The organism is Acrocarpospora macrocephala, from assembly GCF_009687865.1.
Taxonomy (GTDB): domain Bacteria; phylum Actinomycetota; class Actinomycetes; order Streptosporangiales; family Streptosporangiaceae; genus Acrocarpospora; species Acrocarpospora macrocephala.
The window spans coordinates 57,295-285,896 of sequence record NZ_BLAE01000004.1; the positions used below are offsets into that span (position 1 = coordinate 57,295).

General features: G+C 68.8%; 221 protein-coding genes, 2 tRNA genes and 1 pseudogene (2 of these 224 only partly in view). 108 read left to right on the forward strand and 116 right to left on the reverse strand.

Annotated elements, in window-relative coordinates; all coding sequences use genetic code 11:
* From Amac_RS01820 to Amac_RS01845, 6 genes are all read left to right on the forward strand, one after another.
* A protein-coding gene (locus tag Amac_RS01820) for an SPW repeat protein (RefSeq protein ID WP_155352505.1) crosses the window boundary here: on the forward strand, positions 1-180 show its final stretch. The gene continues 240 nt to the left of window position 1, outside the view; the window shows 180 of its 420 coding nt (coding positions 241-420); its start codon lies off the left edge, out of view; the stop codon is at positions 178-180.
* A gap of 219 nt (positions 181-399) precedes the next feature.
* Positions 400-837, forward strand: a complete 438-nt coding sequence (locus Amac_RS01825; protein ID WP_155352506.1) for a DUF732 domain-containing protein — start codon at positions 400-402, stop codon at positions 835-837.
* Positions 838-1,033: 196 nt separating this feature from the next.
* Positions 1,034-1,231 carry a hypothetical protein gene (locus tag Amac_RS01830; RefSeq protein WP_155352507.1) on the forward strand — a complete coding sequence of 66 codons (198 nt, stop codon included), beginning with the start codon at positions 1,034-1,036 and terminating at the stop codon, positions 1,229-1,231.
* A gap of 12 nt (positions 1,232-1,243) precedes the next feature.
* Positions 1,244-1,549 carry a VOC family protein gene (locus Amac_RS01835; protein ID WP_155352508.1) on the forward strand — a complete coding sequence of 102 codons (306 nt, stop codon included), beginning with the start codon at positions 1,244-1,246 and terminating at the stop codon, positions 1,547-1,549.
* Between the two features lie 296 nt (positions 1,550-1,845).
* Positions 1,846-2,085, forward strand: coding sequence for a hypothetical protein (locus tag Amac_RS01840; RefSeq protein ID WP_155352509.1), 240 nt, complete (start codon positions 1,846-1,848; stop codon positions 2,083-2,085).
* 165 nt (positions 2,086-2,250) lie between these two features.
* On the forward strand, positions 2,251-3,615 hold the full coding sequence (locus Amac_RS01845) for an ankyrin repeat domain-containing protein (protein WP_155352510.1): 1,365 nt from the start codon (positions 2,251-2,253) through the stop codon (positions 3,613-3,615).
* Positions 3,616-3,628: 13 nt separating this feature from the next.
* Here Amac_RS01845 and Amac_RS01850 read toward each other — a convergent pair whose 3' ends face one another.
* The 5 genes from Amac_RS01850 to murQ all read right to left on the reverse strand — a co-directional run bounded on the left by Amac_RS01850 (position 3,629) and on the right by murQ (position 8,693).
* A complete protein-coding gene (locus Amac_RS01850) occupies positions 3,629-4,615 on the reverse strand; it encodes an N-acetylglucosamine kinase (protein ID WP_155352511.1) in 987 nt (328 codons plus the stop codon).
* Positions 4,608-5,894: a family 4 glycosyl hydrolase gene (locus Amac_RS01855; protein ID WP_155352512.1), complete on the reverse strand. Its 1,287-nt coding sequence runs from the start codon at positions 5,892-5,894 to the stop codon at positions 4,608-4,610. The genes Amac_RS01850 and Amac_RS01855 overlap by 8 nt, the downstream gene beginning before the upstream one ends.
* Positions 5,895-5,975: 81 nt before the next feature.
* A complete protein-coding gene (locus Amac_RS01860) occupies positions 5,976-6,485 on the reverse strand; it encodes a GNAT family N-acetyltransferase (protein ID WP_155352513.1) in 510 nt (169 codons plus the stop codon).
* Complete coding sequence (locus Amac_RS01865; RefSeq protein WP_246268018.1) at positions 6,482-7,651, reverse strand: anhydro-N-acetylmuramic acid kinase; 1,170 nt, start codon at positions 7,649-7,651, stop codon at positions 6,482-6,484. Before Amac_RS01865 ends, Amac_RS01860 begins: the two co-directional genes overlap by 4 nt.
* Before the next feature lie 91 nt (positions 7,652-7,742).
* Positions 7,743-8,693: an N-acetylmuramic acid 6-phosphate etherase gene (murQ, locus tag Amac_RS01870; RefSeq protein ID WP_155352514.1), complete on the reverse strand. Its 951-nt coding sequence runs from the start codon at positions 8,691-8,693 to the stop codon at positions 7,743-7,745.
* Between the two features lie 268 nt (positions 8,694-8,961).
* Here murQ and Amac_RS01875 point away from each other — a divergent pair, with 268 nt between their 5' ends.
* The 8 genes from Amac_RS01875 to Amac_RS01910 all read left to right on the forward strand — a co-directional run bounded on the left by Amac_RS01875 (position 8,962) and on the right by Amac_RS01910 (position 16,945).
* Positions 8,962-9,834: a MurR/RpiR family transcriptional regulator gene (locus Amac_RS01875; protein WP_155352515.1), complete on the forward strand. Its 873-nt coding sequence runs from the start codon at positions 8,962-8,964 to the stop codon at positions 9,832-9,834.
* Positions 9,835-9,858: 24 nt separating this feature from the next.
* A complete protein-coding gene (locus tag Amac_RS01880; RefSeq protein WP_155352516.1) occupies positions 9,859-11,058 on the forward strand; it encodes an exo-beta-N-acetylmuramidase NamZ family protein in 1,200 nt (399 codons plus the stop codon).
* Positions 11,059-11,181: 123 nt separating this feature from the next.
* On the forward strand, positions 11,182-12,156 hold the full coding sequence (locus tag Amac_RS01885) for a GNAT family N-acetyltransferase (protein ID WP_155352517.1): 975 nt from the start codon (positions 11,182-11,184) through the stop codon (positions 12,154-12,156).
* Positions 12,157-12,189: 33 nt separating this feature from the next.
* Complete coding sequence (locus tag Amac_RS01890; protein WP_155352518.1) at positions 12,190-13,491, forward strand: extracellular solute-binding protein; 1,302 nt, start codon at positions 12,190-12,192, stop codon at positions 13,489-13,491.
* A 77-nt stretch (positions 13,492-13,568) separates the two neighbouring features.
* Positions 13,569-14,504, forward strand: a complete 936-nt coding sequence (locus tag Amac_RS01895) for a carbohydrate ABC transporter permease (RefSeq protein ID WP_155352519.1) — start codon at positions 13,569-13,571, stop codon at positions 14,502-14,504.
* Complete coding sequence (locus Amac_RS01900; protein ID WP_155352520.1) at positions 14,504-15,388, forward strand: carbohydrate ABC transporter permease; 885 nt, start codon at positions 14,504-14,506, stop codon at positions 15,386-15,388. The genes Amac_RS01895 and Amac_RS01900 overlap by 1 nt, the downstream gene beginning before the upstream one ends.
* 27 nt (positions 15,389-15,415) lie before the next feature.
* Positions 15,416-16,105: a PIG-L deacetylase family protein gene (locus tag Amac_RS01905; RefSeq protein ID WP_155352521.1), complete on the forward strand. Its 690-nt coding sequence runs from the start codon at positions 15,416-15,418 to the stop codon at positions 16,103-16,105.
* A 195-nt stretch (positions 16,106-16,300) separates the two neighbouring features.
* The gene (locus tag Amac_RS01910) at positions 16,301-16,945 is read left to right on the forward strand and encodes a cytochrome b/b6 domain-containing protein (protein WP_155352522.1); all 645 of its coding nucleotides are present in this window, start codon (positions 16,301-16,303) and stop codon (positions 16,943-16,945) included.
* Between the two features lie 135 nt (positions 16,946-17,080).
* Here Amac_RS01910 and Amac_RS01915 read toward each other — a convergent pair.
* From Amac_RS01915 to Amac_RS01925, 3 genes are all read right to left on the reverse strand, one after another.
* A tRNA-Ile gene (locus tag Amac_RS01915) sits at positions 17,081-17,154 on the reverse strand.
* 131 nt (positions 17,155-17,285) lie between these two features.
* On the reverse strand, positions 17,286-18,737 hold the full coding sequence (locus tag Amac_RS01920) for a S1 family peptidase (RefSeq protein ID WP_155352523.1): 1,452 nt from the start codon (positions 18,735-18,737) through the stop codon (positions 17,286-17,288).
* An 86-nt stretch (positions 18,738-18,823) separates the two neighbouring features.
* Positions 18,824-19,783: a LysR family transcriptional regulator gene (locus Amac_RS01925; protein ID WP_155352524.1), complete on the reverse strand. Its 960-nt coding sequence runs from the start codon at positions 19,781-19,783 to the stop codon at positions 18,824-18,826.
* A 184-nt stretch (positions 19,784-19,967) separates the two neighbouring features.
* On the opposite strand from Amac_RS01925, the gene Amac_RS01930 reads away from it, so the two are divergent.
* Together Amac_RS01930 and Amac_RS01935 are read left to right on the forward strand one after the other, a co-directional pair.
* Positions 19,968-21,062 (forward strand): sugar ABC transporter substrate-binding protein, encoded by a 1,095-nt coding sequence (locus Amac_RS01930; RefSeq protein WP_155352525.1) that lies wholly within the window; start codon positions 19,968-19,970, stop codon positions 21,060-21,062.
* A 12-nt stretch (positions 21,063-21,074) separates the two neighbouring features.
* A complete protein-coding gene (locus tag Amac_RS01935; protein ID WP_155352526.1) occupies positions 21,075-21,593 on the forward strand; it encodes a flavoprotein in 519 nt (172 codons plus the stop codon).
* A 48-nt stretch (positions 21,594-21,641) separates the two neighbouring features.
* On the opposite strand, the gene Amac_RS01940 is transcribed toward Amac_RS01935, so the two are convergent.
* Complete coding sequence (locus Amac_RS01940) at positions 21,642-22,247, reverse strand: TetR/AcrR family transcriptional regulator (protein ID WP_155352527.1); 606 nt, start codon at positions 22,245-22,247, stop codon at positions 21,642-21,644.
* 92 nt (positions 22,248-22,339) lie between these two features.
* Here Amac_RS01940 and Amac_RS01945 point away from each other — a divergent pair, with 92 nt between their 5' ends.
* Together Amac_RS01945 and Amac_RS01950 are read left to right on the forward strand one after the other, a co-directional pair.
* Positions 22,340-23,374 (forward strand): aldo/keto reductase, encoded by a 1,035-nt coding sequence (locus Amac_RS01945; protein ID WP_155352528.1) that lies wholly within the window; start codon positions 22,340-22,342, stop codon positions 23,372-23,374.
* A gap of 205 nt (positions 23,375-23,579) precedes the next feature.
* The gene (locus tag Amac_RS01950) at positions 23,580-24,095 is read left to right on the forward strand and encodes a TrmH family RNA methyltransferase (protein ID WP_155352529.1); all 516 of its coding nucleotides are present in this window, start codon (positions 23,580-23,582) and stop codon (positions 24,093-24,095) included.
* Positions 24,096-24,099: 4 nt separating this feature from the next.
* Here the strand turns inward: Amac_RS01950 and Amac_RS01955 are convergent, their stop codons facing one another.
* On the reverse strand, positions 24,100-24,393 hold the full coding sequence (locus Amac_RS01955) for a cupin domain-containing protein (RefSeq protein ID WP_218040833.1): 294 nt from the start codon (positions 24,391-24,393) through the stop codon (positions 24,100-24,102).
* Positions 24,394-24,645: 252 nt separating this feature from the next.
* Between Amac_RS01955 and Amac_RS01960 the strand changes: the two genes are divergently transcribed.
* The 5 genes from Amac_RS01960 (at position 24,646) to Amac_RS01980 (ending at position 28,583) form a co-directional block, all read left to right on the forward strand.
* Complete coding sequence (locus Amac_RS01960; protein ID WP_155352530.1) at positions 24,646-24,954, forward strand: hypothetical protein; 309 nt, start codon at positions 24,646-24,648, stop codon at positions 24,952-24,954.
* Positions 24,955-24,997: 43 nt separating this feature from the next.
* Positions 24,998-25,276 (forward strand): hypothetical protein, encoded by a 279-nt coding sequence (locus Amac_RS01965; protein ID WP_155352531.1) that lies wholly within the window; start codon positions 24,998-25,000, stop codon positions 25,274-25,276.
* A gap of 81 nt (positions 25,277-25,357) precedes the next feature.
* Positions 25,358-25,714: a hypothetical protein gene (locus Amac_RS01970; RefSeq protein WP_155352532.1), complete on the forward strand. Its 357-nt coding sequence runs from the start codon at positions 25,358-25,360 to the stop codon at positions 25,712-25,714.
* Positions 25,711-26,580: a hypothetical protein gene (locus Amac_RS01975; RefSeq protein WP_155352533.1), complete on the forward strand. Its 870-nt coding sequence runs from the start codon at positions 25,711-25,713 to the stop codon at positions 26,578-26,580. Before Amac_RS01970 ends, Amac_RS01975 begins: the two co-directional genes overlap by 4 nt.
* Positions 26,580-28,583, forward strand: a complete 2,004-nt coding sequence (locus Amac_RS01980; protein WP_155352534.1) for a WD40 repeat domain-containing protein — start codon at positions 26,580-26,582, stop codon at positions 28,581-28,583. Before Amac_RS01975 ends, Amac_RS01980 begins: the two co-directional genes overlap by 1 nt.
* On the opposite strand, the gene Amac_RS01985 is transcribed toward Amac_RS01980, so the two are convergent.
* The 6 genes from Amac_RS01985 to Amac_RS02010 all read right to left on the reverse strand — a co-directional run bounded on the left by Amac_RS01985 (position 28,562) and on the right by Amac_RS02010 (position 34,405).
* Entirely contained in the window at positions 28,562-29,470 is a 909-nt protein-coding gene (locus Amac_RS01985) for a glycosyltransferase (RefSeq protein WP_155352535.1), read from the reverse strand. The genes Amac_RS01980 and Amac_RS01985 overlap by 22 nt on opposite strands.
* Positions 29,467-30,423 (reverse strand): UDP-glucuronic acid decarboxylase family protein, encoded by a 957-nt coding sequence (locus tag Amac_RS01990; protein WP_155352536.1) that lies wholly within the window; start codon positions 30,421-30,423, stop codon positions 29,467-29,469. Before Amac_RS01990 ends, Amac_RS01985 begins: the two co-directional genes overlap by 4 nt.
* A 51-nt stretch (positions 30,424-30,474) precedes the next feature.
* On the reverse strand, positions 30,475-31,371 hold the full coding sequence (locus Amac_RS01995; RefSeq protein ID WP_155352537.1) for a glycosyltransferase: 897 nt from the start codon (positions 31,369-31,371) through the stop codon (positions 30,475-30,477).
* 7 nt (positions 31,372-31,378) lie between these two features.
* Complete coding sequence (locus tag Amac_RS02000) at positions 31,379-32,527, reverse strand: acyl-CoA dehydrogenase family protein (protein ID WP_155352538.1); 1,149 nt, start codon at positions 32,525-32,527, stop codon at positions 31,379-31,381.
* Positions 32,528-32,634: 107 nt separating this feature from the next.
* On the reverse strand, positions 32,635-33,384 hold the full coding sequence (locus tag Amac_RS02005; protein WP_155352539.1) for an SDR family NAD(P)-dependent oxidoreductase: 750 nt from the start codon (positions 33,382-33,384) through the stop codon (positions 32,635-32,637).
* 4 nt (positions 33,385-33,388) lie between these two features.
* Entirely contained in the window at positions 33,389-34,405 is a 1,017-nt protein-coding gene (locus tag Amac_RS02010; RefSeq protein ID WP_218040834.1) for an AraC-like ligand-binding domain-containing protein, read from the reverse strand.
* Positions 34,406-34,522: 117 nt separating this feature from the next.
* Here Amac_RS02010 and Amac_RS02015 point away from each other — a divergent pair, with 117 nt between their 5' ends.
* The 10 genes and pseudogenes from Amac_RS02015 to Amac_RS02055 all read left to right on the forward strand — a co-directional run bounded on the left by Amac_RS02015 (position 34,523) and on the right by Amac_RS02055 (position 46,172).
* Positions 34,523-35,752: an ABC transporter substrate-binding protein gene (locus tag Amac_RS02015; RefSeq protein ID WP_155352540.1), complete on the forward strand. Its 1,230-nt coding sequence runs from the start codon at positions 34,523-34,525 to the stop codon at positions 35,750-35,752.
* Entirely contained in the window at positions 35,749-36,588 is an 840-nt protein-coding gene (locus tag Amac_RS02020) for a branched-chain amino acid ABC transporter permease (protein ID WP_155352541.1), read from the forward strand. Before Amac_RS02015 ends, Amac_RS02020 begins: the two co-directional genes overlap by 4 nt.
* Entirely contained in the window at positions 36,585-37,511 is a 927-nt protein-coding gene (locus Amac_RS02025; protein ID WP_155352542.1) for a branched-chain amino acid ABC transporter permease, read from the forward strand. Before Amac_RS02020 ends, Amac_RS02025 begins: the two co-directional genes overlap by 4 nt.
* On the forward strand, positions 37,512-38,789 hold the full coding sequence (locus Amac_RS02030) for an ABC transporter substrate-binding protein (protein ID WP_155352543.1): 1,278 nt from the start codon (positions 37,512-37,514) through the stop codon (positions 38,787-38,789).
* Positions 38,786-39,538: an ABC transporter ATP-binding protein gene (locus Amac_RS02035; protein ID WP_155352544.1), complete on the forward strand. Its 753-nt coding sequence runs from the start codon at positions 38,786-38,788 to the stop codon at positions 39,536-39,538. The genes Amac_RS02030 and Amac_RS02035 overlap by 4 nt, the downstream gene beginning before the upstream one ends.
* On the forward strand, positions 39,531-40,238 hold the full coding sequence (locus Amac_RS02040; protein ID WP_155352545.1) for an ABC transporter ATP-binding protein: 708 nt from the start codon (positions 39,531-39,533) through the stop codon (positions 40,236-40,238). The genes Amac_RS02035 and Amac_RS02040 overlap by 8 nt, the downstream gene beginning before the upstream one ends.
* A 198-nt stretch (positions 40,239-40,436) precedes the next feature.
* A complete protein-coding gene (locus Amac_RS02045; RefSeq protein WP_155352546.1) occupies positions 40,437-42,329 on the forward strand; it encodes an ABC transporter permease in 1,893 nt (630 codons plus the stop codon).
* 124 nt (positions 42,330-42,453) lie between these two features.
* Positions 42,454-43,206, forward strand: a pseudogene (locus tag Amac_RS57680) (PEP/pyruvate-binding domain-containing protein); the annotation flags it as partial.
* Between the two features lie 229 nt (positions 43,207-43,435).
* On the forward strand, positions 43,436-44,980 hold the full coding sequence (locus Amac_RS57685; RefSeq protein ID WP_307729688.1) for a PEP-utilizing enzyme: 1,545 nt from the start codon (positions 43,436-43,438) through the stop codon (positions 44,978-44,980).
* Between the two features lie 127 nt (positions 44,981-45,107).
* Positions 45,108-46,172 (forward strand): cobalamin-independent methionine synthase II family protein, encoded by a 1,065-nt coding sequence (locus tag Amac_RS02055; protein ID WP_155352547.1) that lies wholly within the window; start codon positions 45,108-45,110, stop codon positions 46,170-46,172.
* Here Amac_RS02055 and Amac_RS02060 read toward each other — a convergent pair.
* From Amac_RS02060 to Amac_RS02080, 5 genes are all read right to left on the reverse strand, one after another.
* The gene (locus Amac_RS02060; protein ID WP_218040835.1) at positions 46,162-46,617 is read right to left on the reverse strand and encodes an NUDIX domain-containing protein; all 456 of its coding nucleotides are present in this window, start codon (positions 46,615-46,617) and stop codon (positions 46,162-46,164) included. The two genes, Amac_RS02055 and Amac_RS02060, sit on opposite strands and share 11 nt — an antisense overlap.
* 124 nt (positions 46,618-46,741) lie before the next feature.
* Positions 46,742-47,653 (reverse strand): helix-turn-helix domain-containing protein, encoded by a 912-nt coding sequence (locus Amac_RS02065; protein ID WP_155352548.1) that lies wholly within the window; start codon positions 47,651-47,653, stop codon positions 46,742-46,744.
* Between the two features lie 49 nt (positions 47,654-47,702).
* Positions 47,703-48,629 carry a winged helix-turn-helix transcriptional regulator gene (locus tag Amac_RS02070; protein ID WP_155352549.1) on the reverse strand — a complete coding sequence of 309 codons (927 nt, stop codon included), beginning with the start codon at positions 48,627-48,629 and terminating at the stop codon, positions 47,703-47,705.
* Between the two features lie 21 nt (positions 48,630-48,650).
* Complete coding sequence (locus tag Amac_RS02075; protein WP_155352550.1) at positions 48,651-50,159, reverse strand: carotenoid oxygenase family protein; 1,509 nt, start codon at positions 50,157-50,159, stop codon at positions 48,651-48,653.
* 99 nt (positions 50,160-50,258) lie between these two features.
* Entirely contained in the window at positions 50,259-51,467 is a 1,209-nt protein-coding gene (locus Amac_RS02080; RefSeq protein ID WP_155352551.1) for an acetyl-CoA acetyltransferase, read from the reverse strand.
* 49 nt (positions 51,468-51,516) lie between these two features.
* Here Amac_RS02080 and Amac_RS02085 point away from each other — a divergent pair, with 49 nt between their 5' ends.
* The gene (locus Amac_RS02085; RefSeq protein WP_155352552.1) at positions 51,517-52,719 is read left to right on the forward strand and encodes an acetyl-CoA C-acyltransferase; all 1,203 of its coding nucleotides are present in this window, start codon (positions 51,517-51,519) and stop codon (positions 52,717-52,719) included.
* A 19-nt stretch (positions 52,720-52,738) separates the two neighbouring features.
* Here Amac_RS02085 and Amac_RS02090 read toward each other — a convergent pair whose 3' ends face one another.
* Positions 52,739-53,548 (reverse strand): SAM-dependent methyltransferase, encoded by an 810-nt coding sequence (locus Amac_RS02090; RefSeq protein WP_155352553.1) that lies wholly within the window; start codon positions 53,546-53,548, stop codon positions 52,739-52,741.
* Between the two features lie 264 nt (positions 53,549-53,812).
* Positions 53,813-55,000 (reverse strand): ROK family protein, encoded by a 1,188-nt coding sequence (locus Amac_RS02095; protein ID WP_155352554.1) that lies wholly within the window; start codon positions 54,998-55,000, stop codon positions 53,813-53,815.
* Between the two features lie 191 nt (positions 55,001-55,191).
* Between Amac_RS02095 and Amac_RS02100 the strand changes: the two genes are divergently transcribed.
* Genes Amac_RS02100 through Amac_RS02110 form a run of 3 tightly spaced genes read left to right on the forward strand, consistent with a single transcriptional unit; the run spans position 55,192 to position 58,235 of the window.
* The gene (locus tag Amac_RS02100) at positions 55,192-56,409 is read left to right on the forward strand and encodes an ABC transporter substrate-binding protein (RefSeq protein WP_170322260.1); all 1,218 of its coding nucleotides are present in this window, start codon (positions 55,192-55,194) and stop codon (positions 56,407-56,409) included.
* A gap of 18 nt (positions 56,410-56,427) precedes the next feature.
* On the forward strand, positions 56,428-57,393 hold the full coding sequence (locus Amac_RS02105) for a carbohydrate ABC transporter permease (RefSeq protein WP_170322261.1): 966 nt from the start codon (positions 56,428-56,430) through the stop codon (positions 57,391-57,393).
* Positions 57,390-58,235: a carbohydrate ABC transporter permease gene (locus tag Amac_RS02110; protein ID WP_155352557.1), complete on the forward strand. Its 846-nt coding sequence runs from the start codon at positions 57,390-57,392 to the stop codon at positions 58,233-58,235. The genes Amac_RS02105 and Amac_RS02110 overlap by 4 nt, the downstream gene beginning before the upstream one ends.
* A 310-nt stretch (positions 58,236-58,545) precedes the next feature.
* On the opposite strand, the gene Amac_RS02115 is transcribed toward Amac_RS02110, so the two are convergent.
* Positions 58,546-59,577 carry a hydroxyacid dehydrogenase gene (locus Amac_RS02115; RefSeq protein WP_246268020.1) on the reverse strand — a complete coding sequence of 344 codons (1,032 nt, stop codon included), beginning with the start codon at positions 59,575-59,577 and terminating at the stop codon, positions 58,546-58,548.
* Positions 59,565-60,971 carry an aldehyde dehydrogenase family protein gene (locus Amac_RS02120; RefSeq protein WP_155352558.1) on the reverse strand — a complete coding sequence of 469 codons (1,407 nt, stop codon included), beginning with the start codon at positions 60,969-60,971 and terminating at the stop codon, positions 59,565-59,567. Before Amac_RS02120 ends, Amac_RS02115 begins: the two co-directional genes overlap by 13 nt.
* Before the next feature lie 271 nt (positions 60,972-61,242).
* On the opposite strand from Amac_RS02120, the gene Amac_RS02125 reads away from it, so the two are divergent.
* Positions 61,243-63,030 carry a DUF2264 domain-containing protein gene (locus Amac_RS02125; protein ID WP_155352559.1) on the forward strand — a complete coding sequence of 596 codons (1,788 nt, stop codon included), beginning with the start codon at positions 61,243-61,245 and terminating at the stop codon, positions 63,028-63,030.
* A gap of 45 nt (positions 63,031-63,075) precedes the next feature.
* Here Amac_RS02125 and Amac_RS02130 read toward each other — a convergent pair whose 3' ends face one another.
* The 9 genes from Amac_RS02130 to sucC form a co-directional block, all read right to left on the reverse strand.
* On the reverse strand, positions 63,076-63,753 hold the full coding sequence (locus tag Amac_RS02130; RefSeq protein WP_155352560.1) for an alpha/beta fold hydrolase: 678 nt from the start codon (positions 63,751-63,753) through the stop codon (positions 63,076-63,078).
* A 26-nt stretch (positions 63,754-63,779) separates the two neighbouring features.
* The gene (gene trxA, locus Amac_RS02135) at positions 63,780-64,094 is read right to left on the reverse strand and encodes a thioredoxin (RefSeq protein ID WP_246268023.1); all 315 of its coding nucleotides are present in this window, start codon (positions 64,092-64,094) and stop codon (positions 63,780-63,782) included.
* Complete coding sequence (locus Amac_RS02140) at positions 64,091-64,465, reverse strand: MerR family transcriptional regulator (protein ID WP_155352562.1); 375 nt, start codon at positions 64,463-64,465, stop codon at positions 64,091-64,093. Before Amac_RS02140 ends, trxA begins: the two co-directional genes overlap by 4 nt.
* Positions 64,466-64,826: 361 nt before the next feature.
* Entirely contained in the window at positions 64,827-66,377 is a 1,551-nt protein-coding gene (locus Amac_RS02145; protein ID WP_155352563.1) for an aldehyde dehydrogenase family protein, read from the reverse strand.
* Between the two features lie 340 nt (positions 66,378-66,717).
* Positions 66,718-68,442 (reverse strand): glyoxylate carboligase, encoded by a 1,725-nt coding sequence (gcl, locus tag Amac_RS02150; protein WP_155352564.1) that lies wholly within the window; start codon positions 68,440-68,442, stop codon positions 66,718-66,720.
* Positions 68,439-69,308, reverse strand: coding sequence for a 2-hydroxy-3-oxopropionate reductase (locus Amac_RS02155; RefSeq protein ID WP_155352565.1), 870 nt, complete (start codon positions 69,306-69,308; stop codon positions 68,439-68,441). The genes gcl and Amac_RS02155 overlap by 4 nt, the downstream gene beginning before the upstream one ends.
* Positions 69,305-70,141 carry a hydroxypyruvate isomerase family protein gene (locus Amac_RS02160; protein ID WP_246268025.1) on the reverse strand — a complete coding sequence of 279 codons (837 nt, stop codon included), beginning with the start codon at positions 70,139-70,141 and terminating at the stop codon, positions 69,305-69,307. Before Amac_RS02160 ends, Amac_RS02155 begins: the two co-directional genes overlap by 4 nt.
* Before the next feature lie 373 nt (positions 70,142-70,514).
* On the reverse strand, positions 70,515-71,387 hold the full coding sequence (gene sucD / locus Amac_RS02165) for a succinate--CoA ligase subunit alpha (protein WP_155352566.1): 873 nt from the start codon (positions 71,385-71,387) through the stop codon (positions 70,515-70,517).
* 12 nt (positions 71,388-71,399) lie between these two features.
* Positions 71,400-72,551: an ADP-forming succinate--CoA ligase subunit beta gene (gene sucC / locus Amac_RS02170; protein ID WP_155352567.1), complete on the reverse strand. Its 1,152-nt coding sequence runs from the start codon at positions 72,549-72,551 to the stop codon at positions 71,400-71,402.
* A gap of 99 nt (positions 72,552-72,650) precedes the next feature.
* Between sucC and Amac_RS02175 the strand changes: the two genes are divergently transcribed.
* The 3 genes from Amac_RS02175 (at position 72,651) to Amac_RS02185 (ending at position 75,668) form a co-directional block, all read left to right on the forward strand.
* A complete protein-coding gene (locus Amac_RS02175; RefSeq protein ID WP_155352568.1) occupies positions 72,651-74,528 on the forward strand; it encodes an MFS transporter in 1,878 nt (625 codons plus the stop codon).
* A 125-nt stretch (positions 74,529-74,653) separates the two neighbouring features.
* Positions 74,654-75,385 carry a GntR family transcriptional regulator gene (locus tag Amac_RS02180; protein WP_155352569.1) on the forward strand — a complete coding sequence of 244 codons (732 nt, stop codon included), beginning with the start codon at positions 74,654-74,656 and terminating at the stop codon, positions 75,383-75,385.
* 73 nt (positions 75,386-75,458) lie between these two features.
* Positions 75,459-75,668: a hypothetical protein gene (locus Amac_RS02185; protein ID WP_155352570.1), complete on the forward strand. Its 210-nt coding sequence runs from the start codon at positions 75,459-75,461 to the stop codon at positions 75,666-75,668.
* 1,176 nt (positions 75,669-76,844) lie between these two features.
* Here Amac_RS02185 and Amac_RS02190 read toward each other — a convergent pair.
* The 7 genes from Amac_RS02190 to Amac_RS02220 all read right to left on the reverse strand — a co-directional run bounded on the left by Amac_RS02190 (position 76,845) and on the right by Amac_RS02220 (position 86,352).
* On the reverse strand, positions 76,845-77,834 hold the full coding sequence (locus Amac_RS02190; protein ID WP_155352571.1) for a TerC family protein: 990 nt from the start codon (positions 77,832-77,834) through the stop codon (positions 76,845-76,847).
* Positions 77,831-78,400 carry a hypothetical protein gene (locus tag Amac_RS02195; RefSeq protein ID WP_155352572.1) on the reverse strand — a complete coding sequence of 190 codons (570 nt, stop codon included), beginning with the start codon at positions 78,398-78,400 and terminating at the stop codon, positions 77,831-77,833. The genes Amac_RS02190 and Amac_RS02195 overlap by 4 nt, the downstream gene beginning before the upstream one ends.
* A 1-nt stretch (position 78,401) precedes the next feature.
* Positions 78,402-79,808 carry an Nramp family divalent metal transporter gene (locus tag Amac_RS02200; protein WP_155352573.1) on the reverse strand — a complete coding sequence of 469 codons (1,407 nt, stop codon included), beginning with the start codon at positions 79,806-79,808 and terminating at the stop codon, positions 78,402-78,404.
* A gap of 172 nt (positions 79,809-79,980) precedes the next feature.
* The gene (locus Amac_RS02205) at positions 79,981-82,107 is read right to left on the reverse strand and encodes an acetate--CoA ligase family protein (RefSeq protein WP_155352574.1); all 2,127 of its coding nucleotides are present in this window, start codon (positions 82,105-82,107) and stop codon (positions 79,981-79,983) included.
* A 1-nt stretch (position 82,108) separates the two neighbouring features.
* The gene (frc, locus tag Amac_RS02210; RefSeq protein ID WP_155352575.1) at positions 82,109-83,335 is read right to left on the reverse strand and encodes a formyl-CoA transferase; all 1,227 of its coding nucleotides are present in this window, start codon (positions 83,333-83,335) and stop codon (positions 82,109-82,111) included.
* A 12-nt stretch (positions 83,336-83,347) separates the two neighbouring features.
* On the reverse strand, positions 83,348-85,048 hold the full coding sequence (locus Amac_RS02215; RefSeq protein ID WP_155352576.1) for a thiamine pyrophosphate-binding protein: 1,701 nt from the start codon (positions 85,046-85,048) through the stop codon (positions 83,348-83,350).
* A gap of 107 nt (positions 85,049-85,155) precedes the next feature.
* The gene (locus Amac_RS02220) at positions 85,156-86,352 is read right to left on the reverse strand and encodes a molybdopterin molybdotransferase MoeA (RefSeq protein WP_155352577.1); all 1,197 of its coding nucleotides are present in this window, start codon (positions 86,350-86,352) and stop codon (positions 85,156-85,158) included.
* 74 nt (positions 86,353-86,426) lie between these two features.
* On the opposite strand from Amac_RS02220, the gene Amac_RS02225 reads away from it, so the two are divergent.
* From Amac_RS02225 to fdhD, 5 genes are read left to right on the forward strand one after another with little or no spacing between them, the layout of a single operon-like run.
* Positions 86,427-87,410, forward strand: coding sequence for a 2-dehydropantoate 2-reductase (locus Amac_RS02225; protein ID WP_155352578.1), 984 nt, complete (start codon positions 86,427-86,429; stop codon positions 87,408-87,410).
* Between the two features lie 46 nt (positions 87,411-87,456).
* Positions 87,457-89,385 (forward strand): molybdopterin oxidoreductase family protein, encoded by a 1,929-nt coding sequence (locus tag Amac_RS02230; protein ID WP_155352579.1) that lies wholly within the window; start codon positions 87,457-87,459, stop codon positions 89,383-89,385.
* A gap of 7 nt (positions 89,386-89,392) precedes the next feature.
* Complete coding sequence (locus Amac_RS02235) at positions 89,393-91,357, forward strand: NAD(P)H-dependent oxidoreductase subunit E (protein WP_155352580.1); 1,965 nt, start codon at positions 89,393-89,395, stop codon at positions 91,355-91,357.
* Positions 91,354-92,226 (forward strand): 2Fe-2S iron-sulfur cluster-binding protein, encoded by an 873-nt coding sequence (locus Amac_RS02240; RefSeq protein ID WP_218040837.1) that lies wholly within the window; start codon positions 91,354-91,356, stop codon positions 92,224-92,226. Before Amac_RS02235 ends, Amac_RS02240 begins: the two co-directional genes overlap by 4 nt.
* Entirely contained in the window at positions 92,219-93,046 is an 828-nt protein-coding gene (gene fdhD, locus Amac_RS02245) for a formate dehydrogenase accessory sulfurtransferase FdhD (protein ID WP_155352581.1), read from the forward strand. Before Amac_RS02240 ends, fdhD begins: the two co-directional genes overlap by 8 nt.
* Positions 93,047-93,369: 323 nt before the next feature.
* Here fdhD and Amac_RS02250 read toward each other — a convergent pair whose 3' ends face one another.
* Both Amac_RS02250 and Amac_RS02255 read right to left on the reverse strand, forming a co-directional pair.
* Positions 93,370-94,161: a class I SAM-dependent methyltransferase gene (locus Amac_RS02250; RefSeq protein WP_155352582.1), complete on the reverse strand. Its 792-nt coding sequence runs from the start codon at positions 94,159-94,161 to the stop codon at positions 93,370-93,372.
* Between the two features lie 61 nt (positions 94,162-94,222).
* Positions 94,223-94,429 (reverse strand): DUF4236 domain-containing protein, encoded by a 207-nt coding sequence (locus Amac_RS02255; protein WP_155352583.1) that lies wholly within the window; start codon positions 94,427-94,429, stop codon positions 94,223-94,225.
* A gap of 281 nt (positions 94,430-94,710) precedes the next feature.
* On the opposite strand from Amac_RS02255, the gene tuf reads away from it, so the two are divergent.
* Positions 94,711-95,883: an elongation factor Tu gene (gene tuf, locus Amac_RS02260; RefSeq protein ID WP_155352584.1), complete on the forward strand. Its 1,173-nt coding sequence runs from the start codon at positions 94,711-94,713 to the stop codon at positions 95,881-95,883.
* Positions 95,884-95,930: 47 nt separating this feature from the next.
* On the opposite strand, the gene pgeF is transcribed toward tuf, so the two are convergent.
* From pgeF to Amac_RS02270, 3 genes are read right to left on the reverse strand one after another with little or no spacing between them, the layout of a single operon-like run.
* Positions 95,931-96,650: a peptidoglycan editing factor PgeF gene (gene pgeF, locus Amac_RS02265; RefSeq protein WP_155352585.1), complete on the reverse strand. Its 720-nt coding sequence runs from the start codon at positions 96,648-96,650 to the stop codon at positions 95,931-95,933.
* Between the two features lie 43 nt (positions 96,651-96,693).
* Positions 96,694-96,816 carry a hypothetical protein gene (locus Amac_RS57140; RefSeq protein WP_281356240.1) on the reverse strand — a complete coding sequence of 41 codons (123 nt, stop codon included), beginning with the start codon at positions 96,814-96,816 and terminating at the stop codon, positions 96,694-96,696.
* Positions 96,813-97,667, reverse strand: a complete 855-nt coding sequence (locus tag Amac_RS02270) for a 1-aminocyclopropane-1-carboxylate deaminase/D-cysteine desulfhydrase (protein ID WP_155352586.1) — start codon at positions 97,665-97,667, stop codon at positions 96,813-96,815. Before Amac_RS02270 ends, Amac_RS57140 begins: the two co-directional genes overlap by 4 nt.
* Positions 97,668-97,737: 70 nt before the next feature.
* Here Amac_RS02270 and galK point away from each other — a divergent pair, with 70 nt between their 5' ends.
* On the forward strand, positions 97,738-98,853 hold the full coding sequence (gene galK / locus Amac_RS02275; protein ID WP_155352587.1) for a galactokinase: 1,116 nt from the start codon (positions 97,738-97,740) through the stop codon (positions 98,851-98,853).
* 241 nt (positions 98,854-99,094) lie between these two features.
* Here galK and Amac_RS02280 read toward each other — a convergent pair whose 3' ends face one another.
* Both Amac_RS02280 and Amac_RS02285 read right to left on the reverse strand, forming a co-directional pair.
* On the reverse strand, positions 99,095-99,880 hold the full coding sequence (locus Amac_RS02280; RefSeq protein ID WP_155352588.1) for an enoyl-CoA hydratase: 786 nt from the start codon (positions 99,878-99,880) through the stop codon (positions 99,095-99,097).
* 22 nt (positions 99,881-99,902) lie between these two features.
* Positions 99,903-100,994, reverse strand: a complete 1,092-nt coding sequence (locus tag Amac_RS02285; RefSeq protein WP_246268027.1) for a nitric oxide synthase oxygenase — start codon at positions 100,992-100,994, stop codon at positions 99,903-99,905.
* 318 nt (positions 100,995-101,312) lie between these two features.
* Between Amac_RS02285 and Amac_RS02290 the strand changes: the two genes are divergently transcribed.
* Positions 101,313-101,795, forward strand: a complete 483-nt coding sequence (locus Amac_RS02290) for a hypothetical protein (RefSeq protein ID WP_155352590.1) — start codon at positions 101,313-101,315, stop codon at positions 101,793-101,795.
* Positions 101,796-102,463: 668 nt separating this feature from the next.
* On the opposite strand, the gene Amac_RS02295 is transcribed toward Amac_RS02290, so the two are convergent.
* Positions 102,464-102,536 (reverse strand) — tRNA-Asn (locus Amac_RS02295).
* Between the two features lie 166 nt (positions 102,537-102,702).
* Here Amac_RS02295 and Amac_RS02300 point away from each other — a divergent pair.
* Positions 102,703-103,008: a YtxH domain-containing protein gene (locus tag Amac_RS02300; RefSeq protein WP_155352591.1), complete on the forward strand. Its 306-nt coding sequence runs from the start codon at positions 102,703-102,705 to the stop codon at positions 103,006-103,008.
* Positions 103,009-103,637: 629 nt separating this feature from the next.
* On the opposite strand, the gene Amac_RS02305 is transcribed toward Amac_RS02300, so the two are convergent.
* The 7 genes from Amac_RS02305 to ppdK form a co-directional block, all read right to left on the reverse strand.
* A complete protein-coding gene (locus Amac_RS02305) occupies positions 103,638-104,108 on the reverse strand; it encodes a hypothetical protein (RefSeq protein WP_155352592.1) in 471 nt (156 codons plus the stop codon).
* A gap of 75 nt (positions 104,109-104,183) precedes the next feature.
* Entirely contained in the window at positions 104,184-105,323 is a 1,140-nt protein-coding gene (gene rpoD / locus Amac_RS02310; RefSeq protein ID WP_155338147.1) for an RNA polymerase sigma factor RpoD, read from the reverse strand.
* Positions 105,324-105,467: 144 nt separating this feature from the next.
* Positions 105,468-107,318 carry a DNA primase gene (gene dnaG / locus Amac_RS02315; protein WP_155352593.1) on the reverse strand — a complete coding sequence of 617 codons (1,851 nt, stop codon included), beginning with the start codon at positions 107,316-107,318 and terminating at the stop codon, positions 105,468-105,470.
* Positions 107,319-107,327: 9 nt separating this feature from the next.
* Positions 107,328-108,179 (reverse strand): M23 family metallopeptidase, encoded by an 852-nt coding sequence (locus Amac_RS02320; protein WP_155352722.1) that lies wholly within the window; start codon positions 108,177-108,179, stop codon positions 107,328-107,330.
* A 69-nt stretch (positions 108,180-108,248) separates the two neighbouring features.
* Positions 108,249-109,457, reverse strand: a complete 1,209-nt coding sequence (locus Amac_RS02325) for an NAD(P)/FAD-dependent oxidoreductase (protein ID WP_155352594.1) — start codon at positions 109,455-109,457, stop codon at positions 108,249-108,251.
* Positions 109,458-109,543: 86 nt separating this feature from the next.
* On the reverse strand, positions 109,544-110,770 hold the full coding sequence (locus Amac_RS02330; protein WP_155352595.1) for a deoxyguanosinetriphosphate triphosphohydrolase: 1,227 nt from the start codon (positions 110,768-110,770) through the stop codon (positions 109,544-109,546).
* Positions 110,771-110,897: 127 nt separating this feature from the next.
* A complete protein-coding gene (gene ppdK, locus Amac_RS02335; protein WP_155352596.1) occupies positions 110,898-113,516 on the reverse strand; it encodes a pyruvate, phosphate dikinase in 2,619 nt (872 codons plus the stop codon).
* A gap of 278 nt (positions 113,517-113,794) precedes the next feature.
* On the opposite strand from ppdK, the gene Amac_RS02340 reads away from it, so the two are divergent.
* A complete protein-coding gene (locus tag Amac_RS02340) occupies positions 113,795-115,225 on the forward strand; it encodes an alpha/beta hydrolase (protein WP_155352597.1) in 1,431 nt (476 codons plus the stop codon).
* Here the strand turns inward: Amac_RS02340 and Amac_RS02345 are convergent.
* The 10 genes from Amac_RS02345 to Amac_RS02390 all read right to left on the reverse strand — a co-directional run bounded on the left by Amac_RS02345 (position 115,222) and on the right by Amac_RS02390 (position 123,446).
* On the reverse strand, positions 115,222-116,412 hold the full coding sequence (locus Amac_RS02345) for a sensor histidine kinase (protein ID WP_155352598.1): 1,191 nt from the start codon (positions 116,410-116,412) through the stop codon (positions 115,222-115,224). The genes Amac_RS02340 and Amac_RS02345 overlap by 4 nt on opposite strands.
* Before the next feature lie 11 nt (positions 116,413-116,423).
* Positions 116,424-117,101, reverse strand: coding sequence for a response regulator transcription factor (locus tag Amac_RS02350; RefSeq protein WP_170322262.1), 678 nt, complete (start codon positions 117,099-117,101; stop codon positions 116,424-116,426).
* A 9-nt stretch (positions 117,102-117,110) separates the two neighbouring features.
* A complete protein-coding gene (locus tag Amac_RS02355) occupies positions 117,111-117,959 on the reverse strand; it encodes a S1C family serine protease (protein WP_155352599.1) in 849 nt (282 codons plus the stop codon).
* Positions 117,960-117,969: 10 nt separating this feature from the next.
* Positions 117,970-118,917, reverse strand: a complete 948-nt coding sequence (locus tag Amac_RS02360) for a VWA domain-containing protein (RefSeq protein WP_155352600.1) — start codon at positions 118,915-118,917, stop codon at positions 117,970-117,972.
* Positions 118,914-119,813 (reverse strand): DUF58 domain-containing protein, encoded by a 900-nt coding sequence (locus tag Amac_RS02365; protein WP_155352601.1) that lies wholly within the window; start codon positions 119,811-119,813, stop codon positions 118,914-118,916. The genes Amac_RS02360 and Amac_RS02365 overlap by 4 nt, the downstream gene beginning before the upstream one ends.
* Positions 119,810-120,793, reverse strand: a complete 984-nt coding sequence (locus tag Amac_RS02370) for an AAA family ATPase (RefSeq protein ID WP_246268029.1) — start codon at positions 120,791-120,793, stop codon at positions 119,810-119,812. Before Amac_RS02370 ends, Amac_RS02365 begins: the two co-directional genes overlap by 4 nt.
* Positions 120,790-120,948 (reverse strand): hypothetical protein, encoded by a 159-nt coding sequence (locus Amac_RS02375; RefSeq protein ID WP_155352602.1) that lies wholly within the window; start codon positions 120,946-120,948, stop codon positions 120,790-120,792. The genes Amac_RS02370 and Amac_RS02375 overlap by 4 nt, the downstream gene beginning before the upstream one ends.
* A 184-nt stretch (positions 120,949-121,132) precedes the next feature.
* On the reverse strand, positions 121,133-121,582 hold the full coding sequence (locus Amac_RS02380) for a hypothetical protein (protein ID WP_155352603.1): 450 nt from the start codon (positions 121,580-121,582) through the stop codon (positions 121,133-121,135).
* A 118-nt stretch (positions 121,583-121,700) separates the two neighbouring features.
* Positions 121,701-123,065: a glycine--tRNA ligase gene (locus Amac_RS02385; protein WP_373869798.1), complete on the reverse strand. Its 1,365-nt coding sequence runs from the start codon at positions 123,063-123,065 to the stop codon at positions 121,701-121,703.
* Between the two features lie 99 nt (positions 123,066-123,164).
* Positions 123,165-123,446: an antibiotic biosynthesis monooxygenase family protein gene (locus tag Amac_RS02390; protein ID WP_155348259.1), complete on the reverse strand. Its 282-nt coding sequence runs from the start codon at positions 123,444-123,446 to the stop codon at positions 123,165-123,167.
* A 52-nt stretch (positions 123,447-123,498) separates the two neighbouring features.
* Between Amac_RS02390 and Amac_RS02395 the strand changes: the two genes are divergently transcribed.
* The 6 genes from Amac_RS02395 (at position 123,499) to Amac_RS02420 (ending at position 127,775) form a co-directional block, all read left to right on the forward strand.
* On the forward strand, positions 123,499-123,903 hold the full coding sequence (locus Amac_RS02395) for a DUF6703 family protein (protein ID WP_246268031.1): 405 nt from the start codon (positions 123,499-123,501) through the stop codon (positions 123,901-123,903).
* An 81-nt stretch (positions 123,904-123,984) separates the two neighbouring features.
* Positions 123,985-124,914, forward strand: a complete 930-nt coding sequence (locus Amac_RS02400; RefSeq protein ID WP_246268033.1) for a metal ABC transporter substrate-binding protein — start codon at positions 123,985-123,987, stop codon at positions 124,912-124,914.
* On the forward strand, positions 124,911-125,762 hold the full coding sequence (locus Amac_RS02405; protein WP_155352606.1) for a metal ABC transporter ATP-binding protein: 852 nt from the start codon (positions 124,911-124,913) through the stop codon (positions 125,760-125,762). The genes Amac_RS02400 and Amac_RS02405 overlap by 4 nt, the downstream gene beginning before the upstream one ends.
* 1 nt (position 125,763) lies before the next feature.
* Positions 125,764-126,597 carry a metal ABC transporter permease gene (locus Amac_RS02410; protein ID WP_155352607.1) on the forward strand — a complete coding sequence of 278 codons (834 nt, stop codon included), beginning with the start codon at positions 125,764-125,766 and terminating at the stop codon, positions 126,595-126,597.
* Positions 126,594-126,974, forward strand: coding sequence for a Fur family transcriptional regulator (locus Amac_RS02415; protein ID WP_155352608.1), 381 nt, complete (start codon positions 126,594-126,596; stop codon positions 126,972-126,974). Before Amac_RS02410 ends, Amac_RS02415 begins: the two co-directional genes overlap by 4 nt.
* 276 nt (positions 126,975-127,250) lie before the next feature.
* The gene (locus Amac_RS02420) at positions 127,251-127,775 is read left to right on the forward strand and encodes a CGNR zinc finger domain-containing protein (protein ID WP_155352609.1); all 525 of its coding nucleotides are present in this window, start codon (positions 127,251-127,253) and stop codon (positions 127,773-127,775) included.
* Here the strand turns inward: Amac_RS02420 and Amac_RS02425 are convergent.
* Entirely contained in the window at positions 127,772-128,542 is a 771-nt protein-coding gene (locus Amac_RS02425; RefSeq protein WP_155352610.1) for an isoprenyl transferase, read from the reverse strand. The genes Amac_RS02420 and Amac_RS02425 overlap by 4 nt on opposite strands.
* A 13-nt stretch (positions 128,543-128,555) precedes the next feature.
* Positions 128,556-129,323: a DNA repair protein RecO gene (recO, locus tag Amac_RS02430; protein WP_155352611.1), complete on the reverse strand. Its 768-nt coding sequence runs from the start codon at positions 129,321-129,323 to the stop codon at positions 128,556-128,558.
* 240 nt (positions 129,324-129,563) lie between these two features.
* Here recO and Amac_RS57145 point away from each other — a divergent pair, with 240 nt between their 5' ends.
* A complete protein-coding gene (locus tag Amac_RS57145) occupies positions 129,564-131,159 on the forward strand; it encodes a CDP-alcohol phosphatidyltransferase family protein (protein ID WP_155352612.1) in 1,596 nt (531 codons plus the stop codon).
* Entirely contained in the window at positions 131,156-131,872 is a 717-nt protein-coding gene (locus Amac_RS57150) for a DUF5941 domain-containing protein (RefSeq protein WP_155352613.1), read from the forward strand. The genes Amac_RS57145 and Amac_RS57150 overlap by 4 nt, the downstream gene beginning before the upstream one ends.
* Here Amac_RS57150 and Amac_RS02445 read toward each other — a convergent pair.
* On the reverse strand, positions 131,869-132,534 hold the full coding sequence (locus Amac_RS02445; RefSeq protein WP_155352614.1) for a hemerythrin domain-containing protein: 666 nt from the start codon (positions 132,532-132,534) through the stop codon (positions 131,869-131,871). The genes Amac_RS57150 and Amac_RS02445 overlap by 4 nt on opposite strands.
* A 106-nt stretch (positions 132,535-132,640) precedes the next feature.
* Here Amac_RS02445 and Amac_RS02450 point away from each other — a divergent pair, with 106 nt between their 5' ends.
* Together Amac_RS02450 and Amac_RS02455 are read left to right on the forward strand one after the other, a co-directional pair.
* Positions 132,641-136,021, forward strand: coding sequence for an ATP-binding protein (locus Amac_RS02450; RefSeq protein WP_155352726.1), 3,381 nt, complete (start codon positions 132,641-132,643; stop codon positions 136,019-136,021).
* A 39-nt stretch (positions 136,022-136,060) separates the two neighbouring features.
* Entirely contained in the window at positions 136,061-138,151 is a 2,091-nt protein-coding gene (locus Amac_RS02455; RefSeq protein WP_155352615.1) for an MMPL family transporter, read from the forward strand.
* An 88-nt stretch (positions 138,152-138,239) separates the two neighbouring features.
* On the opposite strand, the gene Amac_RS02460 is transcribed toward Amac_RS02455, so the two are convergent.
* Positions 138,240-138,659, reverse strand: coding sequence for an ATP-binding protein (locus Amac_RS02460; RefSeq protein WP_218040839.1), 420 nt, complete (start codon positions 138,657-138,659; stop codon positions 138,240-138,242).
* 296 nt (positions 138,660-138,955) lie between these two features.
* Between Amac_RS02460 and Amac_RS02465 the strand changes: the two genes are divergently transcribed.
* From Amac_RS02465 to rocD, 5 genes are all read left to right on the forward strand, one after another.
* Positions 138,956-139,855 (forward strand): Sco1979 family transcriptional regulator, encoded by a 900-nt coding sequence (locus tag Amac_RS02465; protein ID WP_373869794.1) that lies wholly within the window; start codon positions 138,956-138,958, stop codon positions 139,853-139,855.
* A 91-nt stretch (positions 139,856-139,946) separates the two neighbouring features.
* Positions 139,947-140,180, forward strand: coding sequence for a DUF397 domain-containing protein (locus Amac_RS02470; RefSeq protein ID WP_155352618.1), 234 nt, complete (start codon positions 139,947-139,949; stop codon positions 140,178-140,180).
* Positions 140,181-140,299: 119 nt separating this feature from the next.
* A complete protein-coding gene (locus tag Amac_RS02475; protein ID WP_155352619.1) occupies positions 140,300-140,743 on the forward strand; it encodes an Lrp/AsnC family transcriptional regulator in 444 nt (147 codons plus the stop codon).
* A 143-nt stretch (positions 140,744-140,886) separates the two neighbouring features.
* Positions 140,887-141,711 (forward strand): dimethylargininase, encoded by an 825-nt coding sequence (ddaH, locus tag Amac_RS02480; protein ID WP_246268050.1) that lies wholly within the window; start codon positions 140,887-140,889, stop codon positions 141,709-141,711.
* Positions 141,708-142,919, forward strand: a complete 1,212-nt coding sequence (gene rocD, locus Amac_RS02485; protein ID WP_155352620.1) for an ornithine--oxo-acid transaminase — start codon at positions 141,708-141,710, stop codon at positions 142,917-142,919. The genes ddaH and rocD overlap by 4 nt, the downstream gene beginning before the upstream one ends.
* Positions 142,920-143,257: 338 nt before the next feature.
* Here rocD and Amac_RS02490 read toward each other — a convergent pair whose 3' ends face one another.
* Together Amac_RS02490 and Amac_RS02495 are read right to left on the reverse strand one after the other, a co-directional pair.
* Entirely contained in the window at positions 143,258-144,829 is a 1,572-nt protein-coding gene (locus Amac_RS02490) for an alkaline phosphatase D family protein (protein ID WP_155352621.1), read from the reverse strand.
* Between the two features lie 49 nt (positions 144,830-144,878).
* Positions 144,879-145,418 (reverse strand): TetR/AcrR family transcriptional regulator, encoded by a 540-nt coding sequence (locus Amac_RS02495; RefSeq protein WP_170322263.1) that lies wholly within the window; start codon positions 145,416-145,418, stop codon positions 144,879-144,881.
* 75 nt (positions 145,419-145,493) lie between these two features.
* Here Amac_RS02495 and Amac_RS02500 point away from each other — a divergent pair, with 75 nt between their 5' ends.
* Both Amac_RS02500 and Amac_RS02505 read left to right on the forward strand, forming a co-directional pair.
* Positions 145,494-146,342, forward strand: a complete 849-nt coding sequence (locus Amac_RS02500) for an SDR family NAD(P)-dependent oxidoreductase (RefSeq protein WP_155352623.1) — start codon at positions 145,494-145,496, stop codon at positions 146,340-146,342.
* 221 nt (positions 146,343-146,563) lie between these two features.
* Entirely contained in the window at positions 146,564-147,844 is a 1,281-nt protein-coding gene (locus tag Amac_RS02505) for a Glu/Leu/Phe/Val family dehydrogenase (protein WP_155352624.1), read from the forward strand.
* Here the strand turns inward: Amac_RS02505 and Amac_RS02510 are convergent.
* The 3 genes from Amac_RS02510 to Amac_RS02520 are packed head-to-tail and all read right to left on the reverse strand — an operon-like array spanning position 147,835 to position 150,183.
* Positions 147,835-148,734, reverse strand: a complete 900-nt coding sequence (locus tag Amac_RS02510; protein ID WP_246268035.1) for a Gfo/Idh/MocA family protein — start codon at positions 148,732-148,734, stop codon at positions 147,835-147,837. The genes Amac_RS02505 and Amac_RS02510 overlap by 10 nt on opposite strands.
* A 24-nt stretch (positions 148,735-148,758) precedes the next feature.
* Entirely contained in the window at positions 148,759-149,685 is a 927-nt protein-coding gene (locus Amac_RS02515) for an NAD-dependent epimerase/dehydratase family protein (RefSeq protein ID WP_155352625.1), read from the reverse strand.
* A gap of 9 nt (positions 149,686-149,694) precedes the next feature.
* The gene (locus tag Amac_RS02520) at positions 149,695-150,183 is read right to left on the reverse strand and encodes an SRPBCC domain-containing protein (protein ID WP_155352626.1); all 489 of its coding nucleotides are present in this window, start codon (positions 150,181-150,183) and stop codon (positions 149,695-149,697) included.
* A 100-nt stretch (positions 150,184-150,283) separates the two neighbouring features.
* Between Amac_RS02520 and Amac_RS02525 the strand changes: the two genes are divergently transcribed.
* Positions 150,284-150,982, forward strand: coding sequence for a TetR/AcrR family transcriptional regulator (locus tag Amac_RS02525; protein ID WP_155352627.1), 699 nt, complete (start codon positions 150,284-150,286; stop codon positions 150,980-150,982).
* On the opposite strand, the gene Amac_RS02530 is transcribed toward Amac_RS02525, so the two are convergent.
* From Amac_RS02530 to Amac_RS02550, 5 genes are all read right to left on the reverse strand, one after another.
* Entirely contained in the window at positions 150,979-151,314 is a 336-nt protein-coding gene (locus Amac_RS02530; protein WP_155352628.1) for an ArsR/SmtB family transcription factor, read from the reverse strand. The genes Amac_RS02525 and Amac_RS02530 overlap by 4 nt on opposite strands.
* A gap of 2 nt (positions 151,315-151,316) precedes the next feature.
* Positions 151,317-151,490, reverse strand: coding sequence for a DUF3073 family protein (locus tag Amac_RS02535; protein ID WP_155348199.1), 174 nt, complete (start codon positions 151,488-151,490; stop codon positions 151,317-151,319).
* 120 nt (positions 151,491-151,610) lie between these two features.
* Positions 151,611-153,323 carry a 2-isopropylmalate synthase gene (gene leuA, locus Amac_RS02540; RefSeq protein ID WP_218040841.1) on the reverse strand — a complete coding sequence of 571 codons (1,713 nt, stop codon included), beginning with the start codon at positions 153,321-153,323 and terminating at the stop codon, positions 151,611-151,613.
* Between the two features lie 168 nt (positions 153,324-153,491).
* The gene (locus Amac_RS02545) at positions 153,492-154,313 is read right to left on the reverse strand and encodes a class II fructose-bisphosphate aldolase (protein ID WP_155352629.1); all 822 of its coding nucleotides are present in this window, start codon (positions 154,311-154,313) and stop codon (positions 153,492-153,494) included.
* Positions 154,310-155,176 (reverse strand): SIS domain-containing protein, encoded by an 867-nt coding sequence (locus Amac_RS02550; RefSeq protein WP_155352630.1) that lies wholly within the window; start codon positions 155,174-155,176, stop codon positions 154,310-154,312. The genes Amac_RS02545 and Amac_RS02550 overlap by 4 nt, the downstream gene beginning before the upstream one ends.
* Before the next feature lie 132 nt (positions 155,177-155,308).
* Here Amac_RS02550 and Amac_RS02555 point away from each other — a divergent pair, with 132 nt between their 5' ends.
* The gene (locus Amac_RS02555) at positions 155,309-155,554 is read left to right on the forward strand and encodes a DUF2630 family protein (RefSeq protein ID WP_155352631.1); all 246 of its coding nucleotides are present in this window, start codon (positions 155,309-155,311) and stop codon (positions 155,552-155,554) included.
* 99 nt (positions 155,555-155,653) lie between these two features.
* On the forward strand, positions 155,654-156,625 hold the full coding sequence (locus tag Amac_RS02560) for a GNAT family N-acetyltransferase (RefSeq protein ID WP_155352632.1): 972 nt from the start codon (positions 155,654-155,656) through the stop codon (positions 156,623-156,625).
* Positions 156,626-156,699: 74 nt separating this feature from the next.
* On the opposite strand, the gene Amac_RS02565 is transcribed toward Amac_RS02560, so the two are convergent.
* Entirely contained in the window at positions 156,700-157,695 is a 996-nt protein-coding gene (locus Amac_RS02565) for an AI-2E family transporter (protein ID WP_218040842.1), read from the reverse strand.
* A gap of 780 nt (positions 157,696-158,475) precedes the next feature.
* On the opposite strand from Amac_RS02565, the gene Amac_RS02570 reads away from it, so the two are divergent.
* From Amac_RS02570 to speD, 8 genes are all read left to right on the forward strand, one after another.
* Positions 158,476-159,012: a hypothetical protein gene (locus tag Amac_RS02570; protein WP_218040843.1), complete on the forward strand. Its 537-nt coding sequence runs from the start codon at positions 158,476-158,478 to the stop codon at positions 159,010-159,012.
* Positions 159,013-159,061: 49 nt separating this feature from the next.
* Positions 159,062-159,853 carry a helix-turn-helix domain-containing protein gene (locus Amac_RS02575; RefSeq protein ID WP_155352634.1) on the forward strand — a complete coding sequence of 264 codons (792 nt, stop codon included), beginning with the start codon at positions 159,062-159,064 and terminating at the stop codon, positions 159,851-159,853.
* Positions 159,850-161,067 carry a M20 family metallopeptidase gene (locus tag Amac_RS02580; RefSeq protein ID WP_155352635.1) on the forward strand — a complete coding sequence of 406 codons (1,218 nt, stop codon included), beginning with the start codon at positions 159,850-159,852 and terminating at the stop codon, positions 161,065-161,067. The genes Amac_RS02575 and Amac_RS02580 overlap by 4 nt, the downstream gene beginning before the upstream one ends.
* Before the next feature lie 139 nt (positions 161,068-161,206).
* Entirely contained in the window at positions 161,207-162,313 is a 1,107-nt protein-coding gene (locus tag Amac_RS02585) for an NAD(P)-dependent oxidoreductase (RefSeq protein WP_155352636.1), read from the forward strand.
* A complete protein-coding gene (locus Amac_RS02590; RefSeq protein ID WP_170322265.1) occupies positions 162,310-163,053 on the forward strand; it encodes a class I SAM-dependent methyltransferase in 744 nt (247 codons plus the stop codon). The genes Amac_RS02585 and Amac_RS02590 overlap by 4 nt, the downstream gene beginning before the upstream one ends.
* The gene (locus tag Amac_RS02595; protein ID WP_155352638.1) at positions 163,050-163,724 is read left to right on the forward strand and encodes a class I SAM-dependent methyltransferase; all 675 of its coding nucleotides are present in this window, start codon (positions 163,050-163,052) and stop codon (positions 163,722-163,724) included. The genes Amac_RS02590 and Amac_RS02595 overlap by 4 nt, the downstream gene beginning before the upstream one ends.
* Positions 163,721-164,854: a hypothetical protein gene (locus Amac_RS02600; RefSeq protein ID WP_155352639.1), complete on the forward strand. Its 1,134-nt coding sequence runs from the start codon at positions 163,721-163,723 to the stop codon at positions 164,852-164,854. The genes Amac_RS02595 and Amac_RS02600 overlap by 4 nt, the downstream gene beginning before the upstream one ends.
* Positions 164,851-165,240 carry an adenosylmethionine decarboxylase gene (speD, locus tag Amac_RS02605; RefSeq protein WP_218040844.1) on the forward strand — a complete coding sequence of 130 codons (390 nt, stop codon included), beginning with the start codon at positions 164,851-164,853 and terminating at the stop codon, positions 165,238-165,240. The genes Amac_RS02600 and speD overlap by 4 nt, the downstream gene beginning before the upstream one ends.
* A gap of 256 nt (positions 165,241-165,496) precedes the next feature.
* Here speD and urtE read toward each other — a convergent pair whose 3' ends face one another.
* From urtE to urtA, 5 genes are all read right to left on the reverse strand, one after another.
* The gene (gene urtE, locus Amac_RS02610; protein ID WP_155352640.1) at positions 165,497-166,186 is read right to left on the reverse strand and encodes an urea ABC transporter ATP-binding subunit UrtE; all 690 of its coding nucleotides are present in this window, start codon (positions 166,184-166,186) and stop codon (positions 165,497-165,499) included.
* A 35-nt stretch (positions 166,187-166,221) separates the two neighbouring features.
* Complete coding sequence (urtD, locus tag Amac_RS02615) at positions 166,222-166,983, reverse strand: urea ABC transporter ATP-binding protein UrtD (RefSeq protein WP_155352641.1); 762 nt, start codon at positions 166,981-166,983, stop codon at positions 166,222-166,224.
* Positions 166,980-168,065 (reverse strand): urea ABC transporter permease subunit UrtC, encoded by a 1,086-nt coding sequence (gene urtC, locus Amac_RS02620; protein ID WP_155352642.1) that lies wholly within the window; start codon positions 168,063-168,065, stop codon positions 166,980-166,982. The genes urtD and urtC overlap by 4 nt, the downstream gene beginning before the upstream one ends.
* Positions 168,062-168,928 carry an urea ABC transporter permease subunit UrtB gene (gene urtB, locus Amac_RS02625; RefSeq protein WP_155352732.1) on the reverse strand — a complete coding sequence of 289 codons (867 nt, stop codon included), beginning with the start codon at positions 168,926-168,928 and terminating at the stop codon, positions 168,062-168,064. Before urtB ends, urtC begins: the two co-directional genes overlap by 4 nt.
* Positions 168,929-169,029: 101 nt before the next feature.
* Positions 169,030-170,259, reverse strand: coding sequence for an urea ABC transporter substrate-binding protein (gene urtA / locus Amac_RS02630; RefSeq protein ID WP_155352643.1), 1,230 nt, complete (start codon positions 170,257-170,259; stop codon positions 169,030-169,032).
* 212 nt (positions 170,260-170,471) lie between these two features.
* On the opposite strand from urtA, the gene Amac_RS02635 reads away from it, so the two are divergent.
* Genes Amac_RS02635 through Amac_RS02665 form a run of 7 tightly spaced genes read left to right on the forward strand, consistent with a single transcriptional unit; the run spans position 170,472 to position 175,342 of the window.
* On the forward strand, positions 170,472-170,774 hold the full coding sequence (locus Amac_RS02635; protein WP_155348208.1) for an urease subunit gamma: 303 nt from the start codon (positions 170,472-170,474) through the stop codon (positions 170,772-170,774).
* Complete coding sequence (locus tag Amac_RS02640) at positions 170,771-171,085, forward strand: urease subunit beta (RefSeq protein WP_155352644.1); 315 nt, start codon at positions 170,771-170,773, stop codon at positions 171,083-171,085. The genes Amac_RS02635 and Amac_RS02640 overlap by 4 nt, the downstream gene beginning before the upstream one ends.
* Positions 171,078-172,796, forward strand: coding sequence for an urease subunit alpha (locus tag Amac_RS02645; RefSeq protein WP_155352645.1), 1,719 nt, complete (start codon positions 171,078-171,080; stop codon positions 172,794-172,796). Before Amac_RS02640 ends, Amac_RS02645 begins: the two co-directional genes overlap by 8 nt.
* A gap of 14 nt (positions 172,797-172,810) precedes the next feature.
* A complete protein-coding gene (locus Amac_RS02650) occupies positions 172,811-173,494 on the forward strand; it encodes an urease accessory protein UreF (RefSeq protein WP_155352646.1) in 684 nt (227 codons plus the stop codon).
* On the forward strand, positions 173,484-174,155 hold the full coding sequence (ureG, locus tag Amac_RS02655) for an urease accessory protein UreG (protein WP_155352647.1): 672 nt from the start codon (positions 173,484-173,486) through the stop codon (positions 174,153-174,155). The genes Amac_RS02650 and ureG overlap by 11 nt, the downstream gene beginning before the upstream one ends.
* Complete coding sequence (locus tag Amac_RS02660) at positions 174,082-174,870, forward strand: urease accessory protein UreD (protein ID WP_246268037.1); 789 nt, start codon at positions 174,082-174,084, stop codon at positions 174,868-174,870. Before ureG ends, Amac_RS02660 begins: the two co-directional genes overlap by 74 nt.
* Before the next feature lie 10 nt (positions 174,871-174,880).
* Positions 174,881-175,342, forward strand: a complete 462-nt coding sequence (locus Amac_RS02665) for a hypothetical protein (protein WP_155352648.1) — start codon at positions 174,881-174,883, stop codon at positions 175,340-175,342.
* Here Amac_RS02665 and era read toward each other — a convergent pair.
* Genes era through Amac_RS02680 form a run of 3 tightly spaced genes read right to left on the reverse strand, consistent with a single transcriptional unit; the run spans position 175,333 to position 177,192 of the window.
* Positions 175,333-176,232, reverse strand: a complete 900-nt coding sequence (era, locus tag Amac_RS02670) for a GTPase Era (protein WP_155352649.1) — start codon at positions 176,230-176,232, stop codon at positions 175,333-175,335. The genes Amac_RS02665 and era overlap by 10 nt on opposite strands.
* Positions 176,225-176,554 carry a cytidine deaminase-like protein gene (locus tag Amac_RS02675; RefSeq protein ID WP_155348215.1) on the reverse strand — a complete coding sequence of 110 codons (330 nt, stop codon included), beginning with the start codon at positions 176,552-176,554 and terminating at the stop codon, positions 176,225-176,227. Before Amac_RS02675 ends, era begins: the two co-directional genes overlap by 8 nt.
* Positions 176,551-177,192 carry a hypothetical protein gene (locus tag Amac_RS02680; protein WP_155352650.1) on the reverse strand — a complete coding sequence of 214 codons (642 nt, stop codon included), beginning with the start codon at positions 177,190-177,192 and terminating at the stop codon, positions 176,551-176,553. Before Amac_RS02680 ends, Amac_RS02675 begins: the two co-directional genes overlap by 4 nt.
* Before the next feature lie 463 nt (positions 177,193-177,655).
* Here Amac_RS02680 and Amac_RS02685 point away from each other — a divergent pair, with 463 nt between their 5' ends.
* Positions 177,656-178,057, forward strand: coding sequence for a pyridoxamine 5'-phosphate oxidase family protein (locus Amac_RS02685; RefSeq protein ID WP_155352651.1), 402 nt, complete (start codon positions 177,656-177,658; stop codon positions 178,055-178,057).
* A gap of 138 nt (positions 178,058-178,195) precedes the next feature.
* On the opposite strand, the gene Amac_RS02690 is transcribed toward Amac_RS02685, so the two are convergent.
* Genes Amac_RS02690 through Amac_RS02705 form a run of 4 tightly spaced genes read right to left on the reverse strand, consistent with a single transcriptional unit; the run spans position 178,196 to position 182,449 of the window.
* Complete coding sequence (locus Amac_RS02690; RefSeq protein ID WP_170322266.1) at positions 178,196-179,173, reverse strand: alpha/beta hydrolase; 978 nt, start codon at positions 179,171-179,173, stop codon at positions 178,196-178,198.
* Positions 179,174-179,181: 8 nt separating this feature from the next.
* Positions 179,182-180,093, reverse strand: coding sequence for a carbohydrate ABC transporter permease (locus Amac_RS02695; RefSeq protein WP_218040845.1), 912 nt, complete (start codon positions 180,091-180,093; stop codon positions 179,182-179,184).
* On the reverse strand, positions 180,090-181,073 hold the full coding sequence (locus tag Amac_RS02700) for a carbohydrate ABC transporter permease (RefSeq protein WP_155352653.1): 984 nt from the start codon (positions 181,071-181,073) through the stop codon (positions 180,090-180,092). The genes Amac_RS02695 and Amac_RS02700 overlap by 4 nt, the downstream gene beginning before the upstream one ends.
* Before the next feature lie 11 nt (positions 181,074-181,084).
* Positions 181,085-182,449, reverse strand: coding sequence for an ABC transporter substrate-binding protein (locus tag Amac_RS02705; RefSeq protein ID WP_155352654.1), 1,365 nt, complete (start codon positions 182,447-182,449; stop codon positions 181,085-181,087).
* 148 nt (positions 182,450-182,597) lie between these two features.
* Here Amac_RS02705 and Amac_RS02710 point away from each other — a divergent pair, with 148 nt between their 5' ends.
* Positions 182,598-183,611, forward strand: a complete 1,014-nt coding sequence (locus Amac_RS02710) for a LacI family DNA-binding transcriptional regulator (protein WP_155352655.1) — start codon at positions 182,598-182,600, stop codon at positions 183,609-183,611.
* Between the two features lie 145 nt (positions 183,612-183,756).
* Here Amac_RS02710 and Amac_RS02715 read toward each other — a convergent pair whose 3' ends face one another.
* From Amac_RS02715 to Amac_RS02730, 4 genes are read right to left on the reverse strand one after another with little or no spacing between them, the layout of a single operon-like run.
* The gene (locus Amac_RS02715; protein ID WP_246268039.1) at positions 183,757-185,031 is read right to left on the reverse strand and encodes a hemolysin family protein; all 1,275 of its coding nucleotides are present in this window, start codon (positions 185,029-185,031) and stop codon (positions 183,757-183,759) included.
* Positions 185,028-185,498 (reverse strand): rRNA maturation RNase YbeY, encoded by a 471-nt coding sequence (gene ybeY, locus Amac_RS02720; RefSeq protein WP_155352657.1) that lies wholly within the window; start codon positions 185,496-185,498, stop codon positions 185,028-185,030. Before ybeY ends, Amac_RS02715 begins: the two co-directional genes overlap by 4 nt.
* Entirely contained in the window at positions 185,495-186,514 is a 1,020-nt protein-coding gene (locus Amac_RS02725) for a PhoH family protein (protein WP_155352658.1), read from the reverse strand. Before Amac_RS02725 ends, ybeY begins: the two co-directional genes overlap by 4 nt.
* Before the next feature lie 45 nt (positions 186,515-186,559).
* Complete coding sequence (locus tag Amac_RS02730; RefSeq protein ID WP_155352659.1) at positions 186,560-186,898, reverse strand: HIT domain-containing protein; 339 nt, start codon at positions 186,896-186,898, stop codon at positions 186,560-186,562.
* Positions 186,899-187,154: 256 nt separating this feature from the next.
* On the opposite strand from Amac_RS02730, the gene Amac_RS02735 reads away from it, so the two are divergent.
* Both Amac_RS02735 and Amac_RS02740 read left to right on the forward strand, forming a co-directional pair.
* Positions 187,155-187,634: a SigE family RNA polymerase sigma factor gene (locus tag Amac_RS02735; RefSeq protein WP_155338116.1), complete on the forward strand. Its 480-nt coding sequence runs from the start codon at positions 187,155-187,157 to the stop codon at positions 187,632-187,634.
* Complete coding sequence (locus tag Amac_RS02740; protein ID WP_155352660.1) at positions 187,631-188,308, forward strand: hypothetical protein; 678 nt, start codon at positions 187,631-187,633, stop codon at positions 188,306-188,308. Before Amac_RS02735 ends, Amac_RS02740 begins: the two co-directional genes overlap by 4 nt.
* A gap of 205 nt (positions 188,309-188,513) precedes the next feature.
* On the opposite strand, the gene Amac_RS02745 is transcribed toward Amac_RS02740, so the two are convergent.
* From Amac_RS02745 to hrcA, 3 genes are read right to left on the reverse strand one after another with little or no spacing between them, the layout of a single operon-like run.
* Positions 188,514-189,239: a 16S rRNA (uracil(1498)-N(3))-methyltransferase gene (locus Amac_RS02745; protein WP_155352661.1), complete on the reverse strand. Its 726-nt coding sequence runs from the start codon at positions 189,237-189,239 to the stop codon at positions 188,514-188,516.
* A 23-nt stretch (positions 189,240-189,262) separates the two neighbouring features.
* Positions 189,263-190,396, reverse strand: a complete 1,134-nt coding sequence (gene dnaJ / locus Amac_RS02750; RefSeq protein WP_155352662.1) for a molecular chaperone DnaJ — start codon at positions 190,394-190,396, stop codon at positions 189,263-189,265.
* Entirely contained in the window at positions 190,397-191,410 is a 1,014-nt protein-coding gene (gene hrcA / locus Amac_RS02755; RefSeq protein ID WP_155352663.1) for a heat-inducible transcriptional repressor HrcA, read from the reverse strand.
* Positions 191,411-191,551: 141 nt separating this feature from the next.
* On the opposite strand from hrcA, the gene Amac_RS02760 reads away from it, so the two are divergent.
* The 3 genes from Amac_RS02760 to Amac_RS53480 all read left to right on the forward strand — a co-directional run bounded on the left by Amac_RS02760 (position 191,552) and on the right by Amac_RS53480 (position 193,737).
* Positions 191,552-192,184 carry a hypothetical protein gene (locus Amac_RS02760; protein ID WP_155352664.1) on the forward strand — a complete coding sequence of 211 codons (633 nt, stop codon included), beginning with the start codon at positions 191,552-191,554 and terminating at the stop codon, positions 192,182-192,184.
* Between the two features lie 10 nt (positions 192,185-192,194).
* A complete protein-coding gene (locus Amac_RS02765; protein ID WP_155352665.1) occupies positions 192,195-193,016 on the forward strand; it encodes a DUF3097 domain-containing protein in 822 nt (273 codons plus the stop codon).
* Between the two features lie 361 nt (positions 193,017-193,377).
* Complete coding sequence (locus Amac_RS53480) at positions 193,378-193,737, forward strand: DUF4870 domain-containing protein (protein ID WP_170322267.1); 360 nt, start codon at positions 193,378-193,380, stop codon at positions 193,735-193,737.
* Positions 193,738-193,742: 5 nt separating this feature from the next.
* Here Amac_RS53480 and hemW read toward each other — a convergent pair whose 3' ends face one another.
* Positions 193,743-194,960, reverse strand: a complete 1,218-nt coding sequence (gene hemW, locus Amac_RS02775; RefSeq protein WP_155352667.1) for a radical SAM family heme chaperone HemW — start codon at positions 194,958-194,960, stop codon at positions 193,743-193,745.
* Between the two features lie 135 nt (positions 194,961-195,095).
* On the opposite strand from hemW, the gene Amac_RS02780 reads away from it, so the two are divergent.
* Complete coding sequence (locus Amac_RS02780) at positions 195,096-196,367, forward strand: glycoside hydrolase family 18 protein (protein ID WP_155352668.1); 1,272 nt, start codon at positions 195,096-195,098, stop codon at positions 196,365-196,367.
* A 169-nt stretch (positions 196,368-196,536) separates the two neighbouring features.
* Here Amac_RS02780 and Amac_RS02785 read toward each other — a convergent pair whose 3' ends face one another.
* Positions 196,537-197,313 (reverse strand): alpha/beta fold hydrolase, encoded by a 777-nt coding sequence (locus tag Amac_RS02785; RefSeq protein ID WP_170322268.1) that lies wholly within the window; start codon positions 197,311-197,313, stop codon positions 196,537-196,539.
* Between the two features lie 180 nt (positions 197,314-197,493).
* Between Amac_RS02785 and Amac_RS02790 the strand changes: the two genes are divergently transcribed.
* Both Amac_RS02790 and Amac_RS02795 read left to right on the forward strand, forming a co-directional pair.
* Positions 197,494-197,784, forward strand: coding sequence for a PadR family transcriptional regulator (locus tag Amac_RS02790; protein ID WP_218040846.1), 291 nt, complete (start codon positions 197,494-197,496; stop codon positions 197,782-197,784).
* A 46-nt stretch (positions 197,785-197,830) separates the two neighbouring features.
* Positions 197,831-199,087, forward strand: coding sequence for a hypothetical protein (locus Amac_RS02795; protein ID WP_155352671.1), 1,257 nt, complete (start codon positions 197,831-197,833; stop codon positions 199,085-199,087).
* Positions 199,088-199,286: 199 nt separating this feature from the next.
* On the opposite strand, the gene Amac_RS02800 is transcribed toward Amac_RS02795, so the two are convergent.
* The 4 genes from Amac_RS02800 to Amac_RS02815 all read right to left on the reverse strand — a co-directional run bounded on the left by Amac_RS02800 (position 199,287) and on the right by Amac_RS02815 (position 202,158).
* The gene (locus tag Amac_RS02800; RefSeq protein WP_155352672.1) at positions 199,287-200,276 is read right to left on the reverse strand and encodes a methyltransferase; all 990 of its coding nucleotides are present in this window, start codon (positions 200,274-200,276) and stop codon (positions 199,287-199,289) included.
* 119 nt (positions 200,277-200,395) lie between these two features.
* The gene (locus tag Amac_RS02805; protein ID WP_155352673.1) at positions 200,396-201,034 is read right to left on the reverse strand and encodes an MOSC domain-containing protein; all 639 of its coding nucleotides are present in this window, start codon (positions 201,032-201,034) and stop codon (positions 200,396-200,398) included.
* 57 nt (positions 201,035-201,091) lie between these two features.
* Positions 201,092-201,370 (reverse strand): hypothetical protein, encoded by a 279-nt coding sequence (locus tag Amac_RS02810; RefSeq protein WP_155352674.1) that lies wholly within the window; start codon positions 201,368-201,370, stop codon positions 201,092-201,094.
* A 239-nt stretch (positions 201,371-201,609) separates the two neighbouring features.
* Complete coding sequence (locus tag Amac_RS02815; protein ID WP_155352675.1) at positions 201,610-202,158, reverse strand: TetR/AcrR family transcriptional regulator; 549 nt, start codon at positions 202,156-202,158, stop codon at positions 201,610-201,612.
* 78 nt (positions 202,159-202,236) lie between these two features.
* Between Amac_RS02815 and Amac_RS02820 the strand changes: the two genes are divergently transcribed.
* Together Amac_RS02820 and Amac_RS02825 are read left to right on the forward strand one after the other, a co-directional pair.
* Positions 202,237-202,632 carry a nuclear transport factor 2 family protein gene (locus Amac_RS02820; protein WP_218040847.1) on the forward strand — a complete coding sequence of 132 codons (396 nt, stop codon included), beginning with the start codon at positions 202,237-202,239 and terminating at the stop codon, positions 202,630-202,632.
* A 232-nt stretch (positions 202,633-202,864) separates the two neighbouring features.
* A complete protein-coding gene (locus Amac_RS02825; RefSeq protein WP_170322269.1) occupies positions 202,865-203,407 on the forward strand; it encodes an ArsR family transcriptional regulator in 543 nt (180 codons plus the stop codon).
* A gap of 231 nt (positions 203,408-203,638) precedes the next feature.
* Here the strand turns inward: Amac_RS02825 and Amac_RS02830 are convergent, their stop codons facing one another.
* Together Amac_RS02830 and Amac_RS02835 are read right to left on the reverse strand one after the other, a co-directional pair.
* Positions 203,639-204,904: a hypothetical protein gene (locus Amac_RS02830; RefSeq protein WP_155352677.1), complete on the reverse strand. Its 1,266-nt coding sequence runs from the start codon at positions 204,902-204,904 to the stop codon at positions 203,639-203,641.
* A gap of 305 nt (positions 204,905-205,209) precedes the next feature.
* Entirely contained in the window at positions 205,210-206,490 is a 1,281-nt protein-coding gene (locus tag Amac_RS02835) for an alkyl sulfatase dimerization domain-containing protein (RefSeq protein WP_155352678.1), read from the reverse strand.
* Positions 206,491-206,618: 128 nt separating this feature from the next.
* Between Amac_RS02835 and Amac_RS02840 the strand changes: the two genes are divergently transcribed.
* On the forward strand, positions 206,619-207,818 hold the full coding sequence (locus Amac_RS02840; RefSeq protein ID WP_155352679.1) for a PucR family transcriptional regulator: 1,200 nt from the start codon (positions 206,619-206,621) through the stop codon (positions 207,816-207,818).
* Between the two features lie 16 nt (positions 207,819-207,834).
* Here the strand turns inward: Amac_RS02840 and lepA are convergent, their stop codons facing one another.
* Positions 207,835-209,664: a translation elongation factor 4 gene (gene lepA, locus Amac_RS02845; protein ID WP_155352680.1), complete on the reverse strand. Its 1,830-nt coding sequence runs from the start codon at positions 209,662-209,664 to the stop codon at positions 207,835-207,837.
* 74 nt (positions 209,665-209,738) lie between these two features.
* Between lepA and Amac_RS02850 the strand changes: the two genes are divergently transcribed.
* Positions 209,739-210,749, forward strand: a complete 1,011-nt coding sequence (locus Amac_RS02850) for a glycosyl hydrolase family 18 protein (RefSeq protein ID WP_155352681.1) — start codon at positions 209,739-209,741, stop codon at positions 210,747-210,749.
* Positions 210,750-211,069: 320 nt separating this feature from the next.
* On the forward strand, positions 211,070-211,342 hold the full coding sequence (rpsT, locus tag Amac_RS02855) for a 30S ribosomal protein S20 (protein WP_155352682.1): 273 nt from the start codon (positions 211,070-211,072) through the stop codon (positions 211,340-211,342).
* 247 nt (positions 211,343-211,589) lie between these two features.
* Here rpsT and Amac_RS02860 read toward each other — a convergent pair whose 3' ends face one another.
* The 7 genes from Amac_RS02860 to Amac_RS02890 form a co-directional block, all read right to left on the reverse strand.
* Positions 211,590-212,687 (reverse strand): zinc-dependent alcohol dehydrogenase, encoded by a 1,098-nt coding sequence (locus tag Amac_RS02860; protein ID WP_155352683.1) that lies wholly within the window; start codon positions 212,685-212,687, stop codon positions 211,590-211,592.
* A 67-nt stretch (positions 212,688-212,754) separates the two neighbouring features.
* Complete coding sequence (locus Amac_RS02865; protein WP_170322270.1) at positions 212,755-213,246, reverse strand: nuclear transport factor 2 family protein; 492 nt, start codon at positions 213,244-213,246, stop codon at positions 212,755-212,757.
* A 23-nt stretch (positions 213,247-213,269) separates the two neighbouring features.
* A complete protein-coding gene (locus tag Amac_RS02870; RefSeq protein ID WP_170322271.1) occupies positions 213,270-214,346 on the reverse strand; it encodes an ABC transporter ATP-binding protein in 1,077 nt (358 codons plus the stop codon).
* A 41-nt stretch (positions 214,347-214,387) separates the two neighbouring features.
* Positions 214,388-215,194: an ABC transporter permease gene (locus Amac_RS02875; protein ID WP_155352686.1), complete on the reverse strand. Its 807-nt coding sequence runs from the start codon at positions 215,192-215,194 to the stop codon at positions 214,388-214,390.
* A gap of 1 nt (position 215,195) precedes the next feature.
* Positions 215,196-216,065, reverse strand: a complete 870-nt coding sequence (locus tag Amac_RS02880) for an ABC transporter permease (RefSeq protein ID WP_155352687.1) — start codon at positions 216,063-216,065, stop codon at positions 215,196-215,198.
* A 76-nt stretch (positions 216,066-216,141) separates the two neighbouring features.
* A complete protein-coding gene (locus Amac_RS02885) occupies positions 216,142-217,230 on the reverse strand; it encodes an extracellular solute-binding protein (RefSeq protein WP_155352688.1) in 1,089 nt (362 codons plus the stop codon).
* Positions 217,231-217,345: 115 nt separating this feature from the next.
* Positions 217,346-219,103, reverse strand: a complete 1,758-nt coding sequence (locus Amac_RS02890; RefSeq protein WP_155352689.1) for an amidohydrolase family protein — start codon at positions 219,101-219,103, stop codon at positions 217,346-217,348.
* On the opposite strand from Amac_RS02890, the gene Amac_RS02895 reads away from it, so the two are divergent.
* The 7 genes from Amac_RS02895 to Amac_RS02925 form a co-directional block, all read left to right on the forward strand.
* Positions 219,044-220,078 (forward strand): LacI family DNA-binding transcriptional regulator, encoded by a 1,035-nt coding sequence (locus Amac_RS02895; RefSeq protein WP_170322273.1) that lies wholly within the window; start codon positions 219,044-219,046, stop codon positions 220,076-220,078. The genes Amac_RS02890 and Amac_RS02895 overlap by 60 nt on opposite strands.
* Positions 220,079-220,147: 69 nt before the next feature.
* Entirely contained in the window at positions 220,148-220,444 is a 297-nt protein-coding gene (locus Amac_RS02900) for a DUF397 domain-containing protein (protein WP_246268041.1), read from the forward strand.
* Between the two features lie 136 nt (positions 220,445-220,580).
* Positions 220,581-220,994 carry a ClpX C4-type zinc finger protein gene (locus Amac_RS57155; RefSeq protein ID WP_155352692.1) on the forward strand — a complete coding sequence of 138 codons (414 nt, stop codon included), beginning with the start codon at positions 220,581-220,583 and terminating at the stop codon, positions 220,992-220,994.
* Positions 220,995-221,217: 223 nt separating this feature from the next.
* Entirely contained in the window at positions 221,218-224,439 is a 3,222-nt protein-coding gene (locus tag Amac_RS02910; protein WP_155352693.1) for an ABC transporter permease, read from the forward strand.
* A 1-nt stretch (position 224,440) separates the two neighbouring features.
* On the forward strand, positions 224,441-227,113 hold the full coding sequence (locus tag Amac_RS02915) for an FtsX-like permease family protein (protein ID WP_155352694.1): 2,673 nt from the start codon (positions 224,441-224,443) through the stop codon (positions 227,111-227,113).
* The gene (locus Amac_RS02920; protein WP_155352695.1) at positions 227,110-228,036 is read left to right on the forward strand and encodes an ABC transporter ATP-binding protein; all 927 of its coding nucleotides are present in this window, start codon (positions 227,110-227,112) and stop codon (positions 228,034-228,036) included. The genes Amac_RS02915 and Amac_RS02920 overlap by 4 nt, the downstream gene beginning before the upstream one ends.
* Positions 228,029-228,602 carry the 5' portion of an ABC transporter ATP-binding protein gene (locus Amac_RS02925; protein ID WP_155352696.1) on the forward strand. The gene runs 113 nt beyond the window's last position, so only the first 574 of its 687 coding nucleotides appear in the window; the start codon lies at positions 228,029-228,031; its stop codon lies beyond the right edge, outside the window. The genes Amac_RS02920 and Amac_RS02925 overlap by 8 nt, the downstream gene beginning before the upstream one ends.

Here is a 228,602-nt window from a genome sequence, read left to right on the forward strand (position 1 = left end):
CGGACCCACGGCCTCACCTGGGTCGCGCCGCTGATCGGCATCTGGACGATCATCGCTCCCTGGGTCATCAGCGCCGACGTCGCCAACACGGCGACCATCTGGAACAACGTGGTGACCGGCACGGTCGCCCTGCTCCTCGGGCTGGGCGCGATGTTCCTTGGGGGAAGCCGGGCTAGATGACTCGAGGCGACGCCTCTTTCCCAGGCGGAAGCCCGGCTTCCGCCTGGGGCCGGATCTCCCGGAGGTACGGCGATGAAAGCGTTCGTCCTATGGGGCGCGGCAGGCATAGCCTGCAGCCCTCGGCCATCCGCCGCAAGTCTCAGCTGGTGACCGCACCATTGTCGAGCAACATCACCAATTCACCAGAAAGGGGTTGATCTTTCGGCATATTGTTCCTCAATGCATTCTCCGCAGCAGAAGCAGCCGGGATGGTCGCGGATCTCGACCGGCCGACGGGCGACGGTGCTGGTGGCGGGCCTGGCAGTGCTGACCGCCCTGCTGGCCGGGGCCTGCGGCGAGGACGGCCCGGCCACGGCGGCCCAGGCCCTTCCGACCCTGCCCAGCGACCTGCCGACGGCCGTCCCCACTGCCGAAGGCAACGGCTCGACGCCGACGGACCAGCAGCGCAAGGAGTTTCTATTCTCTTTGGCTGTCGCCGCCCCATGGCTGCTGGACGAGGGGCTGGCGATGTCGGCGGCGAACAAGACCTGCCAGGACATCAAGAAGGGCGTCTCGGACGCCGATACGGTCGCGAATGCCCAGAAGCACTTCACCGACGTGGACGCCACCCAAGCCCAGAAGATCGTCGATGCGGTCCGGGTCTGGTGCAAGCCCTGACCAGGTCTCCCCTGGCGACCGGCCATAATCTCTCCCCAACGGGGATTTACGGGGGCAGGATGGCAGCGACCCGGACTGTATGGGTGTGGGACTGAGCCGCGCTTGTGGATCGGATGCGCTCCAAGCTGGTCGACCGGGCGGGGAACGGGGACCCCTGACCTTGACATCAGCAGTCTGTGAGAGCGACCGTGCCTAAATGGACGACCTCGACATCTCTCAGGCGGCCGACAAGCTCAACGACCTCGCGCACGGAGCACTGCTCCGAGGGGACATCAGGTTCATCCGCGATGAGGCCGGTCGGCGAATCGCCGCGGTGGTGCCGGTTTCGATCGCGGAGCAGGCGCTGCGGCTGCGGGCGGAGGCCGAGGCAGTCGAGGTCGAGTCGCCCGTATAGAAGGCCCCCGACATGATCCACACCAATCTGATCGTCATCTACACCAACCAGCTCGACGCCTGCCACGCCTTCTATACCGGCCTCGGCCTGGACTTCGACAGGGAGCAGCACGGCCGCGGCCCCGAGCACTATGCCACCACGCTCGGACCGATTGTCCTTGAGCTGTACCCCACGGGCACGGGCCAGCCGACCGGCCGTCTGCGTCTCGGGCTCACCATCCCCACGACCATCGGCCCCGCGCTCCCACCCGGCCAGCACACCCTGACCGACCCCGATGGTCGCACCGTAGCCGTCACCATCACCGAGGACCTGGATTAGGTACTGGCCGACCCCGCCAGGTAGCTGATCAGCAAATCGGCCGGGCGATCAGGCCGGATCACCACGCGGGAGGGGGCCCCGGGTCGGCTTCCCCTCCGCCCGAGGCCGCGATCAGCTTAGCGACATCCGAACGCACGGTCGAGAATTGTCGGATATTTCAGGCCGATCCGCAGGCAGCGCGCCGTCGCCCTTCCCGCCGATCCATCCGCCGAGCACGATCTTCCAGGACACCCAACCCTAATTGATGACGAACTGGCACAATCAGGACACCCGCCCCCGCCAGAGGTGACTCCCCGATGACCAGCCCTAAACCGCGCCGTCCCACGGCCGCCCAGCGCGCGGTTCTGCTCCGGATCCGCGATGAGGTCGTACGCCACAACCCTCTCTCGCCGCGGCGGTCGGGCATCTCCGCCGCAACCTTGGCCGTCCTCTTCAAGGCCGGGTGGATCGAGCACGACGACGCCGACGTGGACCGGGAGAACGGCCGGCGGCTGATCCTTACCAACGCGGGCCGGGGTGCCCTGGAAGCTTCCTAGCGGTTGCCTTCACGCAGAGCCGATCACTACTCTGAAAGGAGCGTGCGAGGGCGCTGCCAGTCCGCGGGCAGGGATTTTCCCACCTCGAGCAGCACGTCAACGCACTGGACAAGACCAACCTCTTTCCGGCCGGGCAAGCGGACCTCGGCGACGAAGGAGGTTGCGATGTCCGATCGTCATTTCGAGCTGCCGGCCCATCCGAACCTGGAGTACTACCGCAAGCAGGCCAAGCACCTGCATCACGCGTACGCGGCGGGCGATGCGACAGCCGAAGCCCGGGTTGCCGACGTGCTGAGCGATCGAGCCGCCGAGCGGTTCCTGCTCAGCGACGCCCAGTTCGTGCTCGCTCAGGAACACGGATTCCGGACCTGGGCCGAGTTTCGCGCCCACGTCGAAAGCCGCGGCACCATCGAAGAACGGCCGGTCTCCCGCCTCATGGGAATCAGACCGGGCATCTACGCCTCGATGGCCGACGCCCTCCTCGTCGAGTTGCGCCGCGACGATCCCGGCGCGCTGCGACGGTTGCGGGCCTACGTGCCCCGGCACGCCACCGCGACCTCCGCCGCGACCGCCGAGCTTCGCGACGCGGGACTGATCATCGCGCGGGAGCTCGGCTTCCCGACCTGGCAGGAGCTCGTGTCGTACACCGAGAAATCCCGGCGCGATCTCGGCGAACGCCGGGAGAAGCGGCGGCGGCTGCACCGCGAGGCCGAAGCCCTGCTGGCCGGCGACACCGATCGGCTGGCCGGTCTGACCGCCGAGCAGGCCGACACCCTGCTGCACATGCTCGCGGGCCCCGAGACGATCCCCGGTGTCCGGCTCGAGAAGGAGCTCGGCGTGCCACGCGCCGCAGTCGATGTCCTGCTCGGCAAGGCCACCAACCTGGATCTCCCGCTCACCTGGGCTGCCCGCTTCAACCGGGTCGAGTACGTGCGCCTGCTGCTCGACGCCGGCGCCGACCCTGGCGTCCGGAAATGGGGCACCACCCCGCTGGAGAACGCCATCTACCACGACAACACGGAGGTCGTCGACCTGCTCGCCGAGCACGGAATCGTCCCGCGGGCGCTCTGGACGTATGCCGCCTGCGGCCGGCTGGATCTGGTGCGGGCCTGTTTCGACGCGGACGGCAGCCTCCGGCCGGACGCCGCGTCGGCGCGCCCCGACCTCGCCGACACCGGCGCAGGCTTTCCGTCCCGGCTGCCGCCGACCGATGACCCGGAGGAGATCGTGGGAGAGGCGTTCGTCCATGCCTGCCAGCACGGCCGGATCGAGGTCGTGCGCTGGTTCCTCGACCGCGGCGTCCATCCCGACGTCGCGCCCTACCTCGGGCGGACCGGCCTGCACTGGGCGATCCCGGGCGGTCGTCTCCACGTGATCCGCCTGCTCCTGGAACGCGGTGCCGACCCATCCATCCGCGACGATCTCCTCCAAACCGACGCCGACGGCTGGCTGCGCATCACCTTCGCCGCTCGCCCGCACGATCCCCTGACCCAGCAGCTCCACGATCTGATCGAGTCCCGATCGCGCTGAGTTGCTGCTGCCGTCAGTCGCTCGCCGAACCGGTGAAAGTGTCCTTCACCTCCGCCAGAGTCGAGGCGTCTACGCCGATCCGGTCGAAGGCTTCGACGGCCGCACCGAAAACCGGGGGCACGCGCAGCACAGTGACCTGGGCTGCGGGCGCCCGTGCCAAGATGCCGTCGGTCACCCGGTCCAGCGGCAGGCCGTCGGCGCTCTGCAGCGTACCTCCGCCGAGGACGACCTCGACGTCGCTGCGGGTCAGACGCAGCCGCCGGACCAGAGCGTTCACCATCGTCACGACCTCGTCGGCGAAGCCGGCGATGATGCGGGTCGCCACCGCATCGCCCGCTCTGGCGGCAGCGAACACCAGGGGGGCCAGCACGTGGAGTTCGTCGTACCGGATGATGCCGCGGTGCACCGCGACGGCCACGTCCTCCGGGCGGCGCAGGCCGTAGTGGGCCGGCACGGTCGTGGAGAGGACGGTTGCCGGCCCGCGGCCGTCTCGGTGGCGGACCGCGGCGCGCAAGCCCAGCATGCCGGTGTTCTGCCCGCCGCCCGAGTCGCCGGCGTAGTCGCCCAGCGAGAGGAAACGGGCGACCCGGGCAGAGGGGTGCACGCCTATGGCGTTGATTCCGGCGCCCGCCGTAACGGCGATCCCCCACGGCCGGCCGGCTCCCGCGCGCAGCACCGCTACCGTGTCGTTCTGTACCACGGTCACCTCGGCCTGGCCGGCGCGTTCCAGCTCGCGCCGCGCGATCCTCCGTTCGATCGGCAGGTCCACGTTGGCCAGGAAGTAGGCGGCGCACCTGGCTCGCGTATCCGCGGGTACGCCGGCGAGTTGCCGGGCCTCGTTCACCACGGTGGCCAGTCGCTGCCGCCACGCCGCGAGGTCGATCAGCGGCGAGCTGATACCGGGCCCTCGATGGCGGGCCAGCAACCGGCCGGAGGTCGTGAGAATGACGACGTCGGTCTTGGAATTGCCACCGTCGACGCCGATGACGTACTCAGGCATCGGCGGGCTGGGTGCCGGGATGCCGCGCGAAGAACCGTGGCAGGTGCTGACGGTTGGCGTCCAGCACCGCGTCGAGCAGCGGTACCGCGATGTCCCACTGTCGGACCAGGGGATGTGCCAGCAGCGCGCGCAGCGCCACCCGGCGGTCGCCGGTCCGGGCCGCCTCGATGGTCAGGATCTCGTACGCGGTGACCGCCTGGACCAGGCCGAGCATCTCCGGGGCCAGCGCCGCGACCGGTACCGGATGTGCCCCAGCGGTGTCCACTGTGGCCGGTACCTCGACTACGGTCTCATCGGACAGCCCGTCGATCGTCCCGTTGTTGCGCACGTTGACGTAATGGTGGGCGCCGTCCCCGGTCAGCAGCGAGGTCGCCAGGGCCGCGGCGGCCTCGCTGTAGTAGGCGCCACCGCGCTTGTCCAGCAGAGCCGGCTTGTGGTCCAGCGCCGGGTCGGCGTACATCTTCAGCAGGGTCTGCTCGATGTCCAGAACCTCGTCGGCGCGGTGCGGTCCGCCGGCTCGCGCCTCGGTCGCGCGGTCGGTGCGGTAGAAGTAGTGCAGGTAGTAGGAGGGGATCGCACCGAGCGTGCGCATCAGCTCGGCGGGTGCGTCGACCAGGTCGCCGATGTCATCGGACGCCAGCATCTCGGGCAGCCGGTCAATGCCGTCGACGAGTACCCGGCGGATCCAGGAGAGGTGATTGAGCCCGGCATGGTCGAGCCGCACCCGGTCCGGATCCACCCCGAGCCGGGCGGCCAGCCGGCGCTGGAGCCCGATCGCCACGTTGCACAGCCCCAGCGCGCGGTGCCCCTCGTCAAGCAGTGCCCGGGTGACCATGCCGACCGGGTTGGTGAAGTCGACGATCCAGGCATCATGCCGCGCCCGCCGCGCCACCAGGTCCGCGATCGCCAGCACGACCGGTATCGTGCGCAGCCCTTTGGCGAAGCCGCCTGGGCCAGTGGTCTCCTGCCCCAGCAGTCCGAACCTGCCGGGCAGGGTCTCGTCAACCAGCCTGGCCCGCTGGCCGCCGATGCGGAGCTGGATCAGCACGGCCGCGGCCCCGTCCACCGCAGCGTCCGGTGACGTGGTGGTCACGAGCCGGCCGGCGAAGCCTTGCCTGGCAAGGATACGGCGGGCCAGACCGCCGACGATCTCGAGCCGGTCGGCGGCGACGTCCTGTAATACCAGTTCCTCCACCGCCAGCACGCGCGAACGGCGGGCGAATCCTTCGATCAGTTCGGGGGTGTAAGTGCTGCCACCACCGATCACCGCAATCTTCATGGGTTCCTCGTTCGCTTTCCGTTTCCGATACTTCTTTGCCAGCCAGGTCGACGCCGGCGTTGCCGTCTATGGCGCGGTGGATCACGTCGAGCGCGCCGGTCGGAGGTACCGGATCTGGGGGGTACGCAACCGGGCATCGGTCAACCGGCCGCCGTCCGGGCGGAAACCCTCCCGCTCGTAGAGCCGGCGGGCGGCGGCGTTGCCCTCGAACACCCAGAGCCGGACGTCCACATCGGACATCTGGTCGAGGGCGTGGCGCAGCAGGCGGCGCCCGACCCCGGCCCGCCCCGCGGACGGGTGGACGTAGAGCGAGACGAGGCAGCCGCCGCCGGGGTGCTCGTCGTCGGCGCCGTAGCTGGCGAAGCCGATCGGCCGGTCGCGATCGTCCACAGCGGCGACGGTGTGCTGTCCCGTGGTGCCCAGCCGCCGGGAGAGGGCGGCGGTCCAGTGCGCGGCGTCCAGTCCGTCGATGACGTCGTCGGGTACCACTCCCCGGTATCCGCCGCGCCATGCCGCCAGGAACACCTCGGCCAGCGCGTCCGCGTCCGCCGCTGTGGCCGGGCGCAGGGCCGCCGTCGCGGATGTCGTCATCGGATGCGCATCCGGCGGGGCGTCACGGTCGCCGGTTCCGGCAGTCGCAGCGGGCGGGCGCCGGGCGTGAAGGAGCCGAGGATCGAGCCGGTCCGCGCGCCGGTCGCCGACGGTATCGTGCCCGGCAGGCCGTGCACCGACAGGTACCCGAGCAGCGCCATCAGGTAGGCCTCCTTACCCTGGGGCGGCAGCCCGAAGTCGTCGATGCCACGCAGCCGGGTAGGCGCCGACAGCGCCGCGATGCGCGCCATGAGCGTGGGGTTGCGCACGCCGCCGCCGGCGACGACCAGTTCGGCCAGGTCCTGCGCGCGGCCGGCGTCGGCGACCAGGCGCGCGGTCAGCTCGGTCAGCGTGGCGAGCAGGTCCTCGGTGCCGATGGCCAGGTCGCCGACGGCGTTACGGACGTAGCCGGCGTGGAACAGCTCCTTGCCGGTCGACTTGGGTGGGGGCAGCCGGTAGTAGGGCTCCGCCAGCAACCGGTCCAGCAGCCCGCGGTGGACGGTCCCGGCGGCGGCGAGCGCACCGTCGGTGTCCATTCGCCGCGCGCCGCCGGTGGCGTCGGCCACCGCGCCGTCCATCAGCGCGCTCGCCGGTCCGATGTCGTACGCGAGCACGTCGCCGGCGCCGTCCTGGACCGTGATGTTGGCGATGCCGCCGAGGTTCAGCGAGCCGCGCCGCACGCCTTCGGAGAGCACGAGCATCGCGTCCAGAGTGGACGCCAGAGGTGCCGCGTGGCCGCCCCGGGTGAGGTCCCGGGTACGCAGGTCGGTGACGGTGGCGACGCCGGTCGCTTCGGCGATCCACGCGGCGGCGCCCAGCTGCAGCGTACCCAGAGCCTGTCCCCCTTCGACCCAGTGGAAGACCGTCTGTCCGTGTGACACCACGAGGTCGGCGGCACCTCCCGCGAGCCGCTCGTTGGCGGCGGCGGCGACCGAGCCGAATAGCCGGCCCAGCTCGGTGTGCAGCCGGCACACCTCCTCGAACGTGGTCGCGTGCGGTGGCAGCGCGGTGGCGATCCGGGCGCGCAGCTCATCCGGCAGCGGCTCGCTGTGCAGGCCGCGCGGCCGGCAGACGATCTCGTCCCCGGCCAGCGAGAGGTCGGCGACGGCCGCGTCGACCGCGTCGTAGGAGGTGCCGCTGATCATGCCGATGACCGTGAGGTCCACTGTGGACTCCAATATCGCTGGGCCGGTTCCGGTCGGGATCGGTGGTGTCGGCAGCCGCGTGGGCACATCGTGGTGGACACCGCCGGGTGCTTCATGCCGGTTCTGGGTCACCGAGGGCGGCTCGCAGGCTTGACGCCTTGGCGAGTACGGCGGCGGCCTGCTCCCGGGTCAGATTGCGCGACAGCATCAGGACCGCGGTCTTGACCGAACCTTCGGATCGGGCGAGGGCTCGCCGGGCTTCAGCCGCTGAGCGGCCGGTGACGAGCATGACTGCCTGCTCGGCTCGGGCACGCAGCTTCTCATTGGTCGGTTGAAGGCCGACCATGATGTTGCCGTAGGTCTTTCCGAGCCGGATCATGGTTACCGTCGAGATCATGTTCAGCACCAGCTTCTGCGCGGTGCCGGCCTTCAGGCGTGTCGACCCTGCGATGATCTCTGGCCCGACGACGACCTCGATCGCGTGATGGGCGGCTTGCCCGATGAGGGAGTCGGGGTTGCATGCGACCGCGACGCTCAGCGCGTGCCGCCGACGTGCGAACTCGAGTGCGCCGACCACGTAACGGGTTCGGCCGGATGCGGAGATGCCGACGACGACATCCGATGGGTTGAGTCCGATGCCTTCGAGCGCGTCGGCTCCGCCTTGCGCGTCATCCTCGGCGTCTTCGACGGCGGTCCGGATCGCCGCGTCTCCGCCGGCGATGATTCCGGTGACGACGGAGGGGTCGGTGTTGAACGTGGGGGGGCATTCGCTGGCATCGAGGATGCCGAGCCTGCCGGCCGTGCCGGCACCGATGTAGATGAGCCGCCCGCCCGCTCGCATCCGGTCCGCGATGTCGTCGATCGCGCGGCTGATCTGGGGAAGCACCGCCGCCACGGCTAACGAGATGCCCTGGTCCTGTTCGTTCATCAGGGTGACGAGTCTGTCCGTGGGCAGAGTGTCGAGATTGCGGAGCTCTTCGGCGACGGCCTCGGTGGTGAGCGCCGACAGTTCGGCGCGGACGTGGTCGAGAGTGCCTCGCGTTTCATTGCCGAGGTCAGACACGGATTACGTACCTTTCGTGGGGGAGGTCGGAGCGGACGGCGAGCATTTCCGTCTCCGTAAGGTTCCGGGGTCCACGCGGTGTTCAGGTCGCGGACGCCGAGTTCGCTGAGCAGGTCCGACGGTAGGAGGCGATGAAATGAATTTACAACAAGCCCATTACTTGCGAAAGTCATTGACGAGCGGCGATCATGTCCATAGCCTGACAGCCGCGTGAGGTGACCGAGCGGACAGACAGGATGTGGCTAGCGGTGTCATTGGGGACTTACCTGTGAGCATTCAGAGCGACATCCAGGCGCGCGCCGAGTCCTTTCCGCCCACCATGCGGCGCATCGCCGACGCGATCCTCGATCGGCCGCAACTCATGGTTGACAGCACCATCAGTGAGGTCGCCCGGGCCTGTGACACCTCCGAGGCGTCGATCGTCCGATTCTGCCGAACCCTCGGTTTCACTGGCTTTCCCCAGCTGAAGTTGCAGATGGCCGCCGAGCTGGCGAAGGAGTCCGCCGAGTTCGGTGGCGGCGAGCCAGGCAGTTATGGCGCCGACATCAGCCCGTCCGACACACTCGCCGAGATGGCCGCCAAGATCGCGAACAGCGAGATCCTCGGCATCCGCGAGACTGTCGACAACATCGACTTCGACGTGCTGCGGAGCGTCGTGCGCAAGCTGGATCGCGCCAAGCGCGTCGTGCTGTTCGGAGTCGGGGCCAGCAACGTCGGCGCTCAGGATCTCGCCCAGAAGCTCCTGCGGATCGGCCATGTGGCGCTCGCCTTCCACGACGCGCACGCCGCTCTGGTCTCCTCGGCTCTGCTGGGCGCCGCCGACGTCGCGATCGGCTTTTCCCACAGCGGCAGGACCAAGGAGACGAACGCGTTTCTGCGCGCCGCGAAGGACAGCGGCGCGTACACCGTCGCCGTGACGAACGTGCCTGACTCGCCGCTGACCGGGCACGCCGACGCCGTGCTGCGCACAGCGGTCCGGGAGACCACCTTCCGTTCGGGCGCGATGGCAAGCCGGATCGCGCAGTTGACCATCGTGGACTACCTGTTCGTCGGTGTCGCGCGCAGTCGCTATGAACACACCGTTCAGGCGCTGAAGAGCACGTACGAGATCGTCCGAGAGTTGCGAGACGACCCGCAATGATCCGGCCGAAACGGAGTAAAGGCCATGACAGCGCAGCGCACCCGTACCGGTGTCGAGGTCGTCCTCGGCGGCCCGCGGGTTATCAGGGGCACCAGCATCGGCCTGCTCACCAACTTCACTGGAACGACGCCGGATCTCGGCCGGACGGTTGACGCGCTGGTGGCCGCCGGCGCTCCGGTCACGGCCCTGTTCGGCCCGGAGCACGGACTCAACGGTTCCGTGCAGGCTGGGCAGACCGAGACCAGCACGTACGACCCACCTACCGGGCTGCCGATCTTCGACACCTACTTGCGGAACGGCCGCGAGCTGGCCGAACTCCTGGCCGCCTCGGGTGTCGACACGATCGTGTTCGACATGCAGGACCTCGGAGTTCGCTTCTACACCTACATCTGGTCGATGTACGACTGCATGCAGGCCGCGGCGCGAACAGGGGTGCGCTTCGTCGTGCTCGACCGTCCGAATCCCCTCGGCGGGGCAGTTTTGTCCGGCCCGGGCCTCGACGTCGCGGGGTACGGCAGTTTCGTCGGCCGCGCCGACATCCCCCTGCGCCACGGTCTGACCGCGGGTGAGCTCGCGCGCTTGTTCAACACCAGGGATCTGCCCGCCCAGGGCCTTCGCGTCGACCTGGATGTCGTGCCGATGTCCGGCTGGGACGTGGCCGCCGACTTCGATCGCACCCACCTTCCCTGGGTTGCGCCGTCGCCGAACATACCGACCCTCGACACGGCCTTCGCCTACTGCGGCACAGGGCTCTTCGAGGGAACGAACCTCAGCGAGGGGCGCGGTACGACCCGGCCGTTCGAGACGATCGGGGCGCCTTACGTCGACGGACGGCTACCGGCGCGCCTGCGCGAGACCGAGACGGCAGGCGTTGTGTTCAGAGATGTCTGGTTCACCCCGACCTTCCACAAGTACGCCGGCGAGACCATCCGCGGCGTTCAATTGCACATCTCCGACCGGTCAGCGTACGACCCTGTCGCGACGGCGCTCACCGTGCTCGACGCCGTCGCCGACCTGTACCCCGGCCAATTCGGCTTTCTGCCACCCGACGAACGGGTGGATCCACCGGAACGCGGCTACGCCGTCGACCGGCTCTGGGGATCGGCACGGTTGCGCGAGGCCGTACAGGCGGGCCGGTCCGTCCTGGCGCTCAACCCCGGCGCGGAAGCCGTCGAGGCGGTCTACGGCGACGACGTGCTGCTCTATCCCCGCGGTTCCATGTAAATCAGCGCCAGGCAAAGCCGGTCTGCTGAAAATTATTGACATCCCCTCTTGGCGCGAAGACAATCTTGGTCCAACGGGCAGAATGCCCCGATTCGCCGAACCGACCGTGCTCGAGGAAGACCGATGACGCAACCCACCTGCACCGCGACGATCAGAGCGTTCCGTCCTGGAGACGGGCCGGCGATCGCTCTGGCCTGGACGGCGGCGGCGCCAGGAGACGGCATCACCTACAACCGCTTCCGCGACCTGTTCCTCCTCGACCGCAACTTCGACGCCGCCGGCCTGCTCGTAGCCGAGCAGGATGGTGACGTTGTCGGCGCCGCCTACGGCGTGCGCCGCCTCATTCCCGCCGACGGAGCCGACCTGGAGCCGGACTCCGGCTGGATTCCCTTCTTCTTCGTCATCCCGCGGGCGCGTCGCCAGGGCCTCGGCTCCCGACTTGTCCGCGCCGTCATGGAATGGTTGGCGGGCAAGGGCGCGAAGACCGGGTACTTCTCGTCGTACACGCCCAACTACTTCCTCCCCGGACTGGACACAGCCCGGTACCCCGACGCCGCGCGGGTGCTCGCCTCGCTCGGCTTCACCACCCAGTACGAGTGCGTCGCGATGGACCTCAGCCTCAACGAGTACGAGGTCCCCGAGCGCATCCGCCAGCGCGTCGCGGCGCTGCACGCGGACGGCTGGACCTTCGGATCACCCAGCGGCGACGACCTGGTCGACCTGGTCGGCATCGCCGGAAGCCGTTTCAACTCCGACTGGGCGCGAGGAATTCGCGAGGCCGTGCTCGGCGGGCAGCCGCTCGAACGCATCATCACGGTACGCAACCCGGATGGCGTGATGCTCGGCTGGGCGATGCACGGCACCTACGAGAACGTTGTCGAACGCTTCGGACCCTTCGGCGTCCTGCCCGAGAGCCGCGGCACCGGCCTCGGCGAGATCCTGCTCCACCTCACCCTGGAGCGGATGCGGGCATCGGGAGCACACAGTGCCTGGTTCCTGTGGACCGGGGAGACCTCCCCGGCAGGCCGTCTGTACGCGAAGACCGGCTTCACGATTACCCGCACGTTCGCGGTTCTGCATGCGCCGCTCGCGACGTGACACGCAACCCTCACCGGCACCGAGAGGAACATCATGAGACCAGCCCTGTTCGGCCGGAGCCGAACAGCCAGATTAACGCTCGTCGCGAGCACCGTGGCACTCGCCCTGTCGGCATGTGGCGGCGGTGGCGGATCCGCAAGCGACAACGGCAAAGTCACCCTCACCTTCTTGAGCCACTACGGCGACGAGCCCCTGAAGAGCGGCATCTCCAAGCTCATCGACGAATGGAACGCGGCGCACCCCGACATCCAAGTCAAACAGCAGGCGGTCAGCTTCGACGACCTGCTCACCACGCTCAACGTCCGTCAGACGGGCGGACAGGGCGCGGACATCCTCAGCTCCTACGCATTGTGGGGCGGCCAGCTCGCCGCGAACGGCGTGCTCGATCAGCCGCCCGCCGACGTCGCCAAGGACATCGCGGAGAACTACAGCCCGGCCGCCGCAGCCGCTGTCACATCAGGAACCGGGCAGGTGTTCGGCTACCCGACCGAGTTCAACACATACGTACTGTTCTACAACAAGAAGCTGCTCGCCGACGCCGGCTACGACACGCCGCCGTCTGACTGGGCCCAGCTCAAAGAGATCGCGGAAAAGACCACCAAGAAGGACTCGTCCGGCAACTACCAGGTCGAAGGCCTGAGCCTGATCCAGGGCGGCGACAACCAGACCGCGCATCCGTTCTTCTCCCTGCTCAACTCCGCCGGCGGCACGTTCCTCGGGGCCGGCGGCGACTCCGCGCTGGACGACACGGCGAAGTCGGTGATGCAACTGGAGGCCGACCTCGCCAAGTCCGGCGCGACGACGACCTCGATCTCGCCGACCAAGACCTTCCCCAGCAACGGGGTGGCCATGGCCATCCAGGCGAGTTGGTGGATCGGCAGCCTGAAGGAGTCGATGAAGGACGGCTACGCGAACGTCGGTACCGCTCCGGTGCCCGGTCCCAACGCGGGTGAGAAGGGGTCGCTGGCCTACGCCTTCTTCACCGGCGTGAACGCCAAGAGCAAGCACAGGCAGCAGGCGTGGGAGTTCCTTACCTGGCTGAATTCCAACAAGAACAAGGAGGGCGTGACGGGGATGGGCGACTTCCTCGCCACCAACGGCCTCATCCCGCCGCGAAAGGCCGACGCCGCCATCCTCGGCGCGAAGCTCCAGGCCACCGATCCGAATCTCAAGCCGATCTACGAGGCCGCCGGCTACGCGATGGCGGAGTCGAACGCCGCCAATGGCTACAAGGCGAAGACCTCGCTGCACAACGCGCTCAACAGGATCCTCGTCAACCAGGCTCCGGTCGACCAGACGTTCAATGACCTGATCGCCGAAATCAGCCGCAAGTAGCGGTCCGTGGGTGACGGGAGGGAACCGCCGCCCCGTCACCCGCGACCCGACAGCCCTGGCCAGGGGAGGCGAGGCACATGACAGAAACGTACGCCGGCGCGACGCGCGGGGCGCCGACCCGGCCGGGCGCCGGCAGACCGCGAAGGCAAGGACGTGCCGGCTACCTCTTCCTGGCGCCTTCCCTGCTGTTCTTCACCGTCTTCCTGATCCTGCCGTCCCTCTTCGCGATCTTCCTGTCCCTGTCGCAATGGGGCGGCTACGACCTCACGCAGATCACGTTCATCGGCGTGCGGAACTACGGCGACATTCTCAATTTCGACAGCACCTTCCTCTCACCGATCCTGGTGAACACCCTCCTGTTCGCGGCCCTGTCCGTGATTCCGGCGGTTGCCGGGTCGCTGCTGGTCGCGCAGTGTATCGAGCGGCTGCGGTTCCAGGGCTTCTGGAGATTCCTCTACTTCCTCCCCGTCGTCGCGACCGTCGTCGCGATCGGCAACGTGTGGAAAATGATGTATCAGCCCTCCGGCCTCATCAACGGCATCCTGAACATGCTCCACATCAACTCCATCGGGTTCCTTTCCGACCCGACAGCCGCCCTTCCCTCGGTCGCCGTTGTCCAGGCGTGGGCGTCGATAGGTTCCGCGGTGCTTATCCTCACCGCCGGCATCAAGGCGATCGACCGCACGGTATACGAGGCAGCCGAGATCGACGGAGCGAACAGCTGGAACACGTTCTGGGGCATCACGCTCCCGCTGCTGCGCCCGTCACTGCTCTTCGTGTTCATCACGCAATGCATCGCGGGGATGCAGTCGTTCGCCCTCATCATTGTGATGACCAAAGACGGTGGACCGGCCAACGCCACGAATGTCGCCGCCTTCGAGATGTATCAGCAGGCCTTCAGGTTCGGCGCCTGGGGAACCGCGAGCGCGATGGCGATGGTGCTCTTCGTCATCATCTTCGTTGCCACCCTGATCCAGCTCTGGATCGGTCGACGAGCAGGAGAAGACGACTGATGGCCCGCGGCAACAGACGACACCGCCCTCCCTGGCTCTCCTACACCCTCGTCGCGATCGGCGGCGTGCTCATGGCGCTGCCGTTTCTCGACATGATCTCCAGCTCGTTCAAAGGTTCTGGTGAATACGGAATACTCCCGTACCACTTTCTCCCGGACTCCTTCACCTGGAGCAACTACGCGGCCGCGTTCGACCAGCTCCAGCTCGGCCGGTTGTTTCTGAACAGCGTGATCGTGACCCTGACCGTGACCGCGGCCGTGCTGGTGACCTCGGCGATGGGCGGCTACGCGCTGGCCAAGCTGCGCTTCCGCGGCAGAGACGTGATCTTCCGTTTCGTCCTGGCCACCATGATGCTTCCCCCGTTCCTGCTGCTGATCCCCGATTTCATCATCATGTTGAACTGGCCGCTGACCGGCGGGAACAATATCCTCGGCCAGGGCGGCGACGGCGGCATGACGACCAGCATCGTCTCGCTGATGCTCCCGTTCCTGGTGAGTGGTTTCGGGATATTTCTGATGCGCCAATTCATGATCGGCGTACCGGATGAGATGCTGGAGGCGGCCCGGATCGACGGGGCAGGCGAATGGCGCCTGTTTTACAACATCGTCCTTCCGCAGACAGGTCCCGTGGCCATCACACTCGGCCTCGTCACGTTCGTCAGCCAATGGAACGAGTACATCTGGACGTCGCTCATCGCGTCCACGAACCCGGACCTGATGACGCTTCCGGTCGGCATCCAGCTCCTCCAGAGCTTCATCGACCCGAACCGGACGACGCCGATCGTCATGGCCGGCATCATCATCAGCACCCTGCCGGTGCTCATCATCTTCCTTTTCTTCCAGAGGTACTACGTCCGCGGCGTGATGCTGAGTGGGATGAAGTAACGACGAGCCAGATGAAACGGAGCGACCGTGCACAGGACAGTCCTCGCCGTCGGCGGCCACATCGGAGATATGGACCTCACCGCGGGGCCGGCTCTCGCCAAGCTCATCGATGACGGCGACCGGGCGATCCTCCTTGCCTGCACCTACGGTGAGCGGGGCCACCCCCACCTCAGCCCCAGCGAATATCGCATCCAGAAGATCCGCGAGGGCGAGCAGTTCGCCGCTGACATCGGCGCGGAGTTCCGCGTGCTCGACTACTCCGACGGCTTCCTCCCCGATAACGACGAGGCGGCGAACCAGATCGCGGACATCATCCGTGCGGAAAAGCCGGACACCGTCATCACTCATTGGCGCAAGAGCATCCACCGAGATCACGAGCGCGCGGCGATCCTCGTTGAGCGGGCGCGATTCCTGGCCTCGCTGCCGGTGGACAGTCCGCTGGGCCGGCACGGGGTAAAGCAGATACTGCACGCGGACAACTGGGAGGACGCAGAAGGATTCTCCCCCGACCTCTACATTCCCATCCCCGCTGCCGCCTTCCAGCGCTGGCGGGCCGCGATCGAAAAGCAGGCGTTCGCCCGCGGCGAGACGTACGGCTTCCGCTACCTCGACTACTACACGGCGATGATGACGGCGAAAGGCTGCTTGGCGAGCACTGACCGGGCGTGCGGCTTTGCCGTAGCCGGAAGCCGCAGTTCCGAACTCGCAGGACCGTGAGGGTGGCCGGGCCGAGACCAACGGAATCGTAGTTATGGATAGGCGGTGCGTTCGCCAGGGAGAGGGCTGTGCGGGCCGGACATACTTACGCCCACCGCGCCATCGGACGGTGGCGGGCAGGTGTTGGAGGGGCGCGATGAGGCACCTCTCCCGGCAGGCCAGGAACCCCGGACCGCTAGGCCCGGTATAAGGGTCATGGACTACGTTCAGCGCTATGGCAGGGCCGCACGCTGGTTCCACGCCTTCGTCTACCTGGTCATGTTGGTGCTGTTGTCGACCGGTTGGTGGTTCGTCCTCGACGACTACCGGGGTCACCTGCTGGGCCTGCCCGACGGCGACATCCACGAGTGGACCGGCCTGCTGTTCGTGCTCGTGACCCTCGGCTACGCCGTAGGGCGCGCCCGGGCCGCCCGCGCCTTCGTCCGGGAGTCACTGGAACGCGAGCCGGGCGACGGCCGCTGGCTGGCCGCCTGGCCCAGGGCCGCGCTCACCGGCCGCTTCCCCCGCCACGAGGGCCACTACGACCCCGGCCAGCGCCTGGCCAACCTGGTCATGCTGGCCACCTTCGCCGTCATGGCCCTGACCGGGCTGGGCATGCTGTACCTGCCCTCCCTCCTGCTGCTGGCCGACCTGCACCGCTGGACCACCTTCCTGCTCACCCCCGTCGTCGTCGGCCACGTCCTGGTGGCCGCCGGGCTGCTGCCCGGCTACCGAGGCGTCTGGCGCTCCATGCACCTGGGCGGGCGGCTGCCGCGCCCGGTTGCCGCCCGGATCTGGCCAGGCTGGCTCGCGCGGCAGGACAGTGGCAAACCCACCGAACCTGGCGAACCTGCTGAATAACCGGGGTCAGCGAGTCGCGCTGACCCCCAGCACGGCACCGAGCAGTGACCGGCAAACACCCATCCATGGCACATCCCAGCAGGGGGAAGTGGGTGTAACCGCAGGTCAGGCAGATGATCGGCCTGATCGCAAGGGTAGGGCGGGTGGGACTTGAACCCACGACCCACGGATTATGAGTCCGATGCTCTGACCGGCTGAGCTACCGCCCCGCAATGGTGGAGTCTCTCACAAGTTTGGCAGCAGGGGGATGTATGGGTGGTAGGTGAGATCAACTTTTGTCATGGGAGAGGCGTATAAAGACGCCGCCGCCCGGGGTTCGGGCGGCGGCGTGGGTGGGATGTTATGGGCGGGTCGAGCCTACGGAGTAGGCGCCGGAGCCGCTGTAGGCGTGGACGCGGAGGCGGTAGTAGCCCGCGGTGCCGCTGTAGGAGACGGTCTCGTCAGGTCCTGAGCTGGTGCCGCTCGCGACGGCGACCCAGGCGCTGCCGTTCCAGCGCTGCAGGTAAAGGTCGAAGTCGACGCCAGTAGGTCCGTCGAGGCAGGCGCTGTGGGTGCCGGAGACGGTGGACTGGTAGTAGGAGTTGTTCGGGAGGTAGACGTTCGCGCCGCTGGTCAGCGAGCCGGTGTAGGTGTTGGCGTAGCCGGAGCAGGTCCCGCCGCCGCCTCCGCCGCCCTGGGTGACGAGCGTCAGTCCGTACGCGGAGAGGATCTCGTTGACCGGCTGGAAGTAGGTCGTGCCGCCGGAGGTGCAGTTGCCGGAGCCGCCGGAGGTGACGCCCTGGGCCTGGTCGCCGGAGATCCAGGAGCCGCCGGAGTCGCCGGGCTCGGCGCAGACGTTGGTGCGGGTCAGGCCGGTGACGGTGCCCTGGGAGTAGGTGACGGTGGCGTTGAGCTGCTGGACGGTGCCGCAGTGCCAGCCGGTGGTGGAGCCGGAGCGGCAGATGGAGCCGCCGACGACCTGGGCGCTGGAGCCGGCCACGTTCACGGTGCTGCCGCCGGAGCCGATGACGACGGGGCGGGGGGTCCAGTTGGCGTTGACGGCGACCCAGGCGTAGTCGTTGCCGGGGAAGGAGGAGGCCTGGAAGGTGCCCTGGGCGACCCGGTTGAAGCCCTGGGTGGAGGCGCCGGCGGTGCCGCAGTGGCCGGCGGTGACGAAGCCGTTGGTGGTGCCGCGGGTGATCGAGAAGCCGATCGAGCAGCGTCCGCTGTTGTTGATGTAGTACGCCTCGCCGCCGCGTAAGTCGTAGTACGGCTGCGGCTGCTCCTGCGTGGCTTCGATGCGGACCGCGCCCGCGTCGACGCCGCTGGCCGCGACGAAGGCTTCGGCGGCGGCCTGGTCGCGGGAGAGCACGACGACGGTGTTGGCGCGCACGTCGACGTAGTAGCTGGGGACGGTGGCGGGGGCGGTGACGGCGTCCAGGCGGGCCTTCACGGCGTCCAGGTCGGCGAGGGTACGCGTGACGACCTGGGCTTTCGCGCCGGACGCGGTGATGGCGGAGGCCGCGCCGGCGTCGGTGACGGCGACGGTGAGGGTGGCGGCGTCGCCGCTGAGCCAGGAGCCGGCGAACCGGTCCCCGAGGGTGGTGCGGATCTTGCCTTCCACCTTGCCGAGCCGCTTCTCGTTCAGCAGCCGGGTTTCGGCCTGCTCAGCGGTGAGGTTCAGGTCCCGCTGGAGGGCCTGGACCATGGTCGGCGCTGGTTTCTCTGAGGCCGTGGCGGGGGTGGAGGTGAGGATGAGGGCGACGCCGAGGGTGAGGGCGCTCGCCGCGCTCAGGATGTGCCTGCTGCGCATCGGGTCTCTCCTTGGGGGTGGGAGTGCCGTCAACGTAACGGTGCGAATCCCCCGCGAGGACCTACCAATTGCCCCCCACCATGGAGTTATGGCACCGTGCCATAACCATGATTTCGGTCCAGCCAATTCGAGTACGCCGGGCTCTGGCGTGCCGCGTCCTCGTGTGCGGCCTTGGCGTGGCCGACGATCTGGGCGGCCTTCTCGGCGGCGGGCGTCTCCGGATGCCAGCCCAGCAGCTGCCGCCAGCGCAACGGCGTGCCGATGATCGGCAGGGCGACCAGGCCTTCGCTCAGCCGGAACGTGCCCTGACACAGCGCCACGGCCCGCCCCACCCTCACCAGATGCACGCAGGTCGCCACATCCGTCTCATAGATGGTCGCGGGGGTGAATCCGGCGCGCGCGGCCGCCACCGCGAAGCACTCGCCGAAACAGCCGTCGCCGGGCGTGACCGCCCACTGCTCGTCGGCGAGCGCGCCGAGCTCGACCTCGAGTTCCCCGGCCAGCGGATGCTCCGAGGACACCAGCACGAAAACCGGATCCATCGCCACGAGCGCCCACGAAACGGCTTCGTCGCCGGGCGCCCGGGTGTCCCCGCAGACCCCGATCAGCGCGTAGTCGAGCCGCCCGAGCATCACCTTGGTCGCCAGCTCGCCGGTGGACCACGAGGTGGCCGTGGTGATGACCGCGTCCGGTTCGGCCTGCGCCAGCCGGTCCACCAGGCCGCCCAGGATCGGCCCGTTGGCCGCCCCGATCCGGTAGCGCCGCCCTGGCTCGCCGCCGTTGGCCAGCCGCGCCGCCTCTTCCTGCAGTTGCCGTACGGCGGGCAGCAACACCTGCGCGCGGGCCAGCACGAACTCGCCCAGCGGGGTGGGCCGCGAGCCGGTGTGGTCACGCTGGAACAGGGCGCCCCCGAGCGCCCTCTCGATTCGTTTGAGCTGCGCGGTCAGCGCGGGCTGCGCCAGCCCGAGCACGGTGGCCGCTTTGCTGACGCTGCCGGTCTCGGCGACCGTGCGCACAATGCGGAGATGGCGGAGCTCCAAGTCCATAGCCAGACCGTATGACTACGACATAACTCCAGCAATGATGATTTGTCACACATTCTGACTAGTCAAGTCGGAAATGGGTGGTCAAGACTCGGTCGAGGGGCGTACGGCCTGGGAATTCACCGGGTAGGGGCGCTGGCGGGGGCGGTGCCGTACAAGGGGGATCGTTGTGGGGATTTGGCGGCGGATGACGGCGATCACCTTCCTGGTCGCGAGCGCCGCCGGATGTGCCACGACGCCCTGCCCCAGCAGCGGGACCGAAGTCGTATTCGAGCGGACCCGCCCGCCCGTCCAGCAAAGCTTCAAGATCGGCCTGCTGCTGCCCGAGTCCGAGACCATCAGGTACGAGAAGTTCGACCGCCCCTACATCACCAAGTCCGTCAAGAAATCCTGCCCCAACTGCACGCTCGTCTACGCCAACGCCAAGCAGGATCCCCTCCGGCAGCAGCAGCAGATCGACGCGATGCTCGCCGGCGGCGTCGATGTTCTCATCCTCGACGCCGTGGACGCCGAGGCCATCTCCCCCTCGGTCCAGAAGGCCGAAAAGCAGGGCGTCAAAATCGTGGCGTACGACCGGCTGGCCGATGGCCCCATCCACGCCTACAGCTCCATCGACAACATCGAGGTCGGGAAGATGCAGGGCCAGGCCCTGCTCGACGCGCTGAAGGCGGGCGGAAATCCCTTCCGGGGCCCGATCGTCATGATCAATGGTGCGCCCGACGATCCCAACGCGCGCGAATTCAAGAAGGGCGCGCACCAGGCCCTGGATGGCCACGTGGTGATCGGCCGGGAGTACGACACCCCTGACTGGAGCCCGGAGCGGGCCAGGATCCAGGCGAGCGGCGCGTTCGCCACGCTCGGCGCGGACCGGGTCATCGGGGTGTACTCCGCCAACGACGGCATGGCCGGGGGCATCGCGGACGCCATGAAGGCCGCGGGCGTCCCGAAGGGCACCCCGCTGACCGGCCAGGACGCCGATCTCGCCGCGATCCAGCGGATCCTGCTCGGCACCCAGACCATGACCATCTACAAGCCGATCAAGCCGGAGGCGGAGAGCGCCGTCCAGATGGCCATCGATCTCGCGGCCGGCCGGCCGGTCAAGGCGCCGAGCACGGTGACCAACGACACGGTCAGCCGCATCCCCGCGATGATCATCGCCCCGATGGTGGTCACCAGGGACAACATCAAGGACACCGTGGTACGGGACGGCTTCTGGACGGTGAACGAGATCTGCGCCCCCAAGAACGTGAAACCGGCCTGCGAGTCCACCGGGCTGACGTGAGATCGTCACGGCATGACCACAGGCAAGGTCCTCTACATCATCGTGTGCGCCGCCGGAGCCGCCGCCGACGTCGGCAGGCTGGTGACCTTGGCTCAAGCCGAGGGATGGGTCGTCCAGATCGTCGCCACCCCGTCCGCCCTCGACTTCATCGACGTTCCCGCCTTGGAGAAGCAGACCGGCCGCCCCATTCGAAGCCGCTACCGCAAACCGGACGAGCCCAAACCCTCCCGGCCCGACGCCATCATCGTGGCCCCCGCCACCTACAACACGATCAACAAATTCGCCCTGGGCATCGCCGACACCTACGCCCTGGGCCTCCTCGCCGAAGCTCCCGGACTCGGAATCCCCGTCGTCGTCCTCCCCTTCGTCCAGACCGCGCTGGCCACTCGTGTCCCGTTCCTGCGCGCGGTCGGCGAACTACGCGACGAAGGCGTCCGCGTCCTCATCGGCCCAGGGGAAATCGAACCCCGGGACTCGGGTGACTATCCGTGGAGCCGGACGCTTGAGGTTCTCGCCGAATTGAGCTCATAGACCAGGCGGATCCGCCCGTCTCGGGAAAGGTGTGCGACAAGTATGTCCTCACCGTCTGTACGCCCCCGCGCGCGTCGCAGCCACGGCGGCTTCGGCGGCGCGGTCCGCCGTGGCTTCGTCGAGTGGGTCGGCGCTGGTCAGCAGGCGGTAGTAGAGGGGCGCGGAGACGGCGCGGATCACGTCGTGGGGATCGGTGCCTTCGGGGGCCTCGCCCCGGTCGATGGCCTGCCGCACGCAGGGGGCCCATTCGGCGATGCGGATGGCGTAGAAGCGGTGCAGAGCGTCGGCCGTTCCGGCGTCGCAGGTGGCGGCTGCGATCACCGCCTTGAACAGCTTCCCCTGGCGCGGATCGGCCAGGGTGCGCTGCACGAGCCGGGCGTTGGCCTTGAGGTCGCCGAGCAGCGAGCCGGTCTCGGTGCGCGGCAGTGACTGCTCGGCCATGTCGACCAGCAGGTCGGCCACCAGGCTGGTCACCGTTCCCCAGCGGCGGTAGACGGTGGTCTTGCCCACGTCCGCGCGGCGGGCGATGTCGGCGAGGTCAAGATGGGCGAAGCCCTGCTCCGCCAGGGCGTCCCCCGCCGCCCGCAGCACCGCCGCCCGCACCCGCGCCGTACGGCCCCCGGGGCGTACGGTTCCCGGATTCGCCTCTTCCATAACGGAACTCCGGTTTCGTTAGTGGGCCATCTCTGCTACGTTTGCCTTATCTTAACGGAACCAGAGAACCGTTAAGCACGAGAGGATTGATCATGGAGTTCAGGCGGTTGGGTGCGTCGGGCCTCAAGGTGCCCGCGCTCAGTTTCGGCGCGGGGACCTTCGGCGGCCGAGGACCGATGTTCGAAGCCTGGGGCAACACCGGCGTCCGGGAGGCGCGCCGCTTGGTGGACATCTGCCTGGAAGCCGGAGTCACCATGTTCGACACCGCCGACGTCTACTCCGGCGGAGTTTCGGAAGAGGTGCTGGGCGAAGCGATCAGAGGACGCCGTGACCAGGTGATCCTGTCCACCAAGACCAGCCTCCCGATGGGCGACGGCCCTAACGACGCGGGTTCCTCACGCTCGCGCCTGATCGCCGCATGTGAGAACGCGCTGCGCCGCCTCGGCACGGATTACATCGACCTGTTCCAGATGCACGCCTTCGACGCCGGCACACCGATCGAGGAGGTCCTGTCCGCACTCGACGACCTCGTAAGGGCCGGAAAGATCCGCTACATCGGCGCCTCCAACTTCTCCGGCTGGCAACTGATGAAGTCACTGTCGATCTCAGAGAAGTACGCCCATGCACGTTATGTCGCCCATCAGGTCTACTACTCCCTGGTCGGCCGCGACTACGAATGGGAACTGATGCCCCTGGCGATCGACCAAGGCGTCGGAGCAGTCGTCTGGAGCCCGCTCGGCTGGGGAAGACTGACCGGCAAAATACGCCGCGGCCAGCCACTCCCCGCCCACAGCCGACTGCACCAAACCGCGGACTACGGCCCGCCAGTGGAGAACGAGGACCTCTTCCGCGTGGTCGACGCCCTCGACGAGATCGCAAAGGAGACCGGGAGAACGATTCCGCAAGTCGCCATCAACTGGCTCCTCCAGCGACGAACGGTGTCATCGGTCATCATCGGCGCCCGGAACGAGGCCCAACTACGAGACAACCTTGGTGCCATCGGCTGGACGCTGACAACCGACCAGATGTCCAGGCTCGACGCCGCCAGCTCCAGAACAGCGCCATATCCATACTTCCCCTACCAGCGCCAGGAAGGCTTCGCCCGACTTTCACCCGTTGCATGGTGATGTGATCCCTGCGGTGCGCGGCCGATCCCTCGCTGGAAACGCACATCGACAGCGATTAGCGCATGAACCTCGAAGGCTTCGGCTGGATATCGTGATAAATCCGGCTATCCTGATCCAAAAGCAGTCGTCGATGGTCTGGGCGTGCCGCTGAAAACGCCTTCGATATGAACATTTACTCTCTCGCGGGAGCGTGCCGCGCTCACGCATGAGCGCCATCCACGTCCGAACACGCAAGGATCTGCGCCGCCAGCGCCGCAGACGTCCACCACAGTGCCTCGATCATCTGTACGCGGCCCCGCTGTGGCCGCTGCACAGCGCCAACCTGGGCACCCTGCTCCGTACCTGCGACGCGGCCGGCGCATGCCTGGCCGTGCCGCGCTTGCCGTGGGTCCCCGAAGCACTGGCACGAGGCAACACGCTCCGGCAACCCGCTTGCGTGCACTGGGTGCGCAATCCCGTCACCTGGCTGACCGAACAGCGCGCGTCGGGAGCCCACATCCTCGGAGTCGAACTGGCCGACAACGCCATCCACCTGGCCGACCTGCCCATGGCCCGCCAGCCGACCATCGCCGTCCTGGGCCACGAAAGCGACGGCATCCCCCCAGAAGCCCTCGACCTCCTCGACGCCGTCGTGGAAATCCCCATGATCGGCACAGGAGCCAGCCTCAACGTCGCCGTCGCCGGTTCCCTCGTACTCTACAAACTCGCCGGTTTCGTATAGGCGCTCACATAGTGGACGGCCAACGACCTTCGGCCGGCTGCGCCTCGGCTGGCCCGGGCCATGGCGGCATGGTGATGGCCACGATCTCCAGAACGGTGGTTCCGCTGTTCCTGAACTGGAACGCGACCCCTACGGGGATAGTGAGCGATAAGCCTTGTTCGAGGAGAATCTCGTAGTTTTCGTCGTCCAGGTTCTGCCACATTGCGCCGATGCCGGCGACGACATACCAGATCTCCTCGACCGTGCGATGCCGTACAGCCCGGGAGACCGCACCAGGCGGCAACTCAAAGTGCGCCATACTGCCACGCTCCGTGGCACACAGCAGCCGAACAGACGAACCATCGGGCGCCAAATCATCTACCTCAGGGGACAAACGCTTCCACTGGGGCATTCGGCCCGCGCCTTCACGATCTGCGGCCATAAAGCACGGTATATCGCCATAAGCACGGTCGCCAGCGGTGAGGAGCTTCGTGACTCCGCTCGGGGCTATCTCTGGAGACCCCCACTACCTGTTGGTGCACGGGTACTTTCGTCGGGCCAGCATGCCAATATGAGCGCGCCAGCCAGCCATGACGTTCCCGAGCAGCCCCGGGTCCCCCGGACCGCCGACGGGATCGCCGCCGCGCTCTCCGGCAGCCGCCGTATGGAGTTCTACCGGCAGCTCGGCACAGCCCCTTTGGAGCAGGCGGAGACCGTCCTGCGCCGCTGGTGGGGCGAGGCGATGCTCGACACCGACCCGGCCTTGAAGGACGTGGAGCGGGACATCCGCCAGGGGCGGGCACCTGGGGGCGCAGCTGCCGATGAGGTCTTCCCCGACTGGGCCGACCATGTGGCCCGGGCGCGAGCCCGCCGGGAATGAGTTATCGCGCTGAGCTGCACCCGTTCGCGTTAGCCCAGATGAAGTGCCGTTCGAGGCCGTTCAGGCTCTGGCGGCCAGGACGGCGGAACTGATCGAAGAACCGTGGGACGCCGTCGCCGTCTATCCTGACGATCCGTCGTTCCGGAGAACGGTGTTCGGCGATTTCGGGGTCATGGCGTTCCATGTCGATGAGGACGCCGAGTTGATCATGATCTACAGCGTGGTCTGGGCGGGCTGGCCCTCACCCCCAACACGGACCACGCGGTGCGGGGGTATCTGCGGCGGGGCCTGGATAGGCGTCAGCCACATACGCTTCGACTGATCCGAGCCCACCGGGCCGCCTTGATGGAGGCGTGAGGATGCGGTCATCATGGGCACTCCACACCCGGCGCGGAGGAGCGGAATGATCTCTCAGCGGATCGCCCGGATCTGTGAGTTGCATGGGGATGACCTGGCTGGGTTCCTGGCGGGCACGGACGCCGCGGTGTTGCTCGACCGGGTGGTCGGGGTGGTTCGGGCGGGTCGGTCTCCTGATGAGGATGAGCTGGATGCTCTGGACGACGCGCTGGCGGCTCTCGGCGTTGACGCGGGGACCGGCGGGACCCGGGGATTCGAACCGGTGCCGGGACTGGGCGGCGGGCATCCGGTGATCGAGTTCTGGGCTTGTCCGACGGGGGCCTGTGATCGGCGGGTCTGGCGGGCGGGGGAAGTCTGCACGCTCCTTGAGCGGCCGATGCGCGTGCTGCGGCTGACCACGTGACCGGGTTCTTCGCCGAACTGGGGAAGAAGGTCGCGGAACGGTGGCTTTCGCTGCTTCTGTTGCCGGGGTTCCTGTTGGTGGCGGCGTGGGTAGCTGGCGTCAGGCTCGGGCATGGGAATGCCTTGGGGGCGCTCGATCTGGCGGACTGGCTGACGGGGACGGCGACTGCGGCGCAGTTGGCCCTGGCGGCGGCCGGGATGCTGGCCGTGTCCGCAGGGTTGGGTTTGGCGGCGGCGGCCGGCGGGGTCGCGATCATGCGGCTGTGGACGGCCCGGGGGGCGCGGGCGCCGCTGGTGTGGCTGACGCGGCGCAGGGAACGGCGCTGGAAGCACGCCCAAGCCGAGATCATGCTCTCCATCGAGGAGGAAAGACTCGCCGGTCTCGCGGATCTCGTCAACGCCAGGAACGCGATCTGCCTGGTCCCTTCGGCCCGGCCGATGTGGATCGGGGACCGGTTGCGTGCGGTCGATCAGCGGGTGCTGCGCTCCTACGATCTGGATCTGGCGGGCGTCTGGCCGCGGTTGTGGCTGGTGCTGCCCGGGGAAGCGCGGACCGAGATCGCGGTCGCTTACGAGAGTCTGGCCGCCGCCGCGCGGTTGATGGCGTGGGGTTTGCTCTACCTCCCGGTGGCCGTGTTCTGGTGGCCCGCCGCGATTGTCGCGCTGGTCACCTGCGTGACGGCGTGGGTACGGGCGAGAGCGGCCGCTGAGACATTCGGCTCACTCCTGGAATCCGCCATCGATTTGTACGCCCTAGACCTGGCCGCACACCTCAAACTAGACGCGGAAGGCCCGTTGAGCCGGGAGACCGGACTGGCGGTCACCCGGCTGGTCAGAAAGGATTTCATCGAGCTGACGGATCCCTGATGGGGGCTCGACGAATGAACGGACTGCGCGCGGCGGTGCTGGCGGTGCTGCTACTGGCGACCGGTTCCGGCGCCGTGGTGGCGGCCCGGCAGGTGCTGACCGCGCGCGACGGGGTCGAGTCGGTACGGCTGGCCGCGCAGAGCGAGAACGTCGCCGCGGTCGATCCGGCGATGTCCCGCTTGCTGGCGGTGGCCGCCTGGCGGTCCGCGCCGACCCCGGAGGCCCGCCGAAGCCTGCTGGCTGCCCTCACCCGCCCGCTCACCGCCGTGCTGCGGGGGCACCGCAACAGCGTGTACGCGGTGGCGTACAACCAGGACGGAACCCTGCTGGCCAGCGGCGGCGCGGACGGCACGCTGTGGATCTGGGACGCGCGCTCCGCCAAGCCGACGGGTCAGCCGATCAGGGGACACCGGGGCGCGATCACGCAGGTGACGTTCGCCGCGAACGACCGGGTGATCACCGCGAGCCGGGATCGCACGATCCGGATCTGGAACGGGGAGAAACAGGTCGGCAAGCCGATCCGCGGCACGATCGTCGCGCCCGACCCCCGCGGGCGTGTCCTCGCGGTGGGCGACCAGAACGGCGTGCCCCGCCTGATCAACATGACCACCCGCCGCCAGCTCGGCCGCGCGTTCCCCCGCCACCCGAGCGGCCTCCGCGACCTGACCTTCGACGGCAGAACCCTGACCACATACGACAACGCGGGCGTCCTGCGCATTTGGAACGCCCGCACGCATCGCCTGATCGGCCGGGTCGCGGGCGGACCAGGCCCTGTCACGATAAATCAGGGCAACATGGCGTTCACGCTGCAGGGCACGCTGAGACGGCTGGACCTCGGGACCCGGCAACAGACCAGCCGGCCGATCAAGGGCGACTTCGTGGCCCTCGCGTCGAAGGGAAACCTGCTCGCCACCGCCCAGCGAAACGGCGCGGTGCACGTCCTGGAATCGGGCGTCCCCCTGGCCGAACCGTTCCGCGCCGGAACCGTGCGCGACCTGGCGATCAGCCCGGACGGCCAGTGGCTGGCCACCGCCAGCGACGACGAGGTCATCCGCATCTGGGACCTCGCCCTGACCCGCAAACTAAGCGGCGAACCCATGACCACCACCCCGGAAATAAGGGTGTCCACGACAACCGCCGCCCCAGGAGCCATCGATCCGAGAACCCCCACCCCCGGAAGAAGCAGCGCCAGCACCAGCACCCCAAGCCCCGACGGCACCACCCTCGCCGTCGGCGACACCGCCGGCCGCACCCAGCTTTTCGACATAAAAACCGGGAAACCAGCAGGCGCCCCCATGGCCTGCCGCCCAGGAGTCGTCAACGCGGTCGCCTTCAGCCCCGACGGCCAAGGCCTGGCCACCGCGACCGCCGGCAGCATCTGCCTCTGGGACGCCCGCACCCAGCGCCAGCTCCACAAGCGCCTCACCGGCCACACCGGCCAGGTGAACACCCTCACCTACTCCCCCGACGGCCGCTATCTCGTCTCCGGCGGCGACGACCACACGATCCGCTGGTGGGACGTGACCACCGGCACCCCGATCGACCTCACCCTCGCCCAGGCGAGCGGCATCTCCGCCCTCGCCTTCGACCCGAGCGATCCCACCCACCTGGCCACCGGCACCGAGAACGGCACCGTACGCCTCTGGAACGTCACCGACAAACTCCCGATCGGCCCGCCCTTCCTCGGCCACACGACCCCCGTGACCTCGATCGCGTTCAGCGGCGACACCCTCGCCACCGCCGCCGGAAATATCCGCCTATGGGACCTGACCACCCACAAACAACTCGGCTCCCCTCTCGGCCGCGCCCTGCGTACGGTCACCTTCAGCCCCGACGGACGCGAGCTGATCGGCGGCGGCCCGGCCGGGACCAGACGGTTGTGGAACCCCGCCCTGACCCCCGACCCGGCCACCGAACTCTGCGCCCTGGCCAGGCGCTTCCCGCCACCCCTCGACCTCCCGTCCTACCTGCCGGACCGGAACTACCCCGAGATCTGCCCCTGAGCCGCCACGTAGTCGTTGCACTGCGGCAGCCCCAGCTCCCGGATGATGTCGTTGAGCTCGAAGAAGTTGAGCTCGCCGATCCGGGGCAGCAAGTCGATGATCGGGGTTCCGTACTTGCGTGCCATGTATCGGTAGTTCTCCGCCGCCTGGTCGTTGTTGCCGTCGAAGCTCTTCGGGTGGGGCACGTGGATCGCGGTCGCGGCGCGATTGAGGACGAAACGGGCGCCATCGCGGTGCAGGCGGTACCCGAGGTCGAGGTCCTCGCCGCCCCAGCGGCGGAACTCCTCGTCGAACATGCCGACCGCGTGGAGTTGCGCGGTCCTGGCGGAGACGTTGCAGGTCCAGTAGTTCAGCCAGGGCGCGGGCAGGTCGGCGAAGTCGTCGCCGTACCTGGCGTAGAAGATCTCACGGACGTCCAGCCACTGGCCGGTGCGCTCGAGCTTGGCGATGGTGGCATCCGGGTTGGCGAAGTCGATCGCCTTGAGAATGAGGATCGCGTCCTCGTTGTCGAGATTGAAGCAGTAGACGTAGCCGCAGACCGCGAGCGGGACGTCGGAGCTCGCGTGGCTGGCGAGGTGGGCGTCCAGGAAGGTGGTGCTGGCCAGCACGCCGGCGTCCATCAGCACGGTGATGTCCGCCGACGCTTGGGACAGGCCGAGATTGCGGGCCTGGGCGGCCCGGTGGCCGAGATCTTCCTGGAAGAAGTAGCGGAGATTGAGTCGGTCGCGGAAGGAGTCCACCATGGCCTTGGTGCCGTCGCTCGACCCGTCGTCCCCGATCAGCACCTCGAACTGATCCGGAGGCAGGGTCTGCCGAGTGAGCGAGTTGAGGGTGTGGCGGAGCAGTTCTTCCCGGTTGTACGTCGGAATCACCACGCTGCATTTCATCGAAAACTCCCCAGATCGGTACGGAACCAGCTGATCGTTCGAGCGATGCCCTCCCGGATGCCGACGGCCGGAGACCAGCCGAGCAGCCGGTGGGCCAGCCGCGTGTCCGGGCGGCGTTTCTCCGGGTCGTCCTGGCCGAGCGGCGCGTACACGAACCGGAGCGGGTTGCCGGTCTGGTCGGCGATCAGCCCGGCGATGTCCAGGACGGCCATCTCGTCGGTGCTGCCCAGGTTCACCGGGCCGCGATGCGGCGAACGCATGAGCGCCAGCAGCGCGTCCACCATGTCGTCGACGTAGCAGAGGGAACGGGTCTGCTTCCCGGTGCCGTTGATCGAGAACGGCCGCCCGGCGAGCGCCTGCGCGATGAAGCTGGGCACCACCCGGCCGTCGTCCAGCCGCATCCGGGGGCCGAACGTGTTGAAGATCCGCGCGATCGCGACATCGGTGCCGTACGCGCGGTGGTAGGCCACCGTGAGCGCTTCCGCGTAACGTTTGGCCTCGTCGTAGACCGATCGCGGGCCGACCGTGTTGACGTTGCCCAGATACGACTCCGGCTGCGGGTGTTCGAGCGGATCGCCGTACACCTCGGAGGTGGAGGCGAGCAGGAAGCGCGCGTCCTTGGCGCGGGCCAGGGCGAGCACGTTGTCGGTGCCGGCGGAGCCGGCGCGCAGCGTCTCCAGCGGCAGGCGCTGGTAGTCCACCGGCGAGGCCGGGGAAGCCAGGTGGAAGATCTCGTGGATCGGGCCGGGGATGTCCAGCGGCTCGACCACGTCGGCCGTGATCAGCTGGAAGCCGGGCGCGGCCCGCAGGTGGGCGATGTTCGCCTCGCGGCCGGTGGAGAAGTTGTCGGCGCAGACGACCTGGCAGCCGTCGCGCAGCAGCCGGTCGCAGAGGGTCGATCCGATGAAACCGGCGCCGCCCGTGACGAGCACGCGGGTCGGGTCCAAGCGCATATAACGGAGTCCTCTCGTGAAAAACCCGTCGGCGCTCGGGTGGGTACGGCGTTACCTGGCGGCCACGTAGTCCGCGCAGGCGGGCATGCCGCGCAGCGTGATGATGTCGTTCAGATTGAAGAAGTTCACGTCCGGGATGGACAGCAGCAGCCGGGTGATGGGCGTGCGGTATCTGTCCGCCATCCGCCGGTAGTTGGCGTCGGCCTCGGCGTTGTTCTCCGACTCGCTCTTCGGGTGCGGGCTGTGGATCGCGACCGCGTCCCGGTTGAGCACGAAGTATGCGCCGTCACGGTGCAGCCGGTAGCCGAGGTCGATGTCCTCGCCGCCCCACGCGACGAAGTCCTCGTCGAAGCCGCCGACCGCGCGCAGCTGGTCGGTCCTGGCCGAGACGTTGCAGGTCCAGTAGTTCATCCAGGGCGCGGGCAGATACCCGTAGTCGTCGCCGTATTTGGTGTAGAAGTCCTCGCGCATGTCCAGCCACTGCCGGTTCGCGCGCAGCATCGCGATGGTGGCGTCGGGGTTGCCGAAGTCGATGGTGCGGTTCATCAGGTCGGCGTCCTCGCCGCCGAAGTTGTAGCAGAACACGTAGCCGGTGACCGCGATCGGCCGCTCGGCGGCGGCGTGGCTGGCCAGGTGGGCGCGCAGGCAGCCGGAGCCGGGCAGCACGCCGCAGTCGAACAGCACGCAGACCTCCGCCTTGGCCTGGAAGATGCCGACGTTGCGGGTCTTGGCGGCCCGGTAGCCTTCGCGTTCCCTGAAGGAGTAGCGCAGGTCCAGCCGGTCCTCGAAGGCGCGCGCCACCTCGGCGGTGCCGTCGTCGGAGCCGTCGTCGACGACGATGACCTCGAACTCCTCGCGCGGGAGCGTCTGCAGGGTCAGGGCGTGGAGCGTGTGCCGCAGGAGTTCGGCCCGGTTGTACGTCGGGATGACGACGCTGCATCTGAGCATGGGTGCCTCATAGGTAATAGGTGTTCGGGTCGAGCCCGCAGAGGACGCGACCGTAAAGTTCCAGGTTGGTGTCGGGGTGCATCAGGGCGTGCAGGTTGATCGCGCGCACGTCCCGCTCGATCTGCTGGATGGGCACGGTGTCGTAGATCGACGAGCCGCCGCTGGCCGTGTTCAGGATGTCCACGGCCTCCTTCACCAGCTGGCAGACCGCGCCCATGTCGGCGCGGGCCCGCGCCCGGTCCTTCATCGTCCAGGTCGTGGTGGTGTCCACCTGCGTGGCCAGCCGGTCGGCGTGGAACCAGGCTTCGTCGATCTTCATCTCGGCGGTGGCGACCTGCAGGTGGGTGATCGGGGCTTCGCGCTGGCTGGTGTAACCGGTGTAGGTGATGCCGCGCTGGGGCAGGCGGTTCATAAACGCGCCCATCGCCGCCCTGGCCAGGCCGATCAGCGTGCCGACCGAGGACGCCGAGGCGGTGGGCAGCAAGGGCGCGCGGTAGACGGGCGTGTCCGCGTTCAGGCGTGAGGCGTACTGCTCGTGCAGGATCGCGCCGAGCGGGAGCACCCGGACGGCCGGAACGTGCACGTCGGTGGCGATCGTGCTCACGCTGCCCGAGCCTTTGAGACCGGTCGTGTACCAGTCGTCCATGATCTCCAGATCGGACATCGGGACCAGCGCCATGATCGGCCCGCTGCTCTCGGTGGCGGCGGCGATCACCTGCCACTGGCTGTGCAGGGCGCCGCTCATGAACGCCCACTGGCCGGTCACCGTGTAGCCGGAGCCCTTGGGCGTGGCCACCGCCGTCGGGCTGAGCGTCGCGCAAATCCGCACGTCCGGGGCCGAGAACACCTCGTCCTGGACCTCGTCGGGGAACAGGCAGGTCAGCCAGGTCGCGATCGACCACACGGCGGCGGTCCAGGCGGTCGAGCCGTCCCCCTGCCCGAGCACGCTGAGCACCTCGGTGAGGGTACGGCTGTCGCAGGCGTACCCGCCGTACCGCTCCGGGACTCGGAGTTTGAAGACGCCCGCGTCGCCCATCGCCTCGATGGACAGCGGGTGCAGGCGGCGGTGCCCCTCCGACCAGTACGCGTTTCCGCGCAACAATGGCACGATTCTTCCGGCACGCTCCGCTAATTCGGGTTTCTGTAGCGTTTCCATGACCCTCCTCGAATGAGACGGTAGGTCCCATCCCCGAGGAGTCGCATCTTCTGAAATGCCGGGTGTTTCGAAATCATTCGATAACGGGAAATAGTGCAAACGCCCGATTAAATGCTCATGCCGCCGTCCACCTGGACCGGGCTGCCGGTCATGAACGAGCTGTCGTCGCTGGCCAGGAAGAGCACCACCCGGGCCACCTCATCCGGGTCGGCGTGCCGGGCCAGCGGGATGTGCGCGTCGAACAGCCGGGCGGCCTCCTCGGGGGGCGCGCCGGTGACGGCCGTCTCGATCGTGCGCTGGAAGTCGTTGGCGACCGGCCCCGGGTGCACGGTGTTGACCCGGATCCCGCGGGGCGCGACCTCCTTGGCGAGCGTGCGCATCAGCCCGACCAGGGCGTGCTTGGCCGTCGCGTACGCGCTGACCCCCGCGTCCGAGGTCAGCCCGACCACGCTGGAGGTGATGATCACGCTGCCGCCGTCCGACATCACGGGCAGCGCGTGTTTGCAGACCAGGAACGAGCCCCGGACGTGCACGGCCAGCACCCGGTCGAACACCTCGTCCGGGTAGTCGACCACCGGCGCGACCACCCCGGCGATCCCGGCGTTGCTGAAGACCACGTCCAGCCTGCCGTACCGGCCGATGACGGCGTCGACGGCGGCGCGGACCTGCTCTGCGTCGGAGACGTCGGTCACCCGGGCGGCGCAGCCGAGCTCGGCGGCCCCCGCGGCCAGGCCGGGCTCGTCCACGCCCGCGAGCATGACCTGGGCGCCTTCGGCCGTGAAGAGCCGGGCCGTGGCCATGCCCAGGCTGCCCTCACCGCCGGTGATCAGCGCGACCTTGCCGTCGAGACGTCCCATGCGTTCATGGTCGGGGCAGCGGCGAAGCCTCGTCTTGCCCGCGAGCGCACAGCGCTTGACCGTGACGGTACTCCCGGGGCGACAGGCCGAAGGCGGCCTTGAAGATGCGGCTGAAGTGCGAGGCGTCGGTGTAGCCCCACCTGACGGCGATCGCGCTGACCGGGCGGAGGAGCTGCAGCGGGTCGCGCAGGTCGCGACCGCACCGGTCCAGGCGGCGCTCCCGGATCCAGGCGAGCACGGTGGTGCCCTCGGCCCGGAACAGCTTGTGCAGGTAACGCGTGGAGATGTGGTGCGCGCCCGCGATCTCGGCGGGACCGAGGCCGGGGTCGCCGAGGTGGGCCTCGATGTAGGAGGTGATGCGCAGGAACAGCGCGTTGCGGATGCTGCCGGGGTCGGCGGTGAGGTCCAGCCGCCCGGCCAGCGTGGTGGCGACCAGGTCGATGACGTTTCCGGCCAGCCTGGCTCCGCCGTGCGTCTCCACCTCCTCCAGCAGAGCGCCGATCTGGAGCAGGAACGGGCCGACGAGCGCGCCGAGGCCGGAGTCGCCGGAGATCGGCGTGGCGGTGATCTGGGCGATCCGGTCCTGCGGCAGGCCCAGCATCGTGCGCGGGAAGATCAGCACGAGCAGCCGGGAGGGGTCCTCGAAGGTCAGCGTGTAGGGCCGGTCGGTGTCGTACACCGCGAATTCGCCCGGGTTGAGCACGGCCTGGCGGCCGTCCTGGCCGAGCAGCCCGCGGCCGCTGACGACCAGGCCGAGCTTGTAGCACTCGGCGGGCGCGGCCGTGGTCAGCTTGGCGGTGCGGTGGGCGGCGTGCGCGCCGGTGTCGACGTCGTAGACGCCGAGCGCGCCCAGGGTGGCCCCGCGCAGCCGTCCGTCGAATCCGGCGTCCTCGCGCGGGAAGGACGCTTCGAGCGGGACGAACGCGTGGGAGACCACATGGCGCCAGTAGTCGCGGCGCTCGCCGCTCGACACGTTCTCGGTGTCGGCCAGGTACGGCATGGAGACAGCCTGCGAGCCCATGCACTGGCAGTCAAGGGATGTTCCCTGACGTACAAGACCGAATGAGCTGGAGCTTTGACAATAGCGGCACAGGTGCTGGGGGCCGAACCGCCTGTCCCGAGCGGAGGCGCCACATTGTTGACCTACCACCCGACCCGCAGGATGTTCCTGGGCGCGCTCGGCATTGCCTCGATCGCGGGCTGCTCGGCCGGGCTCAGGGAGAGCTCCGGCGGCGGCCAGACCCTGAAGATCGGCTACGTCAGCCCGCGGACCGGGCCGCTGGCGGTGTTCGGCGAGTCCGACGACTACGTGCTCGGCAAGGTCAGGACCGCCCTGTCCAAAGGGCTGTCGATCGGCGGCCGGACCTATCCGGTGGAGATCGTCGTCAAGGACACCCAGTCCAGCGCGGCCCGGGCGGCCGAGGTGGCGGGCGAGCTGATCCAGCGGGACAAGGTGGACATCGTGCTGGCGACCTCGACGCCGGACACCACCAATCCGGTGTCGGACCAGTGCGAGGCGGCGAAGGTGCCGTGTGTCGCCACGATCTGCCCGTGGGAGATCTGGGCGGACGGGCGGCCCGCGCCGACCTACTCCTACCTGCACTTCATCGGCACCCAGCAGGAGGTCGAGGTCTTCGCCGGGCTCTGGGCGCGCGCGGACACCAACCAGGTGGTCGGCGGGCTGTGGCCGAACGACACCGACGGCGAGCTGTACCGGCGTTTCGTCACGGCCAAGACCGGGTGGAAGGTGGTGGATTCGGGCGCGTACGAGGACGGCACCCAGGACTACACCTCGATCCTGGCGGCGTTCGCCGGCGGCGAGGCGGAGATCCTGCAGGCGGCGCCGATCCCGCCGGACTGGGTGACGTTCTGGCGGCAGGCCGCGCAGAACAGGTTCCGGCCGAAGATCGTGTCGGTGGCCAAGGCCATGCTGTTCCCGAGCGTCGCGGAGACCCTCGGGGAGCTGGCCGAGGGTCTGGTCGCGCCGGTGTGGTGGTCGTCGGCGTTTCCGTACCGGTCGTCGCTGGACGGGAGCACCGCCAGGGAGTTCGCCGACGGCTACGGGCGGCAGTGGACGCCGCCGATGGGGTTCAACCACGCGCTGTTCGAGATCGCGGTCGCCGCGTTCAAGGCCGCCGCCGATCCGAAGGACCACGCGGCCGTCGCGGCCGCGATCGGCACCCTGAAGGGGGAGGCGATCAGCGGGCGGTACGACTTCACCGCCGGGCCCAGCAAGAACGTGTCGCTGGCGCCCGACCTGCTCGGGCAGTGGCGCAGGAACACCTCAGGCAAGTACGACCTGGTCATCGTGGACAACACGCTCGACCCCACGATTCCCGTGCAGGGCGAGTTCACTCCGCTCCGATGATCGCGGCGCTGGTTCAGGGGGTTCTGGTCGGCGGCACGTACGCGCTGGTGGCGTGCGGGCTTTCGCTGGCGTTCGGGGTGATGCGGCTGGTCAACATCGCGCACGGCGATCTGGCGGTGTGCGGGGCGTATCTGGCGCTGGTGGTGGCGACCGGGCTCGGGGTGCCGGTGCTGGCCGCCGTGCCGCTGATCCTGCCGCTGGCGTTCGGGGTGGGGGTGGTGCTGCAGCTGGTGTTGTTCGAGCGGGCGCTGCGGGGTGGGGTGCTGGCGCCGGTGCTGGTCACGTTCGGGCTGTCGGTGCTGATCCAGAACCTGCTGGTGACGGGGGCCTCGGCGAATCCGCGGTCGCTGGACGGCGGGGCGTTCGCGCTGGCCGGGTTCGAGGCCGGTGGGGTGGCGGTGTCGTGGCTGCGGGTGGCGGGGTTCGCGGTCGCCGTGGTGGTGCTGGGGTCGTTGCATCTGGTGCTGGCGCGGACGGGGTTCGGGCGGCGGGTGCGGGCCACGGCGGACGATCTCGAGGCGGCGCGGCTGGCGGGGGTCCGGGTGCGGCCGGTGTTCGCGGGGGTGGCGGGGATCTCGGTGGCGACGGCGGCGCTGGCCGGGGTGTTTCAGGGGTTGATGTCGACGTTCGATCCGTACGCGGGCGGGCTGATCCTGATCTTCGCCTTCGAGGCGGTGGTGATCGGCGGGCTGGGGTCGTTGTGGGGGACGCTCGGCGGGGGGATCGTGCTCGGGGTCACGCAGCAGCTGGTCGCCCTGTGGGATGTGCGGTTCGCGGTGCTCGCGGTGCATGTGCTGTTCTTCGTGGTGCTGGTGGTCCGGCCGGTACGCCCATGAGATACATCGCCGGATTTATCGTCATATTGCTGGCGGGGGTGCCGTACATGCTGGGGCCGGCCGTGGAGCAGCCGCTGGTGACGCTGTTCTCGCTGGTGGCGATGGCGAGCTGGTGGAATCTACTGGCGGGGTTCACGGGGCTGACGTCGTTCGGGCAGCAGGCGTATCTGGGCGTCGGGGCTTATGGGCTCTATGTGCTGGCGCTCGCGGGGATCGATCCGTTCGTGGCGATTCCGCTGGCGGCGGTGCTGGCGGGGGTCGTGGCGCTGCCGGTCTCGTTTCCGGTGCTCCGGCTGTCGGGGGGACACTTCGCCGTCGCGACCTGGGTGCTGGCCGAGATCTTCCGCCTGTCGGTGACGCTCTCCCCCGCCATCGGCGGCAACACCGGCGTCTCCCTCCCCGGCATATCCGGATATTTGCCGCTATTGCGGCAGGCGGTCGTGTACTGGTGGGCGCTCGCGATCGCGGCCGGTTCGGTGCTGGCGGTGTGGCTGCTCGCCCGCGGCCGGTACGGCTTGGCCGCCCGCGCGGTCGGCGATGACCCGGTCACGGCGGCGAGTTCGGGGATTCGGGTGGCCCGCATCCGGCGCTGGGCCTACTGCCTGGCCGCCGCGGGCACCGGCGCGGTCGGCGCGCTGCTGTTCACCCACACGCTCTACGTGCAGCCGGGATCGATCTTCGGCGTGCAGTACAGCGTGCTGATGATGTTCATGGTCCTGATCGGCGGCCTCGGCACGATCGAAGGCCCGGTGGCCGGGGCGCTGATCTTCTTCGCCCTGCAGCAGACCCTGGCCGCCCACGGCCCCTGGTATCTGGTCCTGCTCGGCGCGGTCGCCGTCGCCGTCACGCTCTTCGCCCCGCGCGGCCTCTGGGGCCACCTGGGACGCCCCCTGTTCCCCATCGCCCACCTCCAGGAGAGATAGATGGAACGCCGAACGTTACTCAAGGGCCTGGGCCTGTCCGCCCTGGCCGCCACCGGCTGCAGCACGTCGATCCGGGGTTCCGGCGCGACCGGCACCGACACGATCGTGATCGGGTTCGTCAGCCCGCAGACCGGGCCGCTGGCCGGATTCGCCTCCGGCGACGCGTTCGTCGTGGACACGATCCGCAAGACCCAGGCGTTCGCGGGCGGCATCACCTCCGGAGGCAGGAAGTACACGGTCGAGATCGTGGTCAAGGACACCCAGTCCGACCCGAACCGGGCCTCCCAGGTCGCGCGCGAGCTGATCCTGCAGAACCACGCCGACATGATCGTCACCAGCTCGACGCCGGAGACGACCAACCCGGTGGCGACCGTCTGCGAAGCCCAGGGGGTGCCGTGTGTGTCGGCGGTGGTGCCGTGGCAGGCGTGGTATTTCGCCCGGCAGGCCGATCCGGCCAAGCCGAAGCCGTTCACGTACACGACGATGTTCTTCTTCGGGGTCGAGCAGTTCGGCGGGTGTTTCGTCCCGATGTGGGAGCGCGTTCCGAACAGCAAGGCCGTGGCCGGGATGTTCCCCAACGACGCGGACGGCAACGCGTTCCGGGGGGCGTGGCCGGACATCATCAAGGACGCCGGGTACACGTGGGTGGACGGCGGTTCGTACACGAACGGCACCACCGACTACAGCTCGATGATCTCGAAGTTCAAGGAGGAGGACTGCGAGATCTTCATCAACGCGCCGATCCCGCCCGACTTCAACACGATGTGGAAGCAGGCCGCGCAGCAGGGCTTCAAGCCCAGACTGGCCACGGTCGCCAAAGTGCTGCTGTTCCCGGCGGACACGGTGGCACTGGGTGATCTGGTGAACAACATCGCGACGGACTCGTGGTGGGGTCCGTACATGCCGTACACGTCCTCGCTGGACGGGAGCACGGCGAAGGCGCTCGCCGACGCCTACCAGACGGCGAGCGGGAAGCAGTGGCTGCAGACGCTCGGCTCGACCTACTCGCTGTTCGAGGTGGCCCATCAGGCGTTCACGGCCGTGGACGCGCCACACGACCGCAAGGCCGTCGCCGCCTTGTTGCAGAAGATGAGTTATGCCGGGATTTCCGGGCCGCTCGACTGGACCAAGGGTCCCGTGCCGGGGGTGGCCATCCAGCAGCCGGTCGGGGTGCAGTGGAAGAAGGGCACGGACTTTCCGTACGAGATGGTGGTCGTCGACAACAGCCTCAACCCCGCCGTCCCGGTCGGCGCCGACCTCACCCCGACGAACCCGTGAACGTGCTCGAACTCGACCGGATCACCAAACGGTTCGGCCGGGTTACGGTGGCCGACGAGCTCACTCTCTCGGTACGGCAAGGCGACGCCGTCGGCGTGGTCGGGCCCAATGGCGCGGGCAAGACCAGCCTGTTCGGGATGATCTCCGGGGATCTGCGGCCGGACGCCGGAGAGGTGCGCTTCGACGGGCATCGGGTGACGCTGCTCGATCCGTCGGTCCGGTGCCGGTTGGGCATTGGCCGTACCTATCAGGTGCCCCGGCCGTTTCTCGGGCTGAGCGTCTTCGAGAACACGCTGGTCGCCGCGCAGCAAGGAGCCAGGACGCGGGGGCGGGCCAGTTACGCGCTGGCCGCGCGGGTGCTCGGCGAGACCGGGCTGGCCGATCTGGCCGGGCGGCCCGCCGCGCAACTCGGGCTGCTCCAGCGCAAACGGCTCGAGCTGGCGCGCGCGCTGGCCACCCGGCCGAAGCTGCTGCTGCTCGACGAGGTCGCGGGCGGGCTCACCGATCCGGAGGTGACCGAGCTGGTCGCCCTGATCACCGCCGCCCGCGAGCGCGAAGGCCTGGCCGTCCTCTGGATCGAGCATGTCGTCCGCGCCCTGACCGCGACGGTCGACCGGCTGATCTGCCTGGCCGGTGGCCGGATCATCGGCGACGGCGGGCCGCTGGAGGTGCTCGCGTCTCCGGCGGTGAAGGAAGTCTTCCTCGGGACCGCCGACGCCCTCACCGAAGCGGAGGACCGCGATGCTTGAAGTGCGGAAGCTGAGCGCCGACCACGGGCAGTTGCGCGCGGTGCACGAGCTCAGCCTGGTGCTGGAGCCCGGCCAGGTGCACGCCGTCATCGGCGCGAACGGCGCGGGCAAGTCGACCCTGCTCCGGGCCATCGCCGGGTTGCATCCGCCCTCGTCCGGGTCCGTCCTGCTGGATGGCGAGGACATCACCCGGGAGCCGCCGGAACAGCGGGTCACCCGCGGGCTCTGCCTGGTCCCGGAAGGACGCCGGCTGTTCTCCTCGCTCTCGGTGGAGGAGAACCTGCTGGTCGGACGGCATCGCGCGGCGACCGGACCATGGAATCTCGGCAAGGTCTACGAACTGTTCCCGTGGATGCGGGAACGCCGCCGCCAGCCCGCCACCCAGCTGTCCGGCGGCGAGCAGCAGGCGGTCGCGATCGGGCGCGCCCTGGTGGCCAACCCCCGCATGCTGCTCCTGGACGAACTCTCGCTCGGGCTCTCGCCAAAGATCGTCCAGCAGATGTACGCGCTGATGCCGCGCCTCCTCGAAACCGGGATGGCGATCCTCCTGGTCGAACAGGACGTCAGCCAGGCCATCCGGGTCGCGTCCCGACTGCAATGCCTCCTGGAGGGCCGAACCACCCTCGACGGCCGCCCCCGCGACTTCACCCCAGCACAGATCGAGGCAGCCTATTTCGGCTTACGAGAGGAAAGCGAGTGAACTTCCCAAGCACCACCACTCATAGCGCGCCCGCGCTGACCACCCCCTACACCATCACTCAAAGCGCGACCCTGGCATGCCGCCCGCTGCCCCTCTTGGCACCGGTGCGGCGAGAACCATCACCAGCGCGAACGGCGCCGGATAACGGCGAGCAACCCGGCGGGCCGGCAGCTTCATTGGGGTGCGGAGGGAACGTCGGTGAACTGGGTTAACGCGATTGTGCAAGGTGTTCTGTTGGGTGGGCTCTATGCGTTGTTCGCGTGTGGGCTTTCGCTCATGTTCGGAGTTATGCGGATCATTAGTCTCGCGCATGGGGATTTAGCGGTTGCCGCCGCTTATATCGTGGTTGCGCTTGGGCCTGCACCTTGGTCGTTTGTTATTGTGATTCCGCTGTTTGGGGTTTTGGGGTATTTGCTGCAGAGGTCGCTTATTCAGGCGAGTATCGATCGAGGGCCGTTGACCACGTTGCTGGTCACGTTCGGGCTTTCTGTGGTGATTGCGAACTTGTTGCTTGAGGTGTTTACGGCAGACAGTCACTCTTTTGATACGGGAGCGTTCGCGTCGGGGTCTGTTGAGATCGTGGACGGGCTTTCGGTGGGGTATCTGTCGATCGCGGTGTTCGTGGCGGCGGTGGCCGTACTCGTTGGGTTGCAGCTGTTCATGAGCAGGTCGGGGACCGGGCGGTTGATTCGGGCGGTGGCCGATGATCCGGAGGCTGCGCGGTTGTCGGGGGTCGGACACCGGCATGTGTTCGGGATTGCGGCGGCGATCGCGTTTGCGACGGTGGCGCTGGCGGGGTTGGCGTTTGGGATGTACTCATCGTTTGCGCCCTCGTCGGGGACTTCGCGGTTGTTGTTCGCGTTCGAGGCTGTTGTCATCGGTGGGCTCGGGTCGTTGTGGGGGACTTTGCTCGGCGGCGTAGTGCTCGGGCTTTCGCAGGCCATCGGGGCGCAGATCAATCTGAGTTATGCCGTTATTGCTGGACATTTGGTCTTTCTGGCGGTTCTGGCCCTGCGGCCGCAGGGGCTCACTGGCGCCGGCGCGCCTCGCGCGTGGTTTTCCCCTCTGCGGCGGGCGCGCCGGTTTCTCGACGTACGGCGGGCGGTGTCGGCTTTGCCGCGTCCTCTCTCTTCCGGGGGAGGCCCTCGGGAGGGAGCGGCTCGGCCGTCTATCACGGCTGTGACGGTTGTCGTCGTGGGTGTGGCGGGGTTGGCCTGCCTGCCGTACGTCGTGTTTTCGGGCACTACGGACACGTTGGTGAATCTGTTCATTTTGCTGACGATGGCGAGCGCGTGGAATCTGCTGGCCGGGTACGGCGGGCTGGTTTCGGTGGGGCAGCAGGCGTTTGTGGGGTTGGGGGCGTATTTCGTGCTGATGCTGGCCCAGCGGGGGGCCGATCCGTTCGCGGCTATTCCGCTGGCGGTGATCGGGTGCGGGGCGGTCGCGCTGGTGTTCTCGTGGTTGGTGTTCCGGCTGCGTGGGGGATATTTCGCCATTGCTACGTGGGTGGTGGCGGATGTGTGCCAGCTGGTGATCAGCCGGTTTCCCGCGCTTGGTGGCGGGACGGGGGCGAGTGTGCCCGGGCTTGCGGGGATCGATCCGGCTTTGCTGGGAGCGATGACGTACTGGGCCGCGCTGGCGGTCGCGGTGCTCACGGTCGGAGGGATCTTTCTGGCGTTGCGGACGCGGCTGGGGCTCGCGCTGACCGCGATCCGGGATGACGAGACGGGGGCTCGGAGTCTGGGCGTGGGCGTGGCGCGGACGCAGCGGATCGTTTACGTGCTGGCCGCGTTCGGGTGCGGGGCGGCGGGGGCGTTGCTGGCGGTGAGCCAGCTCAACGTGGAGCCGACGTCGGCTTTCGCAGTCCAATGGACAGCCCAGATGATCTTCGTGACGGTGATCGGCGGGCTCGGGTCAGTGGAAGGACCGATCGTCGGGACGGCGCTCTACTTCGTCCTCCAGCAAGCGCTGGCCGGATACGGCGCCTGGTATTTGATCATTCTGGGCCTGCTCGCGACGGGGGTCGCCATCTGGGCGCCGCGCGGATTGTGGGGGTTGGTCGCACACCGACGGGCCGCTTCGCTCACCTGACAACCTTTCGACACGTCCGTCACCCACGGCCCCGAGACTGATGAGCCCTTCGCGTTGGAGTAAATTCATCAGTTGTTGATTTACTCTTGGCTCGGTCGTAATCTGGCCGCAAGGAGGCGGTCACATGTCGTACATCCTGAAATTTCGGGATATTGGGGTGGAGGATCTCGGGCTGGTCGGCGGGAAGGCGCTCAACCTGGGGATTCTCACCGCGGCGGGGCTACCGGTCCCGCCGGGCGTGGTCGTCACCACCGAGGCGTACGAGCAGGTGGCGGGCTCGCTCGACCTGGGCTCCCCCGAGCTGGCGGCCGACCCGGCGCGGGCCAGGGCGCTGGTGATGGGCGCGGCGATTCCGGACGACATCGCGAAAGCCGTGCGGCAATTCGGGGACGTGCCGGTGGCGGTGCGGTCGTCGGCCACGGCGGAGGACCTGCCGTACGCGAGTTTCGCCGGGCAGCAGGACACCTACCTGAACGTGATCGGCGGCGACGCCGTGCTCGACGCGGTGCACCGCTGCTGGGCGTCATTGTGGACCGACAGGGCGGTGGCGTACCGGGCGGCGAACGGGATCGACCACCGGGCGGTCCGGCTGGCGGTCGTCATCCAGGAGATGGTCCAGTCCGAGGTGGCGGGCGTCATGTTCACCGCCAACCCGGTGACCGGCCGCCGCCGCGAAGCGGTCATCGACGCCAGCCCCGGCCTCGGCGAAGCCGTCGTGTCGGGGGCGGTCAATCCCGACCATTTCGTCGTACGGGACGGGCGGATCCTGGAGCGGCGGCTGGGTGACAAGCGCGTGGCCGTACGATCCCTGGCCGGAGGCGGAGTCGAGCATGTCGCGGCCGAGCACGACGCGGCGTGCCTCACCGACGCGCAGGTGCTCGCGCTGGCCGAGCTCGGGAACCAGGTCGAGGACCATTACGGATCGCCGCAGGACACCCGAGTGGGCGATCGACGCCAACGGCACGCTGTGGCTGACCCAGGCCCGGCCGATCACCACGCTCCACCCCATTCCGCAGGGCCCGCCGGGGCTGCGGGCGTATTTCTGCTTCAGCCTGGCGCAGGGCCTGACCCGCCCGATCACGCCGATGGGCATATCGGCGCTCCGCATGATGTCGGCATCGGTCTCCGCGACCGTGTTCGGCTCCCCCGTCGCCGACCCGCGCGCCGGAGCCTCCGCGTTCCACGAGGCAGGCGGAAGGATCTTCGTCGACCTGACCCCCGTCCTGCGCAGCAGCCTCGGCCGGGCGCTCGTGCCGCGCGTCTTCGACGTGATGGAGGCCCGCTCGGCCACCGTCATGCGCGGCCTGTTCGGCGAACCCGAGTTCAGCGTCACCCACCGCTCCAAGCGCCCCGCGATCCGCCGTGCGCTGAAGCTGGCCTGGAGGTTCCGCATTCTCCCGCACGCCGTCCAGGCCATCGCCAGCCCGGAGAAGGCCCGGCGGCGCGTGGCACAGCTCGGCACCGACCTGAAGGCCCGCCTCCCGCTGCCACCCGGCGTGACCCCGCTGGACCACGCCGAATGGCTGCTGTCCACCCAGATGATCCCGATCGTCCCCTCGATCCTGCCCGCCGTCGCACCTGGCTTCATCATGCTCGGCCTGGCCGGCAAACTCCTCGGCGGCAAGGCCAAGCCCGGCGAGCTCGCGAGCGTACTCCGCGGCCTCCCGCACAACGTCACCACGGAGATGGACCTGGAACTCTGGCACCTCGCCGAACGCATCAGAAGACACCCGGAAGCCACCGCACTCCACGACAACCCGCTTCCCCCGCCGGTACGCGAAGAACTCGACGGCTTCCTGACCCGGTACGGCGATCGCGCGGTCGCCGAGATCGACCTCGGCCTGCCCCGCTGGCGCGAGGACCCATCCCACGTGATCGGCGTCCTCGCCAACCTCCTACGCCTGGAGGATCCGTCCCTGGCCCCCGACGCCCTGTTCGCGAAAGGCGCGGCCGAAGCCGAAACGATGATCGCCGACCTGGCCCACCGCGCCGGTCGGCTACGCGGCCCCTTTATCCGATTTGCCCTGGGCCGGGCCAGAGCCCTCGCCGGGCTACGCGAACTCCCCAAGTACTACCTGGTGGTGGCGCTGGCGACCGTACGCGATCTGCTGCGGCAGGTCGGCGCGGACCTGGCCGAACGCGGCGCGATCGAGAAACCCGACGACATCTTCTTCCTCACCCTGCCCGAAGCCCGCGAAGGCGGCGACCTGCGCACCACCGTCACCCAGCGCCGCGACGACTACACCCGCGAACTGCGCCGCCGCCGCATCCCCCGCATCCTCCTCTCCGACGGCACCGAACCCGAAGCTGTCGCCCACACAACCCCCACCGCCGACGGCGCCTTGACCGGCACCCCTGCCTCCTCCGGCCAGATCACCGGCACCGCCCGCGTCATCCTCGACCCGATCGGCGCCCACCTGGAGCCCGGCGAGATCCTCGTCTGCCCCTCCACCGACCCCGGCTGGACTCCCCTCTTCCTCACCGCCGCCGGCCTGGTCATGGAAATGGGCGGCGCCAACTCCCACGGCGCGGTCGTCGCCCGCGAGTACGGCATCCCCGCAGTCGTCGGCGTCCCCCACGCCACCGAATCCATCAAAACCGGCCAGCAGATCACCATCGACGGCACCTCAGGAACGGTGACCTCCTCCTGAGCCCTTCGTGAGGCTGCCAAACGTCCCCCGGATTGCCTGAGGGGCCGATCCCCATCACCGCGACAGCCTTCACCGGCTGACCGGACGCTCGATTGATGACTCCGGGTTGGATATCTACGCTCGACCCATGGGAATCCCCACCGAACCAATCGGTAGCATCCCCCGTCCCCCCGCGCTGCTGACCGCGCTCGCCGATCACGCAGCGGGCCGGATCACCGCCGATGAGCTGGCCGAACACCAGGACAAAGCCGTCGCCGACACGATCGCCCGGCTGACCCAGCTGGGCTGTCCCGTCCTGGTCGACGGTGAACAGTCCAAGCCGAGCTTCGTCGGGTACCCCATCAACGGCCTGACCAACCTCAGCCCGGACGGCGCGATCATCCCCTTCGCCGACGGCCACACCAGGCAACTCCCCCACCTGACCAGCGGCCCCTTCAGTTACCAGACCCACGCGGACACCTACCTCAAAGCCGCCCAGCGCCACACCACTTCGCCCATCAAGCAAGCCGTCATCGCCCCCTCCGCGCTGAGCCTGCTGTACCCCGCGGGCGGCATCCCCGGCTATCCGCGTGAAACTTTCATCGCCGACCTGCTCGATGCCGCGGAAGCCGACATCCGCGGCTGCCTGGACGCGGGCGCGCATGTGGTGCAACTCGACTTCACCGAAGGCCGCCTGTCCCTCAAACTCGACCCCAGCGGCGGCGTCCTCGACGCCTTCATCGCCCTGAACAACCAGGTCCTCGAACGCTTCACCCCCGAGGAACGAGCCAGGATCGGCGTGCACACCTGCCCCGGCGGCGACCAGGACTCCACCCACAGCCTGGACATCGACTACGCGGGCCTGCTCCCGAAACTGTTCCAGCTACAGGCGGGCAACTTCTACGTCCAGCTGGCCAGCGAGCCCGACCCTGACCGCGTCCTGACCATCATCGCGACCCACCTCCCCGCCGGAGCACGCGCCTTCATCGGCGTAACCGACCCGATCAACCCAACCCCCGAAACCCCAGATCAGGTACGCGACCGCGTCTTGGCCGCCGCCCGCCACATCCCCCCAGCCCAACTGGGCACCTGCGACGACTGCGGCTTCTCCCCCTTCGCCGACGACACCTCCACCTCCCGCGACCTCGCCTTCGCCAAGATCGCCGCCCGCCTGGAAGGCACCGCTCTCGCCTCCGACGCACTCACCGGGTGACCAGCTGGAGCAACTCCCTGTGCCCGTCGGGCATCCCGGCGGGCAACTCATCCGGCTCGAACAGCCGCGCCTCAAGAATCTCCCGCTCATCCAGCACAAGTCCGTCAAGCCCGCCGATCAGGGTGGCCTCGTAATACACCTCAATCCGCAACTTGAATCCGCTGTTCACCTTGAGCAGCCGCCCCACCTCCACGGTCAGCCCTGTCTCCTCCCGTACCTCCCGCACGATCGTGTCCTCATGCCGCTCCCCCTTCTTCGCGCACCCGCTCGGAAACCCCCACGGCCTCTCTACAGGCCACAACCGATGCCGAAGCAACAACACCCGCCCATCCTCGGCCCGCACCACCCCCGTGACCCCGCACATGAACTTCGCGCTCACCACCCAGAGAAGCCGCCACTGAACCGGCTTCACCAGCCGCCACAGCTTCGCAATCAACGCGTTCACGCCCACCTCCGGCATCCGACGCCCGGCTTCACTGTGCCAGACAACCGGCGCCCATCAGCGAGAAGCCGCAGGGACCTGTCCGCGGAATCCATCGCCGGTCATTGACACGATGGTGGCCATTGGATCAGTGATGTGTGCGTAGGGCGGTGATCAGCCAGGTGAAGGCGGGAATGACGGAAGTGCCTGGAGAGCGGCCGTTTATGGTGGCCAGGAGTCGCCAGTAGCGCTCCATTTGGATGTCCGCGAGAGTCCCCAGCCGTCGAGCGAGTTCCGCGCGATCCTCGGCCGACCTTCCGGCACCGACGATCCGGTCCACGATGACCTGCCCTGCGGTTGAATCCGGCCGAATCCCTTCGGCCAGCGCTGGGTCGGCGTGTTCCAGCACCCGCCGCCGGAGCTCGAAGCCCTCGTCGAACCACGGTTCCAGCGATTCGCTGAGCACGACCTGTCGCAGCCGTTCGCGGAACTCGTCGTCCGCGACCAGTTCCGCCAGCTCAAGCCAGGCGTCGACCTGCTCGGACGTGGGATCGTCTGGGAGTTCTCCTGGCATCTCACGCATCCACTCGGCGACCACCATGGCGTCGTCGTCGAGTTCGATGCCCGCGAACACGCCACCGACGAAGTCGTCGATGACCTGCTGCCGCTCCGACGCCGACAGTCGCGCGAGTTTGTGCATGATCTGTGCCTCCTCTGCCGTGCCGCCCCGCTTGGCGACCGTGCTCAGTACGGCACGGCGCAGGCGTAGCGTCCGGATCTCCGCGTCCAATGCCCGCACGTGGGTGGTGGCCACCTCGGCGACCGTGACCCGCTGGGAAAGGATCTCCTGGATGGTCTCGAGTCCGATGCCAAGCTCGCGCAGCGTGCGTACCAGCTCGAAACGGGCGACGGCGGCCGCGTCGAACAGCCGGTATCCGCCCGCTGACCGCTGGACGTCCGCGACCACGCCGCGATCGGCCCAGAACCTGATCGTGTGCACGGACAGGCCGGTACGCCGAGCCAGTTGCCCGATCGTGAAAAGCTCCGCGTCATCGTTCACGGCACCAACCTGCACCCTCGACCTACTCGAGAGTCAAACCCGAGTACGGTCAGGCCGGGCGTTCCACCGCGACCTCGTGGCCGCGCAACGGCACCAGACAGCCGTCACAGCGGAGTCGCGGGTGGAAGTCCTGGCCGCAGGTGTGCGTGTACACCATGGCCGGACCTTCGGGGGCCCGATACCAGCGCTGCCCCCAGTCGATGGCGGTGATGACCACGGGGAAGAACGCGCGGCCCTTCTCGGTGAGGTGGTAGCTGGGCCAGTCGGCGCGCTCCGCGCTCGGGCTCTGCTCGAAGACGCCCAGTTCGCAGAAGACCCGCAGCCGCTCCGCGACGATCGTCGGCGGGGCGCCAAGGCGCTGCTCGAAGTCGCGGAAGCGGTGCAGGCCCTGGAAGGAGGCGCCCAGGATGGCCGCCGACCAGCGGTTCCCGATCAGCGTCATGGTCTGCGGGAAGACGCCCGCGACGGTGGAGCGCCGCCGGGTGGTGGCGGCCGGGACGGACCGTTCCCAGGTGCCGCTCGGGCCGAATCCGCCGTGGATGTCGCGGGGGCGCACCGGCTTGGCGCAGGCGGCGCAGGTCAGCACCGGCAGGAACGGCTCGCCGCAGCGCCGGTGCACCATGACGGGCAGCGACTCGACGTGTTCCGGCACCCAGGCCGCCTCCCACGCCCACACCGACAGCAGCACCGGCCACAGGTCGCGGCCGCGTTTGGTCAGGCGGTATTCGAAGCGCCGGCCCTCGTACTCGGCCTTCTCGAAGACGCCCATGTCGGTGAGGGTGCTCAGCCGCCGGGTCAGCACGGCGTGCGAGATGGGCAGCGCCTCCCGCCACTCGCCGTAGCGGCGCACGCCGAGCATCGCGTACCGCAGGATGAGCAGATTCCACTCGTCGCCGATCAGGCCGAGCGTGAAGCCGATCGCATTGGCGCCGCCGGTGGGCAGCGCGGTCGGCCGGTCCGGCGGGTGGACGAGCACGTGTCCCTCCAGCGGGGGTGGTCAGAGCCGCAGGGCCTGGACCGGTGAGTCCGCCGCGCGCCAGCCGGGGATGCTGTCCCCGGCTGCCCAGGTGGCGTGGGTGCCGCTGGAGACGCGTTCCGGCAGCGTGATCCGCGCGATCGGTCCTTCGGCGATCCGGGCCGCGTCGAAGATCAGACACTCGGAGCGATCATCGTTCATGTCGGTGGTCAGCGTAACAACATAACCGTCGTCCTCAGCCGACGATCCGTTACGCGGGGCCATGGCGGGTTCGCTGCCGTAGACGCCCGGCGGGAGCGCGAACCGGTCCTCGGCGCCGGTGCGCAGGTCGTGGCGGACCAGGCCGTCGAACAGGAACCAGCCTTCGACGCCGGTGGCCGCGTAGGCGTAGCGGTAGCCGAGGCCGCCGAAGGCGCTGTTGAGCACGCCGAACTCGGTGATCGAGTCGGTCAGGCGTTCCTCCCGGCACTGGCCGGTGACCAGGTTGAGCCGCCAGCGGTGCAGCCGGGTCTGCATGCGGTCGAGCGCGAGGAACCGAAACATGCGCTGGTAGTAGCCGCCGTCGCCGGTGTCCTTGGGTTCCGGGTCGCCCTGGAAGAAGCCGTCCAGCACGATCTCGTCGCCGTCCTCGTAGGCGTTGACCCAGTGCAGGACGTAGGTCGGGTCGGCTTCGAACCACTGCACCTTGGTGCCCTTGCGCGGGATCACGCCCAGCCGGGTCGGCAGCTCGGGATGGAACCGGGCCGCGTACCGGCCGCGCGCCATCAGCTCGGGCTCCCAGAACATCGGGCAGTCGTTGAGGATGGCGTAGTTCTCGGTGAACGCCATGTCGTGCGGCAGCCGCGGCCCCGGCAGCGGGATGTCCACGTAGTGGCTGAGCCGGTCGTCCGCGCCGACCACCCCGTAGTGCATGTACGGCTCATCGGTGCCGTAGTTGAAGAACAGCAGCTCGCCGGTGCGCGGATCGACCTTCGTGTGCGCCGACACCCCGCACGCGTAGGGAAAGTCGCCGCCCCAGCTGGCCTTGCCGAGCGTCTCCAGCGTCAGCGGATCCAGCCGGTAGAGATCCCCGCACTGGTAGAAGCTGGTCAGCGCCACCCCGGCGTGCACGACCACGTCGGTGCTGGAAGCGTCCTTCATCCGCCCCCGCGCGCCCCACCCGTCCTCGCGCGGTGACGTGGCCGGGCGTTCCGCGATACCCGCCCAGAGCGGCTTGCCCGCCTCCGCCTCCAGCAGGAACCCGTCGGTGCGGATGAACCTGTTCCGGTAGAACGCCTTGCCGTCCCGGAACCCGATCACGTGCACCATGCCGTCCCCGTCGAACGGGTGGTAGCGCTCCAGCGCGGGATGTACCGGGTTCTCGGTGTTGCGGAGGTAGACGCCGTCGAGGTCGGCCGGGATCTCGCCGACCACCTCCAGGTCGTCCGCGCGCCACTCGGTGGTCTGCGGCCGCCACGGCCCGGTCCGGTACGGATGGTCGTCATCCTCCGGCAGGGTCGACAGGACGCGTCCGACGACGTCGACGTCCACGCACGTGCTCCTTTTAATTAGAAAGTCGTGATCTGGACAGCCGCGGCGGTGAGGAGCCTGGTCGGTGGCTATGCGGCTGTCTATGGGACGGGTTTCTGGTTAATACTCGTTACCGACGACGAAGCTGACCGTGGTGGTCGTGCTGCCGCCGATGTTCAGGGTGCCGAACCGGCGCGCCCCTTCGATCTGGTACGCCCCGGCCCGCCCGGTCACCTGGCGGGCGGCGTCCAGCACCATCCGGACCCCGGTGGCGCCGACCGGATGGCCGCCGCCGATCAGCCCGCCGCTGGGATTGACGGGGATGCGCCCGCCGATCTCCAGGTCGCCGTTCTCGACGGCCTTCCAGCTCTCGCCAGGCCCGGTGATGCCGAAGTGGTCGATGGCCGCGTATTCGGACATGGTGAAGCAGTCGTGGGTCTCGATGCCGTCGAGCGCGTCCACGCCGGGGATTCCGGCGCGGGCGAAGGCGTCGAGAACGGTGTTGCGCACGTGCGGCAGCACGTACGGCTCCGCCGCGCTGCGGGCCAGCTTCTGGGCGAGCGGCAGCCCGACCGTGCGGTGGCCCCAACCTTGGATCCTGGCTTTGGGCGCCTTCGAGCGGGCCAGGAATCGTTCCCCGACGAGCACGACCCCGGCCCCGCCGTCGGTGATCTGGCTGCAGTCGGTGCGGCGCACCCGGCCTTCGACGATCGGGTTGGCGGTGTCGTCGGCGGTGAAGCTGGCGTCGGTGAAGGTCCAGCCGCGGGTCTGCGCGTTCGGGTTGGCGCGGGCGTTGCGGAAGTTGAGCTCGGCGATGGCGTGCAGGTGGGCGTCGTCGAGGCCGTAGCGGCGGTCGTACTCGTCGGCGAGGGCGCTGAACATGTAGGGCCACATGAAGCGGGCGTCCTCGCCCTCGTGGCCGATCCAGGCGGCGGCGCCGAGATGCCCGGCCGCGTCGTCGCCGGAGACGGTGCGTTCCAGTTCGAGGCCGAGGACGAGGGCGGAGTCGTACCTGCCGGATTCGATGTCGGCCATGGCGGCGAGCAGGGCGACGCCGCCGGAGGCGCAGGCGGCTTCGTGCCGGGCGGCGGGCACTTCCCAGAATTCCGGCATGACGGTGGCGGGCATGCCGCCGAGCTGGCCCTGCCGGGTGAACAGCTGGCCGAAGGCGTTGCCGACGTGGATGACGCCGATGTCGGCGGCGTCCACCCCGGCGTCTTCGAGGGTTCCGGCCGTGACCGCCTCGGTCAGGTCGCCGAATTCCCGATCGTCCCGGCACCAGTTCCGGGCGAAGTCCGTTTGGTGGCCGCCCAGGATCCATACTGACATGGTTCCTTACTACAATAATGAGAGTGACGCGTCAAAGAGAGGCGTAACCGTGTCCGACGTCTTCCTGCTGGATTACGTGCGCACTCCCCGGGCGAAGGGCTCAGCCCGCGGTTCCCTGCACCATCAGAGCCCGGTGGACCTGGTCGCGGCGCTGCAGCGGGCTCTGGTGGATCGCACCGGCCTGGATCCCGGCGCGGTCGAGGACGTGATCGTCGGTTCCGCCTCCCAGGTGGACGAGCAGGGCGCCAACCTGGCGCGGACCGCCACCCTGCTGGCCGGGTGGGGCGACGGCGTGCCCGGCGGGACGATCAACCGGTTCTGCGCCTCGGGCGTGGACGCGGTGGCCCAGACCTCGGCCAGAATTCGCGCCGGCGACATCGGCCTGGCGGTGGCCGGCGGGGTGGAGAGCGTCTCCCGGGTGCCGATGTACAGCGACCGGGGACCGCTGTGGACACACCCGGAGACGGTCCGGCGGATCGGGTCGATCCACATGGGCGTGGCCGCCGACCTGAACGCCACCATCGACGGCTGGACCCGCGACCAGCTGGACGCGTACGCGGTGGAGACCCACACCAAGGCCGCCGCCGCCTGGGATCGCGGCGACTACGCCGGGTCCGTGCTCCCGATGACCCGCGCCGACGGCTCGGTCTTCGACCGGGACGAGCTGATCCGCCCGGGCACCACGGCGGAGAGCCTCAAGGCCCTCGCCCCGGCCTTCGGCGACCTCGGCCAGGACCCCATCGCGCTCGCCGCCCACCCGGAGGTCGGCGAGATCAACCACCTGCACACGGTCGGCAGCTCCCCCGCGCTGGCCGACGGCGCGGCCCTGCTCCTGCTCGGCACCCGGGCGCAGGCCGACCGGCACGGCCTGCGCCCCCGCGCCCGCGTCCTCGCCAGCGCGACCGCCGCCGTGGACCCCGTGATCATGCTTACGGCCGGCCAGGAGGCGATCGAGAAGGTCCTCGCCAAAGCCGGGCTCACCCCCGCCGACATCGACGTCTACGAGTTCGCCGAAGCCTTCTCCGCGCTCTGCCTGCGCCTGCGCCGCGACCTCGGCCCCGGCCCCGACCGGCTCAACCCCGGCGGCGGCACGATCGCCATGGGCCACGCTTTCGGCGCCACCGGCGCGATCATGGTCGGTGGCTGCGCCGACGCCCTCGAACGCCTCGGCGGCCGGTACGGCGTGGCCGCCGTCAGCGGCGCCGCCGGACTCGGCGTGGCCGTCCTGATCGAGCGGGTGACCGAGTGGTGACCGTGGCCCCGGAACGCGCCTAGGGTTTGCGGCCGAGACCTCCGAATTGGAAGACCTCGCGGTCGGTGTACTCGGTGGACGCGTCGGGATGCCACTGCGGCAGCGAGACGATGCCGGGCGGGAGCAGCTCGAAGCCCTCGAAGAGTTCGGCCAGCTGCTCCGGGGTGCGGAGCAGAATCTCGGTGGCACCGCTGGCGTTCCAGGCGGCGGCCGCCTTGTCCATCGACGGGCTGCTCACGCTGTGCGCGATCCCCAGGTAGCTGCCGGACGCGAGCGCGTCCACCAGCACGGTCACCGCGTCGTGGAGCAGGGTGTCGTCGGTCACGAATTCCAGCACGCCCATCAGCATCAGGCCGATCGGCCGCGCGAAGTCCAGCGTGTCGGTGGCCGCCTGCAGGATGGGCTCCGGGTCGCGCAGGTCGGCGTCGATGTAGTCGATCCCGCACTCCAGGCCGCACCCGAGCAGAGCCCTGGCATGGACCAGCACGATCGGATCATTGTCGACATAGACGATCCTGGCGCACGGGTTGACCCGCTGCGCGACCTGGTGGATGTTGTCCGCCGTCGGAATGCCGGTGCCGATGTCCAGGAACTGGTCGATCTCCTTGTCGCCCGCCAGGAAGCGCACCACCCTGCCGATGAACTGCCGTTCGGCCCTGGCGATGATCGGCAGATCCGGCATGAGTTTGATGATCTCGTCGCTGACCGCGCGGTCGGCGGCGTAGTTGTCGGTGCCACCCAGCCAGTAGTCCCAGACACGTGCCGGATGCGGCACCGAGGTGTCGATCCGGCGCAGCACGCGGGACAGCTCCGCCGACTGCTGGGTCATGACATCCCCTCTTTCGGTTCGGCTCTCCAGCCTAGACGAGCACCCCTCCACAGATGGGGACAAACAGCCCAAACAGCGGCAATTCACCCTCCAGTGGTTGTCCCAGGAATCGGAATATTTCCCCAGATCAGCCCTCGCGGAGGCGGTCCACGGTGACGCCGCGGAGCAGGAGTTCGGACAGGGCGGCGGCGAGCAGCAGGTCATCTGGCTCCCCTGGCTAGATCACGCCCATCCTACGGATCGAGGCTAATTTCATAACTTAGTTTAACTTGCCGCATGAAGGCGCAGAGGTGCGCTCGTGTCCAGGAACTCCTCCAGCACCAGAGTGGCCGCGCCGAGCGCCACCGCGTCGGGACCGAGCTCGCCCAGGATGATCGAGGTCGCGTTGCACGGCTGGGCGAGCGAGTTCGCGCGGGCGGCGGCCCGGATACCCGGCAGCAGGTCACGGCCGATCATCAGCCCGGCCCAGCCGCCGATCAGGATGCGCTCGGGATTGAGCAGGTTGATGAGGTTGGCCAGGCCCATGCCCAGGTAGGCCACGGTCTCCTCGATCACCTGGGAATCGCTCTCCAGCACCCGGCCGAGCGCGGCCTGCCAGTCCGTGGTGCGGGTCGCGACCCCGGCCCGGTCGAGAATGCCCTCCGCCCCGATGTACGCCTCCAGGCAGCCGCGGCCGCCGCACCGGCACTGCCGCCCGTCCAGCGCGATCTTCGTGTGCCCCCACTCCCCCGCGCTGTTGCTGGACCCCCGCATCACCACCCCGTCGGCCACCACGGTCGCCCCCACCCCGGACCCGATCAGCACGATCACCGCGTGCGCGGCCCCCCGCCCGGCCCCGAACCAGAGTTCGGCCTGCCCCATCGTCTTGGCGCCGTTGTCGATGAACACCGGCAGCGAGGTGCCCGCCCGCATCAGCGCCCCCAGCGGCACGCCGTCCCAGCCGAAGGTTTTGGCGTGGATGAGCGTGTCCTGGCCGCGTTCCACGATGCCGGGCACGCCGATGCCGACGCCCAGCACCCGGTCAGCGGGCACCCCGCCGTCGGCCAGCACCACGTCGATGCCCGCCAGGATCCGGCGGGTGACCAGCTCGATGTCATGGTGGGAGGGCCGCAGGCTGTAGTCGACCCGGGCCTTCTCGGTCATCTCCAGGTCGAACAGCTCGACCCGGACGTGCGTCTCGGCGACATCCACGCCGATCACGTAGCCGTACGCCGGATTGACCCGCAGCAGCACCCGCGGTCGCCCACCGTCGGAGTCCACCTGACCGGCCTCGACGATGATGTTGTCGGCCAGCAGGTCGCCGGTCATGGTGCTGATCGTGGCGGCGCTGAGCCCGGTGAGCCCGGTGAGCTCGTGGCGGCTGGCCGGGCCGTCGAAGTAGAGCGTGCGCAGCAACATGCCGCGGTTGCCCCGCCGCACGTCCCGGACCGTCCTGCGCTCCGGCCTCGCCATGCGTCTGCCTCCCCGTGCTTAGTTCAATACGTGAACCTATAGTCGCGACGCTCTCACCTCGGCCGCAACCGGGACGAAGCCAATCGACAAGGGTAGCCCGCGTTGCGTTACCAAAGCGTTTCCCGCGGAGGGCTGATCTTTTTTTGCATCTTACATTATCGTCTGTGCAACCCCCGATGAAGGAGATGGAAATGATCAGGAGAGTCACCGGCATCGCCGCGGTCGCGGCGCTGCTCGCCGGACTCACCGCTTGCGGCGGCTCCGAGGAGGCCGCAGGGTCCACGACCCTGACGTACTGGATGTTCCAGGACCGGACTCCGCAGGCGGGTGAAGTCGTCGAGAAGATCCGTACCGACTTCGAGAAGGCCAACCCGGGCGTCACCGTCAAGATCGTCAAGATTCCCAAGGACGACTACAACACCAAGCTGGGCAGCGCGGTGGCCGCCGGGACCGTCCCCGACGTCGGCATCCTCGACCAGCCCCTGGTCGCCCGGTACGCGCTGGACAAGACCATCGTCGAGATGCCCGCCGGCACGGTCAACGAGGCGGACTTCTTCGAGGGGGCCCTGAACACCAACCGCGTCGACGGCAAGCTGTACGGCCTGCCCGTCGACCACACCGCCGTCGCGCTCTTCTACAACAAGAAGCTGGTCCCCACCCCGCCCAAGACCTGGGACGAGCTCAAGCAGATGAGCGACGCCATCCACAAGGCCGACCCGAAGGTGGCCGGCATCGTGGTGCCCAAGGGCGACGGCTACGGCGCCTGGATGTGGCCGGGCGTGGTGCACGGCGCCGGCGGCGAGATGGTCGACGAGGCGAACAAGAAGATCCTCTTCGACCAGCAGCCGGCCGTGGACGCGCTGCAGCTCTGGGTGGACCTGCTGCCCTCCTCGCCGCGCGAGATCACCGACTCCGACCTGGCCTTCGCCAACGGCCTGGCCGGGATGATGATCTCCGGGCCGTGGGACGTCGCCACCATCAAGGACCAGTTCCCCGAGCTCGACTTCAACGTCGCGCCGCTGCCGTACAAGACGACGCCGGCCGGGAACATCGGCGGCGAGAACGCCGTGGTGTTCGCCAAGGGCACGAACGCGGCCCTGGCCTGGAAGTGGCTCGCGTTCCTGACCAACTCCGACAACAACACCCAGCTCGCGCAGGCGCTCGGCGGCTTCCCGATCAACAAGGCCGCGGCCGAGCGGGACGCCGCCACCTTCGGCGAGCAGCAGCAGGGCTTCCTGGAGCAGCTCAAGGTCGCCCACGCCCGCCCGGCGCTGCCGGACTGGATCAAGATCAACGATGAGTTCATCGCCCCCGCCATCGAGGCCGCGCTGAGCGGCAAGGTCACCTCCCAGCAGGCGCTCACCGAAGCCGCGAACAAGACGCGGGCCCTGCTCGGCTGGAACAGCTAACGCGGAAGCGAGGCAATCGTGGCATCTCCGGTGCTGGCCGAAAGGCCCGCCGTGGAGCCCCGGCCCGGGCGGCGCCGCCGCCCGGGAATCGGGCGCTCGGACCAGCTGATCGGGTGGCTGCTGATCACGCCCGCGCTGGTCTACTTCGTCGTCTTCCTGCTCTACCCGGCCGTGGCCGCGCTCTACTACAGCTTCACCGACTGGAACCTGCGCACCGCCCCCAACTGGGTCGGTTTCGCGAACTACACCGAACTACTCTTCAACGACGTCGAGTTCCCGCATTTCTGGAAATCGGTGCAGGTCACCCTGCAGTACACGCTGATCGCGGTGCCGCTCACGCTGGTCTCCGCGCTGGCGCAGGCGCTGCTGATCAACGCCATCCGGCGGGGCTCCAACACGTTCCGGCTCCTGCTCTTCCTGCCCGTGGTCACCGCGGAGGCGGCGGTCGGCGCGATCTGGCGCTGGCTCTACGACCCGCAGTACGGTTTGATCAACGCGGCGCTCGGCCTGGTCGGCATTCCCAAGCAGAACTGGCTGAACACCCCCGAACTGGTCATCCCCGCGCTGGCGTTCATCGCGGCCTGGCAGTGCGGCATCTCGATGATCATCTATTTGGCCGGTTTGAAGGGCATCCCCGAGTCGATCCGGGAGGCGGCCATCATCGACGGCGCCGGCCCGGTGCAGCGGTTCTGGAAAGTGGTCGTGCCGATGCTCAGGCCGACCACGTTCTACCTGGTGGTGACCGGCACCATCGCGGCACTTCAGGTGTTCGGGCTGGTCTATGTGATCTTCTCTGGCGGCGGCGGGCGGAGCGTGACCGGCGGTCCGGAACAGTCCGGGCTGGCTTACGTGCTCCACATCTACCTGTACGCGTTCCGGTATGACGCGATGGGCGCGGCCTGCGCGATGTCCTTCATGCTGCTGGTGTTGATCATGATCGTGACGGCGCTCCAGTTCAAGTTCCTGAAGCAGGAGGCGTCGTGATCGCCCGTCAGGTGCGTAAGGCGCCCATCTACGTGGCGCTGGTGTTGCTGTCGCTGGTGTCGGTGGTGCCGTTCATCTGGATGCTGGCCACCTCGTTTAAGCACAGCTCGGACATCTACACCAAAGTGCCCAGCCTGCTGCCCCTGGACAAGCAGACCGGCGAGTGGGCGGCGACGCTGGAGAACTACGACCATGTGCTCGGGATCGGCGGGCTCGGGCAGGCGTTCCTCAACAGCATCTGGGTGTGCGCGATCCTGGTGCCGGCCAAACTGCTGATCGACGCGCTGGCGGCGTACGCGTTCGCGCGCATTCCGTTTCCCGGGCGGGACAAGCTGTTCGTGGTGTTCCTGGCCGGGATGATGGTGCCGACGATCACGCTGCTGGTGCCGCGGGTGCACATCACGCAGGTGCTCGGGATGTACGACACGAGGTGGGGGCTGATCCTGCCCAATATCGCATCGGTGCTGGATATTTTTCTGTTGCGGCAGTTCTTCATGTCGTTGCCGGGAGAACTGGAGGAGGCCGCCCGGATCGACGGGGCCGGGCGGATGCAGATCTTCTGGCGGATCGTGGTCCCGCTCTCCAAGCCGGTGCTGGCGGTGGTGACGATCACCAGCTTCATCTTCCACTGGAATGATCTGGTGTGGCCGTTGGTGGTGACCAACGATCCCGAGCTGAACACCCTGCCGCTGGCGTTGCAGCAGCTGGCCAGCACCGAGTCGGGGCGGGCCTACTACATCATGGCGGGGGCCGCACTGTCGGTGATCCCGGTGATCATCGTGCTGCTGATCTTCCAACGGCGGATCATGCAGGGCATCGCCTTCACCGGCCTGAAGACCTGACCCGGGTGCCGACCGGAAGCCGGAAACACGAGCCGGGGTGTGGAGGGACACCCCGGCTCAAACATTTCATCCACACGAGCCCGGGGCGTGGAAGGACGAGCTGGCTCAGACACTCAACCGGGGCGTGGAAGAACGAGCTGGCTCGGACACTCAACCGGGGTGTAGAGACAACCTGGTTCAGGCATTTCCCCCATCTGCCTGCATTTCCCCCATCTGAGCGGCCCCTCTTGGCGCCGGGACGGCGAGAAGCGACGCGGACGCAAACGGCGCCGGATAACGGCGAGGACCGGCACCTGTCCCGTCAGATGTCTCAGGCGGTGATCGCGAGGACGGTCGGATCGACGGGGTGTTTCAAGGGCTGTCCGGCCAAAGCGCGGGACACCTCGTCGGCGGCTGATTCGCCCAGTCTGTGGAGTTCGTTACCGAGCGCCCCGGCCACGTGCGGGGTCAGGACGACGTTGGGCAAATCCCATAATGGCGAGTCCAATGGCGGGATTTCAGGGTCGGTCACGTCGAGTACGGCCGAAAGGCGGCCGGTGCGGAGTTCGGCGAGGAGGGCGGGTTCTTCCACGAGGGAGCCTCGGGCGGTGTTGATGAGGGTCGCGCCGTCGGGCATCGAGGCCAGCAGGCGGGCGGTGACCAGGCCCCGGGTCTCCTCGGTGGCCGGAGCGTGGACGGAGACGACGTCACAGGTGGCGAACAGGTCGTCCAGGGTGACCAGGGTGGCGCCGAGATCTTTGGCGGTGGCGGCATCGACGTACGGGTCGGAGAGCAGGACCGTGAAGTCGAAAGGTCTCAGCAGGGTGAGGACGCGGCGGCCGATCTTGGAGGCGCCGAGCAGGCCCACCGTTCGGTGGTAGTTGCCGATGGTGAGGTTCCTGCGGGGAAGGTTGAGGTCGGCGCGGGTGGCGCGGTATTCGCGGGCGAGCGTGGGGACGGCTTTGCCGGCCAGGAGGATCATGGCCAGCGTGTACTCGGCGACGGGGACGGCGTTGGCGTCGGCGGCGGAGCTGACCGGAATGCCGCGGTCGAAGACGTCGAGGCTGAGGTGGCCTTTGACCGTTCCGGCGGCGTGAACGACGGCTCGCAATCTGGGCGCGTGCGCCAAAGCGGCGGAATCCAGTCGCGGGCTTCCCCAGCCGGTCAGGAGGACGTCCGCCGCGCGGAGGCGGTCACGCGACCGCGCGGACTGGAAGTCGATCAGCGGATCGGTCAGATCGATCTCGGCGACCGCTTGGAGGCGCTCCGCGATCGGGGGCGGGAACAAGCGCGGCGGGAGATCGGGGAACATCGCGAGTTCGACGCGCGTTTGGACCCGCGCGCCCGTCGTCAACGAGTCCACGAGGGAACGTCGAGGGGCGTGCGCTGGACGCCGATCCACTGGCGGCGGGTGAAGCCGGGCATCTGGTTCTCCGCGCCGTGCCGGGCGTGGGCGTCGTTGACGTGGACCTCGCCCGCCTGGAGGCGCTCCGCGACGGTCATGCCGCGGATGAGGTCGGCGCTGAAGACCGAGTTCATCAACATCGGGTAGCCGTTGACGAGCGCGACGGCCTCCTCCTCGGAGTCGACCACGGTGATCGGGATGACCGGGCCGAAGATCTCCTCGGTGAAGGCGGGCATGTCGGGCGTGACACCGGTGAGCACGGTCGGCCGGTAGAACAGGCCCTCGTAGGTGCCGCCGGTGGTCACCTTGGCGCCCTTGGCGATGGAGGGCTGCACGATCGTCTGGTGGACGCGGTCGCGCTGGGTCTCGCTGATCAGCGGGCCGAGATCGACGTCCTCGCGGACGGGGTCGCCGACGCGGAGCGCCGCCACCCGTTGGGTCACCGTCTCGGCGTACCGGTCGGCGACGGAGCGCAGGACGATGTGGCGGCTGGCGCTGATGCAGGTCTGGCCCTGGAATTCGAGCGAGGCGATGAGCGCGCACGAGGCGGCCAGGTCGAGGTCGGCGTCGTCGAGGACGACGAAGGCGTTGGAGCCGCCGAGTTCGAGGCGGATCTGGCGCAGGTCGGTGGCGGCCGAGGCGGCGATGGCCAGGCCGACCTCGCGGGAGCCGGTGAAGTCGAGCAGGTCCAGGCCGCGGTGCTCGGCGAGCGCGTGGCCCGCGTCGGGTCCGTCGCCGGTGACCAGGTTGAACACGCCCGGCGGGAACCCGGCGTGGTGGGCGGCTTCGGCGAGGATCTGGCCGCCGAGGATGGGGGTGAGTTCGGCGGGTTTGAGGACGATGGTGTTGCCGAAGGCGAGGCCGGGGGCGACGGCGCGCATCGCGAGGTTGAGGGGATAGTTCCAGGGGGTGATGATGCCGATCACGCCCAGGGGGACCGCGCGGGAGAGGGAGAGCTTTCCCGCTTTGTACGGCTGGAGAATGTCGCCGGCGGACTGGGTGGCCTGAACCGAGGAGATGGCGAGCTGGCGCAGGCCCGCCGAGACCTCGTCCTCGGCTTTGGCGCGGACGCCGCCGGTTTCGCGCATGCTGAGGTCGATCAGCTCGTCGTACCGGCCGCGGAGGTGCGCCGCGAAGCGGTCCAGATGCGCGGCGCGTTCCGGGGCGCTGAGGGCGGCCCAGCCCGGTTGGGCGGCGCGGGCGGCGGCGACGGCGCGATCGACGTCGGCGGGGGTGGCCTGGGCGTATTCGCCGATCTGCTCGCCGGTCGCCTTCTCGCGTACGGGGGCGGTGGTGGCCGGGGTGAAGGCGCCGTCGATGTAGAGCTTGCCGGAGGCGAGGGAGGCGGTCATGGCGCAGATTCTAAACTTACTCGTATGCCTAAAATAAGGTCTTGACCACGGTTTTCTGGCCGACTACCGCGTCGATTTTTCCGGATATATCACGATCGAGGACCACGGGGCGTGTCGGGTGTGGCGACTTCTGATGATACTTAAAACTAAGTCTTGACAGCTCTGGTTCGGAGCGGCCACCCTTCCCGGTGAAGCGCATTCACCCACCGACCCCGGGGGACCCGCAGTGGAACGATCGGCCTGGTCAGTAGCTCTGGAAGATCGCGGGGAGATGCGGGGGCTGGTGCGGGAGCTGGTGGCGCCGCTGCTTCCCCGGTTCAGTTCGGGGCGTGCCCGGCTGCGGCTCGGGGGCAACGCCGCGCACTATCCGGACGCGGCGGCCGAGCTGGAGTCGTTCGCCCGGCCGCTCTGGGGGCTGGCGCCGCTGGCGGCTGGCGGTGGGGCTTTCGAGCACTGGGATCTGTGGCGGGAAGGGCTCGCCAACGGCACCGATCCGGGGCATCCCGAGTATTGGGGGGCGGTCACCGACATCGATCAGCGTTTGGTGGAGACCGCCGCCATCGGCCTCGCTCTGGCGCTCGCTCCCGAAACGATCTGGGATCCGCTCACGGGACGCCAGCGCGACGCCGTCGCCACCTGGCTTCAGAACGCGATGACCGTCAAGGCTGTCGAGAACAACTGGCAGTTCTTTCCTGTGCTCGTCGGGCTTGGGCTGAAGCGGATCGGCGTCGAGGCGGCTCCGGTGGCGGAGCGGCTTGATCTGCTGGAGTCGTATGGGGTTGGAGCTGGTTGGTACAGCGATGGGCGTAATCCGCAGCGGGATTACTACATCCCGTTTGCGATGCACTACTACGCCCTGATCTACGCCGCTCTGGGGGACGATCCTGCCCGAGCCTGCCGTCTGAAGGAGCGCGCGGCCATGTTCGCGCATGACTTCCAGCACTGGTTCACCGCCGATGGCGCTGCCGTGCCGTACGGGCGGAGCATGACCTACCGCTTCGCTCAGGGGGCGTTCTGGGGCGCTCTCGCCTTCGCCGACGTGGAAGCTCTCCCGTGGGAGGTGGTCAAGGGCCACCTGCTTCGCCATGTGCGTTGGTGGCTTAGTCATCCGATCCAGGACGGGTCCGGACTTCTCACGATTGGGTACGCGTATGCGCAGCCGCATCTCGCTGAGCAGTACAACGCGCCCGGGTCTCCGTACTGGGCGTTGAAGGCCTTTCTGCCCCTGGCCCTGCCCGAGACCCACGCGTTCTGGCAGGCCGGGGAGACCGCCGCGCCGCCCCTCCCGGTGACCAGCACCCAGCCGGATCCCGGCGTCACCCTGATGCGCTGCGAGGAAGGCCGCCAAGTGGTCATGCTGACCTCCAGCCAGCATCACAACTGGGTACGCCACGGCGCGGCCAAATACACGAAGTTCGCTTACTCGACCGCGTTCGGCTTCAGCGTTCCCGCGGGGACGTGGGGGTTGGAACAGGGCGCTTTCGACAGCACTCTCGCGCTGAGCGACGACGGCGACCATTGGCGGCCGTGCGAGATCCCCCAGGATCCCTCGGCGCATGCCGGTCTTCACTACTTCCGGTGGAACCCCTGGCCGGATGTGGATATCGAAACGTGGCTCATCGCGTACGCGCCTTGGCATGTGCGGATCCACCGCGTCCGCTCGGACCGTACCCTGCAAACCGCCGAAGGAGCTTTCGCCCTGAACCGCGACGTGCGCTGCCACCGGACCGAGACAGGGCCAGGGCACGCCCGCCTGCTGTCCCCCGCCGGGCTCTGCCAGATCGAGGACCTCGCGCCGTCGCCCGCGCGCCGGGGAGAGCTCGTCGCGGCGCTCCCCGGCACCAACGTGATGGCCCCCCGGACGACGATCCCCACCCTGCTCGCCGAACTCGCGCCCGGCGAACACTGGCTGGCCTGTGCGGTGCTGGCCCTGTCCGACCCACCGGTGGAATGGGCGAATCCCCCCAGCCTGACCCACACCCTTGCCGAGCAGGACCCGGTGGCCGCACGCCTGATCCGGTCGCCGCCTTGGCTCAGCGACCGCGCGCCCGGCGGATGACCTCCTCTGCCGTGAGCGGACGGACCTCGTGGGTGATGCGTGACGTCAATTCGCGTCCGAGTCGAGGAACGCACCCGCGACAGATGCGAAATCGTCAGGGGAATCCGTGTGAATGTTGTGGCCTGCGTCAATGATGACGAACTTCGCGTCAGGGATGATTTCGGCTACTTCCGCGAGGACCGCAGGGGGGATTAGGCCGCCGGATTCGCCGCCGCTGAGGACGAGCGTCGTGGCGGTGATGGCCGGCAGGCGATCCCACCACGCGGGGTCGGGGGCGCGAAGGCCGCGCCGGATCGGGTCGACCAGGCGCCAGTCGAAATCCACCGGTTCGTCGGGCTCGGGGAAGGAGTCCACGTGCACGGCCGGAGGGCGGCGGGGCGGGGCGGGTGGCTCTTCGAGGACCATGCGCCGGATCAGGGCCGGGTGCTCCTGCGCGATCCGGATGGCGATCGCGCCGCCCATCGAATGGCCGATCAGATCGATCTGATCGAATCCACGTTCTTTGATGAAGGCCACCACGTCCGCCACCATCAGATCGACGCTGTATTCGGCCGCGCGAGGGCTGCGGTCATGGCCTCGCGCGGCCAGGGCGAAGGTGTGCCGGTCAAGCCCGGAGACGAAGAAGTCCCAGGTTTCCGGACGGCTGGTCAGCCCGTGAAGCAGGAACAGCGGAATCCCTCCGGGCACGCCCCGCTCCACGTACGCAAGTTCGACGATGCTCATATCGAGCAGGCTAACGGGTGCCCAAATCAGATATGCGGGGCCAGATCGGCCAGAATCATCCGCTTGGGCTTGGCGCCCTTGATCTGGTGGATGATCTCACCGTCGCGGTAGAGGTTGAGGGTCGGATAGCCGAGGACGTTGTAGCGCATCGCCACCTCGGGATGGTCGTCGGCGTTGAGTTTGGCGATGATGAGGCGGTCGCCGTACTCGGCGTCGATCTCGTCCAGGATCGGGGCGAGCATCTTGCAGGGCGGGCACCAATCGGTCCAGAAGTCCACCAGGACGGGACGGTCGCTCTTCAGCACGTCCTCGTCGAAACTCTCCGTCGTCACTGTGATCATTGGGTTCTCCTGATCGCGCATCCAGGGCAGGCCTGCTTCAGCTGAGTGGCGACCTCGGTCCTCCGGGCGACCAGCGCCTGGATCTCCGCGTCGATCTCGGCCAGCTTGCGCTGGTAGACGGCGACGGATTCCGGGCAGGCGTTCCCTGACGCGTGCCCGGCCCGCAGGCAGGCGACGAACGGCCGGGCGTCCTCAAGCGTGAACCCCACGGCCATCAGCGAACGAATCTGAGCGACCAGCCGGATATCGGCCTCGTCATACTCCCGATAGCCGTTCGCGGCCCGCCGAGCCAGGATCAGCCCCTGCTCCTCGTAATGCCGCAACGCCCGAGCACTCACCCCCGCCCGCCGCGCCAACTCCCCAATCCGCATCGACCCTCCACCAGCACCCACCACCGGCGGCAACACCCACCGGCCCTCCGAACGTAAACGCTCACACCAACGTCAAGGTCAAGCCCCCACTTCCCACCACACACCGGCGGGAGATCGGCCGGGAGCGCCGAAACCGGCACGGACGCCACCTCCCGCACGTACCGGCGAGCGATGTCCGAGGGCCTTCCGCGACCATCCGTTCGTGAGGTCACGTGGGTAGCCGCACCGATATGCCGGTCTTGGCGCCACAAGGCCCATATAGGCACACGGAAATGCCTCGCGCGACGTCCACCTAATGACCGTGTCCGATGCCGCAGCGCCGGGTCCGTACGCCCGGCACCGCTTGTCGGACGTGAAGCGGCTAGGCGATGGCGCGGTCGGGGATGGTCGTGTAGTCGGGGAAGTTGCCGGGGAGGCGTTCGTCCTCGGGGCCCTGGGTGACCGCGCGGACCAGGAGTTCGCCGCCGACGAACGCCCCGCGCCAGGAGCCGCCGAGGCCGCCGAAGAGCTCTTCGCGGTCGCCGCGGGAGCGTGGCTTGTTGAGGCCGACCTTGAAGGCGCGGACTTCGGTGGCGAGACGGCGAGCGGTGCGGGCGTCGTCGCAGGAGATGGTCGCGACCAGGGCGCCGTTGCTGGCGTTCATCGCGGCCAGCAGTTCGGCCTCGGTGTCGACGAGCACGATCGTGTCCACGGGGCCGAAGGGTTCGGCGTGGAAGAGCGGCGAGGATCCGGGTGGGGTGAGGATCGCCACCGGTGCAAGGTATGCGGATATGTCCTGACCAGGAAGGAACCGGCCATCGTCGAGCGAGCCGCGGAACAACGGCACGCCGCCCTTGGCGATGGCGTCGTCGATCTGATCGGTCAGATCCTTCACCTTGGCGTTGTTGATCAGCGGCCCGAAGTCGAGCTCGGGCAGCGGATCGTCCGGCGACTCCACCGCGAGCGGATGCCCGAACCGCACCCCCTGCACCGCGGGCAGATACGCCGCCACGAACTCATGGAACAACGACCGCTGCACCACGAACCGCGGATACGCGGTGCACCGCTGCTTCGCGTAGTCGAACGTGGCGCGAATCTGCCGCGACAGGGTCTGCCAATCGCTGAAATCCCAGACCCCCCAGCAGTTGAGGCCCTCCTGCTCCAGCACGTGCCGCCGCCCGAGATCGGCCAGCGAGGTGGCGACCTGCCCACCCGCGTCCCGGCCTCCCACGAAGGAGACGCAGCCCAGCTCCTGCCCCCGCACCAGCGCCGGCGAGAGTTCGGCCCCTCCCCCGCTGACCAGCGTCAACGGCACCCCCTCCCGCACGGCCAGCGCACAGGCCAGGGTGAGACAGGACAGCCCGCCGTCGGTCGGAGTCTTCGCGATGGCCGCGTTGCCCGCCAGCGCCTGCACGAGCATGGCGTGCATCAGCACGCTCATCGGATAGTTCCAGCTGGCGATGTTGCTGACCGGCCCGGGCAACGGCACGCGCCCGGCGAGCATGCGCTCGATCTCCTCGACATACCACCGCACGCCCTCGATACAGCGATCCACGTCGGCGAGCGCGAGCCGCCACGGCTTGCCGATCTCCCACACCAGCAGCAGCGCCAGCAGCTCCCGATGCGCGGTCATCGAATCCAGCGCCGCGGTGACCCGCGCCTGCCGCTCGGCGAGCGGCATGTGCCGCCACTGCCGATGGTCGTCGAACGCGGCCCGCACGGCCCGCACCGCCGCCGACCGATCCAGCCGGGGCGGCCCCGCGATCGTCGTCCCGTCCACCGGCGTGACCCCCGGCACCGGCCTCCCGTCACGCTGCCAGATCCCGCCCCAGTGGTTGAGCACCCGGTCATCGTGAAACGCCTCCGGCGCCTCCGCGCAACACCGGCTGTACGCGTCCTGCCAGGACATACCCGGTTTGAGAACGAGCGGCATCAGGTCTTCCTTTCCTACGGATATGCGGCGAACCGTCACCATGGACGGAAGGTCGATCGGACGGAAGGTCGATCGGAGAGGCTGGTCAAAGTCGCCGGAGCGGTTTCAACCCTGAGTAGACGATCTCTCCCGCTTCGGAGGGGTTCGGGGTAAGCGGGAGAGGCGGGCTAGAGCTGGTCCCCCGCCCCCCATCTCCCCGGGTGGGGCGACTTGTCGAACTTCTTGAAGCGCGGGGCCGAGCTCGTCGGTGCCCGGGATCGACGCGAGCAGCTGGGCCAGGCCCACCGATTCGCCGACCTCCAGGCCGGAGCTCGCCTCCGTCGGCCGGGGGCGTTGACGCTCAGTCGGACCAGTCGATGGCGTGGGCGAGGCGAGGTAAGGGCTCGAACTCCTTGATGGCGTCGAGGGAGCGGCCCATGGCCGCGTTGGCCTCACGTTCGACCATGACCTCGACGAGGACGGGAAGCTGCTCCCGGGCGGACTCGACGCTCGCCCAGGCCAGGGCGCCTTCGAGATCACCGGGGGACTCGACGCGGCGAGCCGGGCAGCCGAACGCCTCCATGACCTTGACGTGATCGATTCCGCCCTCGCCATAGTGCAGGTCGACGGCGAAGTTCATGTCATACGGAATCTCCGCCTGCCTGATCAGCCCCAGATACTCGTTATTGATCATCACGATCACAAACGGGATCCGGTACTGCGCGGCCACCGCGATCTCCTCCATCAGGAACTGGAAGGAGTAGTCGCCCACAACCGCCACGACCTCACGATCGGGGAAGGCGCACTTGACGCCCATCGCGGCCGGGATCTCCCAGCCGAGCGGCCCGGCCTGACCGCAGACGAGGTAACGGCGCGGCAGGTAGGTGCGCTGGAACTGCCCCGACCAGATCTGGTAGAGCCCGATCGCGGTCACGAACGTGGTGTCGGGTCCGTAGAACTCGTTGATCTCCCGGAACACCCGGGGCGGCTTGATCGGGACGTCGTCGAAGTCGTCGCGCCGCGCCATCGTGTCGCGCAGTTCCCCGACCCGGCGCGCCCACCGGCCGGCCCGCTGCGGCTTGGTCCGGTGCCGCGCCTCGGCGGCCATCGCGGCGAGCGTCGGCTGGGCATGCCCGACCACCCCCAGATCGGGCTCGAAGACACGCCCGATCTGGGTCGGCTCGATGTCCACGTGAATGAACGAGCGGCCCTTCCGATACACATCGAGGTCGCCGGTGTGCCGATCCCCGAACCGCGCCCCCACGGCGAGCACCAGATCGCTCTCCAGGAACGCCGCGTTGCCCCACCGCGTCTGCGTCTGGATTCCCGCCATCCCCGCGAACAACGGGTGATCCTCGGGAAAGGCGCCTTTGCCCATCAGCGTGACCTGGACCGGCACCTGAAGATGCTCGGCGAGGGCCCGCAACTCGGCCGTCGCGTCAGCGATGATCACTCCGCCCCCGGCCAGGATCAGCGGCCGCTCGGCTCGGGCGAGCATGTCCACCGCCGCGCGCACGGCCGAAGGCGTCGGTTCCGGCACGTCCACCGGGAACGGCGCGTCCAGTTCGGGATCGTAGAGGCAGGTGCCCCGCTGGACGTCGACCGGCAGATCGATGAGCACCGGGCCCGGCCGTCCGGAGCGGGCGATCCGGAACGCCTCCCGGAACACCCACGGCGCCTGAGCGGGCTCCTTGAGCTGGACGGCCCACTTCGTCACGGGCCTGGCGATCTCCACGATGTCGACCGCCTGGAAGGACTCCTGATGGAGTTTGGCGCGCTCGGCCTGCCCGGTGACGCAGATCATCGGGATCGAGTCGGCGAGCGCCGTGTAGAGCCCGGTGATCATGTTGGTCCCGGCGGGCCCGGAGGTCCCGATACAGACCCCGACGTTTCCGGTCACCCGCGACCAGCCGTCGGCGGCGTGCGTCCCGCCCTCCTCGTGGCGCACCGTGATGTGCCGGATCGAGCTGTGCTGGAGGGCGGCGTAGAGCGGGAGTATCGCCGCGCCCGGGATGCCGAAGACGGTGTCGACGCCCTCGGACTCCAGGACCGCGACCACGGCCTCCATGCATGGAATCCGCTTCATGCGTTGATCCTTTCGATGACCTTGAGCAGCGCCGAGTGGTCGAGCGAGCCGTGGCCCTGGGCGCGGGCGGCGGCGATGAGCTGGGCCACGACTCCGGTGAGCGGCAGCGCCACGCCGGCCTCCCGGGCGGCGGCGATGATGATGCCCATGTCCTTGTCGTGCAGGTCGATCCGGAAGCCGGGGGCGAACTCCCGTTTGATCATGGAGTGCCGCTTGAGTTCGAGGATGCGGGACCCGGCGAGCCCGCCCGCGAGCACGTCGAGGCCGGCCGCCGGGTCCACCCCCGACGCCTCAAGAAGCACGATCGCCTCGGCGACCAGCCCGTAGATCCCGCCGACGACGAGCTGGTTGGCGGCCTTCACGGTCTGGCCCGCCCCGGACGGGCCCACGTGCACGATCGTCGTGCCGAGCACCCCGAGCACCTCGCGGGCGGATTCGACGTCCTCGGCCCGCCCGCCGACCATGATCGAGAGCGTGCCGTCGACGGCTCCGCGCTCGCCGCCGCTCACGGGGGCGTCGATCGCCCTGATGCCCTTGACCGTCGCGGCCTGGGCCACCCGCCGGGAGGTCTCCGGCCGGATCGTGCTCATGTCGATGTGCAGCAGCCCGGGCGCGCCGTACTCCAGCAGCCCGGCGCTGCCGAAGACGACCTCCTCGACCTGCGGCGAGTCGGGCAGCATGGTGATCACGATGTGCGCCTGCGCGACCGCCTCGGCCAGGCTGCCCGCCGCCTTCCCGCCGTGACTGACGAGCTCGTCGAGCCGCTGCTCGCTCACGTCGTAGCCGACGACGGTGTGACCCGCTCTGACCAGGTTCGCGGCCATGGGGGTCCCCATGATCCCGAGCCCGATGAATCCGATGTTCATCCGTTCCTCCAGGCGAAACTGTCGGCACTCGGGCCGGTGGGCCGGTACTCAAGACCGACATGACCCCGGTAGCCCGCCGAGACCAGCCGCTCAAAAATCTCCTGGTACGGCATGCCGCCCGACCCCGGCTGACCACGCCCCGGATCGTCGGCGACCTGCACGTGCCCGAAGCGCGAGACGCTCTCGTCGATCAACGCGAGCACGTCCTCCCCCATCCGGTGCAGGTGGTAGAGGTCGGCCAGGAACGCCACGTTGGGCACGCCGACCTCGTCGATCACCGCGAACGCCGCGGCCGAGGAGGTGATCGGATAGCGCGGGTTCTCATGCGAGTTGAGCGCCTCCACGACCACCACCGCGTCGATCCCGGCCGCGGCTTCGGCCGCGAGCAGCAGGTTGCCCAGCGCGACCTCCCGCTGCGCCTCTACCGGCACATCGGCGGCACGGTTGCCGTAGAGCGCGTTCAGCACCCGGCAGCCCAGCGACTCGGCCAGTCCCGCCGCCACCTCCACGTTGGCCCGGAACCGGTCCGTCGTGCGCGGGTCGGACAACAATCCGCGCTCGCCCGCGGCCATGTCGCCGGCGTCGAAGTTGAGCCCGACCAGCCGCACTCCCGCGTCGCCGATCGCCCGCCGCAACCGGTCGAGCTCCAGATCCGCCGGCACCGGCCCGTCGAACGGCCACCACAACTCGATCGCGTCGAACCCCGCTTTCGCCGCCGCCTCCGGCCGCTCCAGCAAGGGCAACTCGGTGAACAGGATCGACAGATTGACATCGAACGCGAACCCTCCGTCTCCCCCGGCGAACGGCACCTTCCCCCTCCCACTGAGCGTCACGAGCCCTCCACCAGAGTCCGCACCATGCCGTCCACTCCAACACCGTCCGCCCCAACCCACGGGCCCTTCCCGCTTCGGCGCGAGGTGACAAGCGCTCCAACCGGGGCCGCGCCACTCCCGCCGCCCCGGCCAACAGCCCTCCGCCCGCTTCGGCGCAAGCCCGCTACGGCTGAGATCGCGTCCACACCACCCACCCCCACGAACGAGTTCCTCCCGCTTCGGCCCGAGGTGACGAGCGCTCCAACCAGAGCCGCGTCACTACCGCCACCCCGGCCAACAGCCCTCCACCCGCTTCGGCGCAAGAGCGCCACGGCTGAGATCGCGTCCACACCGCCCACACCCACGAACGGGCTTCTCCTGATTCGGCGCGAAATCATGAGCTCTCCAGCAGGGATCGCATGAGGCGGGCGGTTTCGCTAGGGGTCTTGCCGACGCGGACGCCGACCTTCTCCAGGGCTTCCTTCTTGGCCTGGGCGGTTCCGGCCGAGCCGGAGACGATCGCGCCCGCGTGGCCCATAGTCTTGCCCTCCGGGGCGGTGAAGCCCGCCACGTAGGCCACGACCGGCTTGGAGACGTGCTGCTCGATGTAGGCGGCGGCGCGTTCCTCGGCGTCGCCCCCGATCTCGCCGATCATCACGATGGCGTCGGTGCCCGGGTCCTCCTGGAAGGCCTGGAGCGCGTCGATGTGGGTGGTCCCGATCACCGGGTCGCCCCCGATGCCCACGGCGGTGGAGAAGCCGAAGTCGCGCAGCTCGTACATGAGCTGGTAGGTCAGCGTGCCGGACTTGGAAACCAGGCCGATGCGACCGGGCGTGGTGATGTCGGCCGGGATGATCCCGGCGTTCGAGAAGCCCGGGGTGATGAGCCCGGGACAGTTCGGGCCGATGATCCTGGTCCGGCCGGAAGCGCGGGCCCGGGCGAGGAAGGTCAGCGTGTCATGCACGGGCACGCCCTCGGTGATGACCACGCAGAGCCCGATGCCCGCGTCGACCGCCTCAAGCACCGCGCCCTTGGCGAACCTGGGCGGCACGAAGACCACCGAGACGTCCGCGCCCGTCGCCTCCATCGCCTCGCCCACGCCGGAGAACACCGGGATGCCCTGATGGGTGGAGCCGCCCTTGCCCGGGGTGACCCCGGCCACCACGGTGGTCCCGGCGGCCACCATGCGGGTCGTGTGCCGGGTTCCCTCGGCGCCGGTCATGCCCTGAACGAGCACTCTGCTGTCTTTGGTCAGGAAGATCGCCATCTTTACCGCTCCTCACGCAGCCGAACGGGTCAGCCGGGCCGCCTCTTCGGCGGCGCCGTCCATGGTCGGGACCTGCCGGACGGAGGGATGCGCGGCCCGGCTCAGAATCAGCCGGCCGGCCTCCGCGTTGTTGCCGTCCAGCCGGACGACGATCGGGTGCCCGTGGCCGCGTTCCCCCAGCGAGTCCAGCGCGGCGACGATCCCGTCCGCGACCGCGTCACAGGCGGTGATCCCGCCGAACACGTTGACCAGGACCGACTTCACGTCCGGGTCGGACAGGATGATCCCCAGCCCATCGGCCATGATCTGGGCGGACGCCCCGCCGCCGATGTCCAGGAAGTTCGCGGGCCGGGCACCCGCCTGGGCGACGACGTCGAGCGTGCTCATGACCAGCCCGGCGCCGTTCCCGATCACTCCGACCTCGCCGTCGAGCTTCACGTAGTTGAGCCCTTTGGCCTTGGCCCGGCTCTCGAGGTCGTCACCGTGGCCGGGATCGGCATCCCCGGCCGGATGGCGGAAGGAGGCGTTCTCGTCGAGGGTGACCTTGCCGTCAAGGGCGATCACGCGGCCGTCGGCCGTGCGGGCCAGGGGGTTGACCTCGACGAGAACCGCGTCCTCCTCGACCATGACCCGCCAGAGCCGGACCAGGACATCGGCGATTTCCGCGTGGATCTCCTCCGGTAGCTGGGCCCGCTCGGCGATCAGCCGCGCCGTCCGCTGATCGACTCCGGTCAGCGGGTCGATCGGCAGCCGCACCAAGGCTTCCGGGCTGGTGGCCGCGACCTCCTCGATGTCCATGCCGCCCTGGGCGGAGGCCATCGCGAGGAACGCGCCGTTGGCACGGTCGACGAGGAACGCCGCGTAATACTCCTCCACGAGCACGGTGGCCGGTTCGACCAGCACGCTATGGGCGATATGCCCCTTAATGTCCATCCCGAGGATCGCGCGCGCCTCCTCTTCGGCCGTAGCCGGGCCCGGCGCGACCTTGATGCCGCCCGCCTTACCCCGCCCCCCGACCTTGACCTGCGCCTTCACGACCACCGGCATCGCCAGCTCGGTGGCGATGGCACCCGCCTCCGCCGGCGTGGTCGCCACCGCACCCCCGGGGATCGGGACTCCGTGCCGGGCGAACAGCTCCTTCGCCTGATGCTCGTACAGATCCATAGAGCCCTCCTCAACCGGTTCCTGTAGACGGTATACCGTATGGCATGTGCCTCGTCCAGCCCTGGACAGGGAACTGGTACCTGGGATATGCCATACAGTATGCAGAATGCAATCGAGGTCCGCGACTGGCGGGGCAGGACCTACCTCGTCGGCCCCTCCGCCACCGAACTGCTCAGCCGTCCCCGCACGTGGATGTTGTGGTCGGCCTGCGCGGCCATGGCGGCCATCGCCCCCATGCAGTACGGCTACGCCGCCATCTCCCCGCAACTCGCCACGGCCCAGGGGTTACCCCTGGCGAGCACGCTCATCCCGCTCGCCGTCTGGCTGGCCTGCCAGGCGATCACCGCCCTCGCCACCGCGATCCTGCTCTCCCGCGGCCGGCTCCAAGCCCGCTCAGCGCTCCGCCTCGGCGCGCTCCTGTCCGGCGCGGCCCTGCTCACCGTCGCCGCCGTCGGCCACCCCCCGGCCCTCTCCGGCCTGCCCGTGCCCACCGCCCTCATCGTCGGATACGGCCTGCTCGGCGGCATCGGAGCGGGTTTGGTGTACGGCGCCTGCACCCAGACGGTCGCCCGGTGGTACCCGGATCGCCCGGCCATCAGGGTCAGCGTCGTGACCGGCGCTTTCGCGTACGGGACGATTCCGCTGGCCGTGGCCGTCGGCCTCGACCATGACCTGCTCGGCCCGGCGTTCCTGGTGGCGTCGGGGGTGGCCGTGATCGTCGTCACGGCGGCGGCCTCGCTGCTGCGCACGCCGCCGTCATTGTGGTGGCCGCCGGAGGTCGATCCGCGCGCCTGGGCGCTGGACCGATCGGTCCTCCACCGGCAGCCCCGGGCGGCGCGGCAGTTCTCGCTCGGCGAAGCGGCCCGAACCCGGTGCCTGGCCGTGCTTGCGTTGATCCTGGTGGTCGCGGGGGCGATCGGGATCTTCAACGTGATCGCCATGGCGATCGCCCTGGACGCCGTAGGCCCGATCATGGCCGCGTTCATCGCCCTGATGTTGCTGCTGAACGGTTCGGGACGGTCCGCCGCCGTCCTGCTCGCGGAAAGGTTCGGCCGACCCCGGGTCCTGTCGCTGGTGCTCCTGTCACTGGGCGCGGGACAGGCACTGCTCGCCCTGGCTGGACTGGCCACGCGGACCGAAGCCCCACTCGGAGCCGAACTCGGGGCTCAGCTCGGAACTCAGGCCGGAGCCCAGATCGAAACCCAGGCCGGAGTCCAAGATGCGATCCAAACCGGAGTCGCGCATGCGGTCCAAGCTGGCGTCCCGCATGCGGTCCAAGCTGGAGTCGCGGATGCGATCCAAGCCGACGTCCCGCATGCGGTCCAAGCCGGAGTCGCGGATGCGATCCAAGCCGGAGTCCCGCATGCACTCCAAGCCGACGTCCCGCATGCGGTCCAAGCCGGAGTCGCGGATGCGATCCAAGCCGGAGTCCCGCATGCACTCCAAGCCGACGTCCCGCATGCGGTCCAAGCCGGAGTCGCGGATGCGATCCAAGCCGACGTCCCGCATGCACTCCAAGCCGGCGTCCCGCATGCGGTCCAAGCCGGAGTCGGGGATGCGGTCCAAGCCGGAGTCCAGGCCGCGATCCAGATCGAGGGTGCCGGAGCCCATGCGGGGGTCCATGCCGCAGTCCAGGTTGGAGCTGAGATGGGAGCAGCGGGTGCCGGGCTCGGTGCGGGGCTGCTGGCCCTGGCGGGGGTGATCCTCGCCGGGATCGGAAGCGGGGCGTGTTATCCGCTGATCGCGTCATTGGTCCGGGAATATTTCGGCGATGAACGCATGTCGGGCATTCATGGTGTGGTCTACTCCGCCAAGGCCGTCGCGGGATCCGTTGGGGTGGGTCTCGCGATCTGGGGATCGATGGACATCGTGGCGGCGTTCCTCGCCGCGGCCGCTCTGTCGATCGTCGCAGTGGGGCTGTGCGGGCTGTTACGCAGGCCCGGATTGCCCGCGACCCTCCCCATCAGAGTGCTGTGATCGATCTCACCTTGGGCCTCACCATAGGCCGTAGTAACAAGAATGTATGCTGTAGGCAGTCGACGACAAACATTTAGACGTCAGACTTTCGGCGAAAATGCCGTCCATTCTGGAGTTGAGAACGAATGCTCGCGAACCAGGGAGCCACTGCGAAGATCGCCCGGCCCACGACGCTCAGGGAAAGTGTGTTCGAAGCGATTCTTGAGTTGATCATCGTCGGGAATCTGGAACCCGGCCAGCATCTGGTCGAGAACGAGCTGGCCGACATCCTCGGGGTCTCACGCCAGCCCGTGCGCGAGGCGCTCCAGCTGCTCAGCGGGGAAGGGTGGGTGGATCTGCGTCCCGGCCACGGCGCGTTCGTGCACGCGCCGACCGTCGCGGAGGCCGACCAACTGCTGGCGGTGCGCACCCTGCTGGAGACCGAGTCCGCCCGCCTGGCCGCGCGCAACTCGGACGAACCGGGAGTGGCACACCTGCGCATGTTGTGCGCCCGTGGCCTGGCCGCGTTCGAAGCCGACGATGTGGACGGCTCGGTGGCCGCCAACTCCGACCTGCACGCCGCGGTGACCTCACTGTCCGGCAACCAGGTCCTCGCCGAGCTGACCTCGCAGGTCGCCCGGCGGGTGCGGTGGTATCACACGCCGGTCGCCCGGCAGCGTGGACGGGCGTCCTGGGACGAGCACACCGCGCTGATCGACGCGATCGCGGACGGCGACGAGGACCAGGCCGCCGAGATCATGCGCCGGCACACCGAGCACACCCGGCATTCCTACCTGGAGCAGCGGGCCAGCCAGGGCGAGGAAAGCGTGTCCGCACCGGTCCGGCGTCGCCGGCCGCGTGCAGCCGCCACAAGTTGACACGCCTTTCATCGGCCGCCCGTTTCCCTGAAACACGCCGGGTGGAGGATGGAACGGAAAGGAGGTGACCTCCATGAAGGCGTTTCTGCACCGGCTCCGCAATCTCCGCGACAGACCCGACAGCGGCACTGCCGACGGTGGCCCATTTGGCCTGGGCCTGGCGACCGCGATGCGTAACTACTACTCCGCCCACGACGCCGATCAGCATCTGCGCCGCTGGGCTACCGAACAACACCCCACCACCACTCCCGCCGATCGCTCCGGCGACCACCACCCACGCTAATCCGAGCACCATCAAGCGAGCACCATCGAGCGAACCCATCAACCGACCATCTAGCACCAAACACCCACAACCGAGCACCAGAACCGAGCACGTAGAACCGAGCACCCAAATCCAGACACCAGATCTAAACACCCAGATCTGACCACCAGGGGCAGAGCCGGACCAATGCCCGCCGCGGCCTCCGCGAGCGTCCCCCACCGGCTCCCCCAAGCGAATCCCTCCAGGCCCGGATCCGTCAGTAGCCCGGCACAGGGCACCCGGCCGCCAAGGGACTTCGACTCCAAGACCAGCCGGACCTCACCGTCAAATCGACGCCGAGGTCCAACAGAACGAGCAGTTCACCGACTTGCTCTCCGCTATCCGGCGCCGATCACGCCGGTGACGGTTCTCACCACACCAGCGCCAAGAGTGGCGACGGCATCTTGTTGGAATCCTTAGCACTCCTGGAAGTCCATCAGGCGCTGCTTGGAATTCCTGGCACCCCTGGAACTCCACCGAGGCACTGCTTGGAATTCTTGGCGCTCCTGAATCACCGCCGAGGCGCTGCTGTGGGCACTCTGATTCGCTGATGACCTCTTGGCGTTCCAGGAGATCTTGACGTAGTGACCCTTCGCGTTCCCGGAAGCGCCTTTGGGAACGCGACTCGGTATCCGCGAAGCTATTGAAATGCGATCCTGGCGACCCCGCCAAGCCCTTTGGAAAGGCGAAATTGGCACCCCCGAAGCTTAGAAGGCGACCTTGGCCGTTGAAAAGGCGACCTTGGCACCCGTGAAGCTTAGAAAGGCGACCATGACGGCTCACCAAGCTTTGTTCGGACGGTGACCCCTTGGCTTGGAAGGCAACCACGACACCCCGGAGGGCGCTTTGGGAAAGGCTAGGCGATCCCAATTTGTGAGATGGGGGTCTTTTGCGTGGGCTTTGTTGAATGACTGGATTGTGAAGCGGAAAGGGTTGGCGGGCGGTCCGGGGAGGGCCGCCCGCCTGGGTGGGTGGATGCGGGTTCAGGAGAGTAGGTGGATGCGGGTTCAGGAGAGTAGGTGGATGCGGGTTCAGGAGAGTAGGTGGATGCGGGTTCAGGAGAGTAGGTGGATGCGGGTTCAGGAGAGTAGGTGGGTGGAGGGTTTCAGGAGAGGTTGGCTGGGGTTACGGCGCCGGCCTGCTCTTGGCCCTGTGGGGTTAGTTGTCGACTTCCGCGGGTTCGCGTTGGATTTGGGCGGCCGCGCGGCGAGTGTCGGAGCGGGATTTGATGAGGCTGGCGATCGTGGTCAGGACCAGAGTGCCGATGATGACGCCCAGGGAGACCAGGATCGGGACTTCGGGCGCCCAGGAGACGCCGTCGTGGTGCAGGGCTTCCAGGATGAGCTTGACGCCGATGAAGGCGAGCACGATCGACAGGCCCTTGCTGAGGTAGATCAGGCGGTCCAGCAGGCCACCGATCAGGAAGAACAGCTGGCGCAGACCCATCAGCGCGAACACGTTGGCCGTGAACACCAGATACGGCTCCCGGGTCAATCCGAAGATCGCCGGAATCGAGTCCAGGGCGAACAGCAGGTCCGTCGTCCCGATGGCCACCATGACGATGAGCATCGGCGTGACCAGCCGGCGGCCGGCGACCTGAACGGTGAGTCGCGCCCCGTGGTAGACGTCGGTGGCGGGCAGCACCCGCCGTACCGCACGGATCGCGATGTTCTCCGAGAACTCGGCTTCCTCCTCCTCATGTCCGATGAGCTTCCACGCCGTATAGACCAGGAACGCGCCGAACACATAGAACAACCAGTCGAACCTGGCCACGGCCTCGGCTCCGGCCGCGATGAACAGACCGCGCATCAACAGCGCGATCACGATGCCGACCAGCAGCACCTTCTGCCGGTACAGCCGGGGCACCGAGAACCGGCTCATGATCAGAAGGAAGACGAACAGGTTGTCCATGCTGAGCGAATACTCGGTAATCCATCCGGCGAAGAACTCGCCGCCTCGGGCGGGCCCGGCCACGAGCAGCAACCCGCCGCCGAACGCCGCCGCGAGCGCCACGTAGAAGAGCACCCACCACGTGCATTCGCGGAAGGACGGCTCGCGCGGGTTGCGCGCGACCAGATAGAAGTCGAAGGCCAGTACCAGGGCGAAGACGCCGATCGTGGTGAGCCACACCCAGATGGGCAGGTTCATCGAGCTCCTTTCTTCGTCTTGGCCCGCCGCCGGTCACGGGCGCGCGACAACGTTTCGGCGTGCTCGACATACCGCCGCAGCAGCAGGGCCGCCTCGGGGTTGTGGTCGGTCAAGCGCATCAGCCACTGCGGCATGAAGCGCTCGTGCAGCCAGAGGAACCCGATGGCGAAGCCGAGACTGACCATGGCCTGGTAGGCGAGGAAGCCGCCCAGACCGCCGGACAGGAACACCTCCCCGTGCAGGACGAGACCCGCGGCCGTCTCCTGGAACAGCCGGGACAGCGGGAAGGCGATGAGCCAGAAGACCCCGGCCGGGGCGAAGACGCCGGGCCGGAACAGGCCGCTGACCCTGCCGCCGAGGAGGCGGGGGCCGAGCAGCGTGCCGTACGCCCCGCCGAACAGGCCGAGCGGCAGGGCCAGGGCGAGCGCCGAGACGGCGGCCCAGCCGGTGGACTGCCCCGCGAGGAGGGTCAGCCCACCGGCCATGGCGCCGGCGACGACTCCGATCGACAGCCCCGGGATCGCGAGCTCCGCGTAGTGTCGTCCGAATGATCGTCCAGGCGCCATGTCAGCCCACTACCACGCCGAACGCGAACAGGCTGTAGAGCAGCATGCCGAGATAGAACACCGCGCCGAAGCCGATGATCACGTTCGTCCAGATCTTGGGCCGGATGGGTTTGGGCAGCATCCGGTTGTTCACCAGCAGAAGTGTGACGCAGTAGGCGCCCATCGCGAACGTTGACAGGAACGCCAGCGTGTCGAGGATGCCACTGGGCCCGTCCGCGGGACCGAACAGCAGGATGAGGATGCCGAAGGCGATGACGCCCCACAGGAACGCGGCGTAGAGGTGCGACATGCGCAGCCGCTTGGCGCCGCGGACGAAGTGGTAGGTCATGTCGGCCTGACCGCGCGAGAACGAGTCGAACAGGCCGAGGGTGGCGTTCAGCCCGATCAGCGCGATGAAGCCGAGGAAGACCCCGCCCAGGATGGAGCTGCCCGCCGAGGCGAAGGAGTCGGCCATCGCGGTGAGCGCGGCTCCCCGCTCACCGTTCTCGATCACGTCCTTGACCCCGGGGGTGTTCCTGGCCGCGGCCTGGGCGATCACGGTGAACGAGATCGTCACCAGCATCGTGATGCCCCAGAAGAGCAGCAGCGCGTCAAAGGTGACCCAGCGCCGCCAGCCCCTCCACTTGCGCATCTCCTCCGGGTTCTCGGTGTCGAACATGAAGCCGCGCGACGGCATGGCCTCTTCTTCGCCGGCGTGCCGGAGACCGCGGATCTGCGGGATGTGCGCGCCCATACCGGCGCCGGAGTCGCGCAGATGCAGCGTGTACCACATCTGCTGCATGCCCGAGGGACCGGCGAAGGCGATGGAGCCCACGATGACGGGGAACCAGGCCGCCGACATGGCTTCCGACGGCAGGTAGCCGAAGGAGAACATGCCGGTGATGGTGTTCACCACGTCACTCCAGGTGCCGACCATGGCCGCCACGACCGCGGTGCTCACCACGAGCGTGCCGATCAGGACCGACAGCACGCTCTCCAGGAAGCTGTAGATCACTTTGGCCAGGCTGAAAACAACCCCGACCAGGAGTAATCCGACCACGGCCGTGACCGTCCATGGAATTCCTGTTATCTCTTCGAACGCCGCCGCGCCCGCCGACAGGTGGCCTGGCCAGATGTAGACCAGGATGGCGGCGACGAAGAAGAACCACATCAGTGGCTTGAAGACCCGGGCGGCGCCGAAGAAGATGCTCTCTCCGGTGGCCATCGCATACCGCGCCATCTCCAGCATGACGACGGCCTGGAGGGTGACGCCGATCAGGAACAGCCATCTGATCTCCGGCCCGAAGAGCAGGACCAGCCGGGGCCACATGTAGGACTCGCCCATGCCCACGCCGAGCGCGACGAGGAACACGGTGGGCCCGAGGATGTGCACCGACGGGGGCGCGTCGGGCAGCGTGCGGATGGGCATCGGCTCCAGTTTGCCCGCCCGCCATACTCGTTCTTCTTGATCCGCTGGGGCAGCCGTGTGCTCGGTCGCCGGTGTTCTTGACGTGTCCACGTATGGACCTCCTCGGGAGTTTTGATTGGTCCCGCCTATCCCCGATTCGCCCCCTCGCTGTGGTGCGACCCCCCGCCCGCGCTCAGCCGCTCAGCAGGCCGGCCGCGCGGGCCCAGCGATACTTCGCGCCGAGCACCGCCACCGGTCGCTCCGTGGTGTACGGATAGGCGATGACGCCGTGGTCGAAGAGGTATTCGCACGCCTCCTCGACTTCGACGTCACCGGCCAGCGACGCCACCACCGGCTTGTCGTTGCCCTTGGCCCGTTCCTCGGCCACGACCTTGGAGACCAGCTCGGCGAAGACCATCGGCGGGGTGACGATGGTGTGCCAGTAGCCGAGCACCAGGGCGTGGATCCGGGGATCGGTCAAGCCGAGCCTGAGGGTGTTCTCGTATGTGCTGGGCGGCTCGCCGCCCGTGATGTCGATCGGGTTGCCCGCCGCTCCGAACGGCGGGATGTAGGCCCGGAACGCCTCGTCCAGGTCGGGCGGGATCTCCATCAAGGTGAGCCCGTTGTCCACGCACGCGTCGGAGAGCAGCACGCCGGACCCGCCGGCGCCGGTGATGATGACGACGTTCTCGCCCTTCGGCGTGGGCATGAGCGGCAGCGACCTGGCGTATTCCAGCATCTCGTTCAGCCCGGGGGCGCGGACCACGCCCGCCTGCCGCAGGATGTCGTCGTAGACCTTGTCGTCGCCGGCCAGCGCGCCGGTGTGGGATCCGGCGGCACGGGCGCCCATGGCGGTCCGCCCGGCCTTCAGCACGATCACCGGTTTGGTCTTCACCATCCGGCGCGCGGCCTCCACGAAGCCGCGCCCGTCCTTGAGATCCTCCAGGTGCATGGCCACGAGGCGGGTGTTGTCGTCCTGCTCGAAGAAGGTGAGCAGATCGTCCTCGTCCACGTCGGCCTTGTTGCCGACGCCGACGATCGCCGACACGCCCATCCGGGTGCTCCGGCTGAAGCCGAGGATGGCCATTCCGATGCCGCCGCTCTGCGACGTCAGCGCCACGCTGCCGCGCACGTCATACGGCGTGCAGAAGGTCGCGCACAGGTTTTCCGGAGTGTAGTAGTACCCGTAGATGTTGGGGCCCAGCATGCGGACACCGTGCCGCCGGGCGATCTCCACGATCTCCTGCTGGCCTTCGACGTTGCCGGTCTCGGCGAACCCGGACGGGATCATGATGGCTCCGGCCACGCCCTTGACGCCCGCGTCCTCCAGCGCCCCGGCCACGAACTGGGCGGGGATGGCGAACACGGCCACGTCCACCTCGCCGGGCACGGCCGCCATGTTCGGATAGGCCGGTAACCCCAGGATCTCGGTGGCTTTCGGGTTGATCGGATAGATCCGGCCCTGGTAGCCGCCGTTGATGAGGTTCCGCATCACCGAGTTGCCGATCTTCCCGGTCTCCGCGGAGGCGCCGATGACGGCCACCGCGCGCGGTTTGAAGATGCGTTTCATCGAGGCGAGGATCTCCTCCCGCGACAGCCGGACCGGCTCTACGGCGGGTTCGGCGGCGAGCAGGATGCGCACGTCGGCGGCGACCGCGCCGTTCGCCGAGGCGAAGACGGGGTTGAGGTCGACTTCGGCGATCTCGGGGTGGTCGGCGACGAGGGCGCCGACGCGCTCGATCATGCCCGCGAGCGCCTCGCGGTCGGCCGGCTCGGCCCCCCGCGCACCCCGCAGCACTTCCGCCGCTCTGATGTCATCGAGCATCCCGAGTGCATCATCGCCTGAAAGCGGGGCAAGCCGGAAGGTCACATCCTTCAGGACCTCGACCAGGACGCCGCCCAGGCCGAAAGCCACCACCTTGCCGAACGTCGGGTCGGTCACCGCGCCGATGATCACTTCGTAGCCGCCGCCGACCATCTGCTGGACCTGCACGCCGTCAATGGCGGCGTTCGGGTCGTACGCGTGCGCGGCGGCCATGATCTGGTCGTAGCCGGATCGGACCGCGTCGGGGGTGGCCAGGCCAACGAGCACGCCGCCGGCCTCGGTCTTGTGCAGGATGTCCGGGGAGACGATCTTCAACACGACCGGGAAGCCGATCTCGGCGGCCAGCGCGACGGCCTCGTCGGCCGAGGTGGCCAGTCCCTCGCCGGGGGTGGCGATCCCGTACGCGTCGCAGATGCGTTTGCCCTCGGGAGCGGTCAACGCGAGCCGGCCCTCGGCCCTGGCCTTCTCCAGGATCTCTCCGACCTCATTCGACATCTCAGACAACTCCGTCTCTCTTCAGCTGGGCCAGCTCGTCGGCGGTGACGCCGAGCCCGGCGTAGATCTCCTGGTTGTGCTCGCCGAGCAGGGGCGGCGTGGTCACCTCGACCGGGGAGTCGGAGAGGTGGAGCGGGCTGCCGACGGTGACGAAGGAGCCGCGCTCGGGGTGATCGACGGTGATCACCGCGCCTTCTTCGCGCAGCGATTCGTCCTCGACCAGTTCGCGGGTCGACAGGATCGGGCCGCACGGGATGTTCTCCGCGTTCAGCCGGTCCAGCACCGCCCACTTGTCGTGCTGGATACTCCATTCCTCGATGAGCTGGAACATCTTGTCGAGCTTGGGCAGCCGGGCCTCCGGCGTGGCCCACTCGGGGTCCTCGGCCAGCTCGGGGCGGCCGATGATCGCCGACAGCGGGCGCCAGCCGACGGGTTGCACGATCACGTAGATGTAGTCGTTCGGCCCGCCGGGGGCGCAGCGCACCGCCCAGCCCGGCTGGCCGCCGCCGGAGGCGTTGCCCGACCGGGGGACCTCATTGCCGAACAGCTCGTTCGGATACTCCCGGAGCGGGCCGTGCGCCAGCCGCTGCTGGTCGCGCAGCTTGACCCGGCACAGGTTGAGCACGGCGTGCTGCATGGCGACCTGGACCCGCTGGCCCCGGCCGGTCTGGCCGCGCTGGTAGAGGGCGGCCAGGATGCCGGCCACGGCGTGCACGCCGGTGCCGGAGTCGCCGATCTGGGCGGCGGTGGCCAGCGGCGGGCCGTCTTCGAAGCCGGTGGTGGACATCGAGCCGCCCATCGCCTGGGCGATCACCTCATATGCCTTGAAGTCGGCATACCGCCCCGGGCCGAAGCCCTTGATCGACGCGTACACCAGGCGGGGGTTGAGTTCCTGCAGCCGCTCCCAGGTGAAGCCCATCCGGTCGACGGCTCCGGGGCCGAAGTTCTCGACCAGGATGTCGGCCTCCTTGACCAGGCCGGTGAACAGCTCCTTGCCGCGCGCGCTCTTCATGTTGAGCGTGATGCTGCGCTTGTTGCAGTTGAGCATCGTGAAGTAGAGGCTGTCCACGCCGGGCAGGTCACGCAGCTGCTGCCGGGTGATGTCGCCGGTGGGCGCCTCCAGCTTGACGACGTCGGCGCCGAGCCAGCCGAGCAGCTGGGTGCAGGACGGGCCGGACTGCACGTGGGTCATGTCGAGGACGCGGACGCCCTCCAGGGCCTTTCCCATGCCGGTCCTCCCCTACTTGTACATCGTCTGGTTCATGGTTCCGGGGGCGTATACCTCCGGATCGACCCATACGTTGATCAGCGCGGGCTTGCCGGACTCGCGGGCACGCTCCAGCGCGGGCCGGATGTCGGCCGGGTCCCTGACCTCCTCGCCGTAACCGCCCAGCATCCGGGCGAACTCGTCGTAGCGCACGTCGCCGAGGGTGTTGCCGACCCGGCCGCGGGCGTTGCCGTACTTGGCGGCCTGGCCGTAGCGGATCTGGTTCATGGAGGAGTTGTTGCCGATGACGCCGATGAACGGCAGGTCGAAGCGGACCATGGTCTCGAAGTCCCAGCCGGTGAGGCTGAACGCGCCGTCGCCGAACAGGCAGAGCACCTCCTTGTCGGGGCGCGCGTATTTGGCCGCCATGGCGAACGCGACGCCGACGCCGAGGGTGCCCAGCGGGCCCGGGTCCATCCAGTGGCCGGGCGACTTGGGCTGCACGACCTGGCCGGAGAAGGTGACGATGTCGCCGCCGTCGCCGATGTAGATGGTGTCCTCGGTGAGGAACTCGTTGATCTCGTGGACCAGGCGGTAGGGGTCGATCGGCTGGGCGCCGGAGAGCTGGCGGGACAGGCGGTTCTCATACGCCTTGATCTCGACCGCGCGCAGCTCCTCCAGCCATTCCTTGCGCCGGGCCGCGCCGCTGTCCACCCGCCCGGAGGCGGCCTGCGCGGCGGCGGACAGGATGAGCCCCGCGTCGCCGACGATGCCCAGGTCGATGTCCCGGTTCTTGCCGACCGTGCGGTAGTCGAGGTCGATCTGGACCACCGAGGCGGACTTGGACAGGCGCTTGCCGTAGCCCATCCGGAAGTCGAACGGCGTGCCGACGATGATGATCAGGTCGGCCTCGGTGAACGCGTAACGCCGCGACAGCTGGAAGTGGTGCGGGTCGCCCGGCGGCAGGGTGCCGCGGCCGGAGCCGTTCATGTACGCCGGGACGTTGAGCGCCCGCACGAAGTCGATCGCGTCGTCGGTGGCCCGGCACGTCCACACCTGACTGCCGAGCAGCACGCACGGCTTCTCGGAGTGCACCAGCAGGTCGGCCAGGCGCTCGATGGCCTCCGGGTCGCCGGCCTGCCGGGTGGACGCGCGGTAGCGCCCGGCCTCCGGAATCCGGGCCTTGGCCAAGGGCACGCTCGCGTCCAGCACATCCCTCGGGATCTCCAGGAAGGACGGGCCCGGCGCGCCGTTGTAGCACTCGCGGAACGCCATCGACACGATGTCGGCCACCCGTTCCGTGCCCGGGACCGTGGCCGCGAACTTGGTGATGGGGGTCATCATGTCCACGTGCGGCAGGTCCTGCAGCGAGCCCATCTTGTGCTGGCTGAGGGCGCCCTGACCACCGATGAGCAACATCGGGCTTTCCGCGCGAAAAGCGTTGGCCACACCGGTCACCGCGTCGGTCGTGCCGGGGCCGGCCGTGACCACCGCGCAGCCCGGCTTGCCGGTGATCCGCGCGTAGCCGTCAGCGGCATGCGCGGCCACCTGCTCGTGCCGGACGTCGATGACCTCGATGCCCTCGTCCACGCAGCCGTCGTAGATGTCGATGATGTGGCCGCCGCAGAGCGTGAAGATCACGTCGATCCCCTCCGCCTTTAGGGCCTTCGCCACCAGGTGGCCGCCGGAGATCATTTCCGGCGCGTCCGCTGCCTGCGGCACTGGCTCCGTCATCTGTGTCGTCCTTCCGGGAGACGTTCTGCTTCATGTCTACGCCATACTGCATACCGTATGAGGAACATGGTTACCCTCCTGTCCCTGGGATGTCCAGAGGTTTCGGCCTACTGGCTCGGACCCGGCTCCACCGGCAGAGCCAGCAGCTCGACCGGGCCGCCGTCCCAGCCGGGCGGGAGCACGGCCAGCGCGTCGGCCAGCGCGGGCCCGCGCAGCGAACCCGGCCGGTCATGCCCGGTCGGCACGGCGCCACGCGCCGACCGCCGCACCGCCACCAGCCGGGTGTCGGCCGGATGAGACCTGATCGGCACGGCCAGCGCGGCGGACTCGCCCATCGCCTCCGGCCGCCCGGCCAGCGCGCGCAAGACCGGAGCCAGCAGCGTCAGGGCCGCCGCCAGCGCCGCGAACGGATTGCCCGGCAGCCCGATCAGCAGCCGCTCGTCGGGGAGCCGGGCCAGCAGCTGCGGATGCCCGGGACGAACCGCCACGCCGTCGATCAGAACCGTCGCCCCGAACGCCGCAAGCACGTCCCGCAGATGGTCGGCGGGCCCCCGGGAGGAGGCTCCGCACACGATGACCACATCGCCGGTCCCATCCGCGAGCGCCCTGGCCAGCACGGTTTCGCCGTCGGGCAGGTAGACGGGCGGTAAGTGCTCCCCGCCCGCCCAGGCGATCAGGCCCGGCAACATCGGGCCGACCGCGTCCCTGACCCGGCCGGGTCCGGGGACTCCCCTGGGCACCACCTCGTCCCCGGTGACCAGGACCTCGGCGACCGGCCGCGGCCGCACGCCGAGGAGATCGTGACCGAGCGCGGCGGCCAGGCCGAGCACGACCGGCGTGACCAGGGTTCCGGCGGCCAGCACGGGCTCGCCCCTGGCGCAGTCCTCGCCGCGCCGCCGGATGTGCCGCCCCGGCTCGACCTCGCCGATGACCACGCCGTCGACGCCGGTGGCCGCCTCATACGGCAACACGGCCTCGGCGCCGATCGGGACCGGGGCGCCGGTGCCGATCTCGACGGCGGTGCCGGACCGCAGCGTCCCGCCGTGCGGCAGGCCGCCGGCCAGCACCTGCCCGACCACCCGCCAGGGCGGCCGACCGGCCACGGCGTAGCCGTCCATGGCGGCCACGTCATCCCTCGGCAACGGGATGAGCGCGTGCAACGGTTCGGCCAGGCGGCCACCGTACGCACCGGAAAAGGGCAGGTCGGCGATCGGGAGCGGAGCGGCGGCGCGGTAGGCGACGCGGCGCGCCTGATCCCAGGGCACATCCGTGCGGACGGGCCGGACGCCGGAAACGACAGTCATGGGCGACTCCTTGACCTTCAAACTTTCCATACTGTATACCGAATGCACGGTCGACGCGAGAACGGAGCTTGATTGTGAAGGTCGCTGTTCTTGGCGCCGGCGCCATCGGCGCGTATGTGGGGGCCGCCCTGCATCGCGCCGGCGTCGAGGTGCATCTCATCGCCCGCGGGGAGCATCTCGCGGTCATGCGGAAGTCCGGCGTGCGGGTGCTCAGCCCGCGCGGGGACTTCACCGCCCATCCGAACACCACTGACGATCCCCGCGAGATAGGGCCGGTTGACCATGTCTTCCTGGGCCTGAAGGCCAACTCCTACGCCGCGGCCGGAGAAATGATCAAACCGCTGCTGCACGAGACGACATCGATCGTCGCCGCCCAGAACGGCATCCCGTGGTGGTATTTCCACCGGCTTCCGGGGCCGTACGAGGGTTATCGCATCGAGAGCGTGGATCCGGGCGGCGCGGTGACGGCCGCGCTGCCGCTGGACCGGGCGATCGGCTGCGTGGTCTACGCGGCGACCGAGATCGAGGAACCCGGCGTGATCCGCCACCTGGAGGGGACCCGGTTCTCGATCGGGGAACCCAGCGGCGAGTTGTCGCCGCGCTGTGTCGAGCTGAGCGAGGCCATGATCGCGGGCGATCTCAAATGCCCGGTCGAGGCTGATCTGCGGCACGACATCTGGGTGAAGCTGATGGGCAACGTCGCCTTCAACCCGATCAGCGCGCTGACCCGGGCCACCATGGCGGGCATCTGCCGGCATCGGAGCACGCGCGAGGTGGTCGTGACCATGATGCGCGAGACGGTCGACGTGGCCAGGCGGGTCGGCTGTGATCCCCGGATCTCCATCGAGCGCCGGCTGGCCGGAGCCGAGCGGGCCGGCGAGCACAAGACCTCCACGCTGCAGGACCTGGAAAAGGGCAAACCGCTCGAACTCGATGTGCTGCTGGCCGCCGTGGTGGAACTGGCCGACCTGACCGGCGCCTCGGTGCCCACGCTGCGCGCCGTGCACGCGGTCACCGACCTGCTGGATGAGCAGGTCAGGCTTGTGGCGTCGGCGTGACTACGAATACCGTAGGCTGTATACAATTCTGGAAGGGATTGGGGCCATGAAGAAGAGGAACCGTGCCGAGCACTACGATCGGCTGACCCATCCTCTGGTCAGGGAGAACGGCGAATTGCGCCGGGCGACCTGGGAGGAGGCGCTCGACCGGGCCGCCGCGGGCTTCCGGCGCAACGTGGCCGCGCACGGTCCCGACACGTTCGCCATGTTGTCGTGCGCGCGCTCCACCAACGAGATGAACTATGTGGGCCAGAAGTTCACCCGCGTGGTGATGGGCACCAACAACGTGGACTCGTGCAACCGCACCTGCCACGCGCCGAGCGTCGCCGGCCTCTCGGCCGCGTTCGGCAGCGGCGGCGGAACCTCCTCCTACCAGGAGGTGGAGGACGCCGACGTCATCATCATGTGGGGCTCGGCGGCGCGGAACGCGCATCCGATCTTCTTCCAGCACGTGTTGAAGGGCATCCGCAAGGGCGCCCGGATGTTCGCCGTGGACCCGCGGCGCACCGGGACGGCCGAGTGGGCCGACCGGTGGCTGGGGCTGAACGTGGGCACCGACATCCCGCTGGCGCACGCGGTGGCCCGGGAGATCATCCATGCCGGGCTGCACAACACGGTCTTCATCGAGCGGGCCACCGAGGGCTTCGCCGAGTTCGCGGCCTCGGTGGAACCGTGGACGCTGAGCGTGGCCGAGCAGGTCACCGGCGTCCCCGCCGCCGCGATCCGCGAGCTCGCGCACACCTACGCGCAGGCGGATCGGGCTCAGCTCTGCTGGACGCTGGGGATCACCGAGCATCACAACGCGACCGACAACGTGCGGGCGCTCATCAACCTGGCGCTGCTCACCGGGCATGTCGGGCGTTATGGGTCCGGGCTCTCGCCGCTGCGCGGGCAGAACAACGTGCAGGGCGGCGGCGACATGGGCGCCATCCCCAACCGGCTGCCCGGTTTCCAGGACATTCTGGACCCGGAGGTCAGGGCCCGGTTCGAGGCCGCCTGGCAGACGCCCATCCAGCCGCGATACGGGCGGAATCTGACCGAGATGCTGGAAGGCATGGCCGAAGGGGAGGTCACCACCTGCTATCTCATCGGTGAGAATCCCGTGCAGTCGGAGGCCGACTCGCTGAGCTGTATCAAGCGGCTGAGCATGCTCGACCACCTGGTCGTGCAGGACATCTTCCTCACCAAGACGGCGCAGATGGCCGACGTGGTGCTGCCGGCCGGGGCGGCCTGGTGCGAGAGCGACGGCACCTTCACCAACAGCGAGCGCCGGGTGCAGCGGGTGCGCAAGGCGCTGGTCCCCCCGGGCGAGGCCCGCGACGACATCTGGATCCTGTGCGAGCTGGCCCGCAGGCTCGGCCACGACTGGCAGTACGAGAGCGCCGAAGAGGTGTGGAACGAGGTCCGCGGCCTCTCCCCCGCCCATGCGGGCATGTCGTACCAGCGGCTGGCCGACCTGCAGGGCATCCAGTGGCCGTGCCCGTCGGAGGATTCGCTCGAACCGCCGTTCCTGCACGGCCGGCTCTGGGAGACCGACCCGGCCAAACGTGGGCGGCTCGCGCCGTTCGCCGTGCTGGAGCACTCTCCCCCGGTCGACCTGCTCGACGAGGAATACCCGCTGCGGCTCACCACCGGCCGGCGGCTGGACTCCTACAACACCGGCGTGCAGTCCTCCGGGTTCGCCTCGCCGCTGCGCCGCGGGGAGAACATCGAGCTCTCTCCCGAGGACGCGGCCCGGCTGGGCGTGACCGCTGGAGAAGAGGTAAGAATCAGCTCGCGGCGCGGGACCGTGGTCGCGCCCGTCTACATCGACCCGGCGCTGCGGCCCGGCCTGGTCTTCATGACCATGCACTTCCCGGACGAGGTGGACACGAACGCGCTGACCATCGAGGCCACCTGCCCGATCGCGGGCACGGCCGAGTTCAAGGCCGCCGCCGTCAGGATCGATCGCCTCGTCACCGCGAAGGCCGGGTGACGGGCGCATGGACCTGCGTTTCCGTGACGCAGAACCGACCGCCGAGGAGCGCGCCGCGATCGACGCGCTGCTCGGCGGGCCGGAGTCGGCCTGGGAGGGCGGGGCCCGGACCGAGGACGATCTCCGGTTCGCGGCGCACCCCGCCGAAGACCGCCGCGACCAGCTGTTGCCGGCTCTGCACGCGGTCAACGACCGGGTCGGCTGGATCAGCGAGGGCGCGCTCGACTACATCTGCCGCCGGCTGACCGTCCCGCCCGCCGAGGCGTATTCGGTGGCCACCTTCTACTCGCTGTTGTCGGTGGAGCCCCGGCCGCCGAGGGTTCTGCATGTCTGCACCGACCTGGCCTGCCAGGCCCGCGGCGCGGACGCGGTCCGCCGGGACGTGGAATCCCACCTCGGTCCGGCGGGAACCTCCTGGCAGCCGAGCCCATGCCTGGGCCTGTGCGAGCGCGCCCCCGCCGCACTCGCCCTGCAGGCGGGCGAAAACCCCACCGCCACGGTGTACGGCCCTGCCGACTTTTCCGACATTTCCTCTTTTGACCGGCTCTCTCCCTCAGCGGGCCAGGAGGAGGCAGGGGTCCGCCCGGCGAGCATCGAGGTCTCCCCTGAAGGCACCACGGCACGATCGGCAGTTGCCGAGGTCCGGCAGGAGGTTGCCGGGGTTCACCTGGCGGCTCCGGTCCCGCCGGAGGTGGGCGGGGTGTTCGGGGAGGTTCCGGTTCGGGCGGCGGTGCCGCAGGCGGGGGAGCCGGGGCTGGTGCTGTTGCGGCGGGTCGGCGTGGTCGATCCGGCGAGCCTGGACGAATACCGTGCCGCCGGAGGTTACGCGGCGCTGCGGCGGGCGTTCGAGCTGGGACCGGGCGGGGTCATCCGCGAGGTCCTGGAGGCCGGGCTGGTCGGGCGGGGTGGGGCCGCGTTTCCGACCGGGCGGAAGTGGGAGGCGACCGCGCGCCAGTTCGACCGCCCGCACTATCTGGTCTGCAACGCCGACGAGAGCGAACCCGGGACGTTCAAGGATCGGGTGCTCATGGAAGGCGATCCCTACGCCCTCGTCGAGGCCATGACGGTCGCCGGATACGCGACCGGGTGCGCTCGTGGATACCTCTACATCCGGGGGGAGTATCCGCGGGCGATACGACGGCTGGAGCACGCGATCGCCACCGCGCGGGCGCGCGGGCTGCTCGGGGAGGACATCCTCGGGCAAGGGTTCGCCTTCGACATCGAGATCCGGCGGGGGGCGGGGGCGTACATCTGCGGCGAGGAGACCGCGATCTTCAATTCGATCGAAGGGTATCGAGGTGAGCCGCGGAGCAAACCGCCCTTCCCAGTGGAGAAGGGGCTGTTCGGCAAGCCGACGGTCGTCAACAACGTCGAGACTCTGGTCAACGTGCTGCCGATCCTGGAAGGCGGGGCCGCCGCGTACGCGGCGGTGGGCACGGGCGGGTCGACCGGAACGAAACTGTTCTGCGTGTCAGGGACGGTGCGCCGCCCCGGCATCTACGAGCTGCCGTTCGGGGCCACGCTCGGGGATCTGCTCACCCTCGCCGGCGGGGCGACGGGCACGCTCCGCGCGGTGCTGCTCGGCGGCGCGGCCGGGGCCTTCGTCCGGGCCGACGAGCTGGACATTCCGCTCACTTTCGAGGGCACGCGCGCGGCCGGGGCCACGCTCGGCTCGGGCGTCATCCTGGTCCTGGACGACACGGTGGAGCTGCCGCCGTTCCTGCTGCGGATCGCCGAGTTCTTCCGCGACGAGTCGTGCGGGCAGTGCGTGCCGTGCCGGGTCGGGACCGTGCGGCAGGAGGAAGCGCTGCACCGCCTCTCCCGGCGCAGGTCGGCCGGGGATCTCGTGGTGTTGCGCGAGGTCGGGCAGGCCATGCGGGACGCGTCGATCTGCGGGCTCGGCCAGACCGCGTGGAACGCCGTCGAATCGGCCATCGACCGGCTGGGCGTCTTCGCCGAGGAGGCATCATGACCGTTCCGCTCCGCCCGCCGCGGCGGCTCATCGAGATCACCGTCGACGGCGAAGCCGTGCGCGTCCCGGAGGGCGACACGATCCTGGACGCGTGCGCCGCGGCCGGGAAGGACATTCCGACCCTCTGCTATGGCGACACGCTGACGCCCAAGAACGCGTGCCGGGTCTGCGTGGTCGAGGTGGAGGGCGCCCGCACGCTCGCGCCCGCCTGTTCCCGCAAGGCCGAGGCCGGCATGGTGGTGGGCACCGCGACCGAGCGGGCCAAGCACAGCAGGAAGGTCGTCCTCGAACTGCTGGCCTCGTCGGTCGACCTGTCCACCACACCGCGCGCGGCCGAGTGGATCGACGAGTACGGCGCCGATCCGGCGCGGTTCGGTCCCGACGCGGCGACCGTCGCGCAGCCGGCCAAGGTGGACAACGAGCTGTATGTCCGTGATTACGCGAAATGCATTCTCTGCTACAAGTGTGTGGACGCCTGCGGCGATCAGTGGCAGAACTCCTTCGCCATCGCCGTCTCCGGGCGGGGATTCGACGCGACGATCTCCACCGAGTTCGACGCGCCGCTCACCGACTCGGCCTGCGTGTACTGCGGGAACTGCGTGGAGGTGTGCCCGACCGGGGCGTTGTCGTTCAAGACCGAGTTCGACATGCGTGAGGCCGGCACCTGGAACGAGGACGAGCAGACGCAGACCACCACGATCTGCAGCTACTGCGGTGTGGGCTGCAACCTGACCCTGCACGTCCAGGAGAACCAGATCGTCAAGGTGACCTCACCGCACGACAATCCGGTCACCCACGGGAATCTCTGCATCAAGGGACGCTTCGGGTTCCAGCACGTGCAGAACGTGGGGGCGTCCACCGATGGGTAGGGTGACCGTTCAGCGCCGCATCCTCCGCCTCCGGGAGACGGGCGACAGTCGCCGGATGGACGTGCTGGCGGCCGAGGAGCCCCTGGAGATCAGGCTCAACGGCGCCCCGCTGACCGTCACGATGCGCACGCCCGGCGACGACTTCGACCTGGCGGCCGGGTTCCTGGTCAGCGAGGGAGCCGTGGGTGCGGCGGGGGACATCGAATCCATTCGGTACTGCGCGGGTGCGACCGAGGATGGGCGCAATACGTACAACGTCTTGGATGTGCGGCTTTCGCCGTGGGTGACGCCGATTGCCACGTCGCTGGAGCGCAACTTCTACACGACCTCGTCGTGTGGGGTCTGCGGGAAGGCGTCGCTTGACGCGGTGCGTACGGTCGCGCGCTGGGAGGTGGCCAGCGATCCGGTCAAGATGGACCCTTCGGTGATCTCCGAGTTGCCGGATCGGTTGCGGGCCGCGCAGCGGGTGTTCGATCGGACCGGTGGTCTGCACGCGGCCGGGCTGTTCACACCCGGGGGCAATCCGCTCTGCGTCCGTGAGGACGTCGGGCGGCACAACGCGGTCGACAAGCTCGTCGGCTGGGCGCTCCGCGAGGGCATGCTGCCATTGAGCTCGATGGCGCTGATGGTCTCCGGGCGCGCCTCCTTCGAGCTGGTCCAGAAGGCGGTGATGGCGGGCATTCCGGTGCTCGCCGCCGTCTCCGCCCCCTCCTCGCTCGCGGTGGAGCTCGCGGCCGAATCCGGGCTGACCCTGCTCGGTTTCGTCCGGGGGAACTCCATGAACGTGTACACGGGAGAGGCGAGGCTGGGAGGCCGATGAACGTCATTCCGGTGTGGCCACGACCATCCTTCGACCAGGGGCATAGGTCGGCGGACGCCGTACCGGAGTGACAAGGGATGCTGCCCGGCGATCCTTCGCCCCCTTCGCCGGCCAGCATCCCCGACTCAAACGCATGCGCAACCCGTGGGGCTCGCGGGAAAAGCAAGCCGTATCGGGCAGTGCCTCAACGCCCTCGGTCCACGCCTCCTGGAGGATGCGCGCCACAAGGCTTCTTGAGGCTCCCGATCCAGATGATCGGGCACGCCCAGTCGCGTCACGGCATACAGACAGTGGAAGACGGCCCCGCCCTCCCACCAGAATGATCAGGCGATGCACACGATCTCGCCGTGCAGGACGGAGAGCCAGCCGTCGGGGGATTCGGCCCAGGTGCGCCACCCCCGGGCGATTCGCGACAGGTCGGATTCCGTGGCGGCGCCGGACGTGACGGCTTGGCGGGCGATGGCCGACGTGGTGACCCGATCGGCCCACATGCCGCCCCACCAGGCGCGGTCTTCCGGGTTGGCGAAGCACCAGGTCGAGGACGTCGCGGTGACCTGCTCGAACCCGGCTTCGCGCGCCCAGGACAGCAGGAATCGGCCCGCGTTGGGCTCGCCACCGTTCGCCCTCGCGAGCTTCTGATAGAGAGCGAGCCATTCGTCCAGTTCAGGGACGGCGGGGAACCAGGTGAAGCCGTCGTAGTCGCCGTCTCGGGCGGTGACGACACCGCCGGGCCTGCAGACTCTGCGCATTTCACGCAACGCCCGCACGGGGTCGGCGACGTGCTGCAGGACTTGATGGGCGTGCACGACATCGAATGTCGCGTCGGGAAAGTCCAGCGCGTGCACGTCGGCCACGACGAAGTCGATGTTGTGCTGCCCCCGGGCCTCCGCCTCAGCGCGGGCGAGGCCGAGTTCCCGCTCGCCCACCTCGGTGGCCGTGACCCGGCCGACCCGCGTGGCCAGGTCGACCGTGATCGTCCCGGGGCCGCAACCCACATCCAGGAGCGACAGCCCCGGCCGCAGGTACGGCAACAGCTGCGCGGCCGAGTTCTCCGCCGTACGCCAGCGATGGGACCGCAACACCGACTCGTGATGGCCATGGGTGTAGACATTCATGACCGGAGATTATCAGGCGTCTTACATTATAAGAGAGAATGTCCCATATATCGAGACGCGCTCAGTAGTGGTAGTGCCTCCGGCGGCTCTTGCCCACGGTCTTGCTCAGGTGGAAGCCGCCGGGCAGTCGCACGGTCACGTGCCGCCGCCCGTCCGGCGTGGTCGTGACGTGCAGTCGGCGATTGCCGAAACTGTGTCCGACCCCATGCCGGGAAAGGTTGAGCCGGAACGGTCCTATCTTGATCGACTTCTGGTAGTGCCAGCCCATCGCACGTCCCCCTCCGAGGTCTTCTTGCTGGGAAAACGTCCCCACCCTCAGGGGAAGTTCCCGAAAATCCGTTGCGGAAGCGCAGGGGCGTACCGGATGATCTGTCGCATGTTCCGGTACGCCGCCGTTGTGACGCCCGCTCGTGCGGGCGCGCCGGCGCGTGCCTCGATGCGATTCGACGGCGCCGAGCGCTGACCCTTTCCCGTGCGTCCTGGTGACCCGGCGGGGAGGGGTCGAAGCCACGCGCGGGTCACACGGAATCGGGCATCGAAGGAAACAACATGGCCAAGCAGGCCTTCGTGCGGTCCAAGCCGCACCTCAACATCGGCACGATGGGACACGTCGATCACGGCAAGACGACGCTGACCGCCGCCATCACCAAGGTGCTCAGCGAGCGCGGCGGCGCCGAGTTCGTCCCGTTCCACCGGATCGACCGCACCCCGGAGGAGACCCTTCGCGGGATCACGATCAACATCGCCCACGTCGAGTACGAGACGGCGACCCGGCACTACGCGCACGTGGACATGCCCGGGCACGCCGACTACGTGAAGAACATGATCACGGGAGCGGCGCAGCTCGACGGGGCGATCCTGGTCGTCTCCGCGGTCGACGGGATCATGCCGCAGACCCGGGAGCACGTGCTGCTCGCGCGCCGGGTCGGGGTCGCCCACGTGGTCATCGCGCTGAACAAGGCCGACGGCGCGGACCCGGAGCTGGCCGATCTGGTCGAACTGGAGCTGCAGGACCTGCTCGCCGAGCACGGGTACCAGAACGTGCCCGTCGTGCGGGTGTCGGGCCTGCGCGCGCTGGCGGGCGACCCGGAGTGGACGGCCTCCATCGAGGCGCTGCTCCAGGCCGTGGACGAGCACGTGCCGGTGCCGGTTCGCTACCTGGACGTCCCGTTCCTGATGCCGATCGAGAACGTGCTCACCGTCACCGGGCGCGGCACGGTCCTCACCGGCGCCATCGAGCGAGGCACGGTACGGCTCGGCGACACGGTCGAGGCGATCGGCCTCCGCGACGGCGTCACCGCCGTGGTCACCGGAATCGAGACGTTCGGCAAGACCATGGACCGGGGCGAGGCGGGCGACAACGCCGCGGTCCTGCTCCGGGGCGTGCGTCGCGATCAGGTACGGCGTGGCCAGGTGCTGGCCGCTCCGGGCAGCCAGCGTGGGCACCGGCGCTTCACCGCCCGCGTCTACCTGCTGACCACGGCCGAAGGCGGCCGCCGCACGGCGATCGCCAACGGCTACCGCCCGCAGTTCTACGTCCGGACCGCGGACGTGCCCGGCGAGGTCACCCTGACCGGCACCGAACTCGCCCTTCCCGGCGAGACGATCGAGGTGACCGTCGACCTCGGCAAGCCGATCGCCCTCGAGCCGGGCCTGGGCTTCGCCATCCGCGAGGGCGGCCACACGGTGGGCGCGGGCACCGTTCTCACCACATTCACCTGAGGACGCCCCAGGTCGGGCGGGATCCACCGGATCCCGCCCGACCACAATCAGCCACCGTCAAGCCAGATGAAGCCGCCGAAGCGGCCGGTGCGGGAGTCGCGGCGGTAGGAGAACAGATCTGGCGTTTCAATCGTGCAGCGGGCGTCGTGCCGGATGTCGGTGATGTTGGCCTTGTGGAGTTGCGCCTCGATCGCGGCGCGAATGTCCACGGCCGGCGTGCCCTGCCGCGTGGTCGCCCACGCTTCCGGCACCACGCGGGCGACGTCCTCCCGCATCTCGGCCGGAACTTCGTAACAGAGGCCGCACGCGGCAGGGCCGATGAGAGCCACCATCTGGTACGGCTCCGCCCCCCGCGTCGCCATCGCCTCGACGAGCGCGGGAACCACACCCAGCTGCGTACCCGGCCGGCCGGAATGAGCCGCGCCGACGACCCGGGCCACCGGATCGGCCAGCAGGACCGGCGCGCAATCAGCTACCAGGACGTTCAGCGCCAGACCCGGCTCAGTGGTGTAAATCGCATCCAGTGGTGGCGGGTCATCGCCGAAGGGCTCGGTGACAAAGCGCACGTCACGCCCGTGCACCTGGCGCATCATCACCACGCGGGCGGGATCGACCCCCAGCTCGACGGCCGTGTCATGACGGTTCCGCAGCACCGCGTCGAAATCATCCCCGACCGCCCCGCCAAGGTTCCGCGACGTGTACGGCTCGGCGCTGATCCCGCCGTGCCGATCAGTGATCACCGCATGGATTCCGTCAGCCAAGAGCACCGGACGAGCTTACCAACCTGCCCCTGACAGCCCTCGGGATTGACTAGCCGACCAGTGACAGCACCTCGGTCGCGACCTCGCGAATGATCTCGCCGATCTCGGTGGCCACGGCGGTCTTGCCGCTTCCCAGGCCACCGGTGAGCAGCAGCGCTTTGATCTGGCTCATGTTTCGCCGCCGGTGATGACCGCGACCACGGTTGTCCCCGCGGGGATGCTCCCGGAGGCGATCAGGTCGAGGATTCCGTACATCATCTTGGCTACGTAGACGCGGTCGAGGCGGATGTCGTGACGATTGTCGAAGTCTTCGATGAACGTGGACAGTTCTGGGGTTGTGCGGGCGTAGCCGCCGAAATGGTAGGCGGTTTCTAGGTGCCAGTTGGTTGTCGCGTGGCCGAGGGTTTCGTGTTGGAGGCGGGTGATCTCGTCGGTGAGGAAGGCGCCGCCGCGTAACGCGGAGAAGCCGATGGCTCGCTGGCCGGGGGACAGTCCGGCGGCGATTCCGGCGAGGGTGCCGCCGGTGCCGACCGGGCAACAGATCACATCAAAAGGGGTATCGGACGAAATTTCGCCTGGTAGTTCCATGCATCCGCGGACGGCCGCCGGGTTGGAACCGCCTTCGGGGAGGATCCGGTAACCCGGATACTCGCCGCGCAACCAATCAAGAACCTCAGGAGTGCGCTTAAGCCGATATGTCGAACGATCCAGGTACCTGAGCCGCATCCCGCGCCCCGCCGCGTACGCGAGCACCGGATTCAACGGCAACCGCTCCTCCCCCCGGATCACCCCAACGGTCGCGAACCCATACCTCTCCCCTGCGGCCGCCACTGCCCGAATGTGGTTCGAGTACGCCCCGCCAAACGTCAGCACCGGCTCCAACGCCCCCACGTTGTACTTCAACTTCCTCCACTTATTTCCCGAAATTTCGCCCCATATCAAGTCATCGCGCTTGAGCAGCACCCGTACTCCATGCACCCGATCGTCCTCCAGTGGAACGACCGGCGACACCACCTCACCCACCCCCCAAGGCTGGCATATCCCCCAAGACTCGCTACCCTACGGAGAGCCCGTTGTTGAGGAGTGTTCGCTTATGCGCGTTCTTGATGCTTTTTCGGAAGCGTACGACAAGTCCCCAGAAGGCATCTGGTACGCCCCAGGCCGGGTCAACCTGATCGGCGAACACACCGACTACAACGACGGCCTCGTCCTCCCCTTCGCCGTCCCCTGGGGCGTCACCCTCGCCGCCAGCCCCCGCCAGGACGACACGATCCGCCTGATCTCCCTGCAAGCAGGCACCCAGACCATCGACTCCCTCGAAGACGCCCACGGCTGGGCCCGCTACCCCACCGGCGTCTTCTGGGCCCTCCGCCGCGAGGGCCTGCCGGTCCGCGGCGCCGACATCGCCATCGACGGCGACATCCCCGAAGGCGCCGGCCTCTCCTCCAGCGCCGCCCTCGAAGTCGCCACCGCCTTCGCCCTCAACGACCTTTACGCCCTGGCCCAATCCCCCCTCGCGCTCGCCAGGATCAGCCAGCTCGCCGAGAACGACTTCGCCGGCATGCCCTGCGGCATCATGGACCAGGCCACCTCTGCCCTGGCCAAGGAGGGCCACGCCCTCCTCCTCGACTGCCGCTCCCTGGCTAGCCGCCACATCCCCTTCGACCTCCCCGCACACGGCCTGCGCCTGCTGATCATCAACACCAACGTCAGACACGCCCTCGCCGACGGCCAGTACGCCCGCCGCCGCCAGGAATGCGAAAACGCCGCGAAACACCTTGGCGTACCCGCCCTCCGCGACGTCACCGACCTGGCAGGCGCCCTCGCCCTTCTCAAGGGCGACGAACGCAAACGCACCCAGCACGTGGTCACCGAAAACCACCGGGTAGAAGCCCTAATCGGCCTGCTCAGAGCCAACGCGGTCACCGAGATCGGCGCCCTCCTGAACGCCTCCCACCTATCACTCCGCGACCAATTCGAGGTCTCCTGCCCCGAACTCGACGTCGCCGTCGAATCCGCCCTCCGCGGCGGCGCCCGTGGCGCCCGCATGACCGGCGGCGGCTTCGGCGGCTCCGCCATCGCCCTAGTCCCCGCCGACCGCACCGAATCCGTCGAAACCACCGTCAAAGCCGCATACGCCGACCGCGGCTGGCACCCCCCAACCATCCTCACCGCAACCCCAGCCGCAGGCGCCCACCGCCTCAGCTAGAGGACCGACGCGAAGCGGGTCAGTTTGCGGGTGGGCGGGCGGAGACGCAGACCGATTGGTTGCGGTGGAACTCCCACCCACCCACCCTTTCCTTCTTACCGGGGCTGCCGCCCCGCCCCCACGGTCGCCGTGGCCGATGCCGCCCACCCTTGCTTCCCACCGGGCTGCCGCCCCGCGGTCGCCGTGGCCACCTACCGGCTACGAAACTCAGCCCTCACGTCCCGACCTGAACCCGCACTGATCACGGTGCAGTGAGCGGGGGGAACTCCGGTGGGCGGCGTTCCAGGAAGCTGGCGACGCCCTCGGTGAAGTCGGGGCGGCTGAACGATTCGAGCATCAGGCGTTCGGCGGCGTCGCGGGAGTCCTCCAGGCCCTTGTCCCAGTCGCCCCACACCTGGCGCTTGATCACCGCCATCGACGCGGGCGAACAGTTCGTGGCCAGGTCCCGCGCGTAGGCGAGGGTCTCGGCCAGCAACTGCTCGCCCGGTATGGCACGCAGCGCGAGCCCCAGGTGCGCCGCCTCGACGCCGGTGAACGTCCGGCCCGACATCAGTACGTCCAGGGCCCGGGCCTGCCCGATGAGCTTGGGCAGCACCCACGCCATGCCGTACTCCGCGATGAGGCCGCGGCGGGCGAACGCGGTGGTCCACTTGGCGTCGGCCGCCGTGAAGACGAGGTCGCAGACGAGCGCGTGCACCATGCCGAGCCCCGCGCAGGCGCCGTTGACGGCCGCGATGATCGGCTTGTTGATCGACACCGGATGGGTGTTCGGGCGTTTGTCGGGTTCTCCGGCGTACTCGCCGGTCTGGATGGCGGTGAGCGTCTGGAAGTCCATACCCGCGCAGAAGCCCTTGCCCGCGCCGGTGACCACGATGACCCGGACGTCGGGGTCCTGCTCAGCTTTCTCCAGCAGGTCGAAGTAGCGGCGTCCCATCTCGTCGGTCCACGCGTTCAGCCGTTCCGGCCGGTTGAACGTGAGCACGAGCACGCCGTCGGCCAGGTCGGTCAGCACCAGTTCCTCGGTCATGGGATCCCCTCTCAGGACCGAATTATGTTCTATCTGTTGTCGGAGCGGCAACAGCGGGGTGGTGGGCGAAGGCGGGCGTCAGCCGTACATCGTCGTAGTAGCGATGGAAGACCGGGGTGAGCGCGCCCGAGAGCGGCGGCACGATCCAGGACCAGTCGGCTGGGCAGACCCGGCCGGAGCGTTCCTCTTTCTCCAGGTGGGTCATGAAACGTCGCGCTTCGGTGTGATGGTCGGTCATGGTAACCCCCGCTTCGGCGAAGGAGTGCAGCACGGCGACGTTGAGTTCGACCAGGGCGTGGTCACGCCAGAGCGTGCGCTCGTTGCTGGTGTCCATGCCCAGATGGCGGGCGATCAGCGGTAACTGGTCGTATCGGTCGGTGTCGGCGAGGTTACGCGCGCCGATCTCGGTGCCCATGTACCACCCGTTGAAGGGCGCCGCAGGATAGCAGAGCCCCCCAATCTCCAGGCACATGTTGGAGATCGCGGGCACAGCATGCCAGCGCAGGCCGAGCTGCCCGAACCACGGATAATGCGGATGCGTGATCGGCACCTCCATGATCACCTCAGCGGGCAGGGTACGGAGCTCGGTAACCCCTTTGACGTCGATCAGCAGCGGAAGCACGTCGAACCGCCCACCGGGAGGCTCCCAGCCGAGCGCCCGCGCCTGATCAGTGAACTCGGCGTAGAGCGGATCCCCCACGATCGAGCCGTCCGGCTGGCGATGACCCGCATACCTGATGAGCTGTTCGTTCCTGATCCTGGCCGCCCGACGCCCCGGACGGTCAGGGGCGAACACGGTGATCGTCGGACGAATCCTCCCCTTGTTCCCCGCGACGCGCAGATGCTCCACGCACTCATCGGTGATCCCGTCGGCGGTGTCCACATGCCGCCGATCCCTGATCCGCAGCGACTTCCAGTACAGCCGCCCGATGCACCGGCTGCTGTTCCGCCACGCCACCCGCGCCCCGAACGCCAGCTCGCCCGGCGTATGCGTGTAACTCCCGGTCCGATCGATCTCGGCGAGAACATCCCGCAGCCTGGGCCGTACCGACCCCGCAGACGGATTCTCCGCATGATAAAGCCGGATGAACTCCTCCGCCGCTGCCTTATCCACCCCCTCATCCTCGTTCTGTACGGCTTTCGCGACCCTCTTCCACCACGTGCCCACGTTGAAAAACCGCCACATTCCACTCGCGGGCCCCCACGCCGATTCCGGGCGGCGCTGTGACCCTCTAGCGGTGGCCCTCCCCCACCACTGCGCATGTCGATCCGCGGCAGCCACGCCTCCAGGCGCGGCAGATCACATTTTCTGCCACTGTCCGACGATTTGTCATCCAAATCTGTGCACGAATGACAACGGAACGTTGCGAGCCTTTCCATCCCGCTACTGCGAGAATCCCGGCAGACACACTAAGTAGCCACAGGAGGCCCGATGAACCCCATGATCGCCATCCTCGGGCCTGCCCTGGTCCTCACCGCCAGCTGCGAAACGATCTCAATCGAGCGCCTGGCCCCGACCAGCCTCCACCTCGCCACCGTCCAGCACCACCTAACCCAGCAGTGGGGACACCAGTTCGACGAAGGCCACAGCCCCCACCAAACCACCCGTCACGGCAGCGTCAACCAACCCTCGGGCGGCCGCCTATCCGCCATCCTCGCCGGCCGCATCCCCGGCCAAGTCCGAACAATCTCCTGCCAGGCCTACGGCAGCCCCCCAGCAACAGCCACCGACTTCCTCCGCGCCTGCGCCAGCCTCCCCTTCCCCAACCAACCCGCAACCGTCCTCCCCACCCCCAACTGGCCCCGCTACCACCGCACCACCATCAACGGCATCCACTACCGCCTAACCGCACTCCCCGAAAAATCCCTCTGGGTCCTCCGCCTAGCAATGCCCGACAGTTCCCCTTTGCCCTAGACAGGGTTTCAAACGAAAAACCTCACAACCAGGACGACCAGCGAGAACCAACGAAACCAGCGACCATTTACCCAAAAAGGACAACGCGCTAGCAACCACTGCCGACGGCGCTGCAAAACTCCCCCGGGGGCACCTGGGTTCAAGTGCTCGTCGCAACGCACCTGATCACGGAGCAGGGAACGTCTGGTTCGGCGCGGAGGATCCGCGCTGGGAGCCGGTCCGGACGCCGACGGCCGACGGCATCGCGGTTGCGTTCGACGATGTCGATCCATTTCGCCAGTGCTTCGGGATGCCGGCGCGTGACCGACGGGCGTGTTGATAGCGAGACGAGGACCCAAGCGCAGGCTGGATGCGGAACTGGCGGCCGGTGCTGTCAGGAGTGTGAACGGTCGAGCGTAACGGGCTGCGCCTCACATCGAGGGCTCGGAGGGCACCCCCGTGTAACAACAAGAGGATCCCCATGCGAGCGAACTTCGCTAGAAGCCCAGCCAGCGAGATCCAACGAAACCAGCAGCGGCTCACTCAATAACGGCAACGCGCTAGCAACCTCAGGGGGCGTGGGGGGCTGTGCCCCCCACACGGGGGGCTCGGGGGGTCGCCCCCCGTGTAAACGCGAGAAGGCCTGCGGGAGCAAGCTCCGCTTGCGACCACAGACCTTCGACTTCGAGCTCCCGCGATAGGACTCGAACCTATAACCTGCCGGTTAACAGCCGGCTGCTCTGCCGATTGAGCTACACGGGATTGCCGCCGCCTTGCGATCCGGCCTTTCGGCCTTCCTTGCGGCGCGGAACTAGATTAGCGCACTCGGGGGGTGGTCTGTCACATCCATTTGGGGACATCGGCTGAGGTTGGATAGATGCTGTTCCTGGGGGTAGGGACCGGTTAGACATGAGCCGGGAGGTGGAAGATGCGGAACAAGCTGATGTTCGCCGCTGGGCTGGGTGTGGGTTATGTCCTTGGCACCCGGGCGGGTCGCGAGCGCTACGAGCAGATCAAGGGTGCGGCGCAGCGGGTGGCCGACAATCCGCGCGTTCAGGAGGCGGCGGGGTTGCTGGGGGCTCGGGTGTCCAGGGCCGCGAACGCCGCGAAGGACATGGCCGACGACAAGTTCGGCGGTCACGTTCCCTTCCGCGGCAAGTCCGAGCGCCACGAACGGGAGAAGGTGACCAGCCCAACCGGCTGGCCCGAATCCGACACGCCCCGCGTTACCTGACCCCGATATTTCCCGACTTGCCCGCTGGCCAGGATGGCGAGCCCTCGCACTCCCGACCATCTCCAGCTCCGGGCAGGATGGCACGCCTTCGCACCTCCCGACCATCTTTCCGCCCGCCGAGCGGCGAGCCGTCAACACCTCACGACCAACTTTCCGCCCGCGGAGTGGCGAGCCGTCAACACCTCACGAGCATGTTTCCGCCCGCCGAGTGGCAAGCCGTCAGCGCCTCGCGGCCATGATTCCGCCCGCAGGATGGCGAGCGCCTCCCGACCAACTTTTCCGCCCGCGGAGTGGCGAGCCGTCAACACCTCACGAGCATGTTTCCGCCCGCGGAGTGGCGTGCCGTGAACACCTCGCGAGCATGTTTCCGCCCGCCGAGTGGCAAGCCGTCAGCGCCTCGCGACCATGATTCCGCCCGCAGGATGGCGAGCGCCTCCCGACCAACTTTTTCGCCCGCGGAGTGGCGAGCCGTGAACACCTCGCGAGCATGTTTCTGCTCGCCGAGTGGCAAGCCGTCAGCGTCTCGCGGCCATCTTTCCGCCCGCAGGATGGCGAGTCGTCAGCGCCTCGCAGCCGTCTTTCGACCGCAAAGGCAAGCTGTCAGCGTCCATCTCCGCCGGTAGCGTCCGTCAGACGCCCAGGGCGCGTCTGACCTCTTCCAGTGCCTGCTCTACGGCCGCGCGGACGCCCGGGTCGGTGGGGTCGAGCTCAGGGTCGTACACGAACTCCCACTCGACCGTGTCCCGGCCCGCGATGCGTCGTGCCACCAACCGCACGCCGCCGCGCTCGCTGAGCCGCACATACCTGCTCGCCAGAATCGAGTTGGTGACCCGCTCTCTGATCGTCTCCGGCAGCAGCCCGGGCTCCGGGAGGTCCACCCGATGCTGGCCGCCCCCGGTCATGACGACCGTCACCCCCTCCTGATCCCACACGGCCCGGTCCACCTCATACCAGGGCACTCGAAGCCCACCAGGCAGGTGCAACGCCTCCAGAGTCGCGACCGCGTAGCCACCCCCAGCCGTCAGCGCATGGCTGAGCGGCCGCTCCCCATGCAAAGCGGTACGAACATCAGCGGGAAGCCGAGACCCAAAAAGACGCATAAGAAGAAACTACTGGACCGGGCATCACGAGAAGCGAACGGCCGCGCCCGGAGGCGCGGCCGTTCAGAAAACGCCTCAATCCAGGTAGTCCCGCAACATCTGAGCACGCGTCGGGTGGCGGAGTTTGGCCAGGGTCTTCGATTCGATTTGACGGATTCGTTCCCGGGTTACGCCGAACTCGCGACCCACCTCTTCCAGCGTCCGCGGATGCCCGTCGGCGAGCCCGAACCGCAGCTGGATGATGCGCTGCTCCCGCTCGGACAACGTCGCCAGGATGTCGTCCAGCTGGTCCTGCAGCATGATGAAGGCAGCCGCCTCGATCGGCACCACGGCGTCCGCGTCCTCGATGAAGTCACCGAGGTCGGAGTCCTCCTCGCCGATGGGAGACTGCAGCGAGACCGGCTCCTGCGCGATGCGCTGAATCTCGATCACCCGATCGATGGGCAGGTCCATTTCCGCGGCGATCTCCTCCGGCGCGGGTTCGCGGCCGAGATCCTGGTGCAGCTGGCGCTGCACGCGGACCAATTTGTTGATCGTCTCCACCATGTGCACGGGAATTCGAATAGTTCGCGCCTGATCCGCGATCGCGCGTGTGATCGCCTGGCGAATCCACCAGGTCGCGTACGTGGAAAACTTATATCCCTTGGTGTAGTCGAATTTCTCGACCGCACGGATGAGACCGAGATTGCCTTCCTGGATCAGGTCCAGGAACAACATTCCGCGGCCGACATAGCGTTTCGCGATGGAGACGACGAGGCGGAGGTTGGCCTCGATCAGGCGTTGTTTGGCGCGGACGCCCTCCCAGACGAGGTCCTCGAACTCGGGACGGGCGACCCGGATGGACGGTGTCTCGCAGAGCTTGTCCTCGGCGAAGAGGCCGGCCTCGATGGCCTTGGCGAGTTCCACCTCCTCCTCGGCCGTGAGCAGCGGCACCCGGCCGATCTCCCGCAGGTAGATGCGGACCAGGTCGCTGGTCGGGGCTCGCTTGCCGACGTCCTCCTCGTCGGGCTTGGCGGTCTCCTCGTCGCCTTGCGGCTCAAGGACCTCGACCCCGTTCTCGGCGAGCATGCGCACGACGCGCTCCAGCGCGTCCGCAGGCAGCTCGGATCGGTCGAGCGCGGCGGCCACGTCGTCAACCGTGACGCTTCCGCGCTCCCTTCCCTTCACGACGAGCTCCGCCACCTGGTCTACCGATGGCGGCCCGCTTGGTAGCACCGATGCACCCACGGAACACAGTCTGCGGTATAGGCACAACAAAACGGCAGGCCTATTTTTGTCACCCAAGGTAAGACCTACGTCATTACCGAATCGATATCAAACCAATGTTTCGGCGCTGTGAGATCAGGAAAGTATTGTTATTCACGCCCCGGCGGCGCGTTCTCTCAACACGCGTCGCTGCTGCTCCAGCGCCACCAGTTCGGCGAACATCCGGTTGTACTCCTGCTGTTCGTCGATCGGGTTGAGGCGTTGCATTCGCGATTTCAATCGGTCCAACGCGCGGCCTACGGTGATCTCCTGGAGTTTGGTGAGAACGCCCGCGCCGTATCGTTCTTCGGTGTTCACCTCGGCGCGAACGGGTTCCACGGCGAATCGGGTGACGAGCGGGCGCAGGTCGTCGCCGGCGCCGTTGAGCAGCCGTTCGACCCACTCCCGGCCGCCGGAGCCGCCGGCCGCGGTGCCGCCGGTCTCCTGGATGAGCTGGTAGAGGGCGCTGTGCTCGGGCTGGGTGAAGGCGTCGGCGCCGAGGGCGTCGAACTCGGGGCCGAGCAGGGCGGGCCGCTGGACGGCCAGCTTGAGCGCCTCAGCCTCCAGCCGGGCCATCGGATCCATCGGCTCCTTGCGGCCGCTGACACGGGCGGGCCGGGCCGCGGAGCGCGTTTCCGCGGGACGCGCGGCGATCTCGCGAACACGCGCGAGCACGAACGCTTCGTTCAGAATGCCGAGCCATCGGTCAAGATCCTTCGCGTACATGTCGCGTAGCGCGTGATCCTTGATCGATGCGACAACGGGTGCGGCGGCGTCAAGCGCGGCGAGCTTGCCCTCGTTGGTATTGGTGTCAAATCGGGCAATCGAACTCCGGATGGCGAACGAGAACAAGGGTTCCCGGCTGGCGATCAGGTCCCGGACGGCCGCGTCGCCCTGTTTGACCCGCAGGTCGCACGGGTCGAGGCCGTCGGGCTGGACCGCGACATAGGTCTGGGTGACGAACTTCTGCTCGTCCTGGAAGGCGCGCAGGGCGGCCTTCTGCCCGGCCGAGTCGCCGTCGAAGGTGAAGATCACCTCGCCCTGGCCCTGGTCGAACAGGATGCGCCTGAGCACCTTGATGTGGTCTTCGCCGAAGGCGGTGCCGCAGGTGGCCACGGCGGTCGGCACCCCGGCCAGGTGCAGGGCCATGACGTCGGTGTAGCCCTCGACGATGACGGCCTGGGAGCGCTTGGAGATCTCCCGTTTGGCCAGGTCGATCCCGTACAGCACAGAGCTCTTGTGGTAGATCGGGCTTTCCGGGGTGTTGAGGTATTTGGGGCCGTCGTCGGCGTCCAGCAGCTTGCGGGCGCCGAAGCCGATGACGTCGCCGGTGATCTCGCGGATCGGCCAGATCAGGCGGCCGCGGAAGCGGTCGCGGGGACCGCGGCGGCCTTCGGCGGCCAGGCCGCCGCGGAGCAGTTCCTGGCTGGTGAAGCCGCGGGCCAGCAGGTGGCGGGTGAGGGCTTCCCACTCGTTGGGGGCGTAGCCGATGCCGAAGTGCTCGGCGTCGACGCGTTCGAAGCCGCGCTCGGACAGGAACCGGCGGCCGGCGGCGGCCTCGGGGGTGGACAGCTGGGAGACGTAGTATTCGGCGGCGGCGCGGTGCGCCTCGATCAGCCGGGAGCGTTCGCCCTGCTGCCGCCCGGGGACGTAGCCGCCCTGCTCGTAGCGGAGCTGGAGGCCGACCCGCTGGGCCAGCCGCTCGACCGCCTCGGCGAAGGTCAGCGCGTCGATCTTCTGGATGAAGGTGATGACGTCGCCGCCCTCGGAGCAGCCGAAGCAGAAGTACATGCCCCGCGCGGGGGTGACGTTGAACGAGGGCGACTTCTCATCGTGGAAGGGGCAGAGCCCTTTCAGGTTGCCGCCGCCCGCGTTGCGCAGTTGCACATAGTCGCCCACGACATCGGCGATCTGCGCGCGTTCGCGCACGAGCGCGATGTCCTCATCACTGATCCGGCCTGCCACGTCGCGAGTCTATTGGCCGGAACGGGCGGGCTCGACGTTCAATGGGACGATCACCTTGGGCTCCTCCTCCTCGGGCTTCTGGGTGGGTTTGGGTTTCGGCTCCTGCGGCTTGCCCGCGCACAGCACCGAGCACGCCGGGAGCGTGCCAACCCGTTCGCGCACCGCCAGCATGGCCGCCCGGGGGGAGAACGTGCGGTTGCCGTCCCACCAGGCGTCCAGGAACGTCCAGGGGTCGACCATGCCGCGCCGGATCCACCAGTACTGCGGCGGCGCCGGCCAGCTGACCGCGAAATACAGATTACTCGCCATGTTCCGGGCGTTGCCCGTGTTACCCACCCGGCCGAGCAGCCGCCCCGCCTTGACCTTCACTCCTGGCCGGATGCCGGGCGCGACCGTGTCGAGGTGCCCGCCGAGGTAGAGCACGCCGTCCTCGCCGAGCACGGTGACATACCGGCCCTCCCGGTGGGCGCCCTGGTCGGTGGAGGGTTTCCACTTGTTCTGCACGTTGACCTCGCGCACCACGCCGTCCACGGGGGCCACGAAGGCGCAGCCGCGCCCGGCCCAGATGGTGGTCTTGGGCAGCACCAGCCGCTTACGCTCGTAGGTGGTCTTGCAGCCCTTGACCGGGTAGACGTAGCGGAACCGGGAGACCTTGGGCGGGGGCAGCCGGACGGGCTCGTCGCCGGGCGGGGGCACGACGGCCGCGGCGAACGTCGGGCCCGGCGTGGCGGTGCCCTCCACGGTCGGGTCGGCGGCCGACAGCGCGCGCGGCGAGGGGGGATTGGTGCTCACGCCCGCCACTCCGGCCGGTGCGCTGCACGCGGCCGTGAGCAGAACGAGCGCCAGTGTCCCCGATCGCATGATCTCCACCTGCGTGACGGTATCGAAACTCTTCCTCTCTTTTGTAACCGACCAGCATGACGATTCGGACTAGAACGGGGTTTCCGGGTCGGCCAGCTCGGCCGGGTCCACCTGGCGGCCGGAGCGGATCAGCGCCTGGATGTCGTCGACGACGTCCCAGACGTTGACGTTCATGCCGGCGATCACCCGGCCCTGCCGCAGCCAGAACGCGATGAACTCCAGGTCCGCGCCCCGGATGACGACCTGGTCGTGGCCCTCGATGTCGCCGGAGAACTCCATGCCCAGCTCGAACTGGTCGGTGTAGAAGTAGGGCAGCAGGTCGTAGCTGACCGGGAGGCCCATCATGGCGCGGGCGGCGGCCGGGCCCTGGTTGAGGGCGTTGGCCCAGTGTTCGATCCGGATCCGGCGGCCGAGCAGCGGGTGGGCGGCCTCGGCGACGTCCCCGGCGGCGAAGATGGCGGGGTCGCTGGTGCGCAGGGACGCGTCCACCAGGATGCCGGCGCCGACGTCGAGCCCGGCGCCGGCGGCCAGCTCGATGTTGGGGGCGGCGCCGATGCCGACCACCACGTCGTCGGCCGGGAGCGACTCGCCGCCGGAGATCTCCACGGCGCGCACGTGCCCGCCCTCGCCGCGCAGCCGGGTCACGGACGCGCCGAGGCGGAACTCGACGCCGTTGCGCCGGTGCAGGTCGGCGAAGACCTCGCCGATCCTGCTGCCGAGGGTGCGGTTCAGCGGGGTCGGCTCGGGTTCGACGACGACCACGCGGCACCCGGCCTTGCGGGCGGCGGCGGCCGTCTCCAGGCCGATCCAGCCCGCCCCGATGATCACCACGTCGCCCCCGTGGCCGAAGGCGGCCCGCAGCGCCTGGCTGTCGGCCAGGGTGCGCAGGTAGTGCACGCCGTCCAGGTCCGCGCCGTCCACCGGCAGCGGGCGCGGCGTGGACCCGGTCGCGATCAGCAGCCGCAGGTACGGCAGCCGCTCCCCCGTCCCCAGCTCGACCACCTGCTCCCCGGGCACCACCCGGGTGGCCGGTACGCCGAGGCGCAGGTCCACGTCGTGCGCGCGGTACCAGCCGTCCTCGTGCACGTAGACCTCGGGCAGCTCGGCCGAGCCCTGCAGGTAGCCCTTGGAGAGCGGCGGCCGCTCGTACGGGCGTTCCTGCTCGGCCGCGATGATCGTCACCGGCCCGTCGAACCCCTCCGCCCGGAGGGTCTCGGCGGCCTTGGCACCGGCGAGACCGCCGCCGATGATGACGAATCGCGAATCGTGGTTGGACATGTCAGGGTGCTCCTTTTCACGCGGACACTCGCGTCGCGTGCCGGAGTATCCGCCTGGTTGCCGGGTTCGTCGACCGAAACCGGGGATTACCTGGCCGTCAGGCGCCCGTGCAGGGCGATGGCGGAGGCGTCGGTGAGGGAGGCGATCTGGTCGACCACGGCGCGCAGCCGCCCCGCGTCGCCCGCCGCGAGCTCGAAGGCGGGGCGGAGCGCGGGCTCCAGGGTGGCGGGCGCGCCGAGCATGATCAGCGAGGCGAGTTCGGCGATGAGCTCGCGCTGCCGTTCCTGGGTGGCGTGGTGGTCGTCGCGGGTCATCACGTAGTGCGCGGTGATGCCTTTGAGCAGGGCGCACTCCAGCCGGGTGAGGCGCGGCACGATCAGGTCGGCGTCGTGGCGGCCGGCCGACTCGGCCGGGTAGGCGGCCCTGGTGGCCTCCTGGGCGGAGCGGCAGAACCGGCCGATGGTGGTGCTGGTGAGGCGTTTGAGCGCGGCCAGGTCGGCCAGGCCGCCGTCGAAGTGGGCGGGCCAGACCGGTTCGGCGACCAGGCGGGCGAAGATGTCCTCCAGCTCGCCCAGGTCGGTGTCGGGCGCGTACCAGGCGCGGGTGGTACGGCAGACCTCGCGGCGCTCCTCGGGGTCGCGGAGCGCCTTGGGGGTGACGTGGCCGGAGTGCAGCGCGTCCTCCAGGTCATGCACGGAGTAGGCGACGTCGTCGGCCCAGTCCATGATCTGCGCCTCGAAGCTGACCCGGCCGGGTGGGGCGCCTTGCCGTACCCAGTCGAAGACCGGCCGGTCGTCCGGGTAGACGCAGTATTTGGGGCCGGATTCGCGGGTCCACGGGTATTTGATGGCGGCGTCCAGGGCGGCGCGGGTGAGGTTGAGCCCGGCGCTGCGGTCGTCCTCGGTGAGGACCTTGGCCTCCAGCCGGGTGAGCAGCCGCAGGCTCTGCGCGTTGCCCTCGAAGCCGCCGCAGCGGGCGGCCACCGCGTTCAGGGCGGTCTCGCCGTTGTGGCCGAAGGGCGGGTGGCCGAGGTCGTGGGCCAGGCAGGCGGTCTCCACCAGGTCGGGGTCGCGGCCCAGGACCCCGGCCATCTCGCGGCCGATCTGGGCGCATTCCAGGGAGTGGGTGAGCCGGGTGCGCGGGCTGTGCATGCCGCGCTCGCCGGGGGTGACGACCTGCGTCTTGGCCGCCAGGCGGCGCAGCGCGTCACTGTGCAGGACGCGCGCCCGGTCCCGCTCGAACGGCCCGCGCCCGGTGTGGCTCGGCGGTTCGGGAACCCATCGTGCCTGGTCGTGTTCGGTGTACGGCGTCACGAGTCCCCCTTTCTCTGCAAGGGAGTGAGACAGTACCCGCAAACACCGCTCTCAACGACAAACGCGATGGAAACAGTGGCCCCTGGTCCGTTGGCGACCGGGCGCGAACGCCCGGTCGCCAACGTGGCTATCGGGTGTCGGATCCGGCGCTGCTGAGCGCGGCCCGGCCCGCCTCAAGCCGGGCCACCGGCACCCGGAACGGGGAGCAGGAGACGTAGTCGAGGCCGATCTCATGGCAGAACCGGACCGAGTCGGGGTCGCCTCCGTGCTCGCCGCAGATGCCCAGCTTCAGGTCGGGCCTGGCGCCGCGCCCTTCCTCGACCGCGATCCGCATCAGGCGGCCGACGCCGTCCCGGTCCAGGGACTCGAACGGCGACACCCCGAAGATCCCCAGATCCAGATATTTCCCGAAGAAGGAGGCTTCGACGTCGTCGCGGGAGAAGCCCCAGGTCATCTGGGTGAGGTCGTTGGTGCCGAAGGAGAAGAACTGGGCGGCCTCGGCGATCTGCCCGGCGGTCAGCGCGGCGCGCGGGACCTCGATCATGGTGCCGATCAGGGCGTGCACGCCGGCCTCGGCGAGGATGTGGAGCGCCTCCTCGCGTACGCTCTCCAGCTCCTGGACCGCGCCGACCAGCGGGATCATGATCTCGGCGCGGGCCTTCGTCGCCTGCCGGGCCGCCTGGGCGATCGCGCGGACCTGCATGGCGAACAGGCCGGGGATGACCAGGCCGAGCCGTACCCCGCGCAGGCCGAGCATCGGGTTCTGCTCGTGCAGCCGCTTGACGGCGGCGAGCAGGCGGACGTCCTTGTCCGTTCCCGCGCCGGTGGCCACCTTGACCGACAGGTCCACGAGGTCGGGCAGGAACTCGTGCAGCGGCGGGTCGATCAGCCGGATCGTCACCGGCAGCCCGGCCATCGCCTCGAACAGGCCGGTGAAGTCGGCCTTCTGCAAGGGTTCCAGGGCATCCAGGGCGGACTGCCGCTCGGCCGGGGTCTCGGCCAAGACCAGGTCCTCGACCAGCTGGCGGCGCTCGCCCAGGAACATGTGCTCGGTGCGGCACAGGCCGATGCCCTGCGCGCCGAACCGCCGGGCCCGGGCCGCGTCCTCGGGGGTGTCGGCGTTGGCGCGGACGGCCAGCCGCCTGCTGCCGTCCGCGTGCGCCATGATCCGGTGGACGGCGGCCACCAGCTCGTCGCCGGACGGCATGCCCTCGAAGTACTCCACCACGGGCGAGGCCACCACGGGCACCTCGCCCAGGTAGACCGCGCCGGTGGTGCCGTCGATGGAGACGACGTCGCCCTCCTCGACGACGGTGCCGCCGACGGTGAAGCGACGGGCCCTGGCGTCCACCTCCAGCGCCTCGGCGCCGCAGACGCAGGTCTTGCCCATGCCCCGGGCCACCACGGCGGCGTGGGAGGTCTTGCCGCCGCGCGAGGTGAGCACGCCCCTGGCGGCGATCATGCCGGAGAGATCGTCGGGGTTGGTCTCGCGCCGTACCAGGATGACGTCCACGCCCCGGGCGGCGAGTTCGACGGCGCGGTCGGAGGAGAAGACGGCCCGGCCGACGGCCGCGCCGGGGGAGGCGTTCATGCCCTTGGTCAGCATCGTGTTCTTCGCGCCGTCGGCGAAGCGGGGGAACATGAGCTGGGCGAGCTGGTCGCCGGTGCACCGGACGACGGCCTCGTCGATGTCGATGAGGCCCTCGTCGACGAGCTGCACGGCGATCCGGAAGGCCGCGGCGGCGGTGCGCTTGCCGACCCGGGTCTGCAACATCCAGAGCTTGCCGCGCTCGATGGTGAACTCGATGTCGCACAGGTCCCGGTAGTGGCCCTCCAGGCGGGCCATGATGTCCAGGAGCTCCTGGTAGGAGGTCGGGTCGATCTTCTCCAGGTCCTGCAGCGGGACGGTGTTGCGGATGCCCGCGACCACGTCCTCGCCCTGCGCGTTCTGCAGGTAATCGCCGTAGACGCCCTGCTGCCCGGAGGCGGGGTCGCGGGTGAAGGCGACGCCGGTGCCGGAGTCCATGCCGAGGTTGCCGAAGACCATGGCGACCACGTTGACGGCCGTGCCGAGGTCGGCGGGGATGCGCTCCTGGCGCCGGTAGAGCACCGCGCGCGGCGCGTTCCAGGAGTCGAAGACCGCGCGGATGGCCAGCTCCATCTGCTCGCGCGGGTCGCCGGGGAACTCCCGGCCCTTCTCGGCCCGCACGATCTCCTTGTACGTCCCGACCAGCCGCTGGAAATCCGCCGCGTCCAGATCGAGGTCGCCCCGGCCGCCCTTGAGCTCTTCCAGCGCCTCCTCGAACTTCTCCCCGTCGATGCCGAGCACGGTCCGGCCGAACATCTGGATCAGCCGCCGGTAGGAGTCCCACGCGAACCGCTCGTTGCCCGACTTGGCGGCCAGCCCGTGCACGGAGGCGTCGTTGAGGCCGATGTTGAGGACGGTCTCCATCATGCCCGGCATCGAGAATTTGGCCCCGGAACGTACGCTCACCAGCAGCGGGTCCTCGGGGTCGCCGAGGCGCTTGCCCATGGCCGCCTCCAGCTTGGCCAGGTGCGTGGCGATCTCCTCGACCGGAATCTCGCCGTCCGCCAGATACTTCCGGCACGCCTCGGTGGTGATGGTGAACCCGGGAGGCACGGGAAGACCCAGATTGCTCATTTCCGCGAGATTGGCGCCCTTGCCGCCGAGTAGATCGCGAAGATCCTTGTTCCCCTCGGTGAAGTCGTAGACGTATTTCGGCACGATGAGCTCCTTCAGCAAACGCAGACCGACCCCGCCTTTCAGGACTCTACCGATAAAGAACACCACGAATCGTCACGACTGTCACATGTAACCGTTTCCGCAGGCAGAGGCCCACAAGGCGGTCTAATCCAATTCAGCGAAGCGTAAAAAACGACCATTCTTCTCACTCCACGAAGTGGTATAAACCAGTTCTCTAAGAGGTGCGAAATGTTGCCTGCACGTTAATTGGTGTAGACCATTTGCCGGGAAGAAGCCTCACAGACTATCGAGGGGTATTGATGAGGCGACTGGCGGCCGTTGCCGCGCTGCTGGCTCTGTGCGCGTGCGGCACGACCGCGCCCGCCCCGGAGACCACGGCGAAACCCGCGGAGATCAACTGGGGCGCGTGCGAGAAGATCGCGCCGTCAGCGGGCTTCCAGTGCGCGACCATGGAGGTCCCGCTGGACTACACCAAGCCGGGGGGCAAGACGATCGGCATCGCGCTGATCCGGCTGCGGGCCACCGGGCCCGGCGCCAAGCTCGGCTCGCTGGTCCTCAACTTCGGCGGGCCCGGCGGTTCCGGCGTGAGCACCCTGACGGACGCGGCGGCGGCGTTCCGCAGCCTGGGCGGGCGCTACGACCTGGTCAGCTTCGACCCGCGCGGGGTGGAGCGCAGCGAGGGCGTGCGCTGCATGGACCCCAAGCCCTTCGAGGCGTTCCTGCGGGCCGAACCCAGCCTGGACGTAGCCATCCAGACCCGGCTGCTGACCGAGTTCGCGCAAGCGTGCCAGAAACACTCGGGGGAGATCCTGCCGTACGTGGGGACGCTGAACGCGGTCAGGGACATGGAGATGCTGCGGGTCCGGCTCGGCGATCCGAAGCTGAACTTCCTCGGCTTCTCCTACGGCACCCACCTGGGCGCGCTCTACGCGACGCAGTTCCCGAAGGTGACCGGGCGGATGGTGCTGGACGCGGCGGTGGATCCGGCGCTGGGACTGCTGGAGCAGTCCAAGACGCAGGTGAAGGGGTTCCAGCGGGCGTACGAGAACTACCTGGCCGACTGCGCCAGGCAGGACTGCCCCTTCAACGGCAACACGGCCGTGCTCGGCCTGATCTCCTCGCTGCGGCGCAACCCGCTCAACGTGCAGGGACGGCTGGTCACCGACGACGTGGCCAGGGTCGCCATCGCCGAGGCGCTGTACAGCGAGCTGACCTGGCCGCTGCTCACCCAGGCCATCGCGGACGCGATCGCGGGCAACGGCGCGGGGCTGCTCAACCTGTCCGACTCCTACGCCGGGCGCCAGCCGGACGGCAGCTACAACACCCTGCAGTCGTCGCTGATCGCGATCCTCTGCGCGGACACCACCGACCGGCCCAGCGTCCAGGAGTCGGTCAGCCTGGCCAAGGAGATGAGCAAGAAGTCGCCGATCTTCGGGCCCGACGTGGCCAGCGCGGGCGGCTGCAGCGTCTGGCCCACGCGCGGGGAGGACAGCAACAAGCACATCGACGCCCGCGGCTCGGGGCCGATCGTGGTGATCGGCACGACCAACGACCCGGCCACGCCGTACGAGTGGGCGCCCAAGCTGACCGAGCAACTGGGCACCGGCGTGCTGCTGACGCTGAAGGGCGAAGGCCACGGCGCGTACGGCCAGAACACCTGCATCGACACACTCGTCGACGCCTACTTCCTGAACGGCAAGGTCCCCGACAACGGCACCGTCTGCCCTTAAGCCATCGGATTGCCCTCGGGAGCCTCGCCGGGACTCGGCCCGGGCAGCCAGAGCACGAACGTGCTGCCCGTGCCCAGCTCGGAGAAGACCCGGACCAGGCCGCCGTGCGATTCGACGATCTGGCGGACGATCGCCAGGCCGAGCCCGGTGTGCCGGTCCCTGCGGCTGCTAACCCCGCCCCCGGCGTGCCCGCGCCAGAACCGGTCGAACACCCGATCCCGCTCATCCTCGGCGATGCCGGGCCCGGCGTCCTGGACGGCCGCCCACACCCAGCCCCCGTGCTCCCCCGCCGCCACGATCACCTCGCTGCCGGAAGGGGCCAGCCGGACCGCGTTGGAGATCAGGTTCCCGATCGCGCGGCGCAGCGCGTCGTGGTCGCCGACGGTGGACAGGCCGGGGCGCAGCAGCCGCCGCAGCGTCAGGTTCCTGGCCAGGGCGAGGGCGGCGAACTCCTCACAGGCCTCGTTGGCGATGGCGGCCAGGTCCACGTCGGCGTCCACGAAGGCGGGGGCCTGGCGGCGGGCCGAGGCGAGCAGGTCCTCGACCAGGCGGGTCATCCGGGTGGTGGCCCGGTCCACGATGGCGACCGCGCGCAGCCGCTCCTCGTCGGTGGCCTCCGGCGCGGTCAGCACCGCGTCCAGGTTGGCCCGGATGATCGCCAGCGGGCTGCGCAGCTCGTGCGAGGCGTCGTCGATGAGCTGGCGCTGGGCCCGGAAGGCGTCCTCAAGACGGCCGAGCATGGTGTCCACGGTCTCGGCCAGGTCGCGCAGCTCGTCCCTGGGCCCGGCCAGGTTGATCCGCCGGGCCAGGTCGGTGGCCTGGATCTCGGCGGCGGTCCTGGTGATCGACCGGATCGGCCGCAGCGCCCGCCCGGCCAGCACCCAGCCGATCACCAGCGCGGCCAGGAAGAGCCCGGCCAGCGTGCCGAAGGAGTAGTTCCGCAGGGTCTCCATGGTGCGCACGTTGACCGCGTTCTCCACCTCCTCGACCTGCACCACGGGGATCTTCCCCAGATACTCCCCGGACCGGGTCTGGGCCTTGGCGTACTCCACCGTGTACGGCCGCTGCTCGGTGGTCTTGGACACCGCGAAGTAGATCGCCCCCAGCACCAGCGCGGCCGAGGCGATCAGCAGCCCGGAGTAGAGCACGGTCAACCGGAACCTGATCGTCTGCACGAAGAGCCTCATGTCGGTGAGCCTCACGTGGCCCCCCGCAGCCGGTAGCCCCGGCTGATCACGGTCTCGATCAGCGGGTCGCCCTCCCCGGCCAGCTTGCGCCGGAGCGTGCCCACGGTCACCCGGACCGTGTTGGTGAACGGGTCGGTGTGCTCGTCCCAGACGTGTTCGAGCAGCTCCTCGGTGGAGACGACGTGGCCTGGCCGGGTCATCAGGTAGTGCAGCACCCCGAACTCCTTGGGGGTCAGGCTGAGCGGGCGCCCGCCCCGGTAGGCCTCCACCCGCGCGGTGTCCAGGCGCAGGTCGCCGACCTCCAGCACGGCGGTCCCCCCGGCGGTGTCACGGCGCAGCAGCGCCCGCACCCGGGCCAGCAACTCCGGGAACGCGAACGGTTTCACCAGGTAGTCGTCGGCGCCCTCGTCCAGGCCCTTGACCCGGTCGTCCAGCCGGTCCCTGGCGGTCACCATCAGGATGCGGACCTGGCCGCCGCCCTCGCCGCGCCGGACCGCCCGGCACAGCTCGAACCCGTCCCCGCCCGGCAGGTTCAGATCAAGCAGCACCAGATCGTAGGCGTTGACCTTCAGTTTCTCGTCGGCGGTGGGCGCGTCGTAGGCGACGTCCACCGCGTAACCGGCCCGGACCAGGCCGACTCTGAGCGCATCGACGAGGTCTTCCTCGTCCTCGACCACGAGCAGCCTCATCTATCGAACCTAGTCCCGGATGATGCGTTCCGCGACCGAGGCCGCCCGGTCCACCGGAATCGCGAACCCGATGCCGATGTTGCCGCCGCGCCGCGACAGGGTCGCGATGACCGTGTTCACGCCCACCACCTCGCCGCGCACGTTCACCAGCGGCCCGCCGGAGTTGCCCGGATTGATGGAGGCGTCGGTCTGCAGCGCGGTCTGCCTGCCGCCGTTGCCGAGCTGGACCTCCCGGTCCAGGGCGCTGACGATCCCCGAGGTGACCGTCCCGGCCAGGCCGAGCGGCGACCCGATCGCCAGCACCTGGTCGCCCACCCGGACGTCGGCCGAGCGGGCCAGCATGGCCGGGACCAGCCCGGACCCCGCCTCCACCTGCAGCACCGCCAGGTCGTAGGCCTCGTCGCTGCCGATCACCCGCGCCGACAGCCGCCGCCCGTCGTGCAGGATCACGGTCACCGAATCCGCGTCATCCACCACATGAGCATTTGTCAGCACATGGCCGATCTGGTCGATGGCGAAGCCCGACCCGGAGCCGCTCCCGGCCTCCACCGAGACCACGCTCGGCAGCACCGTCGACGCCGTGCCGCTCAGGCTGCCCGCCGACGGCAGCGGCCCAGCCGCGGACCGGGGCAACGCCACCGCCCGCTGCTCCTCCCCGGGCCGCCCCGCCAGCCATCCGGCCGCGCCGCCGGCGGCGCCGCCGACCAGCAGCGCCACCAGCGTCGCCGACGCCAGCGCCCCGCGCCGCCGCCGCTCCTCCGGCCGCTCAGGTACGGCCCGCGCCACCGGCCGCCACTCGATCGGCACCTGCTGGAATCCCGGCCCGCTTGGCGTCCCGAGTCCGATGGGATCTGTCACGCGCGCCTCTCTAGGGGATGCGGGAGAACCAGAACAAGGATGTTCCGGCCGCGACCACCGCGCCGAGCAGGCCGAGGCCGACGAACCACGGCCACACCTCCTGCCGCTCGACCCGGAACCCGACCGAGCTGCCGATGTCGTCGTAGACGGCCCGCAGCTCGTCGCCGGAGGCGGCCTCATAGAAGCGGCCCCCGGTGGAGTCGGCCAGGTCCTTCAGGGCGGGGCCGTCCACCGGGACCTGGATGGTGCGGCCGTCCATCTGGATCATGCCGCGCGGCGTGCCGTACGCGATGGTGGAGACCGGCACCCGCCGGGTGGTGGCCTCGCCGACGGCCTCGGCGATGGAGCGCCCGGTGGTGATCGAGCCGTCCGAGAGCAGCACCACGTGGGCGGGCGGGGGGTCCGCGCCCGCCTGCGCGTCGATCGTGCTGATCGCGTCGAGGGAGGCGAACACGGCCTCCCCGATGGCGGTGCCCGCGGAGGTGGACAGCCGGTCCACCGCGTCCAGGACGGCCTGCCGGTCGGTGGTGGCCGGGACGGCTATGGACGCGTATTGCGAGAACGCCACCAGACCGAGGTTGAAACGAGGGGGCAGCCCCTCGGCGAACCGGCGCGCGGCCTGCTGGGCGGCCGCGAACCTGGTCGGTTCGACGTCCTCGGCCAGCATGGACGCGGAGACGTCAAAGGCGACGATGACGGTGGCCCGCTCCCGGGGCACCTGGACCTCCGCGGTCGGGCGGGCGAACCCGATGACCAGCAGGACGAGCATGACCGAGAAGGCGGCGGCCGGAACGTGGCGGCGAAATCCCGGCCCTCTGGGGGCGACGCTGGTGAGCAGGTCCAGGTTGGTGAAGCGGACCGCGTACTTGCTGCGGCGCAGCTGCATGACCAGGTAGGCCACGACGATCGCGGCCACCGGAATGAGCAGCAGCAGCCACTGCGGCGCGAGGAAGTTCATCCGGCCCCTCCCGCCAGCCGGGCCAGGCGGCGTTGCAGCAGGATGTGCTGGATCAGGTCGCGCAGCCAGTCCCGGTCGGTGCGCAGGGCCAGATGGGCGGCCCCGGCCCGGCGGATGACGGCGCGGATGCCGCCGCGCTGGGCTTCGGCGGCGGCGGCGTATCGTGCCCGCAGCCGGGCGCTGCCGCTGGCGATCTCCTGCCGGCGCCCGGTCTCCGGGTCCACCAGGGTGATCACGCCGACGTCGGGCAGGGTCAGCTCGCGGGGGTCGGCGACCTCCACGGCCAGCACCTGGTGGCGCACGCCGAGGTGACGCAGCGGGGTCTCCCAGGTCTCGGGAGGGTCCAGGAAGTCGGAGACGACCACGACCAGACCCCGCCGCAGCACGGTCCGGCGCAGCTGGTCCATGGCGAAGCCGATCCTGGGCACGCCCACGCCGTCGCGGGGCAGCGTCATGATCGTGCGCATTAGCGCCATCAGGTGCGGCCGGCCGGTCCTGGCGGGCAGCCGCCGGATCGCGCCGGACTGGAGCACGTGCGCGCCGATCCGGTTGCCGGTGCGCTGCGTGAGGAAGCCCACCGAGGCGACGGCCGCCAGCGCGAGCGCGCGTTTCTCCATCAGGCCGGTGCCGAAGTCCATGCTGGCGGTCGCGTCCAGCAGCACCCACACCTCCAGCTCCCGGTCCGCGACCACGTCCCGGACATGCGGCAGCGCGGTACGTGCGGTGACGTTCCAGTCCATCCGCCGCACGTCGTCCCCCGGCTGGTACGGCCTGGCCTCCGCCGGTTCCGTCCCCGGCCCCGGCAGCAGGCCGAGATGGTCGCCCTGGAGAAGCCCGTCCAGCTTGCGGGTGACGGTGAGTTCGAGCCGCCGCAGCACCTCCTCGGGCGGTCTCACGCCGCGTCCTCCTGCTGGGTGGGCGCGATCTTGGGCTGCGGGATGGTTCTGAGCAGCTGTTCCACCAGATGGCGGGCGGACATGCCCTCGGCCAGCGCGTCGAAGGAGAGCACCAGGCGGTGCGCGATCACGTCCACGGCCAGGTCGGCGACGTCGCCGGGGAGCACGTAGTCGCGGCCGCGCATCAGGGCCAGCGCGCGGGCGGCTGCGACCAGGCCGAGGGTGGCCCGGGGGCTGGCGCCGAAGGCGAGCAGGCGGGTGAGCTCGGGCAGGCCGTACCGGTCTGGGGTTCTGGTGGCGTAGACGAGGCGGACGGTGTATTCGGCGACGGCGTGGTGGACGAAGACGGTCTCGGCGGTGCGCTGCAGGGCGAGCAACTCGTCCGGGCCGAGGACCTGGGCGGCCCGCGGGGGGTCCACGCTCATCCGGTAGAGGATGGCGAGCTCCTCGGACTCGGTCGGGTAGCCGACGTCGATCTTCATCAGGAAGCGGTCCCGCTGGGCCTCCGGCAGCTGGTAGACGCCTTCGGACTCGATCGGGTTCTGGGTGGCGAGCACCAGGAACGGGGTCGGCACCGGGTGGGTGGTGCCGCCGATGCTGACGTGCCGCTCGGCCATCACTTCCAGCAGGGCGGACTGCACCTTCGCCGGGGCCCGGTTGATCTCGTCGGCGAGCACGAAGTTGGCCATCACCGGACCGAGTTCGGTGTCGAAGCTCTCGGTCGAGGGGCGGTAGACGCGGGTGCCGACGATGTCGGAGGGCACCAGGTCGGGTGTGAACTGGATCCGGGCGAACGAGCCCCCCGCCACCGCGGCCAGGGTCTCGGCGGCCAGCGTCTTGGCGATGCCGGGCACCCCTTCGAGCAGGCAGTGGCCGCGGGCCAGGATGGCCACGAGCATGCGCTCGACCATCTTGTCCTGGCCGACGATCACTCTCTTGACCTCGAACAGCGCGCGTTCGAGCCGCTGGGGCTCGCTCACAGTTCGAGGAACGGGCAGTCATCCACCACGAGCAGCAGCTCGGCCTCCGGCCGCGGCGCGGGTTCCGGCCGCGGCGCGGGTTCCGCGTTCGCGGGCCCCGCGGCCACCAGCACGAGCCCCGAGGCGAACGCCGCCGCCATCCAACGAGTAGACATGGGTCCCCTTCCCAAAGCAGCAATCACCCCATGTCAGCAAACCGCCCCGAAAACCCCCATAAATCAGCGTTTTACTTTGTCTTTCGGAATCGATCGGTAACTTTCGGTAGATGACGCCGTTCCAGCGCTACCTCGCCGAAGTAGCCGAGCGTCATCCATTACCCACCCGGTTCGCCCCGCCCGCTCACTCGCCACCGTCGATGCGTTGACCGCCGGTGCCGTCGAACGGGTTGAGAAGTTCGCGGGCGACCTCAGGGTTGCTCCAGGCCAGTGCGGTGGAGGTCCAGGACCGACGGGCTCGTGCGTAGGGCATCAGTTCGCCGGTGTCGGCCCCAGCCAGGAGATGAGCGAGCAACTCGCGGACGCACTGCGGGCGCTCGTTCTCCGGCAGCCAGGTCAGCCAGGGCAGATCTTCGGCCAGTGCTTCCTCGGCGAGTGCCTGGTTGGCGCGGGCCACGATCGTCATGGACCTGGCCAGAGTGAGCAGCGCGCTGCGCGCGGCTTGATAGCGCTCGTCGCGGACCAGCCAGACGTTCTCGGCGTCCCGGCGTTCAAGCAGGACGTCGGCGGCGTCCAGTTCGGGAAAGACTTCGTTGCGCTCGCGGGCCAACGCACTGAACGGGAAGGACTTCATGCTTCCACGATAAGCCAGATGTGCACCACTAGTGCAACACTATTCGCGCACTCTTGCCATGAAGACACGGGTCCGTCCAGGTGGTCTTCAACCCTCCTGGACGGGCCCGTGGGGCGGGCTAGTCGTTCAGGTGCTGGCGCAGGTAGGCCTCGACCTGGTCGAGGCTCACCCGCTGCTGGGCCATCGTGTCGCGCTCCCGGATGGTGACCGCGTGGTCCTCCAGGGTGTCGAAGTCGACCGTGATCGCGAATGGCGTGCCGATCTCGTCCTGGCGGCGGTAGCGGCGGCCGATCGCGCCCGCGTCGTCGAAGTCCACGTTCCAGCGGCGGCGCAGCTGGGCGGCCAGGTCCTTGGCCTTCGGGGAGAGGTCGGCGTTGCGGGACAGCGGCAGCACCGCGACCTTGACCGGGGCGAGCCGGTGGTCCAGGCGCATGACCGTGCGCTCCTCCATCACGCCCTTGGCGTTGGGAGCCTGGTCCACCGTGTACGCGTCGAGCAGGAAGGTGAGCGCCGCCCGGTCCACACCCGCGGCCGGCTCGATGACATACGGCACATACCGCTCGCCGGTCTCTTGCTCGAAGAACGACAGGTCCGCCCCGGAGGCCTTGCCGTGGCTGGTCAGGTCGAAGTCGGTGCGGTTGGCGATGCCCTCAAGCTCGCCCCACTCCGCGCCGGTGAAATTGAACCGGTACTCGATGTCGACCGTGCGCTTGGAGTAGTGGGACAGCTTGTCCTTCGGGTGCTCGTAGAGCCGCAGGTTGTCCTTGGCGATGCCGAGATCGACATACCAGCGCAGCCGCTCGTCGATCCAGTACTGGTGCCACTCCTCGTCGGTGCCCGGCTTGACGAAGAACTCCATCTCCATCTGCTCGAACTCGCGGGTCCTGAAGATGAAGTTGCCCGGGGTGATCTCGTTACGGAAGGACTTGCCCTGCTGGCCGATGCCGAAGGGGATCTTCTTGCGGGCCGACTGCTGCACGTTCAGGTAGTTGATGAAGATGCCCTGCGCGGTCTCCGGGCGCAGGTAGGCCAGGCCCGACTCGTCCTCGACCGGGCCCAGGTAGGTCTTCAGCAGACCGCTGAACTGCTTGGGCTGGGTGAACGCGCCCTTGGTGCCGCAGTTCACGCAGACCAGGTCGGCCAGGCCGTGCTCCGGGGCCTTGCCGTGCTTCTCGATGTAGGCCTCTTCGAGGTGGTCGGCCCGATACCGCTTGTGGCACGACTGGCACTCGGTCAGCGGGTCGGTGAAGGTCTCCACGTGGCCGCTGGCGACCCAGACCTCGCGGGCCAGGATCACGCACGAGTCCAGGCCCACGACGTCGTCACGGCCCTGCACCACGCTCTTCCACCACTCGCGCTTCACGTTGCTCTTCAACTCGACCCCGAGCGGACCGTAGTCCCAGGAAGCGCGCAGTCCGCCATAGATCTCACTCGACGGGTACACGAGCCCGCGGCGCTTGGCGAGACTGACAATGGTTTCCATGACGTCGGTACGACGTGCCATGAGTGCGGCTCCATCCGGCTGGGTGTCGGCGCTGGGATTGATATCCGCCAAGCTTAGGGGAATCCCGCAGTCACCCGCTCAGCCCTTTCCGTACACCTGCTCGTAGCCGCTGGGCTCGTTGATCATGAGGGTCATCAGCGGATACATCGCCATCCTGGCCGCGGACAGGGCACGGCGGTAAAAACCCGCGCCGTCCCACTCGCTGACCAGGGCCCACAGGTTGGGCTCGTCCACCGAGCGGCTCACCTGGCCGCGGACGAATCCGTCCTGGGCGGCGAGCAGATCGAGGATTTCCGCGGCCTGACCGGTGAACTGGTCGGTCTGCGCCTCGGGCACCGAATAGCGGATCACGGCGAGCATGCGCCCCAGCATGCCATCCCCCTGGTGGAGTCGCGGCGTTAGGCTCGTGACCGTGGCCGATACCTCTAAACCCCGCAAATCACCGCACCCGCTGGCCAAGCCCCGGCCGCCGGCCCGCAAGCCCGCGGCCAAGCGTCCGCTGCCGGCGGGGGAACAGTTCTTCACGCCCGGCTCGACCGGGTTCCGCCGGGCGGTCGAGCAGCGCAGCGCGACCGTGCTGGTGTTTCTTCACCAGCTGCCGCGCTGGGTGGTGCCGGTCCTGCTGGTCGTGCTGTTGCTGGTCGGATTCGCGGTGGCGGACTGGCGTGGCGGGCTGGCGGTGCTGCCGGTGTTCGGGTTCGTGGCGTGGCTGGCGTACATGTCCTGGCCGTCCTTGCGGCCGGGCGGGCGGTTGCTTCGGGTGGCACTGGGCACATTTCTCCTGCTAGTGGCACTCACCCGGTTCGGGGTCATCTGACACGGCGGATAAACCGGACAGTTTTGACAACCGTTTTCATTTTCCTTCATACTCGTAAGCGTGATGTCCGGAAATTTGCGCTTGCGTAGTCTCATAGCCGTCGCGGGGACGGCTCTGCTCACCGTGCCCGCCTGCGGGTCCACCGTCGATCGATCTCCTCAATCGGCCCCGGCCGGGGGCAAGCTCCACGTCGCCGCCGCCTTCTATCCACTCCAGTGGCTGTCCCAGCAGGTCGGCGGCACCGACGTGACCGTGGAGGGGCTCACCAAGCCCGGTGTCGAGCCACACGACCTGGAGCTGTCGCCCCGGCAGGTCGCCGACATCCAGAGTTCCGGGCTGATCGTCTACATCAAGGGCGTGCAGCCGGCCGTGGACGAGGCCGTCCAGCAGCACGCCGCCGGCGAGGGCTTCGACGCCGCGACGGTCGTCCCCACCCTCGCGACCGTGGCGCACGAGGAAGAGCACGGGGAAGGAGACGGGCACGCGCACGAGGACATCGGCTACGACCCGCACATCTGGCTTGATCCCCACCGTTTCGCCACCATCGCCACCAAGCTCGGCGAACGGCTCGCCACCGCCGACCCGGCGCACGCGTCCGGCTACCGGGAACGCGCCGCCGCCACCGCCGCGGACCTCACCACGCTGGACAAGGAGTTCCAGCAGGGGCTGACCACCTGCGCCAACCGCGCCATCGTCACCAGCCACACGGCTTTCGGCTATCTGGCCAACCGCTACATGCTCGAACAGATCGGCATCAGCGGCATCGATCCGGACGCCGAGCCCTCGCCGGCCCGCCTGGCCGAGGTGGCCGGGATCGCCAAGCAGAAGAAGGTGACTACCATTTTCACCGAGGAGCTCGTCAGCCCGAAGGTCGCCGAGGTCCTCGCCCAAGAGGTCGGCGCGAAGACGGCGGTGCTCAATCCGCTGGAGAGCCAGCCCGCCAGCGGCGACTACCTGACCGCGATGCGGGGCGACCTCGCCACCCTCCGCACCGCGCTTGGCTGCACATGACCGCACCTGTCGCGCACGACCTGGGAAAGGCGGTGACCGTGCCCGCCACGACGGCCTTCCGGATGACCGCCGGGCGGATCAGCCTGGACGGCCGGGAGATCCTCCGCGGCGTCGACCTCGCCATCGAGGAGGGCGAGGTGGTCGCCGTCCTCGGGGCCAACGGCTCCGGCAAGTCCACCCTGATCCGCGCCCTGCTCGGCCTGATCCCGCTGTCCGGCGGCGCCACCGAGCTGTACGGCGCCGCCCCCGCCCGGTTCCGCCAGTGGTGGCGGATCGGCTACGTGCCGCAGCGCCTCTCGGTCGGCGGCGGCGTGCCCGCGACCGTACGCGAGATCGTGTCCTCCGGCCGGATCTCCCGCCAGAGCCGCTTTCGCCTCACCAGCGCGGCGGACAAGGCGGCGGTCACCCGCGCCCTGCACGAGGTCGGCCTGAGCGACCGGGCCGGGGACCCCGTCCAGGCCCTGTCCGGCGGCCAGCAGCAGCGGGTCCTGATCGCCCGCGCGCTGGCCGGGGAACCGGACGTGTTCGTGCTGGACGAGCCCACGGCCGGGGTGGACGCGGCCAGCCAGCGGCACCTGGCCGACACCCTGGCCGGGCTGATCCAGGGGGGCAGGACCGTGCTGCTGGTGGCGCACGAGCTGGGCCCGCTGGAACCGCTGATCACCCGCGCGGTCGTGCTCAAGGAGGGCTGCGTGGTGCACGACGGCCCGCCCCCGCAGGCCGTCGGCGCGCACGCGCTGCCCGGGCACGACCACGTGCACCCGCACGCCCCCCACCCCGGCGCGGGCGCGCTCTCCGGCTGGTCGGACGCCGCGATCGGCTCGCGCGCCGAGAATCTGGATCTGTGACGTGATAGAGCTGCTGTCCCTGGATTTCATGCGGTACGCGCTGGCCGCCGCCGTACTGGTCGGCCTGACCGCGCCCGCCGTCGGCACCTTCATCGTGCAGCGCCGCCTGGCCCTGCTCGGCGACGGCATCGGCCATGTCGCGCTGACCGGCGTCGCGCTGGGCTTCCTGACCGGGACCGCGCCGGTGCTGACCGCCGTCGTGGTGGCCGCGCTCGGCGCGGTCGCCATCGAGCTGGTCCGGGCCAGGGGCAGGACCAGCGGGGACGTGGCGCTGGCGCTGCTGTTCTACGGCGGCCTGGCCGGCGGCGTGATGTTGATCTACCTGACCCCCGGCGGCAGCACGGCCTCGCTCAACTCCTACCTGTTCGGCGCGATCACCAGCGTGAACGGGCAGGACGTGTGGGTCATCGCCGTGCTGGCCGTGCTGGTGCTGGCCGTGCTGGCGGTCTTCGGCCGCGAGCTGTTCGTGCTCTGCCAGGACGAGGAGGTGGCCCGCTCGGCCGGCCTGCCCACCCGCTTCCTCGGCCTGCTCATCGCCGTGGTGGCGGCCGTCACGGTGGTGGTCGCCATGCGGGTGGTGGGCCTGCTGCTGGTCAGCGCGCTCATGGTGGTCCCGGTGGCCACCAGCCAGCAGCTGACCCGCAGTTTCCGGGCCACCATGGCCCTGGCCATGCTGTTCGGCGTGCTCGCCACGGTGGGCGGGCTGACGTCCTCCTTCTACCTGGACGTGCCGTCCGGCGCGGCGATCGTTTTGCTCGCCCTCGCCGGGTTCGCCGTGGCCCTGGCGGTGGGTAGATTCGTACGGCGAAGCCGTACCCGGGAGTCCATATCATGAGCAGAAGCCGCGACGCGGTGCACGAGATTCTCCGCAGGAGCGAGAGCTTCCGCAGCGCGCAGGACATCTTCACCGAGATGCGGTCGGTCGGCGCGAAGATCGGACTGACCACGGTCTACCGGGCGCTGCAGGCGCTCAACGACGACGGCCGGGTGGACGTGCTGCGCACCGACGACGGCGAGGCCGTCTACCGGGCCTGCGCCAGTGGCGTGCACCACCACCATCTGGTCTGCCGCGCGTGCGGCCGGACCGTGGAGGTGGCCGGGCCTGACGTGGAGCGCTGGGCGGAGGCGATCGGGGCCGAGCACGGATTCGTGGAGATCACGCACACGGTGGAGGTCTTCGGCACCTGCGCCGACTGCTCCGGTCCACGCTGACGGAAGCAGTTCAGGCAAATGCGAGCGAGCGTAGGCGAACGCATGTTTTGATGAGACCAACGTCGCCCAGAGTTGCGGGGAGACGCAAAACGCCCGTGGAGCCGGTGTAAGACCTACGAATGGGTAGGCGGTCGGCGCTGAAGCGGGAACCCCAGAAACGGGGAACGCCGGGGTCGCAAGGCTACGGCTGCCTGATCTGTGCTCGCATTTGGTCACATTTCAGGTAACGGATACGCTTCCTGGACAAGGGAAAACGGGGGGTTGACGGGAGTCGGCATGCCATTCAGTCATGACATGGTGTACTCGCTCGCCACGGCGGTCGATCTGGTCAACACCCCGCCCGCGGACATGGAGGAGCTCGCCGCCTTCGTGCTCCGCCGGAAGGTCAGCGGGGTGGAGTTCCTGAACCCCGGCGATCTGGCCGAGGTGCGTGCGCTGGCGAGCGCTTTCCATGATGTGTTCACCGCCCCGGACGATCCGGTCGCGATCGACCGGCTGAACATGCTGCTCGGGCGGACCCGGATCACGCCCAGGCTGACCCAGCACGACGGGTTCCCGCTGCACGTGCACTACTTCGCGCCCGGGGCCTCGCTGGCCGAGCATCTGGCGGCCGACTGCGGGGTGGCGCTGGCGCACGTGCTGGTCGAAGGTGAGCGGGATCGGCTGCGGACCTGCTCGGCCCCCGACTGCTCGCACGTGTTCGTGGACGAGTCGCGCAACCGGTCCCGCGTCTACTGCGACAGCCGTACCTGCGGGAACCGGATGCACGTGGCCGCGTATCGGGCGCGGCGCAGAGCTTAGACGGCGTTGGGGATGGCGCCGCCGTAGCGGCGGTCGCGCTGGGCGTAGATCTCGCACGCCTGCCAGAGGTCGCGGCGGTCGAAGTCGGGCCAGAGGCGGTTGAGGAAGACCATCTCGGCGTACGCGGTCTGCCAGAGCAGGAAGTTGGAGATGCGCTGCTCCCCGGAGGAGCGGACGAACAGATCGACGTCCGGGATCTCCGGCTCGTCCAGGTAGCGGGAGAACAGCCGCTCGTTCACCCGGCCCGCCTTGACCCGCCCGGCGGCGATGTCACCCGCGAGCCGGACGGCGGCGTCGAGGATCTCGGCCCGGCCGCCGTAGTTGACGCAGAACTGCAGGGTCAGGGTGGTGTTGCGGGTGGTCATGGCCTCGGCGGTCTGCAGCTCGGAGATGACGCTCTTCCACAGCCGCCCGGGCCGGCCGGCCCAGCGCACCCGCACGCCCATCGCGTTCAGCTCGTCGCGCCGCCGCCGGATCACGTCCCGGTTGAAGCCCATCAGGAAGCGCACCTCGTCGGGCGAACGTTTCCAGTTCTCGGTCGAGAACGCGTACGCCGACAGGTACGGAATGCCGAGCTCGATCGCCCCCTCGATGACGTCGAACAGCGAAGCCTCGCCCGCCTCGTGCCCTTTCGTACGGGGCAGGCCACGGGCCTTGGCCCAGCGGCCGTTGCCGTCCATGATGATCGCGACGTGCCGGGGCACGGACTCGCGCGGGATTGCGGGCGCGGTGGCCCCTGACGGATGCGGGGTAGGCGGTCGAACCATGCCCACGAGGGTATTAGCTCCGTGTGGGGTGAATGTGCGCCGCTGGTGCAGACTCGGTGCGTTCGACATGACGAAGCGAGCGGATGCCGTGTTCCAGATGCCACTGGAGGTAGGCGGCCACCAGGCCGCTGCACTCGACCCGGTTGCGGGCGTGCGAGGCGTCGGCGGCCGGCCAGTCCCCGCGCAGTAAAGCGATCATGAGCGCGATCGTCTCCGCCGCCGGCACGGCCGCGCCCGCCGGGCGGCACGCGCCGCAGACCACGCCGCCCGCGACGATCGCGAACGCCCGGACCGCCTCCGCCCCGCAGCGGGCGCACTCGGCCAGCGCCGGGGCGTAACCGGCCACCGCGAGGGAGCGCAGGAAGAACGCGTCCAGCACCAGGCGGGGTTCGTGCGAGCCGTCCACCAGCGTGCGCAGCCCGCCGACCAGCAGCAGGAACTGGCGGAGCGCGGGCTCCTTCTCGCTGGGGGTGAGCCGGTCGGCGGTCTCCAGCATGGCGGTGCCCGCCGTGTAGCGGGGGTAGTCGGCGCCCAGCGCCTCGCCGTACGGCCGGAGGGTCTCGACCTGGGTGACCATGTCCAGCGAGCGGCCGGTGTGCAGCTGCACGTCCACGTGGGTGAAGGGTTCCAGCCGGGCGCCGAACCGGGATTTGGTCTTGCGCACGCCCTTGGCGACGGCTCTGACCTTGCCGGTGCGCTTGGTGAGGATCGTGATGATTCGGTCGGCTTCCCCCAGCTTGTGGGTGCGCAGCACGACGCCCTCGTCACGGTAAAGACTCACCCGCTCATGCTACTCCGGGTCACAAATAGGGAAATTTCGGTAAGAATTGGGGCGCTGCCTGGGGCGGAAAAGTCGTCCCTAGCTTGGACATCGGGTTGACGTGGGGTAAACCTGGGGTGCTACGGCTTAACCGAAAGGTCACTAAGCTTTGGCGCGCTGGCGGGCTTTCCGTATCAGATGGTTGACCGGCCACCTGGTATCCGCCGCCCTGACTGACTGACCCCCGCCTGAAAGGGTGCCATGACCCGCGTGGTCCTGCTGGGCTCCTCGCCCGGCCCGATCGGTTCCGAGGCCGGCGCGCCGCCCGTCCCCCCCACGGACCTGCCGCTGCCGTCGCTGCCCGGCGCCCCCACCGTGTACGGCAGGCTGCTCCAGCAGCTCGCCTCCCTCGACCCCGAGCCCGTCACGATCGCCAGGCCCGCCGACGCGGCGGCGTTCCGCGTCCAGCCGGCGCGGGTGGCCGAGAGCGCCGACGTGGCCGGTGACCTGCGCGCCCTGGCCGACGCGGTGGAGGGATCCACCGACAACGTGCTGATCCTGCCCGCCAACGCGCTGCTGCACGACGAGCTGATCTACCAGCTGACCAAGGCCAAGCGCGGCGCGATCGCGCTGATCCTGCGCGAGGAGCGGGACGAGAACGCGCCAGAGCCGCCCCCGATCGAGGAGGCCGAGCCCGAGATCGGCACGGCCGTGCTGGAAGGGCTGCCGCAGCGCACCCGGGCCGGGCGCGGCCGGGTGATCTCGGTGGGCACCGCCCACCACGCGGTCACCCGCCCGAACGCGGCCCTGCTCGGGCCCATCCACGTGCAGCAGAAGCACGTGGCGACGCTGGCCGAGGTGGCCCGCGAGCTCGCCGACCTGGTCCACCTGGTGGGCCCGGAGGACGTTAAGGATAAGGACGACGTCACCGAGCTGCTCGTGTTCGGCCTGGTCCGGCGCGGCGTCTCGGTCGGCGTGCGGGGCCGCCGCGACCTGTTCTACCGCCGCCTGCACGATCCCGCCGAGGCGGTGGCCGCGCTCGCCGAGATGGCCACATTCAACGAGGACCGGGCCCGGCTGGACAACGCGGTCAAGGGCGCCGACGGCTTCTTCACCACGTTCTTCGTCAGCACCTACTCGCGCTTCCTGGCCCGCTGGGCGGCCCGCCGGGGTCTGACCCCCAACCAGGTCACGCTGATCTCGATCTTCACGGGCCTGCTGGCCGCGGGCGCGTTCGCGACCGGCACCCGGCCCGGCTACGTGGCCGGCGGCGTGCTCATCTACTTCGCGTTCGTCTTCGACTGCGTGGACGGCCAGGTCGCCCGCTACGCCCGCCAGTTCGGCGTGCTCGGCGCCTGGCTGGACGCGACCTTCGACCGGTTCAAGGAGTATGCCTGCTTCGTCGGCCTGGCCATCGGCGCAACCGTGTCCGGCCAGTTCGGCGACGGTGAGGGCGTGTGGACGCTGGCCCTGGTGGCGCTGGCGCTCCAGTCGGTCAAGCACCTGCTGGACTTCTCCTTCGGGGCCGCCAACCGGCGCAAGCCGCCGGTGCCGCTGCCCACCCTGGAGCTGACGGCGGCCGACGACCGGCCGCTGCGCGAGGCGCTGGAGACCCGCAAGCTCAACCGCAGCGGCGGCGTGCACGCCATGCTCCGGTTCTGGGCCAGGGCCGGGCGGTTCCGCCCGATGCACTGGGCCCGCAAGATGATCGTCTTCCCGATCGGCGAGCGGTTCGCCGCCATCGCCCTGGTCACCGCGTTCTTCGACCCCCGGGTGACGTTCCTCACCCTGATCGTCTGGGGCGGCGTCGCGGCCACCTACACCCTGACCGGACGTCTCCTGAGGTCGCTCGCATGATCACGCACCCGCAGCAGGTCACCCCGCTCCCCGACCCGGACGAGGAGCGCCGCCGGATCCAGACCGAGCGGCTGCTCGCCTACCGCGACGACGGACCGCTGGTCGCCGTCCTGAAGAACCGCCTCGGGCCCGGCCTGCCGCCGGTTCCGGCGACCCTGGCGGCCCTGCTCGCGATCATCGCGCTGGCGGTCGCCGGCGTGCTCACCGAGGGCCCGATCCTGCTGGTCCCGGCGCTGGTGCTGGTGGCGCTGGTGGTGCCGACCGCGCCCCGGGACCATCTGGGCCGCTTCGACTGGCTGACCCCGCCGCTGCTGCGTGGCGCGGAGTTCCTCACCATCATCCTGCTCGGCCTGGCCGAGCAGACGCCCAAGTGGCTGCTCTTCGTGCTGATCTACATCGTGGGCTACCACACCTACGACACCGTCTACCGGACCAGGCAGAGCATCTGGCCGCCCGCCTGGATCTTCCAGGCGGGTCTCGGCTGGGAGGTCCGGCTGCTGGTGATCGGGGCCGGGGCCGCGTTCGGGCAGCTGACCTGGGTGGCCGGGCTGCTCACCGCGTATCTGGTGGTGCTGTTCTCGGTGGAGAGCGTGACCAGCTGGGTGCGGCTGGACAAGGCGTCCGCGCTGGACAAGGCCTCCGCCGACCAGGACCTGGAGGCCAGCCCGGAGGAGGCCATGGAAGCCGCGACCGGCGACGCCGAACAGGGTTAGTCTCGGATGAGTTTGATCTGCTTGGCGTAGACGCGCTTGCCGACCAGGTTCCAGATCAGCTTGACCATGACGGGCTTGTCGGCCATGAAGTGGGCGTACTCCTCCGGGGTGATCTCCTCCAGGATGGCGCCCAGGGAGATCAGCTTCTTGGTCGCGGAGTCGTTGGCCATCTCGCGGAACGCCTGCTCGCCCAGGGCGTTCCACTCGGCGACCGTGATGTGCTCGGAGATCAGCGGCAGGATGCGCTCCTCCTCCTCGCCCAGGTGCTCCACCAGCGCGTCGCGGTGCCTGCCGAGTTCGGCGATGATCTGGTCGCGCAGGTGGAGGGCGGCGGTGCGCTCCCATTCGGGTAGCAGGGCGGCGATCCGCTCCATCGTGTCGGCCACGACCTCGTGCTGGGCCTCCATCCGCAGCACCAGTTCGGCCTCCAGGTCGACCCGGGCCAGCAGCTTGGGCCAGAGCAGGTTGTCCTCGTTGGTGTGGTGGTGGTGCAGTCCCTCGGCGTACGCGCGGTAGTAGTCGGCGACCACCTTGGCGCGCGCGACATCCCCGGCGGCGACCCGGCCGACGACCTGCGGCAGCAGCCGGGACTCGCGCCGGAACACCCGGTGGATGATCACCATTTCCTGGACGTACGGACGGTCTTGGGTGGCGGTGGACATTTCTGAGCTCCCTTGTCGGTCTGTGTGCCGATAAATCTCCACCTGCCGTCTTGAAGCCCACTTGGGACGGTCTTGGGATCGAGGCAGTACTACGCTTAGCCACGTGATGGCTCGTGTGCCGGTGCTCCTGCGGGTGCTCGGACCGTTTGACGCCCGGGTGGGCGACAGATCCGTACCGCTGGGGGGTCCTCGGCAGCGTGCGGTGCTGGCCCTGTTGGTGGCGATGCGCGGCGACGTCGTCTCGGTCGACCGGATGATCGAGGACCTGTGGCGCGGCGAACCGCCCGCCAAGGCGACCGCCTCGCTCCAGTCCTACGTGGCGAACCTGCGCCGCCTGCTGGAACCCGACCGGCCCCCGCGCGCCCCCGCCGAAGTGATCGTCAGCGCCGCCCCCGGCTACGCCATCCGGCTGGACCCCGACGCCGTGGACGCCTGGCGGTTCGAGCGGCTGGCCGAGCGGGCCAGAACGCTCAGCGAGCGCGACCCGGCCGCGGCCAGGAAGGCGCTCGGCGAGGCGCTCGGCCTGTGGCGGGGCGAGGCGTTCGCCGAAGTGGCCGACGAGGAGTGGGCGATCGCCGAATCCGTCCGGCTCGGCGAGATCCGGCTCGGCGCGCAGGAGTTACTGGTCGAGGTGACGCTGCACTCCGCGCCCGCGATCGAGGCGGTGCCCGGAGCCGAGCTGCTCACCCGGCGCCATCCCCTCCGGGAGGAGAGCTGGCGGCTGCTCGCGCTGGCGCTGTGGGGCAGCGGGCGGCAGGCCGACGCGCTGGCCGCGCTGCGCCGCGCCCGGCACACCCTCGCCGAGGAGCTCGGTCTCGACCCGGGCCCCGCGCTGGTCGAACTGGAACGAGCCATCCTCAACCAGGACCTGTCCGTGCTCACCGCCGCCACCCGGCCCCGCGCCCCGCAGCCGGTCGCCGCCGAGATCCGCAAACCGGCCGAGACCCGGGCGGTGGAACCGCTGTTCGTCGGGCGGGACACCGAACTGGACGTGCTGGCCAAGGCCGCGCAGGACGCGCTCGCGGGCGAGTCACGCCTGGTGCTGATCAGCGGCGAGCCGGGCGCGGGCAAGTCCACCCTGATCAACCGGCTCATCGACGGGCTCGGCCCCGAGCACTGGCGGATCGCCACCGGACGCTGCCCCGAGGACGACGGCGCGCCGCCCGCCTGGGCGTGGATCGAAGCGCTCCGCCCGCTCACCAGGGACGTGCCGCTCGGCGCCTACCAGGGCGAGCTCGCCCCGCTGCTGGGCGAAGGGCAGCACCCCACCGAGGAGAACGCGGCCATCGGCCGGTTCCGGCTGCACCGCGCGGCCTGCGCCTGGCTGCGCGGGATGACCGGCGAGAACGGGAACGGTCCCGGCCTCGCCATCGTCCTGGACGACCTGCACCGGGCCGACGCCGAGACGCTCGGCCTGCTCACCGCCGTGGCCGAGGAGCTGGCCGGGGCGCGCATCCTGCTGGTGGCCGCGTTCCGCCCGTCCGACGTGACCGAGTCGCAGGAGGACGCGTTCGCGCAGCTGGCCCGGCACTCCCCCATCCGGCTGCCGCTCGCCGGCCTGTCCGCCGCCGACGTCGAGGCGCTGGTCTCCTCGATCTGCGCCAGGCCGGTGGACCGGGACACGCTCGCCTCGCTCGCCGAGCGGACCGGCGGCAACCCGTTCTACGTGCGGGAGAGCGCCCGGCTGCTGGATTCCGAAGGCCGGTTGGGCGCGGTCCCCGACGGGGTGCGGGACGTGCTCAGGCGGCGGCTCGCCCGGCTGCCCGCGCCGGCCGTGAGCGTGCTCAGGCTGGCCGCCGTGGTCGGCCGCGAGGCCGAGGTGGAGGTGCTGGTCGGGGCCGCCGACGCCGACGAGGACGGCGTGCTGGAGGCGCTGGAGGCCGGGGTGCTCACCGGGCTGCTCACCGAGCCCGCGCCGGGCCGGGTCAGGTTCGCCCACGCGCTGGTCCGCGACACGCTGCACCAGGACCTGTCCCAGATGCGCCGGGCCAGGACGCACGCCCGGGTGGCCGACTCGATCGCCCGGCTCCATCCGGGCGACCTGCCCGCGCTGGCCCACCACTACGCCAGGGCGGCCACCTCGGCCACCGCGGAGCGGGCCATGAGCTACTCCATCCGGGCCGGGGAGCTCGCCACCCGCCGCTATGCCCACGACACCGCCGCGGACCTGTTCGCGCAGGCGCTGGAGTGCTTCGAGCGGGTGCCGGGAGAGGTGGGCGACCGGGATGGCCGCCGGGTGGAGCTGCTGGCCCGGCTGGCCCAGGCGCACGTGCTGTCCGGGGACGTGGCCGCCGCCAGGCAGACCCGGCAGCGGGCCATCAACCTGGCCGAGGAGACCGGCCGGGACGACCTGCTGATCACTGCGCTCACCTGCTGGACCGAGGCCACGCCCTGGCAGATCAAGCCGTACGGGACGGTGGACGAGCGCACGCTGGACCTGCTGGCCCGGGTGCTGCGCCGCGACGACCTGGAGCCGCTGACGCGGTGCCGGCTGCTGGACATGGTGTACTCCGAGATGGAGGGCGAGGAGGATCCGCGGGCCACCGCCGCGGTGGCGGAGCTGGACGCGCTGGTCGCGACCATGGACGACCCCGCGGCCGAGGCCATCAACCTGGTGGTGCAGATCCGGCGCTGCCACATGGAGGCCGACCCGCGGCGGGTGGTCGAGCTGAGCGAGCGGCTGATCGAGATCGCGGTGGCCCACCACATGGTCGCCTACCGGTGGTACGGCGAGTTCCTCGCGGCCCGGGGGCGCTGCATGCTGGGCGACGTCGGGCGCATGCGGGCGCACCTGGATCGGGCGCACGAGATCGCGAAGGCGTACCAGATGGTGGAGGCAGGGGCGGTCGGGATGATCGCCGAGGGCACGCTGGCCCACATCGCCGGGCGGCTGGAGGAGGCGGAACAGCGCTACGTCGAGGCGTACCACGCGCTGTCACGGGCCGGTTCGATCCACGCCGAGGGCGGGCACGCCTTCGCCGAGTTCGGGATCCGGCTCAGCCAGGGCCGGCTGGCCGAGTACGCCCCCGTCGCCGACCTGATGTTCGAGACGTACGGGCCGACCGCGGCCGACATCGTGGCACTCGTCCTGCTCGAAGCCGGCGAGGTGGAGCGAGCTCGGGCCGCGCGGGCGCAGGGGCAGGCGCTGCGGCGGGACTACTACTACTCCATGTACGCGGTGATGCGCGGCGAGGCGGTGGCGCGGCTCGGCACCCAGGCCGAGATGGCGGAGATGATCGAGGTGCTCCGCGAGATCGAGGACCTGGTGCCCGGGACCGCGTCCCTGTCGGTGGCCGCCAGGCCGGTCGCGCACACGCTCGGCGATCTCCTGCTGGCCGCCGGGCGGCCGGCGGAGGCGGTGGCGAGCTACCGGCACGCGGCCGTGATCGCGCGCGTCCACGGGGCCGCCACGTGGGCGGCGGAGGCCGAGGAGGCGGCGCGCGGAGTGGGCTCCAAGACGGCGCCAAGAGACGGGCAAGAGGGCTGACCGACTGTAGGGGTCCAATCCGATGAAAAGGACACCCCCATGGCTCGTCTTCTCGGCCGCCTCGGCGGCGCGTCCGCGGCCCATCCGTGGCGCACGCTCCTCGCCTGGCTCCTCGCCCTGGTCGCCGCCGTCGGCGTGGCCGGGGTCGCGGGGGGCGACACGCACGACGACTACTCAATCCCTGGCATTCCCTATCAAGTGGGGACGGCATATCTCGCCGAACACTTCCCCGAGCTGTCCGGCGCCACCGCCCGCGTGGTCGTCCACGGCGACCGGGCCGTTCCCGAGCCGCTGCTGACCGAGCTGGCGGCCCGGCTGAAGGTCATGCGCGGCGTCGCCATGGTCGCGCCGCCCCGCCTGTCGGCGGACGGCGACACGGCGCTGGTCGCGGTTAATTACCGCATCCCGGTGACCGACTTCTCCGGTTCGGAGGGCGTGGACGCGCTTCGCGCCGCCGCCGAACCGGTCGCGAAGGCGGGCTTCACCGTGGCGTTCGGCGGCGAGGTGCCGGAGAACTTCTCCGCGCCCAGCGGCTCCGCCGAGGCGGTCGGCGTGATCGCCGCGCTGCTGATCCTGGTGGCCGCGCTGGGCTCGCTGGTCGCGGCCGGGCTGCCCATCCTGGTCGCCCTGATGGGCCTGGGCGTCGGCACCTCGCTGATCACGCTCCTGGCCGCCGTGACCGACATTTCGTCAACCGCCCCCACCATCGCGTCGATGGTCGGCCTGGGCGTCGGCATCGACTACGCGCTGTTCCTGGTCAGCAGGCACGTGGAGGGGCTGCGCCGGGGCCTGTCGCCGCGCGAGGCGGCGGCCGAGGCCACCGCCACCGCGGGCTCCTCGGTGCTCGTGGCGGGGCTGACCGTGCTGGTCTCGCTGTTCGGTCTCAACCTGTCCACCCTGCCGGTGTACGCCTCGTTCGCGTACGCCACGTTCGCCACCGTGGGCGCGGTCATGATCGCCTCGATCACCCTGGTCCCGGCCATGCTGGGGCTGGCCGGCCGCCGGGTGCTGCCCCGCCGCGAGCGCACCGGCGACCCGGTCCGTACGGCGGTGCGCACCGGCCCCACCCGGACCGAGCGCTGGGCGCGCTGGGTCGGCGCCAGGCCACTGCGGTCCGCGCTGGCCGCCCTGGTCGTGCTGCTCGCCCTGGCGGCCCCCGTGCTGGGCATGCGCACCTGGCCGCAGGACGCGGGCAGCCAGCCCGAGAGCAACACCACCAGGGTCGCCTACGACCTGGTCGCCACGGAGTACGGCCCCGGCGCCAACGGCCCGATCGTGCTCGCCATGCCCGCTCCGCTGGCCGCCCAGGTGGCCGCCGCCCTGCCGGGCCAGGCCGGGGTCAAGGCGGTCACGCCCCCGCTGATCCAGGGCCAGGCGGCGGTCCTCACGGTCGAACCGGCCACGGGACCGCAGGACGAGCGCACCACGGAGCTGGTCAAGCGGCTGCGCGCCACCCTGCCCGACGGCGTGATGGTGACCGGAACCGTCGCCGGATTCGGTGATATTTCCGATCGGCTGGCCGAGCGGCTGTGGATCGTGGTCGCGTTCGTGGTCGCCCTGTCTCTGCTGCTGCTCACCGTGCTGTTCCGGGCCCCGGTGGTGGCGCTGAAGGCGGCGGTGATGAACCTGCTCTCGGTGGCGGCGGCGTACGGCGTGATCACCGTGGTCTTCCAGACCGACGCGGGCGCGCGCCTGGTCGGGCTGCCGCACGGCGGGCCCATCTCCAGCTGGGTGCCGATCCTGATGTTCACCGTGCTGTTCGGCCTGTCCATGGACTACGAGGTCTTCCTGCTCTCCCGGATCAGGGAGGACTGGCTGGCCACCGGCGACGCCCGGGGCAGCGTGGTGCGGGGACTGGCCGCCACCGGCAAGGTGATCACCAGCGCCGCGGCGATCATGGTCGCGGTCTTCGTCGGCTTCGCGCTGGACCCGGACGTGACCGTCAAGACCACGGGGGTCGGCATGGCCACCGCCGTGCTGATCGACGCGACCGTGGTCAGGATGGTGCTGGTGCCCGCCACGATGGCCCTGCTGGGGCGGGCCAACTGGTGGCTGCCCGGCTGGCTCGACCGGCTGCTCCCGAAAACCGCGCACGCGGCGGCTCCGGAGCGGGTATTGGCCCGACTCTAGTAATGAGAAAGTCGTGATCTGGACAGCCGCAGCGGTGAGTTGTCTGATCGGCGGCTATGCGGCTGGCTATGGAACGGGTTTCTCGTTACTAACCGCCCGGAACGGTGAAGATCGCCCAGACGACCTTGCCGGTGCCCCGCAGGATGGTCCAGCCCCAGGTGAGGCTCAGCTCCTGGACCAGGAGCAGGCCCCGCCCGGACTCGGCGAAATCATCCTCGGGGCACATCATCGGCACCCGCTCGCTCGGGTCGCGGACCGCGCATGCGACGTGCACGCTCTGGTTGACCAGCCGCAGCTGGACGGGGGCGCCGGACGCGCCGGAGTTCATGCCGTCGGGCAGGGCATGCCGCAGCGCGTTGGTGACCAGCTCGGATACCACCAGCTGGACATCATCGGCGACCTGCGGCAGGCCCCACTCGCGCAGGGTCTGGACGGCGAACCTCCTGGCGACCGAGGCCGAGCCCGCACCCGCTCGCAGAGCGCAGCTGGCGGGTGCGGGCCAGCTCAAGTCAGGCCCCACAACCGACTCGAACTCCGGAATGAGCCAAGAAGGCGCGGTCGCGGCTCCTAGCCCTGCCAGATGTGCGGTCATCGCCGTCCTTGAAGGTGAACTTTCGGCCTTCCCTGTAACATCATATGCAATCACGGATGCACGTGCATCGGTACGTACATCCCCAGATTCCCGGTAAATATTCGTAACCGCGGAGTTGTCAGCTCGGGTCTAAGATCGGCTACCCGCAACGTGCCCGCAATGCGACAATGGTTCACTGTTCCGGCAATCGTCCGTCCAGCCCTGGAGTCGACGTGAACGTGGCGCCTGACGCAAGCGAGGAACCTCGCGTCCTCCCGTATTCGCGCGGCGGTCCCACCGTGCTGCGCATCCTGCTGGGCGCGCAGCTCAGGCGGCTGCGCCGGGCGAAGGGGATCTCCCCGGACGACGCCGGGCACATCATCCGCGCCTCGCACGCGAAGATCAGCCGCCTGGAGCTGGGCCGCGTGAGCTTCAAGGAACGCGACGTCGCGGACCTGCTCACCATGTACGGCCTGACCGATCCCGACGAGCGGGCCGTCCTGCTCACCCTGGCCAGAGAGGCCAACACCCCCGGCTGGTGGCACAAGTACAGCGATCTGCTGCCCAGCTGGTTCGAGGTCTACGTCGGCCTTGAGGAGGCCGCGGCGGTCATCCGCAGCTACGAGGTCCAGTTCGTGCACGGCCTGCTCCAGACGCCGGATTACGCCCGCGCGGTCATCAAACTCGGCCACGAGGACTCCCCGGAGGACGAGATCGGCCGCCGGGTCGCATTACGCGTGGCCCGGCAGAAGCGCCTGGAGGGCCCGGACGGGGTCAAACTCTGGTCCGTGATCGACGAGGCCGCGCTGCGCCGCCCGCTCGGCGGCGTCGAAGTGATGCGCGGGCAGATCGAGCACCTGCTCGACATGACTCGTAACCCGAATGTGACCCTGCAGATCGTGTCGTTCGACCGGGGCGGCCACGCCGCCGCCGGCGGCCCGTTCACGATCCTGCGTTTCGACGAGCGCGAGCTGCCCGACGTGGTCTACCTGGAGCAGCTCACCAGCGCCCTCTACCTGGAGAAACCCGAAGAAGTCGACCGTTACATGCAGGTCATGAACACCCTCTGCGTGGAGGCCATGCCGGTCTCCCGGACCGCCGCGTTCCTGGAGGACATCCTCAAAACTCTCTAGCGTGCAAACACACCTGCAAACACAACTGCAAACACGGATGCACGTGCACGGCATAGTCTTGCTCTCCAGAACGAGAAATCTGGAGGGCACGATGGACCACGTCCCCAACGCGAACGACCTGAGCGGCACCACGTGGCGCAAGAGCACCCATAGCAATCCCAGCGGCAGCTGCGTCGAGGTGGCCCGCCTCGCCGACAACAAGGTCGCCTTCCGCAACTCCCGCTTCGCGACAGGTCCCGCGCTGGTCTTCGGCCGCGCGGACATCGCCGCGTTCCTGCGGGCGGTGAAGTCGGGCGAGTTCGACGATCTGGTCGCGCGGACCTGATCTCGGCTGGAACGTTCTTGAGCGCCGCGTTCCGGGAGCGGCGCTCACGTTCCGTTCACGACTTTTGATCATGGCTGCCCGCCGCGCCTGGTCGCCCGCCAGGGCGATATACAGGGGGCGTGAAGTTGGACGAGCTGGATCGTGCCATCATCGGGGCCCTCGTCGAGGACGCCCGATCGACATATGCGGAGATCGGCGGCCAGGTCGGGCTGTCGGCTCCGGCGGTGAAGCGGCGGGTGGATCGGCTGGTGCAGACGGGGGCGATCACCGGATTCACCGCGCAGGTCGAGCCGTCGGCGCTGGGGTGGACCACCGAGGCCTACGTGGAACTGTTCTGCCAGGGGAAGACCTCGCCGAGCGCCATCGCGCTGGCGGTGTCGCGGCTGCCCGAGGTCGTCTCGGCCTGTACGGTCACCGGGGAGGCCGACGCGTTGTTGCACATCAGGGCCACCGACGTGCGCCATGTCGAGCAGGTCATCGAGCGCATCGCCGCCGAGCCTTTCGTGGTGCGGACCAAGAGCGCGATCGTGCTCACCCGCCTGATCACATCCCGTCCGGCGTAACGAATCGCCGGTCGGGCCCCGGAAAACGCAATCGATCACCGCTGAGGCGCAATGTCGCCGCATTGGCGGGAAGTCGCGGCATTTCTACCCTGAAGACAGCAACCCAGCCCTCTTTGTGGAGAAATTTCGTGATTCCTGCGCACATGACCGTGGGTCTTCCTGACCATCGGGTCGCGACCACCCGGCATTTCCTGATGTGCCGACCCGAGTTCTTCGGAGTCACGTACCGGATCAATCCGTGGATGGATCCGACGTTGGGAGCCAGCGCGGCGACAGCCGTACGGCAATGGGAGGCCTTGAAGAGCGCGTACGAGTCGCTCGGGCACAAGGTGAGCGCGATCGATCCCATCGACGGGCTGCCGGACATGGTGTTCGCGGCCAACGGCGCGCTGGTCGTGGACGGCAAGGTCTACGGCGCGCGGTTCGCGCACCCGGAGCGGGCCGCGGAGGGCCCGGCCTACCTGGACTGGTTCACCCAGCGGGGCTATCCGGTCAAGGAGGCGGCCTTCACGAACGAGGGCGAGGGCGACTTCCTCACCCTGGACGAGATCATCCTGGCGGGCACCGGGTTCCGTACCGACACCGCGGCGCACATGGAGGCGCAGGAGTTCCTGGGCCGGCCGGTGATCACGCTGCGGCTGATCGACCCGCGCTTCTATCACCTGGACACCGCGCTGTTCGCGCTCGGCGACGGCAACGTGGCCTACTACCCGGGCGCGTTCTCCGAGGGCAGCCTGAAGGTGCTGCGGCGGCTCTTCCCGGACGCGGTGATCGCCGGCGAGGCGGACGCGCTGGTGCTCGGCCTCAACGCGGTCAGCGACGGTAAGAACATCGTCATCAACGCCGAGGCGGATCGGCTCTGCCATACCCTGACCAGGCATGGTTATCAGGTCGTTCCCGTCGAACTGACCGAGCTGCGCAAAGCCGGCGGCGGGCCCAAGTGCTGCACTTTGGAGATCCGCCTGTGAACACCCGGGATTTCATCGAACTGGCCGAGAGCCGCAGCGCGCACAACTACCACCCGCTCCCGGTCGTCATCGCCTCCGCCGAGGGCGCCTGGGTCGTCGACGTCGAGGGCAAGCGCTACCTGGACTGCCTGGCCGGATACTCCTCACTCAACTTCGGCCACGGCAATCCCGAGATCCTGGCCGCCGCCCGGGCGCAGCTCGACCGGCTCACGCTGACCAGCCGGGCTTTCTACCACGACCAGTTCGCGGCGTTCGCGGATGGGCTGACCGACTTGTGCGGCAAGGACATGATCCTGCCGATGAACACCGGCGCCGAGGCGGTGGAGACCGCGATCAAGGTGGCGCGCAAGTGGGGCCACGAGGTCAAGGGCATCCGCGAGCCCAACATCATCGTGATGGAGGACAACTTCCACGGCCGTACCACCACGATCGTCAGCTTCTCCACCGACCCGGCCGCGCGCGAGGGCTACGGCCCCTACACGCCGGGCTTCACAATCGTGAAGTACGGCTCCGCGGAGGCGATCCGGGAGGCCATCGACGAGAACACGGTGGCGGTGCTGATCGAGCCGGTTCAGGGCGAGGCGGGCGTGCTCCTGCCACCGGACGGCTACCTCCCGCAGGTCCGCGAGATCTGCACCTCGGCCGGCATCCTGATGATCGCCGACGAGATCCAGTCCGGCCTCGGACGCACCGGCGAGACGTTCGCGTGCGACCACGAGGGCGTCATTCCGGATATGTACGTCTTGGGGAAGGCCCTGGGTGGGGGAATCGTCCCGGTTTCCGCAGTGGCCGCGAACGCGGACGTACTCGGCGTGATCAAGCCAGGCCAGCACGGATCAACATTCGGCGGCAACCCGCTGGCCTGCGCGGTCGGCAACGCCGTAATCGCCATCCTGAAGCGCGGCGAGTTCCAGGCCCGGGCCCGCGAACTCGGCGCCACCCTGCACGACCGCCTGCGCACCCTCCCCGGCGTAGTCGCGGTCCGCAGCCGCGGCCTATGGGCAGGCATCGACATCGACCCATCCCTGGCAAGCGGCCGCCAGGTCTGCGAGTCCCTGATGACCAAGGGCGTCCTCGCCAAAGACACCCACGGCTCCACCATCCGCCTGGCTCCCCCACTGGTCATCACCGCCGAGGACCTCTCCTGGGCAATCGACCAACTCGCCGACGTCCTCCGCGAGTTCCAAACCAACCAACCCAGCCGATAAGACCACCACCGGGGCGCCTTGCCCCAGTCGCAGCCCACATTCCCGGGTCAGGCACCCAGGGCCGATAAGCGCGCCAGCGTCCGGCCCTGGACGCCTTGCCCAGGGCCGATAAGCGCGCCAGCGTCCGGCCCTGGACGCCTTGCCCAGGGCCGATAGGCGCGCCACTGTCCGGCCCTGGGCACCTTGCTCAGAGCTGGTATACGCGTCACCGTCCGGCCTTCCACGCAACTGAGCTCAGTGAGGCACTCTTGGCGCCGGTGCGGCGAGAACTACAACCGGCGTTAACGGCGCCGGATAACGGCGATCGACCCGGTGACCTGGTCTTTCTTCTTGGTACTCTAAGCCGGTCTCCCGGGTAGCGGTACTCGGGAGATTTCGGTGAGTTCGGGTGGGTCCGCGACGGTCGTCGGGCTGTACCAGCGGGCTTCGGGGGCGCCGTCGGGCGGGAAGGTCAGCGTGGCCAGGGCGTTGGAGAACCACGGGCCGTTGGTGATCCGCCATTTGAAGGGTGGTTTGGGGAGTTTGGCGGTTCTGGCGATCAGTCCGCCGACCAGGGTGGCGACGCCGAACTGGGCGATGATGTTGGCCAGGCGGAGGGTGCGGCTGAGGGGGTTTCTGATCGGGGAGCAGACCAGCTGGTAGAGGGGCGCGCCCTTGACCTTGGCGACATACGAGTAGTGCACGTCTCCGGACAGGAGGAGCACGGTCTTCCCGGTTCCGGCCAGCATGGTGCATAGGCGTTCGAACGAACGGCGGAATGCCGCCCAGTGCTCCAGATCGACAGCTTGGCGGATACGTTCGGACCATCGGGCCACCCGCTTGCCCCACGCGCCGTCGGCGAGCGCTTCGTTCCAGGCTTCGACGTGGTGGATTCCAGCCGGAAGCAGGACAGGAACCGACGAGCCGACCAGGAGCATGTCGTACTCGCCAGCGACCTGTTGCTCCAGCCAGGCCCACTCGGTCGCGTCCAGCACCGACCGCTCCCCCGGCACCAGATGGCGCGCGCACCGCGTGTCCAGCATGATCAGCCGGACGCCGCCATAGTCCCGCGCGTAACTCCACCGGCTGGTGGTCGGATCAGCGTCGGCCCGTTCCGCGAAAGCGTCCAGGATCTCGGCTCCGTCCTCCGCCTCCCGGATCTTCCCGTAGACCTCGTCGACGGCCCGCTCGGCCGGCGTCAGATTGCCCAGATGCTGGTAGACCCAATACGCCCCCAGCCCCGCGACCACCCGGCGCTTCCACCACGCGATCTTGGCCATCTGCTCCCGCCACGGCTGCGAGGTGTTCCAGTCATCCCGCAGATCATGATCGTCAAAGATCATCGCGGTCGGCACCGTGGACAGCACCCACCGGATCTCCGGATCCGTCCAGGCCTGCCGATACAACTCCGCGTACTCCTCGAAGTCCGCGATCTCATCCACCGGCGCGGCACTCCCCCGCCGCTCCCGGATATATCCCACCATCTCCGCCGACGGCTCATCGGCGTACACCTGATCCCCCAGCATCAGCAACAGATCAGGCAGCTGATCGTCAACCGTCATCCCATGCCCATACGCCCGAAGCGTGTCCACCCCATGACTGACCAGATGCGCCGCGTCATGCGGCACACTCGTCCGGCACGACCCGAACACCACCTTCTCCAGCCGCTTCACCGGCCGGACAACACTCCGCTCCATCCCCTCCTCAGGCCACACCCCCACCCCATCCAGCTCCACCCGGTACGGCACCGCCTCCCGAACCGGCACATCAACCACCGCATAGTGATGCCCGTGCACCGTGAAAGTGCGCTCAGAAACCCGCTCCTCCCCCGCCACCACGGTGACCGTGCACGACGCACTGGTCTCAACCCAAACAGTCGCCGTGAACCCATCGACATGCCGCAACAACGGCCCGATCACCAGGTGTGCCACCCCCAAGTGATACCGCAGGCACGACATCGCCCGCACCCCCGCGCGACGATCAGCCGGCCAACGCCCCGCGCAGGAACACTTCCGTGATCGCCGCAGCCGCCGGTTCGACGCCGAGACCGCCGAGGCCACCGAGCATCACCCGCACCTTGATCCCTTCCAGCAGGCTCAGATAGACCTCGACCAGCGCCTCGCGCGACAGATCGGAACGCAGCGCCCCCTCCTCGGCCGCGCGGTCGAACAGAGCCCGCAGCGGCGCCATCATCGCCGTCTCGGCCGCCTCCTTCTGGGCCTCCGTCAGCGGGAACGAGCCGAGCCCGCGATATTTCAGCATCCCGGCGAGGACGGCCCGGGTGCCCCGGGCGAACGCCTCGGAGATCGGGATGTCGTCGAGCCGGGCATCGGCCAGCCGCTGGGCCACCTCGGCGAGGCCGGCCTCGAGCAGGGCGGCCAGCAATGCCTCGCGGCTCGGGAAGTAGCGATAAAGAGTGGCGCGGCCGACGCCCGCCGCGGTGGCCACATCGGTCATGCTCACCGATTCGCCCCGCTCGGCGATGAGCGCCGCGGCCGCCTCCAGAATGCCGCTCGCCACGTGATCTCTGAGCGCTTGTCCTCGTACCATCACCCCCACTATACATCTCCGACTCATGATGAGACACTCTGTCTCATGACTAAGGATCTTCATGGGCGTACCATCGTGATCACCGGTGCCAGTTCCGGCATCGGCGCGGCCGCCGCCCTTCGGCTGGCCGAGCGGGGTGCGACCGTCGTCGCGGTCGGGCGCTCGCCCGAGCGGACGCGGGAAATCGCGGCCCGGCTCGGCACGGAGCCGCAGATCGCCGACTTCGCCAGCTTCTCCGAGGTACGCGCGCTGGCCGGCCGCCTGCTCGACCGCTACCCGCGCATCGACGTGCTGGCCAACAACGCGGGCGGGCTGGTGTCGGAGCGACGCGTCACCGCCGACGGCCACGAGCTGACCTTCCAGGCCAACCACCTCGCGCCGTTCCTGCTGACGAAGCTTCTGCTGCCCCGGCTCCGGGAGAGCCGCGCCCGGGTCGTGACGACCGCCAGCGTCGGCAACCGGTTCGGCAAGCTGGACCTCGACGACCTGGAGTGGACGCGACGCCGCTACGGCGGCGGCTGGATCGCCTACTCGACGAGCAAGCTGATGAACATCCTGTTCACCCGGGAACTGGCCCGCCGCGAGGCCGGAGTGACGGCGGTCTGCTTCCATCCACGGCGGGTCGCCGGGGAGCGCGGAGTCGAGCAGGAGATCCGGTTCGCGTCCGGCTCCGGGCTGGTCGGAGTGGTGAGCCGGATCCCGCTCATCCGGCGGGTCGCGCTCGGCGCGGCGGACGGCGCGGGCCCCTTGATCGCCCTGGCGAGCGCGTCCGAGGTCGCCAACGGCGCCTACCACGACGGGCTGCGAGCCGGGGCGAAGGTCAACCCGCAGGCCGATGACGCCCGGCTCGCGGCACGGTTGTGGGAGCTCTCGGAGGCTTACGTCTCGGCGTAGCCGCCAGGAGACCGGTTGCGACACGCTCCAAAACGGCCAACAGGCAGACCTATTCCGCCGACTCGGCATATTCCCCCGAGGGCCGACGCCAGGATTGGATCACAGGTAGAGGCGTCGCACGGGGATCGGTGCCGGTGGGAACGTTCCGTCAATGACGACGGGACGGGCCGGAGCCGTCCCCGTGCGGCGCACCGACACTAGATGGAGGAGAACTCTCCGACATGACCATCATGGACTTCCCGACAACGACGTCGGGAATTCAGGGCATGGCTCCGGGGCAGCAGGCGTTGGACGCCGCCCGGTTCCAGCTCGCCGAGGCGGTCCGCTTCCTCGGGCTTGATGACGGCCTGCATCGCATGCTGGCCACACCGCGCAGATCCCTGACCGTCTCGGTTCCGGTACGGCGGGAGGACGGCCGGATGGAGGTCGTCCAGGGATATCGCGTGCAGCACAATCTCTCGCGCGGCCCGGCGAAGGGCGGCATCCGCTTCCACCCGGACACCGATCTGGCCGAGGTCACCGCGCTCGCCATGTGGATGACGTGGAAATGCGCCCTGGTGGGGATCCCGTACGGCGGCGCGAAGGGCGGCGTGGCCGTGGATCCGGGCACGCTCACCAGCCGCGAACTGGAGCGGATGACCCGGCGGTACGCCAACGAGATACAGCCCCTCATCGGCCCCGAGAAGGACATCCCGGCTCCGGACGTCGGCACCGACGAGCAGACCATGGCGTGGATCATGGATACGTACAGCGTGAACGCGGGGTATTCCGTGCCGGGTGTCGTGACCGGGAAGCCGACCACGCTCGGCGGGTCGCTCGGGCGGGCGGGTGCGACCTCGCGCGGGGTGCAGATCGCGGCGCTGGCCGCGCTGGGCTGCGCCGAAGGCCGTACGGTCGCGGTGCAGGGGTTCGGCAAGGTGGGGGCGCTGGCGGCGCAGTACCTGGCGGACGCGGGGTGCCGGGTGGTGGCGGTCTCCGACGCGTCCGGCGCGATCTACTCGGAGCGGCTCGATGTCGCCGATGTGCGCGCGTGGGCGGGTGCGAACGGCGGGGTGCCCGGCTACCCGCACGCGGACGCGATCACCCATGACGAGCTCCTCGAACTCGATGTGGACGTGCTGGTCCCGGCCGCCCTGGAAGGGGTGCTGACCGGCGCGAACGCGCATCGGGTGAAGGCGCGGCTGATCGTGGAGGGGGCGAACGGGCCGACCACCCCGGAAGCCGACCTGATCCTCGCCGATCAGGGCGCCACCATCATCCCGGACATCCTGGCCAACGCCGGCGGCGTCATCGTGTCGTATCTCGAATGGGTGCAGAACACCCAGGCCTACTCGTGGAGCGCCCACGAGGTCGAGGTCAAGTTACGCGACCTGATGGAGGGCGCGTTCCGCGAGGTGAACACGCTCGCCGCCGACCGCGGGCTGACCCTGCGGGAAGCGGCGCACGCGATCGGGGTCGGCCGGGTAGCCGAAGCACACCGGCTGCGTGGCCTCTACCCCTGAGATCCTTCCTGAGTGACGATCTGCTCGCAGAGGAGATGGGTCTCCAGAGCGTCATCGGCATCGAGCAGCCTGCCGGCACCGACCGCGTCCAGGAAGGTGTGGCAGGCCTGCTCGATGCCGCGTTGCCGGGAGACCGGCGTCCAGTCCGGACGTCGGACGAGCGTCTCGCCAGGGGTGAAGTCGACGACGTCGCCGAGGTTGAGCACGCGGCGTTTGATGCCGCCGCCCATGGTTTCGCAGGTCTCCTCGGCGGCGCCGCTGACCCTGCTCATGATCCCTAGCGCCGTGAATCCGTCCCCCTCGAGTTCGAGGACGACGTGTTCGAGCAGCCCGCCGACCACCCGCGTCCTGATCCGGGTCCCGGTGACCTCGCCCGGAGCCAGGAACCGCAGCGTGTCGACCACGTGGATGAAGTCATCAAATATCGCGACTCGTGGGTCTTCAGCGAGGTTTGCCCGGTTCTTTTGCATGATCACCAGGTCGCGCGGGAGTCCGGCCAGAACCACGTACGCGGGGGCGTACCGGCGATTGAACCCCACCATCAGCGAACGTTCGCGCAACCGCGCCAGCCGGACGAGTTTCTCCGCGTCCACGAAGTGATAAGCGAGCGGTTTGTCGACGAAGACGTGCACACCCGCGTCCAGCAGCCCGCTGACGATCTCCACATGCGCGGCGGTGGCCGCGTGCACGAAAGCCGCGTCGATCCCATCGGCGATCAGATCATCCACCCGCGAGAACCGGCCGGACACCCGGTAGGCGTCACCCATCCGCCGCAATGTCCGCGGGTCACGCGTGCAGAGCCGTAAGTCCAGCCCGGGGGTGGCGGCGAGCACCGGCAGGTACGCCTTCGCGGCGATATCGCCGAGCCCGATCACTCCAATACGCAACATCCCCCGACCCTACATAAGACGACATCACCGGGTTTGCGCGGCGAGATGCTGCATGCTCGCCTTGAGGGCCTCGTCGATGGGCGTCGGCGCGACGCCGAAGGTCTTCTGGAACGCGGAGGAGTCCAGCACGAACGGCCGGTCGAACTGGTAGCGGGTCTCGCGGAGCTCCCGCATGAACGGCATGAACAGCCCCAGAGCCGTGACCCCCCACATGGGAATCTCCGTGATCCGGGGAGATCGCGCCCCGGCCAGGGTGGCGACACGCTCGGCGACCTGCCGGATCGTGAGCGGCGGCACCGTCGGCACGTGCCAGGGCCGCCCCCAGGCCCGCTCATCCGTTCCCGCGATCACCAACGCCCGCGCCACATCCGGCAGGTACGTCCACGAGTGCGGAATATCGGGATCACTCAGCACGAGGGCCCGCTTGCCCGCCGCCACCGGACCGATCACCTGCATGGACAGGTACGCCTGGTCCGTGGACCCCGGACCGAAATAGTCGGACCCGCGCACTTCGGTGGCCCTGATCCGCCCGGCCTCGTGGCTGGCCAGCACCTGCCGCCACATCTCGGTCCTGACCCGTGCCTTGTGGCCCGTCGCGGCCAGCGGAAGGTCCTCGGTCATGACGTCCACGGGCCCGTACATGTACAGGTTGCCGACCGTGGCCAGCACGGCGCTGTTGGCCTCCGCGGTGCGGAGGATCGCGTTCGCGATGGGCGGCCAGTCGGTCGGCCAGCGGTGATATTTCGGGTTCACGCAGTTGTAGAGGACATCGGCTCCCCGGGCGGCGCGGCCGAGCGCGTCGGCGTCCGCGGCGTCGGCGGCGACCTTCGTGATGTGCTCGGGCCCGGAGCCCGACCGGGACACCAGGACGACCTCGTGCCCCTGCGCGTCCAGCATTTCGGCGACCTGGCGGCCGACCTGACCCGCTCCGACGATGACGTGCTTACCCATGATGTGCTCCTATTTCTCGGCTTCGGTCTTGAGTGCGGACAAGTAACGTTCGTGTCCTTCGCGGAGCTTGTCCGAGCCGTACAGCACGGAGGCGAAGGGCCCGGCGAGGGATTCGGACATGGTGACGCGGGTCCTGGCGTCGTCCAGGGGCTCCAGCAGGTGCCGGTCCACGGCCTTGAAGCCGAAGACGACGCCGGTCCAGGTCAGCTCGCGCCCCGGATCGATCACGGCGAACCTGGAGGTGATCTTCATGCTGCCCAGCTGCCATCGGAAGAACGCGCCCGGGGCCGTCTCGGTCAGGTCGAGCACCCGATACTGCGGATACCACGCCGGCCAGCCGCGAAGGTCGCTCATGACCTCCCACACCCGGTCGACCGGCGCGTTCACGACGACGCTGGAGGTGGAGACGACCGGCGCCTTCTCGTCGATCCGGCCGCGCAGCGCGTAGTCGGTGTGCAGCTTCTCGAGGGATGGCCCCCGGTAGAACAACCCATTCATTGGCGTCCCCTTCCTTACGAGAGCAATGCTCTCTCAATAGAGCACCAATCGTCAAGAGCACTGCTCTCGATTTATCGCGGCGCTCTGATATGGTGCCCAAGTGAACGCAAGCCGTACCGCACGGGAACGTGTCCGGGCCGAACTGGTCCGGGAGATCACCGACATCGCCCGAGTCCAGCTGGCCAGCGAGGGGGCGAGCGGCCTGTCGCTGCGCGCGGTCGCGCGCGAGATGGGCATGGTGTCCTCCGCCGTGCACCGCTATTTCCCGACCAAGGATGATCTGCTCACTGCCCTGATCGTGGACGGTTACAACTCCGTGGGCGCCGCCGTCGAGGACGCGGACGCCGCAGGACCGCCGGACGACTTCGGCGCGCGCTGGCTGATCGTCTGCCACGCGGTCCGGAACTGGGCGCTGGCCCGCCCACACGAATACGCGCTGATCTACGGCTCACCGGTCCCCGGCTACCGCGCCCCCGAGGACACGATCGGCCCGGCCAGCCGCGCCACCACCGTCTACGGGCGCATCCTCGGCGACGCCCACCGCGCCGGGCGCCTGTCGCCGCCGGACATCTGCCCCCCGGTCCCGCCCATCCTGAGCACCGACGCCGAGATCATCAGATCCCTCATGCCCGGCGTCTCCGACGACGTGATCACCCGCGCCATCACCGCCTGGACCGGCCTGTACGGCATGATCAGCTTCGAGCTCTTCGGCCAGTTCAACAACGTGGTCACCCACCGGGCCGAACTCTTCGACCACAACATGCGGGGCCTGGCCCGCTTCCTCGGCCTCCCCGACTAGTTCCGCCGGGACTGCTCCAGCTCGGCGAGCAGCTCACGCTGCCCTGCCAGCAGCTCAGTGAGGATCCCCCGGGCCGCCCGCATCAGCTCGGACACATCCGGCCCGGCCAGCTCGTAAGCGACGGTCGTCCCGTCGCGCCGGGCCGTCACCAGCCCGGCCCGGCGCAGCACCGCGAGCTGCTGGGAGAGGTTGGGCGCTTCGACCTCCATCTCGACCAGCAGGTCGCGCACGTGTTTCGGCCCTTCGCACAGGAGCTCAAGCACCCGGATGCGGAGCGGATGGCCGAGGGTTTTGAACAGTTCCGCCTTGGCCTGGTAGAGCGGCACGGGCATTACTAGACGCCCTGCTCCGTTTCGTACTGCTCCGTCTCGCTGTCGTCGCTCCGGTTCGCGGCGGGCGCCCCGTCGACGCCCAGTTCCCGTCGCAGCGACTCCAGGTCGCCGCCATCGCGATATTTCAGCTCGCGAGCGACCTTCACCTGCTTTGCCTTGGCCCGACCCCGTCCCATGGCCTCTCCTCCTCGCTTGCCATGATGGGCAATTAAGCAAATCTGCAAGTGTCAGCCTAACGTGAGCCGCCGACAAAAACTCGGCTCCGGGCCACCTCGCCAGGTGGCCCGGAGCGAATGTCAGCGGTGCGCTCGGTTGACGGCCGAGATGATCGCCTTCAGCGACGCGGTCGTGGTGTTGGCGTCGATGCCGACCCCCCAGAGGGCCTGCCCGCCGATCTCCCCCTCCACGTAGGAGGCGGCCTTCGCGTCCGTGCCGGCGCTCATCGCGTGCTCGGTGTAGTCGAGCACCCGGATGTCCACCCCGACCGAGGCGAGCGCGTCGCAGAACGCCGAGATCGGCCCGTTCCCCCGGCCCTGGATCTCGCGGATCTGCCCGTCCACCCGCACGTCCGCGCTGATCACGTCCTGCCCGTCGGCGGAGGACACGTTCCGATGCGCGAGCAGCCCGAGCCGCCCCCACGGCCGATCGGGATTGGGCAGGTACTCATCGGTGAACACCGCCCACATCGCGGCGGGCGTCACCTCGCCACCTTCGGCGTCCGTGCGCGCCTGCACCACCCGCGAAAACTCGATCTGCAGCCGTCGCGGCAGGTCAAGGTGGTGGTCGGCCTTCATGATGTAGGCCACGCCGCCCTTGCCCGACTGGCTGTTGACCCGAATGACCGCCTCGTACGTCCGCCCGATGTCCTTCGGGTCGATCGGCAGGTACGGCACCGCCCACGCGAACTCGTCCACCGGCACCCCGGCCGCGGCGGCGTCCCGCTCCAGATGCTCGAACCCCTTCTTGATCGCATCCTGGTGCGACCCGGAGAAGGCGGTGTAGACGAGCTCGCCGCCCCACGGGTGACGCGGATGCACGGGCAGCTGGTTGCAGTACTCGACAACCCTGCGAATCTCATCGATGTCGGAAATGTCGACCTCGGGGTCGATGCCCTGCGAGAACAGGTTCATGCCCAGCGTGATCAGGCACACGTTGCCGGTGCGCTCGCCGTTGCCGAACAGGCAGCCCTCGATCCGGTCCGCGCCCGCCTGGTATCCCAGCTCGGCGGCGGCCACGGCGGTGCCCCGGTCGTTGTGCGGGTGCAGGGAGAGGATGACCGAGTCCCGGTAGGCCAGATTGCGGTGCATCCACTCGATCTGGTCGGCGTACACGTTCGGGGTGGCCATCTCGACGGTGGCCGGCAGGTTGAGGATCACCTTGCGGTCCGGGGTCGGCTGCCACACGTCGTTGACCGCGTTGCAGACCTCCACCGCGTATTCCAGCTCGGTGCCGGTGAACGACTCCGGCGAGTACTGGAAGTAGATCTCGGTGTCGCCCATGTCTTCGGCGAGCTTCTTGCACAGTTTGGCGCCCTCGACCGCGATGGCGGTGATGCCGTCCTTGTCCTGACCGAACACGACCCGGCGCTGCAACGTCGAGGTGGAGTTGTACAGGTGCACGATGGCCTGCTTGGCGCCCTTCACCGACTCGAAGGTGCGCTCGATCAGCTCGGGCCGCGCCTGAGTCAGCACCTGGATCACCACGTCGTCGGGGATCCGGCCCTCTTCGATGATCTGGCGGATGAAGTCGAACTCGGTCTGCGAGGCGGCCGGGAAGCCGACCTCGATCTCCTTGTAGCCCATCCTGACCAGCAGCTCGAACATCTTGAGCTTGCGGTGGGCGTCCATCGGGTCGATCAGGGCCTGGTTGCCGTCCCGGAGGTCGACCGCGCACCACCGCGGCGCGCGGTCGATGACCTGATCAGGCCAGGTGCGGTCGGTCAAGCGGATCGGCTCGAAGGGGCTGTAACGCTGGAACGGCATGGGGCTGCGCTGCTGCTGGGGATACACGGAAGGGCTCCTGGTGGTCGGATTCACAGAGAAGTGGCCGACGCGCATGGCTCGCTCCGCGACGAGGGAGCCGGCCTAGCTTCTACAGGCCCTCGCCGCGGCAGCTAAGAAGCAGACCGCGCAGCATGTCTTGCACAGTAGCAGACGCAGGAGAACACCCGAGACCGCTCAGCCGGTCAGCACCTCCAGCAGCTGCTGGACCCGCCCGGCTACCGAGGCCCGCCCATAGGCCAGGTAGTGCCGGGGATCGACCACTTTGGAATCGGTCAATCCCCCACGAATTCCAGCGGTGAACATGACGTTCAGCTGGGTCGCGATATTGATCTTTGTCATCCCATGCCGGACGGCCCGGACCAGCCCAGCGTCAGGCACCCCCGACGAACCGTGCAGCACCAGCGGCACCTCAACCGTCTCCCGCAACCGCGTGATCAGCTCGAAGTCCAGCTCGGCGTCCTGCGTCACCATCGCGTGCGACGTCCCCACCGCCACCGCGAGCGCGTCCACCCCCGTCGCCTCCACAAAGGCGGCGGCCTCGGCCGGATCGGTACGAACCCCCGGCGCGTGCACCCCGTCCTTCCCGCCCACTTTCCCCAGCTCCGCCTCCACGAACACCCCGGACCGCCGCACGATCTCCGCGGTGGCCGCGACGTTCTCCTCGTACGGCAACGCCGACGCGTCGAACATCACCGACGAGAACCCCAGCCGCACCGCCCGCTCCACCAACTCCCAGGTGGTGGCGTGATCGAGATGCACCGCGACCGGAACCCGCGCTGAGTCGGCGACCGCCAGGCAGGCCGCCCCGATCGCGTCGATCGCCCCGTGATACGCGGCCGTGTTCTCGCTGACCTGCAGGATCACCGGCTCCCCGATCCGCTCCGCCCCTTTCACGATGCCCACGGCGTGAACGACCTCGATCACGTTGAACGCGCCCGCGCCCACCCGCCGCCGCCGGGCGCTGTCGATGATCTCGGCAGTGGTGATCAGCGTCATCGCGTCACGACCGAACGGGACAGATGATCGGGACTGTCGCAGTTCAGCCCCCGATGCCGCGCGAAGTCCACCGCCAGCCGGTGCACCACGACCAGCTCCGCCTGCGGATCGGCAGTTGCCACCCTGAGCGTGGCCCCGGTCCCGGCGATCGCTTCGACGACGTCCTCGGGCAACGGCGCCAGCGACCACACCAGACTCCGCGGCCCCGCGCACGCGATCGGCCCGTGCCGGTATTCCAGCGTCGCGTACGACTCCGTCCACAACTTGGCCGCCTCCCGGCACTTGAGCGCCGCCTCCTCGGCCAGCCCCAGCGTCCACCCGGTCCCCAGGAAGACGACGTGATCGAAGTCCGCGGGATCCGGCAGCGGCTCCTGGAGGGCGTGCTCGGCCTCGGCGGGCAGCCCGCTCACGTCCTCGCCGATCGAGGCACGCAGCAGCGTGAGCGCCGAGGTGGCGAAGCGGGTCTGCACCACCGACCGCTCGTCGGCGAAGTCCAGCAGCACCTGCCGATGGGTCAGCTCGGTGATCGGCGACCCGGGCGTGCCGGTGATCGCGACCGTGGTCATACGCTCGGACAGCTGCTCCGCCAGCGGCAGCAGATCGCTGGTCGTGCCCGACCGCGACAGCAGGATCGCCATGTCGTACGGATCCTCGTCGGCGAACTCGGTGGCGATCGTTGCCCTGGTCCGCCCCCGGCCCAGGCTCTGCCGGCGTCGCGCGTACGCGTCGAGGATGTAGAACGAGGTCCCGCAGCCGACCCCGAGCACGTTCAGCCCGGCTCGGGGCAGATCCGCGTACGGGACAGCCAGGGTCCTGGTCCACATCTCCGGCTGGCTCTCGACCTCGGCTTGGGTATGGCTCACCGCTGCGTCTCCCACTTTCGGCAACATCACCGACAACCTCTCAAAACTCTCAAATCTGTCAAACCAGACCAGTAACTGGCGTGGTGATCTCCGGGACGTAGAGTGTCGGAAAAGCGAGAAGGAGGCACGGACATGCGGGACAACGAGATCCTCTCCAGGATCGGCGAACTGGTGGAGGAGGAGCGGGAGCTTCGCGAGCGGCTGGCCGCGGGCCAGGTCTCCAGCAGCGAGGAACGCTCCCGGATCAAGACCCTGGAAGAGTCCCTGGACCAGTGCTGGGACCTGCTCCGCCAGCGCCGCGCCAAACGCCAGGTCGGCGACAACCCCGACAACGCGGAAACCCGCTCGGTGACCGAGGTCGAAGGCTACCGCCAGTAACGCGCGCCCCGTCCGGCTGCTTGGGGTGCGGGTGACCTCACCGCTATAAGCGGATAAATCCGGTCGCTCGGAGCCCGGGCCAGAGGGTTTGCTGGACGCATGGACATCGAGCGTCTCGACTACGCCGACCCCGGCGACCGCCTGCACGCGTTCCACGCCATCGCCGCCGCCGATGAGGCTCCCGGCCCCGTCTCGTCCTTTCCACGCTTCGCCGTGGTGGCCGAACACGGCTGGACGGCCGAATACGGCGAAACCTACGTCGCCCGCCTCGACGGCCAGGTCGTCGGCGGAGTCGCGGTGCACATCCCGGGCACCGACAACACCCACGCGGCCCTGTTACGCATCTTCCACGTCAGCTCCGCCCACCGCCGCCAAGGCATCGGCACCGCCCTGCTCGAACGTGCCATCACCCGCGCCCGAGCCCACGACCGCCAGATCCTCTTCGCCGAAGCCCGCCCCGACTCCCCCGGCGGCGCCTTCACCCGCAAACACGGCTTCGAGGCCGCCTCCGCCCAGGCCAGACGCATCCTCGACCTCACCTCCGTCGACTGGACTGCGTACGAGAAGGGGGTAGCGAGCCTCTCCCCCGACTACACCCTCGACCGCTGGCAGGACGCGGCCCCCGACGACCTCGTCGACGACGCCGCCACCCTGATGGACGCCATGAACGACGCCCCCTCCGACGGCCTGGACACCGAACCCATGCGCTGGACCGCCGCCCGCATCCGCAGATTCGAAGCAGGCTGGGCCAAAGGCCAGCAAACCGCCTACACCACGATCGCCCGCCACCGCCCCACCGGCCGCCCCGTCGGCTTCACCCGCATCATCACCGACCACACCCCCGACGGCTGGGGCCGCCAAACCGACACCGCCGTCCTCCGCGAACACCGCGGCCACCACCTCGGCCTCATCATGAAACAGGCCAACACCACCTGGTTCCACGCCGAACAACCCACCGCCACCAAAATCATCACCTGGAACGCAATCACCAACACCCACATGATCGCCATCAACGAACAACTCGGCTACCGCCTCCTGGACATCTGGAACGAATGGCAGCTGTCGCTCTAGATATTCAGCTTGACCTGGCAGTCCCTGAGCCAGGCATCGAGCTGCCTGCCATCGCATCCTTCACGCGGTAATCCTCAAGAGTTGTCGAGGCGGGGAAACGCGACCTCTCGCAGGATGAGGCGTAGGGCCGCTGCGATGGGGATGGCGAACAGGGCGCCGAGGATGCCCATCAGGGCGGCGCCGAGGGTGACGGCGATGAGGGTGACTACTCCGGGGACCTCGACGGCTTTGCCCATGACGCGCGGGACCAGGACATAGTCCTCGAAGAGCCGGTACGCCACGACGTAACCGACGGTGGCCAGCGCGATGGGGAGGGAGATGGACAGGGCCGCCAGGGAGATCACGACGCCGCCGATGGTGGAGCCCACGACGGGGATCAGGTCCATGAGCGCGACGAACAGGGACAGGAGCAGCGCGTAGGGGACGTTGAAGAGGAACAGCCAGATGAAGGTGAGGACGCCGGCGACCAGGGAGGTGACGAGGTTGCCGAGGACAAACCAGCCGACCTTGTTCAGGATGTCATCGCCGATGAGGATCGCGCGGGGGCGCCGGGAGTTGGGTATGCAGCGGTAGGCGAAGCCCTTGATCCGGGGCAGGTCGGCGAGGAAGTAGACGGTCAGCACCAGCACGATCACCGTCGAGGCGGCCGCGCCCACCACCACCTTGCCCGCGCCCAGAAGCCCGCCGACCAGCGCGGTCTCGCTCTTCCCCGTACCCAGCTCCTGAATGACGTGCGCCAGATTGAATCGGGTGTTGAGCCGCCCGATGAACGTGTTCTGGCTCGTGGCCTCCCGGAGATAGACGGGCACCTCGTGGACGAACTGACCCACCTGGCTGACGATCACCGGAATGGCCAGCGCGAGGAACCCCCCGACCAGTGCCAGCGTCGCGACGACGATGATCAACACGCTTGCCCAGCGCGGCAACCCCCGCCGTACCAGCCAGCTGGCGGCCGGATCGAGCCCGATCGCGATGAACAACCCCAGCCCGATGAGCACCAGCACGTCCTTGACCGCCCCCAGCAGCAGGATCACCCCATAGGTGGTGGCCACCCCCGCCGCAGCCATCATCCCCACAGAGAACGGCGACCGCCGATCGAATGGCCGCCCCTGCTTACCGAACGGCTGCTCTTCCGTGGCGGTCGCACTGGCTGTCTCAGCCGCCCGCTCAACGGTTCCTTCAGGAGGCCGCCCCGCCTCAAGATTGGGCGACGCGGGCGGCCTTTCTCGAGACGTCATGGCATATCAGGCCCTCCAACACCCCAGGCCATTCCCCCGCGTACGCCCCCATGCGTGGACAACGTCGAGCTTTACCGGAAATTGAACCCGCCGGGCGGTTGACGGCCCAGCCCGGCCCGTCCGCCTGCCAGAGCTCCGCGCGGATCCCGGTACTCGGCCGGGAGGTCATGACCGCTCCCCAAGGCAGGCAACCGGCCCAAAAACTTGCGATCGGCTCAAGGCTCGCCTCCGGCAAGGTGACCGGGTGCGGGCGGCGGGGACCGCGGCCATCTCGCCGGGCAGCTCAAGAAGGCCGAAGAATTGGAAGGGTGTCATCGTGATCTCGTCCTTGCTTTGGCCAGGCGGCTGTCGTCCGAATGTCCGGCGAGAACAGGTGAAGGGCCGAGCGCGTGTGAGGAGCGGGCTCGCCGGTCCTTCGACCGGGTCTTTGGCCGGGTTCTTGGCGAGCTAGGTAGGGGCAGAGCTTGGGGCGTCCGAGCCGAGGTGGAGAGCGGTGGCCACTAGCGTATGGCCATCGATGGTCCAGGATTCACTTCCTTCGGGGTTCGGGCATCTTGATCGGTGATGCTGAACTGCGGGAATCTCGGCAAGGGGAGGGCCTGGAGGGGCAGGATGGTGCGCGTGATGGGTATCGGAGGCGTTGCCCCGCAGCAGGAGGGCCTGTTCGGCGATGCGGGTTCTGGTGATGTCCCCGAGCCGGTGCTGATGGCGCTCCACGCCGAGTACTACGAGCTGATCTGGCGGGGGCTGAAGAGGCACGAGTTCCGCCGCCGTTTCCTCGAAGGCCGGTCCACCCGCTGGTTCGTGTACCTGAACGCGCCGGTGTCGCGGCTGGCGGCGGTCATCGACCTGGGTCCGGCGGTCGTCGATGCCCCTCAGCAGATCGCGGCGATCGCGGAGCAGGCCCGGACGGGGAACGGGGCCAGCGTGCTGGAGTATGTGCAGGACCTGGAACGCGCGTTCGCGATCCCGATTCTGCACGTCGCCGAGTATCCGGGCCTGTCGGCAGCCGAACTGCGCGACGAACTGGGCGCCTTTCACCCGCCACAGGGGTATGTCCGGCTCAATCAACATCCGCGGCTGCTGGCGATCTGTGAAAAGGTCTCGGCCGAGACCCCGATCCGCCGCATGTCAGTGCATCATCGGTGATGTCGGCGCTGTAGGGCGCCGTGTGCCGGACTCCGGAAGGTGATCGGGTATGTCCCGCCGCCCGTCTCGATCGGCGCAGCAGGTCTCACCGTTGCGGCAGGCCAGGCTGGTTCGGAACTGGACGCTGGAGCGTCTGGTCGAGGAGATCGACCTGCGTACTCCCGGCGGCCACTCCGGGGTCACTCCGAGCATGGTGTCCGGATGGGAACTCGGAAGACACACGACCAGCATCGGGCACCGCGCGACACTATGCGACATCTACGAGCAGTCGCCGGACGTGCTGTTCGCACACCAGGACCAGGGGCTGACGGATCGAGCCGCACCCCGGCTGCTGGCCGGGTACGCCGACCTGCACAAGGCGATGCTGGCCACCGTCACCGGTGCCCGGGAATGCCTGGCGGTGATGGGGTCACGCTCGCGTGACCCCATCTACCTGGCGGCGATCGAGGCGGTACTGACCGAGCGGCCTTCGCTGGTCTACTACCGTGTGCTATTCGGCCCGCCCCACCACCAGGTGCTCAAGGATCATCTGCTGGCGCTGTTGAGGCTGCGTGATCCACACGATCGGAGTCTGGGTGTCAAGACCCTGCATGTGGGATTGGTGGAGGACACCACGACAGCGCCTGAGCGATTCTTTTGTGCGAACGAACAGATGGCGGTCGTCCCCATTCCGTCGCTGACCTCCCATGAGGCGTTCGACTCCGGTGTTGTGCTCGGGGCGGCGCCGGCGGCACGGCTGCTGGATCATGGCAGGCAGGCCTACGCTGCTTCACGCCGGGTGGAGACCATCGAGGAGGTCACCGCGCTGGACGTGCTGCGGGAATGGAGTTCACAGATATGACGAGCAAGCGCAACACTGCCATCGACGCCGCAGGCTCGTTGCGGGCCGCTCGTGATGACCATGCCGGGGTGGTGAAGCTGACCCGTGAGCTGGTGCGGATCCCCAGCCGCGGCGGCATCGACCCCTATGACCCGGTGCTGGACTATATGGAATCCTGGTTGGTCGAACATGGTCTTGCCTGTCGGCGCCTGGCCGGGCCAGGCGGGACGACGGCCGCGTTGGCTTGCGAGGTCATCGGGGCGGGGCCGGGGCCCCGCTACGTTCTGGACGCGTGCTTGGACACCGCTCCTTTCGGGGATGAGAGCGCCTGGACCTACCCGCCGACCTCGGGAGAGATCACGGGTGAATGGCTGCACGGGCGCGGATCCTCGGACTCCAAGGCCGGGGCGGCAATCTTCGCGCACATCGTCGCCCGGCTTCAGCAAACGGCCGACCAATGGCCGGGTTGTGTCGTGCTGCTGTTCGACGTGGACGAGCACACCGGCGCTTTCGGCGGCGCGAAAGCCTTCTTCGAAGGCGAGAACGTCGGCCGGGTTGACGGGGTGATGATCGGCTACCCCGGCAAGGACCATGTGGTGACCGGCGGGCGTGGCGTCTTGCGTACCCGGATGCATGTCCATGGGGTGGCGAGCCATTCGGGCGCGAGCAAGACCACCCCGTCGGCGATCGCCAAGGCAACCGCGCTTATCTCCCGCCTGCATGAGGCTCGGCTGCCGGGACCGTCCGGCCCGGCCTTCCCGCTGCCGGCCAAGCTCACCGTCACCGCGATCAACGGCGGCGAGGGATACTCGACCGTCCCGGATCTGTGCACGTTCAACGTTGATGTCCGCCTTACCCCCGCGCTGGACGATCAGGCCGCCCTGGAGTTGCTGCGCTCGGCCGCCGCCGACGTCGATGCGGCCTGGCCGGGAACGCAACCGTCCCACGTGGAGGTCACCACCCGCTGGCCGCCGTTCGCGCTGCCCGAACAGGCGCCGCTGCGCACGGCACTGCTCAATGCGGCCAACGCCGCCGGGCTGGCGGCGACGGCGAAGGTCGCCGGGCCGTCCAACATCGGCAACTACCTGGCCGGGCTCGGTATCCCCGCCCTCGCCGGGTTCGGCGTCGAGTACCAGGGACTGCACGGCACCGACGAGCAGATCCTCCTGAAATCCATCCCATCCGTCCAGGCCACCTACCACCAGGCCTTGCTCACCCTCCTGACCCTGTCCTGACCTGCGGCGAAGATTCTGCCGTCGGCAACTGGTCGACAAACGGGCGACAGGCGCACGCCAGCCGATGCGCTGGCTGGTGCCTTCCTGCCGGGTGATGGTGGCGGCATCGGCCATCACCTGCCCGTGGAGGACAACGGTCATGGACGCTCTTCCCGCCGACCTCACCATCGGCTTCCCCCGTGAAAGCCGCATCGAACGGCGCACGGTCCTGACCCCTGCCCTGGCCCGATCCTTGATCGCGGCCGGGTTCGGTGTCGTCACCGAACCCGGAATCGGAGCAGGAGTATTCATCGGAGACGAAGAGTACGCCGCGGCCGGGGTCCGCCTCGCCGAGGCGGAACAGGTGTGGTCAGCTCCACTGCTCCTGCGCTACAAATCACCTGACCCCGACGACCTGCTCCGGCTACGGACAGGGCAGCATATCGCTGCCTTGTTTCATGCCGAAGGCGACGCCGAGTTGCTGACCGCGCTCCAGGACTGCGGTGCGACCGCCTGGAGCTATGAGTTCGTCATCGAAAACGGCTGCTTCCCGCTCGGTCAGCCGGGCGGGAGGATCGCGGGCGTCCAGGCCGTCCTCGCAGGAGCTCACGCCCTGCAGACCTCGGCTGGCCGGGGTGTGCTGCTGGCTGCGGTCGATGGGGCGGAGCGGGCGAACGTCGTGGTCATCGGCTCCGGCAACGTCGGTGCCGCCGCCGCTGAGACAGCGGCCATGCTCGGCGCGGATGTCACCGTGCTGACCCGGGCGGAGACATCACGCACCGACTACCTGCGGCGGGCACCGGGGGGAATAGAAGTACTGGTCAACAGCCGCGACACCCTCCTGAGGTGCCTCGGCGACGCCGATCTGGTGATCGGGGCAATCTTGGTGTCCACCTACGACACCCCACCGATGATCGGCGAAGCTGACCTGGCGGTGATGCGACCAGGTGCGGTGATCATTGATGCCACCTGCGGCTACGGGTCTGGGTACCTGCCCACCGCCGGGCCGGTCCAAGCCCCGGGCGAGCCGCCCAGGCTGGTCGCCGGGATCTTGCACGTGAAGATCGATGTCTTTCCGGCCTTGGTCCCGGTCACCGCGACTGCGGCCTACGTGGCCAACGCTATGCCGTACTTGGTGAGGCTAGCCGAAGTCGCGCTACTCGGCGCAGCCGATGCAGCGATCGAGGCCGCCCGCATCGCCTGCGCAGGCCATCTGGTGCACCCGGTGCTGATCCAGCACGCCAAGATCTATGGGATGCGGCCGTGACCGGCGACTATCGGGCGCGCGCCCGCCACTACGCCGCCGAGATCAGCCACATCCTGCAGCCCGCAGCGCTGGCGGGCCTGCTGCGGCCAGGGCTGAAGGTCGCGGAGATGCCCAGCGGAACCGGACACTTCCTGCCCGCCTACACCGCCGCCGGAGCCGATGTCGTCTTGATCGATGCCTGCCCCGCCATGCTGGAGGCCGCCCGCCGCCACGCACGAACCTTGAGAACTGATCCGGGTCTGGTCTGTTCGCCGATTCAGGACCTCACCCTGCGGGTAGGCCCGTTCGACCTGGTCGTGATGCCCAATGCCGCCCTCAACCAGCTCGCAGCCGACACCGCGCCAGCCGAACTGCTCGCCGCGGTCGCCCGCCCATTACGGCCCGGGGGAATACTGCTGGTCCAAGTGCTGAACCCGGCGCAAGACGGCGCCTGCGGCTTCTACGATCCAGGCCTCAGCGACGGGACCTGGTACGCCGATCGAGAGTTCGCCGACCAGCCCGGACAGCCACTCGTCCGCCGTCGCCGCCAGCACCACGGCGCTGGCCTGGTCGATATCGACTTCGAACTCCACCAGAACGGAGAACTCCTCTACCGGCATCACGTCACCCTGCAGCTGCTGGATATCACGGAGCTGCGGGCTGCACTGGCGAGCAGCGGATTCACCGACGTGAGCGTCCATCCCGGCACCGGCGGGCTGGACGAACTCCTCGCGGCCCGTTCATCCGGGCACTCGCTGTGAGGCCGGCAACGATCGCTGATGCCAACCAGTACTGGGAGCGGTACTACAGCGGCGAGTTCATCTTCGGTCTGGGCACCGAACACATCCTGGCCGTCCTGCAGCAGATCCCACCCGCCAGGACATGGGCGGATCTCGGCGCAGGCTCGGAATCGCTGCTGTGGTCCATTCCACTGGACGCCGGGCATCTGTTCGCCGTCGACCTCGACCCGCACCGGCTGGCCCTGCTCCGCGACTACGCGGCCGCCCGCCGCCCCCGCGGCGCTTATCAGACCGCCCTGAAGCTTTGCGGCCGGAACGCGGACGATTTCGCGCAGCGGTGCGACCGCCTGGCCGCCACCATCATCGCTGACTGCCTTGCCGGCTACCCGACACCGCTAAGGGCTGGGTGCGCCGACCTGGTCACCCAGTTCGGTCTACTCGGTCTGGCCACCAGCCATGCCCAGTTCCTGACGAGCTGGAAGGCATGCCACGAGCCCCTCGCGGCAGGTGGCTGGGCGGCCGGGGCGAACTGGAACGCCACCGCCAAGCACGGCCGCATCCAACTCTCCCAGCAGCTCTATACCGCCGCGTGCGCCGAGACTGGTATGACTCCGCTGCTGGTCACACGTGTCCCCATCACCGCCGACCCCGACTTCGACTCGGTCTGGATCTATCTTGGGAGGAAGACGTGACCCCCATCTCGGCCAGCCCCAGCGACCAACTGATCTTCGCACCCGTCGGCATCACCCACCTGACCGGCGACAACGCCGACCTGATCAGAGCCGCCGCAGCAGGACGCTCCCGCATCCGCCTCACCACCGCAGCCCAGCTCAACGGCGTCCCCCACTTCGGGACGGTCGTCACCATGCTGACCGTGTTCGCCTTCGCCCAGCGCACTGGCGAGGTCCTCGACCTCCCTGTGAGCATCGTGTTCGACGCGCTGGAGAACGCCCCCGCCGAACACCTCACCATCGACAGCGAGATCTACACCCGCAGCGTCGGCGACCTTATCGACACCGGTCATCTGGACCGCGCCGAACGCGTCGGCGGGTTCGAGCAACTGCTCACCTGGGCACACCGCCGATCCGGCATCACCTACGAATTCCGGCCCTATAACGTCTACCAAGGGCTGCGTCCGGTCCGTGAGTGCCTCCACCACATCGCCTCCCGCCTGGAGACGTTCGCGCCGATCGTCGCCCCCCACGACGGGATCATCCGGATCCGGCCCCGCTGCCCCTCCTGCCGGCTCATGCAGAAATCCGCTAAGGACCTGCGCATCACAGCTCTATCGGGCGCGATCCGGCTCGACAGCCGCTGCCCCCGGCATGGCCCCTACGCCGAACTGGTCCACATCGACGGCGGAGGCTGGTACGACGCCAACACCCCTGTCCGATCCGTCCAGAAGGGCTACCTGCTCGCCGCCGAACGCGACCTCTATGACGCCTGCTCGGTCTCCGTCGACGGCGCTGACTGGGGCGGAGCCTGGCACGCCCACGTTCTGGCCCCCGCTCTCGCTCACCTCGGCATCCCGCCCACCCACTGGCCAGTGTCGATCTTCACCCCGCTCATCACCGACCGGACCGGCGGCAAACTCTCCAAGACCCTCTACGTCGCCCGCGGCACGTATGCCAACTTGCCGGAACTGTTCCTCAACCTCGACGTCCTACTCGCTCAGCACGGCGAACAGATCCTCGATCTCATCTGGGCCGAAGTAACCCGGTGGGCCGGCGAACCCCGCCGTCTGCACCGCACCTACACCGTCGACTACATCACCGCGCTACTGGAAGCCGGACGCCCCTCCGAGCAACTCCGCACCGCATGAGACGAGACACCGCGATGATCCACGCCGTCTTCGACGTCACCGAATGCAAGCACAGCGACACCCCAGCCGAACAGATCATGAGCGCCATGCGCGCGACCGCTGAACTCCTCGGCTGCACCATCCGCACCCAGGTCATCGAGCCCTTCCAACCCCACGGCGCAACCTGCGTGCTCATCCTCGCCGAGTCCCACATCACCGTATCTACCTGGCCCGAACACCGACTCGCCCACATCGACGTGTTCACCTGCCGGGCCGCTATCGATCCCACGCAAGCGATCAAGCCAGTCATCGAGGTCCTGGGCGGGCAGATCACCCACGCCCAAAAGGTCACTCGGTTCTCACCAACCACGAAGCGTTCAGGTACTGGACCTGGCCGAGCATCGTGAAGGTCAACGGCGGCTCAATCATGAGTCGCTGCTGGCCTCCGCCAGCATTGCCGGGACGTGAACACCGCCCTCACCAGGTCACGAGGGGCCAGTCCCGCAGTGCAGCAGCCGCTCCCCTGACTCCTACATCACGTCGTCCGCTTGAAGAGGAGGGACGCCCATCGGCGTCCCTCCTCGGCTGTCCACGAGCGAGGCCGTGCCGCGCTGGGGCCGGGATGACCCGGGCGGTCCCGCCTCGGTCCCGGGGATCGATCGTCTACACGGCCAGGAGGCGGCGGGCTTCCTCGCCCTGGAGGTCGGCGGCCGTGCCCGCGTGGACGACGCGGCCGGCGTCGAGGATGACATAGCGGTCGGCCAGGCGCATGGCGAGGTCGAGGTACTGCTCGACCAGGAGGATGGCGATGCCGGAGGCGTGTAGCTGCTCGATCGCCTCCTCGATCTCGATGATGATCGAGGGCTGGATGCCTTCGGTGGGCTCGTCGAGGATGAGGAGTTTGGGTTGGGTGACGAGGGCGCGGGCGATGGCGAGTTGTTGTTGCTGGCCGCCGGAGAGGAAGCCCGCGCGGCGTTTGAGGAGGGGTTTCAGGCGAGGGAAGACGTCCAGGGCCTCGTCGAGGGCGGATGGAGGGTTGCCGGAGGCGTCCAGGGTGACCTGGAGGTTGGCGTGGACGGTGAGTTGGGGGAAGGTTTCGTGGCCCTGGGGGACGTAGCCGAGGCCTAGCCGTACCCGCTCGTGGGGTTTGAGCTTGGTGATGTCGCGGTCGGCGAAGGTGACGGTGCCGGCCGTGGTGGGGAGCACGCCCATCAGCGTGTTGAGGAGGGTGGTCTTGCCGACGCCGTTGCGGCCCATCACGCAGACGAGCTGGCCGGGGGCCACCTCGAGGGAGACGCCGAACAAGACGCGGGCGCGGCCGTATCCGGATTCCAGGCGGTCAACTGACAACATTGTGTGCTGCCTTCCCATGACGGGCGTGAAGGAGGTCACGTGACGGCATCGTGTGCGGCCTCCTCGCGGGCGCGGCCCAGGTAGACCTCCTGGACGCGGGGGTCGGCGCGGACCTCGTCCACCGAGCCCTCGATCAGGACCTTGCCTTCGTGCAGGACGGTCACCTGGGAGGCGTACCTGCGGAGGAACTCCATGTCGTGCTCGATCACGATGACCGTGTGGTCCTTGGCGATGGAGGTGAGGAGCTCGCCGGTGCGGGCGCGTTCTTCGGAGGACATGCCGGCCACCGGCTCGTCCAGCAGGAGCAGGCGCGGGCCCTGCGCGATGAGCATGCCGATCTCCAGCCACTGGCGCTGGCCGTGCGAGAGCACGCCCGCCTTGCGGGGCGCCAGGTCGGCCAGGCCGGTGGTCTCCAGGGCCTGCTCGACGGCGGCGATCACGCCCTTGCGCCGCCGCAGCAGCGACCAGAGCGGGCGGCGGAACGAGGCCGCCAGGTCGAGGTTCTCCAGCACGGTGAGGTCCTCGAACACCACCGAGGTCTGGAAGGTGCGGCCGATGCCGAGCCGGACCCGTTCGTGCTCGCGCTTGCCCGCCAGCGAGTTTCCGTCGAAGACGACGGTGCCGGTGGTCGGCTTGGTGAGGCCGGTGATGATGTCGATGAGCGTGGTCTTCCCGGCGCCGTTTGGGCCGATCAGGAAGCGCAGCTCGCCGCTGTCCACGGTGAAGTCCACGCCGTCGATGGCCCGGAAGCCGTCGAACACCACGGCGAGGTCACGGACCTCCAGCAGCGCCGTCATGCCGACGCCTCCTTCCGCACCCGGGCGCGCAGCGCCGTGGCCACGCCCACGATGCCCTTCGGGGCGAGCGTCATGACCAGGATGAACAGCGCGCCCTGCAGGTAGAGCCAAGCGTCCGGCAGTTCCTCGCTGAAGTAGGTCTTGGCGTAGCCCATGACGACCGCGCCGAGCACCGCCCCGGCCAGCGCGAACCGGCCGCCGACGGCGACCGCGACCACCAGTTCGAGCGAGGGCACCACGCCGAGCAGCGCGGGCGAGATGATCCCGACGACGGGCACGAACAGCGCTCCGGCGATGCCCGCCATCACCGCCGAGATGGCGAACGTGATCGTTTTCACGGTGGCGGGGTTGTAGCCGAGGAACCGCACCCGGTCCTCCCCGTCCCGCACGGCCAGCAGCAGCCGCCCGAACCGGCTGCGTACCAGCTGCCAGGCCGCCAGGTAGAGCACGCCCAGCACGATCGCCACCGTCAGGTAGAGCCCGCGCTGCGTGGACTCGGCCGCCACGTCGTTGCCGAAGAAGTCGAAGAAGTTGGTCAGCCCGTTGGTCCCTCCGGTCAGCCCTTGCTGGCCGACTAGAAGGATCACCATCGCGGCCGCCAGCGCCTGGGTGAGAATCGCGAAGTACGCCCCGCGCACGCGTTGCCGGAACACCAGCGTGCCCAGCAGCACCGCCACGACCAGCGGCACGACCACCACCATGGCCAGCGCGAACACCGGATTGCCGAACGGCGCCCAGAGCGCGGGCAGGTCCTCGACCCCGCTCCACACCATGAAGTCGGGCAGGTCCCCGCCGGCGTCGTTGAGCTTCAGATACATGCCCATCGCGTAGCCGCCCAGGCCGAAGAAGACGCCCTGGCCGAGGGTGAGCATGCCGCCCTGCCCCCAGGCCAGGCCGATCCCGAGCGCGACGATGGCATAGCAGAGGTATTTGGCCAGCAGGCCAAGCCGGAAGGGTTCCAGCACCAGCGGCATGACCACCAGCGCGATGATCGCGACCGCGACGAACACGGCCGGGCCCTTCCACTGGCGCGGCTCCTTGGGCGTGAGTTGCCGGGTCGGCTTCTCCAGGACTGCGGTCATGTGAGTGCCCTTGAACGGAGGACGAACAGGCCCTGCGGACGGAACTGGAGGAACGCGATGATGGCCGCGAACACGATGACCTTGGCCAGGCTGGCGTTGGTCCAGAACTCGGCGTAGGAGTTGAGCAGGCCGAGCGCCGCCGCCGCGATGACCGCGCCGCGCAGCTGGCCGAGCCCGCCCGCGACGACGACCAGGAACGCGTCCACGATGTAGTAGGTGCCGAGCGTCGGCCCGACCGGGCCGATCAGGGTCAGCGCCACCCCGGCGATACCGGCGAGCCCGGAGCCGATGAAGAACGTGCGCTGGTCGACGCGGCCGGTGTTGATGCCGCTGGTCGCGGCCAGCTGCCGGTTCTGCATGACCGCCTGCATGCGGCGGCCCTGCGCGCTGCGGTTCATGTAGAGCCAGATGGCGACCACGCTGCCGACGGCCAGGGCCAGGATGAACAGCCGGTTGTACGGCATCGGCCCGATCGCCCCCTGCAGCCAGGTCGGCGACAGCACCTGCACGTTCGGCGCGCCGAACAGGTCCCGCGCCACCTGCTGGAGCACCAGGCTGACGCCCCAGGTGAGCAGCAGCGTGTCCAGCGGCCGTCCATAGAAGTGCCGGATCGCGAGGCGTTCCAGCAGCAGCCCCATCAGTCCGGCCACCACGAACGCGACCGGCAGCGCCACCAGCACCGCGCTGCGCCCGGCGAAGTCCTGCAGCAGGAAGGCCGTGTACGCCCCCGCCATGATGAACTCGCCATGGGCCATGTTGATCACGCCCATCTGCCCGAACGTGAACGTCAGCCCGAGCGCGATGAGCAATAGGACCGCGCCGATCGACAATCCGATCGGCAGCTGGTTGAGGAATCCCTCCACCATGCCCCTTCCATAAATTTCCCGATATGTGCCTCGGCTCCGGAGCCGCCTGCGGTAATTTCCGCAGGTAGTGGCGGCTCCGGAGCCCGTTTGAGGGACGGCTAGGAGGCCAGGCCTCCTGCCCACGGGTACGTCTTCAGGTAGGGGTCGGGCTTGATCGGCTCACCCGAGTTCCAGACTTCCTTGATCAGTCCGTCCGGCTGGATGATGCCGATCCGGGCGGTCTTGTACATGTGCTGGGTCTCGCCGTCGATCGTGACCAGGCCCTCGGGGCGCTCCAGCGCGATGCCGCCGGCCGCCTTCTTGAGCGCTTCCACCTCGACCGTGCCGGCCTTCTTGGCGGCTTCGGCCCACAGGTAGACCGCGTTGTAGCCGGCCTCCATCGGGTCGGAGGTGACCTTGGTCGCGCCGTACTTGGCCTTGAAGGCCTCGACGAACTTGGTGTTGGCCGCGGTCTCGGTGGTCTGGTAGTAGTTCCACGCCACCGGGTGGCCGACGATGTTGTCGACGCCGATGCCGGTGACTTCCTCCTCGGCGACGCTCACCGACAGGACCGGCATGGACTCGGCGGTGACGCCGGCGCTCTTCAGCTGCTTGAAGAAGGCCACGTTGCTGTCGCCGTTCAGCGTGTTGAACACCGCGTCCGGCTTGGCCTGCACCACCTTGTTGGTCAGCGTGGAGTATTCGGTGTGGCCGAGCGGGGTGTATTCCTCGCCAAGGATCTCCATTCCGTTGGCCGCCGCGTACGCCTTGATGATTTTGTTCGCGGTGCGCGGGAAGACATAGTCGCTGCCGACCAGGAATATCTTCTTCTTGCCCTGTTCCTTGAGATAGTCAAGGCCGGGGATGATCTGCTGGTTCGTGGTCGCGCCGGTGTAGAAGATGTACGGCGAGCTTTCCAGCCCCTCGTACTGCACCGGATACCACAGCAGCGCCTTGCGCTTTTCGAAGACCGGGAGCATCGCCTTGCGGGAGGCGGAGGTCCAGCCGCCGAACACGGTGGCCACCTTGTCCTGCGCGATCAGCTTGTTGGCCTTCTCCGCGAAGGTGGGCCAGTCGGAAGCGCCGTCCTCCACGACGGGTTCGAGTTGCTTGCCGAGCACGCCGCCGGCCTTGTTGATCTCTTCGATCGCCAGCAGTTCGGCGTCCCTGACGGTGACCTCGCTGATCGCCATCGTGCCGCTGAGGGAGTGCAGGAGGCCCACCTTGATGGTGTCGCCGCCACCTCCGGAAGCCGTTCCCTCGGTCGTCGCCGGATCTCCGCCACAGGCGGCGATTGCGGTGACCAGAGCCGCGGCTACGGCTCCGGCACGCCAGGTTGAATTCCGCAATTACTTCCTCCTTGCCGATACGGCCCCCGCACCGACCCATCTGCCGACAAGGTGATCGAGCGACATTTCGCGATAAGTTCCGCTAGGTTAAATGCGCATTACCGGGATTTCACGGAAGTCCCTTGTTCGCCCCGGTGCCGGTGGGGTGAAAGGACTCATGGCTGAAATATCTCTGTAACACCGGGGAAACGGCGCGTACCTATCGTCCCGTCATGCGGCTCACTCCACACGAGCAGGAACGCCTTCTCATTCATGTCGCGGCCGGCGTGGCTCGCGATCGTATGGGCCGGGGTCTTCGGCTCAATCATCCGGAAGCCACCGCGTTGATCGCCTCCTATCTGCTGGAGGGCGCGCGGGACGGGCGTACGGTGGCCGAATTGATGGACGCGGGACGCAAGGTGCTCCGCCGCCAGGACGTGATGGAGGGAGTGCCGGAGATGCTGGAGTCGGTGCAGATCGAGGCCACCTTCCCGGATGGCACCAAGCTCGTCACCGTGCACCACCCGATCTCATGAGCGTCCCCGGCGAGATCGTGCCCGGCGAGGAGCCGGTGGAGCTGAACCCGGGGCGGGAGCGGGTGACGGTCCGGGTGGTGAATACGGCCGACCGGCCGATTCAGGTGGGTTCGCACTACCATTTCGCGGCCGCGAATCCGGGGCTGGAGTTCGATCGGGACGCCGCGTGGGGCACCCGGCTGGACGTTCCGGCGGGGACCGCGATCCGGTTTGAGCCGGGTATTGAGCGTGATGTGACATTGGTGCCACTGGCCGGAAACAGGATTGTTCCCGGCCTTCGTTTGGAATGGGCAGGGCCTCTCGATGAATAGCCTCGACCGCGCCCGATATATCGCCCTTTATGGCCCTACGACGGGCGATAAGATTCGGCTGGCCGATACTGATCTGTTGATTGAAGTGACCGAGGATCGTTCGATGGGTCCCTCGGGCGCCGGTGACGAGGCGGTGTTCGGCGGGGGCAAGGTGATCCGCGAGTCGATGGGCCAGGCGCGGACGACTCGCGCCGAGGGCGCCCCCGACCTGGTCATCACCGGCGCGGTCATCCTCGACCACTGGGGCGTGATAAAAGCCGATATCGGCATCAGGGACGGCCGGATCGTCGCCCTTGGCAAGGCGGGCAACCCAGACACCATGGACGGGGTACACCCCGACCTCGTGATCGGCCCTTCGACCGAGATCCTGGCCGGGAACGGCAAGATCATCACCGCTGGCGCGGTCGACTCGCACGTGCACCTGATCTGCCCGCAGATCGTCGACGAAGCGCTCTCCGCAGGAGTGACCACGATCATCGGCGGCGGCACCGGACCGGCCGAGGGCACCAAGGCGACCACCGTGACCGGCGTGTGGTATCTCGCGCGCATCCTGGAATCCATGGACGCCATGCCGGTCAACGTGGCCCTGCTCGGCAAGGGCAACACGGTCAGCGAGGAAGGCCTGCGCGAGCAACTGCGCGCCGGGGCGTCCGGCTTCAAGCTGCACGAGGACTGGGGCACCACCCCCGCCGCGATCGACGCCTGCCTGGCGGTCTGCGACGCGACCGGCGTGCAGGTGGCCATCCACACCGACACGCTCAACGAGGCCGGCTTCGTGGAGTCCACGCTGGCGGCCATCGGCGGCCGGATGATCCACGCGTATCACACCGAGGGGGCGGGCGGCGGGCACGCGCCGGACATCATCAAGGTGGCCGCGCACCACAACGTGCTGCCCTCCTCGACCAACCCGACCCGGCCGCACACGATCAACACCCACCACGAGCATCTCGACATGCTCATGGTGTGCCATCACCTGAACCCGTCGATCCCGGAGGATCTGGCCTTTGCGGAGTCGCGGATCCGGCCGACCACCATGGCGGCGGAGGACGTGCTCCACGACCTGGGCGCGATCTCGATGATCGGCTCCGACTCGCAGGCGATGGGCCGGGTCGGTGAGACGATCATCAGGACCTGGCAGACCGCGCATGTGATGAAGAAACGCCGGGGCGCGCTACCGGGCTCGGATCCGGCCGACAACCTCCGCGCTCGCCGATATGTCGCGAAATACACGATAAATCCGGCTATCGCGCATGGGTTGGACGGGGAGGTCGGCTCGGTCGAACCCGGCAAGCTCGCCGATCTGGTGCTGTGGAGCCCGGCCTTCTTCGGGGTCAAGCCCGACCTCGTAGTGAAGGGCGGGGTCATCGCGTACGCGCAGATGGGCGACGCCAACGCCTCCATCCCGACCCCGCAGCCGGTGCTGCCCCGCCCGATGTTCGGCGCGTACGGCGTGACCCCCGCCGCCACCTCCGTGCACTTCGTGGCCCCCCTGGCGATCGAGGACGGCCTCGCCGAGCGCCTGAACGTCAACCGGCGGCTGGTCCCGGTCGCCGACGTGCGCTCGCGCGGCAAGGACGCGATGCGCCTCAACGACGCCCTGCCCGACATCGACATCCGGCCGGACACGTTCGACGTCCGGATCGACGGCGAGCTGATCGAACCGGCTCCCGCCGAAGAACTGCCCATGGCTCAGCGGTACTTCCTGTTCTAACGGAAAGGATCTGGATGCACGGCGATATGGCCATGCTCCTGCTGGCCGACTCCCGGCTGCCCGCGGGCGGCCACGCCCACTCGGGCGGCGCGGAGGAGGCCGTACGCGTCGGGGCGATCACCGGCCCGGAGGACCTGGCGCGGTTCCTCCGTGGCCGGCTCGCCACGGCCGGAGTGGTCACCGCGGCCCTGGCCGCGGCCGCGTGCGAGGTCGGATCCAACCCCCAACCGGGGCGCTGGCAGCGGCTGGACGCCGAGGCCGACGCCCGGATCTCCTCTCCCGCGCAACGGGAGGCCAGCCGGACCCAGGGCCGGCTGCTGGTCAGGACCACGCGCCGGATCTGGCCGTCCGAATCGCTGGAAACGCTGGCGCAGGCCGTACCGGATGGGGCTCATCACCCCGTCGCGCTCGGTGCGGCCGCGGCGGCGGCGGGGTGTGAGCCGCGCCAGGCGGCGCTGGCCGCGGCCTACACCTCGGTGACCGCTCCGGCGACGGCGGCGGTCCGGTTGCTCGGGCTCGACCCGGTGCTCGTGCACCGGCTGCTCGCCGATCTCGCTCCCGCACTCAACGACGCGGCCCACGAGGCTTGCGTCATCCAGGCCGACGACTGGTCGGACCTGCCCGCTCATGCCGCCCCCGCTCTCGATCTGCTGGCTGAACAGCACCTACGTACGGAGGTAAGGCTCTTTGTCAGCTAACCATGAGGATCACCACCACGCACCGGACGGGCACGGCCGGGCGCTGCGCCTGGGCATCGGCGGCCCGGTCGGCAGCGGCAAGACCGCCCTGGTGGCGGCGCTGTGCCGCAGCCTGGGGCCGTCGCTGCGGCTCGGTGTGGTGACCAACGACATCTACACGACCGAGGACGCCGACTTCCTGCGCCGCGCGGGCGTCATCGACGCCGACCGCATTCTCGCGGTGCAGACCGGATGTTGCCCGCACACGGCGATCCGGGACGACATCGCCGCCAACATCGACGCGGTCGAGACGCTGGAGGAGCGGTTCGGGCCGCTCGATCTGGTGATCGTGGAGAGCGGCGGCGACAATCTGACCGCGACCTTCAGCCGCGGCCTGGCCGACCGGCAGATCTTCGTGCTGGACGTGTCCGGCGGCGACAAGGTGCCCCGCAAGGGCGGGCCGGGCGTCACCGCGGCCGACCTGCTCGTGGTCAACAAGACCGATCTGGCGCCGATGGTCGGCGCGGACCTCACCGTGATGTCCCGCGACGCGGCCAAGGTGCGGGACGGCAAACCCGTTCTTTTCACCTCGATCAGGGAGGACAAGGGTGCCCATTCGGTCGCCGAATGGGTGGTCGGCATCGTCGACACCTGGCAGCACCAGCACGCGCACACGGTCTGACCCGCCCGGGCTGCACGCCCGGGCGGTCATCCGCACCGAGCATGACGGCGGCACCCGGTTGGAGACCCTGCGCTCCGACCCGCCCCTGACGTTGCGTCAGACCGGCCCGGGCGTCGTGCACCTGGTCTCCACGGCGGCGGGTCCGCTCGGCGGCGACCACCTCGATCTCACCATCGACGTCGCTCCCCTCACCTCGCTGTCGGTGTTCTCGGTGGCGAGCACCCTCGCGCTGCCCGGCCGTTCCCTGCTGACCGTGACCGCGCGGGTCGGCTCCGGCGCGTCCCTGCACTACTCCCCCGAACCCATCGTCCTGGCCGACGGCTGCGACCTCCGCGTCCAGGTCCGGCTGGAACTCGCCCCGGACGCCAGCGTCTTCTGGCGCGAGGAACTCGTCTTCGGCCGGCACGGCGAGCCGTCCGGGCGCTGCCACACCCGCCTCGACGCCACCGTCGGCGGCGTCCCGCTGCTCCGCCAGGAGCTCGTCATCGGCGACCCCGCCACCCACGACAGCCCCGCGGTCTTCGGCACGGCCCACTGCGCCGGCAGCACCCTGCTGACCGGCGACCTACCCAGGGAACGCCATCTGGCCGACGGCTGCGCGGTGCTCCCGCTCGCCGGTCCTGGCACGCTGGTGTCCGCGCTCGCGCCCGACACGGTGGAACTCCGGCGCCGCCTCGAATGGGGAGAGCGGCTCGCCGACAAGACTCTCCCGTAGGGTGGGAAACGTGGCAGACGCACCCCAACCGAGCCTGATCCCCGCCCTCGGCGTCGTCGTCGCCGGACTGGCCCTCGCCGTCACGGGCGTGCTCCCGTGGGCCGGCCTGACCGCCGAGTTCGGCCTGCTGCACACCGACTTCACCTACGCCGTGCACGGCACCGAGGACGGCGCGGGCTGGTTCGTCGTGGGTTCCGGCCTGACCGCCTCGACGCTGGGCATCCTCGGCATGTCCCGGGGCTGGCTGTTCACCGGCCTGGCCATCCTGCCCGGCGCGGTGGCGGCCTTCTCCCTGGCGATGTTCCTCACCGACCCGCACACCCTCGCCAGCCGCCTCAGCTTCGGCATCTCGGGCGTGCTGAACGTGCACCCCACGATCCTGTACGGCTGGTTCGCCGCCCTGCTGGCCTCCATCGTGGTCGCGGGCTTCGCCTGCGCCGCCCTCATCAGGCGACGGCCCACTCAGTCGTAGAAACCCAGGCGGCGCAGCTGCTTGGGATCGCGCTGCCAGTCCTTGGCCACCTTGATCCGCAGGTCGAGGTAGACGCGGCTGCCGAGCAGGGCTTCGATCTGGTGGCGGGCCCGGGTCCCGACGTCCTTCAGGCGGGCGCCGCCGGGACCGATCACGATGGCCTTCTGGGTGGGGCGTTCGACGTACATGAACGCGTAGATGTCGAGCAGATCCTCGCGGCCCTCGCGCGGGCCCATCTCCTCCACGACCACGGCGATCGAGTGCGGCAGCTCGTCCCGTACTCCTTCCAGGGCCGCCTCGCGGATGAGCTCGGCGACCAGGACCTGCTCGGGCTCGTCGGTCAGCTCGCCGCCCGCGTACAGCGGCGGGGACTCCGGCAGGCGCTCGATGAGCAGGTCGGCCAGCACGTCCAGCTGGTCGTCGCCCACGGCCGAGACCGGGATGATCTCGGCGAACTCGGCGATCGCGGAGACGGCCAGCAGCTGCTTGGCGATCTGTTCGCGGGTCGCCAGGTCGCACTTGGTGACCACGGCGATGACCGGGGTCTTCTTCACCGCGGCCAGCTTCTCGGCGATGAACCGATCGCCCTTGCCGATCTGCTCGTTGGCCGGGACGCAGAAGCCGAGCACGTCGACCTCGCTCAGCGTGGACAGCACCAGGCTGTCCAGGCGCTCCCCGAGCAGGGTGCGCGGCCGGTGCAGGCCTGGGGTGTCCACGATGACCAGCTGCGCGTCCGGCCGGTGCACGATGCCCCTGATCACGCGGCGGGTGGTCTGCGGCTTGGAGGAGGTGATCGCCACCTTGGTGCCCACCAGGGCGTTCATCAGGGTGGACTTGCCGACGTTGGGCCGTCCGACGAACGCCGCGAACCCGGCCCGGAAGTCAGACATATCTGCCTTTCAGCACCCCGTCGGGACCGGCCAGGTAGAGGATCGTGTTGCCCATGTCCTCGATCACCGCGACATCGTCGGGGGAAGGATCCTCGGCCTCGGTCACCAGGGCCGCCGCCTCCAGCGACTCGGCGCCGCTGGAGACCGCCATCGCCACCGCCACCTGCACGGCCGACAGCTTGAGCGAGGGCAGGTCGACGTCGGTCGCCGCATACGTGCGCCCGGTCTCGTCCCGCACGGCCGCCCCTTCGGCGGAACCGCTCCGGGCACGGGCCGACCGGGCCAGGGTAATAATCTTGGTATCTTCAGCGTCCAGCGTCACAGGTCAAGGGTACCGACCTTGGCCATCAGCAAACGGCCGAGCTCTTCGGTCCGCTTGACGTCCGGATCGCGCACCCCGGCGTTCAGCAACCCCACGAGGGTACGCCCCTGCCGCGCGATCACCAGATGCATCTCGTACGGATATCCGCCCACCCGCCCCTTCAACCGCCCCGTGACCCAGCCGTCCTCGTTCATCGACAGCGCGGACGCGGTCAGCCGGTTACTCGCGCCCGGCGTGGTGTCGTCGGCGGTCGCGCAGCCCGCCATGGCCTCCCGCATCGCGTCGAGCTGCCGCTGCGACGAATCCCCCTGGTACACCGCCAGGCTCACCGCCGCCATCGACCCGACCCCGACCCCCTGATAGGTCACCGCCGTCGCCGCGGTCAGATCCTCCTTGGGCGGACGCCCCCCGATGAGCGCGAAAAGCGTCTGGCAGCTCCCGTTCACCGGCGTGAACGGCGGCCGCCACTGATCCCTGGCCCGATCCGAGAACCCGTCCGGCATGTCCGGCACCCGCCCCAGCAGCGCCTGCAACCGTGCCGTCTGCGGCGTGCTCCGCGGATTCGCCTGCGGACCCGACCCCCCACCACACCCCGCCACACCCAGACAACAGGCAACAGCAAGCCCAACGATCCGCATACCGGCTCCCCCGCCACGATCCCCCCGACGGGCTCGAAATCACCCCGCCGACGGCCTTCCTTCCCCCTCACCCAAATGGCAATCTCCAGCAACCCCCGGGAACCCGGTAAACATCACCAAGAGGGGGGTGGAGGTGTGCGCTCTCGGCGCCGGTGCGTCGAGGAGCGGCATCGGCGTGAACGGCGAGCGGCTCGTGGTCTTGGGCGGCATCGCGCCCTGGAAAACATTAGAGGGCCCCCGTTTTCACGAGAGCCCTCTAATCGATGTTTCCCCCCAAGGATCGGCCGGTGCGCCGCGAACCCCTCCCGGCGCCCCGGTTGACCCCTTCAGCGCTCCGAACCCCTCCCGAGCGCCTTGAGTAGAAGATGCACCACGGTGCTTGCAATCCGCTTAAAGAACGCTTGCGGCATTTGCCGGGATCGTCTGCAAGAGCGTTCCAACCAGCCCCCGCCACCCTGATCGTGTGATCAGCGAACACGCGCTCAATCGGCGGCTTCTCATAGAACATGTCTCCACGTCCCGGGTCATGCAGTTGGCCACCCTGGCCCCCGACGGCTCCCCCACCCTGTGCACGCTCACCTACCATGCCACGTTCGCCCCCGACCGCCTGCACTTCGTCGCCCACGTGGATCGCATGCACGCCCGCAACCTCCGCCACGACCCCCGCGCCGCCGGCACCATCCTCACCCCGCACGGCCAGGGCACCACCTTCACCGGCACCGCCACGGAGACCGACTCCCCCGACCCGGTCCACCTGGCCCCGGGCGAACGCGTGTTCCACATCGACATCACCGAATGGCTCCTCTTCGACGAGTCAACCCACCCAGGCCAACCTCGCCGCGTCATCCCCGTCCGCTGGCGCTGACCCGATGGCACGAGGACCCGTTGGCACGTGCCACGGGGGACGTGGGCCGATCTCCGCCGCCCGGGCAGCGGTCTCGTAGAGGATGCGCCGCTCCTCCCTGTGACGCCGCGCCGAAGCCGGCCGAATCAAACGACGATCTCAGGTGAGAAGGCGGTGCCGGAAGGTGGCAGGGTCCCAGTGGGCGGTGCGGAGCCAGTCGATGACGGTGTCCTGCCAGTGTCTGGCAGGGGACCATGTTCTGGTGAGGAGCAGACCTGTGCCATGGAGCGCGCCGGGGTAGCGCTCGGCGGTGGCCAGGCCGCCGTCGGCGATGACGCGCTTGGCGTACTGCTCGCCCTCCTCGTGCAGGGGGTCGTGCTCGGCGGTGAGGACAATCGTGGGGGGCAGCCCGGCCAGGTCCGGCGCCAGGGCGGGCGACGCGTACGGGTCCAGGGCGATCGCCGGGTCGGGCAGGTAGTGCTCGACGGCCAGGACCAGGTCGGGGAGGAGGCTCGGCGCGTCCGGGGCCGTGGAGGCGCGGCGGGCGGTCTCCAGGGTCAGGTCGAGGAACGGCACTTCCAGGAGTTGCATCGTGAGGGGCGGTTCGCCGCCGTCCCTGACCTTCAGGGCGAGCGCGGCGGCCACGTTGGCTCCGGCGGAGGAGCCGCCGACGGAGAGGTTCGCGGCGTCGAGGCCCAGCGGGCCCGCCTCGGAACGCAGCCACCGCAGAGCGGCGTACGCGTCGTCCAAAGCCGCGGGAAAAGGGTGTTCTGGGGCCAGCCGGTAGTTCAGCGAGACCACCACGACACCGGCTTCCTCGCAGCGCCGGCGGCACAGGGCGTCGTTGACGAGGTCGTCGATCGACCCCTGCCACCAGCCGCCTCCGTGCAGGGTGAGGTGCGCGGGCAGCGGCCCGCCGGACCGGGGGCGGTAGAGACGGGCGGTGACCTGTCCGCCCGGCGTCGGCACGGCATGGTCGGCGATCTCGTGCACCTCCGGGCCCGGCAGTCCGAAGCGCAGAAAGTTGAGGTCGATCATCAGCTGCTTGTAGTGGCGCTGCCGTGCCGTGTCGAGATGGCCGATGTCCGTGGCCGGGTTGCTGCGCAGGAAGTCGAGGACCTCGGGGTCGAGGGGCATGAGGGCTCTCATTTCAGGGCGCCGGCGAGGAGTCCCCGCACGAAGAACCGTTGGAGGAAGACGAAGATGAGCATCGGCAGGGACATCGATATGAACGCCGCCGCCGTGAGCAGTTCGGCGCCCTGACCGGTGGAGGTGTTGACCAGGTTGGCGATCGAGACCGTCAGCGGGGCGACGGTGGGGTCGCCACCGAGGAAGATCAGGGCGACGAGCAGGTCGTTCCAGATCCAGATGACCTGGAAGATCGCGACCGACGCCAGCGCGGGCCGGGCCAGCGGGATCGCGATCCGGAGGAACATCTCCAGCATCGTGGCCCCGTCCAGCTCGCTCGCCTCGAACAGGTCGCGCGGCAGCGCCGCGAAGAAACTCCGCAGCAGGTAGATCGCGAACGGCAGCGCCAGGCCGACGTGGACAAGCCACACCCCGGCGAAGGTCCCGGCGAGGTGGGCGCTGTTGTACAGGCGCAGCACTGGAGCGAGGGTCACCTGGATGGGGACGACGGCCAGGGCGAGGATCACCGCCGTGACGGCGGCCCTGCCCGGGAAGCTGATCCGCGCCAGCGCGAACGCCGCGACGGATCCGACGCACATGAGCACCGTGACGGCGGGAAAGGTGACGAGCAGGCTGTTGAGGAACGCGTCCCCGAGGTGATTCGCCGTCAGGACCTGCCGGTAGTTCTCGAACGTGAGCGCGCCCCCGTCGGTGAACGCGTGCCACCAGCCGCTGCCGGCGACGTCGTACGCCGTGCGGAAGGAGTTGACGAACAGCCCGAGGACGGGCACCGCCCACAGCCCGCAGACGAGCAGGAGCGTGACGTGCGAGGGAACCCGCCGGAGGCGTCGCAGGGCGGGCGGTTCCGCGCGGTGGACGCCGGGGACGCGGGGCGGGGTGTGCCGGGGAGCGGCTTTCACAGCCGTCACCTCTCCTCCCCGGCGCGCTGGGAACGGTGATTGACCGCGATGACCGGCGATGCCAGGACGATCAGGAGAAGGGCGATGGCGCTGGCTTTCCCGTAGTCCTGGTTCACGAACAATTGCTGGTACAGAACATTGGCGATGACATTGGTCTGGTAACTCCCGTTGGTCATGACGTAGACGATGTCGAAGGCCTTCAGCGCGGCAATGGCCACCATGACCGACACGACGAGCAGCGCAGGCCGCAGCTGCGGCAGGGTGATGTGGCGCAGTTCCTGCCGCCACGTCGCCCCGTCTACTCGCGCGGCCTCGTACAGCTCGGCGGGGATGCCTTTCACCGCGGCGGACAGGATGACCGTGGCGAACCCCGCCGTCATCCACACCCCGACGGTGATCAGCGCGGGGTTGTTGGCCCGTTCGTCGATCAGCCAGGCCACGGGCTCGGCCTGGACGAGCGAGGTCAGCACCGCATTGAGGGTGCCGGTCTGCGGCAGCCCCGGCGGCGCGTAGTCGTACATGGACCGCCAAATGACGGCGCCGGACACGAACGATATGCTCAGCGGCGCGATCACTGCGACTTTTGCCGCCGCTTCGTACCTGACCTGGTTGCCGAGCAGTGCCACCACCAGCCCGACGACCACGCAGGCGGTGACGAGCACGACCAGCCAGAGGGCATTGTTGGCCAGCGCGGAGCGCACGTCGGGGTCGCCCGCCAGGTAGCGGAAGTTGTCCGCCCCGGCCCACCGCTTCCCCGCCGCGTCCTGGAAGCTCAGGATCACCGTCGAGACCAGCGGCCACAGCAGGTACACCCCGAGCAGGGCCAGCGCCGGGCCGAGCCAGGCCGCGAGCTGGACCACCCGGCCGGCCCGGCGCGGCAGGGCCGCGCTGATCCGCCCGGCGCTCCACAGCCAGGCGTACAGCAGGACCGGCGTCCCCAGCACGCAGCCGCAGGCCAGGACCAGCGCCGAGGTTCCCGTCAGATGCATCGGGCGCTCCGTCAGTACGCGGTCTGCTGGACCTGGTCGAGCCGCGTGAGCAGCTGGTCCAGGCTCGCCGGATCCTGGACGTAGGCGACGACGCTCTTGTGGAAGGCGTCGGACATGGGGGCGGGCATGCCATCCTGCGCGCCGTAGACCACGGTGTCGGCGGAGGCGTACAGGCTCGCGGCCTTGCGGGACAGGACCGAGGTGTAGTCCGCCGGAGTCGTCCGCTTGTTGGGGCCGATCCACTGGCCGGTGCCCGCGATCAGCGAGCTGAACGCAGGGGAGGCGACGTACCGCATCAGCGCCCGGGTCTGCGGGGTGTCCCGCAGCGCCCCGAACATCTCGCCGGAGGTCACCAGCGCTGGGGGCCTGCCGGCGGTCGTGCCGGGGAAGGGGAAGAAGTCGATGTCGGTGATGGGCTGGACGTTCGGCACGGTCTGGGCCATCGAGTTGCCGAGCCAGTCGTTCTGTACGTGCAGGTAGCAGGCGGGCGGGCGACTGAAGAGGCCGACGGGGCTCTTGGCGAAGTTGGCGGTCAGCACGGCCTTCGACCCACCGCTGACCAGTTTCGCGTCGGTCGCGTACGCGCCGAACGCGGCGAACGCGGCGCGGACCTGGGGCGAGGTCCAGGCAAGCCTGCCCTGCCACCACTGGTTGTAAGCGTCGACGCCGGCCTGCTGGAGCATGAACTGCTGGATCCAGATCGCGCCCGGCCAACCGCTGGTAGGCCCGGACTCCAACCCGATGCACCAGGGGGTATGGCCGGCGGCGGCGGATTGCTTGACCCAGGCGTCGAGGTCGGCCAGGGTGCCGGAGGTGGGGCCCTTGTACGACTTGGGGTCGTACCAGACCAGGCCCGCGACGGCGGAGGTGCCGGGCAGGGCGTAGAGCTTGCCGCCCGCCGAGCCGAGCTCGACCAGCCCGGCCGGGAAGTCCTTCTTGACGGTCGGAACGTCCACGATTCCGTCGAGGGCGACCAGTTTGCCCTGAGTGGCGAGCGTGTGGACCTGGCCCGCGCTGGGATTGGACACGACGTCGGGCGGGTTGCCCCCGGCGATCCTCGTCTGCAGGACCGCGGTGAGGTCCTGCGTGCCCTCATATTTGATCGTGATTCCGGTGGCGTCCTCGAACGGCTTGAAAGTGCTGAGGTACGCCGTCAGGTAGGGCCCACTCAGCACGCCGAGGATGCTGACGGTCCCCCCGAGCCGCTTGCCTTCCGCAGCCGCCGTGGCAGCGGTGTGCGCCGCGTCGACGACCCCGGCGGCGGCGCTGGACGGTGCCTGCCGGGGCACGGCGGCACCGCATGCGGTGATGAGTACGGCGGCAAGGCCTGCGGAGACAAAGGGTGGCAGGGCGCATTGGATTCGGTGGAGGGTCACTCTGGCTCCTTATGGGCGAGCCGTGGGGCGGAGACCTCAGTGAAATGCCACTGAAACGAAACTGTCAACTGCTTCTGTCGAAGCACTTCGATGCTTAGTCTTGGAGCGGTCGAGATTGGCTGAAGCGAATGCCTGGAGGCCCCCCGAAGTGTCGCGGAGAATAACGATCTACGATGTCGCCGCGCGGGCGGGAGTCAGCATCTCCACCGTCTCGCTGGCGATGAACTCGCCAACGCGGGTCAGCCAGGCCATGCGCACCCGGGTGTACGAGGCTGCCGACGCGCTCGGCTTCGAACCCAAGACCGAGGCGGTCGCCCGCGCCCGGCGCGGCGTCGGCCGGATCGGGGTGCTGGCGCCGTTCAGCTCCTATCCGTCGTTCTACGCCAGGCTCAACGGGGTGTTCGCGGCGGCGCGCGACCACCCCACGGAGATCGTGCTGTTCGACCACCGGTGGGTCGGCGCGGCCTCACCGCTGCTCAGCAGCCTGCCCAGGTCGGGCGGACGGCTGGACGGCCTGATCGTCATGGGGGTGCCGATGGAACAGGCCGTCGCCGACCGGCTGCGCGAGTCCCCGATGGCGATCGTGCTGGTCGAAGGCCGGCACGATCACTTCGACTCGGTGCGCATCGACAACGTCGCCGGGGGACGCCTGGCCGCCGACCACCTGGTGGAGCGGGGTTACGAGAGTTTCGGGTTCGTCGGCGAGGCCCAGCGCTCGCACCGCTACCGCTCGCCGTCGGAGAAACGGCTCCAGGGTTTCCGCGAGCGTCTGGAGGAACTCGGCAAGCTCCTGCACCCGCAGAACATCGCACTGATCGACCTGCACGCCGACCCCGATACCTCCACCCACGGGGTGATGCCCCGGCTGCTCCGGCCGCCCGCGGCGCTGTTCGCCCACAGCGACACCCTCGCCGCCCGTGTCCTGCGCGAGATCCGGTCCCGGGGCATCCGCGTGCCGCACGACCTGGGCCTGATGGGCTTCGACGACAGCGAGCTGGCCACCAGCCTCGACCTCACCTCGATCCGCCAGCCCCTCCACGAATCCGGAAAGGCGGCGGTCGAACTCCTCCTCGACCGCCTCCGCAACCCCGACGCCCCCGAACGCGAGATATCCCTCAAACTCCAGTTGACCCCTCGCCTCACCACCGCGACCCACTCCTGACCTGTCACCACATCACCAGCGTTCTTGAAACGTCAGGCCGTCCCGCAGGTTGTGCCGGATCGCGTTCTCCAGGAGGTTCTGCACCAGCCGTTCGACCAGCGCCGGGTCACCCGCGGTCGGCGCGGATCCCGGCGCGCGTACCCGTTCAACCGGAGATGATGACGGATTCGTCAGTCATTCGGCGGACGACGACGGTGCTGATGCGGTTGCGGCGGCCGGCGAGGTTTTCGGCCGTTAGGCGGAGGCCTTTCACGGAGGCTTCTGAGCCGGCGATGGGGACGCGGCCGAGGGCGTGAGCGAGGAGGCCGCCGACGGTGTCGACGTCTTCGACTTCGATGTCGGTGTCGAACATTTCGGCTAGTTCGTCAACGGAGAGGCGGGCGGTGACGCGGGCGGCGCCTTCGGAGAGCCACTCGACGCGGGGGGCCTCGTGGTCGTACTCGTCGGCGATCTCTCCGACGATCTCCTCGATCACGTCTTCGATGGTGACCAGGCCCGCGGTGCCGCCGTACTCGTCGATGACGATGGCCAGGTGGATCTGGCGGGCCTGCATCTCGCGCAGGAGCTCGTCGATCGGCTTGCTCTCGGGGACGTAGGTGGCGGGGCGCATCAGCTCCTCGATGCGGATGTCGGTCTCGCCGGTGTCCTGCATGCGCAGGACGATGTCCTTGAGGTAGGCGATGCCGATGACGTCGTCCTCGTTCTCGCCGGTTACGGGCACGCGGGAGAATCCGCTCCGGAGCGCCAAGGACAGCGCCTGGGACAGGGTCTTGTTGCGTTCGATGAAGACCATGTCGGTGCGCGGGACCATGACCTCGCGGACCAGGGTGTCGCCCAGCTCGAAGACCGAGTGGATCATTTCCCGCTCGTCCGGTTCGATGACGCGGCGTTCCTCGGCCAGGTCGACCAGGTCGCGCAGCTCGGCCTCGGAGGTGAACGGGCCCTCGCGGAAGCCCTTGCCGGGCGTGACGGCGTTCCCCAGCAGGATCAGCAGCTTCGGCAGGGGGCCGAAGATGCGCGTCAAGCCGTACACGATGGGGGCGCTGGCCAGCGCGACCGGTTCGGCGTGCTGGCGGCCGAGAGTGCGCGGCGAGACGCCGACGATCACGTAGCTGACCAGGATCATGACGGCGGCGGCCACCGCGTACGCCTGGCCGGTGTCGCCGAGCCAGTCGATGAACAGCAGGGTCGCGATCACGGTGGCGGCCAGTTCGCAGCTGAGCCGCAGCAGCAGGAGCAGGTTCAGGTAGCGCGGCGGATCGGCCACGATCGCCTGCAGCCGCACCGCCCCCCGACGGCCGTCCTTGACGAACTCCTCGGCGCGCACGCGCGAGATCCGCGTGAGCGCGGTCTCCGCGCTCGCGAGCAGGCCGCCGGTCACGATGAGCGCGACGGCCGAGAACAACCAGCCGTTAGTCACGGCTTCGGGCGCACCTCCCGCCACGATTCGAGCAACTCGCCCTGGAGGCCGAACATCTCGGCGTGCTCCTCGGGCTCGGCGTGATCGTAGCCCAATAGATGCAGGATGCCATGGGTGCAGAGCATCTCCAGCTCGGCCTGCGCGCTGTGCCCGGCCTCGGCGGCCTGCTTGGCGGCCACGACGGGGCAGAGCACGACGTCGCCGAGCAGCGCCGGATCCGGCGAGGTCTCCTCCGACCTGGCCTGATGCGGGCGCAGCTCGTCCATGGGGAAGGCCAGCACGTCAGTCGGGCCGGGCTCGCCCATCCACTGCTCGTGCAGGGCGGTCATCGCCGCCTCGTCCACCACCAGGATGGACAGTTCGGCGAGCGGGTTGATGCCCATCCGGCCCAGCACGTGCCCGGCGAGGGCGACCAGGGTGCCCTCGTCGATCTCGGTGCCGGACTCGTTGGCGACCTCGATGCTCATCGACGGCTCCTGGAACGGTTGCCGGTCGCGCGCGGGTCGGAGGCGATCGCCGCGTCATACTTGCCGTAGGCGTCCACGATCTCGCTGACCAGCTTGTGGCGGACCACGTCGGCGCTGGTCAACCGGCTGAAGTGGATGTCGGAGATGCCATCGAGGATACCCTGGACCACCTTCAGGCCGCTGTCCTGCCCGCCGGGAAGATCGATCTGGGTCACATCACCGGTCACCACGATCTTGGAGTTGAACCCCAGCCGGGTGAGGAACATCTTCATCTGCTCCGGCGAGGTGTTCTGCGCCTCATCCAGAATGATGAATGCATCATTAAGGGTCCTACCACGCATATAAGCCAGCGGCGCCACCTCGATCGTCCCCGCCGCCATCAGCCGCGGGATCGAGTCGGGGTCGAGCATGTCGTGCAACGCGTCATACAGCGGCCGCAGGTACGGATCGATCTTCTCGTACAGCGTGCCCGGCAGGAACCCGAGCCGCTCGCCCGCCTCCACGGCGGGCCGGGTCAGGATGATCCGGTTGACCTTCTTCTCCTGCAGCGCCTTCACGGCCTTGGCCATCGCCAGATAGGTCTTGCCCGTGCCGGCGGGACCGATCCCGAACACGATCGTGTGCCGGTCGATCATGTCCACATACCGCTTCTGGTTCACGGTCTTCGGCCGGATCGTACGCCCACGCGAGGAGATGATGTCCATCGACAGCACCTCGGCGGGCTTGCCGGAGCTCATCCGGAGCATGGCGATGCTGCGTTCGACGGAGTCGGGGGTGAGTTCGGCGCCGGACTTGGCCAGCTCCACGAGCTCCTCGAAGAGGCGGACGACCACGCCGCTCTCGTCTGGCGGCCCGGTGATGGTGATTTCGTTGCCCCGCACGTGGATGTCGGCCCTGAACGACTTCTCGATGACTCTCAGCAGCTCGTCTCGCGAGCCCAGAATGCTGATCATCGCGTGCTCATCGGGGATGACCACTTTCGCGTGGGTCTTCGGTGTTTCTCGCGTCTCGGACATGGGCGGCCGTTGCGGCCTGCTCGCCTCCCTAATTTCTCACCAATGCTAGCCGAGGCGCAGGCTGAGACCGGTGCCGCCGAGCACGTGCGCGTGCGCGTGGAAGACCGTCCGCCCGGCGTCCGGGCCGGTGTTGAAAATGACACGATATCCGGATTCGACGATGCCCTCCTGGGCGGCGACCGCCGCCGCGGCGAGGAGCACGTCGTTGGCCAGACCAGCTTGGGCGAGCGCCTCCGCGTCCTCGAGGTGCTCTTTGGGGATGACCAGAACGTGCACCGGCGCGTGCGGATTGATGTCCCGGAAGGCCAGCGTGGTCGGGGTCTCATGGACGACCGTGGCGGGAATCCCCCCGGCCACTATCGTGCAGAACAGGCAATCACTCACAGCCGGAAGCCTAGCGTTGCCAATCGGTAATCCCGTGATGGTCCCGCGGGAAGATCCGCCCGGATAGGGTTTATGTGCGACACTGCACCGTCAACTAAACCCCCGTGTCGGGCGAGGACACAACTGGGCCATGCCCCCTAAAGATTCGGAAGAGCGTAAACCCTCGGGCAAGGACGAGCGTCCTACTGATGTGACCACCGAGACCCTCGTGGCCGAAAGGTCGCTGGGAGCGGTGCCCGTCGGGTGGGATGCCGACATGGCCGTAACGGCGCTCTATAGCGCGCACTATCGGTCACTTGTGCGTCTCGCAGTGTTGCTGGTCCGCGATGTGGCCAGCGCCGAGGAGGTCGTCCAGGACGCGTTCGTCGCCCTTCATGGCGCCTGGCGCAGACTGCGCGACCCCGACAAGGCACTCGCTTACCTGCGCCAGTCGGTCGTCAACCGATCGCGCTCCGTGCTGCGTCATCGCGCCGTCGTCGAGAAGTACGCCCCCAAGGGCTTGCCGGACGCGCCGAGCGCGGAGAACGGCGCGATCGGCGAGCTCGAACGCACCGCGGTCATCGAGGCGTTACGCGGCCTGCCCACCCGGCAGCGTGAGGCCTTGGTGCTGCGTTACTACGGCGATCTCTCCGAGGCCGACATCGCCAGCGCGATGGGCATCAGCAAGGGTGCGGTGAAGAGTCACACGGCGCGCGGCATGGCCGCACTACGGCAGGTACTGGAGAAGTTCTCATGACCATCCCCCCCGACGAGTACGGCGATCTGCTCCGCCGTGCAATGCGCGCGGAGGCGGACTCGGTCGTGCCGTCTCCGGAAGGCCTGAACATCATCAGGCAGCGCATCGAGAACCGTGGCTTCAACGGTCTGCGCAACATCTTCTGGTGGCGGATCGGCGCCTCGGTGGCCGCCGCCGCCCTGGTGGCGGGCACCGTCGTCATGGTCGTCCCCGGCCTTCGCGAGCAGGTGGAGACCAACCTGACCACCGGCAACGAATCGGGCCAGGTACCCGAGATCGGCGCCACCAACCAGCCACCGCCGCCACCGCCGACGGCTCCCCTTACCATTCTCCCGGCGACGCCCAGCGTCCCGGGCGAGGTTCCCGCGCAGTCCACCGCGACCGCTCCCCCGTCCCCGACGCCCGCGGCCGCCACACCCGACCCGTGCGCCTCCCCGACCACGACGCCCACTGTCGTGGAGCCCGAGCCCACCAACGACGAGGACTGCCCGCCGGACGAGACGCCCGCGCCGAACACCCCCAGCCCGAAGCCGAGCCCGTCGGAGACGCCCACACCGTCGCCGAGCCCGACGCCGAGCGGCTGTTCGGGGGACGGGTGCTCGACCACACCCACCCCGCTGGTCAGCAGCGGTCCCGCCACAGAGTCGGCCTCAGGTCTGGCCTCTACCACATAAGTCAGATCCGGCCCGGCCCACAGGCCACATAAGTCCGGACTTAATCCGGAACGGCTCACTCCGGGGGCGGCACGCACGCTGCCCCCGGCGCCGCTCCGAGTTTCCCCTCCCGGGCTTCCCCTTCCGGCCCTCTTCGAGGCTCCCTCTCGACGCTTCTGGGCCGTCCTCGACACGCCTCTGGGCCGTCCTCGACGAGGACGGGCTGTTACCAGCGCCCGGTTCGGGCCAGGAGGACGGCTGCTGCGGCGACGCCTGCCGTCGAGGTGCGCAACACTGTGGGGCCGAGCAGGGCCGGCGTCGCACCCGCCGCCCGAAATTTCGCGATTTCGTCGTCGGTGATGCCGCCCTCCGGGCCGACCACAAGAACGATGTCGCCCTTCTCCGGCAGATCCACGCGGCTCAACGGCTCCGCCGCCTCCTCGTGCAGGACGACGGCTAGGGCGGCGTCCGCGAGCAAGGCGGCGACCCGGGTGGTGCTCGCCTGGTCAGCGATCTCCGGCAGATGAAAGCGACGCGCCTGCTTGGCGGCCTCCCGCGCGGTCGAACGCCACCGCGCCAGTGTTTTCTCCCCGCGCTCACCCTTCCACTGGGTGACACAACGCCCGGCCGCCCACGGGACGATCTCGTCCACCCCGGCCTCGGTCATCGTCTCCACCGCCAGCTCGCCCCGGTCGCCCTTGGGCAGGCCCTGCACGACGACCAGCCGCGGCTCGGGCGCGGGCACGTCGTAGCGGCGCAGGACGTCCAGATCGAGGGCGTCCTTGCGCGCCTCCGCGACCACACATTCGGCCACGGCGCCCGCGCCATCGGTCAGGTCGACGCGTTCGCCCGCGCGCAGGCGCCGTACCGACGCGGCATGCCGCCCTTCCGGGCCGTCGAGCAGGATGCGCGAGCGGGCACCCAGGTCGTGCAGGAACACGGGCACAGTCATGACCATCACCCCCGCATCGTGTCTCAGCGGCCGTTGAACGCGTCCTTCAGGCGGGAGAAGAAGCCCTGCTGGCCGGGGGTGAACTTGCCGGGCGGGCGTTCCTCGTTGCGCAGCCGGGACAGCTCCCGGAGCAGCTCCTCCTGCTGGGCGTCGAGTTTGAGCGGCGTCTCCACGTTGACGTGGATCAGCAGGTCGCCGCGGCCGGTCTCGTTGAGGCGCTGCACGCCCCGGCCGTACAGCGGGATGACCTGGCCGGACTGGGTGCCCGGGCGGACGTCGATCTCCTCGGTGCCGTCCAGGGTCTCCATGCTGAGCGAGGTGCCCAGGGCGGCGGCGGTCATCGGGATCTGCACCGTGCAGTGCAGGTCGTCGCCGCGCCGCTCGAAGATGGCGTGCGGCCGCTCGACGATCTCCAGGAACAGGTCTCCGGGCGGCCCGCCGCCCGGCCCGATCTCGCCTTCCCCGGCCAGCTGGATGTGGGTGCCGTCCTCCACGCCCGCCGGGATCCTGACCTTGATCGTACGGCGGGTGCGAACGCGCCCGTCGCCCGAGCACTCCTGGCACGGATGCCGGATCACGCTGCCATACCCGCCGCACTGGGGGCACGGCCGCGAGGTCATGACCTGGCCCAGGAACGAGCGTGTCACCTGCGAGACCTCACCCCGGCCATGGCACATGTCGCACGTGTCGGGATGGGTTCCGGCGGCCGCGCCGGAGCCCTGGCAGACCTCGCAGAGCACGGCGGTGTCGACCACCAGCTCGCGGGTGGTGCCGAAGCCCGACTCGGCCAGGTCCAGTTCGACCCGGATGGTGGCGTTGCGCCCGCGGCGGGCCCGGGACCGGGGGCCGCGGGAGGCGGACGCCGTACCGAAAAAGGCGTCCATGATGTCGCTGAAGGGGAAGCCCTGGCCGAAGCCGCCGGCGCCCGCGCCACCGCCGCCGCCGAACGGGTCGCCGCCCAGATCGTGCATCTGGCGCTTCTGCGGATCCGACAGGACCTCGTAGGCCTGCGTGATCTCCTTGAACCGCTCCTGCGTCTGCGGATCGGGGTTGACGTCCGGATGGAGCTCGCGCGCCAGCCGCCGGTAGGCTTTCTTGATCTCGTCCTGGCTGGCGTCCCGGCGCACCCCGAGGGTCGCGTAATAGTCCTTGGCCACTTATGACCCCGCCAGGATCTGGCCGACATAACGCGCCACGGCGCGCACCGCACCCATCGTCACCGGATAGTCCATTCGCGTCGGGCCCAGCACTCCGAGCCGGGCCAGTTCCTTGTCGCCCGCACCGTATCCCGCGGCGACGAACGATGTGCCGCGCAGCCCCGTGTACGGATTCTCCGAGCCGATCCGGACGGTCAGCTCGGACAGGTCGCCGGTCTCGCCCAGCAGGCGCATCAGCACGACCTGTTCCTCCAAAGCCTCCAGCACGTCGCGGAGGCCCACGCTGAAGTCGGCCGCCGCGAGGTTGGCCGCCCCGGCGAAGACGATCTTCTCTTCATGCCGCTCGACCAGTGTTTCCAGGATGACCGACAGCAGCGTGACCGCGACGGGGCGGTCCTCCGCCGACAGCCGGTCGGGCAGGTCGGCCACCCTGTCCGGCACGTTGGACAGGCCGCAGCCGTCCAGCGAGGCGTTCAGCACCGCTCGCAGGTGGGCCACCCGATCGTCGCCGATCGCGTCGGGCAGGTCGACCACCCGCTGCTCGACCCGGCCGGTGTTGGTGATCAGCACCAGCATGACCCGGCGGTCGGCCAGCGGAACGATCTCCACATGCCGGACCGTGGACCTGGTCAGCGACGGATACTGCACCACCGCGACCTGCCTGGTGAGCTGCGCCAGCAGCCGCACGGTGCGGGTCACGATCTCGTCCAGGTCGATGGCGCCGGCCAGGAACGTCTCGATCGCCCGGCGCTCGGCCCCGGTCAGCGGTTTCACCTGGGACAGCCGGTCCACGAACAGCCGATAGCCCTTGTCGGTGGGCACCCGCCCGGCGCTCGTGTGCGGCTGGTGAATGTAGCCTTGCTCCTCCAGAGCGGCCATATCGTTACGGATGGTGGCGGGCGAGACACCCAGGTTGTGGCGATCGGCCAGCGCCTTGGAGCCCACCGGCTCGTTGGTGGACACATAGTCCTCGACGATGGCGCGTAGCACCGCCAGCTTCCGGTCGTCAACCACGTGCTCACCTCCCCTGGCACTCGATTGTCCCGAGTGCCAAGTGTACGGCCAGCGCCTCCAGGGTGCGATAACAGCAGCCGGGCAAGAAGACCAAGTCGACTGCAAACGTCCCACAAGTGGGAACCCCCACACTTTGGTGTTATGAGTTCTCCCTACAGTCAAAATTACGGCCAGCAGAACTACGGCCAGTACGGCGCTCCGCCGCCCCCGTATGCCGCCCCGCGGCCCCCGATCCGGCCCCGAGTGCTGTGGATCGTGCTCTCCTGGGTCCTGTTCCTGGTCTTACTCGTCGTGGGTATCGCCGGATTCGCCGGATCCATCTTCTCCACTATCAACGACGCCGCGCCGACGACGACCCTCTCCAGCGGAGAGACCGTCACGGTCCAGCTCAACCCGGCCGACAAGCCCGCGATCTGGGCCGCCGCCAACCAGGCCACCGATGTCGAGTGCCAGGTGCAGGGCGCCGACCCCAGCCAGAAGCCAACCCTGACCCAGCCGACCGTTTCACAAAATTTGACGGTGAATGGCGACAATTGGGAACTGCTCTTCAAGGTGGGCGTTCCGGCCGCCGGGCAGTACCAGGTCAACTGCGTCGGCGAGGGCGTCAAGTTCGGCGTCGGCAAGGAACTGGCCTCCGGGGAGGCCGCCGCGACCGTGGGCGGCGGCTTGGCGATGCTCGCGCTGCCCATCCTCGGGTTCCTGTTCGCGGTGGTGGTGACCATCGTGGTGCTGGTCAAGCGCAGCGGCGCCCGCAAGCGGCAGTCGATGTACTAGTTTTCTCGGCATGTACGAGCGGGACGTGCTCTCCGAAGACTGGCGACGGCCACTGCGGGGCAAGATCCCGCAGATCCCCGCAGAACTCGACCTGGTCGTCGAGGACGCGGACGGGGGGTTCTGCGGGGCCGTGGTGGCCTGCGACAAGGAGGCCGTCACGCTGGAGGACCGGCACGGGCGGCGGCGGCTCTTTCCGCTCGCCCCCGCCGCGTTCCTGCTGGACGGCAAGCCGGTGACGCTGGTGCGGCCGTCCGGCTCCTCGTCCGGCCCGCGGCGCAGCGCGTCCGGGTCGATCGCGGTCGAGGGGCTGCGGGCCCGGGTCGCGCGGGAGAGCCGGATCTACGTCGAGGGCGTGCACGACGCCTCGCTGGTCGAGAAGATCTGGGGGCACGACCTGCGGGTGGAGGGGGTGGTGGTCGAATACCTGGAAGGGGTCGACCACCTGCCGGAGATCGTCGCGGAGTTCGGCCCGGAGCCCGGGCGGCGGCTCGGGGTTCTGGTCGATCATCTGGTGCCGGGGTCCAAGGAGAGCCGCATCGCCGCTCAGGTCGCGGGGGCCGACGTGCTGGTCGTGGGGCATCCGTATGTGGACATCTGGCAGGCGATCAAGCCGTCCGTGGCCGGGATCGCGGCCTGGCCGGTCGTGCCGCGTGGGGTGCCGTGGAAGGAAGGCGTCATCGCCGCTCTCGGCTGGCGGCGCGATCCGGCGGAAGCCTGGCGTCACATTCTTGGACGGGTGTCGACATATGCGGATTTGGAGCCGGAGTTGCTGGCCCGCGTGGAAGAATTAATTGACTTCGTCACGGTCCATGATGAAGACGGGCTACCTTAAAGATCACCGCTCCGGGTTCTCCCATTTGCTCTAGTTCGAATCCCTGGAGGACCCTATGGCCGAATCTCCCGGAAACCCCTCGGACGAGCCGTTCGAGCGCCCCTGGCAGCCACCGTCGCGCCCCGAACCGCCCACCCAGCCAAGCGGCCACCGCCCCAGCAAATCTCCTTCTCCGCCCCAGTACGGCCCGCCGCCCGGACACCCACATTCCGGTTACCCGGCGCAGGCCTACCCACCTTCTGCCTACCCGCCGCCCAATTACCCGCCTCCTGGCTTCCCGCCGCCCGGTTACCCGCCTGCCGGACATGTCGGGCCTCCCGGACCCAGATACGGCGTTCCTGGATATCCAGGTGGATACGGGATGCGTCCGCCACACGTCCCCGGCCGGTACGGACCCCGCCCAGGCAGTGACGACACGACGATGGCCATGCTCGCCCACCTGCTCGGCCTGCTGACCACGTTCATCGGCCCGCTGATCATCTACTCCACCAGGAAGGACGAATCGGCCTACGTTCGCGATCACGCGGCGGAGGCGCTCAACTTCCACCTCACGCTGCTCATCGCGTCGATCGCGTCCGTCATCCTGATGATCGTCCTGATCGGCTTCTTCCTCCTCCTCGCGATCGCGATCATCAACATCGTCCTCGGAGTATCCGGTTCGATAGCCGCCAGCAAGGGCCAGCCGTTCCGCTACCCGGCGATCATTCGCTTCGTCAGCTGACCCGGTCAGGTCAGGTCGCGGATGAGGGCGTCCGCCAGCAGGCGGCCGGGGAGGGTGAGGACGGCCTTGCCCGCTTTGAAGGCGTCGACCTCCAACAGGCCGTCTGCCAGTGCCTGGGCCAGGGCGGGCCGTACTCGGGGAGTGAAGTCGGCGAGCGGGAAACCGGACGACAGGCGGAGTTCGAGCATGACGCGTTCGATCGCGCGGTCGTCGGTTGTGAGGATCTCGCGGGCGTGGGCAGGGGATTTGCGGGCGGCCAGGCGGGAGGCGTACGCGGCGGGGTGTTTGACGTTCCACCAGCGGGTGCCGCCGACGTGGCTGTGCGCGCCAGGGCCGACGCCCCACCAGTCGCCGCCCGTCCAGTAGAGCAGGTTGTGCCGGCATTGCCCGGCTGCTGAGGTCGCCCAGTTGGAGACCTCGTACCAGCCGTACCCGGCTTTGGACAGCAGCTCGTCGGCGATGAGGTAGCGGTCGGCGGCCACGTCGTCGTCGGGCATCGGCAGCTCGCCCCGGCGGATGCGGGCGGCCAGCTTGGTCCCGTCCTCGACGATCAGCGAATACGCGGACACATGATCGGGCCCGGCCTCGATCGCCGCCTCCAGCGACGCCCGCCAGTCGTCGTCGCTCTCCCCCGGCGTGCTGTAGATCAGATCCAGGTTGACGTGCGCGAACCCGGCCTCCTTGGCCTCCTGTACGGCTTGCGCCGCCCGCCCCGGCGTGTGCCGCCGGTCGAGCACCCGCAGCACGTGCTCCCGCGCGCTCTGCATCCCGAAGCTCACCCGGGTGAACCCACCCGCCCGCAGCGTCTCCAGCGAACGCGGCCCGACCGACTCCGGATTGGCCTCCGTGGTGACCTCGGCCCCGGCCGCGAGCCCGAACTCCGCGTCGATCACCCGCAATATCCGGACAAGGTCGTCAGCGGCCAGCAGCGTGGGCGTGCCGCCGCCGAAGAAGACGGTCCGCACCGGAAGCGCGGTGTCGCCGAGCACGCGCCGCGCCAGCCGTACCTCGTCGATCGCGGTGTCCGCGTAGTCCTGGTGGGACGCGCCCGGCCCCAGTTCGGCGGCCGTGTAGGTGTTGAAGTCGCAGTACCCGCAGCGGGTCACGCAGAACGGGATGTGCACGTAGAACCCGAACGGCCGCTCCCCGAGCGTCGCGAGCGCGCCGCCCGGCAGCTCGCCGGATTCCGGCACGGGGTCGCCATCAGGCAGCACGGAAGGCATTCCCCCAGTCTGCCGCGCCCGCCTCCCTGCTCAGACCACTGAGCGTCATTGACGCGGCGGTCAGGGGATTCTATGATCCCAGAAACTTAAAGGAAACTTTCCTATAAGTTTCTCCTTTCACCAGCGGAGACACCTGTGACGAGACTTCTTCGCCCTCTGCTCGCCGCCGCCGTCGCCGGCCTCTTAGGGGTGGCGCTCGCACCCCCGGCGCAGGCGCAGACGCGTACGCACGATTCCCAGTTCAAGCGGGTGGCCTACTTCATCCAGTGGGGCATCTACGGACGGAACTTCCACGTCAAGGACGTGGACACCAGCGGCGCCGCCGCCAAGCTCACCCACATCAACTACGCGTTCGGCTTCGTCAACCAGCAAGGTGACTGCTACTCGGCCGACCCGTGGGCCGACTGGCAGCGCGGCGTGCCCGCCGAGCAGAGCGTGGACGGTGTCGCCGACGACGGCACCGGCGTGCTGCAGGGCAACATGAACCAGCTCAAGAAGCTGAAGGCCAAGTATCCGAAGCTCAAGGTCCTGATCTCGCTGGGCGGCTGGACCGGCTCCGCGTACTTCTCCGATGCCGTCCTCACCCCCGCTGGGCGCTCCAAGCTGGCCGCCTCCTGCATCGACCTGTGGCTCAAGGGCAACCTGCCCGGCTCGGCCCCCGGCGCGGGCGCGGGCGTCTTCGACGGCATCGACCTCGACTGGGAGTGGCCCGGCTCCGACGGCAACGCCGGCAACGTGATCCGCCCCGAGGACAAGCAGAACTTCACCCTCTTCCTGGCCGAGCTCCGCCGCCAGATGAAGGCCTACGACCGCAACGACGAGCTCACCGCCTTCCTCCCGGCCGCCGCCGCGAAGATCGACGCCGGCTTCGAGGTCCAGAAGGTCTTCAGCTACCTCGACTTCGCCACCATCCAGGGGTACGACCTGCACGGCACCTGGGAGCCCCAGACCGGCCACAACGGCAACCTGTTCACCGACAGGAAAGACCCGAACCCGGTCAAGTACAGCGTGGACCAGACCGTCCGCGACTACATCTCCCGCGGCGCCCCCAAGCGCAAGATCGTGGTGGGCATCCCCGCGTACGGCCAGGGCTGGACCGGCGTGACCGCAGGGGGCAACGGCCTCTGGAAGCCCGCCACCGGCCCCGCGCCCGGCAAGTGGGCGCCCGGCACCGAAGACTACAAGGACCTGGTCAACAAGCCCGGCAAGCGCTACCGCGACCTGCTCACCGGCACCCTCTGGCTCTACGACGGCAACGAGTTCTGGTCCTACGACGACCCGGCCGTCCTCCTCGAAAAGGCGGCCTACATCCGCCTCAAGGGCCTCGGCGGCTCCATGATGTGGTCCATCGACCAGGACGACAACAAGGCCTCCCTAACCAAGGCCCTCTATACCGTCCTCCGCTAACCCCCACGGTTCCGGGCGGTCGACAAGGCCGCCCAAGACCACTATGCAATCGACGCGCCCGGCCGGGTCCCTCGGCCGGGCGCGTCAACGTCAGCTGGCTACCTCCCGGTGGCAAACCAGATTGGAGTCACCGCTCTTGCCGCCGGTGCGCCGCCCACACGGTGATCGATCACGCCGGGATGAGTTCTTCGGGTAGCGGAGCACCCGTGATCCTGGCACGGATCATGGCCGTGAACAGTCCGGGCTTTTCGCCGTTCCAGGCATGGCCCACCCCAGGGGCCAGGCATGCCTCACCCGCCGGAAACGCGGCCGCGATCTCGGCCAGGGAGCGTTTGATGAGATCGTGCTCGGTTTCGCCGGCCACCGCGAGGACCGGACAGCGGGACTCCTTGGCCTGGGCCGGCAGCCGGAAACCGAGGGCTTCGTCGCTGACCTTGCGGAACGCTTGCCGCGTGGTGGCCCGCGCGGCGCTCTGGTAGCCGTCGATATCCTCCGGAGGGACGTTGAGCGCGCGGGCGTTGGCCCGCAGCACCGGTCCCCACTTCATGACCGGGGCTATCAGCGTGCCCATGAGCCGCATCCTGCCTGGATTGGGGAATGGCAGGACATTCACCCCGCTCACGATGGCACTGGCCACCACCTCGGGGGCGGTGGCAGCCAGCTGCACGCCGACGTAACCACCCAGGGAGAGCCCCACGACGTGCGCTTTACCCTCCGGCGCCCGTGCGGCGATCACCTCGGCCACCAGGCGAGCGGTGTCGGCAATCGAGATCCACGCGTGCGCGTTACTCTCCCCGTGCCCTGGCAGATCGGGGACCAGGACATGCGTGTCCGCGGCCAGTTCGGAGACCTGCTTGGTCCACATCCAGCCGCTGGTGCCCACCCCGTGCAAAAGCACCACCACCGGTGCGCCTACTGGGCCTGCCTCTTGGACAAAGATCGCCATACCGGACATGCTGGCACATCCGCCCGATCAGATTGACCATCGGTCCACCTCATCGTCACCGTGGTGAGGACTACCCCGCCCTTCCCGGTGCCGCCTCCGCACGGGAGGTCTTGCGTATTAACTCTATCTAGGTAGATATTAGAGTCACGCGCACGACGACCCTCCCCGCAGACCGCGGCTGTGCTCAGCGCCCTCGCCGAGACAGGCGCGGACTGGAGCCACGGCTACGACCTGTGCCGCGCCCTCGGCCTGAAGGCAGGCACGGTCTACCCGATCCTCATCCGCCTCACCGAGCGCGGGCAGGTGGAGACCTGCTGGGAGGCCGACCCGCCGCGCGGGCGACCGGCCCGGCATCTGTACCGGCTCACCACCGCGGGCGCCGAGCTCGCGCGCACCGTTGCCGCGTCGGTGCGGGCCGGCGAAGGCGCACCCGCCCCGGACGCGGTCCGGCTCACGCCCAGAACCACCTGACCGCGACCCCTCGACCCCGGCCGCCCCTGCCGTTCGGAGGCCCTAGATGCTCCTACTCCTCCTCTTCCTGGTGGTGCTCGCACCGGCGCCCCTGCTCGCGATCGTGGTGCTCACGGTCCGGCTGCGCGACGCCGTACGCCAGGGTGGTGCGGGCACTCTCGCCGCCCGCACCCGCGCCGCGTTGCGGGACAGCATCGGACGCCCCGTGTGGCCGGGACTGATCGCTGTCACCGCTGCCGCCGGGGTGCTCACTGCCGGCCTGGAGCGCGCCTATCTCGCCACGGTCACGTACGGCCCGCGCTGGGGCTTCGACATGGCGCTGCTGGCCATCGTGCTCGGACTGCTCGCGGCGGTCGGGTGCGCCGCGCTCGCCGGCCTGGCCGCGGCCGCCGTGGCCCGTGCCCGCGGCTTCGTAGCCGGAACCGTCGCCGGGCTGCTCACCCTCATCGCCGTCGCCGCCGGCACCGCGTCCGCGCATCTACCGCTGCGCGCCGCCTACCTGGCGGAGCCCGACACATTCCCGATCGTCGCGAACCTCGCCGACGGCGACCTGCTCGTACCGTTCGAGGTTTTCCTTGGCGCGCTGATCTGGGCACTGCCGTGGCCCGTCCTCGGAGCGGCGCTCGGCTCCCGCACCGAGACCGCGGGCCGTCGGCACGGGGTACGCGACGTCTGGCAGCTCCTGCTCGACCTGGCCACCGCCGACCTGCCCGAGAGCCGGTCCGCGTGGGGTACCGCGCTCCGGTCCGAGCTCGCGGCGATCGACCCACCGGCCGAGCGCCGCGGGTTCGCCCTCGGCGGGGTGTGGACAGCGCTGCGGTACGGGCAACCGCCCGGCGCGTGGGTACGGGCCGCCGGGGTGGCGGTCGTCGTGGCAGCTGTGTCGTTCGCCGCCTCGCGCTGGTCGCTGGAGCACGGCCGGGGCGGCGTGCTCGGCTTCTGGATGGCCGTCCCCAGCGTCCTGCTGCTCGCCGTCGCGCTCACCACGGCCTGGCGCAACCGATCCTTCGGCTCAGGGCTGCGCGCCGGAGCCCTGGCCGGGCTCGCCGCCCTGGTGGCGGTGCTCGCCGTCGGCATTCCCGAGGCCGTGGTCTGGGCACACGAGAAGGCCGGTTACCTGAGCACCGGCGACGCCGTACCCCCGACGTGGCAATCGGCGGTCCTCGACGTCCTGCGTCCGGAATTCCTCGTCGGCATGATCGCCTTCTGGACGATGGGTGCGGTCGGCGGCGCGACCCTCGGCACGGCACTCGGACGCCTGCGCGCCGACAACCCCGACCACGCCACGACCACGGCCCGCTGACGCCGATCTACAGCCCAGCTCCGGCAGCCCAAGCGGCAGCGGCTTCGCAGCCGGGGACGTGCCGACGCGCGGGCCCAGATCTTGATCCCGCAGATCGCGTTGACGACTTTGCCGGTGGTCACGCCACTGATCGCCATGAGCGGGCTGCGCCGGAAGCAGCGGCTCCAGAGCAGCCCGATCGGCGTTGTTCAAGGGTGGGTCAGCACGTGAATTGGAGGATGGAGAGGTCGCCTGCGGGGTGGACGGCGGTGAGGGTGAGGCCGGCGGTGTTGGCGAGGGTGGTCAGCTGGGTTGTGGTGCGTTCCTTGCCGGCCATGTAGACGAGGACGCGGAGGTCCATGCCGGTGCGGAGGGATTCGCCGTCGGCGCCTATTTTCTCGATGACAAAGACGGAGGCGTCAGGGGTGGCGGCCTCGGCGCAGCGGCGGAGGATGGCGATGGCGGAGGGGTCGTCCCAGTCGTGGATGACGGCCGAGAGGAGGTAGCCGTCGGGGCCCTTGGGGAGAGGGTCGAAGAAGCTGCCGCCGATGGTGTCGGCCCGGTCGGTCAGGGCTGCCCGGGTGAGGGTTTCGTGGGCGGCCGCCGCGGTGTCCGGCTGGTCGAAGACGGTGCCCCGGAGGGTGGGGTAGGCGTTGAGGATGGCGGTGAGCAGGGTGCCGTTGCCACCGCCGACGTCCATGATGTGGGTGAGCGAGCCCCAGTCGAATCCCGCCACGATGTACGGAGCGTCGCCGGAGACGTCCACGCCCATCTGGATGTCGTATTCGGCCAGGCGGGTGGGGTCGGCGGCGACGTCCTCCCAGAAGGGGCGGCCGTATTGGCGGGCGAAGGACGGCTCTCCGGTGCGGATGCTGTGCAGCAGGTGGATGAAGGCGAGATCGGCCCGCCCGATCATGCTCGTCACGTCCAGCATCGGGCGCAGCCCCTCGGGATGGTCGTCGCGAAGGGTCTCCCCGCCCGGGGTCAAGGCGTAATGGTCTTGGTCGCGGGTCAGGATGCGAGCGGTGACGAGATGAAGAAGCAGACGCTCCAGCGCGTCCTGGTCGGTGTCCGTGACTTTGGCGAGCTCGGCGGCGGTCGTGATGCCCTGCGTGATGTGGTCGGCGATCCGCAGCGTGGCCGCCACCCGGATGGCCATCGGAGTCACGATGTCGGCCTGAATCCACACGTTGGGGGCGTCGTCGCCCATGAGGATCTCCCTTCGCGATCTGAGCAAAGAGCAAGGACTCTAACCAAACCTCCTCCACCACCTCCACTCAATTAATCCCACGTACTAGACCGCCGAGGTCCCGGCTTCGTCGGTGGGTTCTATTGGTTGATCTCGCCCTTGAGGACGCGTTCTGCCACGCGATCCCAGGCCGAGGCGTGGCTGGGGAAGGACAGGATTCTGCGCATCAAGTCGCGGCTGCCGTGATAGGCGTGGAATGCCTCCGTGATCGTGACGCTGTCGTGCGGCCGGGACAGGACCTCGATGTCGTCTCCGGCACCCAACTCCCCCAGTTCGACAACCCGGAAGTACGTCCCGGGACGCGCGGCGGCGGTGAACCGCTTGATCCAGCCTTGTTCATCGAGCCAGTTCCGGAACACCACACACGGAATGCGCGGAGCAGTCACCTCAAGCACAGCCGTGCCCACTCGCCACCGCTCCCCCAGCATGGCCTGACCCAGATCAACACCCGACGTGGTCAGGTTCTCCCCGAACCTCCCATTCCGCAGCTCGCGCCCCAACTGCGGCTCCCACCAGTCGTAATCCTCCCGCGCGTACGCATAGACAGCCTGATCAGGAGACCCGTGCGCCACCATGTCGGCCCGCTGATCCCCACCGAGCCCATTGACCATCACCGCGACCCGGCCCTCAATCGAACGTTTGTCGATCGCCGTCCGCTTCAGATTGCCCGCCCACTCGGCGTCAACCGCCCGCCCGACATTCACGGAGAGTATGTACATACAAAGACGCTACCGGCTCTACGACCGCACCAACCTCCCACCCACGTCACCGAGAGTTCAGGAGTTCTCCGCAAGCGCCGCCAGGTCTAACAGCGGACGTAACACCGCTTGCCGCGCCGACTCCGGCGGCCCGATGGCCTCCGGGAAACACGTGGCCGCCGCATCAAGCACCGCCGCCATCACCGTCGAGTCCGGAAACGGAATATCCACCGCGACCTCCGCCCCAGACCCCTCCCCCATGTGCACCCGAAGGATCCGCTGCGCCTCCACCGCCATCGCCACACCCAGCATCGCGGCCCGCATGAACCGCTCCGCCGCCACCGCATCCGCAATCACTCCAGCCTCCCCAGTATCGCACGCACGTTCGAGAACCCACGATAGAAGAGCCCACCGACATTTTGGCCCGCCGCTCGGGTGGGCTTACTTGGCTGGACCCTTGAGAGTCGGTCACCGGTGCGGCGCCTCCCGGTCGTGCAGGGCATCTCACCTGGGTGTTGTTGTCTCGGCAGGCCAGCACTGGGCGGAGGCCCGCCCACGGCGGCGGTCCGGGTGAGCCGTACGGGATCTGCCGGGTTTCAGGAGGACAGGAGGGAGTGGAGGACGGGGCGCAGGACCCTGGCCAGCTCCTGCTGAGGGACGTCGTGCAGGTCCTCGATATCCAGCAGCTGGTGCCCGACGGCCACCCCGAGCATGATCGTGGTCAGCAGCGCGGCGCGCAGCCGGGCGTCGGGCGCGTCGATGGCCGAGGCGAGGCGCTCAATCTGCGCGCCCAGCGCCGCCCTGGCCGACTCGGCGGCCTCCGGGTGGGTGAGCATGGAGCGCATCATCGCCAGTGACTGCTGTGACAATCCGCCCATCTTCAGCCCGAGGGTGTCCAGCAGGTACTCGACCAGCTCCTCAGGACCGCCGGGCCGCTCCGGGGGCGGCGCCGCCTGAACGGCGCGTCTGAAGAGGTCGTCCTTGCTGCCGAAGTGCTGCATGACCAGCGCCGGATCCACCCCGGCTGCGGCGGCGACGGCCCGGATGGTGGTGCGCTCGAACCCGCGCTCGGCGAACAGCATGCGCGCCGACTGCAGGATGCGCTGCTCGGTTCGCTGCCGGCGTTCGGCTCGCGACAGGGTCATGCACTGACTCTACAGCCGTTGACCGACACCCCCCTTTCGCTCTACGGTTGTAGAGCGAAATTGACCCGAGGAGGCCCCGTGTTCATCAGCCAGATCGTCGAGAGATTCCACGCCGCCATGCGCGACAAGTCGGCCGACACCCTCGCCGACCTCTACGCCGAAGACGGCGTCCACGAGTTCCCGTTCCGCATGCCCGGCATGCCGGAGCGCTACACCGGCCGCGAGGAGATCAGGGCCGGGTACGGCAAGAGCTGGGGCGCCTCCCCCGCCGAGGTCGTACGGATCCGGCGCATCGCGCTCCACCAGGGCGACGACCCGGACATCGTCGTGGTCGAGCACGAGGTAGACGTCACGGCGTACGGCAAGCCGTACACCATCCCCGGCCTCCTGGTGATTCGCACGCGCGACGGACAGATCGTGCACACCCGCGACTACATAGACGCGACGGCGGTGAGCGCCATGCGATCGGCCTGACCCCGGAGAACGCGAAGAGGACCCCGCGAGCAGCAAATCGCCAACATCCGCCACATCTACGGAACCCATCACCGGCCCCAGGCCGCGGCCAGCAAGGTGACGGCCGCACCGATAGCCCCACACAATTCGCCACGACCATTTGACCATTCGGAAATCCCGAAGATATCTTCGGTTTATGCGAAGCGTTGGGCCTCAGCTGGTGCCTCTCTTTCGTACGGAGCCACAGGCCCGAGTGCTGGCAGCACTGTTCCTCCACCAAGATGAGGACTGGACACTGGCGGCTCTCGCGCGTGACCTAGGTGTCTCGGCCTCCACCCTCCATCCCGAGGTGCGGCGCCTGGAGGAAGCAGGCCTGATCACCGCGAAAACAGTGGGCCGGTCCCGGATGCTGAAAGCCGCCACAAATCACCCGATCGCGAAGCCATTGACCGAGATCCTCACCTACATGTACGGCCCGACCACGGTCATCGCCGAAGAGTTCGGCTCGATAGCTGAGATCGAACTTCTGCTCATCTTCGGTTCCTGGGCGGCTCGCAACAGCGGCGAGGCGGGTCCTCCCCCCAACGACATCGACGTCCTGGTCGTCGGTGACACCGACCGGACCACCGTGTACGCCGCGGCCGACCGCAGCCAAACCCGCATCGGAATGCCCGTCAACCCGGTGCTCGCATCCCCGCGCCGCTGGCATACCGCCGACGACGCCCTGATCCGCCAGATCAAATCGAGTTCCACCATCGACCTCACCCCTTCGATCAGCCCTCGGGAGCACACGTGACCCGGTGGACCCGCGGCGAAGCCGACATCGAACGCATGCTCGCCGACAAGGAACTCCAGCGGATCAAAGGCGACGCCGCGGACGGAGCAGGATGGCTGAGCAAAGCCGCCACCACGCTGGCCAGCGCCGAAGACATCAGCGAAAGCGACCCGAACTCCGCATACACCCTGGCTTACGACGCCGCTCGATTCGCCTGCTCCGGGCTCCTCGCCCCCTTGACTTCTCGCGGCGTCAGACCCGCCAGCCCCCGCTGTCCTTTGCCACGATGGCATTGCCGATCAGGAGCCACGCGCTCGTCGGCCGGGAATGGTTGTACGGGCTGGGGCCGCCTTCAGGTTGCGCTTCGAATTCGATGAATCCGGCGCCTCGTGTGGTGTCTTCGGTGTCGATCGCCTGGGTAGCGGAGTTCGCGGAGACCCATTGGTAAGAAGTGGGATATCCGGCGGCGCAGGCGGCGTTCGCCGGCTTCGGCGTGTCGCCGGTGTCCGTGGCCGGTGACCTGGTCAGCCAGTCGCCCGAGTTCTGGACCAGGTTGGTGTAGAAGTCCCCAGGCTTCGCGTAGACGCACTGTTGCAGGTTGACGTAGCGCAGAGTCAGCAGGTCCAACGCCTGCGTACGGCTGTTGCCGGCCACCCATCCGGTGCCGGGGCACGGAGCCGTCGGGCTGGCTTTCACGTTGCTGGAATTGGTTTGAGGCTGCTGCACCGCGACAGTGGCCAGATCGGCGCCGGAGTTGTAGACGCATTGCTGGAGGTTGAAGTAGCGCTTGCCGAGCAGGCTGATCGCCTGAGTGGCGCCGCTGCCCGGCTTGTAGCGGTAGGCGGCATCCCCCGGGCCGCACGTGAGCGGCTTCGGCCCGTTGGAAACTCCCGTCCCTGTCCGGAAGGGTGCGTTCGGCAGGTTCGCCACAAAGGACATGAAGTTGTCCGTACCTCCGTTTCCATAGGTGCATCCCTGGAGGTGGAGATAGCTCTTCTTCCCACGCTCCAGGACCCCCTTGGTCAGGTCCCTGGGCTCGGCGAACAACCCGGCGGTGGGGCTGATCCGGAGGTTCCAGTTCTGGCCGTCGATCGTGCCCAGCCCCGCCTCCGGAAGCCCTCCACCCCAGACCGCCTTCTCGTCGATGGGCCCGGTCTGGCCGACGTCGGTGTTGCAGGCGAGCTCACTGTTGTCCGGTTTAGCCGGATCGGACGTTCTCGGAGAAAGGCAGACCTTCGTAGTGCCGGGGACGAGCCGCGAACGGATATGCGCGAGAACTGAGGCATCCCGGTAGGCGGCGGAGTCGCTGTTGTTGTACCAGATGCGCGTCAACCAGCTCGACGGGTTCGGAACCGGCAGAGAACTGCTCCAGGTACTCCCGTTGTCCGTCGAGTAAACGATCTCGATGGTGGTAGCCGCGTATGCCGGAGCAGCCGCAATCACACAATATCCGGCCAAGGTAGTCGTCGCGGCCAGAGCCGTGACCACTGAACGCTTCATGCGTAGCGCTTCCGCCATAACATGCTCTCCATTCTTCTTTAATTCCACAGCTGGCGTCGATATCCGCTGATGTCGGATTTCAACTCAAAAACACCCTCCGCAGAAGATATTCTGCGGAGGGCTTCGGTTGCTGAGAATATCGGAGGCACCGCACATCACGTCGCTGCCGAAAACTGTGTCGCCTAATTCGACTCGATATTCGTGCAGGAATCCACCGAGTCGCCGCCCAGGCACTTCAGCGACTTATTGGCCCGAAATATCGGAGGCTGCTCCGACCCCGCGCGCAAATGCGACGCCAGAGACGGAGCAGGCTGGCTGAGCCGCTAGCGCCGGAACGGGGAGCGGGTTTCCGGGTCGTGGCCGTCGATGATGGCCTGGGATTCCGCTGCCGCCCAGGTGAAGACGCCCTGGGCCATCAGGGAGCGTTCGGCTTTGGCGCGGGCGCTGAAGACGTCGGCGCGGACGCGGTGGATACCCTCGTCGGACGGATCGGCCAGGGCGGCCATTTCGGCCAGGTGGCCCGCAAGGCGGAGGTCGCCGTCGGAGGCGGCGCGGAGGGCGGCGTCGGCCAGGGCCTGGGCGCCGCCCGCCAGTTCGGCGACGGCCTGGGCGGCGACCGGGTCGGGGGCGGGTTTGAGGTTGGCGGGGTTGCCGTCGTACCAGCCGCCGTACTGGCGCCAGAGGTTGCGGACCACGAACTCGGGCTCGTCGTAGCGGGCCTGGAGGAAGGGGCGGGCGTCGAGATGCGCGGGCGGCCGGACTGCGTGGATGATCTCGTCCAGGCGGGCGCCCTCGTTGAGGAGTCGCAGGGTCTGTTCGACCAGGCTTTCCAGCCATTCGGCGGTTTCGAGCAGGGCGGTGGTGATGCGGTTCGCGCCGAAGACGGGCGCGCCGTGGCTGGGGAGCATGATCTCGGCGCCGAGGCCGGCGACACGGCGGAGCGCCTGCGCCCATTCGGCCGGGAAACGCTGGACTTTCTGCGGGTTGCCGCAGTTGGGGGCCACCCAGAGGAACATGTCGCCCATGCACAGCACCTTGCGCTGCGGGATGTACGCGATGGTCGCGTCGTCGGTCTCCCCCTTGACGTGGAAGAGACGGAACATCAGATCGCCCCGGGTGAGGGTCATCGTCTCGTGGTACGTGACGTCGGGGAACCGGTAGGACGACGGCCAGTCCAGGGCGGGATCCTGGAGCTGCCGGCGGTTGATCACCCTGTTGTAACCGCGGGTCAGCGCGTATCGGGCGAATCGGTCGGTCACCGCTTGGTGCGCGACGACGATCGGCCGGGGGCGGCCGAGGGCGGCGGCCTCCTTGTCGAAGGGTTCCATGCCGAAGACGTGGTCGATATGGCCATGGGAGTAGAACGCGATGCTCAGAGGATTGGGTGTCCAGGCGCGTACGGCACGAAAGAGATTTGCGGCCCCGAACGGCGAGCCGGTGTCGAAAAGGATCAGCTCACCGGCGGTGGTGAAGGTGATCGAGTTGCCGAAGGCGGGGTACCAGCCGACGCCCTTCGTGACGTCTTGAACTTCGTCCCCGAACCAATTGCTGTCCAGCTCACCCTGCCAGACCCGTTCCGCGTAATCGAACAATGTTTCAGACATGCCGATCGAGTCCCCTCTGAGAGCCGGTCCCAGAATGCGGGACCAACTCTTCTCCTGCCCGGCTGGCCAGGCAATCTGCGGTCGTCCCAGCCCGATCATCCTGATGTTGTGACATGTCACAATGAGGAGTGGACGAGATCCGCGCGACCGCGGCCGTGATCGCCGCGCGCTGCCTTCCCCAGGCGAACCAGATCGCCCGCCAGATCGTGGCCGACCAGCACGCCGCGCTCCGCGATCTCCCCTCCGACATGCGGGATGTGGAGATCGCCGCCACCGCGCGGCACGGCATCAGGCTGTTCCTCGCCCTGGCCCAGGGCCATCAGCTCACCGGCGCCGACATGCAGCTCTTCCGGGACAGAACCGCCCAGCGGGTGGACGAGGGCGTGCAGCTCAGGGACCTGATGACGGCCTATTACATTGGCTATCGGGTGATCTGGGAGACGCTCTGCGCCGCCACCAGACCCGGCGAGGAGGAGGCCCTGCGCTACCTCGCCACCCTCCAGCTGAACACCCTGGAAATCCTCACGGCGACGATCACCGAGGCGTACCTGGCGGAGCAGTCCGCCCTCATGTCCGAACGCCGGGAGACCCTTCGTACGGTCGCGCACGCCCTGATCTCAGGCCGCCACGACCAGGCCACCCGCTACGACGTGGAACTGACCCCGCCCTACCACGTCATCGCCATCCGCATATCAACCGAAAAATTACCCACCGACCAGCCCACCCGAGCCGTCGCCACCGGTCAGGCGATCATGGCCAGGCGCACGATGCGCAGCGTGCAACGCGAGTTCGACACGATCGCGGGCCACCCCGTCCTCACCCTGCTGGACGGCCAGGGCGGCCACGCCCTCCTCCCGGCCCAGCCCGGCGTCGAACGCCCCCTCGCCCGGCTCGCCACCCGCCTGGAAACCTCCCTCGGCGCCCCGGTGCGACTCGGCCTCGCACACGCTCCCACCCTTGCCGACGTCCAACCGGCCGCCGCCCAAACCGCCCGCGTCGCGGCCATCACCGAACAGAACGACAACCCCTCCGGCGTGTACGGCATCCGCGACGTGCTCCTCGACTACCACCTGAGCACCCCCGGCGACAGCGCCGACGAGCTGACCGCCCTGCTGGCCCCCCTCGACGAGCAGCTCCTGGAAACCCTCAACCGCTACCTGGCCTGCGACTTCGACCGCCGCCGCACCGCCGCCGACCTGGGCGTGCACGCCAACACGATCGACAACCGCCTGACCAGGGTCCGCGACCTCACGGGCATCGATCTGCGCACCGCCCAGGGCATCCTGCTCTGCGGCGCGGCCCTGACCGTCCGCCGCCTCGCGCGATAGCGGACACCGCGTGAGATTACTTCTTGGGCTTGTCCGCAGACGATTCCCCGGTGGACAGCGCGGCGACGAAGGCCTCCTGGGGGACTTCCACCCGGCCCACCATCTTCATCCGCTTCTTGCCCTCCTTCTGCTTCTCCAGCAGTTTGCGCTTGCGGCTGATGTCACCGCCGTAACACTTGGCGAGCACGTCCTTGCGGATGGCCCGGATGTTCTCGCGCGCGATCACCCGAGCCCCGATGGCGGCCTGGATCGGCACCTCGAACTGCTGCCGCGGAATCAGGTCCTTGAGCTTTTTGGCCATCTCCACGCCGTAGGCATACGCCTTGTCCCGGTGCACGATCGCGCTGAACGCGTCCACCGCCTCGCCCTGCAGGAGAATGTCCACCTTGACCAGATCCGAGTCCTGCTCGCCGGACGGCTCGTAGTCCAGCGACGCGTACCCCCGCGTCTTTGACTTGAGCTGGTCGAAGAAGTCGAAGATGATCTCGCCGAGCGGCAGCGTGTAGCGGATCTCGACCCGGTCCTCGGACAGGTAGTCCATGCCCTGCAGCGCCCCGCGCCGGCCCTGGCAGAGCTCCATGATCGCGCCGATGTACTCGGAGGGAGCGAGCAGCGTGGCCTTGACCACCGGCTCGTGAATCTCGGCGATCTTGCCTTCGGGGAACTCGGACGGGTTGGTCACCACGATCTCCCGGCCGTCCTCCATGACGACCCGGTAGATCACGTTCGGCGCGGTCGAGATCAGCGCCAGGTTGAACTCGCGCTCCAGCCGCTCCCGCACGATCTCCATGTGCAGCAGCCCAAGGAAGCCGCAGCGGAAGCCGAACCCGAGCGCGGCCGAGCTCTCCGGCTCGTAGACCAGCGCGGCGTCGTTCAGCCGGAGCTTGTCGAGCGCCTCCCTGAGCTCGGGGAAATCGTCCCCGTCGATCGGGTAAAGCCCGGAATACACCATCGGCTTGGGATGGTCGTATCCCTCCAGCGCCGCGTCGGCGGGCTTGGCGACGCTCGTCACGGTGTCACCGACGCGGGACTGCCGCACGTCCTTCACACCGGTGATCAGGTAGCCCACCTCGCCCACGCCGAGCCCCAGGTCGGAGACCTTCGGCTCGGGCGAGATGACGCCGATCTCCAGCGTCTCGTGGTGCGCCTGCGTGGACATCATCAGGATGCGCTCACGCTTGCCCAGATGCCCGTCGATGACCCGGACATAGGTGACGACCCCGCGATAGGTGTCGTACACCGAGTCGAAGATCAGCGCGCGGGCCGGCGCGTCCGCGTCGCCGACCGGGTGCGGCACGCTGTCCACCACGTGGTCGAGCAGCTCGCGCACGCCCACCCCGGTCTTGCCGGAAACCCGCAGCACATCCGACGGCTCGCAGCCGATCAGGTGCGCGATCTCCTCCGCGTATTTGTCCGGCTGGGCGGCGGGCAGGTCGATCTTGTTCAGCACCGGGATGATGTGCAGGTTTACGTTCATGGCCATATACAGGTTGGCCAGCGTCTGCGCCTCGATCCCCTGGGCCGCGTCGACGAGCAGGATCGCGCCCTCACACGCCTGCAGCGACCGCGACACCTCGTAGGAGAAGTCCACGTGCCCCGGAGTGTCGATCATGTTGAGCACGTGCCCGTTCCACGGCAGCCGCACGGCCTGCGACTTGATCGTGATGCCGCGCTCGCGCTCGATGTCCATCCGGTCCAGATATTGCGCGCGCATGGACCGGTCGTCGACCACGCCCGTGATCTGCAGCATGCGATCGGCAAGGGTTGACTTGCCGTGGTCGATATGCGCGATGATGCAGAAATTGCGGATCAACGTAGGGTCGGTCTGGCCAGTCTGAGTGCGCACCGAAGTCCGTTTCAACAGGGTTTGAGGCGTTCAACGGCTGGCGGAGCAGCCACCCTCCATGGTGGCATGTCCGGATGCCTTCCTTGACCACCCGGCGTGTCCTCAAGTGGCTCGCGATCATCGCGGCCGTGCCGCTGACGCTCGTGCTGATCGTCGCGGCCATGTTGCGCCTGGACTATGCCGGGACTCCGGCGCCATGGGCCAAATCCACTGGAAACGACGCTCTCTGGCTCGGCCACGCCTGGGTGGACGGCCGCCGCACCGCCGCCGACGTCAACACCCTCGCCGCCCGGCTGGGTTCCATGAAGGACGTGTACGTCCACAGCGGCCCCCTTGACGCGAACGGCACCCTACCCGCCGCGAAATACCCGAACGCGGCAAATCTTTTGACCTGGTGGAAAGCCCGCCTTCCCGGGGTACGGATCTCCGCCTGGCTTGGCCAAACGGTCAACCCGGACGACGAAGGCCATTTGAACCTCGCGGACCAGGCGACCCGGGCTCGGGTGGTCGCGGGCGCGAAAGCCCTCGTGGATCTCGGCTTCGACGGCATCCACTACGACTTCGAGCCGGTCGACGACGGCGACGCCGACTATCTGGCTCTGATGCGCGAGACCCGGCAGGCGATCGGCTCGGCCGTGCTCTCCGTGGCCACCCATCAGATCGAACCGGTCATCGGCGCCACATTCCTCTTCCGTACGGTGGGGGGCCACCCCAAGTACTGGTCCCCGGAATACTTCCGCCAGATGGCCGAACTCACCGACCAGGTCGCGATCATGACGTACGACTCCTGGACGCCGCTGCAATCCCTGTACGGGGGATATGTCGCCCGGCAGACGGCCATGGCTCTGGAGCTCACCCCCGACACGACCGACCTGCTCATCGGGGCTCCCGCGTACCACGACCATATGGTCGGCATCAGCGACTACGCGGAGAGCGTCGCGATGGCGGCGGAAGGGACCAGGCTCGCGCTCACTGACCATGGCCCGCGCCCCAACCTGGGGCTCGCTCTGTATATCGACTTCGCCGCGACCGAGGAGGACTGGCGCGAGTACGAGCAGGCCTGGGTCCGGGCCACGGAGGAATGACCCCCACCTGAGTGGCGGCGCAACCATGATCCCGGGATAGCCCCTGCGCCAGAAACCCGCCAAGCCGGAAATCACCAGCTAAATCACCCGGACCAGCATCGGCCGAGGAGGAAAACGATCGAGCCTGCATTGTTCGGGTCGTAATGGCGGGCTGGGGTCGTGATTCAAGCTAGACTGACGTGGGCAGGAGCCCCGCCCCAAGCTCATGATTTGAGTGCCCGCCTGGGCTGTTGGTATCCTGTCCAACTGCGTGTGGCGCGCCCTCTCAACGAGCCGTGCGCGATCCATCCGACCAAGACTTCAAATCCGAGGCTTCCTTCGTGGCGAACATCAAGTCCCAGATCAAGCGAAACAAGCAGAACGAGAAGGCCCGGCTGCGCAACAAGGCAGTCAAGTCGTCCCTCAAGACTGCGGTCCGCAAATTCCGCGAGACCGCCGACCAGGGCGACGCCGAGGCGACCCTGATCGCTCTGCGCGCCGCCAGCCGTCAGCTGGACAAGGCCGTCAGCAAGGGCGTGATCCACAAGAACCAGGCCGCCAACCGCAAGTCGGCCATCGCCAAGCGCGCGGCCGCCCTTCAGACCGCCAAGTAGTCCAACCGAGAACGCCGCCTCCTGCCCGGAGGCGGCGTTCTTCGCGTATCCGGGCAGGATTGCGTCAGCGGAACCAGCGCCGCGACGATCCGGCGGAGCGGCCCCAGGGCCGGGTCGTCCTCGACGGCGAGACCGGCGCAGGAGGCGAGGAGGGCTGCGGCCCATCAGCGCCACTGGCTGCGCACACTCCCAGGAACATACCAACGCCCACTGACATTGCGGCCGAGGCCGAGAAAGGCGACCCGGCTCATGGCGTGCTCACCATCCGGGTCGCACGGGTCTGCTCCGCCTGCGGGTCGACGAGCGTCTTGATCCGCGTGGTGCGACGCTCGGCGAGGGGCTGCAGACCGTCAGGGACCAGCCGATCCAGGCTCAGCGCGACTGGCGCGATATCACTCCACGGATCCCGTCTCGCCGCGAGCAGACCAAGCGCGGTCGGCATGTCGAGCGCACAGACGTGCGCGTTGGTGCCGATGATTTCGTGCTCGATCAGGCTCAGCGTGCGTACGTCCCACTCCACGGGAACGCCCTGCAACCCGACCAGAACCAGCCGACCGCCGCGCGGCAGGATCTCCACCGCGCTCTTAAGACCCCCTGTCGTGCCGGACACCTCATACACCACGGTCGGGTTCATGCCCCACGCCGTGATGCTGTCCCGGGCCTCGGTCGCGTCACCCGTGCGTAGGACATGCGTCGCGCCGAGCCCATCGGCGATCTTGAGCCTGGCGTCGTCGAGGTCGATGACCGCGAGCCGACCCGTCACGGACGCGACCGCATAGGTGAGAAATGCTCCTATGCCTCCCGTGCCGATGATGACGGCCTCGTCGTCGGCGGACAGGCGACCGCGTCGCATCGCATGCACCGCGATCGACATGGGCTGGGCCAGAGCGGCGGCATCCGCGGTCAGCCCGTACGGTGCTACCGGCAGGCAGGTGGCCGCCGGTGCCACCACGTACTCAGCGAGCGCGCCATCGCGTTGCAGGCCAACCGTCGAGTAGTGCTCACATAGATTTGTACGCATGCGATGACATTGCACACAGGTGCCGCACGAGATGCCGGCACCGCTGACAACGAGCTCGCCCTCGGCGAAGTCGCTGACCCCGGGCCCGAGTTGGGCCACCACTCCGGCGAATTCGTGACCGGGAATCATCGGCCCGAGGTGGCCGGAGACTGGATGGCGTGTCTGGACGGGAAATATGTGCGGTCCGCTGGCGTACTCATGGGAGTCGGTGCCGCAGATGCCCACCGATCGCACCTCGATCAGCAGGTCGCCCGGGCCGGGGCGGGGTTGGGTGACGTCCTCGATACGGACGTCGCCTCGATCGTGGTACACCGCTGCGCGCACGATGTGTTCTCCTTCTTGGCAGTGGTTGAACGGATATCAGGCGATCTCGATGATCGTCTTGACGTTCTCAATCCGTGTTGTCGTGGCCCTTCAACACGAACCGGCCCGGCCACTGGTCCTCGATCTCCGAGACGCGGTGCGCGATGCGCCAGCGTCCGTCGGGCTCGCGGCGCATCTTGTCGAGGTAACGGCCCAGTCCCCACACGTACGAGCGCTCGCCGTCGCCGGCATCGAACCTGATCATGTAGCTCTGCACGTCCGCGGTGTCACCGTGCAACTCGATGCGACTGTTGAGCACGAGGTGCTTGTGGTAGATCTCGGGGGCGTGGGAGTGGCGACTCGCGAAGTCGAGGGTCCCCTCGCGACCCACCCAGCGGTGCACGGAGCCGTCCGGGCGCCGGTTCTCTCGCACGACGTCGTCGGTGAAGCAGTCCACGAGCCGATCGAAGTCGCCGTAGTCCAGCGAGTGACCGTACTGTGTCAACGTGTCAAGGATCGCGTTTCGATCCTCCAGATCCTGCACACGGGCCTTCAAAGCCTCGAGTTCGTCCTCAGACATCCCTTTTCCTTCTCTCGTCTCGGTCATCGGGTCGCTCCGGCGTGGAACGCTCTGCTCGTCACCGGCGCATTCGGCAGGAGGATGGCGTCCTCCCAGGGAATCGACACGTCGACTCGGTCGCCGGGCGCGAAGGTATTCGCCCGCGACGGGATAACCACGCGCAGGCCGCTCACGACATCCGCGTCGATGAACAGCCGCACCTCGTCGCCGAACAGCATCGAGCTCGTGATGGTGCCGCGCAGCACCGGCGCGCCCTCGACGATGCCCAGGCGCGCCGCGCGGGGCCGGATGCCGAAGGTGTACCGGCCGGGCGCGGTGCCCGCCGGCGCGGCCCAGGAGCCGTCGCCCCCTGCCTCGAACCGGAACCGCGTCCTGTCGTCGACCTCCGCCGCGACCGTGGTCGCGTCCGAGAAGAACTCCGCGGTGAAGACGTTCGGCGGGTTGCGGAACAGGTCGTCCGGTCGGCCGAGGGCGACGACCTGCGAGTTGTTCATGATGGCGATGCGAGTCGAAAGGTGCATCGCCTCCTGCTGGTCGTGGGTGACATAGATGAACGTCGTGCCCAGCTGCCCATGGATGCGCTTGATCTCGGACTCCATCTCGAGCCGCAGGGTGCGGTCGAGCGCGCCGAGCGGCTCATCCATCAGCAGCACGTCCGGGTCGTACGCGAGCGCGCGCGCCACCGCGACGCGCTGCTGCTGACCACCCGACAACTCGGCTGGCAGGGCGTTGGCCCGGTGCTCGAGCTTGACGATCGCCAGCATCTCGGCCACGCGCGCCCGGCGACGTTCAGCAGACCACTTGCGGCGCTTGAGCCCGTACTCGATGTTCTTCGCGACCGTCAGGTGCGGGAACAGCGAGTAGCTCTGGAACACCATGCCGAGCTGCCGCTGCGCCGGGCTGAGGCCCGAGATGTCGAGGGAGCGCAGCAGGATCGCGCCGCTGGTGGGCGTCTCGAAGCCCGCGATGAGCTTCAGCAACGTGCTCTTGCCCGAGCCGCTCGGTCCGAGCAGGGTGAGGAACTCGCCCTTCTCGATCGCGAAGCTCGTCGGCGCGAGTGCCAGCACTCCGGCGTAGCTCTTCGCGACGGCGTCGAGCACCAGCACATGATCGTCGTTCATCGTCGTTTCCCTGTCGTTTGTCATCCGCGTCGCCTTCTGCTCGCGATCCGTCCGACGATGGCGGCGACCGCCATCAGCAGCGCGGAGCCGATCATCAAGAGCGATGCGGCTGCCGTGATGACCGGATCGGTCTGGTTCTGCACCGAGTCGAGGATCGCCTTGGGGAGCGTGACCTGGCCCGGTCCTCCCACGAAGTTGACGATCACGACCTCGTCGAAGGCGTGGAGGAAGCCCATGATCGCGCTCGCGACGATCGCCGGCAGCAGAGCGCGGCCGGTGATCTCGAGGAGGGCGCGAGTCAGCGAGGCGCCCATCGTCATGGCGGCGAACTCGGGGGTGCGCGAGATCTTGCTCAAGCCCGTGGTGATGCCGATCAGCACGATCGGGAGGGCGAGCACCGCTTGCGCGACGATGAGTCCGAGGTTGGTCGAGGTGAGCCCGAGCCGCGAGTAGAGCGTGAACAGCCCGACGGCCAGGGCGGTCGTGGGGATGATGATGCTGGCGACCGCGGTGCCCTGCAGCAGGTTGCGTCCCGGCAGCTTGCTGCGCTGCGCGATCAGGCTGACCGGGAGCGCCACCGCCACGGCGAGAAAGGTGGCGGGCAGGGCCAGCGAGAGCGAGAGCCCGATCGACTCCATCCATACCGGGTCGCGGAACAGCTCCTGGTACTGGCGCCAGCCGAAGCCCCCCGGCGGGAAGGCGAACCGGACCTGGTCCGAGAACGAGATGAGCAGGACCACGACCACCGGGGCGAGGATGACGATGACGATCGCGGCGAGCGCGATCCGCCCGAGGGACCGGACGACGATGTCGAGCAGTTTCGCCACGTCATGACCTCGTCATCGCTCGGCGGACGCTGCCGACGCCGACAAGTCCGATGGTGACGATCATCACCAGCAGCGCCACCACCAACAGGATCACCGAGAGGGCGGCGGCCGCGGGGAGGTCGAAGTACTGCAGGATGTTCGCCTGGATGAGGGTCGCCAGGAACGGGGACTTGGCACCGCCCAGCACGACCGGCGTGACGTAGAAGCCGACCGAGAGCGCGAAGACGATCGCGCCGGAGGCGATGAAACCGGGTCCGGCGAGCGGGACCATGACCCGGAAGATCGATCCGGACCGGGTCGAACCCAGGACTTCGGCGTTGCGGAGGAGGTTGAGGTCGATGGTCTGGAACACGGCGTTGATCGTCAGCACGCCGAAGGGGATGAGCGAGTACGAGATGCCGAGCACGACAGCCGGCGTGGAGTACAACATCTGCACGGGGTCGAGCCCGAGAGCCCGGAGGCCGGCATTGACGACGCCCTTGTTGGAGATCAGCAGCACGATCGCGTAGTTCTTGACCACGGCGCCCATCCAGAACGGCGCCAAGACACACACCCAGCACAGCGCGCGCACCCAGCGACGCCGCGTCGTGCGGATTGTCCAGCCGATGATGCTCGACACCAGGACGACGATGCCCGTCGCGACGAGGCTCGCCGTAAACGTCGTTGCGATGGCCTTCTGGCCAGAGCCGCTCGACAGGACGCGGCCGTACACCTCGAAGCCGTCTTGGCTCGACTCGATCACGAGCAGCACGAGCGGGTAGATCACGAAAACGGCGAGAAGCGCGATCGCCGGCAAGACCGCCACCAGGGCGTAGCGCTTCCGGATGTCAGGCGTCCATTCCCGCCGGCGCACGCGCAGTATGTCCGTCATTCCTCGTCATGCCTTCCTGTCGAGCCTCGCACGGACCGGTGGAGGAGTGCACGGAGCGCACCCCCTACCGATCGGGCTATCCGGAGATGAACTCCTGGAACCGCTGGTTGATCTTGTCGAACTTCGCGTTGTAGTCGACGGCGTTCGGGACAGCGAGCTCGCCGTCGTGCTCAGGCGCGTTGGCGAATCGCTCGCGCTGGTCCGCAGGGACGAACTCGAGAGAGGCGGGGTCGATGGCCGTCTTCTGCGCCAGGACGGAGAACTGCGCCTGCTCCTTGAGGTGGGTGGCGTTCCACTCGACCAGATTCCACGCGGCCTTCATGTGCGGGGCGTTCTTCAGGACCACGGTCGTGCCCTGGGCCCGGGCGCCGTCGGCCCAGACAACCTCGTAGTTGCCGGTGGGGAGCAACTCGCCGTAGATGCGGGTCGCGTAGAGAATCCCCATGTCGGCCTCACCCTGCTCGAGCACCTGGGTGCCCTGGTCGACGGTGCTCCAGATCACCGACAAGGGGCGGATCTCCTCGAGCTTGGCGAACACCGCGTCCACGTCGATCGGCGTCGTCGAGGTCTTATCCCGCGGTACCCCGAGCGCAAGCTGCGCCGCGGTGATCGGGTAAATCGGGTTGAACCCAATGATGGCCCGCTTCTGCGGGAACTTCTCGACGTCGAAGAACTCCGCCATGCTTTGGGGGCAGACCTTGACGCGCTCGGTGTTGCAGATGATGAGCATCGCCGTCCCGCCACTGTGGTAGCCGTAGTCGGTCACGTTCTCCGCGCCCAGCTGGTCGATGAGGCGCGCCTTGAGATCCGCCGGCAGAGGTTCGAGCAGGCCGGCGTCGGCGAGGAACGCCGCGTCCGAGTCGGTGATCGACTCGAGCACGTCCCACTCGGTCCGGTTGGCCGCGGCCTGCGCCTTGGTGCGCGCGACGAACAGACCCGGTGCGTCGACCTGCTGCAGCTCGATGCCGGTGTCTTTGGTGTACGGGTCGACGTAGGCGGTCTGGTACGACTTGCTCGCCAGACCGCCCCAGTTGGCGACGACGATGGGGCCTTGGGGCGCGGAGCCCGGGTCGTCCGAGCTCGAGCATCCTGCGAGCGCGAGCATCGCGGCGGTGACGAGCGCGGCCGACCTGGCGACCGCCCTCTTGTGACGTTGCGGCGTCATTTTCTATCTCCTCATCTTTGAAAAGTGAACCAACCGAGGGAGGGCGGAATGCAATGGATTGCATTCGGCGGCGTCGGGAGCGATCGGGATACATGCGTCTGCCGCTCGATCGTCCCTATCCTGCGATGTTGATGCGGAATCCCTGCGTCCAGCGCTCACGAATGGGCTGCTCGGGGATCAGCGAGAAACGACGACGGATGTCGGCTCTCGAGCGCTCCAGGCGCGCACGGACCGCCGGCCAATCGATATCGACGAGGGTGCCGTGCCGTTTCACGATCCGCCCGTCGACCATCACGGTGTCGACGAGGGCTGGGTTGCCGTAGTTCACGACGGCCGCGTAGGGATCCCACATCGGCGCCAGCCCGAGCACGTCGGTCTTCAACAGCAGCAGGTCCGCCTTCTTGCCGACGGTGAGGCTGCCGGTGACGTCGCCGAGCCCGATCGACTCCGCGCCCCCTATCGTCGCGATCTCGAGGACCTTTTTCTGATGGACCTTCCGCGTCATCGTGAGGGGATCCTTCAGCGAGCGCTCCAGACGCCAGACGTTCAGCAGCGCACGCATCTGGCCGAACATGTCGGCGGCCAGGTCGATCGTCGCGTCGATCCCGATGCTCGACTGGCCGCCCAGCGCCGTGAACCGCTCGACCGCGGGGAACGCGCCGTAGGTCATCTCGATCTCGATAGCCGAGCTGAGCGAGGCGCCGCCATCGATGATCATCTGCAGCTCCTCGTCGGGCAGGTGATTGCCGTGCACGAAGAGCAGGTCAGGCCCGATCTCCCCGGCGTCGTGCAGCTCCCGCACGACCTTGAGCGGCTCGCGCGCGCTCATCCCCATGTGGATGCTGATCCGCGCCGGGTTCAAGGTGCGGCTCCACCGCACCTCCTCGAGCATCGACGCCGCCTCAGGGAGGGTCTCGAACTCGCGCGAGGCGATGCCGAAGCGCACCCTCGCCGAGTCGTCGCTGAAGTACGTGTCGCGGATGCGGGTGGCGTTGCGCTTGTGCCACTCGCTGAGCGGACTGTTCACCTCGCTCAGGAGGCGAGGGAGATTCCCGGGGTCGTCACCGGGCCGATAGGCGAGGTTCCGATAGGTTCCGTAGCAGTAGATGCCCCGGATGCCCGACTTGATGATGCCCTCGGCCAGCGCATCGGAGTGGGACTCGGACAGCTGCAGGTGGGAGTGGTCGACGAGCGTCGTTATCCCCGAGTCGAGCGCCTCGATCGCGCCGACCCAGTTCGCGAGCCCCGCATCCTCCGGCTCGTAGCAGACGCAGTACATGCCGCGGATGTACGTCATGTAGTCGAGCAGATTCCAGTCCGTGCGCACCCCGTGGAGCGGCGTCTGCCAGGTATGACGGTGGGTGTCCACGAAACCGGGGCACAACACCATCCCCGACGCGTCGATGACCTCGGTGCCGTCGATCTCCAGGCTCGGCGCGATGGCGGCGATGCGATCGCCCTCGACGAGCAGGTCTCCCGACGGCAGGTCGGATGAGCCATCCATCGGCAAGATCGTCGCGCCTTTGAAGAGCGTGCGTCTCGTACTCATCGCATGAACGGCTCGAGCCGGGGACCGGACTTCGTGTGTCGCTCTTCCGCATCCACTGTATCCATGACCGCCCATCGCCTTAGGGAGCTGTCTTGTGCAATGCATTGCATCGCGATGCTGGAGATGGTTACGTACGCCACACGCGCGTGTCAACATCCTGTTTCGAACCACCACCGTGACGTCGAGCTTCGCCAATCCACGCGGCCCACCAGAATGTCGTTGCACCAAGTTGCACGTGCCTGCAAAGCATTGCATCATACGTTCGTGGATCGATCGTCGGCACGCGTCACGCTCAAGGACATCGCCCGCCTTGCGGGCGTCCATCCCGCCACGGCGTCCCGGGCATTGGACCCGGCCCGTGGCGACATGCTCACCCCGGAGACACGCGACCGGGTGCGGCGGGTGGCCCAGGAGGCCGGCTACCAGGTCAACTCGTTCGCCCGCAGCCTGCGCAAGAACTCCAGCGGGATGGTGGGAGTCGTGGTTGCGGACGTCGCGAACCCGTTCCTGCCGCCCATCCTGCGCGGGATCGAGCAGATCATCCGCGCCGAGCAAAAGCTGCTGTTGATTGCGGAGACGCACGACGACGGCAGCACCCTACTGGAGATCATCGACCATTTCGTCGCTCGGCGCGTTGACGCGGTAATCCTCAGCGCGGCTCACCTTGGCGACGAGCACGCGGTGGCATCACTTGCTGAGAAAATCCCGGTCGTGCTCGCCGTCCGCAGCGTCGGGTCAGCCCGGTTCCCCACCATCACGCATGACGACGTGCTCGGCGGGCAGCTCGCGGCCGAGCACCTCGTCAGTCTCGGCCACCGCGATCTAGCCCAGCTACGCGGACCGATGGATGTCAGTTCGTTCCGCGGCAGGGAACAAGGCTTCGCCGCCGTGATGTCCACGACGACGGCCCTCGAACGTTTCGTTGACCAGTCCGCAACCGCGCCGACGGTCGAAGAGGGCCGACGGCTCGCAAAAGCCATCCTGGACACCCCGGGCCGGCATCCAACAGCCTTCTTTGCGCACAACGACCTCATGGCCGTCGGGGCACTGGAGGCATTGCGCGACCGAGGATTGACCTGCCCGCGAGACATCTCCATCGTGGGGTACAACGATGCGCCCTTATCGAATCACGTCAACCCACCACTGACGACCGTACGTCTACCCAGCCTCGAACTCGGCCGGCGAGTCGCCACGCTCGCTCTCGCGGTGATCGCAGGCTCGCCAACGGAGCCGACGATTGAGAAACTCCCACCAGAACTCGTCATCCGACAGTCGACGGCCGCCCCTTCCCACCCATGAGCCCGCAGCACCCTGGCACCAAAGCTCCTGGACATAGAACGAGAAAACGGGAAGGTAAGCATGTCCGACATGGATCTCTCTGGACTTGTCTGGCGTAAGAGCGTCCTCAGCGGCGACGGCGGAGCGTCCTGCGTGGAAGTCGCCATCTGGCGGAAGAGTTCTCGCAGCGGCAACGGCGGTGCCGACTGTGTCGAAGTCGGCGTCCTCGACACCCCCGCCGACACCGCCCACAAGTCCGACCAAGACCAACTCATCGTCTTCCGCGACTCCAAGGACCCAGACGGGCCGAAGCTGTTCTTCACGAACTCCGAATGGGAAGCGTTCCGGCTCGGGATGAAGGACGGCGAGTTCGACGACATGATCTGACGGAGTCGTACCGGCGCGAAAAGAGCAGCCTCTCCTGCTGTGGGGGGCTGCTTTGTCGTTTGGACTCTTGTCAGGATCACCCTGACGGGGGCATGATGTCAGGGTCACCCTGACATCAATCGCATGAGGAGAGCACATGCCTGCCCCCACCCTCGCCGAGCAGGACCTTCGCTGCTCGTTCTGTACCAAGCCGAAGGACGAGGTCGCCAAGCTGATCGCGGGTGCCGGTGTCTTCATCTGCAACGAATGTGTGCAGCTCTGTGCGGAGATGCTGAAAGAGATCGCCGAGTCCGAAGCCACACCGGCCCCGCAGGCCGTACCGGACGTCAAACTGCCGGAAATACCGGAAGTGCCCTGGCCGGACGCGATGACCGACCAGGAGATCCTGGACTTCCTGCCCAGGATCGCGGCGGTCGGCGCGCAGGTGGACGCGAACCTCAAGGTCTGGGTGGAGCGGCTGCGCGACCGTGGCGTCACCTGGGCCAGGATCGGCGCCGCCCTCGGGACCACCCGCCAGTCCGCCTGGGAGAAGTTCTCCGGCGAGGAGTGACCCCAACCGGACCCAGACAATCCCAAACAGAACGATCTCGCCCTCACGTATCGGGATCGCCATGTGATCTCAAGAGGGAAATTGTCACGTTTTCGATATCACATGTGCATCGCCGCAGCGTATCGGCTGGATCACCGATTACTTTGACCCATGGTCAAGCGCCCGCAATCCCCTATGGTGAGCGAAATACCGGACATCGGGGCGAAAAGCTTGGGGGTCGTCGATGCGGGGGCGAACACCGCTGGTCCTGCGGCGTGCGGTCAGCGAGCCGCTGCTGCTGGTGGCCGCGTTCGGCTCCATTCTGCTCGCCACCACCGTGCTGGTCGCGCTGACCATGTACGCGGTGTCGGTCACCGAGGTCGGCGTCCGGCGCGCCACGGAGACGGCGTCGCTGGAGACCGTGTCGGCCCGGGTCAGCGCGCCGGTGGACGCGAACACCTTCCAAGCCTTCGACCGGAACGTCCGGCTCGAATTCACCGAAACCTACGGCGACATCCCGGCCGAGGTCAGCGTCAGCATCCGCTCCGACTCCTTCGCCCTGCCCGGCCAGGAGAAGCGTGAACTGCCGGAACTCACCCGCTTCGCCGCCTACGAAGGGCTTGAGCAGCACGCTCGTGTGATCAGCGGCGCCTGGCCGAAGGACCAGCCGTCCGGCCCGGTCGAGGCGGTGCTCTCCCAGCCCGCCGCCCAGGCCATGAACGTCTCGGTCGGCAGCGAGTTCCGCATCGTCGGGCGCCTCGACGACAAGCCGGTCGACGTCAGGCTGGCCGGGATCTTCCAGCTCACCGATCCGTACAGTGAGCGCTGGACCGGGGATGACATGCTTCGCCGGGGTTCGTCCATCGGCAACTACACGACCTATGGGCCGCTGGTCGTGCCCAGGGAGACCTTTGTCGCGAGGTTCGCGACGAATGTCACGGCGACCTGGCTCGCCGTACCGGATCTGCGGGATCTGCCCCAGGACGAGTTACGGCCGTTCGCCGACCGCGTCGCCGGGCTCAGCGATCGCCTCAAAGCGGACTGTTCCGCCTGTACAGCCTCCAGCCGCCTGCCCGAGATGCTCGCCCAGCTCGCCCAGGCCGCCCTGGTGGCCCGCTCGACCATGCTGGTGCCGGTGCTCCAGCTGCTCCTGCTCGCCGCCTACGCGCTGATGCTGACCGCACGCCTGCTCGCCGACCACCGGCGCATGGAGGTGGCGCTGCTGCGCTCGCGCGGCGCGGGCAGCGTACGCCTCGGCCTGCTCGCGGGCGCGGAGTCGCTGCTGGTGGCGGTGCCGTGCGCGATCGTCGCGCCATTCCTGGCCCCGCCGCTGCTGCAACTGGTCAGCTCCATCCCGTGGTTCAAGGCCTCGGGCGTACGGCTCACGCCCACACCGGACACGATGACGTTCGTGGTGTCGGCGGGGGTGGCGGTGGCCTGCGCGATCCTGCTGGCGTTGCCGGCGGTGCGGGGCGCCCGGCGTACATATGTGGAGGAGCAGTCGGCGCGCGGGCGGGGCGAGAAGCAGGGGCTGATCCAGCGGGCGGGCGGCGACCTGGTGCTGCTGGCGGTGGCGGCGCTGGCGGTGTGGCAGTTGCGGCGCTACGGCGCGCCGGTGACGTCCACCGCGGGAGGCGGGCTCGGGATCGACCCGCTGATCGTGATGGGGCCGGCGCTGGCGCTGCTGTGCGGCGGCATGCTGGGGCTGCGCCTGGTCCCGATCGTGGCCAAGCTGGCCGAGCGGCTCACCAGCAGGCGGCGGTCGCTGGCTCCGGCGCTGGGCGCGTGGCAGGTGAGCCGCCGGCCGCTGCGCTACTCGGGTCCGGTGCTGCTGCTCACCATGGCCATCGCGATCGGCGTGGTGTCGATCGCCACAGCGGCGACCTGGCGTAACTCGCAGCGGGATCAGGCCAATCACGTCGCCTCCGCCGACCTGCGGGTGGCCGGTCCCGTAGCCGGTGCCGAGTTGGGCCCGCTCGGCCGGGGCCCCACCTTCGCGAAGCTGCCCGGCGTGACCACGGCCGGCCCGGTCTACCGGGGCTCGGTCGAGGTGGGCGCGGTGGACGCCACGTTCCTGGCGGTGGACGCGACCAAGCTGGACCGGCTGATGACGCTCCGCGGCGACCTGGCCGAGGACCCGGTGGCCACGCTCGGGCGGGATCTGGCCGGGGAGCGGCCCGAATTCCCGGCGGTCCAGATTCCCGGAACGCCGAAGACGCTCGCGATGACCGTCCGGCTCGAACTGGACAAACCCGAAGTGGCCGCGTCCTACCGGAGCCTGGTGCCCCGGCTGGTGCTGCGGGACGCGCTCGGCGCGCGGCACGAGGCCAAGGCCGGGCTGCTGGTTCCGGACGGCGCCGACCATGTGCTCACGGTGGACCTGACCGCGTTCGCGGGACGGTCGGGGTCCATCGCGTACCCGCTGAGCCTGACCGGCCTGCTGCTGGACGTGCCGGTGCCGCCGGTCGGGTCGCCGTTCACGATGAGCGTGGCCGGTATCGCCGCCGACGGGCGGCCGCTCGCCGCGCCGGACTGGACGGCCATCGTCCGGGGCACCGGGCAGCTGCCGCCGCCGGAGGCTGTCTCCGGCGGGCTGCTCACCCTGCAGGTGCCGCGCGCCAACGCCGAGGAGTTCCCCGAGGCGCAGAGCCCGGGCTTCGTGGCGGTGATTCCGGGGACGCCCGAGACGCCGCTGCTACCGGTCGTGGTCACCGCCGACGTGGCCGTGTCGGCGAAGCTGGCCGTGGGGCGGGCGTCGCAGCTGTCCATCGACGGGCAGGATATTCCGGTCATGCCGGTCGGGATCGTGGCCGCGATGCCGGGGACGAGTGGGGACGCTCCCGCCGTACTCGCCGATTTGGAGACCTTGCAGGCGCGGGACCTGACGACGGCGCGGCCGCCGCACCTGGCCGGGGAGTGGTGGCTGGCCACCCCGGACGAGCGGGCCGCGGCCGAGCTGGCCGCGCACCCCGAATGGGATCACACCGTGGTGGACCGGGCCGCGCTGACCCGGCAGCTGCGCGACGACCCGCTGGCCAGCGGGCTGCAGGGGGCGCTGATCCTCGGGTTCGCGGCGGCGCTGGTGTTCGCGGTGCTCGGCTTCATGGTCAACGCGGCCGTGGCGGCCCGGGAGCGGATGACCGAGTTCGTGCTGCTGCGCGCGCTCGGGGTGAGCTTCCGGCAGGTGTTCGGGCTGCTCGCGGTGGAGCAGGCGTTCATCATCGGCCTGTCGCTGCTCGGCGGCACCGTGCTCGCCGCCGTCGTGGCCACCCTGGTCGTGCCGCACATCGTGCTGACCGGGCAGGCCACCTCGGTCACCCCCGGCGTGCTGCTGGACATTCCATGGGGCGCGACGATCGCCCTGCTCGCGGCCGTGACCGTGGTGCTGTTCGCGGTGGTGGGCGGGCTCGCCCGCACGCTGCGCCGCCAGGGGCTCGGCCGCGCGCTGCGCATCGGGGAGGACTGACATGAACGCCTGGCAGCTGGTCCGGGTGCATCGGGGCGCGGCGGCCGTGCTCGCCCTGCTCGCCCTCACCGCGTCGCTGCTGGTGGCGGGGCTCCCCCGGGGTTTCGAAGCCGCGTACGACGATGCGCTGGCCGCCATGGTCGACGAGGTGGTGGCCCCGCAGACCGACCTGGCGGTGCGGTTGCGCCCCAACTCCCCCGAGGACGAACTACACGACCGCAGCGAGTTCGCCGCGCTGGACCGGCTGTGGCGGGACGCGCTGCCGCCCCTGCTGTCGTCCGCCGTCGTTCCCGGAGGGACCGGCCACCAGTCCGCCAAGACCCACGGAACGCCGGTTTCCGGAGTGCTCGGCAGGCCGACGCCGTTGCAGCGGTATGTGGATCTGGCCTGGGCGTCCAACGTCGGGGAAAAGGTCCGCTACGTGGAGGGACGGGAGCCTGGCGCCCCCAGAACACTCGCCACCGTGCCCGGCAACCCGGACCTGAAGAACGTCCCGCTCTTCGAGATCGGCCTGGTACGGGAAGCCGCGGACGCCATGCGGCTCCCGGTCGGCACCACCGTGCTGCTCGGCAACAGCTACACGATCGCGGCCGAAGTCGTCGGCCTGTTCGAGGCGATCGACCCGTCCGACCGCTTCTGGGAGCACAACCCTGAGGTCAAACGGGTCACCGTACGATGGCTCCCGGAGGCCGACGAACCCGACCTGATGGCCGTCGGGCTCATTCCTGACGCGGGCCTGCGGGAGCTGAACTCGCGGCGCGAGCTGTACTACTCGTGGGTGCTCGGCATCGACGGATCCCCGATCAACGCCAGGAACGCGACCCCGATGATCCAGGACATCGTCGACTTCCGGCAGGTGGTGGAGCAGCAGGGTGAGCGCAATGACAGCGGGATCGCGCAGATCCCCGCGGCCAGCTTCGAGCTGACCACCGGCCTGGATCCGCTGCTCGAAGGGTTCCTGACCCAGCTGCGGACCGCGCAGACGCTGATGTTCCTCATGCTGGGCGGGCTGGCGGTGGTCGCGCTCGGCGTGATCGCGCTCGCCGTCCAGCTGCTCGCCGAGCGGATGCGCGCCGGGCTCGGGCTGGCGCGGGCGCGCGGCGGCTCGCTGGGCCAGATCACCCGGGCGGGCACGGGGGCCACCGCGCTGATCGTCGTGCCCGCCGCCCTGGCCGGATACGCGGCGTCCTACCTGGTCCCCGGGCCGATCACGCCGATCGTGCACCTCAGCCCCGCGATCCTGGCGGTGACGACCGTCGCCTTCGCCGCGGTGCGGCTCGCGTTCGCGCACCGCAAGCCCCTGCACGACAGCCGTAACGACGTCGTCGCGCCGAAGCCGTCGCCGCGCCGGATCGCGTTCGAACTGCTGGTGATCGTGCTCGCCCTGGGCGGGGCATACCTGCTGCGCACCCGCGGCCTCGCCACCGACGTGGCCGAGCTCGGCGCCGACCCGTTCCTGCTGCTCGTCCCCGCCGCGCTCACCCTGGCCGCCGCGCTGATCACGCTGCGCTGCTACCCGCTGCCGCTCCGCCTGATCGTACGGCTGGCCAACCGGCGCCGTGGGGCCGTGCCCTTCCTCGGCCTGACCCTGGCCGCCCGGTCCCGGGGCGTCACCTCGCTGCCGGTGCTGATCCTGCTGCCCGCGCTGGCCGTGTCCGTGTTCGGCGCCCTGGTCTCGGGGGCGATCTTCGAAACCCAGCGGACCGCCACCTGGCAGACCGTCGGCGCGCCCGCGCGGGTCGAACGGGCCGCCGAGATCCCCGCGGACGTGATCGCGAAGGTGCGGGCGCTGCCCGGGGTGACGTCGGTGCTGCCGGTCGCCAAGGGGACCGTGCAGGTGGCGACCGGCGCGCAGATGGCCACCGTGCTCGCCATGGATCTGGCCGCCTATCGGGACCTGGTCGCGGGAAGCCCGCTGGTGGTGCCGGATCCGCCGGTCGGGGACGGTATTCCGGTGCTGGTGTCGGCGAATTTCGCGCCGTACGCGTCGTTCGAGATCGGGTGGCATACCCGGATGAAGCTCACCAACGTGGGGTCGATCGAGAAGTTGCCGGGGCTGGCGTTCGAGAGCAGCAACCTGATCGTCATGCCGTACGAAGGGCCCAAGATCGCCGGGTTGCGGACCTACACCAACATCCTGCTGATCGGCGGGGATGTCGACCAGGCCCTGCTGGAGCGGACGGTCGGCCTCTCCGACGCGGTCGTGGAGACCTTCGACTCCGCCCACGCGCGCATCGCCGAGGCACCGCTGGCCGGGACGATCATCGCCAGCTTCACCATCGCCACCGTGGCGCTCGCCGGGTACGCGCTGATCGCCGTCGTCATCGCCCTCGTCATCGGGGCGGCCGACCGGGCCCGGGCGCTGTCCTTCCTGCGTACGCTGGGGTTGTCGCAGCGGCAGGCCAGGCTGCTGACCGTGCTGGAGGTGGCGCCGTTGATCGTGCTCACCTCGCTGGCCGGGCTCGCGCTCGGCATGCTGCTGCCCGCCGCCCTCGGCCCCAGCCTGGATTTGTCGGCCTATGCCGGGATAGCCGTGACCGAGTTCCCGCTGACCTTCACCACGCCCATCCTGCTGGCGGCCGGACTCGCCGCCGTCTCCATCCTCGGCGCGTTCGGGCACGCCAGCACCGGCCGCCGCGTCACCACCGCACTTCGAGTGGGGGAATCCACATGACCACGCTGTCGGATCTGGAGGCGCAGGCCGTACGGAATCGGCCGGCTTTCGGGGAGCACGCCCATATTCTCTGCGACAACCTCGTCCGCATCTTCAAGACCGAAGGCGTCGAGGTCGTCGCGTTGCAGGGGCTCGACCTGCTCATCGAGAAGGGCGAGCTGATCGCGATCGTCGGGGCGTCAGGGTCGGGGAAGTCGACGCTGCTCAACGTGCTGTCGGGGCTCGACGTGCCGACGGCCGGGCTGGCCCGGGTGGCCGGGATGGACCTGCTGTCCATGACCTCGCGGGATCGGCTGCGCTACCGGCGCTCGGTGGTCGGGTTCATCTGGCAGCAGACGGGTCGCAACCTGTTGCCGTACCTGACCGGGCAGGAGAACGTGCTGCTGCCGATGCGGCTGGCCGGGAACAAGCGCGACGCCCGCCGCCGCGCCGACGAACTCCTCGAACTGCTCGGCGTCGCCGACTGCGCCACCCGGCGGCCCGGCGAGCTCTCCGGCGGCCAGCAGCAGCGCATCGCCATCGCCGTCGCGCTCGCCAACGAGCCCGAGGTCATCCTGGCCGACGAACCGACCGGCGAGCTCGACAGCGACACCTCGGAAGAGGTCTTCGGCGCCCTCCGCCGCGCCAACCGCGAGCTCGGCGTCACCGCGGTCATCGTGACCCACGACCCGCTCGTGTCCGAGCAGGTCGACCGGACGGTCGGCATCCGGGACGGGCGCACCTCCTCGGAGACCCTGCGCCGCACCTCCGAAGACGGCGACGTGATCGCCGAGGAGTACGCGGTTCTGGACCGGGTCGGGCGGCTCCAGCTGCCCCGCGACTTCATGAACGCGCTCGAGATGGAACGGCGGGTGCGGCTGGAGCTCGAACGCGACCACATCGGCGTCTGGCCGTCGGCGCCCGGGGAGGAGAACAATGAGTGAGCCTCTGGTTTCCGTACGGGACCTGCGGAAGGTTTTCCCGCGCGACGTGGTCGCCCTGCGCGGTGTCAGCTTCGACGCGAACCCTGGCGAGTTGATCGCCATCCGGGGACGGTCCGGTTCCGGCAAGACCACCCTGCTCAACCTGGTCGGCGGCCTCGACCGGCCCGCGGCGGGTTCGGTGACGGTCGACGGCAAAGCAGTCACCGAGCTTCCCGAACAGGCTCTGCTCGAGCTGCGGCGGGATGTCGTCGGGTTCGTCTTCCAGTCGTTCGGGCTGATTCCCGTGCTCACCGCCGCCGAGAACGTGGGGGTGCCGATGCGGCTGGCCCGGATGGCGCCGGACGAGCGGGAGAAACGGGTGGCGTTGCTGCTCGCGCTGGTGGGGTTGGAGCAGCACGCCAACCAGCGGCCGTACGAGCTGTCCGGCGGCCAGCAGCAGCGCGTCGCCATCGCCCGCGCCCTCGCCAACCGCCCCAAACTCCTCATCGCCGACGAACCGACCGGCCAGCTCGACTCCCAGACCGCCCGCCAGATCATGCAACTCATCCGCGCGGTCGTCCGCAGCG

Bases quoted from the DNA above. Each gene is read 5' to 3' on its own strand.
- Amac_RS02795 (WP_155352671.1), top strand. From the start codon at position 197,831: ATGCTCCTACTCCTCCTCTTCCTGGTGGTGCTCGCACCGGCGCCCCTG.
- Amac_RS02635 (WP_155348208.1), top strand. From the start codon at position 170,472: ATGCGGCTCACTCCACACGAGCAGGAACGCCTTCTCATTCATGTCGCG.
- galK (WP_155352587.1), top strand. From the start codon at position 97,738: ATGCGCGTTCTTGATGCTTTTTCGGAAGCGTACGACAAGTCCCCAGAA.
- Amac_RS02010 (WP_218040834.1), bottom strand. From the start codon at position 34,405: ATGGGCTCGCAGGCTGTCTCCATGCCGTACCTGGCCGACACCGAGAAC.
- Amac_RS02455 (WP_155352615.1), top strand. From the start codon at position 136,061: ATGGCTCGTCTTCTCGGCCGCCTCGGCGGCGCGTCCGCGGCCCATCCG.
- Amac_RS01830 (WP_155352507.1), top strand. From the start codon at position 1,034: ATGGACGACCTCGACATCTCTCAGGCGGCCGACAAGCTCAACGACCTC.
- Amac_RS01910 (WP_155352522.1), top strand. From the start codon at position 16,301: ATGGACTACGTTCAGCGCTATGGCAGGGCCGCACGCTGGTTCCACGCC.
- Amac_RS01980 (WP_155352534.1), top strand. From the start codon at position 26,580: ATGGGGGCTCGACGAATGAACGGACTGCGCGCGGCGGTGCTGGCGGTG.
- Amac_RS02700 (WP_155352653.1), bottom strand. From the start codon at position 181,073: ATGCATCTGACGGGAACCTCGGCGCTGGTCCTGGCCTGCGGCTGCGTG.
- Amac_RS02080 (WP_155352551.1), bottom strand. From the start codon at position 51,467: ATGTCAGTATGGATCCTGGGCGGCCACCAAACGGACTTCGCCCGGAAC.
- Amac_RS01960 (WP_155352530.1), top strand. From the start codon at position 24,646: ATGAGCGCGCCAGCCAGCCATGACGTTCCCGAGCAGCCCCGGGTCCCC.
- Amac_RS57140 (WP_281356240.1), bottom strand. From the start codon at position 96,816: ATGAGCCAGATCAAAGCGCTGCTGCTCACCGGTGGCCTGGGAAGCGGC.
- Amac_RS02850 (WP_155352681.1), top strand. From the start codon at position 209,739: ATGCCTTCCTTGACCACCCGGCGTGTCCTCAAGTGGCTCGCGATCATC.
- Amac_RS02200 (WP_155352573.1), bottom strand. From the start codon at position 79,808: ATGCCCATCCGCACGCTGCCCGACGCGCCCCCGTCGGTGCACATCCTC.
- Amac_RS02280 (WP_155352588.1), bottom strand. From the start codon at position 99,880: ATGACCGAGGAACTGGTGCTGACCGACCTGGCCGACGGCGTGCTCGTG.
- Amac_RS02880 (WP_155352687.1), bottom strand. From the start codon at position 216,065: ATGACGGACATACTGCGCGTGCGCCGGCGGGAATGGACGCCTGACATC.
- Amac_RS02515 (WP_155352625.1), bottom strand. From the start codon at position 149,685: ATGGGTAAGCACGTCATCGTCGGAGCGGGTCAGGTCGGCCGCCAGGTC.
- Amac_RS02800 (WP_155352672.1), bottom strand. From the start codon at position 200,276: ATGGGCGACGACGCCCCCAACGTGTGGATTCAGGCCGACATCGTGACT.
- Amac_RS02055 (WP_155352547.1), top strand. From the start codon at position 45,108: ATGGGAATCCCCACCGAACCAATCGGTAGCATCCCCCGTCCCCCCGCG.
- Amac_RS02230 (WP_155352579.1), top strand. From the start codon at position 87,457: ATGAAGAAGAGGAACCGTGCCGAGCACTACGATCGGCTGACCCATCCT.
- Amac_RS02830 (WP_155352677.1), bottom strand. From the start codon at position 204,904: ATGGCGGAAGCGCTACGCATGAAGCGTTCAGTGGTCACGGCTCTGGCC.
- Amac_RS02005 (WP_155352539.1), bottom strand. From the start codon at position 33,384: ATGGGACGTCTCGACGGCAAGGTCGCGCTGATCACCGGCGGTGAGGGC.
- Amac_RS02185 (WP_155352570.1), top strand. From the start codon at position 75,459: ATGAAGGCGTTTCTGCACCGGCTCCGCAATCTCCGCGACAGACCCGAC.
- Amac_RS57155 (WP_155352692.1), top strand. From the start codon at position 220,581: ATGCCTGCCCCCACCCTCGCCGAGCAGGACCTTCGCTGCTCGTTCTGT.
- Amac_RS01835 (WP_155352508.1), top strand. From the start codon at position 1,244: ATGATCCACACCAATCTGATCGTCATCTACACCAACCAGCTCGACGCC.
- Amac_RS01970 (WP_155352532.1), top strand. From the start codon at position 25,358: ATGATCTCTCAGCGGATCGCCCGGATCTGTGAGTTGCATGGGGATGAC.
- Amac_RS01945 (WP_155352528.1), top strand. From the start codon at position 22,340: ATGGAGTTCAGGCGGTTGGGTGCGTCGGGCCTCAAGGTGCCCGCGCTC.
- Amac_RS02885 (WP_155352688.1), bottom strand. From the start codon at position 217,230: ATGACGCCGCAACGTCACAAGAGGGCGGTCGCCAGGTCGGCCGCGCTC.
- speD (WP_218040844.1), top strand. From the start codon at position 164,851: ATGAGACGAGACACCGCGATGATCCACGCCGTCTTCGACGTCACCGAA.
- Amac_RS02815 (WP_155352675.1), bottom strand. From the start codon at position 202,158: ATGACCCTGTCGCGAGCCGAACGCCGGCAGCGAACCGAGCAGCGCATC.
- Amac_RS02535 (WP_155348199.1), bottom strand. From the start codon at position 151,490: ATGGGACGGGGTCGGGCCAAGGCAAAGCAGGTGAAGGTCGCTCGCGAG.
- fdhD (WP_155352581.1), top strand. From the start codon at position 92,219: ATGGGTAGGGTGACCGTTCAGCGCCGCATCCTCCGCCTCCGGGAGACG.
- tuf (WP_155352584.1), top strand. From the start codon at position 94,711: ATGGCCAAGCAGGCCTTCGTGCGGTCCAAGCCGCACCTCAACATCGGC.
- Amac_RS02180 (WP_155352569.1), top strand. From the start codon at position 74,654: ATGCTCGCGAACCAGGGAGCCACTGCGAAGATCGCCCGGCCCACGACG.
- Amac_RS02000 (WP_155352538.1), bottom strand. From the start codon at position 32,527: ATGGAAACGCTACAGAAACCCGAATTAGCGGAGCGTGCCGGAAGAATC.
- Amac_RS02220 (WP_155352577.1), bottom strand. From the start codon at position 86,352: ATGACTGTCGTTTCCGGCGTCCGGCCCGTCCGCACGGATGTGCCCTGG.
- Amac_RS02645 (WP_155352645.1), top strand. From the start codon at position 171,078: ATGAATAGCCTCGACCGCGCCCGATATATCGCCCTTTATGGCCCTACG.
- Amac_RS02345 (WP_155352598.1), bottom strand. From the start codon at position 116,412: ATGAGGCTCTTCGTGCAGACGATCAGGTTCCGGTTGACCGTGCTCTAC.
- Amac_RS02450 (WP_155352726.1), top strand. From the start codon at position 132,641: ATGGCTCGTGTGCCGGTGCTCCTGCGGGTGCTCGGACCGTTTGACGCC.
- Amac_RS01855 (WP_155352512.1), bottom strand. From the start codon at position 5,894: ATGAAGATTGCGGTGATCGGTGGTGGCAGCACTTACACCCCCGAACTG.
- Amac_RS02340 (WP_155352597.1), top strand. From the start codon at position 113,795: ATGAGGCGACTGGCGGCCGTTGCCGCGCTGCTGGCTCTGTGCGCGTGC.
- Amac_RS02520 (WP_155352626.1), bottom strand. From the start codon at position 150,183: ATGAATGGGTTGTTCTACCGGGGGCCATCCCTCGAGAAGCTGCACACC.
- Amac_RS01925 (WP_155352524.1), bottom strand. From the start codon at position 19,783: ATGGACTTGGAGCTCCGCCATCTCCGCATTGTGCGCACGGTCGCCGAG.
- Amac_RS02300 (WP_155352591.1), top strand. From the start codon at position 102,703: ATGCGGAACAAGCTGATGTTCGCCGCTGGGCTGGGTGTGGGTTATGTC.
- Amac_RS01900 (WP_155352520.1), top strand. From the start codon at position 14,504: ATGGCCCGCGGCAACAGACGACACCGCCCTCCCTGGCTCTCCTACACC.
- Amac_RS02205 (WP_155352574.1), bottom strand. From the start codon at position 82,107: ATGTCGAATGAGGTCGGAGAGATCCTGGAGAAGGCCAGGGCCGAGGGC.
- Amac_RS01930 (WP_155352525.1), top strand. From the start codon at position 19,968: ATGACGGCGATCACCTTCCTGGTCGCGAGCGCCGCCGGATGTGCCACG.
- Amac_RS02235 (WP_155352580.1), top strand. From the start codon at position 89,393: ATGGACCTGCGTTTCCGTGACGCAGAACCGACCGCCGAGGAGCGCGCC.
- Amac_RS02760 (WP_155352664.1), top strand. From the start codon at position 191,552: ATGAGTTCTCCCTACAGTCAAAATTACGGCCAGCAGAACTACGGCCAG.
- Amac_RS02125 (WP_155352559.1), top strand. From the start codon at position 61,243: ATGCGGGGGCTGGTGCGGGAGCTGGTGGCGCCGCTGCTTCCCCGGTTC.
- Amac_RS01895 (WP_155352519.1), top strand. From the start codon at position 13,569: ATGACAGAAACGTACGCCGGCGCGACGCGCGGGGCGCCGACCCGGCCG.
- urtE (WP_155352640.1), bottom strand. From the start codon at position 166,186: ATGTTGTCAGTTGACCGCCTGGAATCCGGATACGGCCGCGCCCGCGTC.
- Amac_RS02415 (WP_155352608.1), top strand. From the start codon at position 126,594: ATGAGCAGAAGCCGCGACGCGGTGCACGAGATTCTCCGCAGGAGCGAG.
- gcl (WP_155352564.1), bottom strand. From the start codon at position 68,442: ATGAAGCGGATTCCATGCATGGAGGCCGTGGTCGCGGTCCTGGAGTCC.
- Amac_RS02145 (WP_155352563.1), bottom strand. From the start codon at position 66,377: ATGCCGCTCGTTCTCAAACCGGGTATGTCCTGGCAGGACGCGTACAGC.
- frc (WP_155352575.1), bottom strand. From the start codon at position 83,335: ATGGGAAAGGCCCTGGAGGGCGTCCGCGTCCTCGACATGACCCACGTG.
- Amac_RS02445 (WP_155352614.1), bottom strand. From the start codon at position 132,534: ATGTCCACCGCCACCCAAGACCGTCCGTACGTCCAGGAAATGGTGATC.
- Amac_RS57685 (WP_307729688.1), top strand. From the start codon at position 43,436: ATGATGTCGGCATCGGTCTCCGCGACCGTGTTCGGCTCCCCCGTCGCC.
- Amac_RS02305 (WP_155352592.1), bottom strand. From the start codon at position 104,108: ATGCGTCTTTTTGGGTCTCGGCTTCCCGCTGATGTTCGTACCGCTTTG.
- Amac_RS02040 (WP_155352545.1), top strand. From the start codon at position 39,531: ATGCTTGAAGTGCGGAAGCTGAGCGCCGACCACGGGCAGTTGCGCGCG.
- Amac_RS02765 (WP_155352665.1), top strand. From the start codon at position 192,195: ATGTACGAGCGGGACGTGCTCTCCGAAGACTGGCGACGGCCACTGCGG.
- Amac_RS02090 (WP_155352553.1), bottom strand. From the start codon at position 53,548: ATGACCCAGCAGTCGGCGGAGCTGTCCCGCGTGCTGCGCCGGATCGAC.
- Amac_RS01935 (WP_155352526.1), top strand. From the start codon at position 21,075: ATGACCACAGGCAAGGTCCTCTACATCATCGTGTGCGCCGCCGGAGCC.
- Amac_RS02470 (WP_155352618.1), top strand. From the start codon at position 139,947: ATGGACCACGTCCCCAACGCGAACGACCTGAGCGGCACCACGTGGCGC.
- Amac_RS02735 (WP_155338116.1), top strand. From the start codon at position 187,155: ATGGCCGTAACGGCGCTCTATAGCGCGCACTATCGGTCACTTGTGCGT.
- Amac_RS02805 (WP_155352673.1), bottom strand. From the start codon at position 201,034: ATGTACATACTCTCCGTGAATGTCGGGCGGGCGGTTGACGCCGAGTGG.
- Amac_RS02350 (WP_170322262.1), bottom strand. From the start codon at position 117,101: ATGAGGCTGCTCGTGGTCGAGGACGAGGAAGACCTCGTCGATGCGCTC.
- Amac_RS02570 (WP_218040843.1), top strand. From the start codon at position 158,476: ATGGTGCGCGTGATGGGTATCGGAGGCGTTGCCCCGCAGCAGGAGGGC.
- Amac_RS02565 (WP_218040842.1), bottom strand. From the start codon at position 157,695: ATGATGGCTGCGGCGGGGGTGGCCACCACCTATGGGGTGATCCTGCTG.
- trxA (WP_246268023.1), bottom strand. From the start codon at position 64,094: ATGATCACAGTGACGACGGAGAGTTTCGACGAGGACGTGCTGAAGAGC.
- Amac_RS02155 (WP_155352565.1), bottom strand. From the start codon at position 69,308: ATGAACATCGGATTCATCGGGCTCGGGATCATGGGGACCCCCATGGCC.
- Amac_RS02140 (WP_155352562.1), bottom strand. From the start codon at position 64,465: ATGCGGATTGGGGAGTTGGCGCGGCGGGCGGGGGTGAGTGCTCGGGCG.
- Amac_RS01955 (WP_218040833.1), bottom strand. From the start codon at position 24,393: ATGGCGCACTTTGAGTTGCCGCCTGGTGCGGTCTCCCGGGCTGTACGG.
- Amac_RS02100 (WP_170322260.1), top strand. From the start codon at position 55,192: ATGATCAGGAGAGTCACCGGCATCGCCGCGGTCGCGGCGCTGCTCGCC.
- Amac_RS02725 (WP_155352658.1), bottom strand. From the start codon at position 186,514: ATGTCCGAGACGCGAGAAACACCGAAGACCCACGCGAAAGTGGTCATC.
- sucD (WP_155352566.1), bottom strand. From the start codon at position 71,387: ATGGCGATCTTCCTGACCAAAGACAGCAGAGTGCTCGTTCAGGGCATG.
- Amac_RS02240 (WP_218040837.1), top strand. From the start codon at position 91,354: ATGACCGTTCCGCTCCGCCCGCCGCGGCGGCTCATCGAGATCACCGTC.
- Amac_RS02255 (WP_155352583.1), bottom strand. From the start codon at position 94,429: ATGGGCTGGCACTACCAGAAGTCGATCAAGATAGGACCGTTCCGGCTC.
- Amac_RS02290 (WP_155352590.1), top strand. From the start codon at position 101,313: ATGAACCCCATGATCGCCATCCTCGGGCCTGCCCTGGTCCTCACCGCC.
- Amac_RS02890 (WP_155352689.1), bottom strand. From the start codon at position 219,103: ATGGACGCCCGCAAGGCGGGCGATGTCCTTGAGCGTGACGCGTGCCGA.
- Amac_RS02325 (WP_155352594.1), bottom strand. From the start codon at position 109,457: ATGTCCAACCACGATTCGCGATTCGTCATCATCGGCGGCGGTCTCGCC.
- Amac_RS02510 (WP_246268035.1), bottom strand. From the start codon at position 148,734: ATGTTGCGTATTGGAGTGATCGGGCTCGGCGATATCGCCGCGAAGGCG.
- Amac_RS02640 (WP_155352644.1), top strand. From the start codon at position 170,771: ATGAGCGTCCCCGGCGAGATCGTGCCCGGCGAGGAGCCGGTGGAGCTG.
- Amac_RS01860 (WP_155352513.1), bottom strand. From the start codon at position 6,485: ATGACGACATCCGCGACGGCGGCCCTGCGCCCGGCCACAGCGGCGGAC.
- Amac_RS01985 (WP_155352535.1), bottom strand. From the start codon at position 29,470: ATGAAATGCAGCGTGGTGATTCCGACGTACAACCGGGAAGAACTGCTC.
- Amac_RS02425 (WP_155352610.1), bottom strand. From the start codon at position 128,542: ATGGTTCGACCGCCTACCCCGCATCCGTCAGGGGCCACCGCGCCCGCA.
- Amac_RS02835 (WP_155352678.1), bottom strand. From the start codon at position 206,490: ATGTCTGAAACATTGTTCGATTACGCGGAACGGGTCTGGCAGGGTGAG.
- Amac_RS02580 (WP_155352635.1), top strand. From the start codon at position 159,850: ATGACGAGCAAGCGCAACACTGCCATCGACGCCGCAGGCTCGTTGCGG.
- Amac_RS02680 (WP_155352650.1), bottom strand. From the start codon at position 177,192: ATGCGGATCGTTGGGCTTGCTGTTGCCTGTTGTCTGGGTGTGGCGGGG.
- Amac_RS02095 (WP_155352554.1), bottom strand. From the start codon at position 55,000: ATGGCGAGGCCGGAGCGCAGGACGGTCCGGGACGTGCGGCGGGGCAAC.
- Amac_RS01825 (WP_155352506.1), top strand. From the start codon at position 400: ATGCATTCTCCGCAGCAGAAGCAGCCGGGATGGTCGCGGATCTCGACC.
- Amac_RS02020 (WP_155352541.1), top strand. From the start codon at position 35,749: ATGATCGCGGCGCTGGTTCAGGGGGTTCTGGTCGGCGGCACGTACGCG.
- Amac_RS01885 (WP_155352517.1), top strand. From the start codon at position 11,182: ATGACGCAACCCACCTGCACCGCGACGATCAGAGCGTTCCGTCCTGGA.
- Amac_RS01920 (WP_155352523.1), bottom strand. From the start codon at position 18,737: ATGCGCAGCAGGCACATCCTGAGCGCGGCGAGCGCCCTCACCCTCGGC.
- Amac_RS02545 (WP_155352629.1), bottom strand. From the start codon at position 154,313: ATGACGCTGATCACCACTGCCGAGATCATCGACAGCGCCCGGCGGCGG.
- Amac_RS02785 (WP_170322268.1), bottom strand. From the start codon at position 197,313: ATGGCGATCTTTGTCCAAGAGGCAGGCCCAGTAGGCGCACCGGTGGTG.
- ddaH (WP_246268050.1), top strand. From the start codon at position 140,887: ATGACCGTGGGTCTTCCTGACCATCGGGTCGCGACCACCCGGCATTTC.
- Amac_RS01840 (WP_155352509.1), top strand. From the start codon at position 1,846: ATGACCAGCCCTAAACCGCGCCGTCCCACGGCCGCCCAGCGCGCGGTT.
- Amac_RS02920 (WP_155352695.1), top strand. From the start codon at position 227,110: ATGACCACGCTGTCGGATCTGGAGGCGCAGGCCGTACGGAATCGGCCG.
- urtC (WP_155352642.1), bottom strand. From the start codon at position 168,065: ATGACCGCAGTCCTGGAGAAGCCGACCCGGCAACTCACGCCCAAGGAG.
- Amac_RS02555 (WP_155352631.1), top strand. From the start codon at position 155,309: ATGCGGGACAACGAGATCCTCTCCAGGATCGGCGAACTGGTGGAGGAG.
- Amac_RS02375 (WP_155352602.1), bottom strand. From the start codon at position 120,948: ATGTCTACTCGTTGGATGGCGGCGGCGTTCGCCTCGGGGCTCGTGCTG.
- urtD (WP_155352641.1), bottom strand. From the start codon at position 166,983: ATGACGGCGCTGCTGGAGGTCCGTGACCTCGCCGTGGTGTTCGACGGC.
- Amac_RS02500 (WP_155352623.1), top strand. From the start codon at position 145,494: ATGACTAAGGATCTTCATGGGCGTACCATCGTGATCACCGGTGCCAGT.
- Amac_RS02390 (WP_155348259.1), bottom strand. From the start codon at position 123,446: ATGCTCGCCGTGATCCGCTATTCGGTGCCCGAGGCGCAGACCGACCAG.
- Amac_RS02745 (WP_155352661.1), bottom strand. From the start codon at position 189,239: ATGACTGTGCCCGTGTTCCTGCACGACCTGGGTGCCCGCTCGCGCATC.
- Amac_RS01940 (WP_155352527.1), bottom strand. From the start codon at position 22,247: ATGGAAGAGGCGAATCCGGGAACCGTACGCCCCGGGGGCCGTACGGCG.
- Amac_RS02910 (WP_155352693.1), top strand. From the start codon at position 221,218: ATGCGGGGGCGAACACCGCTGGTCCTGCGGCGTGCGGTCAGCGAGCCG.
- Amac_RS02650 (WP_155352646.1), top strand. From the start codon at position 172,811: ATGCACGGCGATATGGCCATGCTCCTGCTGGCCGACTCCCGGCTGCCC.
- Amac_RS02030 (WP_155352543.1), top strand. From the start codon at position 37,512: ATGGAACGCCGAACGTTACTCAAGGGCCTGGGCCTGTCCGCCCTGGCC.
- era (WP_155352649.1), bottom strand. From the start codon at position 176,232: ATGTCTGACTTCCGGGCCGGGTTCGCGGCGTTCGTCGGACGGCCCAAC.
- Amac_RS02025 (WP_155352542.1), top strand. From the start codon at position 36,585: ATGAGATACATCGCCGGATTTATCGTCATATTGCTGGCGGGGGTGCCG.
- Amac_RS02690 (WP_170322266.1), bottom strand. From the start codon at position 179,173: ATGCCCCTCGACCCCGAGGTCCTCGACTTCCTGCGCAGCAACCCGGCC.
- Amac_RS02505 (WP_155352624.1), top strand. From the start codon at position 146,564: ATGACCATCATGGACTTCCCGACAACGACGTCGGGAATTCAGGGCATG.
- Amac_RS02380 (WP_155352603.1), bottom strand. From the start codon at position 121,582: ATGAAGTCCTTCCCGTTCAGTGCGTTGGCCCGCGAGCGCAACGAAGTC.
- Amac_RS02215 (WP_155352576.1), bottom strand. From the start codon at position 85,048: ATGACGGAGCCAGTGCCGCAGGCAGCGGACGCGCCGGAAATGATCTCC.
- sucC (WP_155352567.1), bottom strand. From the start codon at position 72,551: ATGGATCTGTACGAGCATCAGGCGAAGGAGCTGTTCGCCCGGCACGGA.
- Amac_RS02195 (WP_155352572.1), bottom strand. From the start codon at position 78,400: ATGGCGCCTGGACGATCATTCGGACGACACTACGCGGAGCTCGCGATC.
- Amac_RS02740 (WP_155352660.1), top strand. From the start codon at position 187,631: ATGACCATCCCCCCCGACGAGTACGGCGATCTGCTCCGCCGTGCAATG.
- Amac_RS02405 (WP_155352606.1), top strand. From the start codon at position 124,911: ATGACCGCACCTGTCGCGCACGACCTGGGAAAGGCGGTGACCGTGCCC.
- Amac_RS02575 (WP_155352634.1), top strand. From the start codon at position 159,062: ATGTCCCGCCGCCCGTCTCGATCGGCGCAGCAGGTCTCACCGTTGCGG.
- Amac_RS02420 (WP_155352609.1), top strand. From the start codon at position 127,251: ATGCCATTCAGTCATGACATGGTGTACTCGCTCGCCACGGCGGTCGAT.
- Amac_RS02250 (WP_155352582.1), bottom strand. From the start codon at position 94,161: ATGAATGTCTACACCCATGGCCATCACGAGTCGGTGTTGCGGTCCCAT.
- ybeY (WP_155352657.1), bottom strand. From the start codon at position 185,498: ATGAGCATCGAGGTCGCCAACGAGTCCGGCACCGAGATCGACGAGGGC.
- Amac_RS02585 (WP_155352636.1), top strand. From the start codon at position 161,207: ATGGACGCTCTTCCCGCCGACCTCACCATCGGCTTCCCCCGTGAAAGC.
- Amac_RS02865 (WP_170322270.1), bottom strand. From the start codon at position 213,246: ATGTCTGAGGACGAACTCGAGGCTTTGAAGGCCCGTGTGCAGGATCTG.
- Amac_RS01950 (WP_155352529.1), top strand. From the start codon at position 23,580: ATGAGCGCCATCCACGTCCGAACACGCAAGGATCTGCGCCGCCAGCGC.
- Amac_RS02530 (WP_155352628.1), bottom strand. From the start codon at position 151,314: ATGCCCGTGCCGCTCTACCAGGCCAAGGCGGAACTGTTCAAAACCCTC.
- Amac_RS02130 (WP_155352560.1), bottom strand. From the start codon at position 63,753: ATGAGCATCGTCGAACTTGCGTACGTGGAGCGGGGCGTGCCCGGAGGG.
- Amac_RS01890 (WP_155352518.1), top strand. From the start codon at position 12,190: ATGAGACCAGCCCTGTTCGGCCGGAGCCGAACAGCCAGATTAACGCTC.
- Amac_RS01990 (WP_155352536.1), bottom strand. From the start codon at position 30,423: ATGCGCTTGGACCCGACCCGCGTGCTCGTCACGGGCGGCGCCGGTTTC.
- Amac_RS01850 (WP_155352511.1), bottom strand. From the start codon at position 4,615: ATGCCTGAGTACGTCATCGGCGTCGACGGTGGCAATTCCAAGACCGAC.
- Amac_RS57145 (WP_155352612.1), top strand. From the start codon at position 129,564: ATGACCCGCGTGGTCCTGCTGGGCTCCTCGCCCGGCCCGATCGGTTCC.
- Amac_RS02190 (WP_155352571.1), bottom strand. From the start codon at position 77,834: ATGAACCTGCCCATCTGGGTGTGGCTCACCACGATCGGCGTCTTCGCC.
- Amac_RS02915 (WP_155352694.1), top strand. From the start codon at position 224,441: ATGAACGCCTGGCAGCTGGTCCGGGTGCATCGGGGCGCGGCGGCCGTG.
- Amac_RS02120 (WP_155352558.1), bottom strand. From the start codon at position 60,971: ATGACCGCCTCCCTCGCCTCCGGCAAGCTCTACATCGACGGCGCCTTC.
- Amac_RS53480 (WP_170322267.1), top strand. From the start codon at position 193,378: ATGCGTCCGCCACACGTCCCCGGCCGGTACGGACCCCGCCCAGGCAGT.
- Amac_RS02360 (WP_155352600.1), bottom strand. From the start codon at position 118,917: ATGAACTTCCTCGCGCCGCAGTGGCTGCTGCTGCTCATTCCGGTGGCC.
- Amac_RS02320 (WP_155352722.1), bottom strand. From the start codon at position 108,179: ATGCGATCGGGGACACTGGCGCTCGTTCTGCTCACGGCCGCGTGCAGC.
- hemW (WP_155352667.1), bottom strand. From the start codon at position 194,960: ATGCCTTCCGTGCTGCCTGATGGCGACCCCGTGCCGGAATCCGGCGAG.
- Amac_RS02175 (WP_155352568.1), top strand. From the start codon at position 72,651: ATGCAGAATGCAATCGAGGTCCGCGACTGGCGGGGCAGGACCTACCTC.
- Amac_RS02900 (WP_246268041.1), top strand. From the start codon at position 220,148: ATGGATCTCTCTGGACTTGTCTGGCGTAAGAGCGTCCTCAGCGGCGAC.
- Amac_RS02385 (WP_373869798.1), bottom strand. From the start codon at position 123,065: ATGGAAACCATTGTCAGTCTCGCCAAGCGCCGCGGGCTCGTGTACCCG.
- Amac_RS01995 (WP_155352537.1), bottom strand. From the start codon at position 31,371: ATGCTCAGATGCAGCGTCGTCATCCCGACGTACAACCGGGCCGAACTC.
- Amac_RS57150 (WP_155352613.1), top strand. From the start codon at position 131,156: ATGATCACGCACCCGCAGCAGGTCACCCCGCTCCCCGACCCGGACGAG.
- Amac_RS01845 (WP_155352510.1), top strand. From the start codon at position 2,251: ATGTCCGATCGTCATTTCGAGCTGCCGGCCCATCCGAACCTGGAGTAC.
- Amac_RS02560 (WP_155352632.1), top strand. From the start codon at position 155,654: ATGGACATCGAGCGTCTCGACTACGCCGACCCCGGCGACCGCCTGCAC.
- Amac_RS01880 (WP_155352516.1), top strand. From the start codon at position 9,859: ATGACAGCGCAGCGCACCCGTACCGGTGTCGAGGTCGTCCTCGGCGGC.